The organism is Winogradskyella haliclonae (genome assembly GCF_014635865.1).
In the GTDB taxonomy this organism is placed as follows: domain Bacteria; phylum Bacteroidota; class Bacteroidia; order Flavobacteriales; family Flavobacteriaceae; genus Winogradskyella; species Winogradskyella haliclonae.
In genome coordinates this window covers 1,152,699-1,383,384 of record NZ_BMDQ01000001.1, presented here as the reverse complement: position 1 = coordinate 1,383,384, position 230,686 = coordinate 1,152,699, and the positions used below count along the sequence as shown (strand labels likewise).

Sequence of the window (230,686 nt, the reverse complement as noted above, 5' to 3'; positions counted from 1 at the left end):
GGCCACTAAGGTTACACAATCCGTTGATGACGAAAACTTATTTGATGAGTTAGACCAAACTTTTGAAGTAGGGCGTTACCATTCTTGGGTTGTCAATGCCAACTTACCAGATAGTTTAGAAGCGACATCATTCGATGAGAACGGACAAGTGATGTCTCTTAGGCACAAAGTATATGATGTAAAAGGTGTACAATACCATCCAGAATCGGTTTTAACACCAAATGGAAAACAAATTTTAAAGAATTGGGTGAATAGTTAAAAGAATATGAAAGACGTTTTAAACAGACTTATAGCTCACGAAACAATTTCTACTGAAGAAGCCAAGCAAATTATTGTTAACATATCTAACGACATGTACAATCCAAGTCAGATTGCTTGTTTTTTATCAGTATACATGATGCGCAGTATTACTATCGAAGAACTTCAAGGGTTTAGAGATGCACTTTTAGAACTTTGTATTCCAATAGACTTAAGTGCTTATAATGCTATAGATATTGTTGGTACAGGTGGTGATGGTAAAAACACCTTTAATATCTCAACATTATCGTCATTTATTACAGCTGGTGCGGGTGTTCATGTTTCTAAACATGGTAATTACGGTGTGTCTTCTACTTCAGGCTCGTCTAATGTAATGGAACATTTAGGTGTGAAATTTTCTAATAATGAAGATTTTTTGAAGCGCTGTTTGGACCATGCTGGCATATGCATTTTACATGCGCCTTTGTTTCATCCCGCCATGAAAAATGTAGCTCCAATCCGAAAAGAATTAGGTGTTAAAACATTTTTTAACATGCTAGGACCAATGGTAAATCCATCTTTTCCTAAACATCAATTATTGGGTGTTTATAATTTAGAAATACTACGGTTATACAGTTTCCTATACCAAAAAACAGATAAGAATTACAACATTGTTTTTGCCCTAGATGGTTACGACGAAATCTCCTTAACAGGAAAAGCAAAAATAATTTCAAATCATTCTGAAACCTTGTTTTCTCCGAGTGATTTAGATTTAAAAACCGTCAAACAATCAGAAATTTTTGGAGGAGACACTATAAAAGATGCTGCAAATCTATTTGTTAACATTATTGATGGAAAAGGCACTGAGGCACAAAACAATGTTGTTTGTACCAATGCTGGCTTAGCTATCGCAACACGAGAACAAATAACTCACAAAGAAGGGTTTGAACTTGCAAAAGAATCTTTATTAAGCGGAAAAGCAAAGCAAAGCTTAGATAAACTTATAGAATTAAGTAAATGAACATTTTAGATAAAATAGTAAAAGACAAACGTATAGAAGTTGACTTACGTAAATCTTTAATTCCTAAAAACCAGTTAGAACAATCTGTTCTTTTTGAAAGGGAAACTATTTCCTTATCAAAAAAATTAAAGAATAGTAATAGTGGCATCATTGCAGAACACAAAAGACGCTCACCATCTAAATCTGTAATTAATCATAATCTAAATGTACAAGATGTCGCTTCTGGATATGAAAACGCAGGTGTTTGTGGTATGTCTGTTTTAACTGACGGAAAATATTTTGGCGGTAGTTTAGACGATTTACAAATTGCTAGAGCAAGCTGTAATTTACCGCTTTTAAGGAAGGAGTTTATCATTGATGAGTATCAAATTATAGAAGCAAAATCATACGGCGCAGATGTCATTCTTCTCATCGCTGCTATACTAACTAAAGATGAAATAAAGCAATTTTCCGAATTAGCAAAGACTATAGGCCTAGATGTTTTATTGGAAGTTCACAACGAAGCAGAATTGCATAAATCTATAATGCCCTCATTAGATATGTTGGGTGTAAATAATAGAAATCTAAAAACTTTTGAGGTCAGCTTAGAAACTTCAAAACAATTAAGTCAGCAAATCCCAGATGATTTTATAAAGGTATCTGAAAGTGGTATTAGTTCTGTTGATGCTATAAAAGAATTACAACCATATGGATACAAAGGCTTTTTAATTGGTGAAAACTTTATGAAAACAGATAATCCTGGAGCAAGTGCCACAGAATTTATTCAAAAATTAGAGTCATGAAACTGAAAGTCTGCGGCATGAAATATCAAGAAAACATAGAAGCAGTTGCAACATTGCAACCAGATTATTTAGGCTTTATATTTTACGACAAGTCTTCAAGATTTTTTGATAGTAAAATCCCTGAACTCCCTAAGACTGTTAAAAAGACTGGTGTTTTTGTAAATGCCAATTTAGATAGTGTTCTTCAAATAATTAAAATACACAACCTACAAGCTGTTCAATTACACGGAAATGAATCTCCAGAATATTGCAAAACTTTAAAATATTCTGATGTAGAAATCATAAAGGTTTTTAGTATTAATGACAGTTTTGATTTTAGTGTATTAAAACCTTACGAAGGCATTGTCAACTATTTCTTGTTTGATACCAAAGGAAAACTACCTGGTGGAAACGGTTATACCTTCAACTGGGATGTATTAAAAGATTATCCTTCTACAACACCATACTTTTTAAGTGGTGGTATTGGATTAAATGAAATTGAAAATATAAAAACATTCAAAAAGAGTCCAGCTTCAAAATACTGCTACGCTATTGACGTAAACAGTAAATTTGAAATTGAGCCTGGATTAAAACATATTGAAGAATTAGAAAAATTTAAACATGAGCTATAACATCAACGAAAAAGGCTACTACGGTGAGTTTGGAGGCGCTTTCATACCCGAAATGCTGTATCCAAACGTAGAAGAATTACGTCAAAACTATCTAAAAGTTATGGCTGAACCTTTGTTTCAAGAAGAGTTTAATCAACTTTTAAAAGACTATGTTGGTCGCCCTTCTCCACTCTACTTTGCAAAACGCCTTTCCGAAAAGTACAACACCAAAGTCTATCTTAAACGTGAGGACCTTAACCATACTGGCGCACACAAAGTTAATAATACCATTGGACAGATTTTAATGGCAAAACGTTTGGGTAAAACAAGAATTATTGCCGAAACAGGTGCTGGACAACACGGTGTGGCCACTGCAACAGTTTGCGCTTTAATGGGTATGGAATGTATAGTTTACATGGGCGAAATTGATATTGCACGTCAGGCACCAAATGTTGCACGTATGAAAATGCTTGGCGCTGAAGTACGTCCAGCCTTATCAGGCAGTCGCACATTAAAAGACGCTACTAACGAGGCTATTCGCGATTGGATAAATAATCCTGTAGATACGCACTACATCATCGGTTCAGCTATAGGACCTCATCCCTATCCAGATATGGTGACGCGCTTTCAGTCTATTATTTCAGAAGAAATAAAATGGCAACTCAAAGAACATGAGGGTAAAGAAAACCCTGATTATGTCGTTGCATGTATCGGTGGCGGCAGCAATGCTGCAGGCACTTATTATCATTTTTTAGACAATGAGGATGTTGGCATTATAGCTGTAGAAGCAGCGGGAAAAGGCATTCATTCTGGAGAGAGTGCAGCCACTTCGGCATTAGGAAAAGAAGGCATCATTCACGGTTGCAAAACATTATTAATGCAAACCAATGATGGACAAATTACCGAGCCTTATTCTATTTCTGCTGGATTGGATTATCCTGGCGTTGGACCAATGCATTCGCATTTGTATAAATCTGGTCGTGGTGAATTCTATTCAGCTACGGATGACGAGGCCATGACTGCTGGATTAGAATTAGCGCAATTAGAAGGCATCATTCCTGCTATAGAAACAAGTCATGCTTTGGCCATTTTTAGTCACAAAACCTTTGAGCCCAATGATATCGTAGTTATTAGTTTGTCTGGTCGAGGAGATAAAGATTTACAGAATTATATTGATTATTTTAAATTATAAGATGAACAGAATAAATCAAAAATTAAAAGAAGGCAAAAAATTACTTTCTATATATTTTACAGCAGGTTATCCAAATATTAATGACACTATAACAATCATTCAAAATTTGGAAAAAAGTGGTGTTGACATGATTGAAATTGGCTTGCCATTTAGTGACCCACTAGCCGATGGACCAACCATTCAAGATAGCTCAACAAAAGCACTTCAAAATGGCATGACAAGTGAATTATTGTTTCAACAATTGAAAGATATTCGTAAAACGGTTTCTATTCCCTTAATCATTATGGGGTATTTTAACCCTGTGATGCAATATGGTGTAGAAGCCTTCTGTAAAAAATGCCAAGAGATAGGTATTGATGGACTCATTCTTCCTGATTTACCTGTAGATGTATATGCAGAACAGTATAAAGACACCTTTGAAAAATATGGACTTATTAGTGTATTTTTAATAACGCCTCAAACATCAGATGAGCGCATTAGATATATAGATTCAGTTTCTGATGGATTTATTTACATGGTAAGTTCCGCTAGTACAACTGGTGCTAAATCAGGATTTGGAAATGCTCAAGAAGATTATTTTAATCGCATAGCTAATATGAAACTTAGCAATCCACAGATTGTTGGCTTTGGCATTTCAAACAACGAGACATTTATGCAAGCCACAAAACAAGCTAAGGGTGCTATTATAGGAAGTGCTTTTATAAAACATGTTACTGCAAATGGTGTTGATACTATTGATACATTTGTAGACAACATAAAACCTTAGTTTATAATGAAGGTCATTCAATTTAGAACAGCAATTTTAGAAGATTTACCAATCTTATATCAGTTTGAGCAAGGCATTATAACTGCAGAACGTCCTTTTGATTCTACGCTTAAACCCGACCCTATAAATTATTATGACCTCAAAGAACTTATTCTCTCGGATAAAGCAGAAGTCGTTGTAGCACATATAGATGATAAAATCATTGCATCTGGTTATGCCAAAATATTAAATGGAAAACCGTATCATAAACATGATGAATATGCCTACTTAGGGTTTATGTTTGTTGAATCAGAATATAGAGGAAAAGGTATTATACAAAGCATAGTCGATAAATTAAAAGAATGGGCTCTAACTAAAGGTTTAAAAGAAATTCGATTAGAAGTTTATGACGATAATGATGCTGCGATTAGAGCTTATGAAAAATCAAACTTTAAAAAGCATATGGTAGAGATGCGTATGTTAATTAAATAAGCTCTTATGCCTCTAAATATTGTACTCATAGAACCTGAGATTCCAAACAACACTGGAAATATAGGTCGTTTAGCACTAGCAACTGGCTCACGTTTACATTTAGTAAAACCCTTTGGTTTTGACATAGACGATAAGCGATTAAAACGTGCTGGACTTGACTATTGGCAACATCTTGATGTTATCTATTATGACAGTGTTGATGAGTTCTTCAAAATGAATGAAACTCAAAAAATGGTTTTTCTGAGTAGTCATGGTACCAAACATCATTGGGATATTGATTTTGAAAATGAACTATTTTTAGTCTTCGGAAAAGAGTCTGTTGGGCTATCAAAAAACGTTACAGAAAAGTATTCTCAACAACTTTTTAAAATACCAATGTATAGTGAAAGTATTAGAAGTCTTAACTTAGCAAATGCAGTAAGTATTGTAACTTACGAAGGCTTGCGACAAATGCACCTTTAAATTATCAAATATTGAATACTTCTAAAATATCAAAACTCATTTCAGAATACGGACAAATAGCCCTAGGCATTGTTCTCGCTAGTATAGGCTTAAAAGCTTTTTTGTTACCAAATGGTTTTTTAGATGGAGGTGTTACTGGTATTGCACTCTTAGTAAGCTCTCAATTAAATATCAACATATCTGTTTTACTGATTGTGTTTAGTATTCCGTTTTTAATTTTAGGATACTACACCGTTTCAAAACGTATAGTCATAAAATCGATTATTAGTATTATTAGCTTAGCACTCTTTATTCATTTTGAAAATTTCGACACAATAACTGAAGACAAACTACTCATCTCAATTTTTGGAGGTTTATTTTTGGGCGCTGGTATTGGTATTGCCATTAGAAATGGCTCCGTTTTAGATGGTTCTGAAATCTTAGGCATTTACCTTAATGACAAATTTGGCTTTAGTATCGGTCAAGTTATTCTGCTGTTTAACATTATCTTGTTTAGTATTACGGCATATGTAATTTCGGTTGAAGTTGCGCTTTACTCTATATTAACTTATATCGTTACTGCTAAAGTTACAGACCTTATCATTGAAGGCTTTGAGGACTTTATTGGGGTCACTATAGTTTCAAAAGAGTATCTAAAAATTAAAGTGGCAATAATAAAAGAATTAGGTAGCGGACTCACAACATATAAAGGCGCTAAGGGTTTTGGAAATCAAGGTGAACAAGAAGGCTTTGACATTATACATACCGTTATAAACCGTATAGATATTAAAAAAATGCACCGCATTATTAATAGGATAGATAAAAACGCCTTCATTATCGAGTTTGATGTAAATAATGTGAAAGGTGGTGTCTTAAGACATTATCTTGACAAAAAGAAGAACAAATTATTACCTAAAGTCTAACGGCGCTTCTCTAGCATATTTAAATACATCTTTTCCACCTTAGTTCTTGCCCAAGGTGTACGTCGCAAAAACTTTAGACTACTTTTTACTGACGGCTCGTGCATAAAACAACGAATATTAATTTGATGCCCCATATATTCCCAACCATAATGCGCTACTAAATCTTCAACGATTTGTTGCAGTTTTATGCCGTGAAGAGGGTTGTTGGGTTGGGAATTCATATTATAAATCTAAAACCATTTGTTTAATTTTCACAGCCTTTTCAAAATGATCTAATTGATGTGTTTGGATCCACCATGTTGCAGCTTCCATTAATAGCTTTGGGTTGTCATTTTTGTTTTTGAAAAACGCATAAAAAGAAATACCGACATTAATACCTTTAACTGCAATTTTCTTATCGCAAACCTCTATAATTTTTGCTTTTAAAATTGGCGTCATAATTAATCTCTATTGTTGTTATTACGTCTTCTATTTCGATTACGATTCCTATTGCGCTTAGAGTTTTTTGTGTTAGAATCTCCTCCTTCTCTTTTAGGTTTGTTCTTTCTTCTGCCTTGACTACGTTGTCTATTCTGACCAGATTTTATAGGCTCGGTTGAAGCATTTGGGTCTGGCTCAAAACCTTCAATAATATCAACAGGTATTTTTTGAGCAATTAGCTTTTCAATATTTTTCAAATATAATGTTTCGTCTGCGCTAACTAGCGATAGTGCTTCACCACTAGCTCCTGCTCTACCGGTACGACCAATTCTATGCACATAATCTTCAGAAATATTAGGTAATTCAAAATTAACAACATGCGGCAATAATGGAATATCCAATCCACGAGCTGCGATATCCGTAGCGACTAAGACTCTAACTTTTCCACTTTTAAAACCTGCTAAAGCTTTTGTTCGTGCACCTTGACTCTTATTACCATGAATGGCCGCCGTAGATATACCAGCGCTAACCATCTTTTTTGTTAATCTATTAGCTCCATGCTTAGTTCTTGTAAATACTAAAACCTGTTGCCAATTACCATCAGAAATCAATTTAATAATTAATCCTGTTTTTTTGGCCTTAGCAACTCTGTACGCTTTTTGTTCAATGACTTCTACTGTAGTATTTTCTGGTGTAGCTTCTATCTGTACGGGATTGTTTAAAATAGAATAGGCTAACTTTTTAATAGCCTTAGAAAAGGTAGCCGAAAACATCAAATTTTGACGTTTTGCTGGCATTAATTTCATAACACGTTCGATATCTCGTAAAAAGCCCATATCCAACATGCGATCAGCTTCATCTAATACAAAAACCTCAACGCGTTTTATAGATAGCAAACCTTGGCTCTCTAAATCTATTAATCGACCAGGAGTTGCTACCAAAACATCAATACCTTGACGAATAGCTGCAACTTGTGGTTTTTGATTAACGCCTCCAAAAATCACAGCACTTTTAATATTTAAAAATTCAGAATATTCTCTAACATTGGCAAAAATTTGTGCCGCTAGCTCACGAGTTGGCGTGAGTATTAATGCACGTATTGGTCTATATTTTTGCTTTGGGTTTTCTGATAAAAAATGTAAAAGGGGTAACGTAAAACCTGCCGTTTTTCCTGTACCAGTTTGTGCAGATGCTAAAACATCTTTACCTTCTAAAACTGGCGGAATGGCTTTGGCTTGAATAGGTGATGGTGTTTCGTAACCTTTTTTGGCAATAGCTTTGAGTAAAGGCTCAGATAATCCTAAAGATTTAAATGACATATATACAATTTATGAAGGCCAATAATTGGCATTTTAGATGAATATCTATCAATTAAATCTCACCTCTTTTAATTTTAGCGAAAATACTTCTAATTTTTGCTTTAACTTGTATTTGTTTGACTTTATATATTTTAAATCCTAACTTCGTTTATAAACCGATAAAATCAATTAAACTTAATTCATCTAAATAATTGGAGGTAATTTAAACAGCCCGATAAAAATGAAGCTAGATCTATATCAAATAGATGCATTTACTGACAAAACTTTTGGTGGAAACCCAGCCTGTGTGGTCCCACTAAACGATTGGTTACCTAATGATATACTTTTTAATATCACAAAGGAAAATGCCGTTGCTGAAACCGCTTTTTTTGTTGACAAAGGCGACAAAATACACTTACGCTGGTTTACACCTGAAATAGAAATGGATTTATGCGGACATGCAACACTTGCAACAGCGCATTGCCTAAAATCAATTCTAAATTATCCTAAAGAAGAAATTGTATTTGAAACAATAAGCGGAAATTTGACTGTTTTTTTAAAAAATGATTCTTACTTTTTAGATTTTCCTTCGCGCATACCAAAAATTAAAGAACTACCAGAAATAATAAAAGAATCTTTAAATATACAGCCCAAAGAAGTCTATAAATCTAGAGATTATCTATTGGTATACGATACTGAACAAGACATAAAGAACATCAAAATCAAAAGACAAATATTTGACCAAATAAATCTTGACCCAGGAGGAGTAATTGTTACAGCAAGGGGTGACAATAGCGATTTTGTTTCAAGATTCTTTACTCCACAAGCATCAATTTTAGAAGACCCAGTAACTGGTTCTGCTCATTGCTCGTTAATTCCATTCTGGTCACGAAGGCTTGGAAAAAAAGAACTAGATGCAATACAAATATCTGATAGAGTTGGACTTTTAAAATGTGAGAATAAGGACGATAGAGTAATTATAGGCGGAAAAGCAAAAACGTATTCAATTGGAAACTTATGGATAGAATAAAACTACCGCCAACTATGGCTATTAGTAATTGCTTCGCAACAAAATCATATACTAGACTGTTAAACTAAACTATCTAAAAAAACTCTCGATACTGCATGACTCTAAAATCAAATGTATTGAATTTGGGGTTTTTGGCTTTTAGCTGTTTATATAAGGGGATACGGCTAATAGAAATATTAGCTGCCCCAGAACCAGAAGTGAGTGATACGGTTTTTATAGTACGCTTTTCTAATTGAAATTGATGTATTCTTGGCACTTGGTTAGAGACTATTTCTAGTTTTATATTATAATCTTTTGTGTGTTTTCTAAAAAAGTATTCTGGTCCGTTTTTACTATTCCCGCCAGTGAATAAGAGCATCTTAATTTTCGGGTGTTTTTTGAGATAGCCTATGACATCTCGTAACTTAATGTTTTGCATGCCCAAATCAGAAGCATCAATTTTTTCGCGCTCTGCACTAGCTACAATATCACAAACGCCAATTTTATGTTTTATCAAATAGGCTTTACGTTCTTCAATAGCGTCTTGAGAATTATCGAAACGTAAGCCCAAATCATGAATCACATCTATCTTTTTCCAAAGTGAATTGTAATAACTTCCGTAACAGAAATCTACATCTTTTTCGTGCAATTCTCTTGTAGAAAATCGTGGTGGTGGTAAAGTACCAACAATGAGCTTTATCGCATCCTCTGGAATAAATGGTGGGTATGGATGCTTATGCAGAAACACTATCTTACAAAAACCAATTCTTTTTCTGAAGACAAGTCTTCACTAAAACCATAGTTTTCATAATTAAATCCTTTAACGTCTTCTAAAGTTTTAGCATTGGTATCAATAATGTAACGTGTCATTAATCCGCGCGCTAATTTTGAAAAAATAGCAATGGTCTTGTAAGTATCACCTTTAAGTTCTTTGAAATTAATAGTAATCACAGGCACTTTTAAAGCCTTTATATCTATAGCTTTAAAATACTCGTTACTCGCTAAGTTTAAAAACAACTCATCATCCTCTAACTCATCATTTAGAGCTTGAGTCACTTTCTTTCTCCAAAACTCATACAGGTTTTTGTTTTTACCGACTGGGAATTTAGTTCCCATTTCTAATCGGTAAGGTTGTATTAAATCCAAAGGTTTTAAAACACCATAGAGTCCCGAAATGATTCTCACAGTGTCTTCAACCTTATCGAGTTTTTTAGTATCAATTGAATAGGCGTCTAATCCGCGATACACATCGCCATTAAAAGCATACATGGCTGGACGTGCATTATCAGAAGTAAACGGCAAAGACCATTCTTGGTTTCTTTCGTAATTTAATTGTCCTAAATTATCAGAAATGTGCATCAGCTTAGACAAGCTTTTTGCTGATTTCTTTTTTAATAGTTTGTTAATCCGTTCTGCTTCTGTCAAAAAATAACTCTCCGTAGTTTTTGGCGTTGGCAATTTGCTTTCAAAATCTAGAGATTTAGCAGGAGATAATACAAGTTTCATAGTGTACTCAATTTTTCAAAACCAAATTTACGACTATGCTTTTAAAATTTAAATAGAGTTTAACAATAAATACTTATATCGCTATTAGTTTTCTAGATGCTTCGCATAATGCTTCCACTTTTCAATACACTGTTGCATATCCTCAGGAATATCAGTACTAAAACTCATGAACTTTCTAGAAGTTGGATGTTCAAATCCTAAAGTTTTAGCATGTAAGGCTTGTCTTGGCAATACTTTAAAACAATTATCTACAAACTGTTTGTATTTGGTAAATGTTGTGCCTTTGAGTATCAAATGTCCGCCATAACGCTCGTCATTAAAAAGCGTATGCCCAATATGCTTCATATGCACACGGATTTGATGCGTGCGACCAGTTTCGAGCTTACAACTTAATAAGGTAACATAACCTAGACGTTCAATAACTTTATAATGGGTGACAGCAGGTTTTCCTTTGTAGGTATCATCACCTTCAAAAACGGTGTTTTGCAATCTGTTTTTAGGATGTCGACCAATATTACCTTCAACAGTACCTTCATCTTCTTTGACATTTCCCCATACTATAGCTACATACTCGCGCTCTGAGGTCTTTTCGGCAAACTGATTGGACAAATGATTCATAGCATGCTCAGTCTTTGCTACAACTAATAAACCACTTGTGTCTTTATCTATACGATGCACTAAACCTGGTCTGTCACTTGAGTTTTTTGGCAAGTTTTCAAAATGAAAAATTAAGGCATTAATCAAAGTCCCAGAATAGTTTCCATGGCCCGGATGCACTACCATTCCTGCTGGCTTATTAACCACCAATACATCTTCATCTTCATAAATAACATCAATGGGTATATCTTCTCCTACCAATAAATTCTCGTGCGGTGGATGCTCAAATTTTACTTGAATAACATCGTTTGGCTTGACCTTATAATTAGATTTTACTGGCGAGTCATTAACAAAAATGCTGCCGTCTTTTGCTGCAGCTTGAATTTTATTTCGAGTCGCATTCTCCACAAAATTCATTAGATATTTATCTATACGAAGTGGTTGTTGCCCTTTTTCTACAACAAATTTATAATGCTCGTAAAGGTCATCCTTACGTGGAAGTTCTGGAGTTGTGTCCATATACTAATTTGAAGAAGCACGCTTACCATTTCCCAAAACCAAATCAATTTTAGACCTTAATGGTAGTTTATCGCCAACTTTAATATTTTTCCCTTTGTGCTTTATGCCTAAAACGACATCTTTTCCGATATTATCGATATAGGTTTTCTCACCTAAGGTAAAACCTAAAGCTTCTAGCGTTGGTTTTGCTTGTCTATAGGTACGCCTCATAATCTCTGGCATAGCTACTTTTCTGTAACCTGATGGATTAAGCGTTAAGTATATTTTTCTGTTCTCTTTTACTTGTGCGCCAGCAATTGGGTCTTGCTCAATAACAGAAAACTTAGGATAATTAGGATTAAAATTGGCAGAATCTTGAATCTGCATCACCAAATCATTATCTTCAAGTTCTATCTCTACAGTCTCTAAAGATTTTCCTTTTAAATCTGGCACCGTTACAAACTCTCCGTTATTTGTTGTAATGTCTAGCCATTTTAATAACAAAAAACAAAAAATTACAACTGCAACAACAGCTAAAGCTAATTGCTTAAAAAATACTTTACTCGTTAAAAACTTAATGATGCTCATGTGTTAAATATTGTTCACAAAACTAATGAAATTCTAGTTTTCTAGATTATTGAGATTTACTTTTTTATATACGCGTATAATTTACAAATCGATTTTTGGTGTTGAAATAAAATAAATGATACTTTTACATAACAACTATTTTACAAGCGTATTATTTTGAAGAACATTGCAATTATTATGGGTGGTTACTCAAGCGAATATGGAATTTCGCTTAAAAGCGGTCATGTAGTCTACGAAACCTTAGACCGAAACAAGTATGTACCCTATGCCATACATATTTTCAAAGATAAATGGGTTTATGTTGCAGAAAGCGGTGAAGAAACACTTATTAATAAGGGTGATTTTTCAATATTAATTAAAGGTAAAAAAGTTACGTTTGATTGTGTTTTTAACGCTATTCATGGTTCTCCTGGTGAAGATGGTTTTATGCAAGCCTATTTTGAATTGCTAGGCATTCCGCAGACTAGCTGTAGCATGTACCAAGCAGCATTAACCTTTAATAAACGTGATTTATTAGCAACCTTAAAGCCATTTGGTATTAAAACCGCTGAAAGCTATTACCTAAACCTTGGAGACACTATTAATGAAGATGCTATTATAGAAAAAGTAGGCTTACCTTGTTTTGTAAAAGCCAATAAAGCTGGAAGTAGTTTTGGCATTTCTAAAGTATATAAAACTGAAGATTTAAAAGCGGCTATCGAAACCTCTTTTGAGGAAGATGACGAGATTATTATTGAGGAATTTTTAGATGGCGTTGAAGTGTCTGTAGGTGTCATTTCATATAAAGGCAAAACCAAAGTATTACCAATTACTGAAATTGTCTCAGAAAATGATTTCTTTGATTACCAAGCCAAATATGAAGGCAAATCCCAAGAAATCACACCTGCAAGGATCTCTGAAGAGTACGAAAATAAAGTTAGAAGAGAAGCCAAAAAGATATACGAAACCCTTAAAATGAGCGGTTTTACGCGTAGTGAATTTATCTTTAAAAATGACGAACCCTATTTACTCGAAGTAAATACAGTTCCAGGACTGACTAAAGAAAGCATATTACCTCAACAAGCTGCAAAAGCAGGAATTTCTCTCAATGAACTCTTTAACAATGCCATTGAAGAAGTGATGAAGAAATAATAATTATCTTTGAATTAATGAAACGAGCAATATTTCCTGGTTCTTTTGACCCCATTACCTTAGGACATTACGATATTATTCAGCGAAGTGTCACACTTTTTGATGAAGTTATTGTGGCTATTGGCATCAATGCAGATAAGAAATATATGTTTTCTTTAGACGAACGTAAAGCTTTTATCGAAGATGCTTTTAAAGAAGAACCCAAGGTTAAAGTTGTAACTTACAAAGGCCTAACGGTTGATTTCTGTAAAGAAAATAATGTTGAGTTTATACTACGAGGTCTTAGAAACCCTGCCGATTTTGAATTTGAAAAAGCTATTGCGCATACCAACAGAGATTTAGCACCTATAGAAACCGTCTTTTTATTAACTGCAGCTAGTACATCATACATCTCGTCTTCAATTGTAAGAGATGTGATTAGAAATAATGGCGATTATACTAAACTTGTACCAAAAAGTGTACGGGTTAAATAAGATGACTTTTTTTAAATGTAATATGAGCAAATTTGTGCTCTAAGGCTTCCCGTTTTTCTTGAAGTCTAAGTAAAAATTTTTGATGCTCTTCAGAATTTGGATTAAAAGGTTTATGTGCTAATCCTTTTTGTATGGTATCAACTTCGTCCATAATAGCTTCAGAATTCTGATATATCCATACCGATACAAATTTTTCCCAGATATAATCAATAGACAATTGATTAGGATGTAACATGTCTTCTTTGTAGAATCTATAGTCGCGTAGTTCGTCCATTACAATTTCGTAAGACGGAAAATAAGTGAGATTTCTCGGCTGTGCTCGAAATGACAGTAGTTGGTGTATTGCCGTAATTAAGTGAGATTTACTCTGGGTGTTTTCTACAAAGCCATCTTTAACATGTCGTACTGGAGAAACTGTAAAGATAAATTGAGCATTAGGATTTACAGATGTCACCAAACTCACAATGGCATCCAGCGATTCTGATATCTGATTTACAGAAAGTAGCTCTTTTAAGAATTTCTTTTGAGGTACTTTATGGCAATTAGCAACAAATTGGTCAGTTTCAATATGTCTATATACCCATGATGTGCCCAGAGTAATAACTACATGAGTTGCTTCTTGAAGAAAAGAATATGTTTCCTGAATTGATTGATTTAATTGACTTAATATCTCTTCTTTATTTGAAGCACTTAATCGCGAATGTGCATCATAGCAATACCATTGCTCGTTATGAGAAAAGATATCCTTTTCCGTATATTCTTTTTGATTAATAGCATTAGTGATTAGCTTTTCAATCGCTAACGGATGAAATAATATTCCGAAAGGGTTTACCAAATTTTGAAACTTAAAATAATTAAATTTCTCCCCAATGTTTTCAGAAAAACAAGACCCTAGCAACAGTACTTTTGAGTTATAATCTATCTGATTAAAACGCTCGGGTTGTAGTAGAATTTTTGTTTGAAGATTCATTATAAATCTATTCGATATACGATTTTGCAGCTTCAAGCGCAATAGCAATTCCAGCTGGATTTTTTCCTCCTGCTGTGGCAAAGAAAGGCTGTCCACCGCCGCCGCCTTGAATATGCTTACCTAATTCTCTGACAATGGTCCCTGCATTTAAGTCTTTAGCAGCTACCAATTCTTTTGAGATATAACAAGACAAGATGGCTTTTCCATTATTCTCAGCACCAAATAGCAAAAACAAATTGTCATATTGACTACCTATTTCAAAGCATAAATCTTTAATACCGCCAGCATCTAAGTCTACTTTTTTAGCTAAAAACTGTACGGCGTTAATTTCAGTAATTTCATTTTTTAAATCACCTTTTAAGTTTTTCGCTTTATCTTTTAATAACTGCTCTATTTGCTTTTTTAAATCGCTATTTTCAGCTTGTAAGTTTTGCAATGCCTTTACAGGTTCCTGAGCATTGTTAAGCAAATCTCTCATTTCAAAATATGCGCGATTATTTTCAAAATAAAAGTCTTTAACAGCATCATTAGTAATCGCTTCTATTCTTCTAATACCAGCAGCAACTGCACCTTCAGAACGGATTTTAAAATGCCAGATATCACTTGTGTTATTAACATGTGTTCCGCCACACAGCTCAATAGATTGACCAAATCTAATAGTTCTTACCGCATCACCATATTTTTCGCCAAATAAAGCCATAGCGCCTTCTTGGAGAGCTTGCTCCATTGGTACGCTTCTATTTTCTTGTAACGGTAGTTTACCTTCAATACGTGCATTCACAAAATTCTCTACATCCCTCAACTCCTCTAGAGTAAGCTTAGAGAAATGGGAGAAATCAAAACGTAAATATTTTGAGTGTACAGCAGACCCTTTTTGCTCTACGTGGTCGCCTAAAACTTCACGAAGTGCTTGGTGTAACAAATGTGTAGCTGTATGATTGCACTCAGTTCTGTAACGTTGTTTTTCATCAACTACGGCTTTAAAGGTTTCATTTAAATGTTTAGGTAAGTTCTTTGCAAAGTGAATAATAACATTATTCTCCTTCTTAGTATCTACTATATAGATGACATCACCATGAGTGTCCTGCAAATACCCTTTATCGCCAACTTGACCACCACCTTCTGCATAAAAAGGGGTAAGATTAAAAACCAATTGAAACATTTCACCATCTTTTTTTGAAGTGACCTTTCTATATCTGGTAATCTTTACGTTAACCTCAAGTGTGTCATAACCCACAAACTCCTGCTCAGAATCATCAACCAATACTGTCCAATCGTCTGTTGACATTTCACTTGCCTTTCGTGAACGATTTTTTTGTATTTGTAAATGCTCTTCAAAACCTTTATAATCTAATTTTAAATCTTTTTCTGAAAGAATCAACGCTGTTAAATCAATAGGAAAACCATAGGTATCATATAACTCAAAAGCTTTTTCTCCAGAAATGGTATCATCTTTGGCTTGCTTTATAATACCATCAAGCAAAATTAAACCTTGTTCTAAAGTTCTTAAAAAAGACGTCTCTTCTTCTTTAATAACATTTTCAATGAGTTGTTTTTGAGCTTTTAATTCCGGAAAAGCTTTACCCATTTTTTTACTTAAAATATCAACTAAACGATATATAAAAGGCTCCTTCTGATTTAAAAACGTAAAACCATAGCGAATAGCGCGTCTTAAGATTCTACGTATCACATAACCTGCACCTGTATTGCTTGGCAATTGTCCATCTGCAATAGAAAATGCTACTGCTCTCACATGATCAGAAATCACACGAATTGCAATGTCTATTTTTTCATCAGAAGTTTCAGGGTCTTCATAAGTAGAATTTGTAATGGTTTCTATCTCCCTAATAATTGGTGTAAACACATCGGTGTCATAGTTAGATTGTACGCCTTGTAAAACCGTACATAAGCGTTCAAATCCCATACCTGTATCGATATGCTTATTAGGTAAAACTTCTAAATCTCCACTAGCTTTTCGGTTGTATTGCATGAAAACTAAGTTCCATATTTCAACAACTTGTGGATGATCCATATTAACTAAAGTCTTACCATCGACTTTTGCTTTTTCTTCATCAGAACGAATATCTACATGAATCTCACTACAAGGACCGCAAGGACCTTGGTCACCCATTTCCCAAAAATTATCGGCTTTATTGCCTTTTAAAATTCGGTCTTCAGCAATATATTGTTTCCAGATATCATAAGCTTCTGTATCCATTTCAAGATTGTCTTTATCATCACTACCTTCAAAAACAGTGACGTAAAGCATATCTTTTTTAATATCATAAACATCAGTCAATAATTCCCAAGCCCAAGCAATAGCTTCCTTTTTAAAATAATCTCCAAAGCTCCAATTGCCCAACATCTCAAATAAAGTGTGATGATAGGTATCATAGCCAACCTCTTCCAAATCATTGTGCTTACCAGAAACCCTCAAACATTTTTGGGAGTCAGCAATCCTATTTTTCTTAGGTTCCGAATTTCCCAAAAAATACTCTTTAAAAGGGGCCATTCCAGAATTAACAAACATCAAAGTTGGATCGTTCTTAACAACCATTGGTGCAGAAGGCACAATAAGATGCTCTTTATTTTTAAAAAAGTCAAGGAATGTATTTCGGATGTCTTGAGACTTCATTTTTATCTAATTTTATCGTCTAAAATTTAATTTTACTTCCAGCGTTATCTTTTAAGATGAACAGTGTTGTAAATATCTTAAGTACGAAAGTATTTTTATATTTGTATATTGTTCTAGTTGGGCACAAAAATAGAACATTTTAAGATATGGCTAAAGTAAAATACTATTACGATTCTGAAACATTATCGTATCGTAAAATAAGACGTAAAAAGCGCACTACTGTTAAGTATGCTCTAGCGTTTTTATTGGCCTCTGCCCTATTTGCTTTCTTTATAGTTATAGTTGGTGGTTATTTCTTTGAGTCTCCAAAAGAGAGAGAACTCGCAAGAGAGCTAGAAAACATGCAATTACAATACCAATTGCTTAACATACGCATGGATGATGCGATTACTGTTCTTGAAAATATTGAAGAACGCGATAATGCTATTTATCGTCTTTATTTTGAAGCCAATCCAATTCCTGAAGAACAGCGTCGTGCTGGTTTTGGTGGTATTAATCGTTACAAAAAATTTGAGGGCTTTGATAATACAGCCCTGATAAGTGAAAGCAATAAGCGCCTTGATATACTTGAAAAAGCAATGGTCGTTCAATCAAAATCGCTCGATGAGATTGCTATTTTAGCTAAGGACAAGGAAAAATTTTTGGAAGCAATCCCCGCTATACAACCTGTTAAGAACGCAGATTTAACACGTATGGCTTCTGGCTATGGCTACAGAACAGATCCTTTTACCAAGGTGCGCAAGTTTCATTATGGCATGGATTTTACAGCGCCAAGAGGCACACCTATTTTTGCCTCAGGTGATGGTATAGTTAAACGTGCAGATAACAGCTCTTCTGGTTACGGAAAGCATATACGTATAGACCATGGTTATGGTTATGTTTCGCTATATGCGCATTTATACAAGTATAATGTTCGTATTAACCAACGTGTAAAGCGTGGTGACCTTATTGGTTTTGTTGGTAGTACTGGACGCTCTGAAGCGCCACATTTGCATTACGAAATTTTTAAAGATGGTGAACGGATAAATCCTATAAATTTCTACTACGGAAACTTATCTGCTCAAGAGTTTAATGAACTTTTAGAGAAAGCCTCTCTAGAAAATCAATCTTTAGATTAATACATGCATATAGATTTACCAGAAAAGCGTTATTATGGTATTGGCGAAGTCGCCAAAGCCTTTAATGTCAACACCTCTCTTATACGTTTTTGGGAAAAAGAGTTTGATGTTATTAAACCTAAGAAAAACGCAAAAGGTAACCGGAAATTTACACCAGAAGATATTAAGAATCTTAAGTTCATTTATCATTTGGTAAAAGAACGTGGTTTTACATTAGAAGGCGCAAAAACACACATTAAAGAAGAAAAACAAGAGGCTTTAAGCAACTTTGAAATTATAGCAAAGCTTGAAGGCATTAAAGCAAAACTTATTAAAATAAAAACACAACTTTAAAATCAACCAATTATGAAAAAGTGGATTGTACCAATTGTAATTATAGTTTTAATTGCAATATGGGGAATGAATGTAAATAACAAAGCTGTTGGCTTAGAAGAAACAATAACAAAATCATGGGCAAATGTTGAGAGTAGTTATCAAAGACGCAATGATCTTATTGGTAACCTAGTAAAAACAGTTCAAGGCGCAGCAGATTTTGAAAAAGGAACTTTAGAAGCGGTTATTAATGCTAGAGCAAAAGCAACTTCAGTCACTATTGACCCAAGTAATATTACACCGGAGCAACTCGCTAAATTTAATGAAGTACAAGGTGGACTATCTGGTGCTTTAAAAAGCCTTTTAGTTACAGTTGAGCGCTATCCTGAATTAAAAGCAAATCAAAACTTCTTAGAGTTACAAAGTCAGCTTGAAGGTACAGAAAACAGGATAAATGTTGCTAGAGATCGTTTCAATGAATCTGTAGAGCCATACAACAAGTATGTTCGTACAATGCCTACAAAATTTATAGCTGGTCTTTTAGGTTTTGATGAAAAAGGGTATTACAAAGCTGATGCAGGAAGTGAAAATGCACCAGATGTAGAATTTGATTTTGACTAAATCGATTAAAAACAATCATGTCAAACATTGAAAACTTTCTAACGGCATCTGAAGAAGATGCTATTGTTGCTGCTATCCGTGATGCCGAAAAAGACACCTCTGGAGAGATACGCGTGCACATAGAGCAAAACTGTACTGGTGATATTTTTAAACACGCTATGGAAGTTTTTCATTATCTAAAAATGGATAATACCAAAGAACAAAACGGCGTTTTAATTTATGTAGCTGTAGATAAAAAAAGTTTTGTCATATTTGGTGACAAAGGCATTAATGAAGCTGTTGGAAAAGACTTCTGGAATGCTACAAAAGATACTATTGCTGCACATTTTAAAAACGGCGAATTTGCGCAAGGTTTAATAGAAGGTATTAAAAAATCTGGACAACAATTATCTAAATATTTCCCTTGGTTTCACGGCAATACTAACGAACTAGACAATTCAATTTCTAAAGGATGAAAAAAGGTTGGAAATTTATCGTTAGTATATCGATATTATTCTTCAGTTTTATCACTGCTGAAGCACAATATCAAATACCTGAAACGCCAGAATTTCAAACTAGCGTTTACGACTACATTAATTTATTCTCGACTTCAGAAAAAAATGCATTAGAACAAAAACTCGTAAGATATTCAGATACGACTTCAACACAAATAGTTATTATCACTATACCTTCTACAGAAGGTGAAAACATAAATTATCTAGGTGCACAATGGGGACAAAAATGGGGAATTGGTCAAGAAAAAGAAGATAATGGTGTTCTTATTTTACTCGCAAAAAATGACCGCAAAATAGCTATTAATACTGGTTATGGTGTAGAACATTTACTGACTGATGCCATGAGCAAGCGTATTATTGACAGAGATATCATTCCTTATTTTAAACGCAATGATTATTATGGTGGACTCAATCGTGGCGCTGATGCTATTTTTGAAGTTTTAACAGGCGAATATCAAGGCTCAAGACAATCATCATCTAACAATGAATTTCCGTTTGGATTATTGTTCTTTTTATTCATCATTTTTATCATATTTATTATTGCCATATCAAAGCATAAAGGTGGACGCGGTGGCGGAAATCGTGGTAATCGTAGAAATGACACAAGTATTTTAGAAGCCATTATATTAAGTAATATGGGACGCGGCAGCTACAGAAGTGGTTCTTCTTCTGGAGGCTTTGGTGGTTTTGGTGGTGGAAGCTCAGGTGGTGGCTTCGGTGGTGGCTTTGGCGGAGGCGGTTTTGGCGGTGGCGGTGCTTCCGGCGGATGGTGATTTCTACTATTTTCTCTAATCTAGAATTATAAAGCTATTAGAATCTGTTTTTCCTTTGCTTCCTAGACTATTAAATTTCCAACTAAAGCTTAGCATAAAATATTGTTGTAATACAGTACTCTGAGCATCTTGTATATAATCTGCTGTAGCTACTCTTCGAGCATTAGTATTCTGGTTTAATATATCGTATGCTTTTAAGGTTAATGTGGCTTTATCCTTAAGGAAAGTATATGCTAAAGTAGAATTCCAAAACCATGAAAACTTCTGAAAACCAGCTGCCACGTTGGGATTGTAATTATAGTTAATATCATTTCGCCATTCGAACTTTTTAGGCAAAAACATTGCTGTTCTAATCCTTAAATTATGAGTTAAAAACTCTTGATTATCAAAGTCAGCCAAATCGAAACGCGTCGTATTATATGAAAGGTTATAAGTTGGTGTAATTTCCATAACATCTTTCCAATTAAATGTCACGCCAAACCTTGGTCCCAAATTGGTATTATTAGATGCATACTTTACATCATTATTAAAATTAATACGTCTATTAATCCCGCCATTAAATCCAAAATTGAGTTTTATAGTACGCAAAGAATCTACTTTATAGGATTTTCTATAACTTCCGCCACCACGTATTCTATAATTACCATCAACATTGTCATAAGTCGTTGTTCTTACAAAGTTTTCATCTACTGTAGATCGTGTTACAATTTCATCTTGGGTTGTAGAGACATTCAGGTTAAGAAAAATGCCTGTACGTTTTTGAAAATCGAAATTATTGAAACCCATATATATTCTGTAATCATTTGATGGATTTAATTCAGGGTTACCAACTATGATATTTAATGGGTTTGACACATCCTGGAAGGCTTGTAATTGTCTTAATTGTGGCGGTCTATTAGATAAGCTATATCCCGAATATAAAGAGGCTTTATCACTAAATCTATAATTAAAATTACCATCTAACTCTATAGCATTAAAACGCTCTTTAGCACTAAGTGTTGGTCTTAAAGCGTCTTCATTTTCTAATGTTCTATTCACATAACCTACTTCTAGACTCACTCTTAGTTTGTCTTTTCGGTAACTTAAATCTAAACTCGGTGTTGTTCTGCGATTCGTAAACTTAAAATCTGAACTTAAATCTGTATTAAACAAGTCGTACTCTAAAGTAGCATCGTTAAAATCGAAAGTAGAATTTTGGCTATTTCTAACTTCTGAAAGATGACTCAATTTTGCATCTAAAAAGAGTTTTTTTGCAATTAAAGGTATCCGATAAGTACTACTGAAACGGTATTTATTAAAATCTGAATTATTTGTTATTTGCTGATTTCTTAATATATCATTGACATTGGGATCCGTTATCAATGTTTCAGAAATTTGAAACTCATCACCATCCGTTTCGCTAAATTCTGTCTCGAACGCAAACTTTAAAAAACTACCGTTATTACCAAAGCGCTTTGTTATGTCTACATCTGTATTAAATCTTCTCACTTCAGAATCGGAAAAAGACTCAAATGTAGATTGATTTGTTAAATCCTGATTTTCATCAAAAGTTTCATCAAAACGATTATTAAAACCTTGATTCTTTACATAGTTAAAAGATGGTGTTATGTTGATTAAAAATGTTGAATCGACCTCAATATCAAAAGCGGCATTAAAACGATGATTATCATTATCTGAAGTTTCGCGAGATGTTGAGTTGGTAAAGAAACGAGCATCAGGCAAAATATTTTCGCGCTCTACTCTACTATCATTCTCAGAACTACTACGAGAATAAAAATAATCTGAAGACACATCAAAACCTTTGGCCAAAACATCTGCATAATTAGCACCTGCGTTTCTAGAGGTAATAATACCTTGACCACCGCCACCAAAGGAACGTCCATTAATTGAAAAATTACCATTACTACTCACAGATATTGAGGAAGCGCCTCCTAACATTTTTTCTATTTCACCAAAACTAAAATTGGGAGAATTAATATTATTTCCTCCAGCCAATACACTTATACGCCTATCATTATCAAAAAGGTTTAAAAGACCTGCAAACTCATTTCGTTCATCGGTTCCAGCTCCAGCAGACAAACGTCCAAAAACACCCTTATTATTCTCTTCTTTAATTGTTAGATTAATCGTTTTGTTTTCGTCATCTCCTTTTTCGCCAGCAAAAGCTTGCGCCTTGGTTTTTGTATCTGTTATCTGAACTTTATCTATAATCTCTTTGGTTAGATTACGTGTTGTAATTGTCGGGTCATCTCCAAAAAAAGGTTTGCCATTTACTAGAATCTTATTTACAGGTTTTCCGTTAACAGTAATAGCACCAGTAGCATCAACTTCGACACCAGGTAATTTTTTTAATAAATCTTCAACATTAGCATCTTTTTTTGTTTTAAAGGATGCCACATTAAACTCTAATGTATCTTTTTTAACTGTAATTGGAGGTGTGGCTTTTATTACTACCTCGTCTAACGCATTGTTATCTATTTTAAGTGAAATAGGGTCCAAATTAATAGTCTCTTTATCTATTGCTATTGTCTTAGAATAGGTCGAATAACCTACATAAGATATAAACAAGTTTAAAAAGTTATCATAGGTTTTATCCTGCAAGGAAAACTTACCTTCTTTATCGGTAATTGTATACGTTACCAAACTACTATCTTTTACACGTTGCAAATAAACTGTAGCAGACTCTAAAGGTGTCTTAGTATCTTCTGCGATAAGTGAACCTTCAATTTTAAAAGATTTTTGTTGAGAAAATACATGTACAGCAAAAATTAAAGCTAAGAGAACAAATATTCGTTTCATTTGATTGATTGATAGATTTAAATTCAATACTATAACTATTTTTATAGTTATACAACTATTGTTTTAGTTTTAACTAAATTGTAACAGTAAATAATTTAAAAACAAATCTATACAGATATCGTAAGATATATCTTAAACAAACATTAAATAGTATTAACTAGTGTTAACGTTTTAGCGCAAAATGTCTAGTAAAAGTACGACCATCTTGTAAACTAACTAAAAACCAATAATCGTCAGATGGCATAAGATTGCCATTATAACGACCATCCCAAATTGGGTTTTGCGTAGACAATTCGGTCATTAATTTACCATGGCGATTAAAAATTTGTACTCTTGAATTTGCTAAGAATTCTTCATTAAAACCATCTATAGTCCAAAAGTCATTATTAGAGTCTCCGTTAGGCGTAAAGAATTTTGGAAACCCTATCACTGGGAATGATTCTGAAACAACACCGCAACCATTCTTATCTCTAACATATACTGTTTGGATACCAGAACGCACATCTTCAAAAATATTTAAATCTTGAAAAGGACCATTTTCGGAAGTAAGCGAAAATTCATAATCGCCATTACCTAAAACATTTACAGTTACTATATTATTTTCTATACCATCAATAACATCAATATTGTCAAATTCAGCAATACTAGATGGTAAAACCTCAATATTTCTTCTATTGGTACAACCACCGACTTCTGTAACATCGACCCAGTAAATTCCTGGTTCATTTACCTCAATTTGTATCGTAGTTTCTTGAGTCGACCAATTGTAATAAAAATTATTAGGTACAGCGTTAACAATACCGCTATCTAGTATAATCTTAGAAGGAAATGTATCTAAACAATAGATGACCGTTTCGTCTGGTAATAATTCAGGAAGCGGTTTTACTTCGAGATTAACTTCAAAAACTCCTAAACAAGCTAGCCCATCTGTAACCTTAACAAAAATTATTTCATTATTAGGCATTGTATTAGTGTATGTATTTGAAAGCTGATTAATGTTCAATAAAGCATCATTAAACGTCGGAAAAAATGATGTCTGAGCTGTAACAGGCAGCCCTATTAAAATCTCATCATCTAAATCTGAAAGATTGAATTCAGTAAACCCATCTTCTTCCTCATCATCACATATTGAGAGCTCAAAATTTTCAATTGCTGGAAGCGACACACTTAAAGTAATTTCAGCAATGGCAAAACAACCAGAAGTTGGATTTAAAACTCTTGCATATACAATTTGATTATTAGATGTATTGGTATAACTCGATGCATTAATAGGAATTGTGAATTGACTATCTTCAAAAAAGTTTACAATATTAGTCGTATTTGCATTTGCAATTAAACCGCTATAAATCTCTAAATTAAAAACTGAAATCCCATCAGCAGAAGCATCATCGCATTGCTGAATAGTAATATCATTCGATTCAGGAGTTGGATTGATAGTAACGGTTAATGGCATCCTACCTCCAGCTGTACATCCCATAAATCTAGCAGATATCCAAAATATAGTAGTTTCATTTAACGTAGCTGTATATGAATTTCCAATGTTAACGACATTTGGTGATGATGGTCCATCATACCAAATCACTTCATCTGTATTAGTTGTCAATGTCAAAGTAAATTCATCGCCTTCACAACCTTCAGCGTCAGTAATAGATGTCTGGGGCATTCTTATAATCGTAGCAGCAGATAAGTTGATATCAGGGTCTCCTGGTAAACCTCCAAATTCTACAATATAGCCTTGAGGATGAAAAGGATTATTAGGGTCTGGATTACCCGATGCTGCTAAATCATTCCAAGAACCCGGAATTGCATTAGTTAATGTAGGTGATACTATATGTGCATAATCTTCATTACCTGATTGATTAGGTTCATTATTATTCCAAAGAGAAAATTCATTATTAACAGATGTTCCATTTACAGCACCTTGCCAAAATTGTATACCGGCCTCTGGGCCTGTAACCCAACGCCAAACACCTTCAGCACCCTCGTCAGAAGCTCCAATCCAACCTGTACCTGAAGCTTGCTCTCCAGCTAATTGTGATTCTTCAGGAGTAGTAATTGTTACTAAATAACCTTGTAAACCAAAATACAATTGAGCTGCTGCTGCATCTCTAGCACTCTGCCACGATATACCAGGATTAGACACATAAAAATAGTAATGGTCTGTAGATGGTAAGTAATTTGCATTTCCTAAATTGATAGAAAAACTTCTATTTGATGTAAAAACAGTTTGAGTTGTTGAAAATTCTATATCTAAAATTGCAGCTTCAAATTCAGCAAAAGTAGCTGGCCCGTTTAATACTAATTGCCCTTGCGCAGGTTGCCAATCTGCAATAATATTTGGATGGACGCCTGCTAAAGTTAGATTATCAAAGCCAGCTACATAGCCTTCTGATATTTGAATAAAAATTTCATTTAAAGTAGTATCTGCAATGTCTGGATCTGTAATACTAACACTAGTCACAATGTTAATTGGCGTACCAGGACAATAACCCTGATTACCAGTAGCTGTTATCTCAGGTGGCAAATCTTGAGCAAACAAAGAAAGTGTACTTGCAGAAACAAAAAGTAGAGCAAGAATTAATCTCAATTTTATCATAGCCTAGTAAAAATACTATTTTTTACGCATGTATACGCTTACTGGCACACCATGAAAATCAAATTTTTCTCTCAGCTTATTCTCTAGGTATCTTTTGTATGGCTCTTTAACGTATTGAGGTAAATTACAGAAGAATGCAAATTGAGGTTGTGGAGTTGGCAATTGCATGATATATTTAATCTTTACAAACTTACCTTTGTATGCTGGTGGTGGATAATTCTCAATTATTGGCAATAACACATCGTTTAAAACACTTGTTTTAATGCGTTTAGATCTGTTATTATAGACCTCAACAGCAGTTTCAATAGCTTTAAAAATTCTTTGCTTATTTAATACCGATATAAAAACAATTGGTACATCAGTAAAAGGTGCAATTTGTTTTCTGATATAAGTTTCAAATTCTTTTGCCGTTTTAGTGTCTTTTTCGACTAAATCCCACTTATTCACTAAGATGACAATACCCTTTCTGTTACGTTCTGCAAGCCAAAAGATATTCTGAACTTGTCCATCAAAACCACGAGTCGCATCTAAAACCAACAAGCAAACGTCTGAATGCTCTATTGCTCTTACACTTCGCATTACAGAATAGAATTCTAAATCTTCTTTTACTTTAGATTTACGGCGAATCCCTGCAGTATCGACTAAGTTAAATTCAAAACCAAAACGGTTGTACTTGGTATCTATAGCATCACGAGTAGTACCAGCAATATCAGTTACAATGTATCTGTCTTCTCCAATTAATGCATTTATGAAAGAAGATTTTCCGGCATTAGGCCTACCAACTACTGCAAAACGCGGTAATTCATCTACAACTTCTTCTTCTTCATTATCAGGTAAGGCTTCAACCAAAGCATCTAATAAGTCTCCTGTACCACTACCGTTAATACTTGCAATGGTGTAATAATCCCCAAGGCCTAATGAATAAAACTCTACGGCATCTTCTGCTCTTTTGTTATTGTCAACTTTATTTACAGTAAGAAATACAGGCTTTTTAGATTTTCTTAATAAATCAGCAACATCTTCGTCCATTCCTGTTACACCACTCTCGACATCCACCATAAAGATTATCGCGTCAGCTTCTTCTATAGCTAATTCTACTTGCTTATCAATTTCGGCTTCAAAAATATCATCGCTTCCAACGACATATCCGCCGGTATCAATAAGAGAAAATTCTTTACCATTCCAATCACTTTTCCCGTAATGTCTGTCTCTTGTTACACCACTTACAGCATCTACAATGGCTTCTCGGCGTTGTATTAATCTGTTGAAGAATGTTGATTTACCTACATTAGGACGCCCAACAATGGCTACAATACTACTCATATCTATTTGATTTACTCTGCATTACGTATCCCGTAAGCGGGTGCAAAGATAACATTATCTTTTTAAGAAAATGTTTAATTTAGACCTACTATGTATTATTATGTCATTATCTAACGAAATAGTATTACGTCCACGCTTTAAATTTGATGTTGAAGCAACTAACGAGAAATTGTTAGCTGGGTTTGATGAGCAAAAAGTAAAGCAGTCTGACTTTGTCGTTACTCGATTAGATGATCACGTATTTATTCGCTTTCCAAAGCAAGAACAGCATTATTGGTCACCTCAATTACATTTAGAAATAAATGAGAAAGACAAAACACATGCTACTATTTACGGTCTTTTTGGCCCTAATCCAACAATTTGGACGATGTTTATGTTTCTTCATTTTTTAGTTGCTGGATTATTTATTGCTTCTGGTATTTGGGCTTACACCAATATGACTTTAGGAGAATCTTATGCCATCCCTCTTTTTTTGACTCTATTTATGGTAGTTGTTTGGTTTACACTTTACTTCATTGGACGAATGGGAAAAGCCAAAGGAAAACCTGACATGTATAAGCTACATGCTTTTATGAGAGAGATATTACATTCTGAGGGTATCCATTCTATCTAAGAATGTCACAGAATTTATTTCTGGTTATAACCAAAACGCCTTAACTGTTGTTGATTGCTACGCCAGTTTTTATTTACCTTAACGTAGAGTTCAAGGTGCACTTGTTTTCCAAAAAAGGCTTCTAAGTCTTTTCGGGCTTCCATGCCAACCCTTTTTAATGCAGAACCTTTGTGCCCAATGATAATACCTTTTTGAGTTTCGCGCTCTACCATAACTACAGATCGAATTCTGATAATGCTATCTTCTTCAAAAAATTCTTCGGTATCTACTTCTACCGCATATGGAATTTCTTTTTTGTAGTGCAAAAGAATTTTTTCTCTTATTGCTTCGTTAACAAAAAAACGTTCTGGCTTATCTGTTAACTGGTCTTTTGGATAAAATGCTGGAGATTCTGGCAAAAGTTCAACTATTCTATCAAACACATTCTGAACATTAAACCCATTCAAGGCAGAAATAGGATAAAACTCAGCATTAGGCACCTTCTCTTGCCAAAGTTGTGCTTGTTCTTCTAATTGTTGTTGATTTGAGTTATCTATTTTATTTAAAAGTAAAAGTACAGGGATTTTAGAGTTGGTGATTTTCTTAAAAAACGCTTCATCTTTCAATTCTTTTTCACCAATCTCAACCATGTAAATCAACACATCTGCATCTTCAAAAGCAGATTTTACAAAATCCATCATCGAAGACTGCAACTCATAAGCGGGTTTTATAATCCCTGGTGTATCACTTAATATAACCTGAAAATCTTCTCCATTTACAATCCCCAAAATTCGGTGGCGTGTTGTTTGCGCCTTTGACGTAATGATAGACAATTTTTCACCAATAAAAGCATTCATCAATGTAGATTTACCCACATTAGGATTACCAATAATATTTACAAAACCTGCTTTATGCATATTTATATTTTTTGCAAAGTTACGACCTTGGTTTGTTTATTCCTCTATCGTACATCACAATACTTCCGGCTACAGATACATTAAGACTCAATTGCGATTTAAATTTTACTAAAAAATGACTCTTCTCAATGGCTTGCTTAGATAAGCCGTGGTCTTCTGCTCCTAATAAATAAACACATCGACGTGGATGATGAAATGTTTCTAAATCTTCTGCTTCTTCAGTTAACTCTACACCAACAATACGAGCACCTTTTGGTAAGTTATTAAAGAATTCTTCAAACGACTCATAATGAAAATAAGGCATAGATTTTACAGCATTATGCGTGTCACTTGCTTGTTTGGCGTAACGATTTCCGATAGTGAAAATAAAACTAGCTCCTAAATTTTGAGCCGAACGCCTAAGCACACCTAGGTTTTCAGGTGTTTTTCCATTTTGAATACCTATTCCAAAGAACTCGTTTGTAAAGTTATCATTCATGTGGCAAAAATATGATTAAATTTAAGTATTAATAATGATGGTAAATGTCTCATTTCAAAAGAGATCTAAATAAAGAACAATTACTTGGCGAATATCTCGACACAATTTATGATAACTTAAATTTACATTTTGAACGAAATGAAGATTTAAATCTTCAACATCGGGGTGTGGATCTAATTTATCCTAAAAATGATGCTGTTTTTATTGATGAAAAAGCACAACTAGACTATCTAAACAAAAGTCTTCCGACCTTTACTTTTGAACTGTCTTATCTAAAAAATGGAGGGCAAAAATTAGGTTGGCTTTTAGACGAAAACAAACTCACTACGCATTATTTTTTGATTACTGGAATTTATGTTGAAGATAAAGAAGATCTAACTCAAGGTTTTAAAAAGTGTATCATCACCAGTGTGAATCGTAAGAAGTTATTGAGTCACCTAGAATTAAGAAACTTATCTAAAAAACGATTACTTGAGTATGATGCGGACTTAAGAAATTTTGAAGATAAAAAGCTTAAAAACGAAATTGAAGAGCTATGCCCTAAAACCGAAGGTCTGCTCTATTTCTCACCTCAGCTTTCTGAACAACCCATTAATCTCCAACTTCGATTAAAGCATTTGATAGAAATGGGTGTAGCTAAACAGATTTTTCCTCTGAAATAGCATTAAAAAGTGTCTCTCCTATTTTTTCTACAACGCCAACAACTAAAGCATTACCCATAAAGAATGCACGTTTGGTATTGGTTACACCATCAAGCTGTGTATGATTATCAGGGAACATATTTAAGCGTTCTAATTCAACAGGTGTTAAGCGTCTGTAGCCTTTTTTTGTCTTAATCACATGTTTAAAACGCGATGCTGATTTTCCGCCTTCACCAGTAATTATAGTACGTGACGCATTATCTAAAGCATCAGGAAATACCATGGCACCTTCAGCATAGTTATATTTAAAACCATCTTTAGTTTCACGGACTTCTTTTTTGGCACCTTTAAGATAGTTCCATTTATCGAGGTCATCTTCAGAAATATAAAACTCATCAGACACTTCTTTATCAGTAACTAAAACATCTTTGAGTTTGGTTCGTTTACCTTCAAAATCGGTTTTTGTTTTAACAGTGTAAACCTCATTATTAATATAAAGCCCACTAATATTAAAGGGTGATAATTTTCCTCCTAAATTAAACGTGTCCGAAATGATTTTTACATCATCTTTTAACTGAAATTTATAGTCATCTTTTTCAAATACAACAGGGAAACTTTTTGCTAAAATACCATCTTTCAAAATCCAATCTTCTGTATCAGATTTATTTAAATTATCGTAAAGTTGCGTGCCTTTTAAATAGGCTAAAATAAATACGCGCCGTCGTCTTTGTGGCATTCCATAATCAGCAGCATTAATCACACGCCACTCCACAGCATAACCTAAATCTGATAGACTTTTTAGCATAATAGCAAAGTCACGTCCTCGTTGCTTCGATGGTGATTTTAATAGTCTATCTACGTTTTCTAAAAAGAGATATTTTGGTTTTACTTGGCTTTCATTTAGGATGCGATAAATTTCCCACCACAATACACCTTTTTTACCTTGAAGACCTTTAGAGTTTTTAAGTGTTGTTGCTACAGAATAATCCTGGCAAGGAAAACCACCAACTAGTAAATCGTGCTCTGGAATATCTTCTATTTTTACAGAAGCAATATCTTGATTGGAGTGATTGAGTTTTCCAAATCTAGCCACGTAAACTTCAGAAGCATGTTGTCGTTTTGTAGAAGGTTCCCATTGGTTGCTCCAAACGACTTCGACTTGCAAATCAGATTTTTTTTTGTTGAATTTCTCTAAACCCAATCGAAATCCACCGACACCGGCAAATAATTCTACAACTCTGATTTTATTTTTTTGCAACATTTCTAAAATTGAAACACAAAAATATAAGATTGTAAGTTTTTAATTAAGATTTACCACGATAATAATCTAAAACTTTTACTCTTAATAGATACTCATATTTTGCATTTGCTAGATTCACTTTTGCATTATCTAGATTATTTTTACTTGTAATATAATTCAGAAAATTAGAAACCCCATTATTAAAACGTATCTCATTAATCCTATAGGATTCTTGATAAGCATCAACCTGACGTTGTAAACTTTGGTAACGATTATAAGTCGCTTCCATATCAAAATGGACTTGAGTAATCGTGTTTTTAATATCAAGATGTGTACGCTCTAATTGTAAGAGACTTTCCTCAGCATTAATTTTTTCTATTGCTACATTGTTTTTTGCTCTAAAGCCGTTAAGTAACGGTACACTAACAGATATACCAACAACAGTATTTAAGTTATTATCAAGTTGGTCACTAAACTCTATTTGTTGCGCTTCAAAATTTGTTTGCTCTGATTGTACAGGTAGATTTTGCCCACCTACAGTTACAAAATCACCAGTATCAACAATACTTGTCCCGGTAGCATTAAATATTTGCGCTGCACTGGAATAATTACTATTAATTCCTGCGAAAACTGAAACCTCAGGCGTAAATTGAGCTTTAGCTACACTAATACCTTTCTTAGAAGCTTTAAGTCTTAATTCTTGCGCTTTAACTGCCGCTAAATTCTCTAATGCAGCATTAAAAACATCGTCAGATGACAAACCATATTTTTCAATATCTAACATAAGGTCCAAAGCCTGTATGTCTATATCATTTTTAAGATTTAACAATTGAACCAAACTTAATTTTGTACTATTATAATTACTTTCTGAATTTAGAACATTTGTTTCATCACTTGCCAATTGACCCAAAATATCATTATAATCTGCGGGATTACCAGATTCGTTCTTATAAAAATCTTCTTGAATTTTTAGTTGTTGCTTTGTTGTTTCTAATCTCGCCTTGTTTAAATCCAAAACAGCTTTCGCGTTTAGCACTTGAAGATATGTCAATGTAACATTGAGTACTAAATCTTGCCTTGCCGCTTCAGCTTCCATTTCTGAAGCCTTCTTATTTAGTAGATTCTGTTTTGCTAAATTTAATAGTCTAAACCCGTTAAAAATGGTCATATTCAAACTTAAACCCAAATTTGAAAATGTGAGTTCTTGATTGATAAAATCATTAGTAAATGGATCTATACTTCGACCATCATTAACACCCAAATTAAAATTTCCATTAACAGATGGCGTCATGTTAAGAAGAGATTGCCTGTAATTTATTTTTGCAGAATTGGCACGCAAGTAGGTAGACTTTAAATCAAGATTATTTTCTAAAGCGATAGAAATACATTCATCTAAAGTATAAGATTTTAGTGTTGAATTTTGACTATATCCTCCCAGACTCATCACAAAAGTGAGAGCTATTATTGCATATTTAAGCTTCATAATACGTTCTTATTCTTCGACTATTTTTCCGTCGAGTAGATTAATAATTCGAGAACCATAAGCTGCATTTTGTTCTGAATGCGTTGCTTGAATTATGGTCACACCATCTTTATTTAATTGAGAAAAAAGCTCCATAATTTCAGTGCTCTGTTTTGAGTTTAAATTCCCAGTGGGTTCATCTGCCAAAATTAATTTTGGTTTTCCTATCAATGCTCTAGCTATCCCTACTAATTGTTGCTGTCCTCCACTAAGTTGTTGAGGAAATAAATCTTTTTTACCTACAATATTAAAGCGATCTAACATATCAGCCACAAGTGCTTTTCTTTCAGAAGACTTTATGCTTTTGTATAACAAAGGTGTCTCAATATTTTCCCAAACAGTTAACTCATCTATAAGGTGATAAGCCTGAAACACAAAACCTATATATTCTTTGTATAGCTTAGACCTATTTTTCTCTTTCATGCTATGCACTGGTTCTCCAAGAAATGTATAACCGCCACCCGTAAAACTATCGAGCATTCCTATACAATTAAGTAATGTAGATTTCCCTGAACCTGATGGTCCCATGAGTGAGATAAATTCGCCTTCATTAACTTGGAGATTGATATCATCTAGAAGCGTCACTTTATTACTACCCGAATTTACCGTTCTAGTGGCTTCGTTTAAACTTAAAAGCTTTGTATTCATTTTTTTTAATTGGTTTCAGTTAATCTATTTGACTAATAGTTGAAGCACCTATACTTAGTCCTCTGTAAACTTCTGGATCGCCCTTATAAAACAATTCGGCCTCACCATAGGCAGTAAACTTAATACGCTCTGATGATTGTACGGTAAATTTTGCTTCTCCATAAGCCTTTAGCTTAGATGTTTTATTATCTACTTCAACCAAATTAATTTCACCTTCACCAAAAGCAGTGATCCACTGATGATTTATTTTTCCTTTATTTATTGTTAATTGACTTTCTCCATAAATATCCGCATTCAGCACTTGGAAATCAACCTCATTAAAAGTTACCTGAGATTCGCCATAAATTTTGAGTTTAAACTCTTCAGCATCTATTAAACTCTCACAAACAGTTCTTTGCTCTCCGCGAAGTGATAGATTATCTATATTCTTGTAAGTCACTTTTATTGTTAATACTCTACCCTTATAAATTGGCACTTTCATTTTCATGCCATTCTTGACCACTTTCTTATGCTTAGTCGTCGTCTTTGCATCATCTAAATATACACGTAAAGTACCTCCGTTAACTTCTATATTTACCTTATCATCTGATAGTGTATTTTCAAGAATAGTTACTGAATTCTCGTCTCCTTTCACAAAAGTCGTCTCTATGTGAGGACTAATAATTACTTTATTAAAATCTGCTACAGATTTCTTTGTTTGCGCTGTAATTAATTGCATTAGTAACAAGCAAACAATGCTGATTATTTGTTTTAAATGTTTCATAATGATTTCTATTTTTCGATTAATGATGATTTATAATTTATTCTGTTCTTAAGCTTTTGATTGGGTTTGCAATTGCAGCTTTTATGGCTTGAAAACTCACTGTTGCTAAAGCTATAATCACTGCTAAAACTCCAGCTACTAGAAACACTATCCAGTTAATTTCTATACGATAGGCATAATCTTGAAGCCAACTATATGTTGCATACCAAGCGATTGGAACAGAAATTAAAATTGAAATTCCTACAAGTTTCAAAAAATCTTTTGATAGTAACTTAACAATGCCAGACACACTAGCTCCTAATACTTTGCGTACGCCAATTTCTTTACTTCTTTGCTCTGCAGTATACGCCGCCAAGCCAAACAATCCTAAGCATGAAATGAGAATGGCAAGGATTGCAAAAATCTGAGATAACTCACCTACTAATTGTTCATTTTTAAACTTAGCATCAAAAGCTTCGTCAACAAAAGTATATTCAAATGGGTAAGCTGGATTATGTGTTTTTAATACTGCTTCTATATCTGACAGAGCTCTATCTACAGGTACACCATCTTTTGTTTTAATAAACATGTACCTAGCGTAAGGAGGATAATTCATAAATAGTACTGGGTCGCTAGAATCGAACATGTCGCCATAAACATAATCTTTAACTACGCCAACAACTTCTAATGGTCCATCTCCACGATTAATGATATTCCCTATAGGGTTTTCTTCACCCATCATTTTAGCCAAAGATTGAGAAATCAATACGCTTGTACTATCAATCTCATAATTTTTATTAAAACCTCTACCTTCTATAATTTCCATTCCTGTAGTTTCAAAAAAGCTTTCTGTTACGTTTCTGAAAGAAATTAAAACATCTTCTGTATTTGTACCACCCTTCCATGTAAATCCTGATCCATTATTACCACCCGAGAGTAGCTGAGAATTACAAAGCGTAGCATTTTGCACAGAACCTGTTCTTATCAATTCTTGTTGAATGACATCGAATTTTGGAATAAAATCCTCATCTATTCGCATCGACAATAATTGATCCTTATCATAACCTAAATCTCTATTTTTTGCATGTTGAATTTGCTGATAGACTAGTATCGTAAAAATGATAAATACAATTGAAACTGTAAACTGCCCAACAACTAACCCTTTTCTAATAAAAGACGCTGACCCTTCAGTAACTTTTAGACCCTTAAGTACCTGCACTGGCTTAAAAGATGATAAATAAAATGCTGGGTAAAGACCTGCAAAAACACCACAGATAATTGTTATAGTCAAGAGTACTAAAACATGTATAGGATTCCCTAAACCTAGAGTTAAATCTTTTTCTATAATGAGGTTAAATTGTGGTAACAAAACAGCTAAGAAGAGTGCACTTACTAAAGCGGCTATGAATGCTAAAATCAAAGATTCAGAAATAAACTGTGTTATTAATCTGCCTCGACTAGACCCCATAGCTTTACGAACACCAACTTCATTGGCGCGTTTTTCACTTCTTGCTGTTGACAAATTCATAAAGTTGATGCACGCAATTAACAAAATAATGAAAGCTATAATTGTAAATAAACGCACATAAGTGATACGACCTCCTACAATCTCTCCGCCTTCGAATTTTGAACGTAAATGCCAATCTTTTATAGAATGTAAAAACGCATAGTCAGTTGTGTTTTCTTCTTTCTTTCTTATTAAAGCTCTTACTTGAGCATCAACAGTTTCAAAATTAGCCTCTGATGCTAATTTGACAAAGGTGTCCGAAAAGTTGTTTCCATAAAAAGTCATCCATTCTTCACCTTCTGCATAGCGCTCAAAAGGCGCTATCCAATCAAAAGGAAATGTAACATTCTTAGGCAAATCTTCTACTACGCCTGTAACCAAATAATTGTCTTTATTACTTACTTTAACAACTTTACCAATAGCATTTTCTCCTTTTCCAAACAATTGTTCTGAAGTTTCTTGTGTTAATACAATGGCTTCTGGGTTTGCAAAAGCATTCTCTCGATTGCCTTCAATAAATTTTAAACTAAAAATATCTAAAAAGTCCTCATCAACATAGCGTCCTCGTCTAGTAATAGAATTATCACCAAATGCAAACAAAATTTCCTGTAGGTTAGAGCGTGTAGCTTTTTCTATTCCTGGAATATCATCCAACATATCTTGAGCTAAGGGCCCAGGAGTAGAGTAAAACGTACGCCACTCGCCTTCGTAATTCTGATTGGTTGGCACATAAAAAACTTGATCTTGATTTGGGAAATTTGTATTAAAACTTACCTCGTCTTCTACCCAAAGAAAGATTAAACTAGCACAGGTAATGCCTATAGCTAAACCAAAGATGTTTAAGAAACTGTATCCTTTATTCTTAAGTAAACTCCTTAATGCTATTTTTATATAATTGATAATCATGAGCGTTGATTTTTTTAATTGATGTTTTTGTTTCTAATTACATAGACAAGATGATGCCAAAAAAATAACAATCTGATTTTTAATACTTTACAATTATATTTAAAAACAAATGTGTTCGGTTTTGATACACTTCTTGTTCAAAACCGAACACTTAAAATTTAGTTCTATTCAGACCTTAAAGAGTTTACCGGATTTGCATTAGCTGCACTTAATGTTTTGAAGCTTATAACCAGTAATGCAAAGAAAATCATCGCAGCACCACCAACTATAAAGGCAATAAAACTTATGGATGTTTTATAGGTAAAATCTTGAAGCCAACTGTATATGCCATACCAAGCTAAAGGTGTAGCTATAACAAAAGCTATGGCAACGAGTAATAAGAACTCTTTACAAAGCAGAGTGTTGATTTGAAACAATGATGCACCTAAAACTTTACGTACTCCTATTTCCTTTACACGACGGTTTGTTGTATAAATAACTAGACCCAATAAGCCTAGACAACTGATTAATATAGAAAGACCGGTTGCCCAATTTAATAATTTTGAAATCTTCTTTTCTCGATTATAAAATGTTTCTATAGTCTGATCCATAAACTGAAGACGATAGTCTTCTGTTTCTGTATATACAGACTTATATGCATCTTCAATTTTTGTTAATGTAGATTTTAAATTCTCTGAAGATTCATTATGGAAAGAAACATGTATTGCTTGAAACTGACTAAATTGTGAACGATACCAATCACCTCTGAGTGCCATTGGTTTTATTTCAGATTTTAAAGAACGTTGATTAAAATCAGCCATAACACCTACAATAGGTGTTTGCTCGTCATTAACTGTTAAAGCTTTACCTATGGCATCATCTGGTGAATTGAAACCTAGTTTCTTTAGCAGTGTTTCATTTATTACCAACTCTCTTACAGTGTCGTTTCTATGTATACGGCCAGCAAGTATATCTAACTCAAATAAATTCGCATAATTGGTATCACCAAATATATATTGCATTTCAGACTTAATTATTTCCTCTTCATTTGTATAGGTTACATTAGTGGTGTTTGTAGAGTATGATGCTGGAGCATGACTCCCAATACTTACAGATTTTATCTCTGGAATACTTCTTAATTTCTCAGCATAGAGTTCTTTTTTAGAAAGTTCTCTCTCACTACGCGGTGAATAAACTGAAACTATAGCATCAGTCTTAAAACCCATATCCTTATTCAGTAAATAATTGATTTGTTTACCTACCAGCAAAGTCCCAATAATAAAAATCTGAGCAATGGTGAATTGAAATACAGTCAGAAATTTTCTCAATCTTACTTTCTTCTCACCTGCTGCCATGTGATTTTTTAGAACAGAAACCGTATTAAATTTTGAAAGCACCAATGCTGGGTAAAACCCTGACAAAATCGTTACTACAAAAAGAAGAAGAAGAATACTCAATACGATTAACGGTGCTTTAAACAATTCGAAACTCAAATCTTCAGGAACAAAATCCGAAAACACATTAATCAACCATTTAGAAAGTACAATAGATAGTAATGCAGAAAAGAAAACTAACAAAAATGTTTCTCCCATAAACTGACTAATCAATTGCTTTCTTGAACTTCCTAATGTTTTTCTTATTCCTATTTCCTTGGCACGTTGTGATGCTTGTGCTGTATTTAGATTAATGAAGTTGATACAACCCAACAATAATAAAAACACTGCTACTAAAGCCAAATTACTGAGTAAAGATTTGCTTGCTTGACCTTTAGACCAATCGTAAATACCATAGTCCTCATTAAAATGAATATCACTCAATGGTTGTAATTGAAACTCCCTAGACATTTCATATTTTTTATCATCTTCATCGGTATGTTCCAGGGCCAAATCGTCAAGTCGCTTTTGAATTGAAACCACATTTGCAGATTCGGTAAGCTTTACAAATAACTGTGAATCAGAGTTAGTATTTCCCCATTGTCGCTCTAAAAGTTCCTCTCTCCTATCTGTCTGTAAAAGGGTTTGATGAGATATAAATTCTTCAAAAACAAAATCGGTTCGTTTTTTAAAATTCTCAACGACTCCAGAAACAGTGATATTTATAGAATCGTTATAAACCAAAGTCTTACCTATTAAATCTGCTGGAGCTGTATTGGGGAAATATTCTTTAGCTCGAGTCTCTGTGAGGATTACATTATTTGGCTTATCTAAGGCCGTAGATTTATCCCCGGCAATAAACTTATAATCAAAAATATTAAAATAGGCTTCATCCGTATACATTACAAAATTAGGCCATTTAAACTCTGTGTTGTTTGCCTTATTCTCGACTTTTGATGGTCTATTGATATAGAACTCAGTAATGCTTTCAAAATTTGAATTATCAGCTATGGCATCCTTTAATGCTAGTGTTACTCCAGAATTATGAAATGTTCCTTGAGGGCTTTTAAAATCTGATACGACCCTGTAAATACGGTCCCCGTCTTTATGAAAATCATCAAATGTATAATCGTAATAAATCATAAGACCAATTACAAAAGAAGCACTTAGACCTATAGTAAGACCAATAACATTAATTAGCGAAAACACTTTGTGTTTCATGATATTTCGCCATGCTATTTTGAAATAATTTTTAATCATGATTTCTGTTTTTTTGATTGATGATGTTTAATTATTCTGACCTTAATGCATTCACCGGGTTTGCATTAGCAGCTTTCAAAGAATGATAACTTATAGTAATCATGGTGACTATTACTGTAACTAATCCTGCAATAACAAATATTTGTAGTTGTGGTTCAATTCTATAGGTAAAATCCTGAAGCCAGTTTTTTGAAGCCCAATACGCAAATGGAGAAGCAATTGCTACCGCTATTACCACTAGAATTAAAAAATTCTTACTTACCAACAGCATAATATTACCCAAATTTGCACCTAAGACTTTTCGAATGCCTATTTCTTTAGTTCGTTGTACAATACTAAATGCTACTAAACCAAAAAGCCCCAAACAAGCTAGTAAAACCGATAATCCTGCTGCTACACTAAAAAGTAGGGAACTCCGTTTTTCCGATTCATATAATGCATCATAATCTTGATCTAGAAAATGATAATCAAAAGGTTTATCGGAAATACGCGACATCCATGTGCTCTCAAGACTCGTCAAAGTATTTTTTACATCCGCTCCTGAGATTCTGACTATATAGTTTCTAGAGAAGTTTCGATTTAAAAAGAAAAGCAAAGGCCCTATGGGATCGTGTAAACTACTGAAATGAAAATCTTTGACAACACCTAAAATAGGTCCATCTGCACGATTTGAAATTGTTCTTCCTATAGCTTCATCCGGCGACCATCCAATACGTTTGGCCAAAGTTTCATTGATTAGATAAGGCTGTCTGTATTCTTTATTGTCAGTATTGATAGTATCCATTAAAGCAAAATCTGTGGTTATAAAGTCGCGACCTGCTACCAATTCCATTCCCATAGTCTTAATAAAATCTAAATCTATCGGCATAGCGTTTACAGAAATATCGTGTTCTCCGTTTTCATCAGCTGCATGAATGCCATCTGACCAATTCACAAACTCTGGCGTTTCGTATGATGCTGTTACAGATTTTACACCTTCCACTTGTTCAAAAGCTTCTTTAATTGAACTAAAATTATTAAGCATATTTCCACGAATCGGCAATACTACCACATGGTCTTTATCATAACCTAAATCTTTGCTCTGCACATAATTCATCTGTTGGATAATAATTAAGGTAAAAATGATAAGGAATACTGATATGGCGAATTGACCTACTATTAATGACTTTCTTAGCAAATTATTTCCTCCCGTAGACCTAAACCCTTCTTTTAAAATTGAAATTACTTTCGAATTAGAAAGTATTAGCGCTGGATATAAACCTGCTAAGACACTAACTATCGTACTAAATAATAGCAGTAGAAATACAGGAATGGGCTGTAGCAATTCCATTCTTGTAAAGGATTGCCCTGTAATGTTATTGAAATAGGGAATAAATAAAACACTTATACCCAAGGCTATAATTGTTGAAATTATCGTAATTGTAGTGGCTTCACTTATGAATTGAAAGAAGACCTGCTTTTTACTTGCTCCCATCACCTTTCTCACTCCAATTTCAGCACTACGAGTCGTCGATTGTGCTGTGGCCAAATTGGTATAATTAGCAATAGCAATCATTAAGATGAGTACCGTAATAATGACAAATACATAAATATAAGTTAGGCTTCCGTTGGGCTCAAAACCTGCTAATTCAGATTTTAAGTGTACATCCAAAAGGGGTTCTAGATTATATTTTAAATATTCTCCTTCATTCAATCTTGCTTCTTTTCTAACCAAGTCCGTAGACATATATTCATTAACCTGCTGCTCTACTTTGGCTATTTCAGCTGTATCATTTAGCAATAAATAAGTAATCCAATTAGCAGACCACCATTGTTCGCGCTTAACATTATTATTTAGATTTAAAAATTGAGTGACGAAATCAAATTTTATTTGCGAGTTTTTAGGCACGTCTTTACAGACACCTGAAACAATAAAATCTCTACCAAAAGCATTAATAACCTGATTTACAGGATTTACCATACCAAAGTATTTTTTTGCCATTGATTCTGTGAGAACAATTTTGTTTGAAGCATCTAAGACATTAGCCGCATTTCCTTGAACTAATTGAAAAGAAAATATGTTGAAAAATGATGGATCAGCAAACAGGATACGATTCTCAGCAAAAGATTTATCCTTATATATTATATTTCCACTACTTATGTAAGTTCTAACATAGTCTTCTACGCTGGGAATTCTTCTAGAAAACTCTGGCCCTACTTTTGTCCCTGTTACCGCTGCATAATTTACTTCGTTAGAAGCTTTATACTCCATAGTAGCTCTTACAATATTGGTTGATTTTTCATGAAATGAATCATAAGTCAATTCACTAGACACATATAACAAAATCAGTAGACAAGCCGCCAAACCTATGGATAAGCCAAAAATGTTAATCGTAGTGTAGAGCTTATTCTTTTTTAAGTTTCTAAGGGCAATTTTGAAATAATTTTTAATCATGATTTCTGTTTTTTGATTGATGATAATTACTCTGTACGCAAAGATTTTACGGGATTAGATGTTGCTGCTTTTATAGCTTGAAAGCTTACGGTGATTAAAGTAATCAACAATGCTCCAAAACAAGCAATTACAAATATGTCCCAGGTAACTGAAGTTCTATAACTGAACTTTTGAAGCCATTGCCCCATAATGTAATAGGCTAAAGGTGATGCTACTATTAACGATATTACGACTAAAGTGATGAAATCTTTGGACAGTAATAACCACAATTGACTAATAGATGCACCTAATACTTTGCGGACTCCGATTTCTTTTGTACGTTGCTCAGCGACAAAAGAAGCCAAACCAAATAGACCCAAACAACTTATAAAAATCGCTAGTGCAGTAAATACTCTGGCTAAACTTGCAATACGCTCCTCTGCTCTAAATTTTGCACCGTATTCTTCATCTACAAACTGATAATCAAAAGGTGTATTTGGAAAGTTTTTCTTAAACGTACTTTCTATTAGTGCTAAATTCTCGCTAGTACTTTTTGTAGGATTCAATCTCAAGTTATAAAATGCTATATTACCATACTTCTCAAAAACATACATTGCTTGTTTTACTGGACTATACGGTGATTGCACAATCATATCATCTATAACACCTACAATTTTTAATGGCGTAAATGGGTCTTCAGTATCTGAATCTCTAATAAATTTCCCAATTGGATTAGTAATATTCATATACTTAACTGCTGTTTTATTTAAAATAACAGCATTAGAATCTGTAGCAAACTCTCTAGAAAAACCCCGACCTTCAATAAGTTTTAACCCTAGAGTTTCTACAAAATCATAATTTACTGATGTATGCGCCAAATCTTCTTGAAAACCAACCGGCTTACCATCCCAAGTATAACCACTTCGATTAGACCATACATCTGTGGTTGGACTACTCATTGTGGTCATACTAGTAGCACCTCCTGAAGCGATAAACTGAGTTCGCATCACTTCATGCTTACCTACGAATTCTGAACTCATTACTGGGATTTGAATTAGACCTTCTCTATCATAACCTACGGGTCTATCTTTACTAAATTGTATTTGATTCATAACTACCAAAGTCCCAATAATTAAAGCAATAGAGACTGTAAACTGGGTTACTACAAGAATTTTTCTTGGTAAGGATGAATAGCGTCCGGCTCTGAAGGTTCCTTTTAAAACTGCAACTGGATTAAACGATGATAAATACAGTGCAGGATAACTCCCTGCTAAAAACGCAGTGACTATTACAAATAGTAATGAAACAAACCAAAATTGAATATTTGTCCAAGGAAAAACAATAGCCTTACTTGCCAAGGTATTAAAACCATTTAGAAACAAAAGGACAATGCCAATAGCAAAAACAAATGATAAAACAACAATTAAAAAGGATTCACTTAAAAACTGAAAAATAAGCTGACCTCGGTGAGAACCTATAGATTTTCTTATACCCACTTCTGTAGCGCGTTTTTCTGAACGAGCTGTACTAAGGTTAACAAAATTAATGCACGCAAGTAATAAAATAAAAACACCAATAACCCCAAATAGCCAAACATTTTCAATTCGTCCTCCAGACTGTATACCATTTTCAAAATCGCTTCTTAAATACCAATCTTCCATAGGAAACAAAAACATTTCTGGATTAAACTCAGCTTCATCTGGATCACCAATTTTCTTAACGTCTTTTATTTTCGCTGACACAGACGCCATTGATGTATTTTCATTAACCTGAACAAACATTTGGAAAGAATTGTTACCCCAAGAATCTCTTGCATTTTCTATCCATCGCTGGGCACTTGCATAGTGTTTCCATGGTATTAAGTAGTCCATATCACTAAATGAGTTATTCTCAGGTATGTCCTTATAAACACCAGTCACAATTAGATCATGCTGATTATTCACCTTGATAATTTTCCCAATAGCAGAGTTGGAACCAAATAAAGCATCTGATGTAGACTTAGAAATCATAATTGAATTCTTTTCTTTCAATCCATTTCTAATACCTTCAACTATATCCAAGTTCAACATCTCTGGAGCACCTTCCTGCATAGAATTCCCTTGTCGATTAATATTTATATCACCATACTTGAGATACCTTGGCTGTTCCCAAGAAGACATAATAATATGCTTGAAATTATCTGAATAATCTTGTCTTAATGCAAATTCTAAAGGTCTAGGTATAGCTGGTCCTGTGTCTACAATATTATTTGCAGATTCGTGCTGAAAAACTTGAGCAATCGTAGCTTTATCTTTAAAATAATTATTGTAATTAAGTTCATCATATATCCAAAGTCCAATTAATATTGTAGCTGCCATTCCTATAGCCAAGCCTGAAATATTTATAAAAGAATACACTTTGTTTTTAAGAAGGTTTCTAAACGCGATTTTGAAATAATTTTTAAGCATGCTTTCTAAGAATTACTGTTCGTTTTTTGATGAATTTGGCATCAGCACTTCAGTATAATTTGATTGGTTATTGATTGATGAATTGTTATACTGAAGTACCATTACCTTGGTTGATTGATATAGCTGAGTTAGGCTAAAATGTTTTCTGTCACTTTCTGACCATCTAGCATTCTAATGATTCTATGACTATACTTTGCATCGTGCTCACTATGTGTAACCATAATTATTGTTGTTCCTGCTTCATTTAAATCTATAAGCAAGTCCATAACCTCATTACCATTGGTACTATCTAAGTTACCTGTAGGTTCATCTGCTAAGATTAATTTTGGGTTATTCACTACGGCTCTGGCTACTGCCACACGCTGTTGTTGACCACCTGATAATTGCTGTGGAAAATGATTACGACGGTGCATAATTTGCATTTTTTCTAGAACCTCTTCTACACGTTTTTTGCGTTCAGCAGGTTTTACTCCTGTATAGATGAGTGGTAATTCAACATTTTCGAAAACAGTTAGCTCATCAATAAGGTTAAAACTCTGAAAAACAAAACCTACATTATGCTTTCTTAAATCCGAACGTTTACGTTCATTATAGCCTGCAACTTCTTCTCCATTAAACTTAAAACTACCACCATCAGGGTCATCCAGCAATCCTAAGATGTTAAGCAATGTAGATTTCCCACATCCTGAAGGCCCCATGATGGCAACAAATTCACCTTGTTTAACTTCAAAAGACAATTTGTTTAATGCAATAGTTTGGACTTCTTCCGTTCTATAAAATTTCTCTAAATCCGTAATCTGTATCATTGTTTTTGTATTTAGTATTCGTTAATTGATTTTTTATTTTAAAATAAGTTCTTCAGTATCTCCAAAAGAGTCATAGCTTGATGTCACAACTTTATCTCCTGGATTAAGACCTTCTAAAACTTCGTAATATTCTGTATTCTGACTTCCTAAACGGATGTTTACTTTATATGCTGTATCACCATTTTCACTAACCTTAAAAATCCAGTTTCCTCCTGTTTTTTGGAAAAAGCCTCCTTTTGAGACTAGCAAAGCTTCTTTTTCAGCACTTAGTGCCACTCTAATCTGTAAATTTTGCCCACGTCGAATACCTTCTGGTGCTTCACCTTCAAAAGTCATATCCACTTGAAAACGCCCATTATTAACTTGAGTAAACACTTTCTTAATTGTTAAAGTATATAACTTACCATTGAGCGTAAATGTTCCTGTTTGTCCAGTATAAATTCTAGATATATAATGCTCATCAATATCTACTCTTACTTTATAATCTGTAGTAACATCTACTTGACCTAAACGCATTCCTTTATTAATAGACTGGCCTATCTCAGCATCTAAAGAAGTTAATTGTCCATCAATTGGAGCACGCACTACTAAATCTCCAACTTTCTTACGCATTAGTTCTAGAGCACTTTGTGTTCTTGAGTAAGAACTTTTGGCTTGATTAATTTCTAATTTTGATGAGATAGAATCTTCAGAAAGCACCTGCTTAGCTAATTTCATACGTTCTTTCTGGTAATCGAAATTATTTTTAGAAGACTCATAATCTTGACGACCTATAGCACCTTTATCATACAAACGTTGATTAAGGTTATAAACACGCTCAGCTTCGATAAGACTATTCTCTACATCTGTAAATTGGTTTTGTCTATTAATAGTGTTTTGTCTGGCAGCGTTCTGTGAAATCTGCATTTGTGTTAAAAGGTTATATACTGATGTCTCTTGATTAACTAAACTCAATTCTAAATCTGTATTAGACAACCTTAAGATTGGTTCACCTTTTTTAAGGATGGCTCCATCTTCTACAAACTTTTCTTCTACACGGCCACCTTCAAGTGCGTCTAAATAAATTGTTGTGATTGGTAATACAATGCCGTTTACAGGAATATTCTCTTGAAAAATAGCCTTAGAGACTGTATGGATAGAAATACGTTCTTTCTCTACATTGAGCTTTGAACCACCTGAAGTCTTAATGATTACATAAGCTATTAAAGCAATTATTGCTATAATTCCACCAATAGTGAGGAGCTTTTGAGTTGAGAATTTTTTCTTTTCGATTGGTACGTCCATTTTTTGATTTTTAATTACGCTATAGATATAGTGAAGATGATGCCAAAAACATAACTATTTAAAAATCAATGTATTATGATTTTATTTAAAATTAAAAGTGTTCGTTTTTGATACACTTTATGTCCGATAGTGTACACTCTTACAGCATTATAAATTTTATTTTTTTAAGCAGTACATAAGTTGTAATATTGTGAGAGAACCCTTCGGATTGGTTTAAAGGGTCTTTTAAACTTTAAACCAGTATCTGTAATAATTAAACCTGGATTATCGTGTAATGGTATTAAAAAACGCTTCGATATTAGTTATAGACGATGATGCTGATGTACTCACAGCATTGCGTCTTCTATTAAAGCCATTGGTAAAACATGTAGTTACCGAGAAAAACCCCAATAATATAATTACCCAAATTGAGAAGGCTCATTACGATATTATTATTCTAGATATGAATTTTACGGCTATCGTAAACACAGGTAATGAAGGTATTTTCTGGCTAAACAAAATTCAAAAATTAAAATCAGACACGTCAGTTATATTAATGACGGCTTATGCAGATATTGACTTAGCCATCCGAGGATTAAAAGAAGGCGCTTCAGATTTTTTAATGAAGCCCTGGAAGAATGAAAAAATTATCGAGACGATAAAAACAATCTTAAGCCAAAAGACATCAAACAACAAAAAACAAAAGACTCTAAATTCTGATACTCTTGAAATCATCGGTGAAAGCGATGCCATGCAAGATGTCTTTGTGAAACTTAAAAAGGTCGCACCTACAGATGCTAATGTCTTAATCCTTGGCGAAAATGGTACAGGTAAAGATTTAATAGCAAGAGCACTCCATGAAAATTCTAATAGAAAAGGTAAGCCGTTTATAAAAGTTGACGTTGGTGCTTTGACATCATCACTTTTTGAAAGTGAATTGTTTGGCTACAAAAAAGGGGCTTTTACAGATGCCCGCGAAGATCGTGAAGGGCGTTTTGAAGCCGCAAATGGTGGTACTCTATTCTTAGATGAAATTGGAAATATTACTCTTGGTCAGCAAGTACGATTATTAACTGTTTTACAAAACAGACAAGTCACACCATTAGGCTCAAACGAGTCTATAGATATAGATATCCGACTAATTTGTGCAACTAATGTAGATCCAAAAACATTGGCTGATGAGAGTAAATTTAGAAAGGATTTAATATACAGAATTAATACTGTAGATATTATCATACCACCACTTAGGCAACGTGGAACCGATATTACTGAACTATCGAGGCACTTTGTGTCTATGTATGCAGAAAAGTACAATAAGAACCCATTTACCTTTGACACTGGATTTATTTCAAAGTTAAAAAAGCATGATTTTCCAGGTAATGTTAGAGAGCTTCAGTATGTTTTGGAGCGTGCGGTTATTATGACAGATGGTAATGTTTTAAAAACTGACGATTTGGTATTCTCTTCTATAGAACGCTCATCGACTACAAAAAGTTTTGAAACAACTAGTCTTAACCTCGATGATATTGAGAAAAACGCCATTCTTACTGTTTTAGAAAAACACAAAGGCAATGTTTCTAAATCTGCAAAAGAGTTAGGGATTACCAGAGCTGCACTTTATAGACGACTAGAAAAATATGAACTATAGCGCATACATCCTTAGACTCTTTTTTAGGATTGTACTTATTGTAGGTTTAATTCTGGGATTAATCTACACTATAGAGATTGATAAAAACACTTATGCCGTTATACTAGGCATTTGTTTAATCTATCTTCTAATAAACACTTTCACGTTTACAAAACGCCGTTTTGTAGCTATGGACGATTTTTTTGAAGCGGTGAAATACCGAGATTTTTCTAGATGGTTTCCAGAAGATAGAGGCCCAAAAGACATTCGATTTTTATATACTGGCTTTAATGAGATTAACCGAACCATAAAAGAAATAAATTCTCAGAATCAAGCACAATATGTGTATTTGCAGAAAATTCTAGAAATGGTAGATATTGGTATTATTGCCTATAATCTTGAAACTGGTGACGTCCTATGGAGTAATGACTCTTTTGGTGATATTTTAGATGTACCGTCTTTTAAAAACATTCGTTTTGTTGAAAATAGAAAATCAGATTTGTACAATACCATTTTCGAAACCTATCATCGCGAACCCAATTCAATTTCAATAGCGCTTCAGAATGAAAGTATTAAAATATTGATTTCAGACACTGTATTTCAAGTTGATGATGATGCCTTTAAACTAATCGTCATTCAGAATATTGATGATACCTTAAATAAAAACGAATCTGAGTCTTGGAAAAAATTATTGAGTGTCATGACACATGAAATCATGAATTCTATTGCTCCTATTTCATCCTTAGCAGATACGCTTCAACAAAATTTACAGTTAGCTCTAGAGCAACCTGAAGAATCTCAACTCGAATTAGAAGACATCAATTCTGGTATAAAAACTATAAAAAACCGTAGCGAAGGGCTACTAAAATTTGCAAAAACCTATCGCAGTTTAAGTAAGGTCACTCAACTTAATTTACAACGGGTTAGAGTCAGTGAGTTATTTAATAATATTCAACTCTTAATGGAACCTTCTATAAAGGCAAAAAATATTGATGTCAACTTTAAAATTTCTGGTCCAAAATTAGAATTAGATATAGATACGCATCTCATAGAGCAAGTATTAATCAATCTTCTTTTAAATGCCGTCGATGCTTGTAAACATGTAGACAATGCAAAAATTAGGGTTGAAGCTTCACAAAATTCTAACAGAGATATTGTGATAAAAGTTTATGACAATGGTTCTGGAATCCCACAAGACATCTTAGAAAATATTTTTGTACCATTCTTTACGAGTAAAGCTACCGGTAGTGGTATTGGATTAAGTCTATGCAAACAAATTATGCTTCTGCACAAGGGACGTATTATGGTAAAAAGTATTGAAGGCGAAGGCACCGTCTTTAGTTTGGTTTTTTAATTATTTGTCGCCCTTTCTCTAAGTCAAATATTTTGATTACATTTAGCTATCGTTCTGATAACTAACAGCTTAAACCAAATTTATGAACCATCTTTCTAATCTCAAAAGAGAAACAAGGTATGGTCTACCAACAGCAGACCAGATATTATTTAATCGTTTTTATGTTATAGGTTACTCCTATTATTTTAGACAAGCCAAATGGGCTTTAGAAATTATAGACCCTGACAAAACCGACGTCAGTCGTTTGGATAATTTTAGGCCTGATTATAGAATTCCGGAGCGCTTTAGAGCAGATTTAGATGTCTATGAAAATTCTGGGTTTAATAGAGGCCATTTAGTAGCTAGCGCTAATCAAATTGAAGAGAATATTCAGAATAGTGAAACCTTCTTATTATCTAACATGGCGCCCCAGAGGCCAATGTTTAATCGTGGAATTTGGAAACGCTTAGAAACTGCAGTTAGAAAATTAGATTCACTCAAAAAGGTATTTGAAACTTATGTGATATCTGGACCTATATTCTTTTTTGACGAAGAAATTGAGATGATAGGTGATGACGACGAAAACATAAAAGTATCATTACCCATTCCACACGCATTTTTTAAGTCCATCCTTGTTGAAAATAATACTGGAACAATAAACATGTGGTCCTTTATTATCCCAAATAAAATCACAAGCGAACCTCTTGAAAGTTTTCTTGTTGAAACCTCTAAAGTCGAAAAAATATCGGGACTACTGCTTTGGGATACTCTAGTTGGTACAAAGATGAGTCGTGAAAAAAATAAAATCCGGAAAATGTGGAAACATTAAATTTATTCCAAAATAAAAGCTCCTTGATGTCTCAAGGAGTTTCTTTGTAGCGGGAAGGTTCGAATTATCGAACCTCAATACACTAATTGACGACTTCATAAAAATAATAGATTTTGAAAAGTCAATCTAGTTTGAAGCATATTCCTTTATATATTCTTTAGGACTGATTCCTACCTTCTTTTTAAATACCCTTGAAAAATATTGAGGATATTCAAAGCCAAGTTTATAGGCTGTTTCAGATATTGAAAGATTAGGATTCAGCAACAAGCTTTTCGCTTCTTCAACTAAAAACAGGTTAATTTGGTCTACGGCTGTTCGTCCTGTTTCTGCTTTAATAGTATCACTCATATAACGATGACTTACATTTAATTGCGCAGCCATCCAATCCAAAGTTGGAATGCCTTCTTCTGCAAATAAATTCTGCTCGAAATAGGTATTGAGTATGTTTTTGAATTTAGTGATTAGAATTTTGTTATCGTCTGTTCTATTTAAAAACTGTCTTTTATAAAATCTATCGGCATATTTTAATAAAGTTTCTAGTTGAGAAATGATGATTTCTTTGCTAAACTCATCCTGGTTATTGTGATATTCAGCTTTAATACTCTTGAAAATATCTTTTACTATCTCTTCTTCTTTAGGTGACAAATGAAGGGCTTCATTCACATTATAATTAAAGAAATTATAGGTTTTTATTTTTTCATAAATATCAAGACTTCGTATATAATCTTTATGAAAGGCTATATGATAACTCTCTGAACTAAATACCAAATCTTTAAATATTAAAGTTTGGTTTGGCGCTGTAAAGAGCATAGTTCCTTTAGTACAATCATATTTAGTACGTCCATAAGAGAGTTCACCCGAAATAATATTCTTTAGGCTAATGCCATAAAACTGACAGTTCATTTCTACTGGTTCGTCAAAAGCATAAGCTTCACAACTCTCTTGTTCACCTTCTTCCAATTCGGTATGCACAATACTGAATAAAGGGCTTTCTGGCTCTTTTAAATTAAAATGCTCGTGGAATTCTGTTATGGAATTGAAGTTAAGATTAGACATTTTCATAATTTCTGTACTATGTAAATCTACGATTTATTATTAATAATTTTTCCACCAGTTGGAAGGGCTGTTTTCGATATTATTTATGGTAAATGCTTGGCCAATTCTAGGTGCTACCAAAGGTATGTTGAGTTCATTTGCTTTTTTAGTTACACGCTCAATTGGGTCTGTCCATGAGTGTAATGCCAATTTAAAACCTGCCCAATGAATTGGCATTATTTTTTTTGCTCGTAAATCTACACCTGCTTGTGCGGTCTGCTCTGGTAGCATATGTATGTCTTGCCATTGTTCATTGTATTGCCCGCATTCGAGCATTGCAAAATCAAATGGGCCATATTTGTTGCCGATTTCAGCAAAGTGTTCACCATAACCACTATCTCCACTAAAAAAGATGTTATCGGTTGGTGTTTTTATAACCCAAGAACTCCATAAGGTACTTTGACGATTATTCATTTTTCTTCCAGAGAAATGTTGTGATGGTGTACAGGCAAACTGCAAACCTTTATAAGTAGTTTCTTCCCACCAATCAAGCTCAGTGATTTTTTCTTCGGAAATTCCCCAAGCTTTTAAATGCACTCCAACAGCTAATGGCACAAAATAGTGTTCAACCTTGGATTTTAACTTTTTAATACTGTCGTAGTCTAAATGGTCGTAATGGTCATGCGAAATGATTACAGCATCAATTTTTGGTAATTTCTCAATTTCTAAAGGCATCTCTTTATTAAAACGATTTTCACCTAAAAATTCCATTGGTGCGGCCACTTTGCCAAACATAGGGTCAATTAGTATATTTTTGCCTTGTGTTTGCATTAAAAAAGCGGAATGACCATACCAAATAAAGCGTGTATCACCTTTATAATCAGCAACATTTGCCGAATCTATTTTTTGAACTTTTAAATCGTCTTTTGGTCTGCCGTTTTCAACTTTGGCAGTAAAGAATTTCCACGATAATTTAACCATATCATTAAACCCTAAATCTTGAGGAACGTTAGCATCTAGATTTCGAAATTTACCATTTTCGTATTGTTTAGAATTGGTATAGGATTCGTAATCTTTTTTTGTGACGTCGCCACCAAAAGAAGGATAAAATTTTACAATCAGAAAGTAAGCAACTATCAAGATGCCAATAAGTGATAACAGGGTAATCAACATTTTTTTTAAAATTTTTTGTATTCTCTTTTTCATAGACTTTTAGGAATAAGCTCTAAAGTAGACGCTTCATGTTTTTTTGTGTCATATGTCAATCGCATTGCAGGATAAATCAATCCTAACAATTTTCGATACGCTTTATTCACTCTAGGGTTTATTTCATCTAAATCAGTGGGAACAACACCATCAATTGCAACTTCAACATCGCCAACTTTCATAGCACCTCCTGGATGCTCTAAAAACGCGTGATACCAACTTCTTTTTCCGAACTTATACTGACGCACAAAAAAGCGTCCTTCAGTAGCTACAATGGTGATGTCGATAAAACGATGGTTGCCACATCTAATTTGATGCACTTTCTGTCCTTGTACTTGTTTTTCTAATTCTTGAACTGTCATATTCAAATATTTAAGAATAGAACCCCTTGCTATTAAATATTAGGCAAGAGGTTCTTGTATTAGGGCGCTATTAATCAAAAAAACCTAATACGCGCTATAGCTTATTATTTATTAAAGAATTCTGCAACAGCATCTGTAGATACTTTTACAGCTTCTGGTTTCCAGTAAAAATCTACGTGACTAAATTCATCAAATGCTAATACTTCAGGGTCATTTGTAAGTTTATCAATAAACGCTGTTGAACAAATAGCTGTTGCTGCACTCGTACCATATACGACAAGGGTTGGTTGAGCAATTTTATCAGCATAGTGCTCTGCAATAGAAATAAGTGATTGCATAGGCTGGTCACCGATATGTTCGCAAGTAAAATGTTCAACTTTCCCTGGTCCTGCAAAACCATCTTTGCCATAGAAATTATAAGTATCATCTGCCATTGGTGTTCCTGTGGCAACAAATTCTTCTCTGCTCATACTGTCGTTGAGAACAATTGGCCAAGTGTAATCTGCTTCTCTTGTTTCATACATTTTTTGTTTTGAAGCGTTTGCTCCCGCAATCACCATATTAGCAATATCTCTGTTACCCCATTGAAAAGCATCTGCTGCCATCATACCAGAAACGGTAGCAATTTTCTTGATTCTGTGGTCAGTTACAGCGGCTGATGCAACGATAGAACCTCCTTGACATACACCCAATCCATAAATTTCATCAACAAATGGAAGTGTTCCCAAGTAAGAAACTGCATCCCATGTGTTTTCAATTAAACGGAACATATATCTTGATTTTTTATATTCTCCTGGTAATGCTGGCGAATCTCCCATTCCAAGATAATCGAATCCAAGATAGATAAAACCTCTTTTAGCCATTTCTGGACCATATATGGCTGGAATTTGTCCCTTAACTTGTGGAAACGGACTCGCTCCAACAATGGCTTTGTACCTTTTGTTTTCATCAAATCCTTCAGGAAGGTATAAATCTCCTGCTAATTGTACTCCAAATGATGTAAACGTTACATTGTTTTTTCCTGATTGTAATACCATGATTTTATGTTTTAAAATTTTACACTTATTATTTGATGACAAAGTTAAGCTGTCATTGAAGTTCAAAACTTATACATTTTGGTATCTGACTTATACATTTTGGAATAAACTAAAAAAATAAAAGCTCCTTGAGAAATTAAGGAGCTTCTTTGTAGCTGGAAAGGTTAAATTATCGAACAAGTTTATAAAAGACTTTTTCAAGATTATAGAATTTTAGAAAATGAGAACCTAATCATTATTAAATTCAATTATGTTTATCAGTACATTTTTTATTCAAACAGTATCCAGTGTTACACGATACATTAGATGTACATTTGGAACCTAACGGTAAAGTATTAGTACATTTTCTATTTAAACAATAGCCAGAGTTGCATGAAAAATTAGATATGCATTTCGAACCAATAGGCAAAGTAGTTGTACATTTTCCATTTAAACAATAACCTGAATTACATGAAACATTAGATGTACATTTAGAACCTAAAACTAGAGTAGCCGAACATTTACTATTTAAACAATAGCCAGAACTGCATAGAAAATTGGAGATACATTTTGAACCAATAGTTAAAGTGGTCGAACATTTACCATTCAAACAATAGCCACTCTTACATTCAATATTTGTAGTGCATTTTCCTCCAATAAATGAACTTTGGTTGTTTGGTAAATTAGTAGTAGTAGTAAAATATTCATCAATATTATTAGCATCGTTAAATGCTGAAATATCTATTCTATTCATCAATTGGTCGTCTTTGTACAAATCTCTTAATACCAAACTCTTATACTTCAAAATTGCGACCCCATCAAGCTTGTCATATTTATAATTCATTTCTTGCCCTTTGACAAAAAAAGTCCCGTGTTTTTTTAAGTTTTTATAAGTGCCATAATTTAGTACTATGAACTCACCATTAATATAACCATATGTCTTATAATTTCCATCCCAATTTGGATTTTTAAAGTCATTAGTATGAATAACATCACCTTCCTTGTTGTAAAATGACTCCTTAACTATAACTTTTCCATTATCTTTTTTAATTTCATGAAAAAGAAAAGAATTATTGTTATCATTAACCAAGACATAATTAAAAAGTTCATATTGAATATTATTCTTGTAAAATACTTTTTTTACTAAAACACCTTTTTCATTGAAATTTTCTTGAATACACTCTCCAACAGTTTTATAAGTTTCTAATATTGAAATTTCGCCATTTTTATGATAACCTTTTCGACTAACCTTATATCCGCTTTTATATTGAATCTCATTACTTAAAACACCGCTTTCTCTATAACTCTTTTCAATTCCTTCTTTGGGCTTTGAATTTTCAAAATATCTATTTTCGTATATTCCATTATTATTTGTTATTATCTCAATTATTTCACCTTTACTATTATAAATAACTCTTTCACTATTATACTTATCAAATGTACTTTTGTTAATCCAATTAATATTAATTAGGAAAAATTTCATTAGGGATTTCGTCACCCTTTCTTTATACATAAAGTTGAATGGTTGATAGAGAGTCTTATTCAATGAAATTCTCTCAATTTTAACTCCATTCTCATCATAAAATGTTAATTCTTGAGCATACTTATTAGATTTAGTGTAGTGAATTTTCACTACGCCATGTCTATCGTATGTGGTAATAGTTATAGGATTATTTTTTTTAAAATTAATTTTGGAAATAACATTATCACCTAAATATTGAATAAATTCTCCTTCTAAAATACCATTAGAAAAATTTGCCTCTCCTCTAATAGAACCATCAGACATATATAGCTTAAATAGACCATTTGGAAATCCATTTTGAAAATTGACTTCGAAAATTTTATAATTTTCAATTTCATGATAACCTAATAATTGTCCATCTATAAGTCCATCCTTAATATTTGCCTTAACCTTACCTAAGACACCGTATAGCCTTTTTGGTAATTCAATTTGACCATTAAACAAACTCCCATCTATATCATAGACTAAAATTTTAACTAAAAACCCATTGAAATTATCTGCTTCAATAAAAACATTTCCATTATCATGATAATAATAACTCTTACCATGCAATCCATTAACTGACCATATTGGTATACTTGTAAAGTTCGGAATACTTGAAATTTCAGATTTTTTGTTACCCTTATTATCTGAAGTTATAGTTTTAACTAATCTCAAATTTGAATTTAAATTATCTGGATAATAAGTCTCAATTGTTTTATCTTTATAATAGGAAATATTTGAGCTTAATTTTCCATCTTGGTAATTTGCCTTTTTCAAAATATTTCGATTGTCGGAATCAAAATAGTTAATTTGGTTTCCTCTTTTTCCAAGCACATAGTTTATCTCTTCATAACCGTTAGGATATAAATCTTTCCAACTTGCCATAACATTACTTTCTTTTCCTCGAAAATAAACTTTTACAATACCATCCATTCTCCCATTTCTCAATCTAAACTCTCTCTCAGGTAATACTTTTCCTGTAGGGAAAAACTTAGATTCTTCAATAAAACGACCATTTAGATATGGCTTCAAAGTATTTCGATTATAGTAAATTGGCATCCCTTGTATATCATTAAAGTATGTGTAATCTTCAAATTTCTCTTGACTTTGAATACTTAAAAATTGTAGCAAAAAAAAGAGTGCGTAAATTTTTTTAATTATCATATTAAATTGATTATCATATATTTAAATATAAAAATAATGATTTTAATTAATTTTATATAAAGCTTACAGATTACATCTATTCAAATATTTATAGCATAATATTTACTATTAAAATATGTTTTGGGCGATTGTAAATAATGAAAAAGTTAGACCTCAACCGAACACATTTGGAACTTGTCCAACCTGTGGTGGTAAAGTACATTCTAAATGTGGTGAAATAAATGATTGGCATTGGGCACATTATAAAGGACAAAACTGTGACCCGTGGTATGAACCAGAATCTGACTGGCATCTTGATTGGAAAATGACATTCGGCAAAGAATGTGCTGAACAGGTAATTAGGAAGAATAATGAAATACATAGAGCGGATGTACTTACAAAGGAAAATGTGGTGATAGAACTTCAAAATTCACCTATTCGAAAAGGTATAATATCAGAGCGAGAAGAGTTCTACGGACAAAGAATGTTATGGTTAATCAATGGTGGCCATTTTAAAAATAACTTTCAAATTTTCGAATTAGATGGTCCCCACCATAGATGGAGTTCAGAACATAATCAAATCAAAAATAAAATAGGCAGAAAAGCCTTTCAATGGAACCATGCACGCAGAAGTTGGGCAGAAGTTAATAGACATGTTTTTATTGATTTTGGTACAGACACTCTTTTTTGGGTGCGCTCTGGTATGGGAACTAAAACAGGTATTGGTCTTTTCATATCCAAGAAGGATTTTATTCTTAAATATGATGGTGATTACGAATACTACCAAGAACAGTTTGAATTAAGACAAAAAAAGGAAGAGCAAAGGCTATTAGAAAATAAAAAGAAAGAAGACGCAGAAAAAAGTAAGCGTATTCAGCAAGGACATATGCGTCTTGTGAGGCGTTACAGAAAAAGAAAAAGATGGTAATCCTTAATAGCTTTAGCTGGATAAATTCTCTATTCTAACAGACTATATCCTTTCTCCATCAATTCGTTTTGTATAGTCCTAAGATTCATCCTATCTACCTTATTGTCCAAATAGAATGAAAATGGCACGTACGAATCTTTACTAGCTTTATTCGCAGCCGCCTCATTTACATAAGCTCTACCTTCAACCGAAAAATTAATAAACTCGTTACTGTATTCAGTATGAATATCTTCAAATTTCAATTTGCGGTCAACAAAAACGTTCTTGTTAAAGATTAATGTATCAATATCAACAGTAACAAGTGGCATAACATTTTGTGTATCGAATCCTTCATCTCTTAAACCCTGAAGTTCATCTTGAAACCAAAAATTCAAAAGTTTATTAAATCCACCTACATTAAACATTCTATTATGTAGCACCAACACAGGAAATATAATTACTCTTTTTGGATTGTATCCTGTATCATATTCCAAAGTCTTGTCAAGAGCCTTTCTGATGGTTTTGATTAATTGAACAACAGCTTTGGGAGTTCCATCATCCTTTATATAAAGCTTTTTCTTTAATTCTCTTTCTATCTGATTGAAATCTGAAGATTGCTTAACGTTCGCATTCAGCATTATGTCCTTTGATTCGAAAAGAAACATCCTTTTACCATTTCTCACATAATAGTCTGGCGCACCATCGCAAAGGGCATCTAATTCGGTTCCATTTCTTTGAAAAAATCGTCTTCCAAAAATCTCCCGTAACAACTTGTGAAGGACATACTTCTCTGAGAATTCAAAAGTTTTAAAATCTAAGAAATTATTTATTCTATCTCCTACTGGTAGACCATCATTAATTGGCTTAAACTTCCAATATAGTCCATTAAAAATCGTCTCTAATACAAATTGAGGACTAATAATTCTGTATTTATTTTCAGAAAGCTTGTAAATTGGGTTAGCTCTTAATTTTTTAAAGTCTACGTCCTCTAATATGTCCGATTCATCTACGGAAATTTTATCTAGAAAGGTCACATTAGATTCCAAATGCTCATCATTGTCCAGTTCAATATCTGTATGACCTTCTTTATTTCTTTTAACTATAGAAATAGATAAAGGCAGTAATCTCTTTAAGTATTCTTTGTAGTCACCAACATCATAGTAAGCATAAAAAGAGTTTAGTAGTGGAGTGCACGAATCTTTTGATTCTAAAAATTCAAAGAACGAAATGGACCTTATGAGTTGTGTGGAAATTAACTTATCAATTTGATAATTTGTAAAGTCAAAATTGTTAAGCTGAAGTGATAGTAAAATGGCCGCTGGTTTTCTTTCCATCACACAATCTGCTGTTGATTCTGATGCAATTACACCACTGTCTGTATTTTTTATTTGGTTTAACAGTAAGAATGCCTTAAACACACTTATCTCTATTTCGGTATTCGTCAAAGTAGTTTCAATATCTTCAGCCAAATCAAAAGCTTTTTCAAAGAACGCCAAACTACTTACAACATAAGAAAATGAATAGTCTTCTACACTATATCTTTCTTCAGAGACATATTCTATTAAGTTTTCTCTTACTAATCTAGCAAACTCTCTGTTTTCCTCTGAGAAGAACATGCGAATAAAATCAAATGGATGAGAATAATCTGAACCATTGGCTCTAAATCCCAGGAAGAAAGACCCAATTTTCAAAAGGGTGTCACGGGTGATTCCCTCAAAATAGCCTTCAATTTCAAGAGGTTCTTCGTCAGGAAAAATAGCATTAAAAGGAATCGTCAATTTAGAAGTCAAGCTCATAGGGCAGTAATCTTTCAGTAAAAATATATTATATAGCTCAATGTTAGAGCTTTCTTTATATTTATTAAGACTACGGTTACATTCTAGTCATTTCAGCTAATGAAACGATATTGATGTCTTAATTTGGAGAATACGTAATTAACTCTTTCAGCTTTAGGATGACACTTCTTGACATGATAATATTATGTCGCTAATTTTTGGTTCAGAACGTCCAGCTTCTTTTTTTATAGTTCTGTTCACTATAATCTCGTACAATGTCGTAAAATTTAATAATGGCATACTGTCTTTTATCAAAGTATCGAAATACCCTTTGTAGCTTTCGTCATCATGAGATTTAAATGTAAAATACCTCGTATCACAATTTAAGGCAGTAAATTTTCCTTTTAGATTGAATTTCTCTTCGAAATCTGTATTAATGGAATTTATATTGTCGTTAATTTGATTGGCGATTGTCAATGAAAAATCCTTTGAATAAGTTTCATTGTTCTGAGGATTAAACCAATTCAAACTTAGATTAATATCCTTGCTTATTATCTCCTTCAAGAACTCTTGATAAGATTTTACAGCAAAATCACTTATTTGAGGGTAATAATCTCCGATTAAATCTTTATCAGATGTATTATTGATTAACTCTAATATTCTTTTTGCAATCTTTGATGACTCAGTTACATTTTCAAACATGTCAAGCTGTGTGATACTTGGCTTAATAAATATACTATATGATGCCGCCTTGTTCATGAAAATCTCTGTTGAAGACCTGACGAAATAATCTTTATTGTCTTTCTTGTCTGTTACTTCGCCACGATTGCTACCTTTCATCTCATCAAAAGCTACTTCTCTATATAAATTGTCGAAGGCTATTAGGGTTTCACCTAAGAGTTTAGTGTTAATTTTACCATAACCGATTCCTTCTCCTTTTGTTAAATGTAAATTTATTATCTCAATGTTCTTATCTTTAGAGATTTCACTTAACAATCCTACCGTATCAATTTTTTCTTCTATTGAGTCTAAATCGAAAGCTTTAAAAATCTGTTCAGTATCAACGCCATTATTAAGCTCAAAAATCGAATCGTACCTTGGCTTGTAAGTGTCTGGCAAGTTTATTGGTGATACTATCGTTACATTATGAATCACATTTGTATTGTCTATGTCAATAAGATATCCGAAACCATCATTAAGACAATTTAATAGTCCCAACAAACCAATCCCTCCATTAAGATATCTCTTTAGAGAGACTGGACGAACGGTGTAAACAAAATACCTATTGACTGAATCATCATCATTGCAGTCTACCCAATAGCGTATTAATGGCAATCCATTATGACGATAAATTGTCATCACAGGATATTCATGATGTAACAGAATTCCAATGAAATCATCTAATTTCATTGGTAAGTAGTCAATATTTAATCCGTTAACATTAATCATTGTAGATTCTTATTGATTGACTAAATTTTCCAGATATTTCTACATCTTCATATTCTAATAACGTAAAATGACTGAATTCATTCGCATCATCAGAAATACCATCTTCAGATTCTATAAAGCCCTTCGCTAAATGAGTACCAATTTTCTTATGAATATTCGGCATATCATTATTTAATAGAGTATATCTATTAATTGCTTTAGTTTCATCCTCAAAGAACGATAACCCAAAACCTCTAAAGTTATTTTGAGTTCTGTTTTCATCAATTACAAATGCTGGCAGAAAGTTTCTTTCATCATCATTGTCTTTGTGAACAAATCGAAAACTATCCCTATCACGTTCATAAAATCCAGTCAAATCTGGGTCAAAAGTATCTATTTGTTCTTGATATTTTAGTTTCTTATCAGGCATTCATTTATTAGGTTGAATACAAAGGTGCGCATTTTTTTACAATTCGCTATCGTAATTAAATATTCATGTCTTTTTTAAGAACTTTTCTTACTTTCATAACCGTTGTTGTAGACTTTCCTGTAATTTCAGCTACTTCACGCACAGTTAGGCCCTTATTAAGCTTCTTAACGATAACAGGGTGGCGTTCTAAAAGCCTAGAAGTAGATTGAACAGAGCCGAACTTACGTCCTTTAAACTTTCCAGCGGCACGGGCAATCTGAATACCTTCAGCAGTTCTTTCTTTTATGATATTACGCTGCATCTCTGCGATAGACCCCATCAATGATACCACAATCTTAGCAGTTGGGTTTTCCTTGCCATCATCGGTCAAGGTCTCAAACCCTTCTTTAATTGATTTAAGATTGATTCCATTAGCAGTGAGCCTCTCGATAGTTCTTAAAATATCAATGAGATTCCGTCCTAGTCTATCAATACTATCGACCACTATAGTTGGTCGACCATCATAGTTTTCAGTTACATGGTCAAAAAGTTTTGACGCTTCTGGTCGTTCCAAGAATGGAACGTTACCCTGAACCTTATCAATATATAAATTCGCTGGATTGAATCCTATATGCTGTTTGAAATTTGAAACCTGCCTGCTGGTGTTCTGTGATACTGTTGATACTCTTGAATAAAAATAATACATGGACTTTAACTTGATATCTCAAAGATATTGTATTATTTTTAGACTATATATTTTTTTAATACATTTTCTAGTATTTTACTAGTATTCAAATATACTTAGCGTGTCAAGTTTGAACTATAGTCTTAATTTGACACACAATTGCATTATGGATAATAAATAGCTATTTCATTTACTACACTTCACCAACCATAACCTGTATCATTGATTTGGATTTGTATTGGGAATCCTATAGGTTCTTTATAAGGTGAACCATCTTTTGAACTAAAATTCCAATCAGCATCGCTATTTTTAAACTGTACTTTCATAGCTTGTCCTTCAACTTTAACTTCAGGCCAAGTAGCATAAATAACATATTCACCCCTGTATAAATAAGGTTTTCCCAATTCTGGCTCACCCCAAACCTTTACTAAGTTCTTATATTTTACGTAACGTATATAATCCTTAGCATCATATACTGAAGCAAATGAAGTTTTTATTTCTTTGCTACCACTAGAATTTTTATCAGTTGATGAATCATCTTCGCTACCAAAAGCTAGGAATAAAAAAGCTAATGTTACCACAATGCTTATCAATGTCTTAAAGTTATCTTTCATAATATTTGAATTTTGGATTTAAAAAAAATATACTAAGTGAACTAGCCATAATAGAGAATATAAAATCATATATATCAAACGTGCCTGGAAGTAGATTTAAAAATTGTAATAGTTCAGCTCCAACACCGCAAAAAACAGGAATTAAAAGCCAAAATTTTAATTTGCTGAAAGAATTACCCCATATAAGAATATGAGCAGATGAAAAAGAATATACCCACAGGCCATCTGGTAAAGAATAATATATCCAAGAAGGTAAATTCTCATAAAGCGGGAAAATAGACTCCCGTAGTTTTAAAACAATTGAGGAAAAGCCAAATAATTCAAACCAATTAAACATCCTCAAATTAGTTGTCCTAAGTGAAATATAGATTAGCCCGCCTATTATTATCGGGCAAAAGACGTGTGCAAATACTAAAAAAGTTTTTTTTCTTGACATTTAAATGATACAAAACTTTTTCTCTTAAAAAAAGATGATAGTATAACAGATGGTATTAAAGAAGTAATTCCGTGGGTGGATTTGTTTTATAAGCAGGTTCCTTTTTCGGATAGTATTTTTTCAAAAAATGTAATTGCTGATATTAATGAGTTTGAAGAAACTGGGAATTTAAAGACTAACATATCAAATAAGGAATCAATTTACAATATCGCTTGCCAAATGACAGGCGAATACTATTTTAAAATAGAAGTTAGCCCTAATGACCTTGCTACTAACTTTCTAAGAGTAAATGATTTTTTAACCAAAAAATAAAAATTTAAAAAACTATGCCTAACAACGTGTATAGTTCATTGCGGCTGAATTCCTAATCGGAATTCATTGCAATTCACTATCTTTCGATTACGGCGGAAAATCCTTGCAGATTTCCGCAACGAGCCATACACAAGACCGTTGTACCACATTAAAGAACCGAGATAATTAATGGGAATATTTAACAGAAAAAAGAAATGGGGAAATTTCAACGGAAATATAAACATCTATTCTGACCTCGAGAAATCTGATATTCCTAAAATCATAAAAGAGGATGATATCCACTCATTACAATTGTTTGAATTTCAAACCCCAAATAGACAAACTTGGGAAACATTGAATGAATTTTACAAAGACTATCCAGATATTGGATTAAGAGTTGTTTGGTATGATTGCGAAGATTTATCTTTTTATGAACTAATTCCAAATATTAGAAGTTTCACAATCGCCACTTATAAAGTAAAAGACTATTCCATACTTAAGTCTAACTGCAAGCTGAAACATTTTGGAATTGAAGAAACTAAATCCAAAGCTGTTGATTTATCATTCATTAAGGAATTTCAGGATTTAGAGTCCTTGTATGTTGACGGAATGAAAAAAGGCTTGGAAAATGCAAAGTATTTGCCAAATTTAAAAACTCTAACATTTCGTGGAGTCAAATTAGACAATTTGGACTTTTTGACCGAACTAATAAAGCTTCAAGAATTGAATTTACTTTTTGGCAGTTATAAAAACCTTGATTCATTATCAAAACTAAAGCAATTAAAATCAATAGAATTTAGTCGAGTAAGGCAAATATCAAACTTTGATTTCTTGAATTCCTTGGAAAATCTGGAAAAGATAGAATTTGAAGGAATGTCAAAAATGGAATCAATACCTAACTTATCGAAATTAAAAAACTTAAAAAGAGTTCACATTCATAATAATTTGCGACTTAACGACATTAAATCTGTTGGAGAAATCCCTAATTTAAAACTATTACAGCTCTCGTTTGCCGAAAATCAAAAATCAAGTGAAAGAAAAAATCTGATTTCACAATCTGTGGAGATATTAATGAAATCAAATACACTTGAATATACTAACGTGTTACATTGGACTGACGAGAAAACAACTAAAGAACTGACTGAAAAAGGAATTAAAATGTGGAGTTGGAATATAAAAATATAACGTGGTACAACAACGTGTATAGCTCATTGCGGCTGAATTGCTAATCGGAATTCATTGCAATTTGCTATCTTTCGGTTACGGCGGAAAATTCTCGCGAATTTCCCGCAACGAGCCATACACAAGAACGTTGTGTAGAATTTGAAAAACCAACCAAAATCAATAATAATTATGGGGAAATTTAGATTATTACTATTATCATTTGTCCTAATTCTCATTAGTACTTTTATTTCAGCGCAAGAAATAACTGCTGATTTAAGTTATTTTCCAAAAATAGAATTCAATGATAAAATTGTTGAAAATAATACCGCTGACAATGGTAATACTTTTGAAAAAATAGTAATAGATGGATTCGATTCCAAAATTCCATTTTACAGGATAAAACCAAAAGAAGGAATGGTGGATAAATATGTTATACTTCTTCACGGTATAACTGGAAACAAAGACAATTGGATTAATCCTACAACCAGTCTATCAGAAAAATATGTAAAACTCAAAGACTCATTGTTAACATTAGGATATTCTGTAATAATCCCAGATGCAAAATATCACGGAGAAAGAAGTTATGAAGCAAACTTTGCTTCACCCTTGACATTTTTTTCATCACAAGATTCTCAAAAAACACATAATTTATTTGCTACTACAGTTAAGGATATCAGAATTATAATGGATTACATACAGTCTAATTCAGATAATACATCAACTACTTTTGATGTTATTGGATATAGTATGGGCGGAATGGTAACTATACTTTTAAATTCAGTTGATGACAGATTAAATCGAGTAGTTGTTTGTGTAGCACCCTTGGATGGACAAAAAGCTTCTAAAAGGATAGGGATGAATGATGATAACGCAAAAAATATGGAAGTAATATCACCGAAAAACTATGCAATAATGCAAAAAGCACCTATTAGTTTACTTATGGGAACAAAAGATGGTTGGTACACTAAAGAAGAAGCTCAAGATTTTTTTGACAAAATAATCATAGAGGATAAATCATTGAAATTCTATGAATCTGGACATTATTTACCAAATGAATTTATTTCAGATGCAATTAAAAATATAGGTAAGGAATAAAAACTCTACACAACAACGTGTATAATTAATGGCTATTTCGAGCTTGCTTACGAAAATCCTCGCGGATTTTCTATTCGGTTTGTATTTGCTAAATTAGTTGCTTAAACACGCAACTAATCATACACAAAACCGTTAGCACCAATATGATAAAAATCCTGCGAAAATTTATATCCTATTTTATAATAAGTGGTTTAGTTTACTACTCGTTTTTAGTTGTTGAGACAATCAGCTTATATTTTAGCGAATTTGGATTTGACCTAACGAATGGAATGCTTTTTAGTTTTAGTCAAATACCCGCAGTAATTAATTTTGGTGTTTTCATTGCCTTAATCTTAGTTACAGCGGAATTAATAAAAGAGAAAATTCCTTTCTCAAAATTTTTCCAATTCGGACTTATCATATCACTAATCTTTGGCGGACTTATATTCTTACTATCTAATAGTGTAGTGCCAAAAATTCGAATGAAATCATTCTTGGATAGATATGAAAACGCAAGAAAAGAACCATTTACGTCACAAGAAAGAATTGAAAAAGCTACCGAATACAAAAAAACAAATGTTGATATGATGAGTATTGGACATATAAACCAATATTCTGACTCTTTAGAAACTAAAAATAAGTCTCAAAAGAAAATTATCTCTGACTTGTTTAAAAAAATTCCTGATAGCATAATTCAAAGTGATTTTTCTAAAACGGAACTTAACGAATATGGAATCTCAAAAAACGAGTTGACAACAGAATTTAATCGCAGAGATTTATTTCAATTAAAAAACGAAATAAGAAAGAATACGCTCTTGAAAAAGCAATTTAAAAAATCTAATTGGACAAAAAACACTAGATATTTAAATAGTTTTCTGACTTTATTTCTGGTTTGCTTTGCAATAGTTATTGGAGTGAATTTTAAAAATCAATTAATATTTTCATTGGTCTGTATCGGAATTGTGATTTATTCTCAGACCTTAACTTTATTAACAACATCATCGGACTACTTTATAAACGAAGATAACTTGTTGGGACTGATTTTTAAGTTTACGATAATTTTGGTTGTATTTTTATATTTAGTCTATCGAATGAAAACGAAAAAAAATACTGGTGCTAACAATGTATATAGCTCATAGCTGGAAAGTGCTTAATCAAAGGTTCGAGTTTATTTGCTATGACCGCCAAATTTTTAATTTGGCTATATTTATAAGAGAAAGATAAACATAGAAATCAAAAATTTGGCTCACGGCTAAACCGAAAAGACCATACCTTTTTACACGCTACGAGCCATATACGTGACCGTTGTGCAACATTTGACCAAAAATGAAACTATTCGGATTTTTTAAGAAAACAACAGAAGGATTGAATAGTAATCAAAAGGAAAGTGTAATTGAAAAATCTGACTCAAAATCTGAAACGGAATTTATCATTGAAATAAAACCTGATTCGGATTTTGAATTTGTTCACGTTGAAGAAGATGGTAGCGTAAGAGAATTAACTAGAGAAGAAAGAGGATATTTAAAAGAGGAATTTGCACCAACAGATGGAGCAAGACCTTACATAAAATTCAGATATAAAAGTAAAACACCTGACAACAAACTTTGGGGATTTCTTCCAAGAAAAAAAGTCCCTAAAAATATTGAGATTGAGAATATAAAAATGGACAAAGAAACGTGGAGAAGGAATTGGATTCTAATGATTAAAGATTTAACCAATTTAGAATATCAGAAAAGAACTTGGCTCGACTCAAAAAACACGAATCCATATTATTCATTCATAGAATTTATCTGTTCTTACTTTGACGATTTGGATTTATCAGATGGATATGAAAAGCATATCGAGTCTGAATTGGTAACAAAACCCGAATACGAGATTATTTCGGATTGGCACAAATTACTTTCCGAATACGAATCACCAAATAATGATGACTATGACAATCGAGCAGTTTTAAATGATAAAAACTGGTTGAAAATTATTGATTTAGGAAAGAAATCGTTGAAATCTCTAAAGCCGAATTTAGATAAATTTGAACGAAGTTTATTAATATAAAAAACGTTGCACAACAATGGCTATAAATAATTGCTTGTTCTCACCTACTTCTGAAAATCCTTGCGGATTTTCAGCTTGGTGTGTACTTGCAAAGTTTAGTACTAAACCACGCAACTACTCATAGCCGAGACCGTTGTGCATAATGTCCCAAAACCGTAATCTGAATTAAAAATTTGAAGAAAAAAGAAACATTTTGGCTAATTGGAACAACAAGTTTCGTACTGATTTTAATACTCTGGATTTTCGGAATAAGTGGACTTAAATCTGATTCAGTAACTGACATCAATGTTCACGATACTTATTATGTCATTGCGAATATTCATCTGATTGTTCTGATTGTAACGCTTATTTTCTTTGGTGTTTACCTAATCCGAATGTTGAGGCGGAATTTTAAAAACCTGACAGCAAATCTGATTTTTATGATTTCGGACATAACTCTGATTTTGATTTTCACATTTCTGATTTCGTTGGTAAATTCTATACGAGAAATTCCTGACTCTACTGAATATCCACCTTTGAGTGGCGGAATTGTGGAAAATGCTGGAAATGGATGGAATAATGCTTATTACATCTTATTAATCATCCAACTAATTTTAATAATTCTGCTAACAATAAGCGGAATAAAAACTGGAATGAATTACAAACGAACTGAATAAAAAAACACTATGCACAACACCGTGTATAGCTCATTGCGACTGAATTCCTAATCGGAATTCATTGCAATTTGCTATCTTTCGGTTACGGCGGAAAATCATAACTGATTTCCCGCAACGAGCCATACACAAAACCGTTGCCAGCAATTTAAACCCAACACTATGACAGAGTTTTTAGAAAATAATTGGAAATGGATAATTGGGAGCATTCTTACTATAATTGGGTTAATAATAGCGTATTTCCAATTACGACAAAACGAACCAACAAAAAACTCGCAAAAAAGTGGAAATAATTCAATTAATATTCAATCAAGTAAAAACATAACGGTTGAAAAAAATGATAAAAAAATCAAGCCAAAAAAGCGGAAATGACTCAATTAATATTCAGGAATCAAAGAATGTTACTATTGGACTTTCTTATACTGAATCAAAAGAATTATTTTCTGACCTTTTCGAAAAAAACTTTCCACGCTTTCAAGAAATTGCACAAGAAGAGGCAAGAAAGAATGTCGAGAAATTAAGTAAACGATTTGTAGAAAAAGTAAACGAATTGGAATCGTTTAATGATTCTGTATTGCAAGACCCTGACTTTCATTATAATCTATACAAGTCCATTGAAATTGGCGCAAGAAATAGTAGTGATGAATTACATCAATTTCTTGCAAATTTATTAGCAAAAAGAATTGGATGCAATGAAAATGACACAAAGAGAATTATTGTTAACGAGAGTATTTCTACAATAGAGAAAATATCAACTAATCAATTAAAAATACTAACGTTTAGTTATTTATTCTTCACATATTTCAGAATATTTGAATTCAAAAACTGGAAAGATTTTAATAAATATATTGAAGAATATATTGAGCCTTTTATGAGTTATGAGTATAGCTTAATTGATTTACAACATTTAAATTATTCTAATTGCACGACAATGGAAAGCGGATTTGGCTCACCAAGTCTTTCACAAATAATAAAAAATCGAAATCCTAAATTATATCCGGATTTAAAGTCAAGAAAGGATGAACAAGCATATATTGACGAGATAACTAAAAAGAACTTAAAACATCAAGACAAATTTTTCAAAATGCTGAATTCAACACAGCTTTATGCAATTAACCCAACTTCAGTTGGATTTATGCTAATTTCTCTGTATTTCGAAATCATTACTGGCGAGAAACTGACCTACATCGAAAAATTATTTGAATAAAAACTGCTGACAACAACGTGTATAGCTCATTACGGCTGAATTCCTAATCGGAATTCATTGCAATTTGCTATCTTTCGGTCACGGCGGAAAATCATAGCTGATTTTCCGCAACGAGCCATACACAAGACCGTTACCTACAATATTGAAAAAACTACTTCAAATAATAATTCTGACTTTAATCACAGCTTGTGGTTCTACTAAAAATGCGACTGACTTAATTGCGGATGAAAAATTTGAATTATGTTCTGAAATCAAATATAATCGACTCGTAACAGAAGTTGGACCGATTGACGGTAAACTGATTTACAAACAGAATATTCATAGTTTATTAGAAAATTCGCTAATTCAAGAAAAATATCTGACTGAAATAAGTAAAAATGGATATTCGGAATTATTAAAAAAAGTAAATCGGAAAGAAATAAAACCGGACTTTTTTGAGAAATTTAAATCGGATTTAGAGTTTGACCCATATTTGTTATTTCCGATTAATTCCCATTTATCTTGCTATGGATATTTATTTGAACAAATAAAAATTTTAGACAAGTCAAGTTGGCAATTTGAATTTGGATTAGCTTATAACAAATTTGAGGCTTACGGAAATTTAAATACTGATAGCGAATATTTAATTGAAGCTCTGAATAAAATTCCAGAAGATAAATTTCAAAAAGTAATGTATCGGAAATTATTCTTGGATTTAATATACACGAATCTGAATTAAAAATACTGTAGGTAACAATGGCTATAATTCATTGCGGCTGAATTCCTATTCGGAATTCAACGCAATTTATCTATCTTTCGGCTACGGCGGAAAGAATCCTGCGGATTTTTCCGCAACGAAATCATAGCCGAGACCGTTGGCAAACATATCACTGAACAATGAAATTCATCAATCTATTCATAATTTTACTTTTGACTTTTAGTTGTTCAAACGAAAAAGAGATAGCGGAATTTGAAAAAGTTTTGGGAAAAGAAAACAGTGAAACTCTGACTTATCTTGTAAACGACTTCGAATCAGACTTTCTAAAAAGACAATATCCGAATTTAGAAACAAAAAAAGCCTACAAACAATTTTTGACTGAATTATCAAATGGACAAACCGAATACTGGAAAAAAATATCGGAAAGTAGTCGTGAGTATCTTGAACAAAGTAGTTTGAGATTAGAGATTTACAGCGTACCTGATTCAATTTGGATTGAACGTGACCCTGAAAAACTGACTTTGAGTTTTAGCGATGTTCCAATGTTAAAGATTAAACGAAAATATTTAATGCCAGATGGAGCATTTGGATACAGTACGTCTGAATCTTCATTTAACTATAGAGAACCAATCGATGAAGATTCAATAATAGAATCTCGAAAAAATTGGATTGATATAAATTATGTTGGTAGCTATTCGAGAGCATTAAATTCAATATCAAACAAATCGAATTTTCTAATTAATTATCTCGATATACGAGAAGCAGCTGGAACGATTGACCCAAGACTTATTGCTGACCGAATGCTCGAAACAAAAGTGGATTTGAATGACTATTTTATAAAACGATTAATAATAACAGAAATAGTCTATTAAGAATAAAATACGTTTGCCAACACCGTGTATAGCTCATTGCTGTTCAGTTGCTTAAATCGAAGTTATGGCGTGTTTGGAAAGTCGCTAAATTTTTAAATTTGACGATTTCCAAGAAAAAAGATAGATAGTAAAATTTAAAAATCTGGCTTGTGTCTCAACCGAAAATAATCGCTAATTTGCACGCAACGAGCCATACACAAAACCGTTGTACACAAGCTATCAAATGAAACGTAAATTGACTTTAATACTTTTGACTTTGACTTTTACAAGTTGCTTTTTCAGCAATTATGAAAGTGAATTGATAAAGTCGCCAACTGGAAATTTTGAAATTAAAGCGACTGTAAATCGGACAGACAAAAATGCGGATAATTATGCTTATGTTTTTATTCACTTATTCGATAAAAAAAATAATAAGCTGACTGAATTGAATACTGGAACTGGAGATGCAAATAAATGGACAATTGGCTGGACTGAAATCGGAGATACAATCGTACTTCAAAGTAGCGATATCGGAAACAAAGCATGGATTTTGAATGACAATAAAACGAATCAAATAAAAATGACGGACGAATTAAATGCACGTGCCAAATTTTTATACTCAGAAAAATATAAATAAACGCAAGTGTACAACAACGGCTATAGTTCATTACGGCTGAAATTCCTAATCGGAATTTCAAGCCTTTTTGCTAAATTTATGGTTACGGCGGAATGATACTCGCGTACCATTCCGTAACGAAACCATAGCCAAAACCGTTGTAAAACATTTCAGTGATTTAAATACAAATGAAAAATAAGACTTACACTTATTTAATATTGATTTTCGGTTTTTTATTTAGCTGCGATAAAAATCAGAAATCATTAGATAACACAAATACTAAAAAAAATGAATGTGGTTTAGAAAATGGAAATTATAAAGTTATTTACACTCAACTCTATTCTGAATTACCAGAATCTGGATTTAAAATAATAAACGACACACTCATATGGAATTTCCCTGAAATAGATACTTTTCTGATTAAGAAAGGAATTAAAAACCGTTTCAGTTTTGAAAACACTAAAAAAGTTGACACTATTGGATTATCTGATTTTCAAAAGGCTATTGTTATAAGTGAAATGCGTTCGTTTTATGAAATTGTTGGCTGCAAAAAGGATACCCTTGATTTCATTAAAAAAATTGATTTATATATAACTTCTTCTATTGGGAAGTTTATAAAAATTGATTAAACGTTTTACAACAACGTGTATAGTTCATTGCTTGGAAATTCCTATCGGAATTTCTGTCGCTTCTGAACAATGGGTTCGCTCCTATTTGCTATCTTAGTACAAACGCAACAAACCATACACGAACACGTTGTACAACATTTAAAAAAACCTAATGGCAAGTATTGACAGAGCAGATTGGCATTATGGAAATGATTTCCCTGAAAATCTTCCTGAAGAAAATGGTGGAACTCATATTGGAATGTATCTGAATTGGATAATTGACAATAATCTAATCAGTGAATTTCATTTAACCGAATCTAAAAACGCAATTGAAAAAGTAAAATCTGGAGAAATGACAGGTAGAGACTTTTTGTTTGACTTTTGTGACGGAAAATTTTGGAATCAAGAATTAAATGAAATCGGAATTGAATTTACCGAAAGTTATTACTCGACTGACAAATATTTTGGTGATTACTCAAAGGTTTTAGCAAGTAGTTTAGATAGTATTTATGAAGTTAAGAACAGTCGACAAAATTACGATATGATAAAAGAAATATTGGACAAAAGATTTGCAAAATGGAATTCTCGAAAAAAGAAAAAGTTTTGGGAGTTTTGGAAATAAACAAACGTTATACAACATTTGAAAAACCAGAATGAAATTATCTGAAAACAATAAAAAGACACTTTTAGTTTCAATCCATCAATCGATTGAAGAAAACGCAAGTCATACCGTTAATGACCTTGAACGTAAAAGAATAAATAGATTGATAAATTATCCATCCAATGGTGGATTAACGGAATCCGAAAAAACAGAATTGGAAAAATTGGAAATCAATCCGACTTTAAAAAGTGCATTAAGAAAAGTATTTGCGAGTAATACGGCTGATGTGTTTTTCTCATTTCTAAATATAGTAGATGGTACTACTGACCCAAATATAGAATTTGGAGAATGGGAAGAAGTTATGTTGGTTGACTTTGATGAGGAAAATGAAATGGATTCAATGCTTCACGATGACTTTTACGGAACTTATTGGGATTGGAAAGAGAAAAGACCAAATCCTGGTTGGAAATTGGACTTATTAGATGAATAAAAAACGTTGTACAACACCGTGTATAATTAATTGCTTGGTTCAAGTCTACTCTGAAAATTCCTTCGGAATTTTCTCTGGCTTGTGAATGTTTGCTAAATTAGTTGCTGAAACACGCAACTAACCATACACAAAACCGTTGTGCATAATATCCGAACCGAAATCAAGTGAAAGAAAATAAAGATAGAATTGTAATTGCAAGTGATGTTAATGAGCGTGACGGAATTGGAGTTGAAATCTATCGGAATGACGAATTGATTGCGGAAATTTTCAGAGACGATACAGATAAAACGAGAACAATACGAGTTTTTAAAGAAAACATTTCGCTTGAATTAATGGAGGAATGTATTGAAATATTCAAAAAAGAAATTCCTTGGGATTATATAAAATATGACTAACCACGAATTAACATTCAACAAAATAAAGGAACTTCTGAAAACTCACTTTTCGGAAAGAGTTTCTGAATTTGAAAGTGGAACTCATTTGACTTTGGATTCTGAAAACGAAAACGAATCATCAATTTGGATTGAACTCGATGAAGGCGGACAATTAACTGTTGGTTATGGAATTAGTCACTTACATTATGACCCAAAATTTGATGACTTGAATAAAGGATTTAACGAATTTTTAAGATTTTTGACCTGTAAGAAACGGAGAATTGATTTTTATAAAGGTAAATTAGCTTATCGAAATGAATATGAGTTTGAGGATGAAAGTGGGAATTGGAAAAATTATGGAACAACCTTAACTTGGGTATATCCATTTTGGAAAAAGACAGTAAAAAAAACGACTACTCAAGACGAATTTATAAGCTATGCGGAAATTGAATCTGAAATTGAGGAAATAAAAAATACTATGCACAACAATGGCTATAAGTAATTGCTTGTTCTCGCCTACTTTGGAAATTCCTGCGGAATTTCCAACTTGGTGTGTACTTGTAAGGTTAAGTGCTAACCCACGCAACTACTCATAGCCGAACCGTTGGGCATAATTTAAACGGAACGCATAAAAATGAAAAAACCTCTCGTAAAATTGAGAGGTTTTGTATATCTTTCACTTAATTACGTTTCTATAAAGAAAGAGGCTTGATTAAGCATTACAATACAAAATAAGTGAATTATTTTGTAATAGACAAATAAAAGTAAAAGAATATTGGAATATCAAAAATTAGAATACTACTTATCACAACCAAGATTGGACCGATTTTTAATCGCTACTGGAAACTCAAAATCAAAAGCACAAAAGTTATACAGAATAAATTTGAGAGTTGCTCAATCGTTTTATCCTGTTTTAAATCTTTTCGAAATATTTTTTAGAAACATTGTCAACTACCAAGTTTCATCTCATTTTGCAAATCCAAATTGGATAATAGCGGAAAAGAATAGATTTATGAACCATCCTTCACTAACTGGCTCAAGGTTCTTTTTAAAAAATTCAGTAAATAAAGCCGAAAGAACTATTAGACGGAAAGGCGGAATTGTAACCTCTGGAAAAGTTATTGCGGAACAATCTTTTGGTTTTTGGACAAGTTTGTTTGACACTCATCACTACAGGCTAATCGGAGGTGTTGTAATTCATTGCTTTCCTAACAAGCCAACTCACGTGAACAGAAATATTTTAAACCAAAAACTAAATAACATTAGAGAATTTAGAAATCGAGTTTATCATAACGAACCTATTTGCTTTAATGGAAACGCAATTAATTTTACAGAAGCAATTAATATTAAAAATGAAATTTATGAATTATTGGAATGGATAGACGCTGACTTGACCGATTATGTGGACTATTTCAATGGAATTGACACTAAAATAAATATGATTAATAACCTATAAAAAACTATGCCCAACAATGGCTATAAGTAATTGCTTGTTCTCGCCTACTTCTGAAAATCCTCGCGGATTTTCAGCTTGGTATGTACTTGCAAAGTTAAGTACTTACCCACGCAACTACTCATAGCCAGGACCGTTGTAAAACATTTAAACCAAACCGACAATGGGATTAGATTCAGTAGAATTAGTGATATCAATTGAGGACAAATTTGGAATACGAATTGATGATTCTGAAGCGGAAAAAATTTATACAGTTCAGGATTTCGCAGATATTGTTTTCAGCAGAATTGCAAAAAATCCGACAGATAAATGTTTGAGTCAAATAGTATTTTATAAAATCAGAAAAGCGTTAAAAAATTTGACTTTAACCGAAAGGGTAATAAGACCTGATATGAAAATATCGGAGTTATTTTCACAATCGGAATTGAAAGAAAAGTGGAGTCAATTAAGAACGGAAGTTGGACTTGAATTACCTGATTTAGTAGCGTTGGATTTTAATCCAGAATTAGGTTCTCACGTCAAGATTTTGGGAATAAAAACTATCAAACGTACAACACCTGTTTCAAAAGGAACATTAAGACAATTGGTCGATTGGACAATATCTTTAAACAGAGACAAACTAATAAACATTGAAAAAATATCAAGCAAATATGAAGTTGAGCGAATTATTTGCGGAATAACAGAAGATAGAATTGGTGTGCCAATTAGCGAAATCGAATTACATCATTCTTTCACAAACGATTTAGGAATTGACTAAAAAACGTTTTACAACAATGTATAACCGCAATTACGGCGGATTCGACCGCTGGCGAATCCACTCGGAATTGCTAAAGTCTGTGCTTAACCGAAAAATAGTAATCTAAAAACCGTAACTGACGGTTATACGAGACCGTTGTAAGTAATTTTAAAACACTTCACATTTGAAAAATATTTATTGGATTTTAATACTGATTTCTTTTCAATCATTCGCTCAAAACGGACAATGGTTTGATTTTGAATTAGACAAAAACGTTCGATTTAAATTGCCAGCTGAAAATGCTAATCTTTTCGATTCTGAACAGGACGGAATTAAAATGTACGAACTATCAGCTGAAAAAAATGACATAGTTTACAGCGGAAATAAAATGATGATTGATGAACAAAGTCTACCGAATTCTAAAAAGGAATTAATTAGTCTTTACGAAGAAGCTGTTCCCAACATTTCAAAAAGCTATCCGAATACAACTGTTTCGAAAAAAGAAATTAATAAGAATGGGCTTATCGGACAAAAATTGACCTTGGCTGACAGCAGTGGAAATCGACTTTATGAATCGGAAGTTTATTTAATGAACAATCAATTGTTCTTGTTTAATTGTATTTCAAAAAATGATACGGGAATTACAGACTCTGACTATTTTTTTAATCATATTTCATTACCAAAAATCTCTGAAATAAAACAAATAACTGGAAAATCTGAATTTTGGAAATTGATTTCCGTTTTTAAAACTGAATTGCTGATTTTATTGGGAATTGTCGGATTGATAGTTGGAATAACTCTAATAAGAAAAAAAAACAACTTACAACAACGGCTATAGTTCATTACGGCTGAAATTCCTAATCGGAATTTCAAGCCTTTTTGCTAAATTTATGGTTACGGCGGAATGATACTCGCGTACCATTCCGTAACGAAACCATAGCCAAAACCGTTGTAGCACATTAAAGAATGACTGAAGAGCATAGAATAATCTTAAATGCAATTGAAGAAGCACTGAATCGAGACCCTGAACTGCGATTTGGTCAAGCTCTATTCAATCTGAGCATTAACCAATTTGTAAATCCTGACAACCCAGCTGAAGCCGATTACAGAATGAGAGACATTCATGGCGATAAGGATTCAGATATAATTGCCCGAATTGGAATACAGCAAGAATGGCGAGAACTTCAGCAAAAAATTATGAGTGCTCTTGAAAAACCAGAATTAAATGAGTTAGGTGGAATGACAGTGAACGAGCGGCTATACGCTACTGGACTAATGGATGATTTTGATAAGTACAACAAATCAAATAAGCGTTTTGCTCAATTTATTCTTGAAAGGCTGAAAGTAGATAGAGACTCAATTGACAAAATATTAAAATAATAACTCGTTAATAGAATGAAAATTGAACAGATAAAAGAAGATTTTGACATTGACGTTGGCGCTCCTATGCCGACCATTTTATCAAATGAACATCATATTTATCTGATTTTCTATGTGAGCAATGTTGACCCTAATTGGGATGGTTCTACAGTTCATATGCGGACAGAAAATGATGAAGGAATTGTAACCGTCAAGTTTGACCGATTTGCTCAATTCAAATTTGGAAATCCAAATGACGAATCAATTAACGGACATCCATTGTATGAACTCGGACTTCAACCTTACTCAATTCAAAAAGTATCTGAATCTAAATGGATAAAAGACTTGATAAAGATGAATTCTGTCCATCCATATCATAAAGACGAACAATTTTCAAAATATGAACATTTCATCTTCTTCTTTCACGATACCTGCTTTGAAATTGTGGCTGAAGGCTATTCAATTGCAAAAAGTTCGGAGACGACTATGAAGGGTGAAATTGAGCGAATTGGAAAACTATTATAAATAAAAAACGTGCTACAACAATGGCTATAAAGCATAGGCCTAACCAACCAAACCGTTCCTACGCTTCATAGCCGGAACGTTGGCAAACATTTGAGAATGACGAAAAACACAGAAAATAATAGCGGACTTTTGTCTATCGGAATGTTTGAAAATATAGCAAACCGAAGCCCTCGATTTCATAGAATTTCTGCTATGTTATTAGACCATTTTTTAATGTGCGTTTTGATAATTCCGATTGCAATTCTGTTCGGAATAATTCTAGAAAAATCTGGATTTCGATTAAATGATGGAATGATATCCTATGTTTGGGTTTTGATAATCTTTATCTATTACAACAAAGATTTTTTTAATGCCAAAAGTCCTGCTAAACGAATAATGGGTTATCAAGTCGTTGACCGAAAAACGGAAAAACCTGCAACTGAATTACAATGTTTCGTGCGAAATTTTACAATTTGCATTGCTTGGCCAATAGAAGTAATAGTTGGATTTTTCAATCCAGAAAGAAGAATCGGAGATTATTTAGCAAATACCAAAGTTGTTTCATCCGAAAAAGAGAAATTAAAAACAATTTGGTCTGACTTAAAAGGAACAAAACTGAAAATGAATTATATTGGAATTATAATATTCGGAATTGTCTATTTTTACGGATTGAGTTATATAATTCCTTGAATAAAATAAAAAAACGATTTACCAACACCGTATATAAAAAATTGCTGGTGTTGTGCTAAAACTAAGGTCGTTGCTCATTTGCTACGTCTGATTTTCCTTTGGAAAATCCTCGCACGCAAATACGCAACTTTCCATATACAAACACGTTACCCAACATTTGAAAAAAACTTTCGAACATAACAATAAACTATTGAAAATTCTTTTAAGAGAGAATGTCTATTTTGTTGTTGGAACTATAATAATAACACCAATTTATTATTATCTAAGAAAAGGAGAGCCATTTGTTTTGAACTTTTTGTTTGTTAAAATAATGTCCGTAATTTTCTTAATATACAATCTACCGAATTTCATTATTTACCTTGATTATTATAAACAAAATAGAGATACTAAAATTGAAATTGATAGTGAATTAGGTAGCATTGGAATTGTAAAAAACGGAATATCAAAACAATATAAAATATCAGAAATAAAATCTTCGATTTATCATTTAGGAATTTATTATAAAAATCGGATTGACAATGCAAGACGTTGGAAAATGATAAACTCTGACCTTGCATATTGGGATTTGGAATTTAAAAATGGAGATAGATATTATATATCAAATCTGCTTGTGGACTTTTTACACGAGAAACCATTTGTGGACAACACAAAGTATAGGTTTAGAATGTTTCAGTACATTAACAAATCTGATTCTAAAGAAGTTGTAGAATTAAAACAAGTTCAAGAAAAAAATCGGACTGAAAAATTCGTTGAGAAATTTCAATCCAAATCCGAAAGTGAACTGAATGAAATTTTGAATAACAAATCGAAGTATCAGAAAGAAGCTGTAAAAGCAGTTGAAATAATAATGGAAAATAAAAACGTTGGGTAACAATGTGTATAATTCATTGCTAGTTATAGCCTACTTACGAAAGTCCTCGCGGACTTTCTATCAGTGATTTATTTGCTAGCTTTAGTGCTTAAACACGCAACGAAATCATACATTAGACCGTTGTAACCAATTAGAACAGAATGCTTGGAATTCCATCATATAAACCAAAATTTCACAATAGCGGAAAAAGTTTCAAAAATGAGTTTGAAAAAACTCTGACTGAACTAATCGGAAAAAAAATTGAGCGTTATTGGTTAATGTGGGACTTAAATGAAGATGAATGGTTAGCTGATGGACCTGTAGTCCTTGAAATTGACGGACAAAGATTTGAATTTACCGCTTATCAATTGGACGATTTTAGTATGACTGTAAACTCGTTTGAGCTATCCGAGAAACTGGATTGGTATGGAAGCGGAGATGAAATGCCATTGACCTGGAAAGAAAATCCGAAAATTGAATTAAGTAAAAATCTAAATAAGGTAATTACTGATATCAATATTTTGACATATGATTTTTATCAAAAGAACAAAGAATCGGAATTTATTCTTGTCGGAATAGAATTCGTTTTGAAAAAGGAATCTGAATCTGATGAGGAAAATTTCTTTTCAATTTACAATGGACTTGACCAAAATGAACTTAAGAACACGGAATTACGAATAGAAAATCAAATAAAACGAATAAAAATAACTGGTTACAACAATGGCTATAAGTAATTGCTTGTTCTAGCCTACTTCTGAAAATCCTTGCGGATTTTTAGATTGGTGTGTACTTGCAAAGTTAACTGCTAAACCACGTAACTACTCATAGCCGAGACCGTTGTATGCAATTTGAGAAAAACCGAACGAATGAGTGACGAAAAAAGGGAAAAGTATTTTAAGATGGTTTATGACAACATTGAAAAATATGGATTTCATAATACCTACGTAATGGAAGAAATAGGATTTACGCCTTTTGGATACTCTACTGGAATTTATAAAAACTTTGGAATTCCTGAACTTTTCATTTCTGGACTTCCGAACGGACTAACAAACACATTGATTACTAATTACGTGGAAAGGTTTAAATTCAAAGAAATACCACTGAATAAAAAAATTGATGATTTAATTGACCGTTTTTCCATTTATTTCATAGAAATAGAAAATCATAAGCTGACTGAATACACATTGAGTTCGTTTAAATTTTATCAGAATTCGGAATTCAAATATTTACAGTTAATTTTTCCTGACTTGAATGGTTTTTTTTCCAAACGAAGAGGAATATGACTATGGCCAAAAAATATTAGGAGAGTAAAAAATGAAATGGAAATGGTATAAACCAAAAAGTCTAAAACCCAAACATCAGTGTCCTTGTTGTGATTATATAAGTCTACCTGAAAGAGGGAATTATCTAATTTGTCCAATATGTTTTTGGGAAGACGATGGAATTGATATAGATGAACCTAATATTCATTCCGGACCAAATCGTATGACACTAAGAGAAGGAAGACAAAACTTTATAAAATTTGGAGCTTGTGATGAAAAAATGCTTAAGAATGTAATTCTTGAAAAGAATAGAAAAAATTTTGAATTAATAAAGAGAGAGCTAAAATAAAACTGCATACAACACGGTGTATAAAACATAGCTAATAAGTGCTTAACCAAAAGGTTTGTGTATATTTAGAAAGTCCGCCAAATTTTTAATTTGGCTTTTAAAATTGATAAATTAAAAACAAAATATAAAAATTCGGCTCTGTGTTAATCCGAAAAGTTAGTGTCTTTTTTCACGCTACGTTTCATACACAAGTCCGTTAGGCACAATTAGAAAACAGCATTGATAACGACAAGTCACAAATCGAAACCAATTAGCGGATTGACTCATTCAGTCGGAGCAAAACAAATCTCGGAATCGTTGAGCGGAATCGGAATTTATAATGACTTATCCATAGCTTTTGATAAGGAAAAAGGACACCGAATGGGACTTTTTGTTCCAGGCTGGAATGGACGATATATGAAAGGAGAATCGAGAGACCTTTTAGGCTTTTGGAGAGTAATTTCTGCAACCTACTCAAAACCGTTAGAAAAATGGACTGTAAACTTAAAAGCTGTGGAAATTAAAAATAATAAGCAGATAAAGAAATTTCTAATCGAAATAGGGCTTCCACTCTTGCGGAATTGGCTCGAATCTGAAAGACCAGAAACTTGGTACAGCGGACATCGCCATTTACAGATTGGACTGAATGAAAATCTGACTGAATATTGCACTTGGGAAACACACAACGACAGAACTATTAATAAGAAGACGGAATTGATTTGAACCTTGAAAATTAAATGAAACTTCTTGACCAACATAATATTAATGCTTTAAGCAAAATCATATATCAGACCAATATTATGCCTTCTGGCAAAAGTGATTCTTTTAAAAAATTAAGTGAAAAGCTAATTCTTGACTTACAAAATGGTTACGAATTGGAAAAAATAAAAAGAGTAATCTCGAGTGAATTAATAGCGACTTATGGTCTTTCTGTGAATGAAAATGACGTGGAAGAAATATCAGAATTAGTTTGCTCGTGGTATGACAAATAAATAACTGTGCCTAACAATGGCTATAATTCATTGCGGTTGAATTCCTAATCGGAATTCAACGCTTTTTTGCTATCTTTCGGCTACTGCGGAAAGAATCCTGCGGATTTTTCCGCAACGAAATCATAGCCGAGACCGTTAGGCACAACCTTAAAACGAACTTTGTAACACCTATATCGCAAATCTTTTTAACATGTTGAAAATCATATAAATAAAATTTATGCGAAAACTTAAAAATATGAACTAAGAAGTAACGATGTAAACTAGCATCCCCTCTTGTAAATCAAAGAATGGATATCTCCCCTTATCATCTTGAGGTAAATTTTTAATGTAATGATAACGTATATCTAGTCTTTCTAATAAATCATTTATATCTGCTTTTGTTGCTGGCTTTTTATTATCAGGAGTAAGTATAGATTTTATAGCATCAGCAGCTACGTTTCCTAATGCAGCATTTGCAATACCAGGAAAAGACATCTTATTTACTTTACCTTCTTGTTTTGGAATATTTGATATGGTATTATCATAAACTGGCATAGTCAATGAATTTTTATTGCTGCTTTTATTGCTGTTGTTTTCTTGCCATGCTTTAGAGCGACAAGTATTACTGCAATATTTTTGCACTTTTCGTCTTTTTGGCACAAACTCTTCATAGCAATAATTGCATATATAATGATACTTATCTTTCATTTTACGTAAATTAAACGTTTAATTTACGTAAAAATATTAATTACAATTCAACATTGAATACTGTTTGCAATAAATAGCCATCAGCAACAACATCTGTCAACAACACTTTCTTCTCAGTAGTTTTATTGTTGTTGATTTTAAGATTAGATATTTTGTCTTGATATACATTTATCTTAGAAGCTAGTTCAATCTCTCTTTCATTTCTGTTTTTTAGAATAGCCATTAACATGATGTTTTACATTGCTTGATAACCATTCACTAGACCAAAGCCAAGCTTTGACTTCTTTGAAATAGTTATTTATCAAAAAATCAAAAGGCTTTTCATCAAGCTTTGATTGAAATTCTAGTAACTGAAAAATGTTTGACTTTAGTAGTTTATGCTTTTCCATGATTGCACAATCATCAATTCCCTCTTTATACTTTGAAGTCTTATTATCTTTATTTAAAAAGAAGAGTTGTTTTATAAGTCCAATGTCTTCGAGTTGTTGTTTAATATCCTCAGACTTATCTTCTACTAAATCATCTGGCAAGAAGAAAAGGATAGGCAACCTAATACTGTCAATCAATGCTTGCATGTCTTTATTTAAACTCATAGTAACTCTGAATAATCTTGTGGTAATTCCGCATCAATATCTCTTAGATATTTTTCTAAAGCAGACATGGTAGCATGACCTGTAATTTGCATAAGCTTACTTTTAGTTGCGTAAGGCGAACTCTCTTTAGCTAAAGCTCTATATAGCTTAGTTATAAAGGTATGTCTAAAGCTATATAGCCCATAGTTATCATTAAATCCAAATTCGTCCTTAATGACCTTTTAAAAACGGCTGGTGAAATACCCTCTTCTATTAACCTCCGTAGCGTCCCATTGTTTTCCAAATCCGTTTGGTGTAAATAGTAGTGCATTTGCGTCTAGCTTTGATAAGTCTGGAAGTTCTGATAGTAATATCTCAGGAATAATCTTGGTCTTAAATGCTTTGTTCTTTGCTTGAAACTGAACTATATTTTGTTCTAGGTTTAGGTCTTTGACTTTAAGCCTACACACTTCTATTGGGCGTAAAAGATTATAAGAAATAAACTTAATGAACAACAACAATACTTTATCATTGCTTTCAAGATATTTAAATATCATTTCTTGCTCTTTGACTGTGTAGGTTTTGTTCTTTTGAGGTTTAGCTTGTAATAGCTTTATGCGTTTAATGAAGTTAGCAGAAATAAGTTCATTATCTTCTAAACTCTGAAATATGCTTCTTAGACAGGTGCGGTAATTATTTCTATTTCTTGCTGATGTGCTTTGCAAAACTGAATTTAAAAAAGCAATAACATGTTTTTTTTCTAACTGATTAATGGTTTTAACATCGGGGTAATTTGTATTTAAGTATTCAATCAGTTTATTACATCTGCTCTTATAGTCTGAAAGTGTAGACGCCCCGACCAAATTCTTTTTAATACTCAATGCAAAATCAAAAGCTTCTGGAATCGTTTTTTCTTTTTCAAGTTGTTCTTTTGCCTTATCAATAGATACTGAATTAGATGTTATCCCTTCAACAACAACATTACTTTTCGTTGTTTTTGCTTGCTGATTAGCCTTTCTTTTTTCGTAAAGTTCTTGATTATTAGCATAAGGGTTAAAACCTTCATGAAGTAATTTAGAAAGACGTTTTTTATAGATATTTAATATATGATAACGCTCTGCTTTTGTTTTATAGCGATTTGTCTTTCCATAGATATTTTTACACCGTTCTTTTTTTCCTGTCTTTGGATTTACGTAAGAGAAATACAAGTACCACCGCTTAGTCAAATCACCATTACCGTCATAAATTTTTGGTTCAGAATAAAGCTTTTTGTGTTCCAAATCGTGTTCATTTTGTAAATCTAAAGTAAGAAAATCATAAATAGAATGCATAAAAAAACGGTTTAGCATGAACTAAACCGTTGTCGTTTCTACAAAAATTACTTAGTAGCGGGAACAGGACTCGAACCTGTGACCTTCGGGTTATGAGCCCGACGAGCTACCTACTGCTCTATCCCGCGATATTGGATGTCAAAGATAATACTTTTTTTAGATTATAAAAGAACTATCAAAAAATAACCTTCAATTTTTATTGAAGGTTATTTCTATTTTTATAAAGCTAAATTTTAGTTGTCGTCAACTTCTTCATCAAGAGTTACTAACTCTCCTTTTGTATTATCTACATCAATTTCAAATGTTATAATATTTGGCATTCTTAATTGTAGGTTAGCATAATTACCAGTAAAATTGTTATTACCAAGTAATAAGGTATTTAGATTTCCTAATCTAGCTATACTAGATGGTAATTGACCATAAAAACTATTATTGGATAGAATTAGCTCTTCTAAATTAGATAAAGCTCCTATGTTGCTAGGAACAGTTCCAAATAATTTATTATCAAAAACACTAAGGATTTTAAGATTGTTTAAATTTGAAATCTCAGAAGGCAGTTTACCCGTAAACAAGTTACTGCTTAAACCTAAGTTTTCAATTTTATTTAATTTCCCAATAGCACTTGGTATCTCACCCGTAAAACTATTGTTATATAGTTCTAAAACTTTTAAGTTTTCCATTTTACCTATGTCTTCAGATAATTCTCCTTCAAAATTATTAGAGAATAATTTTAAAGTCTCTAATTGATGTAGTGCAAAAATCTCGGAAGGTAATTCCCCTACCAAACTATTAAATGATAAATCTAAAATTCTTAGAGTACCTAGCGCATTTATACTAGCTGGTAAGGTACCGTTAAGGTTATTGAATGCTAATTTTAATTCTGTAATTTGTTCATTTTCTATTGTGATACCATACCAGGTAGAAACTGGTTTTGATAAATCCCAAGAGTTTTTCCAATTATCACCATTAGTAAAATTATACAAATCTACAAGGGCATCTTTCTGGTTTTCAGAGATATCTGCATGAGAGAATGCAGTTATTAGTAAGCATACTATTAGTGAGTAAAACGTTTTCATATTTGAGCGATTTGGGCGAGGGAACCGTTTTAACTACATCAAATATAAATTTTTATTCGATATTACCGATAAAACAAAGTGTTTTTTCGATGAAATGCATCATTTAAGAAAATAGCTTGTATAAAAAAGATTATTGTTCTATGCTAGATGGGCTAATTTCTTGTACCGAAGTGCCATCAGATATGACGTGCATTTGAATAGGATTACAACACACTTCGCAATCTTCAATATAAGTCTGCTGGGTTTGGGACATATCTATAAGCATAGAAATTTGCTCCCAGCAATACGGACATTGAAAAAAATGTTCTTCCATATTATCTAACTCAAATTATCTATTGCTTCTTGTACCTCTTCCCAATCTTCCATAAGCTGTTCTAGCCTTTGCTTTTTGTTTTGGTAAGCATCAAAAAAATCAGGGTTAGCAGCAGTCTCATCATAATTAGTGGCTAAAGCCATATCATCTTCTTTAACAGATTTCTCTAAGTCATTAATTTTAGATTCAATATTGCTGAGCTTATTATTTAAAGATTTTAGTTTTTTCTGCTCCTCATAGCTCTGCTTGTTGTCAGTTGATTTTACCGCTTTAGCTACTACTGTTCGTTTTTCTGCTTCCCTTAAATTTTCGAGATTACGCTGATCTAAATAATAATCTATGTCTCCGAGGTATTCTTTTACCTTTTGGTCTTTAAACTCATAAATCGTTTCTGCTAATCCTTGCAAAAAGTCTCTATCGTGTGACACCAAAATTAGTGTACCTTCAAACTTTTTTAATGCATCTTTAAGTACATTTTTTGATTTAATGTCTAAGTGATTGGTTGGCTCATCCATGATAAGCACATTTAAAGGTTGCAACAAAAGCTTTGCAAGTGCCAATCTATTTCGTTCTCCTCCAGATAAAACTCTAACATATTTGTCTACCTCTTCGCCTCTAAATAAAAAAGAACCCAAAATATCTCTAACCTTACTCCGATTGGTTTCATTAGCAGCATCAATCATGGTATCTAAAACTGTCTTGCTACCATTAAGATATTCAGCTTGATTTTGAGCAAAATATCCAATCTGCACATTGTGTCCTATGGTTAAATCGCCTTGATGTTCAATCTCGCCTACTATAATTTTCGCTAGTGTAGATTTTCCTTGGCCATTCTGTCCTACAAATGCTGTTTTTGTATCTCTAGGAATAGCCATACTCACATTATGTAATACTTGCAAATCGCCGTAATGTTTTGAAACATCTTCAATCTCAACAACAACCTTTCCTGGTGTTACAGAAATAGGAAAGTTCAGAGTCATAACTGCGTTATCCTCTTCATCAACCTCAATACGATCCATACGCTCTAGCTTTTTAATGAGCGATTGTGCCATCGTTGCTTTTGATGCTTTAGCTCGAAACTTCTCTATCAGTTTTTCGGTTTGCTGAATTTGCTTTTCTTGGTTTTTTTGTGTGGCTAATTGCTGCGCTTTTATCTCTTTTCGCAATGCCAAAAACTTAGTATATGGTTTGTTATAATCGTAAATACGTCCCAAGGAAATTTCGATAGTACGATTGGTTACGTTATCTAAAAACATTTTATCATGCGATACAATAACAACAGCACCTGGATAATTTTTCAAAAAACTTTCTAACCAAATAATAGATTCTATATCCAAATGGTTAGTTGGCTCATCGAGTAATAACAAGTCATTATTTTGAAGTAGTAGCTTTGCCAACTCAATACGCATACGCCAACCTCCAGAAAATGTGTCTGTAAGTTTATTGAAATCCTCTCGCTTAAAACCAAGACCTTGTAGTATTTTTTCGGTTTCGCCTTGATAATTATAACCGCCTAAAATTTCGTACTGATGCTGAATTTCATTTAAATCTATCATTAACTGATTATAAGACTCACTTTCGTAATCCGTACGTTCAGCCAATTGGGTATTTATATCTTCGAGCTGTTTCTCTAGAGTTTTAATTTCTTTAAACGCTTCGTAAGATTCCTCAAGTACTGTTTTTCCAAAATCAAAATCTATGTCTTGTTTTAAGAAACCAATCTTTAAATCTTTATCAGCCGCAATCTGCCCTTTATCTGCTTCTTGCTCTTTAGATAAGATTCTAAGCATGGTAGATTTACCAGCACCGTTTTTTCCGATAAGACCTATTCTGTCGCCATTGCCCAATTTAAAGGTAATATCCTCAAAAAGATATTCGCCTTGAAATGCTATGGAGAGGTTATGTATATTAAGCATAGATTTTTAGTATAATACAATTACAACAAACATTACAATTGCTACAATGCTACATCCATAAAAAACTATCTTTGCATTGTATTAAAAACGCAAAAGTAAAGGTTTTTAGCTATGATTAGAAAAGGAATGAAACTTTATAGTATTTTGTTTGGTGCATGTCCAAAATGCCACCAAGAATCTATGTATGTAGAAAAGAATCCCTACATAATTTCTGAAACCCTTAAAATACATGACAACTGTTCTCATTGTAATACAAGATACCGTATGGAGCCTTCGTTTTTTTATGGTTCTATGTATGTGAGTTATGGTGTTGGGATCGCTTTTGCAGTAGCTGCCTTTTTAATTAGTTATGTATTGTTAGAAACATCTCTGCTCACAGCCTTTATTGTTATAGTGCTAACTCTAATTGGTTTTATGCCCATAATCATGCGCGTATCTCGAAATATTTGGATTAATCTGTTTATGAGTTATGACAAATCTTTTGTAAAAAAGTAGCTAGACTAACTAGTTCTCAAAACGATTAATATCTATCTCGGCATCCAATTCTATATTTTTTTCAATAAAATTGAAAAGCTTTTGAGCTACATATGGACCAATCATAACACCTCGAGTACCTAAACCGTTTAATACATAAAGATTTTCATTGTTTGGATGTCTACCAACAAGTGGTCGCCTGTCTATAACTGTTGGTCTTATACCAGCACGATGGTCTATAACTTCAAAATCGCAGGTTATAAAGGTCTTTAATTTTGAAATTAATTCTTCTTTTGCGTTTTCTGTAGGTGTATTGGTTTTGTCCGTCCACTCGTAAGTGGCACCTACTTTATACAAATCCTCTCCTATAGAAATTATAAATACTGATGACTTTAATGCGTCATCTAGCTTTAAATCTGGTGCTTTAATGGTTAGGACTTCTCCTTTTGTTCCATTTAATGGTATATGGTTAAAATATGGATTTTGCTTCACACCAAAACCTTCGGCAAAAACGATATGCTTGGCGATAATACTTTTATACGATACATCACTATCACTAATATTCAATTTGCTGTAATGAAATCCTTCTTCTTGTATACTACCTTTTGACCTTAAATCTTTTTTATATACAGAAATAAGAAACTCTGTATCTACACGTCCAGCACGTAGCACTTCTCCTAGTCCAAAAGGCGCATCTATATATTTATTAGTATTCCGTTTTATATCTGTAGATAAAAACGGTTCTAATGAAGGTTTATCGGATGCAGTAAACCAAAGATTTTGTTCTTCTACAGAACTGAAACGTCTATAGATTGAATGCTTATAATCAACTTTTACATCCAGCTTTTTTTCAATTTTAGCATAAGAAGGCATGGCAATATCTAATTGCGTTTGTGCTTTCCAGACCTCAGAAAAACGTTTTAGAATGACTGGATTATACAAGCCCGCAGCTACTATTGAAGATTGCTGAGATGCATCGTCAAATACCATAAAGGTTTTGTTATTTGTCTTAAGAACTTCACAAAACGAAATACCTGCCAAACCGCAACCAACAACTATATAGTCTACCTTTTTCATTTGGGCAAAACTACAAAAAAGGTCTCGACTCATATCAACATGAAAGATTTATATGCAATAAAAAACGCCCACTTTTCAGTGAGCGTTTGTTTTATTAGAATAGCAGAATTAATAATTCCACATGTCTTGTTCAAAGTTTCTAATCTTATCCTTTATACGTTGCGACTCTAAGAGTTGCATTAAGGCATTATCCTTAACGTAATCTTTGACTTCGCGATCACCATAAACGTTTTCTTCTTTATACATATAGCCGTTATAACGCCTAGAATTTAAAATATGATCAAAGGATATAGGCATGGCACTATTTTTATTATTGAATGCTTTTGCCTCATGTAAAATACCTCTTGCCTCAGGATAAAATACCCAAAATAACGGAATAGGTTCTTTATTAGCTTCGTCATCAGAATCAATAAAGTTTACATCTGGTGCAGCAGGGCCAATACCTAAGAGACGGAATTTCATTTCGCCTTGACGCTTATCAAAATACCAAAGTCCTTTTACCAAGTACGCTTTAATATCATAAGCTTCGATATCACGTTGAATGATATATTCAGGGTCAACATAACCATCTGCATTGAATTGATCAAAACCGATATCTAAAGTATCAATCTTTTGCATAGATTGTTGTAATTCCTCAAATGTACGTTCTTGAGAAAAATAAGAATCTGCATATACCTTAGGAATGTCTCCAGATTTAACTGCTTTCCACAATACATGGAATAACGAGCGACGGTCTGGACCAATATTATTGGTATCTACTGGATAGTATAACGGAAAGTTAACACGCTCATCTAAAACCACTTTTTCCCAAGTCATTTTAGAGTACAAACGGTCTCTATCGTCTACATAACCATATTCTAAAGGCTCGTCGTTATCTAAAAGCAACTGCTCTTCAGTTTTTACACCAATTTCTTCAGGAATCTTTGCATTAAGAATATTTGCTTGTGCAAACATACCATTGATGGTAATGATTCCAAGACCGGTTAATAATAATTGCTTTAATTTCATTTTAAATCTGTTTTAAACGTTTGAGGCTATTTTTAAAACGTGTCTAGCTTCAATATATTTTAGTTAGCTAACTCAATAACAACTGGTGTTACAGTTTTAATACGTATTGGGTTGTTAGGTGCTTTAGCTTTAATATTTATAAACTGAACGATGTCACCTCTACGTGCTGAACGTAAGGCCGTTTTAGCAGCAGCGTTTAATCTGTTACCTGAACAGTTTACTGATGGTTTACCTGGTACTTTCATTGTAAATGAAACTACATTTAATGGTAAACTAAAATCAAAGTCATCTCCAAAATCTGCAGATAATTTACCAATCTCTACATTGTTTCTTGGCAATTTAGCATTACCAACTTGTCCGTTAAATGCACCTATTGGTTTTGGTAAATCTTTAATTCTAAATACCTTACTATCGCTAGCTGTAGAACCATCGTCAAGAGTACCAGTTACAGAAATTTTAACTTCTCTACCTGATTGTGGCTTCATGATGTACTTTCCTCCAGAACCTGATAATCCTGGTGCTGAAGCTCTCACCTTATTATCTGGTACACCTGCAAATGAAATAGTCATTGGGTTAGATACACCACGATAAACTACATTCATCTTATCAGCAGAAATTGTTGCTGAGTTTGGTCTAGGTACAACTACATAATTTGCATCAATAATAGGAATTTCCAATTCTTCACCATTTTCTAAGAATGTAAATTTACCTTCAATCTTATGCTCTCCCACATTACCTACGTTAAAATCTAAACGTGCAGCTCCTGTAGAATCTATTACTTTACTAACATCATATTTAGTACCGTTTACTTCAAGAGCAGTTGGAGGTACATTAGCATATTTACCTATAACAACTCTACCTTGAAATTTTTCACCAGCAAAGAAAGCTGATTTATCAGCTAAAACGATAGCTTTATACTTATCTAAAGAAGTAGCTTCAACAGCTGCATTTCCTAAAAACAAATTATTTAAATCTGCTTGAGTAACTTTTACATCGTTCTGCATAGCCGTAAGCTTAGTATATGATGCAATAGATGGGAAACCTTTAAAGTGGTAATCTAACCATTTCTTCTTTACACCTTCACTATCTCTTACTTCAGAAATATCGAACTTCTTATCAAAATTCTCAATAAATTTAGTATAGTATTGGTCAATACCTAAAATATCTTTAATTTCCTTTTTGTACTGCTCAATAGCTGCAATTACTTTATCACCTTCCTTAGTTAAACGATCGCCAGTAAACCACTTTTCATCAAGCTTATCACCTTTTTTCATTTTCTCAAAAGGCAATCTGCCTGTAGTAGCATCTGCTTCGTAACCACCCATTCTAAGAATATCAGCTTTCTGACTTTCTAAAAATCTGTAGAATTTATCTGAAGCCAAGCTTACTTGTTTTGCTCTATTAGAAGCAGCAGCAAATTCTTTTGGATTCTCTTTTCCTTTAGTCTCTAAATTAGCTAGTAATTTAGTATTCATGTCTGTAGTTACCTCATTGGCCTTCTCAAATTTTTCTTCCATCAACCCGAAAGCAGATAGAACCTCTGGAGCCACTGTCATTGCCATAATAGCAATAAACACGAGGTACATTAAGTTAATCATTTTCTGCCTTGCAGATACTTTTCCTGATCCTGCCATAATTAGTTTTTTTGGTTAATTAAATAGGTTATACTTAAAAACTAATTAGTTCTTGTTCATTGCAGACAGCATACCACCGTAAACTCCATTTAATGAAGATAAGTTAGATGCCAATGATTGCATTTGTTCTTTTAGCTTAGTCGCATTCTCAACAGCTTCTTCATTGATAGCTGCTTGACGATTTGCGCTTTCCATTTGTACTTTATATAAGCTGTTTAATGATTCCATTTGTGCAGCTGCTAAAGACATTTCTTCACTGTATTTCTTTTGAGCTTGTAAAGAATCTACCGTTGGGTTAAGATTTTTAGCTGCTCCTTCGAAGTTTTTAATGCTGTCACCAAGACTAGACATTAACTCTCCATCAATTTTTGCTTCTTTAAGAAGGTTATCTAATTTTTTAGATAAAATACCTTCAGCATCTTTAGGCTCTTCTTTAGCCTTTTTCTTAGATGCGCCACCTTCTAACTCAGGGTAAACTAATGACCAATCTAAATCGTCTTCTTGTTTCTCAAAGGCTGACCAAGCAAATACACCTGCTTCTACAATCATACCAATTGTTAGTAAAAGACCACCATAAGGCCAGTTTTGAATTTTGAATAGTGCACCAACAATTACTACTGCTGCTCCCATTCCGTATATGAAATTTGTTACCGTAAGTTTTCCTTTTTGTGCCATAATTTTAGTTTTTAGTAGTTGGGGGCTTAGGACACCCAACATGTAGGTTATTGTTTAAGTTTATAGTTTAGTTTTAATTGTTTTTTGCATTTAAAGTTTTATCAGTACCCATATAATCTTGTACTGTTCTAAAACCTATATAGCTTCTTGCAGAATCTGCATATTCGTAATCTCTTGAACTTACTTGCAAGTAATATGCAACATCTTTCCAAGAACCACCTCTTACAACTTTACGTTGATTATTTTTATCATTAACACTTGGGCTAATACTTGACATAAACTCATACGAAGATGTCGAGTAAGAACTGTTAACCCATTCTGACACATTACCTGCCATGTTATAAAGGTTAAAGTCATTTGGCTCATATGCATCAGCTTCAACTGTATATAATGCTTGATCAGCAGCATAATCACCTCTTAATGGTTTAAAATTTGCCATAAAACAACCTCTATCATTAAGTGTATAATTATTACCCCAAGGGAATGTAGCTCCTTGCAATCCTCCACGAGCAGCATATTCCCATTCTGCTTCATTTGGAAGTCTATAAATATTTACTGGTTGCTTTTTCTTGCTAGCTTGATACTTGTTATGGTAAATAGTTCTCCATCTACAAAATGCTTTTGCTTGATCCCAAGACACACCAACTACTGGATAGTCTCCATAAGCATCATGCCAAAAATAATCGTTATGCATTGGCTCATTGTAAGAATAAGCAAAATCACGAATCCAAACTGTTGTATCAGGATATATCATAATTTCTTTTTGCTCAACAACATCAGAACGCTTGAGAGTTCTGTCTTTTGCTGCAGCTTGGATATCCATTTCTGAATATTTAAAAATGAATTGAGATACATCCCATGAGCGTTGTCCATTATAAGACTCTTCTAATGGTAAATACATACCATCCATAACTTCTGCATATAATTCGTCTGGGTAATCTTCTGTATCTAAATATAAATCAACATCGTAATTTAATTCTCTTTGCTCATTACCATAAGTATTGATCATATACTTTTGATACGCATTAAGATTACTCGTATCTGCATCTTTATATGCAAATTCTCCAATATCATTATTGCCAGGTGTTTTACCTTCTAAGTCTGCCATTTCAGCAAGCTTTTCTCTAATGATTTGATCTCTAACATCTTCTACAAATTGTCTGTACTCACTATTTGTGATTTCAGTTTCATCCATATAAAATGCTGGAACAGTAGCTGTTTTTGTAGGAGTATCCTGCATACCTGCTAAATCATCATCTGATTTACCCATAATAAATGCGCCACCAGGAATTAACGTCATTCCATAAGGCTTTTCGGGGTGCCATTTTTTACCTTTTGCGCCGACAACTTGTCCGCGGTCTCCAGAGTTACAACTTACCATAAAAGCCAACACTGTGATTAGTAAAACAAGCTTATTAATTTTCATAAAAACTATAGGTTAAATTAGTATCCTTAAATTTTGAGATGGTAAACATATTTCAATTAATCGGAAAAAACAACTTTTTTTCGATTTTTTTTGCATTTCATCCTTATAAAAGTGTATTTCGTCGATAAAAACCTCTTTAAACATCGACGAACTGCGTTTTTTAGAAGTTATTCTTCCTGTACGCTTTATACCACCTTTCTGGTATCTTACCTTCTGTTGCAGCAATGTAATCTTCATGCGTGCATGGTAATAACGTATGCTTTTTTAATTTATTATTAAGATTTGCTAAAAAAGGAATCTCTATCCACCAACGTCCAGTCTTTATACTTTTAAAGAATATAAGCTCTTCATTTTCTATAAGAACATTGTACTTTAGATAGTTATTGGCATTAGTAAAGTCATCATCTTTAACCCTACAATTTACACCTTCAATAAAATACCATATCATCTGTGCTAATAGCATTGCAGTTATAGTATCCTTTGGTTCATAATGGTACTCGTAAATGCCAAATGAAGATACCTTATTACTAATACCTGCATAACGTGTAATGGCACAAATTTCTTTTCCATCTAAACCGTTAGGTGTAAACTTAAGTCGCTCTCCTACTTCTGCTGCACGTACAGATTTTAAATCTACTGTAACAATATGTGCATCGCGCATTACAGGCTCTACACTATTTATGTTATTAGAAACTTCTCCTAATCGATAGGCTTCGAAATACAAGCGTTCCATTAAGTCTATTTCTTCTTGAGAATTAAAATAGGTCTGATAACCTATTGTGGAATAATTAAATAAGTTATAAGGTTCTTCTAATATAATTTTACCAAAGTAGCTATTGTTTTTTATTGGTAATGATGTGTCACCTAAATCAAAATTGGTATCTACATTAACAATATTAACCATAGGCTGAAGGTTGTCATAAGCTCTATAATTGGCATAGGTTAAATCTTGACTACCTCCTATTATAATAGGTATAATTTTCTTTTCTACTAACAACTCTACTGTAGTACGCAAAGCAAAGTAACTATCTTCTGCAGACTCCCCAGGTTCTATATCACCTAAATCTGCAATAATTGTGTGCCAGTTTCCTGGAAATAAACTATAAAGGGTTTTACGAATATCATCGAAGTTAAGTTCTGCTCCGATGTAATTGACATCGTTTCTATTTTCCTTGACACCAATTATAGCCAGTTGCACTTCGTCTATATCTGGCATACCATGTTGCTCAGAATGTATTTTAAATTTCCTACCTAAAGTTTGCTGTGATAATAATTCGCTATGAGCTAAAACTGAATCTGAAACTGGAGATAGAAAATTAAAATTCATGAAGTTTTACTTTTTTGCAGTCGTTTTCTTTTTGGTTGTTTTCTTTTTAGCAGCTTTTTTCTTTGGTGCGTTTTTCTCTAAGATGGCTTGAGCTTCTTCTAGTGTCATCTCAGAAACATCTTTTGTCTTTGGTAATTCGACCTTCTGCTTTCCTTTGATAACATTATGTCTTCCCCAACGAGCTTTTTCGACTCTTATACCTTCTGCTTCCCAATTATGAATAAGCTTATCTTTTTCTTTCTGGATTTTATCCTCAATCAAAGTAACAATATCCTCGTCAGATAAATTATCCCAATCGTATTTTTTATTCACATTAATAAACATGCTGTTCCATTTAATAAATGGTCCAAAACGTCCTTTACCTTTTTGCACATCTAATCCTTGATAGGTATATATAGGTGCATCTGCTTTTTCTTTTTCTATAATAAGTTCAATGGCTTGATCATAATCAACGCTTAACGGATCTACACCTTTTGGTAATGAGACGAATTTTTTACCAAACTTAACGTAAGGCCCAAAACGTCCATTATTAACTTCAATTTCTTCATCTTTATAATGCCCTAATGATTTTGGAAGTTGAAATAAATCCATAGCTTCTTCATAGGTAATAGAACTCAATTGCTGATCTGGAGACAAACTGGCAAACTTTGGTTTTTCTTCATCATCTACAGTTCCTATTTGAACCATTGGTCCAAACTTACCTAGACGAACACTTACGCGACGTCCTGTTTCAGGGTCTGTTCCTAAAATACGCTCACCAGATTCGCGCTCTGCATTTTCTTGCACATCTTCTACTTGAGGATGAAAGCCTTTATAAAAATCTTTCATCATTGCTCGCCAATCTTCTTTCCCTTCAGCTATATCATCAAAACTAGCTTCGACTTTAGCCGTAAAATTGTAATCGAGAATACTTTCAAAATGATTTACTAGAAAATCGGTAACAATCATTCCTATATCTGTAGGTACTAGCTTTCCTTTATCAGAACCTACTTTTTCTGTAAGTCCCTTTTCGTTTATAGAATTATGTTCTAAAACAAGCTGAGTATAATTTCGTTCAGTACCATCAACAGTTCCTTTTTCTATATAATTTCTATTCTGAATTGTAGAAATTGTTGGTGCATATGTCGACGGACGACCAATACCTAATTCTTCTAACTTCTTTACCAAAGCTGCTTCAGTATATCGTGCTGGAGGCCTCGTAAAACGTTCGGTTGCTGTGATATAATTATTACCTAAAGCATCAGAGACTTTTAAATCTGGTAATAACCCTGATTGCTCAGTATCCTCATCATCGGTACCTTCTAGATATACTTTAAGGAAACCATCAAAAGTTATGATTTCTCCATTAGCAGAAAATAATTCTGATACTGGTTGACTACCATTAACTCTAATCTTAACATTGGTACGTTCTAAATTTGCTTCACTCATCTGTGATGCAATAGCACGTTTCCATATTAACTCATACAATCTTGCTTGGTCACGTTCTGCATTTACAGAATGGTTTGCAAAATTTGTAGGCCTTATGGCTTCGTGAGCTTCTTGAGCGCCTTTAGATTTTCCTTTATAATTACGTGGCTTGCTGTAAGAATCACCATAAGCAGCTACAATTTCGTTTTGCGCACCTTGCTTTGCTTCGTCAGATAAATTAACGCTATCTGTTCTCATATAAGTTATAAGACCTGCTTCGTATAAACGTTGTGCATTACTCATTGTACGACTAACAGAAAAACCTAACTTTCTTGAAGCTTCTTGTTGTAATGTAGAAGTTGTAAATGGTGGTGCTGGCGATTTTTTAACTGGTTTTTTCTCTAGGCTAGCAACCTCATATGATGCTGCAATATTTTTATTTAAAAAAGCCTGAGCCTCTTCTTTTGTTTTAAAATTCTTTGGCAATTTTGCCTTAAAAGTAGCACCTGACGATGTCTTAAATTCAGCATCTACTCTATAGGAAGCTTCAGCATTAAATTTTTGAATTTCGCGTTCGCGCTCAACAATTAATCTTACAGATACAGATTGTACTCGACCTGCAGACAAACCTCCTTTTACTTTTCGCCATAAAACAGGAGATAATTCGTAACCAACAATTCTATCTAAAACACGACGTGCTTGTTGTGCATCTACTAAATTGTAATCTATACTACGAGGGTTTTCTATAGCTTTTTGGATAGCACTTTTTGTAATCTCATGAAAAACTATTCGTTTTGTCTTTTCAATATCTAAGCCTAAAGTCTCGGCAAGGTGCCAAGCGATGGCTTCTCCTTCTCGATCCTCATCACTAGCTAACCAAACCATTTCTGCTTTTTTGGCTAAGTCCTTCAATTTCTTTACAACATCTTTCTTGTCCTTAGATACTTGATATTTTGGCTTAAAATCTCCATCTACATCCACTCCTAATTCCTTAGAAGGTAAATCTGCAATGTGCCCAAAACTGGACTCTACTTTATAATCCTTTCCTAAAAATTTTTCTATGGTTTTTGCCTTTGCAGGTGACTCAACTATGACTAGATTCTTCGGCATGCTTCGTTTTTTTTGAGGTCACAAAGGTATATGAAAAAAAATTTAACTACCTAATTAAAATTTAACCGTGCTTCAGTTTTAGGATATTTTTAAGTAAGAATTACTAGAGCTAATACGACTAAAAATTCCTACTAAAACTTAAAGTCCCAAAAGAATGAGATGAAGACAAAGGTGTTTCTTTTGTATTAAAGTTATAAATAAGTTTTAGTGTGTTTCTTTTAAATTTTAAGCTACCTCCAATTTTAAATTCAAAAATATGAGGCACATTATTAGTTGTAAATGTCTCATCATTATAATCCAAACTTCCTTGAATTAAAGTATTATGCAAAACATATTTATGACCTATACTTATCAATCCAAAAAGCTCATTGGTATTAGTTCTATCAATAAAATTATTTCTAGAAGAGGTATTAAATGTGTTGAGTTTTCCAAAAGCATATTCAATACTATTAGAGATATAGATATCCTTAGTTCCTAAAGAAGGCTCTATAACATATTTAAACGCCTGATTTTTATTAAAAAATGCATTCCATATATATTTAGCCTTCAAATTGACTAAGAATTTAGACTCAATCTCTTCTGTCCAGGTTGGCACATCTATATTAAAGAATTCATGCGCCCAAGTTTGAATTTTCCCTGACAAAGCTTCTTCACCTGTTATACCTGTTTCAACTGCAATGAAGAAGGCCGAATTTGTTTTTATTTTTCCTATTTCAGTTTTTATAAAAAACCAACCTGCGTATGGTCTATCAAAGTCTCTTGAATCTGTTGACCTTAAATTCGTTGGCGTGTATGTTTCATTTCCAAGGGTAATGTTTAACTGCAGCTTATTATCATTTTCCTTTTTAAAAACAAAACTGTCTTCTAAATCTTTACGGTAAGTTAGAAACAAACCACTGGTATAATACTTATCAACTAAAACCAACTTATCGTTGTCTATTTTAAGCTCTAAATGTTCGTTATTGCTTTGAGCATTTATGCTCATGACAACTAACAAATTAATAATAAAAAGGAATTTTATTTTCAATAGTATTGAATTGAATTAATTATTTAGGTCGGTAAATATCTATAAAATTAACAACACTACCCTGCCACTTTGTCATAAGACTAAAAATAATCTTATCTTTGCATGCTTATTGAGAATTGTTGATATCAAAGAGATATTTCGTTTTAACGAGATAATGTATATGGAAAAAATTATAGACGAAAATAAACAAGGTGAAAACCTTATTCTAGAACATAAAGAGAGTAACTCAAGAAAGCTTTTTATAGAAAGTTATGGTTGCCAAATGAATTTTAGTGATAGTGAGATTGTAGCTTCTATACTTTCTGAAGAAGGTTTTAACACTACTAAATCTTTGGAAGACGCTGACTTAGTTTTGGTAAATACATGTTCTATTAGAGACAAAGCTGAACAAACAGTTCGTAAGCGTCTTGAAAAATACAATGCTGTAAAAAGAAGCAAAAACCCAAAGATGAAAATTGGTGTTTTAGGCTGTATGGCTGAGCGTTTAAAAAGTAAATTTCTTGAAGAAGAAAAAATGGTTGACCTTGTGGTTGGACCAGATGCATATAAAGATTTACCAAACCTTATTAGTGAAGTTGATGATGGCAGAAACGCCATTAATGTTATACTTTCTAAAGAAGAAACTTATGGAGATATTGCTCCTGTAAGACTCAATAGTAATGGTGTTACTGCTTTTGTTTCAATTACTCGTGGTTGTGATAATATGTGCACATTTTGTGTTGTCCCTTTTACAAGAGGACGTGAACGTAGTCGCGAACCACAATCTATTATTGAAGAGATTAACGATTTGGCAAGTAAGGGATTTAAAGAGGTGACACTTCTTGGTCAAAATGTAGATAGTTACTTATGGTATGGCGGTGGTTTAAAAAAAGACTTTAAAAAAGCTACAGATATGCAAAAAGCTACTGCTGTAAATTTTGCCATGCTTTTAGATATGTGTGCCAAGGCACAACCAAAAATGCGTTTCCGTTTTTCAACATCTAATCCTCAAGATATGACACTAGATGTTATTGAAACTATGGCTAAGCACAGAAACATATGTAACTACGTACACTTACCTGTTCAAAGTGGTAATAACCGTATTCTAAAAGCTATGAATCGTTTACATACGCGTGAGGAATATTTTGAGCTTATTGATAACATACGGCGTATTATTCCAGATATTGCAATAAGTCAAGATATGATTGCTGGTTTCCCAACAGAAACTGAGGAAGAACACCAAGACACATTAAGTTTAATGGACTATGTAAAGTATGACTTTGGGTTTATGTTTGCTTATTCTGAACGTCCAGGAACATTAGCCGGTCGCCGAATGGAAGATGATATTCCTGTAGATGTAAAGCAACGTCGTTTGAATGAGATTCAAGCCCTACAACGTGAGCACAGCCATTACAGAACAAAACAGAATGTTGGTAAAGTTCAAGAAATCCTAATCGAAAAATCATCTAAAAAATCAGATGCACATTGGTCTGGAAGAAACTCGCAGAACACTGTTGCTGTTTTCCCAAAAGAGCATTACAAAGTCGGTGATTTTGTAAACGTAAAAATTACAGATTGTACGTCGGCTACCTTAATAGGTGAGGCCGTTGGATATTCTGACAATAATTAAAATATTATGGAATCAATACAAGCCATAAAACAACGTTTTGGAATTATTGGTAACGATGCTAAACTCAATCGCTCTATCGAAAAAGCGATACAAGTGGCACCTACCGATATTTCAATATTAGTTACAGGAGAAAGTGGGGTTGGTAAAGAAAGTATTCCAAAAATCATACACCAATTATCACATCGCAAACACGGCAAATATATTGCAGTAAACTGTGGTGCTATTCCAGAAGGCACTATAGACAGTGAGTTATTTGGTCACGAAAAAGGTGCTTTTACAGGTGCCACACAAACACGTTCTGGTTATTTTGAAGTCGCTGATGGCGGTACTATTTTCTTAGATGAAGTTGGCGAACTACCATTAACTACACAAGTCCGCTTATTACGTGTTTTAGAAAATGGCGAATTTATAAAAGTAGGTTCAAGTAAAGTTCAAAAAACAGATGTGCGTATTGTGGCCGCTACAAACGTAAATATGTTTGAAGCTATTAAGAAAGAGAAATTTAGAGAAGACTTATACTACCGTTTAAGCACCATTGAAATTAATCTTCCGGCACTTCGTGAGCGTAAAGACGATATTCATTTATTATTTAGGAAATTTGCAAGTGACTTTGCCTTAAAGTACAAGATGCCAACAGTTAAACTAGCGGATGACGCTATACAATTGCTAATGAGCTACCGTTGGAATGGAAACATTCGTCAGCTACGTAATGTTGCCGAACAAGTTTCTGTTTTAGAACATAATCGCTCTATCTCTGGGCAGACACTAAAAAATTACTTACCTACTGGTGCAGGACAAAATTTACCAGCTGTTATTAATGACACTAAATCCGAAAGTGATTTTAGTAATGAGCGTGAGATTCTTTACAAGGTCTTATTTGATATGAAAAGTGACCTTAATGACTTGAAAAAGTTAACGATGGAACTCATGAAAAGCGGTAACATTTCTGAAGTCGAAAAAGACAACGAAGGATTGATTCAAAAAATATATGGTAATAATGAAGAAAAAACTGTGCAAGATGTTCCTGTTTTAGCAATACCTGAACACAGAGAAGACATAGTAGAACCTGTAATTGAAGCTGAAGACAAGTATCACTTTGCTGAAGAAATTGAAGAAGAGGAAACATTATCGCTTCATGACAAAGAATTAGAATTAATTAAAAAATCGCTTGAGCGTCACAGCGGAAAACGTAAATTAGCCGCAGCCGAGCTAGGTATTAGCGAACGAACCTTATACCGTAAGATAAAACAATACGATTTATAACATGAAAGCTGTAGAAATATTTAGAATAAGAAAACGCTTTGGTCCTAACAGTTCTGAAACCATAAGACAAGAAGCAGAAGACTTAGTCAATGAAAAACACTATAAAGGCTACAGATTAATTAATGTAGATTTTGATGTAGCAGACAATGCAGGCTACATCTATGCGTTTATAACAATGAAACGCCCAAACACCTATTAAATGAGATTATTAAAATATCTTTTTCTTTTTGTTTTTTTGAGCACTTTTACAGCATGTGGTTTATATTCATTTACAGGTGTAACTGATACTCCAGAGACATTTCAGGTTAATTTTTTTCAGAATAATGCGCCTTTAATTGAGCCTGGTTTAGATATTCAATTTACTAATGCGCTTCAAGACCTTATACAAAATCAAACCAGCTCTAGTCTTGTGACCTCAGGTGGAGACGTTATTTTTGAAGGTGAAATTACGGAATATAGAATTAGCCCTACTACAGCTACTGCAAACAACACAGCTGCGCAAAATAGACTAACCATTGGTGTAAATGTTAGATATACAGATACCAAGGATGATGAAAAAAGCTTTGAGCAACGCTTTTCTTTCTTTTTTGATTATGAAGGCAGTCAACTATTAACCGGCGGACAACGAGATACTGCTTGGGAAGCAATTTTTGAGCGTATAACACAAGATATTTTTCAAAAAGCCTTTGCCGATTGGTAATATAATATGCAATTACAAGAACTTACATCTATATTACAGCATCCAGGGACGCTTAAGGCGGAGCAAACAGATGTGCTTAAAACTTTAGTAGACAAATATCCCTATTTTCAACCTGCACGTGCCTTGTACCTTAAAGCCTTAAAAAACAAGGACAGTTACAAATACAACAATGCTCTAAAAGTTACTGCAGCTCATACTACAGACAGAAGTATTTTATTTGATTTTATTACATCTGACGTATTTAATCAGAATGAAATATCTCAGCAAATAAAACAAAACTCTGAATACATTAAAGCAATAGAAGTTAACAATATCGATGACATTTCTATTAACAGGAGTATTACAATCGACGATACTTTAAAACAGCAAGTTGAAGCCACACAAGGTGTGTTAGACCCATATCTTTTCAAGCAAAAAGACCACGACACATCACATTTTCAAAATACCGAAACTTCAAAACCTGAAGAATTACTTCAGATTGGGAAGCCTTTAGAATTCTCATCTTCTGAAACTCATTCGTTTTCAGAATGGTTAAAAATTACAAGTTTTAAACCCATTGATAGAAGTAATGATATAACACAGCATAAAGCACCGATAGCAAATAAACTTAAAGCTATAGATAAGTTTATCACTGAGAATCCAAAAATAAAACCTACTGCAAATATACCAAAACCTAAGCTAGTTAATAATGATGAAACTGCTGATGATAGTCTTATGACAGAGACTTTGGCACGTATTTATGTAGAGCAAAAGAACTATGATAAGGCCATACAATCTTACCGAATTTTAAGTTTGAAATATCCAGAAAAAAGTAGTTTCTTTGCAGACCAAATTAAAGCGATAAAAGAATTAAGCGAACGAAATAATACAGACAATGACTAAGTTTACAATATTTTTAATATTAATCGTAGTAGTAGCCTTTTTACTAGTTGTAGTAATTATGGTGCAGAACCCAAAAGGTGGTGGATTATCATCTTCTTTCGGTGGTGGCGGAACACAACAATTAGGTGGTGTAAAAAAGACAGGAGACTTTTTAGACAAGAGTACATGGTTTTTAGCAACACTTTTAATTGCTTTAATCTTACTATCTAATATTACTATTGATGGTGCTGGAGGCGTAAGCGACTCTAAAGCATTAGACACAGACGAAACAACAACTCAACCTGTTACACCGCCTGCAACAACAAATGAGTCAACAGACGGCGCAGAGTAATTTGCACTTCTTAAATATATAAAGCCAACTCTTGTAGTTGGCTTTTTTGTTTTAAACTCACATATTCTGAAACTTTGTCAGTCATTTAGGCTTGGCATAATTTTCGAATAACGCATAAGCGTTAAATTAATTTCAAACAACCAAAAACATATAAAATATGGCTTTAAACATTAAACCTTTAGCAGACAGAGTTCTTGTAGAACCAATGGCTGCTGAAACTACTACAGCCTCAGGAATTATCATTCCGGATAATGCTAAAGAAAAACCACAAAAAGGAACTGTTGTTGCTGTAGGTAATGGCAAAAAAGACGAACCTTTAACTGTAAAAGTAGGTGATGTTGTACTTTATGGAAAATATGGCGGAACTGAGCTTAAGCTAGAAGGTAAAGATTATTTAATGATGCGCGAAAGTGACATTTTAGCAATTATTTAATTAAGAAAAACTAAGAAACATGGCAAAAGACATAAAATTTGATATTGAAGCACGCGACGGACTTAAACGTGGTGTGGATGCATTAGCTAATGCAGTAAAAGTAACATTAGGCCCAAAAGGTCGTAACGTTATTATAGGAAAATCATTCGGTGCACCTCAAGTGACTAAAGATGGGGTATCTGTAGCAAAAGAAATTGAGCTAGAAGACGAGCTTGAAAATATGGGCGCACAAATGGTTAAAGAAGTCGCTTCAAAAACCAATGATTTGGCTGGTGATGGTACAACTACCGCTACTGTTTTAGCACAAGCTATTGTAAAAGAAGGCCTTAAAAATGTTGCCGCTGGTGCTAACCCAATGGATTTAAAACGTGGTATAGATAAAGCCGTAACTTCAATTACTTCTGACTTAGAGAAGCAAGCAAAAAAAGTAGGTAACTCATCTGAAAAAATTCAGCAAGTGGCATCTATTTCTGCTAATAACGATAATACTATTGGTGAATTAATAGCCCAAGCTTTTGGTAAAGTTGGTAAAGAAGGCGTAATCACTGTAGAAGAAGCCAAAGGAACAGATACTTATGTAGATGTTGTAGAAGGTATGCAATTTGATAGAGGTTATTTATCGCCTTATTTTGTTACGGATTCTGACAAGATGATTGCAGATTTAGAAAACCCTTACATCTTATTATTTGATAAGAAGATTTCTAACTTACAGGAAATCCTTCCAATATTAGAGCCCGTTGCACAGTCTGGTCGTCCATTATTAATTGTTGCTGAAGATGTAGAAGGACAAGCTCTAGCTACTTTAGTCGTTAATAAATTACGTGGTGGATTAAAAATCGCTGCTGTAAAAGCACCAGGTTTTGGTGACCGTCGCAAAGCAATGTTAGAGGACATTGCCATATTAACTGGTGGTGTTGTTATTTCTGAAGAAAGAGGTTTTTCATTAGAGAACGCTGACTTGACCATGCTAGGTACTGCAGAATCTGTAATGATTGACAAAGACAACACAACGATTGTTAACGGAAGCGGTAAGTCTTCAGATATTAAAGCACGTGTTAACCAAATTAAAGCACAGATAGAAACAACAACATCTGATTATGATCGTGAGAAATTACAAGAACGCTTAGCGAAGTTAGCTGGTGGTGTTGCTGTACTCTATGTTGGTGCTGCTTCTGAGGTAGAGATGAAAGAAAAGAAAGACCGTGTTGATGATGCGTTACATGCTACTCGTGCTGCTGTAGAAGAAGGTATTGTTGCTGGTGGTGGTGTTGCTTTAGTACGCGCCAAAAAGACTTTAGAAAAAATCACAACAGACAACTTAGACGAAACTACTGGCGTACAAATCGTAAATAAAGCTATTGAAGCACCTTTACGTACTATTGTAGAAAATGCTGGTGGTGAAGGTTCTGTAGTTATCAATAAAGTTTTAGAAGGTAAAAAAGATTTTGGTTACGATGCCAAGTCTGAAGATTATGTAGACATGCTTAAAGCGGGTATTATTGACCCTAAGAAAGTAACACGTATTGCTTTAGAAAATGCAGCTTCTGTTGCTGGTATGATTCTAACAACTGAATGTGCTTTAGTAGACATTAAAGAAGAAGCTCCTGCTATGCCTCCTATGGGTGGCGGCGGAATGCCTGGCATGATGTAGCTTCGACAAGCTCAGCTACCAAGTCCGTAGCACGGACAGGCAATGAACTCACTGTTGTGTGAATTTCCAGGTCTGATTATAAAATTGAAAAGCCTTTGATGAGAATCAAGGGCTTTTTTTTATGAGGTCTCGTTAACTATCATGATATGAATCCGTTTCAATGATTTATATCAAACGTTAACGAAGTTCGTATAAAATCATCAAAATGTCAAGCATTAGAAAAGTAAAAAGCCCGATTTAAAATCGGGCTTTTTTTAGTCCTTTTCATTCTCATGGTCTTTCTTTACATCATCATCGCGATAACGACAACATGGATGTACAGAATTGTATTGTTCTTCAGTAGCCTTTATAGTTTTGGTATCATGCCCTACTGATGCTATTTTTTTTGAGATAGTCTCTATATTAGTTTTGCGCTCATCAAAAATAAGCTTCAACTCATGAGTCTTTACATTCCAAATGGCTGATTTTACACCTTTAGTGCGTATCGCTGCTTTTTCGATGCGTTCTTTACACATCATACATACGCCATCAACCTCAATGGTTTGTTTTGCATTTTTATTTTGCGAGAATGCTACCATTCCAATGAGCATTACTGTAAGTGTTATTAGTTGTTTCATCTCTTTAAATTTTTGCTATGAACACTAGTTCATTTATTTAATTATTCCACAGGCATTAATCATGGCCCGCATAATGCCCATTATGGGCTTTAATGTTATTTTATTTTATAGCGTAGGCCCGCATAATACATGCTTCCAAAAATAGGACCATACACAAAGTTACTATCAAAATTTGAACCAAATGGATTATTTGCACTAATAATTGGGTCTGGTTGCCTTACATTAGTTACATTTTCGCCGCCAACATAAACTTCGAACTTAGGGGAAAACACCTTAGTAACTTGCAAGTTTAACGTGCCAATCGTTGGTGTTTCTTCTGGTAGTTGAAACTGTAGCGCACTTAAACTTGTATTTGGATAACGCTGTTCACTCAACCAATTATAAGTCGCATCAAACTTCCATTGACTCCCGTTTTCTGTTGCATTGGTTTCGTAACCCGCATTAGCAAAAAAGCGATGTCTTGGGGTTAATGGTTTTTGCAAACGCCCAGAATTATAATCCGTCTGCACATCATAATACTTGTATGCAGTTCTTAAATCAAAATTCTCAGAAAGGTTGTAGTTTACTTCAACCTGAAAACTATTGGCAAAACTTTTACCATCTAGATTATAAAAGCTAATTTCAAAAGGATTCTCCCAATCGGTTACCACTTGATTTTGAAAATCCGTACGGTAATAATCGAACGTGATATCACCCTTTTTTCCAAAAAGATTAAATCCTTGTAAATAACTCACACCATAATTCCAAGCAATTTCTGGATCTAAACCGTATATCTTGCCTCCAGCATTTATAATATTTATTTGCCTTGAACTTGAAAACATGTTTTGAGTTTCAGCAAATATATTTGCACTTTTGATTCCGCGACCCGCTGACAAACGTATGGCCGATTTTTCCCAAGGCGTATATCGCAGATGTAATCTTGGCGTTACAAAAAAGCCAAACCTATTATGCTGATCTGCCCTTACGCCTGCTGTAAGTGTTAGCTTATCTAAATCGTCATAAGCATATTCAAAAAAGCCCCCAATAGAATTCTCTTTTCGTTCAAAAATATCCGTGTTCACAAGCTCATCGTAATCATCGAGTGTAAAACTCACTCCTGTTTTTATTTTATGACGAGAATCCGAAATAATACTATTATATACCAGATTAGAATAGAAACTACTATGTTTTATATCATAAGTGTTTAATCCAAAATATGAATCCTGCTTATGATGACTAAACGCCGTTTGGAAACCTATACTTTGCCAAGGTAACTCAGGGTTGACATACCCTAGTTTAGTCGTCACTTCAAATCGCTCAGTATTAATCTCACTTCCCCATGCGTTAGTTGTCCCTCTATCTGTATCTGGATTAAAATCGACTTGCCCAGCTTGAGTTTCGTCGTTAAGGTATCTCAGATTTATAAAACTCACAATCCCTTTTTCTCCGTTGATGTATTGCCATCGATTCATGACATTAATCTGTTTCTTCAGAGGTACATCTAAAAAGGAATCTTCATTTTTGTCGAACTCCTGATTTCTAATATTACCGTGTAGATATATACCTGTACTCCATTTATCAGACAATTTTTTATTAAGATGTGTATTGAGCTCAAGCCTACCACTTACATTTCCATAGGCATTTACAAAAAATTGATTGTCAGACGATGGTTTTACAAGCTCTGCATTAATTTGTCCAGCAATACTCTCATAGCCATTAACCACACTCCCAGCACCTTTTGTAACCTGAATACTTTCCACCCAAGTGCCAGGAATAAAGCTTAAACCATAAGCTTGTGCAGCCCCGCGCACAGATGGTATATTTTCTGTAGCAATTAAGATATATGGAGAGTCTAGACCTAACATTTTTATTTGCCTTGAACCAGTTACGGCGTCAGCAAAATTAACATCGATCGATGGGTTAGTTTCAAAACTCTCAGATAGGTTACAACACGCAGCTTTAAGCAACTCGTCACTACTTACTGTAAAGGTATTAGTGGCTTTTAAATAGGATTTTGCCGTTGGCAGTTTTCGAGATGTAATAGTTACCTCATCTAAGCTTGAGGTAGATTGCAATACGTGTCTGATAGATTTGTTAGATGTAATTGTCAATGTATCAGTCTTAAAGCCTACATAACTAATTATAAGTTTTGTATATGACGATTGATAAGCAATAGAAAAAGTACCATTCTCATCAGTCATTGCTCCTACGCTAGTATTTAGCCAAAAGACATTGGCTCCAACAAGTGGTAGCTCTTTATTATCAACAGTCTCAAAGACTACACCTTCTAGCTTGTCTTGAGCATGAACTATACCAGCTAAAACTATAGCACAGTATAAAATATATGTTTTCATTTAAATTGTTTTGATGTTATAAATTGAAACAAGATTGTTTCTTATTCTTTTGATTGAAAAAGAACAAACATCAAATTAAAAAGACCTCATCTAAGAGCTGAATATCGTATACAATATTTGGCGGTGAATAATCTTTATTAGGAATGATTCGTTTAGGAAGGCTTTTAAAAAGAGACGCTAACGAATAAACATATGTAGAAATAAATAGCTGATTAGAAAATTCGATATCATCAAAAGTCACTGTCTTTAGCTCATCTTGACCTTCAATAACATCAACAGTGTCTTTACAACATGGATTTTTTTGTTTAGACGTAACTTTCATTTCCATTCCGCAGCCTTTAGCTTCAGAAAATACAGCAACATCAACTAAAGTAGTTCCACAATAATGCTTTTCAACGGTATACGAAAACGTTGAGAGCAATACTAAAACAGATAATACTACTGCAAAGATTTTATGTGATACTAAATATTTCACACTGCAAAATTACTAAAAAACAATAAATAGCTTATGTATTTATAAATCCCTTAACGCTTTAGTTTGTAATAATATAATGCTGGTAAGAGCAAAAGCAATAAGATTGGCTGAATCAAAAAACGACGTACATTAAAGAACAAATAGTAATCTTCTTGTCGTGGATTAATTACAAAGTATAAAAACGGAATCAAAAAACATAAATAGGCTACTGCATAAACTAAAGCCGAAAATTTTATCATCTGTATGTCTTTAAAAGCACAATAGATAACACCTAAAGACAACAGTGTATTTATAAGATAACGTAATGAGGTAAAGAATACTAATTTTGCAACTTCTCGCCTTGGGCTATCGATGTACAAATAATCATTCTCAAAAAACAATAAGTATGGGTCGTAAAACAAGGTATCTTCAAAAGCCCTTACTAAAATTAGTAAAACCAAAAGCACAAAAGCTACAATATAGGATAACGTCTTAGACATTTACTGATTTAGTTTGTATTGAAAAGTGTCTTACCCAAAACATCCAGAGTAAAAAGACCATTCCATAAATCGCCAATGGAAAAATAACCTCATGCATGACTTCGCTACGCCATGGATAATTGTATAACCCAACAGTCAATAGTACAATTCTTATAAGATTAACAGCATAAATCAAAACACTACCAGCCAATATAAATAGAAACGTACGCTTAAAGGTATCTCTAAACGATACAACAAATGCTATAAATAAAATAATAACGCTCATACCATTACACCCTTCAATAATTCTAGCCAAATATTTCTGATTTACAAACACCATTAAAGAGGATTCTTCTGTATGAGGTACAATATTCGTCCTGTAACCAAACCCCGTTAAGATAGATTCTGTTTGCTTGCCTACCAAATGTGTCATATAATCCGGATAGTATTTAGAATTTTCAGAAAAATCTAAATAAAATTTATAGCCCATAGACAAAACACCGTATACCAAAACAAATGTTAAGATAAAGCGAATGACTAGTTTATATTTTGTAAGTAATGACCTCAAAAGAAGACTTATGTTAGCGTGCTGTTAAATTTATAGAATTGGAATTTGAAAGTAGCACTTTTTAGATATTTTTACCAAAATTTTTATTGAAAATGACATTTAAAGAATTAAAACCTGAAATAACTACCATTACTTCTAACACATTAATAACTGTTGATGAGAGACTTTTAAAAATCTGCGAATTACTAGAAGAGAACATAGTATATTATAATTGGGTAGGGTTTTATTTTAAAAACGGTGACAAGCACGAATTAAAGCTAGGGCCTTATGTGGGTGAGCCAACGGACCATACAATTATTCCATTTGGAAAAGGCATTTGTGGACAAGTTGCTGTTAGTAATAAGAATTTTGTAGTACCAGATGTAAAAGCCCAAGACAACTATATCGCATGTAGCATTACTGTAAAAGCTGAAATTGTTGTACCAATTTTTGTCAATGGTGAAAACATAGGTCAAATTGATATAGATTCTAATACTGCTGACCCATTTACAGAAGCTGATGAACGTTTTCTAGAGTTTGTTTGTAAAGAAGTGTCGAAGCTATTAGATTAAACGCATTACTACATACCTGTTCTAATGGCTTCAACAGGATCTAAGCGAGATGCTCTCAATGCTGGGATTACACCAGATATTAACCCTATGAGCGAAGAGATAGAGCAGCCAAGGAAAATATTTTGAGGCGAAAGCACAAAATTAAAATCTTCGGTAATACTATTGGCAAATAATGTTCCTAACCAAACCATTAAAAGTCCAACAATACCACCAACAATAGCCAAGATTACCGCTTCAAATAAAAATTGAAATAGTATAAATTTGTTCTTGGCTCCTAATGATTTCTGAATCCCTATAAGATTGGTACGTTCTTTTACGCTCACAAACATAATATTAGCGATACCAAAACCGCCTACAAGTAATGAGAAAATACTAATCATCCAGCCAATAAAATTCATACTACCAATAATACCATCAATGGCAGCTTTAAGACCTGAAATAACACTTATAAAAAAGGTGTTAATTTCATTTGGTTTGAGTCCGCGGCGGTTACGCATTATTTGTGTGACTTCTGCTTTTAGCTCATCAATATCAGAATCTGGTTTAGGTTTTATAATAACAATATTATTAATGTTACGGTTATTATCACCATATCGGTTTCTTACAAAATTTGCCGGAAGAAAAATAGACACATCATTACTATCGCCAAATAACCCGGAGCCTTCTTTTTTAACCACACCAATTACCGTAAACTTTTGACCATAAAGCCGAATACGTTTCCCTATAGGTTCTAAATCTCCAAAAAGTGAATTGGCGATTTCATCACCAATAACAATGACTGGCTTTCCTGAATTAGATTCGGACTCATTGTAAAACCGACCTTTTGAGAATTCTAATGTTTGTATATCTGCAAATTGGTGAGATACCACAACCGTATTGACATTACTCACAACTTCTGATTCGTATCTAACACTTTCTGGTCGCACAAATAGTTGATAAGCCACGTGCTCCGCTCCTGTAAGATTATCTTTTAAATAATTGTATTCCGTGAAATTTACCTTATCAAACTGTTGACGCTTCCACCTCGGTACATCTGTAGGACCAAATGAAAAACGTGCCAAGTACATAGTATTACTATCTAATGAACTTAATTGTGATTTAATATTTCTATCTAAAGAATCTACTGCTGCAAGTACAGCTATAATAGAAAAAATACCGATAGTAACACCTAGCAACGATAAGAATGTACGTAGCTTATTATTACGAAGTGCATTAAAAGCAAAAGAAAAACTCTCTCTTAATAGTCTTAAATAGACAAACATTTAGGGTTGATTTTATACAAATGTAAATATAAGACGTTGTCAACAATTATATGTTACAAAAAACTTAAACAAAGTGTTTTTTTAGGTCTTCTTTTTTTAGAGTTATGAGTATTTTTATGCCTTTCAAATTTCACAACACAACACCATGAGCAACAAAACCATTTCATCAGCGCTAATTTCTGTATTTAGTAAGGATGGCTTAGAACCAATCGTAAAAAGACTTAACGACCTTGGCGTCACTATATACTCTACTGGAGGTACTGAAAAATTCATTAAAGATTTAGGTATTAATGTCGTACCAGTAGAAGATGTAACTTCTTATCCATCAATACTTGGCGGTCGAGTAAAAACCCTACATCCAAAAGTTTTTGGCGGCATCTTAAATCGTCAAAATCATGAAGGTGATGTTGCAGAACTAAAAGAATTTGAAATACCACAAATAGATGTGGTTATAGTAGACCTATATCCATTTGAAAAAACTGTTTCTTCTGGAGCAAGCAACCAAGATATTATAGAAAAAATTGATATTGGAGGTATTTCATTAATTAGAGCAGCTGCAAAAAATTATGCTGATGTTACTTGTGTGTCTTCTGTTGATGATTATGCCGAATTTTTAGAGCTTCTAAACTCTAAAAATGGTGAAACTTCAGAAGAAGATAGAAAAGGCTTTGCCGCAAAAGCATTTAATATTTCCTCAAATTACGATACTACTATTTTCAACTATTTTAACAAAAATCATGAGTTAGCGACTTTAAAAATTAGTGAAACCAATGGGAAAATTTTGCGTTATGGCGAAAACCCACACCAGAAAGGGTTTTTCTTTGGTGATTTTGACGCTATGTTTACGAAGCTTCACGGTAAAGAATTAAGCTATAATAACCTTTTAGATGTTGACGCTGCGGTAAACTTAATTTTAGAGTTTAAAAATGAGGCACCAACTTTCGCTATTTTAAAACACAATAATGCTTGTGGTTTTGCGCAGCGCAATTCTATCTATCAAGCCTATGTTGATGCATTGGCTGGCGACCCAGTTTCTGCGTTTGGAGGTATTTTAATTTCTAATACTGAAATTGATAAAGCAACAGCAGAAGAAATTCATAAACTCTTTTGTGAAGTTGTTATCGCACCTTCTTTTAGTGATGATGCTCTGGAAATTTTGAAAGGAAAGAAAAATAGAATTCTTTTAATTCTTAACGATATTGAACTTCCTGAGACTACCGTTAGAACATGCTTAAATGGCGCTTTAGTTCAGGAAAGAGATGCAAAAACAGATACTAAAGAAGATTTAAAAACTGTTACTAAATCTGCGCCTTCAGATTCAGATATTGAAGACTTAATTTTTGCTTCTAAAATTTGCAAGCACACAAAATCTAATACCATTGTTTTGGTTAAGAATAAACAATTATGTGCCAGCGGAACAGGACAAACCAGTCGTGTTGATGCACTTAACCAAGCCATACACAAAGCACTATCGTTTAATTTTGATTTAAAAGGTGCAGTCATGGCTAGTGATGCATTCTTCCCTTTTCCTGATTGTGTAGAGATTGCAGATAATGCAGGTATTAAAGCTGTAATTCAGCCTGGTGGTTCTATAAAAGATGAATTAAGCATCAATTATTGCAATGCTAATAATATGGCTATGGTATTCACAGGAACACGTCATTTTAAGCATTAGAATTTATTTTAAAACAGAACTATTTTGAACAAATTTTTAAGGTTTTAAAATGCTTCAAAAAAAAAGTGTGCAATAAACGTCCATAACGCTAGAAATACCGTATAATTTATTACATTTACGTACAGCCAATAATTTAAGAGAATACACACCCCAAAATATTATAATAACGCATGGGATTTTTTGACTTCCTAACTGAAGAAATAGCCATTGATTTAGGTACCGCAAACACATTAATTATTCACAATGACAAAGTTGTTGTCGACAGTCCATCGATTGTTGCTAGAGATAGACTTACTGGAAAAATAATTGCAGTTGGTAAAGAAGCCAACATGATGCAAGGTAAAACGCATGAGAATATCAAAACGATTCGTCCTCTAAAAGATGGTGTAATTGCAGATTTTGATGCTTCAGAGCAAATGATAAACTTGTTTATTAAAAATATTCCTGCCTTAAAGAAAAAACTTTTTAACCCTTCACTACGAATGGTAGTTTGTATTCCTTCTGGTATTACTGAAGTTGAAATGCGAGCAGTAAAAGAATCTTGTGAACGTGTTAATGGTAAAGAAGTATATCTCATTCACGAGCCAATGGCTGCAGCGATTGGTATTGGAGTAGATATTATGCAACCTAAAGGTAACATGATTGTTGATATTGGTGGTGGTACAACAGAGATTGCTGTAATTGCGCTTGGAGGTATTGTTTGTGACAAGTCTGTTAAAGTTGCTGGTGATGTATTTACAAATGATATTATATATTACATGCGTACACAGCACAACTTATATGTTGGTGATCGCACTGCTGAAAAAATTAAAATACAGATTGGTGCTGCTACGGAAGACTTAGATTTACCGCCAGAAGACATGAGTGTTCAAGGACGAGATTTGTTAACTGGTAAACCTAAGCAGGTACAAATCTCTTATCGTGAAATTGCAAAAGCATTAGACAAATCTATTTTAAGAATTGAAGATTCTGTAATGGAGACTTTATCCCAAACACCTCCAGAATTAGCTGCTGACATATACAATACAGGTATTTATTTGGCTGGTGGTGGATCTATGCTTAGAGGTTTAGATAAGCGTTTATCTCAAAAAACAGACTTACCAGTTTATATTGCAGAAGACCCTTTAAGAGCTGTAGTTCGTGGCACAGGAATTACTCTAAAAAACCTAGCAAAATATAAAAGCGTATTGATTAAATAGAGTTAAATAATGCAGCAAATTTTCAATTTTGTAATTAGAAACAAAACATTTCTATTGTTTTTATTACTATTTGGTATTGCATTATCCCTCACAATACAATCCCATTCTTATCACAAAAGCCAATTTATAAACTCTGCTAATAGTTTAACTGGTGGTGTTTACGGTACTGTTAATAGTATTGGGCAATATTTCGATTTAAAAGAACAGAATACCATTCTTGTTAAAGAAAATAAGACGCTTCGGGAAGCACTTCTCAATACAGTTAAAACGTCGCATGATACCGCAATAGATTCTAGTCTCATTGATAAAAGATTTGAAATTGTTTCTGCAGAAGTTTATAAGAACAGCTATAATTCTCCAAATAATTATTTAACAATTAATCGAGGCAAACGAGATAGTATACAACAAGATTTTGGCGTAATTACTTCAAAAGGAATAGTTGGCATTATAGATAATACTTCAAATAAATTTTCGACTGTTCTTTCAATATTAAGTAAAAAAAGTAGAATCAATGCTAAGTTAAAAACATCAAACCAGAGTGGCTCGTTAAAATGGGATGAAGCTTCTCCTTATAAAGTACAACTAGAAGATGTTTCAAAATTCGCAAATGTAACTATAGGAGATACTATAGTTACTGGTGGGCAGTCTGCCATATTTCCTAAAGGCCTTGGTATTGGTGTCGTTGAAAAATATACCATAGACGCTAGCGGGGATACTTACGTTATACAGGTACGATTGTTTAATGATATGACCACTTTACAACATGTATATATTATTAAAAATAATGATATCGAAGAATTAAAAACCTTAGAAGCCTTAAATAATGAATAGCAGCTTGGCTTCAAATATGATAAGGTTTATTATTTTGCTATTAGCACAAGTAACTATTTGCAACAATATTAACTTACTAGGCTATATTAATCCTTATATCTACGTTATATTTATTCTATTATTTCCAGTAAAGAGTAATAGACTATTATTCTTAATTTTAGCTTTTAATTTGGGGCTTCTTGTAGATATGTTTCTAGATTCTGGTGGCGTACATGCAGGAGCCTCTGTCTTTTTAGCATTTGTAAGACCTGTATTTTTAAAATATGCCTTTGGGACTTTGTACGACCATCAAACATTAAAGTTTGGTAATTCAGAATTTGGGGCTTTAATAATGTATGTTAGTGGTTGTGTTATTTTCCATCATCTCATTCTATTTTATCTTGAAATTTTTAACATTTCTCAGATAATTCTTTTATTAAAAAAAGCGTTATTTTCTAGTATTTTCACAGTATCTCTAAGTCTGTTACTTATTTTACTATTTAGGCCTCGCAAATGAGAAAACTATTACTCTTATCGCTTGTTATTATTGTTGGTATAGCTTTTATTTCAAGACTATACTATCTTCAGGTTTATGAATCAAAAACATACAATCCATTAGAAGATACAGCTATACGAAAAGAGTTTACTTATCCAAAGCGTGGTTATGTTTATGATAGAAACGGTGAGCTTTTAGTTGCCAATCAGCCATCTTATGATGTTATGGTAATTCCACGTGAAGTTGAACCTCTTGATACTCTAGAATTTTGTTCATTATTAAAGATTACAAAACAGGATTTCATAAAAACCTATAATAAGGCAAAAAACTATTCTCCAAGATTACCTTATGTTTTCTTATCTAATCTATCAAAAGATGATTACGCTGTATTGCAAGAAAAAATGCGAAAATACGATGGGTTTTATATTCAAAAACGCTCCATAAGAACCTATCGCAAAACTATTGGTGCTAATGTTTTAGGAGACATAGGAGAAGTAAACCAAGTTATTATAAATAGGGATGCTTATTACGCAAAAGGCGATTTAATAGGCAAACAAGGTGTAGAGAAAACTTATGAAAAAACACTTCGAGGTATTAAGGGCATAAAATTTATTCAAAAAGATATATTTAATAGAGAAATTGGCCCCTATCAAGGTGGTGCAAATGACACAATTGCCAAACCCGGAAAAGACATTACCATAACTATCGATTCCAAATTGCAAGAATACGGTGAGCTTTTAATGACTAATAAACGTGGTGGTATTATAGCTATTGAACCAAGTAGCGGTGAGATATTAGCTATGGTTTCTGGCCCAACTTATAACCCAAATTTATTAGTTGGTAGGGATCGTTCAAAAAATTTCACTAAGCTATATAATGACAGTCTTTCACAGCCTTTATTTGACCGAGGTCTGCAAGCCATGTATCCTCCAGGTTCACCTTTTAAGACCATAAATGCATTGATAGCATTACAAGAAGGCGTTGTATCTCCAAATGAAAAATTCTCTTGCGCATTGGGATATAAGTATGGAAATCGTAAAATGGGATGTCATGTGCATCGCAGTCCAGCTAATATGAATTTAGGCATTTACGAGTCTTGCAATGCTTATTTTGCTAATGTCTATAGAAGAATTATGGATAAATACGATTCTTCTGAAAAAGCAATGAATAATTGGAGTAATCACGTAAAAAGTTTTGGTCTTGGCAATTATTTAAATAATGATTTGTCGGTTGGTCAGCCTGGAAAAGTACCAACTTCTAAAACTTACGACAGAGCCTATGGTAAAGGCAAATGGTATACAACTTTTTCGATGTCAAATGCTATTGGTCAAGGTGAAGTTTTAGCAACACCTATCCAACTAGCCAATTTAGCTGCTACAATTGGCAACAGAGGGTTTTATTATACACCACATATTATTAAACAAATTGAAGATGATACCATTCCATCAAAATTTACAACACCAAAATACACCACAATAGATAAGCAGCATTTTGAACCTGTAGTGCAAGGTATGTTTGATGTATATAATAAAGGAACAGCTAAATATGTTAAAGTTCCAGGAATTGAAATCTGTGGTAAGACAGGAACCGCTGAAAATTTTGCCATTATCGATAGTGTAAAAACACAATTGACAGATCACTCAATTTTTGTGGCCTTTGCACCAAAAGACAATCCTAAAATAGCCATTGCTGTTTTTATTGAAAACGGCTATTTTGGGAGTCGTTTTGCAGGTAAAATGGCAAGCTTAATGATTGAAAAATATCTTAAAAATGAAATTTCTAGAACAGATTTAGAAAATTTTGTACTTAAACATTCTCTTGAGCACGAATACCAAAAACCTTATTCTGGAGAACCTTTTAAAATAAATAGAGAGACGACTTTAGAGATTATTCCTGAAGAAGAATTTGAAGCACTTAAATATCTAAAAGCGAAAATTGACAGCAAATGATAAGGGAAAATCAAAAACGCTATAGATTCGATTGGATAATAATCATTGTTTATCTGCTGTTAGTTGGCTTTGGTTACATAAATATTATGTCTGCTTCTCACACAGGTGAAATCACTAATTATTTTGACATGAGTCAGTCATACGGAAAGCAACTTGTTTTTATTGGACTTTCAATTATTATAATCATTTTGATTCTCTCTTTTGAAGCTAAATTCTACGAACGTTTTTCTAGTATTATATACATTGTAGCTATTCTATCTTTATTAGGGCTCTTTATTTTTGGAAAAGATATAAATGGTGCGCGCTCATGGTATGGTATTGGGAGTATGACCATTCAACCTAGTGAGTTTGCGAAGTTTGCTACTGCTTTGGCTGTAGCCAAACATATAAGTGATATACAAACCAATCTTAAAACTATAAAGGATCAACTAAAAGCTGTAGCCCTAATTTTTTTACCCGCTTTATTAATACTGCTTCAAAATGATGCAGGAAGCACATTAGTTTATGGAGCTTTCTTCTTTGTGTTTTATCGTGAAGGTTTACAGCAAATCTATGTTTTAATTGGCTTTTCTTTAATTTTCTTGACTGTACTTGCTTTAAAGCTTGGTATTACTATAACTGTATTATCTACAGCAATTATTGTTTTTGGGCTATATTTTTTAAAACGAAAAAAGAGAGCCACCTTGCTCCAACCAATTGCTATTCTTCTAATTGCTACTGTATTTGCTTACGGTGTAAAACTATTTTATAATCATGGCTTAAAACCACATCAGCAAAATAGAATTAGTCTTTGGTTACGATTAGAAAAGGACCCTGCCAAGTTAGAGTTAATGAAAAAACGTGAAGCCTATAACCTAATTCAGTCAGAAGAAGCCATTAGCTCAGGAGGTTTTTTTGGCAAGGGTTTTATGCAAGGCATACGCACTACAGGCAAGTTTGTACCAGAACAAGACACCGATTATATTTTTAGTACTGTAGGTGAAGAATGGGGATTCCTTGGTTCTAGCTTTGTTGTGATTCTCTTTATGATACTCATTGTTAGAATTCTTTACCTATCTGAGCAACAAAAATCTCAATTTAGCCGTGTTTATGGTTATGGTGTTGCCTCAATACTCTTTGTGCATTTTACCATAAATATTGGTATGGTCATGGGCTTAATACCAACGGTTGGGATTCCTCTACCATTTTTTAGCTATGGTGGTTCTGGGCTTTGGAGTTTTACTATTTTGCTTTTTATTTTTGTAAAGCTCGATAGTAATAAGATTAATGAATGGTAAAAAAGCCTAACATTAAAAATAAAAGACTTTTATATTCTAAAGTGTACTGATATCTAATTTAAACTCTCTAAACTTTTCTCTATAGTTTCTATCTTAGCTAAGGCATCAGCTTCTTTCTTTTTTTCTGAAGCTACAACTTGCTCTGGTGCATTGTTTACAAAACGCTCGTTGGACAGTTTTTTCTGCACAGATTTTAAAAAGCCTTGCGTATAGTTTAACTCTTCAGTAAGTTTCTTAATTTCGTCTTCTACATTAATGGCACCAGCCATTGGTATAAAATACTCGTTAGACTTTACTCTAAATGTCAACGCGCCTTCAATAGGTTTATCTACAATTTGTAAGTCTGATATGTTGCCCATTTTAGCAATTACAGAGTTGTAAGATCCATCTAAATTTTCATTATTAATTACAGACAATTCTATAGCATCTTTAAAAGCGATATTCTTTTCTTTTCTAATAGTTCTTATCCCTGAAACCGCTTCTTTTACTAGTTCAAAATCTTCAATTATTTCAGAATCAAAAGCTTTTATTTTAGGATATCTTGAGATAATTAAAGCTTTCTCAGGCGTTCTCTCTGCCATAAACTGCCAAATTTCTTCTGTTAAGAATGGCATAAACGGATGTAATACTTTAAGGTTATCCTCAAAAACTTCTATTATTGCATTGAATGTTTTTGCGTCTATTGGTTGGCCATAGGCAGGCTTAACCATCTCTAAAAGCCATCCGCAGAAATCGTCATATATCAACTTATAACTCGTCATTAATACATCAGACAAGCGATACTTACTATAGTTATCTTCCATATCGGCTAATGCCTTTTGAAATCTCGCTTTGTACCAATCTAATGCTAATCTTGATGATTCTGGCTGATCAATATCTGCAACTTCCCAACCTTTTACTAGTCGGAAGGCATTCCAAATTTTGTTAGCAAAGGATTTCCCTTGATTACATAATTCTTCATCAAACATTAAATCATTACCAGCAGCAGAACTTAATAGTAAACCAACTCTTACACCATCAGCACCATAGTTTTCTATTAACTTTAAAGCATCTGGAGAGTTCCCTAACTGCTTAGACATTTTTCGTCTTTGCTTGTCTCGGACTAAACCAGTAAGGTATACATTTTCGAAAGGTCTTTTTCCTTTATACTCATAACCAGCAATAATCATACGTGCTACCCAAAAGAATAAGATATCTGGTCCAGTAACCAAATCATTTGTTGGATAGTAATAATTAATTTCTTCATTTTCAGGATTACGAATTCCATCAAAAACACTAATAGGCCATAGCCATGAGCTAAACCAAGTATCTAATGCATCTGGATCTTGACGAAGGTTATCAGCAGTTAAATCTTTGTTACTCGTTTTTACTTTAGCAAGTTCAACAGCATCTTGGATATTTTCAGCGACTACAAAATCTTCTTTACCATCTCCATAATAATATGCAGGTATTTGCTGTCCCCAACGTAACTGACGTGAGATATTCCAATCACGTATATTTTCCATCCAGTGACGGTAGGTGTTATTAAAACGTTTTGGATGCAGCTTTACATCTTCAGTTTCTAAAACAGCTTCAAGAGCAGGTTGTGCTAAATCTTTCATCTTCAAAAACCATTGGTCAGAAAGTCTTGGCTCTATAATAGCCTTAGTTCGCTCAGAAATACCAACACGATTGGTATAATCTTCAATCTTCACAATAGCACCAAGGGCTTCAAGCTCTTTTACAATTTCTTTACGTACAACAAAACGGTCTTTGCCTTCGTAATGTAAACCGTAAGAGTTTAAAGTAGCGTCTTCATTAAAAATATCAATGACATCCAAATTATGAGTTTCGCCCAGCACTTTATCATTTTCATCGTGAGCTGGAGTTACCTTAAGACAACCTGTACCAAACTCTACATCTACATATTCATCTTCTATAATTGGAATAACTCTATTATTTACTGGTACAATGGCTTTCTTACCTTTAAGATTAGTATGCCTTTCGTCATTAGGATTAATACAAACAGCCGTGTCTCCTAATAAAGTTTCTGGTCTTGTTGTAGCAATAGTTAAAACCTCATCAGAGCCTTCAACTTTATAATTAATATAGTATAGTTTTCCTTGTTTTTCGATATACTCTACCTCTTCATCTGATAATGTAGTTTTAGCTTCAGGGTCCCAATTTACCATACGATACCCTCTGTAAATCATGCCTTTATTGTATAAATCAACAAAAACCTTGATTACAGCTTCGGACATATCATCATCCATAGTGAACTTGGTTCTATCCCAATCACAAGAACACCCCAACTTCTTTAATTGCTCTAATATAACACCGCCATACTCATGCGTCCAATCCCATGCGTGTTTTAAGAACTCTTCACGAGTTAAATCATTTTTGTTAATACCTTGCGCCTTCAATTTAGCAACAACCTTTGCCTCAGTAGCAATAGATGCGTGGTCCGTTCCTGGAACCCAACACGCATTTTTACCCAATAAACGTGCACGACGTATTAAAACATCTTGAATAGTGTTATTCAACATATGTCCCATATGTAATACTCCTGTAACATTTGGTGGAGGAATTACAATAGTATAAGGCTCTCTTTCATCAGGTTTTGACTGAAAAAATTTGTTTTTCATCCAATAGTCGTACCATTTACTTTCTACACTTGAAGCACTATATTTTGAAGGAATTTCCATTTTCTGGTATCGTTTTTGCTAATAACCTACAAAAGTACTTATATTTCTTTTTTTGAAGAATAAATGCGGAGATAATGTGCTTAAAAAGTGTATATATTGTTAAATAGTTATGTATTACAACGTATTAATTTTGATGAGAAACAAAAAGTACATAGTTTTGAATAGATTAATTTAATTATAATAGTGATGAAAAAAATAATTACAATTTTATTTATTGGCGTGATGAGCTTGGGTTTAAACGCTCAAGATAAGAAGGTTGCGAAAATTGAATTTAAAACTACGACAATAGATTACGGAACAATTGAAAAAGGCGCAGATGGTGTTCGTACATTCGAATTTACAAATACTGGTAATGCACCACTAATTATATCTAGTGTAAAATCTACTTGCGGATGTACAGTTCCTAAGAAACCTAAAGGTCCTATTATGCCTGGTGAAAAAGGAGAGATTGAAATAAAGTATGATACAAAGAGAGTAAACCCAATAAGAAAAACAATTACTGTTATCTCTAATGCTGATACACCAACGGTGGCTCTAAAAATCAAAGGTCTCGTGATTGACCCTAGTAAGACTAGTGTTTTAGAGAAGAAAAACAAAAGCTCTGTTGAGCAATAAAGAAATGACTCTATTTTTTAATTAGAGCCTTCAATTGGAGGGCTCTTTTTTTTGGAATACATCATCCAATTTAAACTTGAATGACATTATTTTTCCATTCCTATCCACTCTAATTCTTAAAACTGTTCCTTTTTTATCGTAAAGAAATTCATTTATATCATGCAATGTCATACTATTTGTTTGTCGACCATTTAATCCTATTACTGCATCACCTATTCTTATACCAACCTTACTAGCATTAGAATTTTCTCTTAATTCAACAACTTGAAAAGATGGTTTTAATACAAAAGAATATCTGTCTACTAAATCAACTCCAACATCTACCTCCCGCCCATAACCATCCTGTCTTACTTTATTTTTGAGCTCTTTTACAACTCTAAAGCCATTTTGTTCTATAGTTATACCACTATTATTATAGTAGAATGGTAATTTAAAATTACCATTCTTCTTTAGCCATAGCCGTCCTCTACTATAATCAAAAAATAAATTAAACCTTTTAAGAATATTGCCTGACACACTTCCATTTCGTTCTTTAAACTTTCGTGCAATAGTAAGAGATGTAGAATCTGGAAAAGCTACATTAACATTATATAGATTGAATGAATCAATATTAAAAGTCTCAACTTTAGATCTGACTCCATAAACTGCACCACTTAATCCTTTTCCTAAGAAATCTCTAAATCTTTTTTCTGAGGGTATATCAATATCCTTACGACTCTTCTCAAATAACCAAAGCGCATCACTACTACCTGTATCAATGAGAAGTTTTACAGGTATTTTATTAGAATTTAAACTTACAGAACCATTTAAATAAGGCTTTCTGTCAATTATTTCGATTGGCAAATTTTTCCATTTAGACAATTTTCTTGCTTTGAAAAACTTAGATTTGTGTAATCGAATATATTTAGAACTATAATTAATCTCAACAACAAAATCTTTAAATATATCATATCCAATTATACCATGAACAGGAATCCCTAATCTTGATGTAAAATTAATAGTTGGATCAAATACCAAGGAAACATCTCTATTAATGGCTATAGCTTCTCCTATCTTAATTATATTCCCTTTGGATTTTACAGCTGGTATAGTACCGTTACTTCCTAAACCTCTTAAATAAGCACGTTCTCTATTTTTAATCAGTAAAGAATCCATATTTACCAGATTGAAAAGTATAGGGCGACTAACTCCCGTATCTAAAACAAAAGACAATTTAATACCATTAAGCTCAACAGGCATAACAATTATATTATTTATAAGCTGAAATCTTATTTTAGAACTCTTTTCTCTTGAAAAATTATAACCCGTTTGACTATGTAAATGTGAACAAGAAAGAAATATAATTGCTACAATAAAGTACTTTAAAATGTTAGTTGTTAAAATCATTAATTTAAAAATACAATTCTAGAAGCAATAGCTTAATTTTGTATCAAATTTTTAAACAAACTTTAAGATTTTGTGTTATGCCAAAGATTTCAGAAAAAGGTCATAAAATGCCATCATCTCCAATAAGAAAACTTGTACCTTATGCAGAACAAGCTGTTAAAGATGGAAAAAAAGTCTATTATCTTAATATAGGTCAACCAGATATAAAAACGCCTCAAGTCGCATTAGATGCTATAAAAAATACGACACTAGATATCTTAGCCTATTCGCGCTCTGAAGGTTCGGAAAATTATAGAAAGAAAATTGCCAAGTATTACTCAAAAAATGACATCTCAGTAAAACACGATGATATTATTGTGACTACTGGTGGTAGCGAAGCACTTTTATTTGCTTTTGGTAGCATTATGGATAAAGGTGACGAAATTATTATTCCAGAACCATTTTATGCCAACTACAATGGCTTTTCGACAGCATCTGGTGTTAATGTAGTTCCTGTAATTTCTAAGATTGAAGATAATTTTGCATTACCTTCAATTGAAGATTTTGAAAAACTTATAACATCGAAAACAAAAGCCATTCTTATTTGCAACCCAGGAAACCCCACTGGTTATTTGTATTCAAAAGAAGAAATAAAGAAGTTAGCGACCATAGTTAAAAAGCATGATCTTTTCTTAATTGCTGATGAGGTTTATCGCGAGTTTGTTTACGATGGTATTAATCACTACTCTATTTTACAAGAAAATGGCTTAGAAAATCACGCCATTGTTATAGATTCAGTATCAAAACGCTACAGTATGTGTGGTGCGCGTATAGGTTACTTAGTTTCAAAGAATAAGGAACTCATACAAACTGCGCTAAAATATGCACAAGCAAGATTAAGCCCACCCACTTTAGCGCAAATTGCAAGTGAAGCTGCACTTGATACTCCAAACTCTTACTTTACAGAAGTTATTAACGAGTATGTTGGTAGAAGAGACACTTTAATCTCTGAATTAAAGAAAATAAATGGTGTTAAAGTAGCAAAACCAAATGGCGCATTTTATTGTATTGCAGAACTTCCTGTTAAAAATTCGGACAAATTTGCACAATGGCTTCTAGAGCAATTTTCTTTTGAAAATGAGACAGTTATGGTGGCTCCAGCTGCTGGTTTTTATTCTTCTCCAAATGTTGGTCTAAACCAAATACGAATTGCGTACGTACTTAAAGAAGAAAGTCTAATAAAAGCCGTTAAAATTATAGGAGAAGCTTTAAAAGTCTACAAAGATTAAATGAACATACAGGAAAATGTATCCTTAAAAACTTTCAACTCCTTTGGTATTGATGCCAAAGCTAACCAGTATGTCAATATCCAAAGTGTAGAAAACTTACAAGACGTTTTAAAAACTGAAGTTACAAAATCAATTTTTGTTCTTGGAGGTGGCAGTAATATGTTACTTACTAAAGATATTGAAGCATTAGTACTTCATCTTAACCTTAGAGGCATAGCAATAATTGAAGAAACTGAAGACTACACTATTGTAGAAGCCCAAGCTGGCGAAAACTGGCATGAGTTCGTCTTGTGGTGCTTAGACAATAATCTTGGTGGCATAGAAAATCTTTCGCTTATACCTGGAAACATTGGCGCAGCACCAATTCAAAACATAGGTGCTTATGGTGTAGAGCTAAAAGACGTTTTTCACTCATGCGAAGCTATTCACATTTCGACGCAACAGACAAAAACTTTCACTAATCAAGATTGTAATTTTGGCTATAGAGAGTCTGTTTTTAAACAAGAGTTAAAAGGACAATACATTATAACAAGTGTAAAACTTAAACTTTCAAGACGTAATCATAAATTAAATATTGGCTATGGTGCCATTACATCTGAACTAGATAATTTAGGGATAACGAATCCTAATATAAAGGACATATCGAAAGCAGTTATAAATATTAGACAGAGTAAACTGCCAGATCCAAAAGAGATAGGAAATAGTGGAAGCTTCTTTAAAAACCCTGTGATTTCTAAAAATGAATTTAAAAAACTTCAAAAAGGTTTTCCAAATGCACCGCATTATGTCATATCAGAATCAGAAATTAAAGTCCCAGCTGGCTGGTTAATCGAAACAGCAGGTTTTAAAGGAAAACGTTTTGGGGATTATGGTGTGCATAATAAGCAGGCCTTAGTTCTCGTTAATTACGAAAACGCGTTAGGTAAAGATATTTATGCTCTAGCAAAGCTTATACAGCAAACTGTATTTCGATTATTTAATATAAAAATAGAAACTGAAGTAAATATTATTTAATTTTAAAAGTGTAGCAGCCCTATCGCACTAAACTAAATTAATAACATTGAGTAATAACATAGAACAACGTATCATACAACTCTTAAAGCGTAATGACCAATATGCGCTTAACTTGTTATACGAAAACTATTCGGATAGTTTGTATGGTGCAATACTCAAGGTGACAAAAAATGAAGAGATTGCAGAAGATGCGCTTCAAGAAACTTTTATTAAAGTTTGGAAAAACGCTCAAAAATACGACTCAACTAAAGCAAAACTATTCACTTGGCTCTTTAGGATTGCTCGAAATACAGCTATAGATAAACTAAGAAGTTTTAACAACAGATTTCATAAAGAAGTCCAAATAGATAAATCAAACGTATATATACTCCCAGGCTCAAAGCTTAATCAAGATGTTATAGATATTAGAGAGCATGTAGCTGGGTTAGAAAAAAAATATCAAATTGTATTAAAAGCCTTATTTTTCGAAGGCATGACACAACAAGAAGCAAGTGATGAGCTGGATATTCCACTTGGCACTATAAAATCTAGACTAAAAATAGGATTAAGAGAACTAAAAAAGGTTTACGATTTTTAAAATAAAAATTTATGGAAGAAAAACTACATTCTTTTCTACAATCAGGCTTACTAGAGCGTTACTTAGTAGGTGATACTTCCATTGCAGAAAATCTGGAAGTCGAACACTTAATAGACAATCACTCTGAAATAGCTGAAGCTTTTGAAAAACTTCAAGAAAATTTAGAGATAGTAGCTAAAGCTAATGCTGTTGAAGCACCTCTTGGTGTTTTAAATAAAATTTTAGAATCCACTAAAGAGGCTCCAAAAGTAGTAGAAATGCCAAGACAAAAAACACCTTGGTATAGTATTGCAGCCAGTATAGCTGCCTTTGCATTTGCGACATGGAGTTTCGTCTTATACCAAAAAAATCAAGCTTTAAATAACGAAAATAATATCGTTGTTGACGAAATTTTTGATTTAAGAGGTGATATTGACAAAAACAATTCCAAGTTAGATGCATTAGCACTTCAGCTTGAAAAGTTGAATAATCCTGATTCTAAAAAATATGTGCTAAGAGGTAATGAACGAGCTAAAGATTTAGAAACTGTAGCTTACATCAACCCTGTAGATAGAACATCTATGATTGACGTGGTATCACTCCCAAAGTTATCAGAAGACCAGTATTATCAATTAAGAGTTGAGTTAGAAGACAAAATGGTAAGTCTTGGTGCATTAGAAGATTATCAACGCACACTCAAACCCATACCATATATGGAAAATGCTTTAGCATTAAGTATAACTATAGAAAACAGAAACGGAGACATCTCTTCTGAAGAGCAAGAAGTTGCCGAAATTTCTCTAAAAGATAAATAAATAGATTAATAACTGAAAAAAGCCCACTTTACAACTAAGTATTGTGGGCTTTTTGTTTTTTATAATATAAAGATTCATTCTTTATCAAAGAATGCTTTGTGGATAACACCAGCAACAATAGCTCCAGCTATAGGCGCCAACCAGAACAACCATAATTGACCAGTGTAATCTCCTCCAGCAAATAAAGCCTGACTTGTAGAACGTGCAGGATTAACAGAAGTATTTGTAATAGGTATACTAACTAAATGAATTAACGTTAAACCCAATCCAATGGCAATTGGTGCAAAACCCTTAGGAGCTCTTGGATTTGTACTCCCAAGAATTATTAATAAAAAAAACAAGGTTAAAACAAACTCGGCAATTAGAGCAGATTGCATACTATATCCATCTGGAGACAAATCTCCATAGCCATTAGATGCAAAGCCACCAACATCGGTAAATCCAGCTTTACCACTAATAATTAGATAAAGTACACCAGCAGCCGCAATGGCACCAATGAGCTGAGCTACAATATAACCTGGTAGTGATTTGCCTTCAAATTTTCCTCCAGCCCATAAACCTAATGACACTGCTGGATTAAAATGCCCTCCAGAAATATGACCTACAGCATAAGCCATGGTTAAAACCGTGAGACCAAAAGCTAATGATACACCTACAAATCCAATACCCAACTCCGGAAATGCTGCAGCAAAAATCGCGCTACCACAACCTCCAAATACAAGCCAAAATGTTCCAAAAAACTCTGCAAATAATTTTTTCATAATTAAAATGTGTTAGTTAGTAATAATTATTAAGAGACCTAAGTCAACTAAAAGTCACTTAAATTTAGATATAACTTATAGTTTAAAAAGGTTTATCTTTGCTTAAATTTAATAAATATTCATTCATCAATGAAGCTACTAATCATAACATTAGGTCTTTTACTATTAGCTGTAGCTGGTATAGCTATAAAAATATGGGCAAAAAAAGATGGCGAATTTGCTGGCACTTGCGCTAGTCAAAATCCGATGCTAAACCGAGAAGGCGAAGCTTGTGGTTTCTGTGGCAAAACCCCTGATCAGTTCGACTCTTGTTCTGAACCTCAACACTCATAGACATCTAAATGAGCGTACTCCAAGTACTATTTTATTTTTTTATAGTTATAACTATAATCCAATACATTTATTACATCTGCTTTCTAAATTTTTTCTCATTACTTAAGTCTACAAAAGAGCAACAAAAAAACATCCCTATATCTGTAATAATTTGCTCAAAAAACGAAGCTGAAAATCTAAAACAGAATTTACCGAAGATAATTAATCAAAATTATGACAACTTTGAAATTGTTCTGATTAATGACAATTCTTGGGACAACACCTTAGATGTCATTGAAGAATTTGCAGCAAAGTATCAAAATATTACAGTGGTAGATGTTAAACCAATTGAACAGTTTTGGGGAAATAAAAAGTATGCCCTGACACTTGGTATAAAGGCATCTAAATATGAGTTTTTATTATTTACAGATGCGGACTGCGCTCCTGCTTCTGACCAATGGCTTAAAGAAATGAGTAGTCATTTCAGTAATGAGAAATCGATTATTTTAGGATATGGTGCCTATACCAAAATCAAGCATTCTTTATTAAATGCATTGATACGATTTGAAACTTTAATGACGGCCATGCAATATTTCTCATATGCAAAAATGGGTATTCCTTATATGGGTGTGGGTCGTAATTTAGCCTACAGAAAGGAGCTCTTTTTTAACAATTCTGGATTTATGAAACATATGGAAGTTAAGTCTGGTGATGATGATTTATTTGTAAATGCTATCGCAAACAACCACAATACTGCTATTTGTATTTCTGAAGAAAGCTTTACTATTTCTGAGCCCAAAAAGACATTTAAAGATTGGGTTATACAAAAACGTCGACATATAAGCACTGCTAAACATTATAAGCCATTGCACAAATTTCTACTTGGCCTGTACTTCTTCAGCCAATTTACATTTTGGATTTTAGTTACAATTCTGTTATTATTTTTATATCAATGGAAAATTGTTTTAGTCCTATTAGGTTTAAGAATTTTAATTCAATTTCTATCTATCGGTCTTGCTGCAAAAAAGCTAAAATCTTCAGACTTAATTATATTTATTCCTTTTTTAGAAGTTTTTTTAATTGTTTTTCAATTAGCTATCTTTAGTGCTAATCTTATCTCAAAACCAAAACATTGGAAGTAAAAAAAGCTATAGAACTCGCTAAGCAAAATGACCAAGCTGCTTTCAATTATTTATTAGATAGGTATTGGAACGATATATATGGCTTTCAGATTAAACGAACAGAGAACGAAAATGATGCTGAAGATATTACGATACAAACATTCTCAAAAGCTTTCGATAAAATAGACAACTATAATGATAAATATGTTTTTAAGACTTGGCTAATTACCATTTCAAAAAACATACATATAGATTTAGTAAGAAAACACAAGTCCTCAATAAACAGTAGGATAAATGAAAGTAATGATGATATTGTTTATGGCATTCCTGATGAGTCACCTACTCCTGAAGACAAGATTATTAGAGAACAAAATTTAGCCAAACTTTTAAAAGATATAAAAAAACTAAAACCTCATTACCAAGAGGTCATTAATCTTAGATATTTTCAAGAGTTGAGCTATAAAGATATTTCCAAAGAACTAGAAGAGCCCATTAATAATGTAAAAGTAAAGCTCTTAAGGGCTAAAAAACTTCTAGCTCAAATTATTACCAAACCAAATGCTTAACACATTAAAGAAATTAGGTCCAGGATTATTATTTGCTGGAGCTGCTATTGGAGTCTCTCATTTGGTGCAATCTACAAGGGCTGGCGCAAATTTTGGTTTCGGACTACTTTGGGCTTTATTACTAGTTAATATATTCAAATATCCTTTTTTTCAATACGGCCCTAGATATGCAATGGCTACAGGCGAAAGCTTAATAGATGGTTACAAAAGATTAGGAAAAGGAGTATTAGCCGCCTATTTTTTACTCACTTTTGCTACAATGTTTACCATACAAACCGCAGTTACAATTGTTACCGCTAGTTTAGCATCATATGTTATATTTGAATTTAATCCTCTTGTCATCGGTAATTTATCTATTAATAGTGTGCAAATATGGACTGTAATTTTATTAGGGATTTGTGCTGCAATTCTTGTTCTAGGACGTTACAAACTATTAGATATACTAATGAAAGTAATTGTTTTAACTCTAACAGTTACTACAATCATTGCTGTTATGGCTTCAGGATTAAACTCAGAGAGTACTATAAATTTAAGTCAAATATTTCCAGAAAAATCAAGCTGGGTATTTTTGATTGCTTTTATGGGTTGGATGCCAGCTCCTCTAGATATTTCTATTTGGCATTCATTATGGTCCATTGAAAAACATAAAGACAATAAAGCATTTAATACTAATACTGCTCTTTTCGACTTTAATATTGGTTATATAACCACTATAATATTAGGGCTTGGATTTTTAACACTTGGCGCGTTGGTATTTTATAATACTGGCGAAACTTTAAGCACATCTGCTTCAGGGTTCTCATCTCAACTTATACAAATGTATACTGACAGCCTAGGTAATTGGACATATGCAATAATTGGTTTAGCAGCTTTTACTACAATGTTCAGCACAACTCTAACAACATTTGATGCATCTCCTAGAGTCATGGAGCGCACAACTTCAATTTTATCAAATTCAAGATTACCAAAGAGTTACAATATTTGGCTATCTATTCTCTTTATAGGGACATTAATCATATTCTTTTTTTTAAGTGCAGAGCTAGGCACACTAGTGAAAACGGCAACTGTTCTTTCTTTTTTAACTGCTCCTTTTTATGCTATAGTTAACTATAAGCTTATGAGTTCTAAACATGTCCCAAAACACTGGCATCCAAAGACAAGTATGCATATTCTAAGTTGGCTGGGCATTATATTTCTTATCGGATTTGGTGTATGGTATCTAACTATACTCTAAAGTTTTTAATTTTTTACTTTGTATCTTTGCTGGGTCGAAAAAGAAATTTGAATGGAGACCAAAACAGCATCAAATATACTTCCTGAACGTAAACCGAAATGGTTACGTGTTAAACTACCTACAGGAAAAAAATATACCGAATTACGTAGCCTTGTCGACAAATACAAGTTGAATACAATTTGTACTTCTGGCAGTTGCCCTAATATGGGTGAATGTTGGGGAGAAGGCACAGCTACATTTATGATTTTAGGTAATGTTTGTACGCGCTCTTGCGGGTTTTGCGGTGTTAAAACTGGTAGACCAGAAGATGTCGATTGGGATGAACCAGAAAAAGTAGCGCGTTCCATAAAGTTAATGGGAATTAAACATGCTGTTTTAACTAGCGTAGACCGTGACGATTTAAAAGATATGGGAAGCATTATGTGGGCAGAGACAGTAAAAGCCGTCAGGAGAATGAACCCTGAAACCACTTTAGAAACTCTAATTCCCGATTTTCAAGGTGTAGAAAGACACATAGATCGCATTATTGATGTAGCTCCAGAAGTCGTCTCTCATAATATTGAAACTGTAAGACGCTTAACTAGAGAGGTTAGAATCCAAGCCAAATATGATCGTAGTATGGGTGTTCTCAAATATTTAAAACAACAAGGGCAACGTAGAACAAAATCAGGGATAATGTTAGGACTTGGTGAAGCTCGTGAAGAAGTTATACAAACACTTCATGACTTACGAGAGAACGATGTAGATGTTGTCACCATAGGACAATATTTACAACCCAGTAAAAAACATCTTCCTGTTCAGCGATTTGTAAACCCAGATGAGTTTGAAGACTATAAAACTATTGGCTTAGAACTAGGTTTTAGACATGTAGAAAGTAGTGCTTTGGTGCGCTCCTCTTACAAAGCTCAAAAGCATATTAATTAATGATTAGAGTTGCAATAAATGGTTTTGGTAGAATTGGAAGACGATTCTTTAGGCTTTCGCTAAATAATCCAAATATAAAAATAGTAGCTATTAATGATTTAGCAGATAGTAAAACCCTAAGCCATTTGCTTAAGTATGATAGTATACATGGTGTTTTAAATAAAAACATTGACCATTCTAAAAATGAAATTAGTGTAGATGGTGAAAAAATTCCTTTACTAAATCAAAATGATATCTCTAAAATCAATTGGCATGATTACCAACCAGATTTTGTTATCGAGGCTACTGGAAAATTTAAAACTGAAGCCCAATTAAAAAATCATATTAGCAATGGTGCAAAGCGCGTTATATTATCTGTACCACCATCAGATGATTCTATAAAAACAGTTGTTTTAGGTGTAAACGATAACATCTTAGATGGTAGTGAAACAATAATCTCTAATGCATCTTGTACAACAAATAACGCCGCGCCAATGATGGCCTTAATGCATGGAAACTTTGGTGTAAAACAGGCTTACATTACTACAATACACTCTTATACAACCGATCAAAGTTTACACGATCAGCCGCATAGAGATTTGCGTAGAGCAAGAGCTGCAGGACAATCTATAGTCCCTACAACTACTGGAGCAGCAAAAGCACTAACTAAAATATTTCCTGATTTAGAGGATGTAATCGGAGGTTGTGGCATTAGAGTCCCTGTACCAAATGGCTCTTTGACCGATATTACTTTTAATGTTGAAGGTGAAGTGACTATTGCTCATGTTAACGACCTATTTAAAAAAGCTTCGCAAACACATTTAAAAGGCATACTTCAATATACGGAAGACCCTATTGTCTCTATTGATATTAATGGAAACACCCACTCATGCATATTTGATTCGCAAATGACTTCAGTTATTGGAAACATGGTTAAAATTATTGGCTGGTACGATAATGAAACTGGCTACAGTTCACGTTTAATTGAACTTATATGTAATTTATCGGAAAAAAATACACTTTTATCGAATAAATAATTATATTTGTTTGTTAAATATGTTGTAATGTCCCAAACTAAACTTTACATATTCTTATTTTTTATAGTATTTGGCGTAACCAACCAAGCGCAAACTACTGACGAACTAGACATTGGAGAACTTGAAATCTCTCTTCAACAACAGCTTGATCAGGCAAAATTACTTACTACTCGCGGAGACTACTATAATGCTAAAGATAATCTAGAAAAAGCACTGGATATTTCCATAAAAATTAATGATCGAAAAAGTGAGGGTGTTATCCATACAAAAATTGCTAAACTTCAATACTTAATTGAAGAACCTGAACAGGCTATTTCATCATTAACAAAAGCCATAAATATTCAGAGAACTATTAATGATAAAACAAATCTTGGTCTTACGTATAATATTCGAGGCGTAATACATAGCAATCTTAAACAATATAAAACTGCACTTGAATATTATTCTAATGCATTAAATAGTTTTGAAGACGAAAGCTCCGAAAAATATGAAGCTGAAGTCAACTTAAATGAAGCTAGAGTATACAATAAACTCGGGCAACCTGAAAAAGCTCACGAAAAGCTTGAGCGTGCAATAATTATTGCAAATAAGTATGAACTAAATCGAGTACTTAGTAGTAGTTATATATTAAATGCTAATGTATACCAAAGTAAAGAAGAGTATAATTTGGCCCTTGATCAAGCACAAACAGGTTTAGATATAGCTCAAGAAAATAACTCTACAGAAAACTTGAACAATGCTTATCTAACCCTAAGTAAAATATACCAGAGCAAAAAGCAATATAAATCAGCCAATCTATATCTAAATAAGCATATACAATTATCAGATTCTCTGTTAAACATTCAAAGAGAAAACTTGTCTACTGAAAAAAGCACTCAACATATAGTTGATTACCAAAATGCCGAAAACCAACAATTAAAAGACCAAATTACCGAAGCCGATGTTGGGAGTAATCTTGCAAGAATAACGACCATATTAAGTATCTCTTTAATAACAATTCTGTCTTTATTAACGCTTTCTCTATACAAGAACAACAATATTAGACTGCGTACAAACAACATGCTTCAAATAAAAAATGATGAGCTTATTGTCGCAAAAGAAAAAGCAGAATTAGCATCGAAAACTAAAGCAAATTTCTTGTCTACTGTAACTCATGAATTAAGAACACCTTTATACGCGGTAACTGGATTAACTAATTTATTACTAGATGAGGAACCAAAGGAAAAACAAATTCCGCACTTAAAATCTCTTAAATTCTCAGGTGATTACCTACTTACTTTTATAAATGATATCCTTCAGATTAATAAGATTGAAGCCAATAAAGTAGAACTAGATCCAGAAGACTTTAATCTAAAAACAAAGATAGAAAACGTTATAGCTGCCCTTAATAATTCAGCAAAAGACAACAATACTAAAATACATTTTGATTACGAAGAAAACCTTCCTGAAACGTATATTGGTGATCAACTTAAAATCTCTCAAATCTTAATCAACTTGCTAGGAAACGCCATAAAGTTCACTAAGGATGGTGATATTTGGGTTAGAGTTAAAAAAGCAGAAGTTAAGAAAAATCTATATCAGATTAATTTTGAAATCCAGGATAATGGTATTGGTATCTCAAAAGAAAAGCAAGAGCAAATGTTCGAGAGTTTCTCTCAAGGATCAATTCAGATTAACAGAAAATATGGTGGCACAGGTTTAGGACTCTCTATTGTAAAAGGTCTTATAAAAATCTTAGAAGGTAAAATATACCTTAAGAGTCAATTAGGCAAAGGCACAAGTTTCTTTTTTGAGCTGCCTCTAAAACATGTTGAGCCAAAGAAAAAAGCAATTGTTAAAGAAAGTAAGCATATAGAAAATATTAAAGCATTGGATTTAGAGAACATTAAAATTCTAGTGGTTGAAGACAATAAAATCAACCAAATGATTACCAAAAAAATCTTAACCAAAATGGGACTTGGTTGTGATATCGTAGATAATGGAGAAGAGGCCGTAAATATGGTTAAAAACACCGAATACAATGTTGTGCTAATGGATATTCATATGCCGGGTATTAGTGGGCTAGAAGCTACAAGACGCATACGCGTTTTTAATAAAGAACTTACCATTTTTGCATTAACTGCAGTAACTCTAGAAGATAAAATGCATGAGTTTGATGAAGCCGGTTTTGATGATATTATTTCTAAACCGTTTAAACAGGAAACGTTTGAAAAGAAACTATATACAGCGCTTTCTGGAAAATCTGAAGCAACAGCCTAAACAACAAATTCCTGAATTAACGTATTAAATTCTATTGGCTTATCCAAGACTATTTCTATTGGCAAATAGAATAATTTAGAACCTAAGCTTTCTACATCTAACAATCGCATATAATCTTTTTCGGTTGTTAAAATCAAATCTTTTTGTTCTAACAACTCAATATCCTTTATTGTAAAATTATAATGATCACCATATTCTAGATGTTCAAAATCTAAAGCTTTCGATTTTAAAAATTCAACCAATGGTTGCGCATTAGCAATACCTGTTACTAGGGTAAAAGAAGATAAATCCTGTAATACTTTCTCTGAGGATTCTGACATCACTTTTTCGCTGTACTTTATACAACTAAAAAATACATTCTGATAATGCTTTGGAGCTATCTGTTTTACAATTGCTGCCTTTTTTTCTTCAGGCAAATTATCAGGACACTTTGTAACTACAATAATATCTGCACGCTTTGCTCCTAACTTTGGCTCTCTTAAATTTCCAGTAGGCAAAACAATGTCCTTAGTATATAACTTATTGTAAGAGGTCAATAAAATATTGAATCCAGCATTTACTTTTCTATGTTGATATGCATCATCTAAAAGTATAATTTCTGGCTTTGGATTTAAATTTCGTAATTCACCTATACCATGCTGTCTGTCTTCATCGACAGCTACATAGATGCTGTTGTATTTTTTGTAAAACTGAAACGGCTCATCTCCAATAGTATCCACATTTGCATCTTGATCTGCTAATAAAAATCCATTAGTCACACGCTTATAGCCACGACTAAGCGTAGCGACTTTATTTTTTTTTGACAACAATCTTATCAGATATTCAATCATTGGTGTTTTTCCGGTACCACCAGTACTTAGGTTACCCACACAAATCACAGGAAAATCGTAAGACTTTGAAGATTTAAACCCAGAATCATAGAGATTATTTCTTAGCCAAGTCACTAAAAAGTAAATGGGTACAATCGGAAATAATAGGATTCTTAGGATTTTCATTAACACGAAAGTAATATATATCTTTAATATTTATATTTACAAAAAACACAAATTCAATGCTTGTACAAGATGTCATTAGCCATTTACACGATTTAGCACCTTTGGCTTATGCTGAAGATTTTGATAATGTTGGACTTTTAGTAGGTGATAAAAATCAATCTGTCACTGGTATTTTGGTCACTTTAGATACGCTCGAAGCGGTTGTGGATGAAGCTATTGAAAAAGAGTGTAACCTTATAGTTAGTTTTCATCCTATTATTTTTAAGGGCTTAAAAAAGCTCACTGGAAAAAGCTATGTAGAACGTGTAGTCATAAAAGCCATACAACATAACATAGCTATTTTTGCTATTCATTCAGCACTAGACAATGCTTTTCAAGGTGTAAATGCTATTATTTGCGACCAACTAAGCCTAAAAAACAAGAAAATTTTAATACCTCGAAAAGGAACAATTAAAAAGCTAACCACTTACGTTCCTAAAGCTAATGCCAATACACTACGACAATCTCTTTTTAATGCTGGCGCAGGAAATATTGGTAATTATGATAATTGCAGTTTTAATACTGAAGGTATTGGCACATTTAAAGGTAATGAAGATTCAAACCCAGTAATTGGTCAGAGTGGACAATTACAAGAAGAGGAAGAAATTCAAGTTAATATTACGTTTCAAAAACATTTAGAATCAAAAATTCTAAAAACACTATTCGAAGCGCACCCTTACGAAGAAGTTGCTTTCGAAATTACCACACTAGATAACACCAACCAACATATTGGTATGGGAATGGTTGGTGAGCTTGATAATGCACAATCCGAAAGTGATTTTCTCAAATTTGTTAAAGGCAAAATGAAGGCTTCGTCTGTAAGACATTCAAAATTCCTAAACAAACCTGTAAAAAAAGTTGCCGTTTTAGGTGGCTCAGGTAGTTTTGCAATAGGTGCTGCAAAAGCGGCTGGTGCTGACGTTTTAATAACGGCAGACCTTAAATATCATGACTTTTTCTCTGCCGAAAATGACATAATCGTTGCAGACATTGGACATTATGAGAGTGAGCAGTTCACAAAAACGTTTTTAGTAGACTATCTCTCAAAAAAAATTACTAATTTTGCAATCATTTTATCAAACACAAATACAAATCCGGTAAAGTATTCATAATTATGGCAAAAAAAGCTGAAGCTACTGTAGAAGAGCGATTAAGAGCATTATATGATTTACAGTTAATTGACTCAAGAGTAGACGAAATTAGAAACATCAGAGGTGAGCTTCCTTTAGAAGTAAGAGATTTAGAAGACGATGTTGCAGGCCTTAATACAAGATTAGAAAAGCTTAACGATAGCCTTAACACTATAGACGAAGAAATAAAGTCTAAGAAAAACCAAATCGAAGAGTCTAAAACACTTATCAAAAAGTACTCTGAGCAACAAAACAATGTTAGAAATAACAGAGAATACAATTCTTTAAGCAAAGAGATTGAATTTCAAGAATTAGAGATTCAATTAGCTGAAAAACATATCAAAGAGTATAAAGTACAGATTGAGCAGAAAAAAGAAGTCATTTCTGATGCTAAAGAAAAATTAAAAGAGCGTTCTGAGCATTTAAAGCACAAAAAAGGAGAGCTTGACGAGATTCTTAAAGAAACAGAAAAAGAAGAGAAAGCACTTATTAGCGAATCTGAAAAATTTCAAAAGAAAATCGAAGAACGCTTAGTTATTGCTTACAAACGTATAAGAAATAATGTAAAGAATGGTTTAGCTGTAGTAGCAATAGAAAGAGGTGCTTCTGGCGGGTCTTTCTTCACAATACCACCACAAGTACAAGTTGAGATTGCTGCACGCAAAAAGGTAATCACTGACGAGCATAGTGGTCGTATATTGGTTGATGCAGCATTAGCCGAAGAAGAAAAAGTAAAAATGGAAAAGTTATTTGCTAAGCTGAGTAAGTAATTTTATACCCAATAGTAATTAAGGCCTCTGAATTTCAGAGGCTTTTTTATTTAATAAAATTTTAAAACAAATAGATATAAGGATATATAACTTTGTACGACTATTGAAAAAGCAAAAAAAATCAAAATGAAAAAATATCTCTCTCTATTAGTAATTGCTGTATTATTTAGTTGTAATAATTCTGCACAAAACATCAATAAAAAACAACAAGCTGTTATTGATGCAGACCCAGTTGTTGTTCCAATAAAGAATGGAAAAGCGCGTGCTTATTTTGCAAGTGGTTGTTTTTGGTGTGTAGAAGCTGTTTATGAAAGTGTAGAAGGTGTTGAAGAATCCATTAGTGGTTACTCTGGCGGTTACACCAAAAATCCAACTTACGAAGCAAGTAACACAGGGAGAACTGGTCATGCTGAGGCTGTAGAAATTATTTACGACCCAAATGTGGTAAGCTTTGCCACTTTAGTTGATGTGTATTTTGCATCACAAAACCCAACACAGGTTAATGGGCAAGGTCCAGATAGAGGTTCTCAATATCGTTCTATAATCTTTTACCAGAATGATGAGCAGAAGAAAATTATAGAAGAAAAAAAAGCGGCTTTGGCCAAAAAACTAGATGCTAAAATCGCCGCAGAAGTCTATCCTTTTCAGAAATTTTGGGTAGCTGAAGATTATCACCAAGATTATGAGAAACTACATCCTAATCAACGTTATATACAAGGGGTATCTATACCAAGACTAAGACGTTTTCAAGCAAAAATGCCCGAAGTCCTGAAAAAAAACGCAAAACATTAAAACATAAACCCGTTAGAGTTTCTAACGGGTTTTTTATTTTTTAGTATTTTGATGTAGATTTAAGAAATATACGTCTATGATTAATTATATATCTATGACACCAATTATATCTGAAAACTAAATCAAATGAAAACAACCAGCTATAAAACAACATTATTGATTTCAGTTTCAACTTTTTCTTATTTTAAAATGGTCCCAAGGAAATGAGAAAATATACATAAATAGAATCTTACGACTGATAATACATAACTACAATTACAAAAATTAAACTAACGAAACTCTAAATGAATGCTATTCAATTAACTAAATATGTTGCAATAATGGTTTTAGCAACTTTCCTTACCTTTTTTTTTCATGAGATGAGTCATTGGATAGCCTATGAACTATTAGGATATGATGCTGGGTTTACACTCAATGGCGCTTCATTAAAAGACGCAACAATTAAACTCCCTAAAGCACACCGAATAATCACAAGTATATCTGCGCCAATATTTACTATAATTCAAGCAATTGTGTTTTATTTCATTTTAAAAAAACGCAAAAATATAATGTTATACCCTTTCTTATTCTTGCCTTTTATTATGAGATTGGGAGCTTCATGGGCAAATCAATTTAAACCAAATGACGAAGGGAGAGTAAGCTTAGATTTGGGGCTAAATCTTTATACTATTTCTATAATTGTAGTTGCTTTTCTATTCTATTTGATATTTAAAATATCTAAAAAGAATAAATATTCATTAGGATTTAATATAATGACATTTATAATTTCTGGACTACTCCTTTTTGGTCTTGTGTATCTAGATTCAAAATATAAAATTAGGTTTGTATAAAGATATATTGAGAATAACCATCAAAATCATGCAAAAATGAAAGTCACAGCCAAAAAAAATGAACAAGTCGCTAATATGGTATTTGCATCCATTTATCCGCTTTACTTAAATAGGTTGATAAAGAATGGCAGAACAAAAGAAGAACTGAATCAAGTCATAGAATGGTTTACGGGTTATGACGACAAAAAACTACAACAACTCATTGACGATAAAGTCACTTTCGGAACATTTTTTAAAGATGCCAAAATACATCCTAACGAGCACCTTATTAAAGGCGTGGTCTGTGGTTACAGAATTGAAGAAATAGAAGACGAGTTCAAATTATATAAACAATGCAGGCAAATGGAAAAGCTGATTGATGAATTGGCTAAAGGTCGCAAAATGGAAAAGATATTACGACAAGGGTAAATAAATCTAAATCTTTCTCGCCTTAATCTCAAAAAGCATAGGAAACAACTGATTTTTCATTTTATAAAGTCCATCTTCGGTTTTAATTAAATCTGGAAATACATCATAAGGACTTTCGTCATGTTCATTGAGATAGTCTATTTGCAAACCGGCTTCTGTAAGCGCATTAACCACTTTGCCTAAACCGTGATTCCAACCATATTCTTTACTTACCATTTTTGAAGATTGGTCTGCGTAAGTGCCTTCATATTCTTCATAAATCACTTCGTCTTGACTGTAATGGTATTTCATTTCGGGCTTGCCTTCGTTGTAATCAAACATCCATAAAATAGGGTGAAACTCAACAATATAAAAAACACCTCCAGGCTTTAAACGCTCTGCTATCATCTTGGCCCAAGGTTTCAAATCTGGTAACCAACCAATAGTACCATAACTCGTAAAAACAATATCAAAAGTTTCTGAAATATATTTTGAAGTATCTAAAACATTACAACACACAAACTCTGCATCAAGACCCAATTCTGTATTTAGCTTCTTAGCCAAATTAATAGCTTCATCACTTAAGTCTACAGCTGTGCATTTGGCTCCCATCCTACTCCAACTTAAAGTATCTTGTCCAAAATGACATTGCAAATGCAACAAAGATTTACCTTCAACATTACCCAATGCCTCTAATTCGTATGGCATTAACGAGGTCTTCCCAAGTTTAAAACCTTCCATATCATACATCTCACTCTGCGCATGTATCGCTACTTTTTTATTCCAAGTGGCTTTATTGGTTTCAAAATAATTAGTATTCTCGTCCATGGTTGTGTAATTTTACATCTAAATTAATTTATCATTTTTTAATATGAAACCTTTATATACCATTCTATTCGTTTTCATTTTTATGTTAAGTTGTAAATCCGATAAATCGGAAACTCCAACCAAAGATAAAAAGGAATTGACCATTGCAGAAAAAATTGCCAATGCTCACGGTTTTGAAAACTGGAAAAACGTTACCGAAGTACAATTTACATTTGCGGTTGACAGAGATACCATAAAAGGAAGTGGCCGCTCATGGTCATGGCTACCAAAAAAAGATAGTGTCTATGCTTTTGATGGAAACGATACTCTAAAATACAGCAGAAAGAATATTAACTCTACAAGTATTACTCCAGATCGCGCATTTATTAATGACAAATATTGGCTATTAGTACCATTTCAATTGATTTGGGATACTACAGCTACAATTTCTGAACCTGTAAAAGCTACAGCTCCTATTAGTAAAACCGACATGGATATGATTACTATTTTATATCCTAGCGAAGGTGGTTATACACCTGGTGATGCCTATGACATTTATTATGATAAACATTATATGATTAAGGAATGGTCATTTAGAAAAGGTAACTCCGAAGAGCCTCAATTATCTAACACTTTTGAAAATTATAGAGATTATAACGGTATCAAAATTGCAATTGACCACAAGAAAGACAATGGTAAATGGAACCTTAATTTTACAGACGTAAAAGTAAAAACCGAGATTAAGGTTTTCTAAAGTATAATGTAAGGTTCGCGCTTAGGTTTCGACTTAAATCGTATATCTTATGTTTTCCGCCTTTGGGCGTCTATATATATTCTCCAGCGCTTTGTGTTCAAGGCGCTTTTTTTATGCCTATCAAATCCTTATTTTTGTTAGACACCAAAACGCAATCACAATTTGTCTAACTATAAACTAGGTCTCGATTTTGCCAAACAGCTAGACCAAAACGACCAATTAGCAGCATACCGAAATCAATTTCACATCCCTAAAGACAAAAACGGAAATGAATTGATTTATATGACTGGAAATTCTTTAGGTCTACAACCAAAAATTACAAAAAGCTATATTACCCAAGAACTTGAAGATTGGGCAAATCTTGGTGTCGAAGGTCATACCGAAGGTCAAAACCCATGGTTACACTATCATGAGTTTCTTTCAGAAACTATGGCAGAGATTGTTGGTGCAAAACCGATAGAGGTGATAGTAATGAACTCACTTACCGCCAATTTGCATTTAATGATGGTAAGCTTTTATAAGCCTTCACCTAAGCGGTATAAAATTTTAATAGAGGCAGACGCTTTTCCTAGTGATAAATATGCTGTTGAATCACAATTAAGACATCATGGTTATGATGATAAAGACGGATTAATATTATGGAAATCTCGTGACGATGAAGAACTTGCTAATTACGAAGACTTAGAAACTATCCTAAAAAATCGTGGTGATGAAATAGCACTCATTATGATTGGCGGTGTTAATTATTATACAGGGCAATTTTTTGATTTAAAACGCATCACTGAGCTAGGCCACAGTTACGGGTGTACGGTTGGTTTTGATTGTGCGCATGGTGCAGGAAACGTACAACTTAATTTACATAATTCTGGTGCAGACTTTGCAGTTTGGTGCACTTACAAATATTTAAATTCTGGCCCAGGAAGTTTATCTGGCGCTTTTGTGCATGAGCGTCACGCCAACAGAAAAGACCTGAATAGATTTACAGGTTGGTGGAGTCATAATAAAGAAACACGTTTTAGAATGCGTGATGAGTTTGACCAATTACCAGGTGCTGAAGGTTGGCAGTTGAGTAATCCACCTATATTATCAATGGCAGCAATTAGGGCGTCTTTAGATGTTTTTAAAGATGCAGGTTTTGATAAATTATGTTTAAAATCAAAAACATTGACCGGCTATTTTGAATTTTTAATCAATAGATTAAATAAATCTGATATTAAAATTATCACACCTTCTAATCCTGAAGAACGTGGTTGCCAATTATCTATTCAGGTAAAAAATGCAGATAAAACATTACATAAAAAATTAACAGAAACGGGAGTCATAACAGATTGGCGTGAGCCAGACGTCATTCGCTGTGCACCAGTACCGTTATACAATTCGTTTATGGATGTGTACCAATTTGTTGAAAGACTGAAAACAATTTTATGAAAGACAAACAACAAAACACACTCATTATAGGAGCCGGTTTGTGCGGAAGTCTTTTAGCACTTCGTATGGGGCAACGTGGTTATAATGTTAATGTGTACGAAATGCGTCCTGATTTGCGTAAAACAGATATTTCTGCTGGTCGCTCTATTAATTTAGCATTTTCTGACCGCGGTAATAAAGGCATGAAGCTCGTCGGAATTGAAGAAAAAGTAAAAGCGCTTTGTATTCCTATGAATGGGCGTATGCTCCATGACAGACAAGGAAATACGTTTTTGTCTAACTATAGTGGACGCGACCATGAGTACATCAATTCTATTTCTAGAGGTGGACTTAATGCTTTGTTATTAGACGAAGCTGAAAAACATAAAAATGTTTCCATACACTTCAACAAAAAATGTCTGTCCGTTGATTTTGAAAACACGACTGCGCGTTTTCAAGATTATGAAACTAAAGATGAATTTATTGAAGATGCCGATTGTATTATAGCAACTGATGGTGCTGGCTCTGCATTACGTAGAAGTTATTATTTAGAACGTAAATTTCTATTTAGCTTCTCTCAAGACTATCTAACACATGGCTATAAAGAATTAACTATTCTACCAACAGAGAATGGCGATTATAAAACTTATAAAAATGCTTTACATATTTGGCCGCGTGGTGATTTCATGGTCATTGCATTACCAAATTTAGACGGCAGTTTTACAGTAACGCTTTTCTTGAGTTATGACGAAGGTGAATATAATTTTAATAATCTATCAACTCCAGAAATAGTCACAGAGTTCTTTCAAAAAGAATTTCCAGACGCCTTAGAACTCATGCCTAATTTGGTTGAAGATTTCTTTGAAAACCCAACTGCGCCACTAGGGACAGTAAAATGTTCGCCTTGGCATTATAAAGGTAATACTCTACTGATGGGTGATTCTGCACATGCGATTGTTCCTTTTTATGGACAAGGTATGAATGCTTCTTTTGAAGATGTTGTAGAATTTGATTCAATTTTAAATAAATATGAAGGCGACTTGTCTAGCGGCAAGGCTGGATGGGAAACTATATTCTCTGAGTACGAAAAAACAAGAAAGAAGGACACTGATGCTATAGCAGATTTAGCAATTGATAATTTTCATGAAATGAAAGACCACGTAGGCCAAGTTATATTTCAAGAAAAGCGAAAAATTGAGATGGCACTTGAAAAAGAATATCCTGAAGATTATTCTTCAAAATATAGTTTAGTTACCTTTAATGAACATATTGGCTACAGAGAAGCCATGCTAAGAGGTCGAGCTCAAGACAAAGCAATTTTAAACATGTTGTCTGATGGCATTATTTCTACAGAAGATGACATTAAAGATATTTTAGATAAAGTTAAAACAGAAACAGAAGCAATCCTAGAAGATGATAGAATTGCGGGATTAGATTAAGCTTATGAGTGAAAAAACAGTAACACCAAGAGGCGCATATCCGCACACAAAACGTGTAGGCGATTTTATATTTGTATCTGGTACTAGCTCTCGTCGCCCAGATAATACCATTGCTGGTGTTGACATTATTGACGAGATGGGAACAAAAAAGTTAAACGCTTATACCCAAACTCAGGAAGTTTTAAAAAATATTGAGCGTAACTTGGCTAAAGAAGGCGCAAGTTTAATAGACGTCGTTGATGTGACGTCTTTCTTAGTAAATATGAATGACTTTGCAGATTATAACAAAGCCTATGCTGAATTCTTTGACAAAGACACTGGACCAACACGTACAACTGTCGCTGTACATCAACTACCTCACCCAGATTTGGTGGTTGAAATTAAGGTGATGGCTTATAAAAAACTATAATGAACATCCAAAACTACATCAACGGAAAGTTTCATAATCCACTTCAAAATGAGTGGATAGACAATTACAATCCATCAAACGGAGACGTCTATGGGCAAATCCCAAACTCTTCAAAAGACGATGTAGAAAACGCCTATATCGCAGCAAAATCTGCATTTCCAATTTGGTCTCAAACCACTCTGGAAGAGCGAAGTAGAATATTAATTAAAATTTCAGAATTATTAGAAATTAATCTAGACCGTTTTGCTGAAGCAGAAAGTAAAGATAATGGTAAGCCAATTAGCTTAGCCAAAGCCGTAGACATTCCAAGAGCTGCAAGTAACTTTCGTTTTTTTGGGAATGCTATCACTCAATTTGCAAGCGAAAGCCATGAATCTGTTGGACAGCAAGCAATCAATTACACCTTGCGTCAACCTATTGGCGTTGTGGGTTGTATTAGTCCTTGGAATTTGCCACTCTATCTCTTTACATGGAAAATTGCGCCTGCTCTAGCCGCAGGAAATTGCGTGGTTGCCAAACCGAGCGAAGTCACACCAATGACAGCATATTTGTTAGGTGAAATTTGCAATGAAGCTGGCCTACCAAAAGGCGTATTAAATATTGTCCACGGTTTAGGTACTACAACTGGTCAAACCATTGTAGAACATCCAGACATAAAAGCTATAAGTTTTACAGGTGGCACAGCAACAGGTGCACATATTGCCAAGGTCGCTGCACCGATGTTTAAAAAGCTATCTTTAGAATTAGGCGGAAAAAATCCGAACATCATATTTGCAGATTGCGATTATGAAGATATGCTAAATACTACCGTAAGGTCATCATTTGCTAATCAAGGGCAAATATGCTTATGCGGAAGTCGCATTTTTGTAGAAGCGTCTATATATGAAAAATTCAAAATTGATTTTGTAGCAAAAGTAAAAGCACTTAAAGTTGGTCATCCGTCTAAAACTTCTACTAATATTGGTGCTTTAGTATCAAAATCTCATCTCGAAAAAGTAAAAGCGTATATTAATATCGCGAAAGAAGAGCACGGAACAATTCTTTGTGGTGGTAATGATTTGATTATCAAAGGTTATGAAGATGGCTATTATTTAGAACCAACAGTAATTGAAGTCCCAGATGACGAATGCCGTGTTAACCAAGAAGAAATTTTTGGACCAATTGTAACAATCATGCCTTTTAATACTGAAGATGACGTCCTGCAAATGGCAAACAAAGTAAAATATGGATTATCGGCAACACTGTGGACAAATGACATAAAACGTACCATGCGTATTAGTAATCAATTGCAGGCCGGAATCGTTTGGATAAATACCTGGATGATGCGAGACTTACGCACTCCTTTTGGAGGTGTAAAAGCCAGTGGCATTGGCCGCGAAGGTGGCTTTGAAGCACTTCGTTTTTTTACTGAACCAAAAAATATATGTATTAAATATTAAAAACAATAAATTATGAAAACGAGAATACTTACTCTAGGATTATCTTTTGCAATGACTTTTACATTCGCGCAGGAGATGAAAACATTCACAAAAGACAATTATACCATAGAGTATAATACTGCATGGGAAATAAGTGAACAAAAAATACAACCTTCCATACAATTTATGATTCTTTCAGATGAATCAACCCAAGCTAATGACAAATTCAGGGAAAATATAAATCTATCGACAGAGTCTCTTCAAGGGCAAGAACTTACAGCTGCAGATTATGCAAAAATATCTTTAGATCAAGTTGCTATTCAAATCCCTACAGCTAAGATTATTTCTAACGAATCTAAAACACTAAATGGTATAGATTGTCAAGAAATCATATGGTCTGCAGACTTTGGCAATAACATGATTTTAAAATTTAAACAAGTTATTTTTGTGAGAGGCGGAACAGGGTATGCACTTACATTCTCTAGTTCTACGGCTGAATTTGATACTTACAAAGAATCGGCAAATAAAATGTTGGGCAGTTTTAAATTTGTTAATTAAAAGAATGAACTTAGAACTCAATAATAAAAACGCACTCGTTTGTGGTAGTACACAAGGTATAGGTAAAGCAACAGCTTTAGCTTTAGCTGAAGAAGGTGTAAATGTAACATTAATTGCAAGAAATGAAGACAAACTAAAAACTGTTTTAACCGAACTACCTTCGCACAGAAATCACAGTTACATCGTTGCAGATTTTTCAAATCCTGAAGACCTAAAGACTAAAGTTTCAAATTATGTTGAAACACATCATGGGTTTCATATACTCATAAATAATACTGGTGGCCCTGCAGGCGGGCCAGTTTTTTCTGCTGACTTAGGTGAATTTCAGAATGCATTTACCCAACATTTAAAGTGCAATCATATATTGGCCCAAACCCTTGTTCCTTTTATGAAAAGTGAAAAATATGGCCGCATTATTAATGTGATTTCTACTTCTGTAAAACAACCTTTAGACGGACTAGGTGTTAGTAATACAATTAGAGGCGCAGTCGCTAATTGGAGTAAAACTCTGGCCAATGAACTTGGACAGTTTGGCATTACTGTGAATAATGTTTTACCTGGAGCTACATCTACTGAGCGTTTATCTCAAATTATAAAAAATAAAGCGTCAAAAACTGGTCAAACAGAAGATGCTGCTGCGTTAGCAATGCAAAATGCTGTACCAGCAAAACGCTTCGCAAAGCCCGAAGAGACTGCTCATGCTATTACATTTTTAGCAAGTGAACGTGCTTCATATATTAACGGAATTAATCTTCCGGTTGATGGTGGTAGAACTAAAAGTTTGTAACTTTATAACTAAACAATAAACCTAAACAAGATGAGTAAGCTATATCCTCCAGTAAATTTCAAAGCATGGATTGAAGAACATCGTCATTTGCTTAAGCCTCCTGTTGGCAATAAGGTCGTTTGGAAAGATGGTGACTATATTGTTATGGTTGTCGGTGGACCAAATAGTAGAAAAGATTATCACTACAACGAAACACCCGAATTTTTCTATCAGGTTGAAGGTGATATAGTTCTCAAAGTTATAGATAAAGGCACACCAAAAGATATTCATATTAAGGAAGGTGATATTTTTCTGTTACCTCCAAAAGTGCCACACTCGCCTCAGCGTGGTGCCAATACTGTTGGTTTAGTTATAGAATACCCTCGAGAAAAAGGTGTACAAGATGCACTATTGTGGTTTTGTGAAAACTGTACCACAAAGTTATATGAGGAAGATTTTACAGTAGATAATATTGAAACTGACATGCCAAAAATCTTTGATAAATATTATGGTGATGCTGAGAAACGCACATGTCCAAATTGTAGCGCTGTAATGCAAGCTCCAAAGAAAGTAAAGTTAGATGACTAAACGTAAACTAAGAATTAACGGCCATTCTCACCTACTTCCCTATCCTGAGGAGATTCCTCAGTTTATGAAAGATAAAGAGATTTTTTGGGTAGATGATGAGCGCAAATACATGCTGCAAAAAGGCTGGAAACGTCCAGTTACAGATTCTAGTTTTTTCTTAAATGAAAAACTAGATTGGATGGAGAAAAATCGATTAGACCACGCTGTTGTACTAAACCTTTCTCAATTATACGGAAATGGTCTTCGTTTAGAGGAAATGAAAAAAGCATTACGTTTCCAAAATGATTTCAATGCAAGAGTGCAGCATGATAATCCTAAAAAATTCACATGTGGCTTTGTTGTACATCCTGGTTTTATCCATGGTGCTTTATGGGAGGTTGAACGTTGTGTTGAAGAGCTAGGGCTTAATGTGTTGTGTTTACCAACACATTTTATGGATTCTATAGGTCAATGGCGTTCTGTTTTTGACAAAGAGAATGATCCTATTTTTGAACTTGCAGATAAGTATAAACTAGCGATAGAGATTCATCCTTATGATGGAGACAAAATGATAAATCTAGAAAATACTGCTTGGCGTTTTCATCTTATATGGATGCTCGCACAATGTGGCGACGCATATCATTTCTATACTTTAAACGGTATGCAGGAACGCTTCCCTAATATTAGAACATGCTTTGCTCACGGTGGTCAGCTAGCACAGATGAATTTAGGACGACGCATTCAAGGCTTTGATGGCAGACCAGATTTATTTGAAGGCAAACATCATCCTAGAAAAGCTGTTGGGCATCCAAATATCTATTTTGATACTTTGGTGCATGACACTGACTCTCTTAAACTCATGATAGAAAGACAAGGCGCTAAACAGGTTATTATGGGCTTAGATGACCCATATCCTCTTGGCGAAATGGAAAGTGACGCCCAATCTTCGTATCCTGGAAAAATTTTAGATTTAGCCATCGATAGAGATATTATTAACCAAACAGAATATGATGAAATCTGGGAATGCAATGTGTTACGTTGGTTATTTGGAGATGATATTGAAGCAAAAGACAAACTCGTTAAACGTATTTTAAGTTAATGCACTTTCTTCCTGAAAAGTTAGATGATTATGTTGTTTCACATTCTGAAACTGAACCAGAATTACTTCAACAACTCACAAGAGAAACATATCAAAAAATCTTGCAGCCAATTATGCTTAGCGGTCCGTATCAAGGTCGCGTTTTGAGTATGATTTCAAAATTAATTAACCCAAAAAACATTCTTGAACTAGGTACTTTTACTGGTTATGCCACACTTTGTTTAGCTGAAGGCCTTCAAGGAGAAGGCAAAATACACACTATTGATATTAACGAAGAACTAGAAGATTTTCAGAGAAGGTATTTTGATAAGTCTGGTTATGGAGAACAAATCATTCAGCATGTCGGTAATGCATTAGACATTATACCACAAATTAATGTAAGTTTTGATTTGGTATTTATTGATGCAGATAAACCTAATTATAGCAATTACTTTCATTTAATTATAGACAAGTTAAATCCCGGAGGCGTTATCTTATCAGATAATGTGTTATGGCATGGAAAAGTTGTTGAAAAACTAAATCCAAAAGACATCTCTACAAAAGCAGTTTTGGATTATAATAGACTTCTTAAAAACGATTCAAGAATTGAAACGGTTGTTCTACCCATTAGAGATGGGTTAACCATTAGCAGGAAAAAATAATCGATTTAAGGCTTGCGTTTTACTGACCCCGCAAAGTCTTCAACCTCATCTCGTACCTTATTAAGTTCTTCATTGATACTCTGAGTAACTTCAGTATCAATTATACCGTTCTCTTTTGCACTTTTTGTCACTTCGTGCTTTATATCATTGGTTGCATCTTTAAGTGTGCGCATACCTTTTCCTAATCCACGAGCTATTTCAGGAATTTTATCAGCTCCAAAAACCATAACTACTATAAATAGTATAAAGATGATTTCTGTACCTCCAATAAATAATAATGTAGGTTGACTAAACATAATGCAAATATAGAGCGACTTTATCTAATAAAAAAAGCCGACTCGTTAAAGTCGGCTTTATTATTCATATAACTATAATTAGTCTTTGATTTTCTTCTTAAACTTATTAAACTCACTTTCTTTCACCTCTCTTGGCCATGAGTTATTAGATGTATCTACATCAGCAGTTTCTAAATCTGGATCAACTTGAATAGATACAATTTCTTTATCTGAAGCAATAGCCTTTGATGCAGATTTATCATTTAGCCTCCATATTTGTGCAGGATACGTTTCTCTCTTTTTACTTCCATCTGCATAGGTATACTCCACTATTAAAGGCATTACTAATCCGCCTGGCTTTTCGTATGTCACTTGATAAAAGTACTTAGGGGATTTCATTTCTTTGCGTTGCTCTGGAGTGAAATTATCCATAACAAATTCTTTTACAGTTGGTAAATCTGATAAATCTCCTGCTTTTAAGGCTTCATCATAACCATCTTTTCCTTCTTCAACAAAGTATAATAAATCTGCAGTATCCATATTAAAACGTTCTGCTATTTTTTTACCTTCTTCAGTAGGTTTTGCTGTTATTGCAAACTTCTTTACCTCTTTTACAGAGATGTCTGTATAATCAGTTGTATAGAACCAACCTCTCCAAAACCAATCTAAATCTACAGCCGATGCATCTTCCATTGTTCTGAAAAAGTCTTCTGGAGTTGGGTGCTTAAACTTCCAACGATTAGCATATTCTTTAAACGAATAGTCAAACAAATCGCGCCCCATTATTGTCTCTCTTAATATATTAAGTCCAGTAGCAGGCTTTGAGTATGCATTGCTTCCAAATTGATAGGTATTTAACCCTTTTGTCATAATAGGCGCTATAAAATCTTGATTTCCGCCCATATACCTTACAATATTTTTTGCTGGTCCACGTCGCGAAGGATACTTTGTTTGCCCTGGCGATAATGCAGCTGGATACCACTCACCAAAATCTTGTTCAGCGACATACTGCACAAAAGTGTTTAAGCCTTCATCCATCCATGTCCATTGACGCTCATCACTATTGATAATCATTGGAAACCAATTATGACCAACTTCATGAATAATAACACCCATCATACCAAACTTAACACGGTCAGAGTACGTACCGTCTTTATTTGGGCGACCAAAATTGTAACATATCATTGGATACTCCATACCCATTGGTGCATGTGCAGAAATAGCCTTGTGGTAAGGATAATCAAATGTCATACGAGAGTAACTCTTTAGTGTACTAGCCACTACTTTTGTAGACCAATCTCCCCAAAGTGGATTACCTTCTTTAGAGTACATTGATACAGCCATGACTTCTTTAGTATCAAGCTTTACCGCCATCATGTCCCAAATAAATTTACGCGATGTTGCAAAACCAAAATCACGAACCATTTGTGCAGATAACTTCCAAGTCTTCTTGTCTTTACTTTTAGATTTTTCAGCTTTTTCAGCTTCCTCTTGCGTTACAATTAAAACTGGCTCATCATAAGATTTCTTAGCCTTGTTGTAACGCTTCATCATTTCCTTTGAGAAAACTTCTTCTCTATTAGTTAAATAACCTGTACCATCTAAAACATGATCTGCAGGCACTGTAATATTTACATCAAAATTTCCAAAAGGTAATGCAAACTCATCACGTCCCCAGAATTGAGAATTTTGCCATCCTTCTACATCATTATATACAGCCATACGTGGGTAGAATTGTGCCATAACGTATATCCGGTTATCGTTTTCTTCAAAATACTCATAACCAGAACGCCCACCATCTTTAACGTGGTCATTAATGTTATACCACCACTTAATATTGAATGAAAACTTATCCCCTTTATTTAGTGTTACTGGCAACTCTACACGCATCATCGTTCTATTGATAGTATGTGGTAAAGGTTTACCATTTGTATCTGAAACTTCTAGAATATTGAAGCCTCCATCAAAGCGTTCTTTAAGGTATGACCCTGCTGCTCTACCAGGTGTTGTTGCTGGACCAAAACCACTACCATTAATTAATGGTGTTTTAGAGTCTCTTGCACGCATATTTTGGTCTAACTGAACCCAAAGATAAGTTAACGGATCGGGAGAATTGTTGGTGTAAGTAATGGTTTCGTAACCAGACAATCTTGCTTTTTCATCGTCAATTTCGATGTCCATTTTGTAATCTGCTTGCTGTTGATAGTAAGCAGGACCTGGTGCTCCAGAACCTGTACGGAACATATTAGGCGTTGCAAATTCATCGTATAACTGCTTGAATTTGTTTTCGTTAGTGTGTCCTTGAGGCTTTTCTTCTTTCTCTGTTTCTTGTGCAAATGCACCAGCTGAAACAAAAAGAAGTCCCAATAAAACGTGTTTAAAAATCTTCATAATTGAGTTTTGGTGTTTAAAAAATGATGCCTAAAGTAGAAAAAATGCTGCTGTTTTAGTAGTTTTTAGTCAAAGTTTAACACAGCTTTGTTATTCTCAGGAATAAGAATAAAACTTTTGTCTTTACCCTTTACTTTAGTACGCAATATATTTTGCTGTTTTGGGTAAATATCAAACAATACTTCGTTTTTAATTTCTAGGGTTTTTATGTCTTCAACATTCTCTATTTCTAAATAGCAATAAACGATATCGTCTTTGTATTCTTTGCCTATAAAATTAAAGTCCCTATCCTTTGTATTGACTTTAATGTCTAGTTTATACTTTAAATACTTTTCTATATAAACATCAACCATTTCGGATTCTTCTTCTATAGCCAAAGTAATGTTTTCGTCGTAACGTTCGCGAATGAGTTTCTCAAAATCATCAATAAATATTTGACTAATAATCTGCAGTGATTTTTGCGCCTTTACATACTCTAACTTTGTAACGCTAACATAATACTCATGCTTGTTAGAGTAAGAACTTAATAGAAAAAAAGAGGCAACTAATACAAGTATATATTTGAATTGTTTCATGAGTTTACTTTCTAAAATCTACATATTGACAAAACATATGCCAATTTAATCGTCTTTTGAATTTAAATTTTGTTTGTAAGCTTTCAATTTTTCATTTAAAAACGGAATCACTTCTGATGGATCATTACGATTGCAGATATCTTTAAATTTTAAGTCATCCATACAAAAGTAGAAATAATCTGCTTTTTGAGGTTCGGTAAATTCTTCTTTATCAAATATACTTTCAGAATAAAAATCTCGCATACGCTTCATACATTTATCTTTTTCGTCTAACTCAACAATTGCCTTAAGCTTTTTTGTGCGACCACTAACTTTATTTAACAGCTTATGAAAATTAACACCAAACCCTAGCCCAACATATCCCCAACTTCCTGCATCTGCATCTGCAAGCTTCCGCTCTGGTATGGTTTTGGGTTTTCCTGTATAACCTGGGATGCCTAAATCGTAAAAATTAAGCTCATCTTTTAATTCAACATTACCAATATCTGAACCAATATTTCCGGTAAGAATTTCACCAACCACAACCTCTTCTAATTCATTAACCTTTTCTTCCAGATAGACTCTTAGAGCTCGAGATTCGAAAAACTCTTGGCCTAAAACAATTTCTTTTGTTTGATATTTTAATGCAGATATTGTTAGTGTATCTTTTGGTTTTGCTAATATTTCAAAACTTCCATCCGTATTGGTAACTGTATATTTTACAGAAGATTTATTGAGTATGTGTACACCTTCAACATCTCCATTAGCTAAAACAACTCCTTTTAGAGTCTTTAATTGAGCATTAACTGTACCAGCAATTAGAACAATCAAGATGATAAATATGTTAGTCTTTTTTGTCATTTGAGGCCAACTGAATTTTGAATAACTTAAGTTCTTCTTTTAGGAATGTTATTGGTGTCAATACATTACCTGCATTGCAGGCATCTTGGAGTTTCTCACTATCCATGATAAAGTTAAAAAATCTATTTTGTAACTCTTCTGAAAAACCTTCTCCTTCAAAAATTATATTTTGATAAGCAGCTTTTAATTGCTCTACGCATTTTATTTTTCTATCTAATTTAATACGTTGTTTAAGCATTTTTGTTCGACCTGTAATTGCATTAATAATAGGGTTAAGAGGAACCAGACCACCTCCAGATGTCGCTTCAGCGAGTTTGCGTTCATTTAGTGTTTTTGGCTTACCTGTATATCCTGGAATACCCAAATCATAAAAATTTATTGGCGTTTCTACCTCTTGATTTTTAATGTCTGACCCTAAATTACCCGTAAGTATTTTACCAACTATGACTTGGTCTAATTGAGTGACGTTCTCAGTAAGAAAAATTTCTACGCCTTTTTTTGCTAGTATAGATTTATCAATAACGATCTCTTTGGTTTTATATCTTAATCCAGAAATGGTTAGTGTATCATTAAATTTAACCGGAATCACAAAACTGCCATCAGTATCTGTTACTATGTATTTTAAAGCCGTTTTGTTTAGTATATGAATGCCTTCAACCTCTCCACTACCAATAACTTTACCTTTTAAATCTATTAATTGAGCAGATGCGGTAACACTAAGACATAGCGTGGACACTAAAATCAAATAAAAACGTATTCTCACTCTCTAGACAATAAAAATAATTGGCTTTCTTTTTCGAGAAATTCAATAAGAAATATTTCGTTTTTACGCAATAAGAGTGACTTTTCATATCCCTTATTCTCTATGTATTCAATAAAAGCTTCTGTTAAATCTGTTGGTATTTTAAAGTTATCTTTTAAGAAATTTGCGCTGTAACGCTTTGCAATAAGACTTTGCTTTTCCTCAAAAATCTCAACTTCTGTTTTAGGCGCTCCCTTTTTCTTTAAAAAAAGCTTGAAGAGATTGGCAATATTTAAGCCATTTCTAAATCTATTCTCGTCTAAAAGTGGATCGTCTATTTTAGTTTTATTATCAGCTGAAAACTTATAGTCATCAAAATCTTCTTGACCTTTATAGATTTCTGCCATTTCAACATTATAAGTTCTGACAGCCTCAACATCTACATTAATATTACCTGATAAATCATATGGCAATACAATAACCTCATCGAGTTTATTAACTTCTTCTACCAAACGCACAGATACCTGCCTTGATTTAATAATACGCTTATCTATGGTTATTGTAAAGTCCTTGAACTGCAAAGCTCCAAAAGCTAGGATATCATTTTCTGCCACATCAATTTTAAATGCACCATTCTCGTCAGTAGTAACACCTTTATTAGAACTTTGGTTATAAACAGTAATACCTTCTTTATCTTCAGTCTCAACATTAATTCGGCCATTGATTTCTACCCGTTGAGTTTCTTGAGCATAACCAATGGTTGTTATAAAAATTAAAATAAAGGAAAAAACGGCGTTTCTCATGGTTGGTTAATCTTAGTTATATAAATGTCGGGGTTGTAATCTTAAAAAGATAATAAGTGCGTGGTAAAGTTTTGTTAAATGATAATGTAAGCTTTAGATTCAAACTCTTATTTTTACATTAGAACTAGACATTAATTCAAAAAAATCTAATACTTTGAAATCTGCAATTATTGCCAGCACATCAACAATACATGGTAGTGGTTACCTTGACTATCTTTTAGATACTCTCAAGCAACACTATAGCGGAATTGAGGACATCATATTTGTACCATACGCCAGACCTAGTGGAATATCTCATGATGATTATACAGCCATTGCTGCAAAAGCTTTTGCTAAAATAGATATCAAAGTTGTAGGATTACATGAGTTTAATAACCCTATTGAAGCCATTAAAAAAGCTAAAGGAATTTTTACTGGTGGAGGTAATACCTTTGTTCTTGTTAACCAGCTCTATAAAAACAAAATTCTGGAGCCATTAAAAGATGCTATAGACAATGGCACTCCTTATTTAGGTACAAGTGCAGGCAGTAATATTTGTGGACTCACCATGAATACAACTAATGATATGCCTATTGTATATCCACCAAGTTTTAAAACCCTAGGAATAGTGCCATTTAATATTAACCCACATTACCTAGACCCAATTAAAGGCAGCACACATATGGGAGAAACTCGTGAAACCCGAATAAAAGAGTTTCATAAATTTAACACACAACCTGTAATAGGGATTCGAGAAGGTAGTTGGATAGAAGTAAAAAATAAATCAATAACCTTGAGAGGTCTTTTAGATGCAAGAATATTTACTCATGATAAACCACCTTATGAAATTGAAACTAACACCTCTTTAGCGTTTTTGAAATAATTACAAATGTTTAAAAAAATGATATCCCCAAATTTCCATACCTTCATTACAGTAAAACTTATGTGAAGGATAATTATTTACATAGGTATTAAGCTCCATTGAGTTACACCCTTTTGATTGACAATATTTAGTAATCCATTGCATAAATTTTTTACCCAGTCCCATACTTCTATATTCTTCTGAGATGTATACATGATCTAGCTCAACAGATTTACCTACATAATGTCTTGTACAAAACCATAGTCCTGTCACACCTATAAGCTTTTCTTTATCTAAGATTACAGCACACTCATAGTTTTGCTCAACCATTTCGCGAAATCTTTCTTTCAAAAGAGTTTCTGATACACGACCTTCATTTAATTTATAAACAAGAGGTATGACATCATTTATATGGTGCTTATCTAAAATTTTAAAAGAAAAATCCATTGTAAAAATATTAACTCTAATATCTGAATAAATCATTAATTCACAAATTAATGAAGTATTTTCCTGTTAAATAAATATTAATTTCTTACGCATTATTACTTATTTTTTATTTATTTTTACTAAAATTTAGATATCCCTTTAGTAATTGCTAAATAATTTTAAAACATCGGTCGTTTTAATTTTGTTGGTTATTATGCCTTTATTGGCTTTTTCACAAGTCAAGATTGGTGATAACCCTGCACTAATCGACTCTAATTCAGTCTTAGAATTAGAGAGTAATAACAAAGTATTTGTACTTACTCGACTTTCTGACTCTCAAATAAATGCACTTACACCTCTTCCAGGAGCTTTAGTTTACAATATTGACTTAGAATGCATTTTTGCCTTTGATGGTATTAATTGGAGAAACTTATGTAACGAACCAACAATTAGTGTTTCTAATATTGCCCCTATTACCAATGAAATTGGGGATTACTGGTTTAATCCAACAAATAATATTGCCAGTATCTGGAATGGCACAGAATGGCTTCCCATAAATATTAATCCTCGAAGTGGGAATGGGCCTCCTGATAACACACTCCTAGATAATGTTGTAGCCGGAGATATTTATGTCAATGAAGACAATGGTGATTTATTTACATATGACGGCACTAATTGGATTACAGTTAACCAGGTTTTAAATGCAGACAATGGCGTTACTATAACTAGTAATACTATTCAATTAGGAGGTGCGCTAATTACACCAACTGTGATTACAACAGATAGCACTAACACTTTGGCTTTGCAAGGTTTACAAACTACAACTCTAGACGGTACAAATAGTGTAGTTGTTGTAGATAATACAACAGGTGAATTAGCTCAAGTTCCAGCTACAAACATAGTACAGCAACAGCAAGTCGTAATTATTGCTACAGAAGGGCAATCTCAATTTACCACGCCACTAAATGCAATAGATATTAATAAAATTGATGTTTATAGAAATGGTGCAAGAATAGCCTTTACAATAATAAATGCAACAACTATTGAAGTTGAACCAGAAGCCATTTGCTTTGCTGGTGATGAAATAAGAATAGTACAATTAAACTAAATATAACCATATCAAAAATTAATAATTAAAAACAAGTAAAACATGAAAACAAATTTTTTAAAATTAGGATTAGCATTAGTAGCTATATTAACCTTTAGTTTAGGTAATGCCCAACAAACAACTGGTGACGTTGGTAAAGGTGAAGATGTAAGCCAGGCTAGTGTACTTAACGGAACTATTAGAGTTATTGACAACAAAGGAACAAAGAAGTTTCTTCAAGTTCAGAATGGTTTAACTATTCTAACAGACGCTACACCAGATGGAGGATATGTATCTACATGGCAGTTAGGTGGTACATTAACAAATGACACTTACATTACAGCAGACGGCAATGCCTTTGCACTTGATGGGCTATCTCTTGAAACTGGAGCAGCTTCAACAAATGCAGTTGATGCAGAAAATGCTCAAGGTGGTGGAGCAACTGGTACTGGATGGACAATTCTTGTGCGTGATGAAGCTACTGGAGAGACTAGAAAAATTTTAGCAACTGACATCATACAAAGCGGTCAAGAAGCATTTACAGCAACTGCGGGACAAACTGCGTTTCCATTAACAGGTGCTCCTGTTTTACCAGCCTTTGCTCAAGTTTATGTTTATAGAAATGGAGCAAAACTAGTCGCAGGAACAGACTATACAGTTGCTGCATCTACAGTAACATTAACTCCTACAGCTCCAGCTCCTAATGATTGGGCAGTATTGGCAGGTGATGTAATAGAAGTTCACTTTGTAAAATAATTTAATCTATATACAAAGTGGAAAACTCCTTGTTTAAAAAATTTACTTATATATTTCTAACCTTGACGTTGGTAGTCTCTTTTGCTACCAACGCTCAAGAGGTTAGAGTTATAGATAACAAGGGTACTATTGAAACTATTAGAAACAATAGTGTTACTACATCAAACACAGCTCCAACTAATCCCGTTGAAGGTGATATATGGTATGATACTAGTGGGACTACAACTGTTACTAAAACTTATGACGGTACAGATTGGATAGCAAATTTTTCTAATGTATATGTTGGTTTTTTTATTATAGACAATACAACTTTAACGACAACTGGTACTTATTCTCAAGATATCCGAACGCTCCCTTTTGAGCCTTCGCAAATTACTTTTACTGCACAACCTAACCTAAGAGGTTTTGATATAAACAATAATAGCGGAACTGGCAACAATACCAATAGATTGGACAATACTTTTGGAAACATGCACGGGTTTGCAAGAGCTAATGGCGCCAATATTGATCAAGCTGTAATATTTAGTGGCGGAAGTGGATCATCTATTAATAATATTTCCAGATATTCAAACGATGCCCAATGCATTGGTATTAGATACACTAATAACAATGGAAACAACCTCGGTGTAATCTCAGCAGTTGTGGATACGTTTGAAACTGATGGATTTGATTTGAACATTACTTATACAATAGGCACAAATGGCGGAAATCTTGATGTAAGAAATGACGTCTTAGATGAAAGCCTTATAGTAATGTTTACGGCTTACAGGTAAAACCATGAGAAGACTAACTTTTATATTATTTTTCTCTTCTAGTTTTTGTCTTGCACAGCAAGCTCTACTAAACGCAGGCAATATTCAAATTCACCAAGATGGTGAAATCGGTTTTCACGTCAATTTAATTAACAACGGAACATTTAATCAAAACCTTGGTCTTGCTGGATTTTACAACACTACTAATTCATTGTCAATTGCTGGTTCACAAATACCACGCTTTTACGATATGGAAGTAGACGTTGTAAACCATCTTTTTTTAGATGTCAATACTGAGATTATTAATAGTGCTGCCTATACCACAGGAGATGTTATAACACCTAGGAGTAATCCTTCAATTTCTTTAGACTACTTAGATAATTCCTTTTATGTATTAGAAACTGATATTTCTAACACAGATGGTTATGCAAGTTTTAATGGCAATACTGAATTTCGCTTTCCTATAGGAGATGACGATAAGCTTCGCCCTCTAATAACAACAAACAGTACTCCAAATAGTATTATAAAGGCTGCATATTTTAATGAAGACCCTAATTTCCCTTCAGTTTTTACCAACCCTTTTGACACTAATAGCTTAGAGTCTATTGTAAGTCAAATTAGTATTTTAGAATTCTGGGATTTTGATGGCCCTGACAATTCTTTTGTAACACTTACTTGGGATAGCGAGAGTGAAATAGATCAACTCGTGCCAGATTTACTTAGCTTAAGAGTCGTAGGCTGGCATATTTCAGACCAAGAGTGGAAAGATTTAGGAAATTCTAACGTCACAGGAACTTTTGCCGAAGGCACAATTAATTCTTTTGTATTTAATCCGTTAGATTACGAAATCTTGACTTTTGGAGCCTTAGTAACTGAAGATGAACTTGAAATTTTCAACTTATTCTCTCCAAATGATGATGGAGCTAACGATACTTTTATCATAAAAGGTATAGAGTCTTTTGAGAATAATCTTAAAATTTACAACCGCTGGGGAAATATTGTTTTTGAAGTCAATAACTACCAAAATGACTGGGATGGCACCTCAAATGCTGGCCGTGTTATAAGAAGAAATCAAAAATTACCTGCAGGCACCTATTTTTACACTCTTGAACTCAAAGAATCAGGTCGAGCTTCCACTGGCTGGTTATACATAAACTATTAAGCTTAATTTTCTTCCAAATATCTTCATAAACTTTTGTATTTTAGAATACTAAATTTTTTAACATGAGAAGAGGCAATTTTAAAGTCCGCTTACTAATAGGAGTCGCTGTTGTAGCATTTGCATTTATAAGACGTTGTAGTCAACAGGAAACCAATCCATACACTGGTAGAACACAGGCCATATCATTATCTCCAGAGCAAGAAATTGCTATTGGCTTACAAAGTGCACCAGGTATGGCTCAGCAACACGGTGGTTTGCATCCTGACAATAGATATCAAGCTTTAGTTGATGAGGTGGGACAAAAACTAGTAAATAATAGTATTGCCAAAGACACACCCTATAAATATGACTTTCATTTACTTGCTGATGACAAAACTATCAATGCATTTGCGCTTCCTGGCGGTCAATGTTTCATAACCTTTGCTTTATTCTCAAAATTGCAAAATCAGGATCAATTGGCTGGCGTATTAGGTCATGAAATAGGTCATGTATTAGGAAAGCATTCTAATGAACGAATTACAGATTCAAAATTTTGGCAAACCTTAGTAATGGGGGCATCAGCTATAGATTTTGGAGCCGTTGCACAACAATATGGACAAGGAAAACTATTAGCTAATGGACGAGATGATGAATTAGAGAGTGACGAACTTGGTGTACTGTTTATGATAAAAGCTGGTTACAATCCAGAGGAAATGATTGGTGTAATGAAAATATTAAAAGATGCCGCAGGCCCAAATAGAAGACCAGAATTTCAGAGCACACATCCAGACCCTGAAAATAGAATAGAAAAAATAAAAGAAGCTATTAATAAATACAGAAAAGCATCCTAAAAAGGATGCTTTTCTCACTAACTAACTCAAATAAAATTGTCTTATTTAGACACTCTTCTTTTTAAAACGCTTAAGAAATTGTGCAGCTTCTTTAGCGTTAGTTTTTTCTGCATGTCTTAATGCTGTTAAACCTTTATCGCATGTCGTATGTATTTCTGAGCCCGAAGTAATTAAAACTTTAATCACTTCTACTCTATTAAACTTTGCCGCATAATGTATTGGTAACATACCATTAGATTTTTGGTTAACACTAACTCCATTATTAATTAATTGCTTTAATTTTTCAATATCGCCTTTTGCTGCTGCTACACAAATAGGACTTACTTTAGGACTTTCTTCAACTACTGTAAGAGGAGTTGATACATTTTCAAGATTTGATGCATTTACTGTTGGTAATGAAAGGCTTAATGCTAAAGCCAAGACTGCTACTGATTTTTTCATGATGAATGATTTTTGATTGAATAATTGTTTTTTGATTATACTAAAGAGACGACTAATATTTATATCTGTTACATAAAAAAAACAGGTATAACAATTATTTAACGGTTTGAAAACAAATATGTTAAGATCTTCACAATTAACTATTTCGAGACAATATTTAAGATTCGATCAAATAAAAAACAGATAATCTTATTTTTTTTGATATTGAAATATGATATAATCTGCTAAGTGTTATCTTTGATAATTCACTAACAGATTGCAATGAATAAAAAAGTAATTCTCATGATTTTGGATGGTTGGGGCATGTCTCCTGATCCAAAAATTTCCGCAATAGATAATGCGAAAACACCATTTATAGATTCACTTTACACTACATATCCAAATGCTACATTAAGAACTGATGGATTACACGTAGGATTACCTGAAGGGCAAATGGGTAATAGCGAAGTAGGACATATGAATTTGGGCGCTGGACGTATCGTCTATCAAGATTTAGTGAAAATTAATTTGGCTGTTGAAAACAAGACTCTTCAAGAAGAAAAAGTACTTAAAGATGCTTTTGCCTATGCAAAAAACAACACTAAAAATATTCACCTTTTAGGTCTAGTTAGTGATGGTGGTGTGCATTCACATATTAATCACTTATTTGGATTACTAGATGCCACAAAAGAGGATGACTTAAATAATGTTTTTGTACATGCATTTACTGATGGCCGAGATGTAGACCCAAAATCAGGCTATGGTTTCATCACAGAGCTTGAAGAAAAGTTAGAAGAAACCAATGCAAAGCTTGCTACTGTAACTGGTCGTTATTACGCCATGGACAGGGATAAGCGTTGGGAACGCGTAAAGATAGCTTACGATGCCATAGTTAATGGAGAAGGCAACAAAACAGCATCAGTACTTAAAGCCATTGAAGAGAGTTATGAGAACGATATCACTGATGAGTTCATAAAACCTATAGTAAATATAGATGCTCAAGGAAATCCAGTAGCTACTATAAAAGATGATGATGTTGTCATTTTCTTTAACTTTAGAACAGATCGCGGACGTCAATTAACCGAAGCACTTTCGCAAAACGACTTTCATGAATACAATATGCATAAATTAAACCTGCATTATGTAACTATGACAAATTATGATGAGAGTTTCAAGGGAATTAATGTAGTTTTCAATAAAGACAACCTCACAGAAACTCTTGGTGAAATCTTAGAAACGTATAATAAGACCCAAATACGCATTGCAGAAACAGAAAAATATCCACATGTCACATTTTTCTTTTCTGGAGGACAAGAAGAACCTTTTACAGGAGAAACTAGAATATTAAGAAATTCTCCAAAAGTAGCTACATATGATTTAAAACCAGAAATGAGCGCTTATGAATTGCGTGATGCATTAGTCCCAGAATTAGAAAAAGCAGAAGTTGATTTTGTATGTCTTAACTTTGCAAATGGAGATATGGTAGGCCATACTGGTGTAATGGAAGCTGCAATTAAAGCTTGTGAAGCGGTTGATAAATGTGTAGAAGATGTCGTATCAACGGCTTTAAAAAATGATTATACTACAATTTTAATAGCAGACCACGGTAATTGTGAAACTATGATAAATCCTGATGGGACGCCACATACAGCACATACCACAAATCCGGTTCCTGTCATTTTAATTGACAAAGAATTGCAACATATAAAAGATGGAATTTTAGGAGATATTGCACCTACAATTCTACATTTAATAGGAATAGAAAAACCTGAAGCTATGACACAACATACTTTAGTATAAACTATGCATTTTAAAGAAAAACTTATACTAGCTATAGATTTTGATGGCACTATTGTTGAGGATGCTTATCCAAGTATTGGTAAGCCTCAATTATTTGCTTTCGAAACACTTAAACGCCTTCAAAATGATGGACACCGTCTAATACTTTGGACCTATAGAGACGGAAAAAAATTGGAAGAAGCTGTAGCATTCTGTAAAGAAAATGGTATTGAGTTTTATGCTGTAAACAAGAGTTTTCCTGAAGAACAATTTTCAAAAGAAAAAAGTCCAAAAATCCATGCAGACTTCTTTATTGATGATCGAAATATAGGTGGTTTTATTGGCTGGGGAAAAGTCTACCAACTACTTACAAACCAAACACCAAATATCGAAAAGCCTAAATCTAAAAAAGGATTTTTTGGATTATTTAACAGATAATGTTGGCATACTTATTTTAGTATCTTTGCGCACCAATACCGAGTAAAATGATTGTTGTAAAAACAAAAGAAGAAATAGAGCTAATGCGCGAAGCTGCTCTTGTAGTTTCTAAAACTTTAGGAGAAGTCGCTAAGGCTGTAAAACCCGGAGTAACATCGCTTGAGCTGGATAAAATTGCAGAAGAATGCATTAGAGACCAAGGTGCTATCCCAGGATTTTTAGGATTATATGATTTTCCTAATACGTTGTGCATGAGCCCTAACTCACAAGTTGTACATGGCATTCCTAACGATATACCATTGGTTGAAGGTGATATTATTTCTATTGATTGTGGTGCCATAAAAAATGATTTTTATGGAGATCACGCATACACATTTGCTATTGGAGAAATTGCTCCAGAAACAAAAAAGCTTCTAGAAGTTACAAAAGAATCGTTATATGTTGGCATACGAGAATTTAAATTAGGTAATCGTGTAGGTGATGTTGGTTATGCTATACAAAAGCATTGCGAAGCGCATGGCTATGGAGTTGTAAGAGAATTAGTCGGTCATGGTTTAGGTCGTAAAATGCACGAAGATCCAGAAATGCCTAACTATGGTAAACGTGGTCGTGGCAAAAAATTTATTGAAGGCATGGTAGTAGCCATAGAGCCTATGATAAATATGGGTACACAACGCATAAAACAACATAGAGATGGCTGGACCATTACCACTTTGGATAACAAACCCAGTGCCCACTTTGAGCACGACGTGGCTATAGTTGATGGAAAACCAGAATTACTATCCACCTTTGCATATATCTATGATGCTTTAGGTATAGACAGCAATGAGGAAGAAGAGTTTAGACAAAAAGCTTTAGTGCTTTAATGAAGCGTATTTTTAAGTTTATATTAAACACAATTCCAAGACCTTTGCTGATTAGGTTAAGCTATATCGCTAGACCTGTTTTTGCTTTTTTTTTAAGAGGACATACATTTACCGATCCCATAGATGGCAAAAGCTTTAAAAGTTTTTTGTCTTACGGTTATGGAAAACAACGTGATAATGTCCTATCACCTTCTACACTGAGTTTAGAACGTCACAGATTATTGTGGTTATATCTACAAAACGAAACGGGTTTCTTTTCTTCCAAGAAAAAGGTTTTACATTTTGCTCCTGAACAATGCTTCTTAAAGCGTTTCAGAAAATTAGATAACCTCGATTATACAACCACAGATTTATTATCGCCTATCGCAGATATAAAAGCAGACATCTGTAATCTTCCTTTTGAAGATAATAGTTACGATATTATTCTTTGCAATCATGTGTTAGAACACATTCCTGACGACACTAAGGCTATGCAAGAGCTATATCGTGTGATGAAAATTGGAGGTTATGGTATATTTCAAATTCCTCAAGACTTAAATCGTGAACAAACATTTGAAGACAACTCCATAACTGACAAAACAGAACGTGCCAAAATATTTGGACAATACGACCATGTACGTGTTTATGGCCGTGATTATTTTGATAAGCTTCGTTCAATAGGTTTTAAAGTTGATGAAATAGATTATACTTCTAAACTTTCTGAAGAAGACATAGAAAAATACTGCTTAGCTAAAGGCGAAATTATTCCTGTGGTTTATAAAAACTAATCTCACTCAGGAAACCCATTTAGACTCAAAGTCTGTAATATATTACTCTCGTCCAAGTAAATAAAATAAACTTGCAACTCAGGATGAAACTTTAAAAACTTCTCAGTTCCTTCTACGCCCATAGCTTGAAAAGTAGTTGCATAACCATCAGCTAACATAGCATTTGGTGCTATTACCGAGACACTCAACACATTTGTTTTTGTAGGATAACCTGTTTTAGTATCGATAATATGCGCATATCTATTTCCAGCTTCGTCTACTTTAAATTTACGATAGGTCCCAGAAGTTGCCATACCTTTATTGGTTAATGTTATGGTTTTTGAATACGATTTGGTATCATCAAAATTTGGATCTTCAATACCAACTGTCCAGCCTTTACCGCTTTCTTTATTAATACCTGAAGCACGTAAATCGCCGCCAATATCAACTAAAAAATCACCAATTCCTTTTGATGCTATAAATTCTGAAATAACATCAATACCATAACCCTTGGCGATAGCATTAAAATCTAGATAAGTCTTATCTTGCCTAATAAATTTTGTTGGTGTTTTTATAACTCTGTCAAAACCAACATAGGTCATCAGGTTATTAATCGTTATACTATCTGTTAGAAACTTATTTTCGTCAGGACCAAAATTCCATGCATTAACCACATTACCAATTGTTGGGTCAAAAACACCTTTTGATTCTTTAAAAATCTTTTTAGAAGCATTAAATACTTTTATAAAATGACCATCAACTTCTACAGGTTCATTTCTGTTCCACTTAGAAATATCAGAATCTGAAATATATGTAGACAGTGAGTTATTAATTACAGTAAATAAACTATCAAACTCTTTTTGATAATTAGTTTCAGAATAATATTGAATGTTATAGGTTGTACCAAAGACTGGACCGCTCAACTTAACATTTGTTGGTTCTTTTTCTGCACACCCTAAAAAAAGGCTTATAAAACTTAAGACTAGAAAAATTCTTTTCATTAAAAATTAATTTAGATTGGCTTCAATAACTTGAATGCCATTATATTCAATTAAATAATCTTCGTTAAGATAGATTGGTAAATCTTCTCCATTAGGATTTCCTAGACCTACTCCCGCATACAGTACTTTCGCATTCTTTTCATAAGCGTGTTGCTTAAAGGTCTCCATCCAAACTATATCGTAATTATTAGGATTTTCGGGTAAAATAGTAGCTCTAACTATCACAAAGAAGTATTGACTATTCTTATCGATACAGACAAATTGTGGGTGTTTTTTAAGCTTACTATTAATAGCTACAAACTCAAAACCACGAGACTCTAAATCCTTACCTACATGATTCATGGCGAGGTTATGCAATTCTTGCTTTGATAATGGTTTACTCATCTTTAAATCTCACAAACTTAGAGTTTGTAAAGGTAAAGCCTGGCACAGATATTTCCGAATTTAATTGCAATTTATACCATGGAGAAATAGCAGAATTATCTAAGTTTTTTAACAAATGAATGCTTTGCGCTGGTGTATTGCCTTGAATAAGTAGAAACAAACGCTCACCATTTTCATTTTGGGATATATCAGCTATCATAACAACATGCCCAGGAAAACCACCTATAATAAGCATATCTCCAATCTTTAAATCTTTAATTGATTTGATTTCTTTCAACTCATTATTTAAAGACATGGTACCAGAGTAGGTATAGATAAGGTTAAGGTATTTGTAGAAATTAACTTTAGAGTTATCTGATTGCGCGGTCTTATGAAACGTTACTTTATTACCATTAATTTTTGGTCTGTAACCTTCAGCATATTTTTTCCATGAGCAATAATGTCCACTTGTAAACTTAAACCCAATTTTACTTTTCTGATTTGTTCTCCAAAGATATTCACTTCTTAATCTAATTAGAGCATCTGCACATTGCTGCAATCCGTTACTTGGTACATCAATATCTAAAACACCAACATGCCCTAACTGATAGAAATAATGTTCACCATCATAATTCATAACTTTAGTTCCAAATTTTTTGAGATTTTGATGTCGTATATAATTTTGAAATGATACAGAATCATATAAAACTCTGGTGAAACCTTCGGGAATTTTTACTCTTTCTTTGATGGTTTTCCCACTTTTGTTTAAGTACGTAGGTTTGGTAACAACAGCTGTTACGGTCTGCTTTACAGGTTGAAACTGAAAAGCAAAAACAACAATAGCAGCAATTACAAAAAGGAAGAAGAGTAGTTTTTTCATCAATAGTAGTAACGGCTAATATTAGAAGTTTCGTATTTAATTTCTATTTTTAAGTCATGAGCAACCACCCATTATCAAAACGTATTGGCCTTTTTCTTGGGCCAATCCTATTTTTAATCATTCAATTTTCATCATTACACCTCATATCTGAAGCTGCAGATACAGTTATTGGCGTAGCAATTTGGATGGTGATTTGGTGGATTACAGAAGCTGTTTCCATATCAGTTACAGCACTTTTACCACTTCTATTGTTTCCGTTGTTTAAAATAATGCCAATGGCTGATGTTGGTGCAAACTATGGCAGCCCAATAGTGTTCTTATTCTTTGGGGGATTTGTTTTGGCTTTAGCCTTAGAAAAGGTAAACCTTCATAAACGTATAGCCTTGACGATAATTAATCTTACTGGCACTTCTCCAAATCGAGTAATTCTAGGATTTATGATTGCTACAGCTTTTATGAGTATGTGGATTAGTAATACCGCTAGTACCGTAGTTATGCTTCCTATAGCCATGTCTGTAATTAACCTTTTAATAGACGATGAGGATGGCTTTACAAAAGCCGATAAAAATTTTGCACTAAGTGTTATGCTAGGTATTGCATTTGCTGCGAATGCTGGCGGAATAGCTACAGTTATTGGCACGCCACCAAACTCTGTATTGATAGGTTTATTAGAAAACGAATACAATATGGAAGTTTCATTTGCAAAATGGATATCATTTGGATTACCATTTTCAGTCGTATTAATAACTATAATATATTTGGTTCTAGTAAAGTTTTTATTTCCATGTAAAGGTTTAGTATTTGGTGCATCATCATCTGTAGTCTCAGATGAATTAAAAAAATTAGGAAAGCTAACACTAAAAGAGCGTCATGTATTAATCATTTTTACAGTTATCGTTTCGCTATGGATTTTTAGAGGTCTTATCAATTCACTATTACCTAATTTAAAACTTTCAGACACGATGATAAGTATCTTTGGTGCAATCTCCCTATTTGCCATACCGCATAACTTAAGCAAAGGCAATTTTGTGCTAAAATGGGAAGACACAAAAAAATTGGCTTGGGGCATTCTCATTTTATTTGGAGGTGGACTTGCATTAGCCAAAGGCATGTCTGAAAGTGGCATTGTAGATGTGGTTGCCAATGGCATCTCTAGTGCAAATATTGGCACACTAATTACCGCTTCTTTACTCATTTTACTCATGCTATTTATGACTGAATTAATGAGTAATGTTGCACTTACCGCAGTTCTAGTTCCTGTAGTGGCGGGTATAGCTATTGGATTAAATATTCCTATTTTACATTTATTGATTCCGGTAACAATCGCAAGTAGCTGTGCTTTTATGTTGCCTATGGCTACACCACCAAATGCTATAGTTTTTGCTAGTGGTTTTATTAAAGTACATCAAATGGCTCGTGCTGGTATTATCTTGAATTTGATTTCTGTAGCCTTATTGATCTTATTATTTCAGTTTATAATGCCACTTTTGTTTTAAATAATACAGATTTTAATACCGTTAATAAAAGATTGAAAGAAATCATCTACAAACCTTAACACCCAAACACTCAATTTTTTCGTATCTTAAATGTCCGAAAAAGAAAAATTGAGATTATGAAAACTTCAAAACGCTTCGAAGCTGCTATCGAAAAACTCTATATAGCGTTTCATAACAATACTCTAAATCCCGAATGTTGTAAGCAATGTGCAGTGGGAAATATTTTGAACAATACCGAAAGTTGGAAGTACTTATCAGACGACCATGGTTCTTTAAATTTGAACTATATAGGACAGTTTCATCAAAATCTTGGACGCCGTTTTAATGGATATACACCATTAGAGTTATTGACGATTGAATCTATTTTCTTAAAGGCTTGCGGTTATAAGTTACCTCTACATCATAAAAACGGAAGACCTGATAATATAACTGACAAGGATGTTTTGTTTAAAGGATTGTCTGCTGTAATATCGCATTTATGCAGACTTGAAGGCTTGGCAAATATTATGGATTATTCTAAGCTATTTGAATACGAAAATAATAAGCCTAAATATCAATTATCCTTTTAAAATTTATAAACGTATCTAAATAAAAAAGCCCAACAGTTGTTGGGCTTTTTATGTATTGAAAGTTTAGGGCTTATCCGCCAAAATCATCGAATCTAATATGCTCATCTGGGATTCCAAAATCCTCTCCCATTTTCTGTACCGCTTGGTTCATTAATGGTGGTCCACAGAAGTATAATTCAATATCTTCTGGGGCATCATGATGGTTTAAGTAATTATCTATTACACAATTGTGAATGAACCCTACAAAACCATCACCAGTTTCGTCATTAATATCTTTTTTAACTTTCCAATTATCAGACTCTAATGGCTCAGATAATGCCATATAAAACTTAAAATTTGGAAAATCTCTCTCTAAATCTCTAAAATAATGAATATAGAATAATTCGGCTTTAGAACGTCCTCCGTACCAATAGGTTACTTTACGACCAGTTTTAATGGTTTTAAATAACTCATATAAATGTGAACGCATTGGTGCCATACCTGCTCCACCACCAACATAAAGCATTTCACTATCTGACTCATTGATGAAGAATTCTCCATAAGGTCCTGAAATAACTACTTTATCACCTGGTTTTTGTGCAAATATATAAGACGATGCGATACCTGGATTTACATCCATCCATTGGTTTTTAGATCTATCCCACGGCGGCGTTGCAATACGCACGTTAAGCATAATTTCACGTCCTTCAGCAGGATAAGAAGCCATAGAATAAGCACGTTCGATTGTTTCGTCATTCTTCATAACTAATGGCCAAAGCCCAAATTTATCCCAATCTTTCTTAAACTTTTCTGGTTCACCTGGATGGTCAGTTGGGTGCGCTGAAATATCCATATCTGAATACTTGATTTCACATTGAGGAATTTCAATCTGAATATATCCACCAGCCTTATAATTCATATCTTCAGGAATTTCAACTACAAATTCCTTAATAAATGTTGCCACATTATAGTTACGAACAACAGTCGCTTCCCATTTTTTAATACCAAACACTTCTTCAGGAATTGTAATTTCCATATCCTGCTTTACTTTTACCTGGCAAGATAAACGAGCGCCGTGTTGTAATTCTTTACGAGAAAAGTGAGGTGTCTCAGTTGGTAATGCTTCGCCTCCACCAGACAATACATGACACTCACATTGGATGCAAGTTCCACCACCACCGCAAGCTGATGGTAAGAAAATTTTATTTCCTCCAAGAGTAGATAATAAGGTTCCGCCTGAAGCTACTTCTATTTCACGTTCGCCATTAATCAAAATCTTTACTGGACCAGATGGCGATAGTTTTTGCTTTACAAATAGTAATAAACTTACCAACACCAACGTAATTAACAAAAACGCTGCTACAGTAGCTAATACTGTTCCTAATGTACTTGCTGCTAAAATCATATTAGTCTATAGTTTTTGTATTCTCAGCTAATTCCTTAACTGTTTCAGTTTGTTTTTCTTCTAGTCGAATGGCTTGCTCTGTCTTTGGAGTTTCTTCTTCATCACCTCCAGTTAACATACCACCAAAGCTTAAAAAGCCAATTCCCATTAAACCTGTAATGATAAATGTAATTCCTAAGCCTCTTAATGGTGCTGGCACAGCACTGTATCTAATTTTTTCACGAATAGCTGCAATTGCCAATATCGCTAAGAACCATCCAATCCCTGAAGATATGCCGTAATTAAGTGCTAAACCAAAAGTTTCTATCTCTCGAGATTGCATAAATAATGACCCCCCTAAAATAGCACAGTTTACCGCAATTAATGGTAAAAATATACCCAATGAATTATACAATGAAGGTGAAAATTTCTCTACTACAATTTCTACTAATTGTACCATTGTTGCTATCGTTGCAATGAACATGATGAAAGACAAAAAGCCTAAATCATAATCTGCATATTCAGGGCCTAACCATGTTAATGCTCCTGGTTGTAATAAATATTGATCTAATAACCAGTTTAATGGCACTGTAATAGCTAATACAAATATTACTGCGGCACCTAAACCTACTGCTGTTGCTACTTTTTTAGAAACGGCCAAATAAGAGCACATTCCTAAGAAAACAGCAAATACCATATTATCAATAAAAATGGATTTAAAAAATAATTCTAAATGTTCTATCATTTCCTTATGCTTTTAGAGTTGAAGCTATAACGCTTAATCTTCTATTAAATCTTTATTTCTGCTACGTTGCACCCAAATAATAAGTCCCACAATAATTAAAGCCATTGGAGGCATTAACATAAAACCATTATTCTCGTAACCTATTGAATATACACCTGTCTTCTCAATTGGATCTCCTAAAACAGGAATACCTAACAAAGTACCTGAACCTAATAACTCTCTGAAGAAACCTACGATAATAAGAATAACTGCATAACCAAATGCATTACCAATACCATCTAAAAAGGATTTCCAAGGGCCATTCCCTAAAGCAAAAGCCTCAAAACGTCCCATGATAATACAGTTGGTAATAATTAATCCAACAAATACTGATAACGTTTTACTTAACTCATAGGCAAAAGCCTTAAGTACCTGATCTACTATAATTACTAATGACGCTACAACGATAAGCTGAACAATAATTCTGATTTTTGATGGTATAATATTTCTTATTAAAGAGATAACTACGTTACCTATTCCTAATACAAACAATACAGCAATACTCATTACAATAGAGGCTTTAAGCTCGGCTGTAATGGCTAATGCAGAACAGATACCTAATACTTGAATTGTAATAGGATTATTATCTGCTAACGGGTCAGTAATTAACTTTGTATCTTTTTTTGACAGTAATCCCATATTATTTTAAAGTTTTAAAGTAAGGTAAATACAATTTTAAGTCTTTCTTAATCATTGCAGATACGCCATCTCCTGTAATTGTAGCTCCTGCTAAAGCATCAACTTCGTAATCGTCTTTAATTTTATTTGTTGGGTCATTGTTACCTTTTGCAACTGTAATCCCTTTGAACACACCTGCATCAGTTAATAAACGTTCACCATTAAAATCATCCATAAAATAACGTTGCTTAATATTTGCACCTAGACCAGGTGTTTCACCTTTATGATCAAAAAATGCACCTTGTACAACCATATCTGCATCTAGAGCTACATAGCCCCAAATAGCATCCCATAAACCTTTTCCTCTAATTGGTGCTACATAGAACGTCTTACCGTCTTTTTCCCCAACAAATAAAGGCAAACGTCTTGTTCCTCCATTTTTAGCTTTAGCTTGTTCTTTTTTAATATCAATTAAATAAGCTTTGTTATCTTCTTTAGCTTTTCCATTTTCGATAACTAATTGTTGCTTTATATACTTAGAAAATTCATCAGCAACTTTATCTGTAGAAACAAAAGTAATATCTCCTTTGTCTACATTACCATTAACACCCATTGCATAAAGGATGTTTTGTTGCTTTTCCATTCTTTCATTTTCATCAATGTTTGGAGCTAATGAAGAAGCTGTAAAGGCTAGTAATGAGCCAACAACTAAAACCATTATTACTGCAAATATGATGGTGTACGAATTTTTATCTGTATCAACTGCCATAATTATGCTGCTTTTACTTTTACACGTTTAAGTCTTCGCTTCACATTACCTTGTATCACATAGTGATCAATAGTCGGAGCGAAAACATTCATTAATAATATTGCTAAGAATACGCCTTCTGGGTATGCTGGATTAAATACACGAATCATGATAGAAATAAATCCGATTAAGAACCCGTAAATCCATTTTCCTTTATTTGTTTGTGCTGCAGTCACAGGGTCAGTTGCCATGTAAACTGCTCCAAATAAAATACTACCTATAATTAAGTGTTGCCAGAAAGGCACATTCATTAATCCGTAAAATTTACTTGATTCGCTAATCCATTCTGCAGAAACAACACCATTAAAGATTAAGCCCATTGTTAAGGCACCAATTAATGTAGAAACAATAATTCTCCAGCTTCCGATTTTAGTAAAAATCAAAAACAAGGCTCCAATGATGATTAAAAACTTTGACGTTTCTCCAACAGAACCAGGAATAATTCCCCAGAACATGTCCCAAATATCATGGCCTAAAGTGCCATTATTTTGAGCTAAACTTCCTAAAATTGTTTCCCCTGAATAGGCATCTGGTGTTCCGGTTGCCGCATTAGCACCATGAACCCAAACTTTATCACCTGACATCCAAGTAGGATATGCAAAGAACAAGAATGCACGAATAGTTAATGCTGGATTAAGAATATTCATTCCAGTACCACCAAAAACCTCTTTACCGATAACAACACCGAAAACAACTGCTACAGACAACATCCATAATGGAATATCAACAGGAACAATTAATGGTACTAACATACCAGTAACCAAATAGCCTTCTTCTACTTCGTGTCCTTTAATAATTGCAAAAATAAATTCTACTGCTAGACCTACACCATAAGAAACAATCACTAATGGAAGTACTTTCCAAAGACCAATAACTAAGTTATCCCAAGTCCAGAATGAAGCACCTAAAAAACCATCAGCAGACTCAATTAAACCTTGAGCTAAATAATGTTGATAACCCGCATTAAACATACCGAATATTAAACATGGCACTAAAGCCATGATTACTGTATTCATTGTACGTTTTAAATCATCAGCTGCCTTAATATGAGTTCCATTATGAGTGGTCTCATTTGGCATGTATAAAAACGTAAATAAAGCATTAAATCCAGGAAGCCATTTTTTATCCTGATTCTTAACTTTAAAATTGTGTAATTTTTGTTTTAAACCCATTATCCTATCTCTTTAAGCATTAAGTCTAATCCTTCTCTTATAATTTTTTGATGTGGTTGTTTAGACACACAAATAAACTCTGTTAACGCAAAATCTTCAGGAGCAACTTCGTACATGCCTAAAGCTTCCATTTCATCTAAATCCTTATACATACATGCTTTTAAGATTTGTAAAGGATAAATATCTAAAGGAAACACTTGCTCATAGTTCCCTGTAACAACAAATGCGCGATGCTCACCATTGGTATTTGTATTTAAATCATACTTCTTGTTTGGGGTTAACCAAGAAAAAGTAAGCGCTCTTGAAGGAGAAATTTTATTAAATACTGGTTTATTCCAACCAAAGAATTCGTAATCATCACCTTCTGGTATAACTGTTATTACATTGCTGTAATAATCTAAAATTCCATCGGGTTTTACTTCTTTTCCAGATAATACATTACCAGAAATAATTCTATCATTTCCATCCTTATCAACACCATTATCATATATCATTGTAGACACCTCAGCACCTATTTTGGTTTTAAAATAACGTGGCTTTTTAACAGAAGAACCTGCTAATGCAATTGTACGCTCTGCATTAAACTTACCTGTTAATAATAACTCGCCAATAATAACTAAGTCTTGGGCATTTACTGTCCAAACAACCTCACCTTTATTAACTGGACTCACCTTATTGATTAAAGTTCCTACATTTCCAGAAGGATGAGGACCAGAAACCATATAGATAGATGCATTATCTAAATTGGCTAAAGGCGAATTTGTACCTTTTCCAACCGAAATATGAACACCACCTTCTGTCAATTTTGAAAGTGCGGTAACCGCTGTTTGTAATTCTGCTTCTTTACCTGCTAAGGTAAAATCTAAATCAGCTGCTAATGGCGCAGAAGCATATCCTGAAATAAAAATAGCCTTAGGTGTATTGCTTGGATTAGCAACAACATCGTAAGGACGTTGTTTGATAAAAGCCCAACAACCAGAAGCTAACAAATGTGCTTTTAAAGCATCTGCATCTGAGTTTAAATCAAAACGACCATGGTCTACATAAGATTGCGCTTTATCAGCTGTTACTTTAATTGCCATGATACGTCGCCTTTCGCCTCTTAGCACTTCAGTAACTTCACCTGAAGCAGGTGAAACAAACTTCATAGCTTCGTTATCTTTATTAAAAAATAATGGTTCACCAGCTTTTACTTTTGTGCCTTCTTTTGCAACAAGTTTTGGTGTAATGCTGTGAAAATCTTCTGGCCTAACTGTGAAAGAATTGCTAATTATAGCATTTTCTGTGGTTTTTTCGGCTTCGCCAACCAATTTTATATCTAAGCCTTTTTTTATTCTAATGTCTTTTGACATATTTCTTAAGATTAGTTATCTAAAAAATCGGTGCAAAAATACGAATTAAAAGGGCAATTTTATACAATATATATTTGACATAATTTTATTTATAATTATTCTAAATAATATTTTTTTGAAGAAACTTTATAACTAAAATTAAAGGCATGGATTTTGATTATCTTTGTATGTCAATACATCTACGCATGATTAAAAAAACACTTTTTATATTATTTTTTCTGACTTGTCACATCATAAGTTTTTCTCAAACTGAAGAAGTATCACCTCCAGATTTTATAAAAACCATAACTTTTAAAGGCAGTACTAGTCAAGCTCAGTTACCTATACTCAGATTAGGAGAGCCCTTCAGCCTTGAATTTGATGCCCTTACAGGTAATGAAGAAGATTTCTACTATAAAATAGAGTATTTTGATTTTGACTGGAAACCTTCACAACTCGTCAAAGGAGAATATCTTAAAGGTATAGACAATGTAAGAATTATTAACTACCTCAATTCTTTAAATACGTATCAGATGTATTCGCATTACGATTTAAGAATCCCAAACCAACAAACTAGAGGATTATTAAAATCTGGCAATTACATGATTACCATCTATGACGATTATGACGAGGTCATGTTCTCTAGAAAGTTTATGATTGTAGAAGATGTTATTACCGTTGGTGTACAAGCAAAACGCACTCGTAATTTTGAAACTATTAATGAAAAACAAATTGTAAACATTAAAATTAATTCTGGCAGTACAAATCTTAACAATCCACTAGAAACTATTAAGACATTAATTATTCAGAATAATAATTTAAATACTGCCATATCAGACTTAAAACCTCAATATACAATTGGCAGAGAACTGATATATAGATATGATGACGAGGCCTCTTTTTGGGCAGGAAATGAGTACTTGAATTTTGAAACAAAAAATGTCCGTACTGCAAGTTTAGGTATTCAATTTATAGACCTAAAAGATTTATATCACAGTTATTTATTCAAACAAATAAGTAGAAAAAATAGACCTTACACCTGGAATCCTGATATAAATGGAAATTTTTTAGTTAATGTAATAGATGTTGATAATATTGATATCCAAGCAGATTATACACTAGTACATTTTACACTAAAGGAGAATGAGTTTGTAGACAAAGACGTATATGTATACGGCAACTTCAATAACTTTACTATAGAAGATATGACGCGTATGTTTTATAATAGAGAAAGCGGCAATTATGAATGCATCTTAAAGCTAAAACAAGGGTTTTACAATTATAAATTCGTTACAGTAGATTTAGATGGTAATTTAGATGAAGGCGCCATTAGTGGTAATTTTTGGCAAACAGAAAACAATTACAAAGTCTTAGTGTATTATAGAGACCTAGGCGCTCGCTTTGATAGGCTCATTGGATTTGGTGAAACCAACTCTGAACGCATAAGAAATTAAAATCTATTTTCTAAAAAAGAATATTGTAAGTATCTTGAACATTTTTAGACAAATACGCCATTAATACTACACTATTTTTAACATGCGACAAGACCTCAAACTATTTTCAGAATTATGTGATTTTTTATTTGAAGAGGAACAAAAAAACCCTGTTGCAGAACCAATTCCTACATCAGAGTTACATCAGAAATTAGATTTAAAACTCAATAATGAAGGTATTGTTGATCAGGCGTTAACAAGTACTTTAAAGTCGATTATAAAAAGCACACCAAAAACTGCTTCAAAATCTTTTTTTAACCAACTATTTGGAGGCCGTATTGGCAAAGCTGCTCTTGGAGATTTATTAGCAGTAATGCTCAATAACAGTATGTACACTTATAAAGTTGCTGGTCCACAAGTTGGTATTGAAAAAGAAATTATAGACAATATTTGCAGACTATCTGGTTATCCAGAAAATAGTGGCGGCACCTTAGCAGCAGGTGGATCTATGACTAACCTCATGGCCTTATTGATGGCTCGCGACTATAAATTTCCTGAAATTAGAACTCACGGAATTTCGCAAAAAATAACATTATATACTTCCGAAGCATCTCACTACTCTGCGTCAAAAAATGCTATATTAACAGGTATTGGAAGGCAACAAGTTCGTTATATTAAAACCAATAATCGAGGTGAGATGAGCGCTTCTCATCTAGAAAGCGTTATCAAAAACGATATTAAAGAAGGTTATAAGCCGTTTTTTGTAAATGCTACTGCAGGAACAACCGTATTAGGTGCTTTTGATGACATTAAATCTATAAGTGACGTATGCAAAACATACAGTTTATGGCTCCATGTTGATGGTGCTTATTGTGGCAGTGTCATTTTTAGCAAAACATATAAGCATTTGGCTAATGGATTAGAATTCTCTGATTCTTTTAGTCTAAACGGACATAAAATGCTAGGAACACCTCTAGGTTGCTCAATAATTGTTACTAAGCATAAGACACAACTTCATCGTTCATTTTCTAATGAAGCAGACTATCTATACCAAACAGATGGCGACGATTTTAACCTTGGTAAAACATCGTTGCAATGCGGAAGACGAAACGATGCGTTAAAATTATGGACCCTATGGAAATCTATTGGTACAAATGGCCTTGAACACATTGTTGACCACCAATTTGAATTGGCTCAAACTGCAAGAGATTATATTAATAATCATCCAGATTATACACTTTGTAGTTATGATAATTCTATTTCGGTTTGCTTCAACTACAAGGATATTCCAGCAAATATGCTCTGCACCGCACTCTATGAAGATTCTCAATTAATGGTAGGGTTTGGGAAATTTAATGACACAGAGTTTGTACGTATGGTTACCATAAACACTGTCTTAGAAAAAGAAGATATTATTAATTTCTTTACAACTATTGAAGCCTATGCATCTAAACATTTGTTAAAAAACGTTTCTTACAGTGCAACTTTAATTGACAAATAAAAAAATACCTTATCTTCGTATGGAACAAAAAAAGCAATGGTACAACAAGTTACGAGCGGAATTAAAATTTCGGTAGAAACTGATTTTGAAGGTACATTTTATAAAAACTATAAAATGAACTTCGCCTTCGCATACAAAATTACCATTGAAAACCAGAGTAAAGATGTTGTACAACTCAACTCACGTTACTGGAAAATTAAAGATGCCTTAAATAATATTGAAGTTGTCCGTGGTGAAGGCGTCATTGGACAAAAACCTATTATCCAGCCTGGAGAATCGCACACATACAATTCGGGATGTTTATTAACTTCTCCTTTTGGCAGTATGCATGGTTACTACAACATGGTTAATTTCTCGAACTCTAAAAAATTCAAAGTTTACATTCCTTCTTTTAAACTAAGTGCGCCTTTTTCACTTAACTAAGATTCAAAATGTTTCACAAATTCGAAACGAAATGTTTTTGAATTTTGTTGAATATGAAAGAATTTACAATTTGAATAGTGTATAAATTGATATTCCAAATCAATTTCAAACCCTTCAGAATCTATTTTATAAACACCATCGCAATCAATGTTTCCATAGGGTGAAACTCTTCTGAATCTATATTCGTCTTTGCCTCCTATATCATATATTTCAAACCAAGCACCAGCAGCAATACCACTTAACCACTGCGCATGATTTTCTTTTACATCATTATGCTTGGGTTGAATTGTACCTACTAAGCTTGGACTATACCCTTTTAGCACATCCAAAAACAAACGTCTATTCTCCTTACTAACAGTAGATGTAAACTCGTTTATTTCACCTTTATCCGAAACTCTATATACAAAATCTTCAGTATCTGCAATAACCACATTGCCAATTGTACTTGGCGTAAACCATTTAGATTTTATAAGCTTAGTTTTTAAGACATTATCAGTCACTGATGCGATTAAAGCATCAGTAACAAAACGTGCGCAATTACAGGCTTTACCAACAAAAGCTGCATAACGAATAAAACCTTCATTTTGCCGTTTTGTAATATGATGTCTTGCCAAACCATAATTTACCGAGTCACATATAGAAGCATACAAGTCACCATCGCCATGTGTTAATTTTGGATGTGTCGCCAAGAATTTTAAGACCTCATCAATATTCTGAATTTTATCATTTTTTATTTCTGCTTTTATAGGAAAATTGAGTTCAAAATCAGTTTCTCTACCTCTTACTCTTCCATTAGGAGACGCTGTTATATAACGACCAAAATCATGATACTCTAAAACACCTGTCTTTTTAGCAATCAAAACCAATGCTGCATGTCCTGCTCTTACATGTTTTTTATTCCCAATAAATACGAATCGTAGAAATTTTGAATACCATTCTTCAGCATGAGAAACAATGGTTTCGGGATAAGCCATTGTAATTATAAAGGCATCATTTTTTTGCATAAGAAAAATAAAAATATATCAAAGATAAGGAGTCTGTTTTGTGGGCATGAACTTACAAAATTTTATTTTGATATTCGCATTTCAAGTTACTTCAAAAAAACACTTTTGTTTTATAAATATTGTACCTTTGCACTTTCAAAAAAAATTCAAATTTTTAAAACATCATAACTATGGCAAACGGATTCTTTAATGTACCAGTAGCGGTAAATGAACCTGTAAAATCTTATGCTCCAGGATCACCAGAACGTGAAGCTGTTGCTGCGGCTTACAAATCAATGTTTAACAGTAAAGTTGAAGTTCCATTATACATAAACGGACAAGATGTAAAGACTGGAAACACCAGAACCATGTCTCCGCCACATGACCACCAACATATAGTTGGCGAATATCACTTAGCTGAAAAATCTCATGTTGATCAAGCTATAGCTACTGCATTAGAAGCGCGTAAATCTTGGTCTCAAATGCCTTGGGAACAACGTGCAGGTATCTTTTTAAAAGCTGCTGAATTAATTGCTGGTCCTTACCGTGCTAAGATTAACGCAGCTACTATGATAGCACAATCAAAAACGATACATCAAGCAGAAATTGATGCCGCTTGTGAGTTTATTGATTTCTTGCGTTTTAATGTTCAGTTTATGACTGACATTTACATGGAGCAACCAGAAAGTACTAGTGATGCATGGAACCGAGTTGAGTATCGCCCACTTGAAGGTTTTACATATGCTGTAACACCTTTTAATTTTACAGCAATTGCAGGTAACTTACCAGCTTGTATGGCCTTAATGGGTAATGTTGTTGTTTGGAAACCTAGTGACAGTCAAGTTTATTCTGCAAAAGTCATCATGGATGTTTTTAAAGAAGCTGGTGTACCAGACGGTGTTATCAATGTTGTTTTTGGCGACCCTGTAATGATTACAAATACTGTTTTAGCAAGTCCAGATTTTTCAGGATTACACTTTACAGGATCTACTTTTATATTTAAAGAATTATGGAAGCAAATTGGAGAGAATATCCATAATTATAAAACGTATCCAAGGATTGTTGGAGAAACAGGCGGAAAAGATTTTATCGTTGCGCACAAATCAGCAAACGCTAAGCAAGTAGCTACTGCCATTACTCGTGGTGCTTTCGAATTCCAAGGACAGAAATGTAGTGCAGCATCTCGTGCTTATGTGCCAAAAGGTATTTGGAATGATGTAAAAAACCATCTACTAGATGACATTGCTTCTTTTAAAATGGGCTCTCCTGAAGACATGAGTAATTTTATTACTGCTGTCATCCACGAAGGCTCTTTTGATAAATTGGCAACATATATTGATGGCGCTAAAGCTGATACTAATGCCGAAATTATTGCAGGCGGTAATTACGACAAATCTAAAGGTTACTTTATTGAACCAACAGTTATCGTAACTACTGACCCAAAATATACAACCATGTGTACGGAGCTTTTTGGTCCAGTAATTACTATTTATGTGTATGAAGATGATGCGTATTCTGAAACTTTAAGGTTAGTTGACGAAACAAGTGAATATGCATTAACAGGAGCAATATTATCTACGGACAGATATGCTGTTGAAGAGGCTACAAAAGCTTTACAAAACTCTGCAGGAAACTTCTACATCAATGATAAACCTACGGGTGCTGTTGTTGGACAACAACCTTTTGGTGGTGCCAGAGCATCTGGAACAAACGACAAAGCAGGAAGTGCACAAAACTTATTACGTTGGGTATCACCGAGACTAATTAAAGAAACATTTGTTACGCCAACAGATTATAGATATCCATTTTTAGGATAATCTAATCCTTATAATTTCCTAAAAAACCCTTTAGTATTTTACCTAAAGGGTTTTTTGTTTTTAACTATCTTTATAAACCATTAATCAAGAACTAGTTATTATATGAAAAAAATCTACACGTTATCCTTTTTATTATTTTCATTTTTAGGATTCTCACAAGTGACTCCTGTTACTATTACCTCTGATTTAACAGCAGACTTATCTGGCTACGCTGGAGCGACTGAATTTGCTGGACAAGCTGAATATTTTGTTTATCTGAGTACAGATGACATTTTAGATAGACCTATTTTTTTAATAGACGGATTTGACCCTGGCGATACAAGAAACATTGATGCATTGTATGCCTCTTTGGATTATACAGGCAATCCAAACTTTACCAATCTTGGTGATGAGTTACGAGCAGAAGGTTTTGACATTGTTGTGGTTAATTTCCCAACTTATATGAATTCTGGAGCAGATGTAGATGGCGGTGCGGATTTTATAGAAAGAAATGCACTAACATTAGTAGCTCTTATTGAAGATATAAATACTGAAAAAGCTATGGTAAGTTCGCCTGAACAAAATATAATTATTGGTCCAAGTATGGGTGGCTTAATTTCGAGATATGCTTTAAATTATATGGAAGGCAATATGCTAGATGCAGATACAAGTCTATGGGTTTCTCTAGATGCGCCGCACCTGGGAGCAAACATTCCTATTGGACTTCAGCATCAGTTAAACTTTTTGGCTTTTGGTCTAGATGTAGGTGGTATTGTTGGTAATCAAAACGTTACCGAATTACAGCCACTAATTAATGATTATTTATACTCGCCAGCTGCACGTCAACTATTAGTCGACCATATAGAACCACATTTGGCTATTAATGGATACGATTTTACCGGATCAACTTTACCAATACCTGACGATTATCGCGTTCAGTTTGAAACTAATATTAATAGTTTCAATTCACCTTACCCGCAAAACACAAGAAATATAGCTGTAACAAATGGCAATATTTTTAACAGCACTACAAATAACTATTATTTTGCAAACGGAGATTCCGGTACTCAAGTAGAGCCGGGCTTTGAAATAATAGATGCTACATTTCAAGTATCTATTATTATGGTAGATATTGTTATAAACATGACTCCAACTTCAGGAACTCCCGCTACAGTAAGCTCTTTTTCATCCTTAGTAAGAAATTCATCTGCATCATCTGGAACGGATAATTATAACGGAATTGATGCTGCGCCTGGCGGCTTATTTGACCTTACGAATCTTACGGGAGATGTGCCTATGACGGGACTTGCCGCAGAATTTCTAGCCGCATTACAAATAGATAAGTTTAGTTTTATACCAACTGTAAGCGCTTTAGGCCTAGAAATAACAGATGAACCCACTGGTGGTGATGACATTAATTGGTTTCATGATATAAACATTACGAATACAAGAGCTACAACAGACAACACACCTTTCGACAACACATATATACCCTTAACAAACGAAACTCATGTAGCCATAACTCCTGGTAATGCTGCATTTATACTAGATGAAATTAGGCAAACGGTTTTAAGTACTAATTCTGAAACTCTAATACGTTTTCAATTAGAAAGCAATCCAATTAAAGATCATTTGGTTTTATTATCAAATAGTAATCAAAATGCTTCAATATCTGTTACAGACTTAACAGGAAAATTAATTTTTAGAACTCAAGTGGAATTAAATGATAGAACTGAAGTTCCTGTTAATCTAAATTCAGGATTTTATATTTTAAATATAGAAGGAGAAAACAACTCAAGATACACGACTAAGTTTATCGTCAATTAATCTAAAATTCAAAATAAAAAAGCGCCTATTTATGGCGCTTTTTTTATTTGTACTTAACCGGCAGGTATACTACCTTTTTGGTTTCAAAAAAATGCTCATCAAAATAATCTGTTAACGGAAATAGTTTTACAGTTGTGTACTGTTTTAATTCTTCAGACAAGTCGCCTCCTTTTAGATAAAGAATACCATTTTTAAATGTGTTTTTTTGCGCTTTCTTTATTTTCCCTTTTACCCATTTTGTAAATTCTGGCATTGCTGTTACTGCACGACTTACTATAAAATCATATTGTTCGTCTATGGTCTCTACTCTACTATGCGTAGTTCTTATATTTTCAAGATTTAGTGCTTCTGCAACACCATTAATCACTTTTAATTTTTTATTGATACTATCTACTAGATGAAATTGGCATTTTGGAAAAAGTATAGCCAAAGGCACTCCCGGAAATCCACCACCAGTACCAACGTCTAACACTGAAGAACCATCTGCAAAAGGCATCACTTTTGCAATAGCCAAAGAATGAAGAACATGTCTTAAATACAATTCATCTATATCCTTACGAGAGATAACATTTATTTTAGAATTCCAATCTTTGTACAAGGGCAATAAAGCTTCAAACTGCTCTATTTGAAGGGCTGTTAGATTAGGAAAGTATTTTAAGATGAGTTCCATTATATCGTTTTGGCAAAAATAGTTAATTTTAAAATTGATAATTTAACATCAAGTTGTTAATCCGGCATATTAATTAATTATCTTTGCCCTTTCTATACTTAACCCGTTTTTGATGCGTTAAGTTTTAAATTTAGAATACATATGAATACCCAAAAAGCGCTTACTTTCTCCCGAAAAGATTCTGCAAAATTTTTCAGAACTCTTAACAAACGTGTAAACGACTACTTTAAAGAAAACAACATTAAACGTACAGGAAACTATAAACTATGGATTAAGACCATAGTCATGTTTGCGTTGTTTATAACACCATACTTTTTATTGCTAACATTAAATATTCCTACTTGGGCACAGCTCTTACTTACAGTCGTTATGGGTGTTGGTATGGCTGGTGTTGGCATGAATGTTATGCACGATGGTAATCATGGTTCTTATTCTAATAGAGAATGGATTAACCGTTTAATGGGAAGTAGTATCTATATTCTAGCAGGAAACGTATATAACTGGAAAGTACAACATAATGTATTACACCACACGTATACTAATATCCATGGACATGATGAAGATTTAGAAGCTGGACGTATTTTACGTTTTTCTGAACATGCAAAATGGCATAAACATCACAAGTTTCAGCATTACTATTCTATTTTGCTATATGGGTTATTGACAATTAATTGGGCCATAACCACTGATTTTCAGCAAATGTATCGTTATATGAAACGCAAACTTTCCTATGGAAAGCTGCCAAATCCAGTTGTAAACTGGAGTAAGCTCGTTATCTCAAAGCTAATTTATGTAAGCATGTGGATTGTTATTCCTATTGTTTTAACAGACTTAGCATGGTATGAGGTTTTAATTGGGTTTTTGTTAATGCATTATGTAGCTGGGTTAATTTTAAGTATTGTTTTTCAATTGGCACACGTTATGGATGAAGCAGAAATGCCAATGCCAGAGAAAGATGGCACTATGAAAAATACTTGGGCTATACATCAATTAAAAACTACAGTCAACTTTGGTGCTAAAAGCTGGTTTATAAACTGGTATACTGGTGGCCTAAATCACCAGGTCGAGCATCATATCTTCCCTAACATCAGCCACATACATTATGGGAAAATCGCTAAAATTGTTAAGGACACAGCTAAAGAGTTTAACTTACCATATAAAGAGTATAAAACCACTAGAAAAGCTATTGCAGCACATTTTAGGTTTTTGAAAGAAATGGGAATGAAACCAGCAATACAAGCATAAACCATACACAACCAACACGCATGAACCAACTTTCGGATAGAATTAACAGTCTATCGACCTCAGCTACTTTAGCAATGGCTGCTAAAGCAAGGGAATTAAGAGAAGAAGGAAAAGATATTATAGGCCTTAGTTTAGGTGAACCAGATTTTGACACTCCTGATTTTATAAAAGAGTCTGCTAAACAAGCAATTGATGACAACTATAATAGCTACACTCCAGTTGATGGTTATGCAGAACTCAAGGACGCCATTATTACAAAGTTTAAGCGTGATAATCAATTAGATTACAATCGCCAACAAATTGTTGTTTCTACTGGTGCAAAACAGTCTTTGTTTAATATTGCTTCAGTAATGCTTAATGATGCAGACGAAGTTATTTTGCCATGTCCATACTGGGTAAGTTATAGCGATATTGTAAAACTTAATGGTGGTGTACCTATTGAAGTCAAAACATCCATCGATAACGATTTTAAAATGACACCTGCGCAGTTAGAAGCTGCTATTACACCAAAAACCAAAATGATTTGGTACAGTTCTCCTTGTAACCCAAGTGGTTCTGTATACAGTAAAAAAGAGCTTAGAGCGTTAGCAGATGTACTTCAAAAATATCCGAATATTTATGTGGTTTCTGATGAAATCTATGAACACATAAACTTTGTTGGTGGACATTGTAGCATGGCTCAATTTGAAGATATGTTTGAAAGAACCATAACTGTAAACGGTGTATCTAAAGCGTTTGCAATGACTGGATGGCGAATAGGTTACATTGGTGCACCAACAACAATAGCAAGAGCTTGTAATAAGATTCAAGGTCAAGTGACTAGTGGCGCTAATTGTATAGCCCAGCGTGCAGTAATTTCTGCATTAGAAGCTTCTCCAGACCGCGTACAATATATGATTGATGAGTTTAAAGAACGTCGTCAATTGATATTAGGTTTACTTAGAGAGATTGATGGATTTTCATGCAATGAACCAGAAGGTGCTTTCTATGTCTTCCCAGATATTTCCGCTTATTTTGGAAAAACTCTTAAAGGGCAAACTATAGATAATGCTTCAGAATTTGCTATGTATCTTTTAGAAAACGCAAATGTCGCAACTGTTACAGGTGATGCTTTTGGCAACCCTAATTGCATTCGTATTTCTTATGCGGCATCTCAAGAGCAAATTATTGAAGCTGTAAAGCGAATTAAAAATGCTTTAAGCTAGTATGTAAGTAATTCAATAATACCATCAGAAGAGTAAAGAAACGTAAGTAAAAGTCCTAAAAATAAAATTACAGTTACTACTATAATCTTTAGCATTCTACTTTTATGCTCTTCTTTTAATCGTCTACTAATATCTTTAAGTTGTTTTGCATTTGCTTTAGGCAAATTATATTCTGTCTTTTTATCTGAATTATATCCACCTAGTCTATTCTTAAACCTGTCACGCAGTGGTAAAAGTTTTCTATTATTATTCATAATAGTATTCATCGATGCTGATCCCATAATCTTTAGATTTAAATAAGGTTAGAAAATGACATAAAAAAAGATGCTTCTTACATTACAATAAAAAGCATCTTTGGATAATAAAATATGTAGCCTTGATTTAAAACATAAAAGAAAGTACTGTTACAAATACTGATAGTTTTAATACCACTCCAATAGTGTGTACGTTATTGAATTGCTTGAATTTTAGACGCTGTCTCATCCCGAAAACTGATGGCTTAGAAGAATTGATGAAGTTCTGTTGTACAGCAGCTTTGTAATTTGAGTTTAACAAATGTTCGTTTGTGTAAACAAACGTTTCTCTGGGCTCGGGTAATGGTTCTGTTTCAATTGTGTTTAATACTAATTCCATGATTGATAAAATTTAATTGGTTATGCTTATAAGACGTTGACCAATTAAAAATGTTACAGCACATTCCGCTATAAACACTTAAAAACCAATGCTCAATATTCGGAAATATGAGTATTTATATAGGCTAGAATAAAATTGATTTTCTTTGAAAAAAGTTGAAAATTCTTTCTTTTTCAGAATAAAATTTAGCGATTTCGCCAGAAAAAAGGCGTCAATAAAATGAGTACAGTAAATAATTCCAAACGTCCTAAAAGCATCAAAAAAGATGCCCACCATTTTCCTAAAGGAGGTAAAGCCGCATAATTATTTACTGGTCCAAATTCTCCTAAAGCTGGACCAACATTACCTAAACTTGAAGCAGACAGACCAATGGCAGAAGTAAAATCTATTTGAAACATTGAAAAGACTAAAGCTCCAAATATAAAAAGCAACATATAGGAGATAAAGAAACCGAGAATATTAAACACAATATCGCCAGATACCGATTTTTGATTATAACGTACAGGTAAAATGGCATTAGGGTGTAACGCTCTTCTAAACTCTAAAAAGCCATTTTTAATTAATAACAAATGTCTTACTACTTTAATACCACCTGATGTACTCCCAGCCGAACCTCCTAAAAACATTAGTCCAAAAAAGAATACGGTTAAAAATGGTGTCCACATCGTATAATCTGCAGTAACAAAACCTGTAGTTGTTACAATAGCCAACACTTGGAAAAATCCATGTCGTATTGCACTTTCAAACTCTCCTAATACCATAGGATGCGCAATTGAAGACTGTGAAACATCAGCTTTAAAATAAACAACCATTGCTACAATTATGGCGAATATAAATGTCAATCTGAAGTATAATTTAAACTCATCATCCCTAATGATTTTCTGAACTTTCCCTTTAAACGCAAAATAACTTAACACAAAGTTTGTACCTGCCAAAAACATAAAACTTATTATGATGTATTGTATTGCTGGATTATCATTCCAATAGGCTATACTATCATTTTTTGTAGAAAATCCACCGGTAGACAGTGTGCTCAATGCATGATTAATAGCATCAAAAAAAGACATACCCGCTATTTGAAGCAATATGGTTTCTGCCGCAGTATATCCAAAGTATATGAGCCATAAACGCTTAGCCGTATCTGTAATTCTTGGATGCAGCTTATCGCCTCCTGGACCAGGCGCTTCAGCTGCAAATAACTGCATACCACCTATACCTAAAAGCGGTAATATGGCAATTGCTAATACAATAATCCCCATACCACCAATCCAATGGGTCATGCTTCGCCAAAAAAGAACACCTTTAGGGATTATTTCAATATCATTTAATATACTAGCTCCTGTAGTCGTATAACCAGACATTGTTTCGAAAAAAGCATTTGTAAACGATGGAATAGTTTCTGTAACCATATAGGGCAAAGAACCAGACAAAGACATGACAATCCATCCGAAAGTCACCACAATATAACCTTCGCGTTTATTCATTTCTTTTCGATGATTGCGAGTATTATACATTACAAAAATACCCACTAAAAGCACTGTAAACCCTGACAATAAGAGCTCTAGTGTAACACCATCTTTATAGATTAAACTTATTAATGTTGCTATAAGTATAAAGCCGCCATTAAATAGCAGTAATAATCCCAAAAAATGGAAAATGATTTTGTAATTAAGCTTCATTTTTGCCATAGGTTATGCAAAAAACTTTTCTACTTCGGCGATTGAGCGCGGTAAACAACAAACAACAACTCTGTCACCTGCTTGAATAGTAAAACTTCCTAAAGGAATAAGACCTTCACCATTTCTAATAACACCACCAAAAATTGCCGACCTCGGAAAATCTAAGTCTTTAATTTTATTATTTGTAATCTTAGAGTTTGGTTTAACTACAAACTCTAAAAGCTCGGCATTCATGTTAGTTAATTTGGTCATAGCTACAACTTCACCTTTTCGAATATATCTAAATATGGTATTAGCCGCTAAAAGCTTTTTATTAATTAATGTGTCAATACCGATAGATTGAGACAATTGATAATAATCCATGTTTTCAACTAAAGCAATCGTTTTCTTAACGCCTTTAGATTTAGCTAAAAGACATGACATTATATTAGTTTCAGAATTCCCTGTAACAGAAATAAAAGCATCCATCTGCGATATATTTTCCTCTTCTAAAATGTCGACATTTCTACCATCGCCACATATAACGAGTGCATTAGGCAACTCATCTGCTAAATCTTCAGCAATATCCTTTTTGCCCTCAATAAGTTTAACATTAAACTTACTCTTACATAAATCTTGAGCGGTTTTGTAACCAATTTTACTACCGCCTAAAATCATAACATCTTTAATACCAACCTTTACTTTTCCTGAGAGTTCAAACAGTTCTTCATCACCACCTTTAGAGGTTACAAAAACGACCTTATCACCTTCTTTAAAAATAGTATCGCCTCTAGGAATTATAGTATACTGTGTTCCGTAACGCTGAATAGCAATAGGAATAAAGTGCAATTCTGAATATAACTCTGCAGCTTCCTTAACCGTTTTACCAACAAAAGTAGCGGTACGAGATAATCGAAGTCCTAACATTGTTAGTTTACCGTCTTCAAACTCATAAGTATCGTTAAATCCATATTGATTGAGCAGTAATTCTATTTCTGAAGCCGCTAATGACTCCGGCGAAATTAATTCGTCAATACCAAACTTTGAAAACCCTAGTTCTTCTTTATTATCAATAAATTCAGTATTAGATATACGCGCAATCGTACGCTTTGCGCCTAACTGCTTTGCTAACACACAAGCAGTAATATTAGTTGTCTCTGAAGAAGTAACCGCTATAAAAAGTTCAGAATTTTCAATACGCCCTTCTTTTAAAGTTGTAATAGAAGTAGCATCACCTTTTATGGTTTTTATATCAAGATTTTCGCCCGCATAAGTGAGGCTATCTTTTTTATTATCAATAAGCGTAATTTCTTGAGACTCGTAAGACAACAGTTTAGCCAAATGGAATCCGACTTCTCCAGCACCAGCAATAATAATTTTCATTAATGTTTATTTGAAAATAACGTACAAATATAGTTATATCTTATAAGTACTTAAAGTTTGAATGTTAAGAATTTGCTCTAACAACTAGCGATTAAGACTTCCGTAAAATTAAAGTCTTCTTATAATCTGCAACTTTAGTTACACTTATATCTTCTTAGTATATTTGCAAAAATTTTTTTGATGTCAAAAAGTGTAAAGCCATATAAAGACAGTGAGCTCGATAAGAAAGAGCAAGTTACTAAAATGTTTGACACCATTTCTGAGGAATATGATGGATTAAACAGAGTCATTTCATTTGGAATTGATGTAAAATGGCGTAACAAAGTTGTACAAATTATTTCTGACACATCACCAGAAAATATACTAGATATTGCCACAGGTACAGGTGACTTAGCTATAAGTCTTACTAAAACCTCAGCCAAAGAAATTATTGGTTTAGATATCAGTGATGGTATGCTCGAAGTTGGGCGACAAAAAATTAAAGCAAAAGAATTAGATGGCATTATACAAATGGTCATAGGTGATTCTGAAGACTTACCCTTTGAAGACAACACCTTTGACGCCATTACTGTTGCGTTTGGCGTAAGAAATTTTATGAATTTAGAAAAAGGGCTTTCAGAGATACTTCGAGTGCTCAAACCCAACGGTATTTTTGTGATTCTTGAAACATCAATACCAACAAAAACGCCATACAAACAAGGTTATAAATTGTATTCTAAATTTATTTTACCTACTATTGGCAAAGTTTTTTCTAAAGACAGAAGTGCTTATAAATATTTAAGTGAATCTGCCTCTGTTTTCCCTTTTGGAGAAGAACTAAACAATATTTTAAGACAAATTGGGTTTATTAATGTCAAAGACAAACCACAAACGTTTGGTGTAGCTACAATCTATACCGCATCTAAAGCATAATATGAAGAAATTAATCATTGTTTTTGCTGTTTTACTAAGCTGTAACAGTAGTTTTGCTCAATTATTCTCTAAAGAAAAAGTGGCAAATCTTCAGACTATGGATAAAAAAGTATTGTCTTGGGGCTACTTTTTAGGATTTAACAGTTATGATTTTAAGTTTGAGTATGAAGAAAATCTTGATGACATTCTTGTGGATGCCACTACTGGATTTCAAGTAGGCCTAACAGGTGATTTAAGAATTAACAATCATCTAAATTTACGTTTTGAACCGGGTGTGTATTTTAGTACCCGTACCTTAAGATATAATGAAAGTTATTTTGATGGGCAAAATTTTAATCCCTCAGATTTGCTACGAGAGGTAAAATCTACATATATACACTTACCATTACTATTAAAGTTTTCTACAAATCGTATCAACAACTTTAGACCATTTATAGTTGGTGGCGTTTCTACAGCTTTAAACTTAGCTAGTAATGAAGACAACCCAAGTGACAATAGTGGTGGTCAGTTTAGAATGACTAGTAACAACTACTTTTATGAAATAGGGTTTGGTGTTGACTTATACCTATTGTATTTCAAATTTACGCCATCGATTAGAGGTGTTTTTGCAATTAATGACGAAGTTGTAAGAGATATCGACCCAAATAGCCCTTGGACAGGAAACATTACCTCTATGAAAACACGAGGTATTTTTATCAATTTTACTTTTAGGTAATTTTTCGTTTAAATTCACTTAAGCAAATTGCAGTAGCAGTTGCAACATTAAGACTTTCAGTCGCTTTAAGATTTCCAAATCTTGGTATTCCTAACTGTTTAGTTACTTTATCTTTAATTGTATTAGAGATGCCGTTAGCTTCATTACCTAAAACCAAAATTCCTTTCTCAGGCAAATCTACTTTATAGATATTTTCGCCGTCCATAAAAGTACCTAAAACTTCATTTTCCGAATCAGAAAGAAAACTATCTAAGTCCACATAACTTACATTAACACGGGTTAATGAGCCCATAGTAGCTTGGACAACTTTAGAGTTAAAACAATCTACAGTGGCTTTGCTACAAACCAAATCCTTAATACCAAACCAATCGCAGAGTCTTATAATAGTGCCTAAATTTCCAGGATCACGGACATCGTCTAAAGCAATAATGAGTTTAGAATTATCAATAGCCTTACTTTTAGGAATCTCAAAAACTCCAACAGCTGTATTTGGGTTTTTTAACTGAGAAATTTTTTTTAAATCAGAATCTGATATTAATGTCATTTTAGCGTCATCAACATCAAAACTATGTTCTAAGCTGTATATTTGATTTAAGCTAAAAGAAGAATTTACAAACTCGGTAATCCCTTTTATACCCTCCACCGTAAATAAACCGTGTTGATTCCTGAATTTTTTTTGGGCTAAACTTTTAATTAATTTTATCTGATTCTTTGATAACATTAAAATGTCTTTACATTTGTTAGTAACATAAGAGATGACAAATTAATACTTTTTTGGACTAATATTTGCACAGTCTTATGAATATCAAAAAAATGCTTTCAATTTGAACCTTAAACGCCACAAACTGGTACTAGAAAAATTAAACCTCAGCTTAGCAAATTTGGCTATCTGTATGTTTACTTTGGTGTTATTAGTTTCGTGCAGTACTGTAAAACGTGTAAAGGATGGTAAATATTTACTAACTGAAAATAGAATTGAGGTTGATGGTAAAGTCACTAATAAAGAACGAATAAATAATATTCCTTTACAGAAACCTAATTCTGGAATTGAATCTTTTCCACTTAAATTACATGTATATAATTTAGCGCGACCAAATAGAGATTCTATTTTTGAAGCTTGGTTAGATAAAGGTAATAGACGAAAAAGGTTAACCAATACATTATCTGAAAAACAGCTTAATAAGCTAAAAAAATCTGTCTTAGGCTTTAACTCTTGGTTAAAACGAATAGGAGAAGCACCTACCATATTAGATGAAGATAAAACCGAAAAGACAAAAAACAGATTACGAAAATATTATTACAAACGCGGATGGCTATATAATGAAGTAGACTATACTATTGAACGCGACTCAAATAAACGTGCAAAAGTAAAATACACAGTTACCAAAAACCCCCCTAGTATTTTGGACACCTTAAAAACTACTATCAAAACACCTGTAGTTGACTCTATATACAAAGCAAATGTTAGTGCTTCATTACTAAAAGAAGGTGAGCAATATGACGAAGACAATTTTACTGGTGAACGCTCTAGAATAAATAAATTGATGCGTAACTCTGGTCTTTACTTTTTTGGTCAAGATTATGTGCGTTTTGAAATAGACACTTTTAAATCTAGAAATACTTTTAATGCTGAATTATTTATAGACAATCGCGTTATCAGAAATGAAGATTCAACTAGAACAGAGCCCTTTAAAGTTTATAAAATAAAAGAAGTAAACATTATCACTGATGCTACAAACGAAAATAGAATTGAAGGCAAAAAAATAACAGACAGCACCACTTATAACGGATACAATCTTTACAGTTTTGATAAACTTAAATTCAAACCTAAGGCTTTGACTGATGCTGTTTTTATAAAAAAGGGAGATATATACAGAGATATTGATCGCACTAGGACATCACGATATCTTAATCAGTTACAGATGTTTAGATATCCAGGTGTAGATTATATTGCCAATGAAGCTGATTCTACGCTTACAGCCAATATATTTTTATCGCCTAGAAAAAAATATGAGTTAGGTTTCTCTTTTGATGTCTCTCAAAGCAATATACAAACAGTAGGTTTTGCGTTTAGTACTGGTCTAAAGATTAGGAATGTTTTTAGAGGTGCTGAAACCTTAGATATTTCTGCATTAGGATCTATTGGTGCCTCAGATGATGTTAGTGATAGTGATAATACTTTTTTTAACATTAATGAGTTTGGCGGCTCAGTTAGCTTAACTATTCCAAGGATATTTTTGCCTTTCAATACTGAAAAAATTATTCCTAAAACAATGTCTCCTAGTACTAAAATAAATATTGCTGCAACAAGCCAACAAAACATTGGACTAGACAGACAAACACTCTCAAGCATTTTTGCTTATAATTGGTTTCCTAGCGATAAGGTCACAAATAACTTAGAATTGTTTAATGTTCAATATGTACGAAATCTAAATCCCGAAAACTATTTTGGAGTATACTCAAACTCCTTTAATAGATTAAATGAGATAGCAAGAGATATAGGATATATAGGTAATAATGATGTGCTTCAAAATCCTCCATCAGACTTTACACCCGCAGATACATTTATCAATGATGTCCTTAATGGTAACACATCATTATCCCAAGGAGATGTAGCCTTTACTGATGTAAATAATATAAACCAGCGCCAAGACCGACTTACTGAAGACAATCTTATTATATCCTCTAATTTTGACTACACAAGAGACACTAGAACTGATTTGTCTGACAATAATTTTTCAAGATTTAAATATCATTTTGAAATAGCCGGCAATTTAGCATCTGGTATTTCTAGTCTGGCTGGTTTAGATAAAAATAATGATGGTCGTTATGAGATTTTTAATGTTCCTTTTTCTCAATATTTCAAAACTGAAATTGATTATGTAAAATATTTTGGTTTAAGAGGTAAGAAAAATGTATTAGCCTTTAGAAGTTATTTTGGTGTTGCCATACCATTTGGCAATTCTAACAACATTCCTTTTGTAGAAAGTTTCTTTGCCGGTGGACCAAATGACAATCGTGCATGGACAGCTTATAACCTTGGTCCTGGAAGTTCTCAGAACACCAATGAGTTTAATGAAGCAAACCTAAAATTACATTTCAGTCTTGAGCAACGCTTTAATTTATTTGGAAATTTCGACGGCGCTCTTTTTGTTGATGCTGGCAATATTTGGAATGCTTTCGACAATGTGGAAGATGACCCAGAGTCTACATTTACAAATCTCAAATCTTTAAGAGATATTGCTGTAGGTAGTGGCTTTGGTCTTAGATACGATTTTACCTTTTTTGTACTACGTGGAGATATTGGTTTTAAAACATATGACCCATCACTGCAAATGGGAAACCGTTGGTTTACAAATTATAATTTTGGCAATGCCACTTATAATATTGGTATAAATTATCCTTTCTAGAAAATAACATTATTCACGACATCGTTTTCGTTAATTTATGAGCAAATATGCCTATTTAAGAATCGCTTAATGCTGTAAATTATGTATTTTTGAATACTATAATTTTTCAACTTAAATACTATGAGTCATAATATAAAACCAGGTGTCGCTACTGGTTACGAAGTTCAAGAGATTTTTAAACTTGCCAAAGAAAAAGGTTTTGCCTTACCCGCAGTAAATGTTATTGGCTCTAATACCATAAATGGTGTTTTAGAAACTGCTAAAGCATTAAATTCACCTGTAATAATTCAATTCTCAAATGGAGGTGCACAATTTAATGCAGGAAAAGGTTTAAGTAATGATGGTCAAAAAGCAGCTATCGCTGGAAGTATTGCTGGTGCAAAGCATGTTCACCTTATGGCAGAAGCTTATGGCGTTCCAGTAATTTTACATACCGACCATTGCGCAAAAAAATTATTGCCTTGGATAGATGGTTTACTAGATGCTAGTGAGGCACACTTTAAAGAAACTGGAAAACCACTTTACAGTTCGCACATGATTGATTTAAGTGAAGAGCCTCTTGAAGAAAATATTGAAATATGTAAAAACTATCTTATGCGTATGAGTAAGATGGGCATGACTCTAGAAATAGAATTAGGAATTACAGGTGGTGAAGAAGATGGCGTAGATAATAGTGATGTAGATGAATCAAAACTATATACGCAACCAGAAGAAGTGGCTTATGCTTTCGAAGAGTTAAGTAAAATAAGTGATCAATTTACAATTGCAGCAGCTTTTGGTAATGTTCATGGGGTATACAAACCTGGCAATGTAAAATTAACGCCTAAAATTCTTAAAAATTCTCAAGAGCATATTACACAAAAATATAATGTAGAGCACAATCATATAGATTTTGTATTCCATGGTGGTTCTGGATCAACTTTAGAAGAAATTAGAGAAGCCATAGGTTATGGTGTAATAAAAATGAATATTGATACTGACATGCAATATGCGTTTATGTCTGGTGTTAGAGATTATATGGGAGAAAAAGAAGCTTATTTGGCATCACAAATAGGAAGTCCAGACGGTCCTGATTCTCCAAATAAAAAGCATTATGACCCACGTGTATGGTTACGTAAAGGCGAAAATGCTTTTGTTGAACGTCTTAAAAAAGCGTTTGAAGATTTAAATAACGTAGATACACTATAGTATTATATTTTACAAAAAATCATTGTCCTGCTTTAATTATTTTGAAGCAGGATTTTTTTATAGAAATCTATACATAGCAAAAGCAAATGTTGAGTAGTATGGATAAAATGAGTAATTTTGTACGTTTGAAAAACTCAAACATAAACTAACTAAATTAATTTTAGGGTAACTCTAAAATTGAAAATCTAAAAAAACCTAAAATCAGCATGGCTTGGTTTAAAAGAAAAGATAAAGGTATACAGACGTCTACTGAAGAAAAGAAAGACACACCAAAAGGTCTTTGGTACAAATCTCCAACAGGAAAAATTATAGACACCAAAGAGCTTGAGCAAAATTTTTATGTAAGTCCAGAAGATGGTTACCATGTAAGAATAGGAAGTAAAGAATACTTTGAAATATTATTTGACGACAATAAATTCAAAGAACTTGACGCAGGTTTAACTTCAAAAGATCCTTTAAAATTTGAAGACACTAAAAAATACCCAGATCGCTTAAAAGCGGCACAGACCAAAACAAATCTAAAAGATGCTGTACGAACTGCAGTAGGCAAGTCTAAAGGAAATGACTTGGTAATTGCATGTATGGATTTCTCTTTTATTGGTGGTTCAATGGGTAGTGTTGTAGGCGAAAAGATTGCACGAGCGGCAGATTATGCTTTAAAGAAAAAGCTACCATTTATGATTATAAGTAAATCTGGTGGTGCACGTATGATGGAAGCTGCATTATCTTTAATGCAATTGGCAAAAACATCTGCAAAATTAGCACAATTAGCTGATGCTGGTATTCCTTACATTTCATTATGTACTGATCCAACGACAGGAGGAACAACAGCTTCTTTTGCCATGTTAGGAGATATTAATATTTCTGAGCCAGGGGCTTTAATAGGATTTGCAGGACCTCGAGTTGTAAGAGATACTACTGGAAAAGAATTACCAGAAGGTTTTCAAACTTCAGAATTTTTATTAGAACATGGATTTTTAGATTTTATAACGCATCGAAAGGAATTAAAAAACAAGGTTAATCTTTATATAGATTTAATAAAGAATCAACCTTTAAGAGCATAAAAAAAGCGAGCCAAATGGCTCGCTTTTTCATTTAAACTCAACTATAAACTAATTCAAAGTAATTGTAATTTCTGTTCCATTATTAAAGGTAAACAAGGCCTCGTTATCACAATCACCATTACCGTAATCAAAAATCCCTCCAAAATTTGTGCGTTGAATATCTACTGTTCCACTAACAAAGTAAGTACAAATCACCTCACGACGAAGTGGCGTTAGTACCTCGTAAGTGTGAGTGTTTCCGTTTACAAAAGTCGTTGTCCAATTTCCTGTAACTTCAAATACATTATCGCTAAAAATGCCGCTACCAAAACCTTCTACCCATTCTTTTATTTTGGTTCCTGATCTCGATGCTTGAACACCACTTGGCCAAATCACAGTTAAATCTAAAGTGTGTGTAAACTGTGGATTGCCATTATCATTTTCTTTCTCTTTTAAAATTGTTCGGCTTCCTAAAATATTCTTATTGTCAAAGAAAAAATCAATCAAATCATAGGTAATTAAAATTTCTTGAGCTTCCATATCTCTTGTGTAAGAGAATACAATCTGTCCTTTAAAAATATGCCCTCTAACTAAACAACCTTCTGTACCAAAGTCTATGGTAACTTCTCTAAAACCTTGTTGAACTGCAACAGTAATTGTAACGCAATCAGGTAATGTAGATGGTTGAACTCTTCCGTTGGGATTTGCTTCATCAAATTCATAAACTTCTATAACGATATCTTCTAAAGATGAGCTGGCTGCATCAACTTCAGAAGCTCTTGCTAATTCTATAGTATCCTGAGAAGTATCATTAATTTGTAATGGTTCATCATTATCAGTACAAGAATTGAATGCTAATCCGATAATTAATAATGTCAAAATGCTTTTAAAAATCTTATTAAAATTTTTCATAATCAATTTATTTAAGTTAATAATGGTCATTTCAAATACTTCATAATCTTCTGCGCACTAAGACTTTAAGCAAAGTATTCAATAGTTTTGTTTGTTAACATGATTTTAGGACATAGCAATTTTAAAAAGGTTTAATGTCGTTCATCGAAAACTCTAAATAATTGTATTAAAGACTTGTAAATCTTTAATTTTTCCTATATTTGCCGCCTGAAAGAACGACTTTCAGAATACATAACAATCATTTACATAAATATTAGCATGTACATTACAAAAGAAAAGAAGGCTGAAATCTTCGCAAAACACGGTAAAAGCGCAAATGACACAGGTTCTGCTGAAGGACAAATTGCATTGTTTACTGCAAGAATTAACCACTTAACTGAACACTTAAAACAAAATCGTAAAGATTATAACACTGAGCGTTCGTTAGTAAAATTAGTAGGTAAGCGTCGCGCATTACTTGACTACTTAACTAAGAAAGATATCTTGAGATATCGTGCGATAGTTAAAGAATTAGGATTAAGAAAATAATCTAAATATGAAGACCACGCCTAACAGCGTGGTTTTTTGTTATACTATTACGCAATCGAAAGCGTCTAAAACTCGAATTGAAGAAGCTAAATACAGTTTTTCATTGGTCAGACAGTAATTTGTCATTTACAACAACTACACACAACAACACAACGACCATTGTTTAACAAGACTTTGATAGCTAAATATCAAAGCGTGAATTAAAAAATTTATGATTCCAAAGACTTACAAAGAGGTCATAGACCTTGGTGACGGTAGAGAAATCTCTATCGAAACTGGAAAATTAGCAAAACAAGCGCATGGTAGCGTTGTTGTGCAATCAGGAAAATGTATGCTACTATGTACTGTAGTTTCTAATTACCATCAAAATGATGTTGACTTTTTACCATTAACGGTAGATTACAGAGAAAAGTTTGCTGCAGCTGGTCGTTATCCTGGTGGTTTCTTCAAAAGAGAAGCAAGACCTAGTGATGGTGAAGTATTAACTATGCGTTTGGTAGACCGTGTTTTACGTCCATTATTCCCAAAAGATTACCACTCTGAAACTCAAGTGATGATTCAGTTAATGTCTCATGACCCAGATGTTATGCCAGATGCTATGGCTGGATTAGCGGCTTCTGCTGCTATTCAATTATCGGATTTCCCATTTGAGTGTGCCATTTCTGAAGTTAGAGTTGGACGCATCAATGGTGAATTCATAATTAACCCAACCAGAGCACAATTAGAAGAGTCTGACATCGACATGATGATTGGAGCTTCAGCCGACTCTGTAATGATGGTTGAAGGAGAAATGGATGAGATTTCTGAAGAAGAAATGACTGAAGCTATTAAGGCTGCACACGAAGCAATTAAAGTACAATGTGCTGCTCAAATACGTTTAGCAGAAGCTGTTGGTAAAAAAGAAGTACGTGAGTACGAGCCAGAACGCGAAGATGCAGACTTAGCCAAGAAGATTCATGATATGGTTTATGATAAAACATATGCCATTGCAAAAGCAGGTTCTTCTAAACATGAAAGAGGTGCAGCATTTTCTGAAATTAAAGAGGAGGTTTTTAATTCTTTTTCTGAAGAAGAGCAAGATGATTTAGGAAAACTGATTCATAAATATGTAGCAAAAGCGCAAAAAACTGCGATTAGAGATTTAACCTTAAATGAAGGTTTACGTTTAGATGGTCGTAAAACAACAGACATTAGACCAATATGGTGTGAAGTTGATTATTTACCATCTACTCATGGTTCTGCAATCTTTACGCGTGGTGAAACTCAAGCGCTAGCTACAGTAACACTAGGAACATCTAGAGAAGCTAACCAAATAGATATGCCATCTTTTGAAGGTGAAGAGCGTTTTTATTTACATTATAATTTTCCTCCTTTTTCAACTGGTGAAGCACGACCAATTCGTGGAACATCTCGTCGTGAAGTAGGTCACGGTAACCTAGCACAACGTGCGCTTAAAGGTATGGTGCCAGAAGATTGCCCATACACAGTTCGTGTCGTATCAGAAGTATTAGAATCTAACGGTTCGTCATCTATGGCAACTGTCTGTTCTGGTACAATGGCATTAATGGACGCAGGTGTACAATTAAAGAAGCCTGTTTCTGGTATTGCTATGGGGTTAATCTCTGAAGGTGATAAATACGCTGTATTATCTGATATCTTAGGAGATGAAGATCACTTAGGTGATATGGACTTTAAAGTAACGGGTACTGCAGATGGTATTACAGCTTGCCAAATGGATATTAAAGTAAAAGGATTGTCATACGAGATTTTAGTTAATGCACTAAAACAAGCTCGTGATGGTCGTTTACATATCTTAGAGAAGCTTACTGATACTATTGAAACTCCTAATGCTGAAGTTAAAGAACATGCACCTACAATGGTGACACGTCGTATCCCTAATGAGTTTATTGGCGCTTTAATTGGTCCTGGCGGAAAAGTTATTCAAGAATTACAAAAAGAAACTGAAACGACTATTGTTATTAATGAAGATCCAGTAACAGAAGAAGGTGTTGTAGAAGTTCTTGGTGTTGGCAGTAAAGGTATTGATATGGTTCTGGCCAAAATTGATGCTTTATTATTTAAACCAGAAGTGGGCAGCGTCTATGAAGTAAAAGTCATTAAGATGTTAGATTTTGGTGCAGTAGTAGAATATACTGAAGCTCCAGGGAACGAAGTTTTATTACATGTAAGTGAATTAGCTTGGGAACGTACGGAAAATGTATCTGATGTGGTAAACATGGGTGATGTTTTTGATGTAAAATACTTTGGTATAGATTCTAGAACTCGTAAAGAGAAAGTATCTCGTAAAGCTATTTTACCAAAGCCTGAAGGTTATATCGCTAGACCTCCAAGGGACAACAACCGCAATGGCCGCGATAACAACAAAGGTAGAGACAATCGCGGACGTGATAATCGTAACAGAGACAATCGCAGAGACGATAGAAAACCAAGAGAAGATAAAAAAGAAGATTAGTTTCTTTTAAAATCTTAATCTATAAAAAAGCCCATCATATGATGGGCTTTTTAATTTAAAAACTATACAATAACCTTGGCGTTAATGCTATACTACCTATATCTTCTTGTAATGCGCCTTCAATTTTATATGGCGTATAGTTAAGACCTAAACTAAGCGTAAACTCATTGTTTTTTTTAAATGTTTTTGCATATTCCAAGCTTGGGGAAACCAAAAATGCTGTGATAACTTCATATTTATTTCTATCATCTGAAGTATCAAAAAAATCAGTATTTCTGGCATCTGTTGTAATTACTGATGCACCTAAACCTACTCCTAATATTAGTTTTTTTGAATTTGATTGACTAAAATTCTTTTTGAATCGCAACATAGGATTAAAGAGAAAAGTAGCTTTAGTTTCTACTCTATCAGCTAATCTTTGATATTCAAATCCATTCTTCTGATCTGGTATTACAAACTGTAATGCCAACTCTAAAGATTTACTTTCTGTAACTGGGAAATCCAAGCTTAACTCTACTAAAGGAGAAATTCCAAAATAGTCATTTAGTTTTCCTTGGGGCAACAAAACACCTCCACCAATTTTAAATGTAACTGTTTTCCAATAGTCAGCAAAAGAACTGTCATATCTATAAGGCTTGTCATTAGGAATAGAGTCATTTTGTGCTACAATACTAATACTAAACATAAACAGTAAAGTTGTAATAATCATTTTTTTCATAATTCTGAGTTTTATATTCAATTCAAAATTATTGCACTAATCACATTTAAAACTTGAATAAACACGATTACAAAAATTAATTTTTGTGATAATCACAAATATTTATATTTTTAAAACATGTATCAAACCCAATTACTTAAGCAGTTAAAAAACGATTTACCTTCAAATGCATCTCTAATAGAAGCTGTAGCAACAGCACTAGACATTAGTTATGACGCCGCTCATAGACGTGTTAGCTTAAAGAGTAAACTCTCTATAGATGAAAGCGTATTGTTAGCAAATTATTACAACCTATCGTTAGATAAACTATTTGAAACCTCTGACCTCAATGTAGTCGCTGTAGAAAAAACAAAGCATATCGAAAGCGAACAAGAGTTGCAGCAGTACTTTATAGAGTCTTATGAGTCTTTACTTCCGCTGCTCACACAAAAAGACAGTAGTATTTTGTATTCAGCAAAGGACATTCCACTGTTTTATAATTTATCGGGAGATACACTTAGCCATTTTAAATATTACGTTTGGCTCAAGTTATTAGACCCCTCTTTTGCAAACAAAAGCTTTGAAAATTTTGCTCCTAAACCTACATTAATTGAAGCTGGAAAACAATTGGGAGGCTTGTATAGTGACTTAAATACTTCAGAAATTTGGGACATTACAACTGTAAATAGCACGCTAAAACAAATTCATTTTTATACACAAGCAGCTCATGTAAGCTCTAAGACAGCATTAAAAATGTGTTTAGAATTAAAGCAACTCATAAACCATATAGAATTAAAACTAACTAATACTAATTTTAAGCTATACTACAACGAATTACATTTAATGAACAATAATGTACTGGTTAGTGCACCAAATTTGCAATCGTTGTATGTGCCTTTCACATTACTCTCCTATTACAAAACAAGTAACAAGTATACTTGCGCTGAAGCTGAGGTGTTCTTAAATAAGCAACTACAAAATTCTAAATTATTAAATGCTGCTGGCGAGAAAGAACGGAATACTTTTTTCAATAAAATTTATTCAAAAATAGATGCTCTATTTCAACTTATAGAAGCAACTGAAGTATTAGATTTTGAATAATTTTTCAATTCTTTAAAAAAATTGTAACATTTTTTGTGTTTGTTACGTATAACTATAGCACAACATAACGTTGTTATAAAAATTGCACACATAAAATTACATGAGACAACTTAAAATTACCAAGCAGGTTACTAATAGAGAAACCGCTTCATTAGACAAATATTTACAAGAAATTGGTAAGGTAGACCTTATTACAGCAGATGAAGAAGTAGAATTGGCTCAGCGCATTAAAGCTGGTGATCAAATTGCTTTAGAGAAGTTGACAAAGGCAAACTTACGTTTTGTTGTATCTGTGGCTAAGCAATACCAAAATCAAGGTTTAACTTTACCTGATTTAATTAACGAAGGTAACTTAGGTTTGATTAAAGCTGCACAACGTTTTGATGAAACTCGTGGTTTTAAATTTATATCATACGCTGTTTGGTGGATTAGACAATCAATCCTACAAGCATTAGCGGAACAATCTCGTATTGTACGTTTACCGCTTAATAAGATTGGTTCTATTAACAAAATCAATAAGACATTTGCCTTTTTAGAGCAAAGTCATGAGCGCCCTCCATCAGCTGAAGAGATTGCTAAAGAATTAGACATGACTATTAACGATGTTAAGGAGTCTATGAAAAATTCTGGTCGCCATGTATCAATGGATGCTCCACTTGTTGAAGGAGAAGATTCTAATCTTTATGATGTATTGCGTAGTGGTGAGTCTCCTAATCCTGACAGAGATTTATTACATGAATCTCTTAGAACAGAGATTGAGCGAGCACTAGAAACATTAACACCTCGTGAAGCGGATGTTATTCGTTTGTACTTTGGTTTAGGGAATCAACACCCAATGACTCTAGAAGAAATAGGCGAAACATTTGATCTTACTCGTGAACGTGTAAGACAGATAAAAGAGAAAGCTATTCGTAGGTTAAAACACACCTCACGAAGTAAAATATTAAAGACTTATTTAGGATAGTAATATCGTTATTTTAATATTCAATTAATTTTTGTTAGATTACAACACGATTTACGACTAAATTACGGTAACAACAGTTACAAAACATAACTGTTCGTTTTTTGATTGATGAAAGAACCCACGGCTGATTACCGTGGGTTCACTTTTTTATGTAACTTCGGGTTTAATAAACCCCCACCCCAACCAATAATGAAAGCTATTTGCTACATTAGTAACTTTTCTAAAGATTTAGATAAGAAAAGTATTGACAACCTAGTGTATGACGTCAATAAAAAAAATAAGATTCACGATGTTACTGGTCTTTTAATCATTAAAAACAAACACTTTTTTCAAATTTTAGAAGGAGAAGAAGAAAAGACTAATCATTTATATAAAAAAATTAAAACTGATTCAAGGCATACTGGAGTTATCAAATTGTTAGATACAAAAATTGAGGGAAGACTTTTTAAAGACTATAATAGCGGAGAATTTGAAGTTTTTCAAAAATTCTCAGACATGAAAAAGTTATATTTGTACTTCAATTGGATAAAAAATGCAGACTATTTGCCTGCTGATGAAATAATTAAATTAACTACCAATTTTTTAAACAATAACAAATGAGTAAATGTTTAATAGCTCCTTCGATGCTTGCCTCTGATTTCGGTAATCTTCAACGTGACACAGAAATGGTTAATAATAGTGATGCCGATTGGTTTCATATTGATGTTATGGACGGACATTTTGTACCTAATATTTCTTACGGAATGCCAGTAATAGCGGCTATTAAAAAGCATGCTACAAAGCCATTAGATGTCCACTTAATGATAGAAAAACCTGAGCGTTATATTGAAGAGTTTGCTAAAGTTGGTGCAGATATTATTACTGTGCATCATGAAAGTACTGTACACCTTCACCGTACTCTTAGACAAATAAAAGCTGTAGGCTGCAAAGCCGGAATTGTTTTGAATCTAACCACACCTGTTTCTGTTTTAGAAGACATTTTACCAGAATGTTATATGGTATTATTAATGTCTATAAACCCTGGTTTTGGTGGTCAAAAATTTGAAGACATCACTTATAACCGTGTAAAGAAGCTTCGTAAAATGATTGACGAGCAAGGTTTGGATACATTAATAGAGATTGATGGCGGTGTAACAGACCAAAATATAAAAAAACTAGCTGATGCTGGGGCCAATGTTTTTGTTGCTGGAAGTCATGTTTTTAAAAGTGACAATCAGCCAAAAACTATCTCTAATTTAAAGCGTTTGGCTAATTCTTAATTAGTTTTTCAGTAATCACATTAACAATACGCTCAGCCGTTTTACCATCCCAAAACGGAATGGATTGCCCTTGTTTCCATTTACCCCTAAAAAGCATATCTAAATAAGGCTTTAAATTTTCAGGATTTGTGCCTACCAACTCGTTAGTGCCTAATTCAATTGTTTCTGGTCGTTCTGTGTTGTCCCTAAGTGTTAAACACGGTATATTCAGAATAGAAGTTTCTTCTGTTATACCTCCAGAATCCGTAATCACTGCTTTAGAATGCTGAACTAAATAATTAAACTCTAAATAGCTTAAAGGCTCAACAATGAAGAGACGCTTAGTATTCACATCTAACTGCGATAATATTTTTTGTGTTCTTGGGTGAGCTGGAAATATAATTGGCAAGTCTCTTGTCTGGCTTAAAATTTCATTCAACATCACTTCGAGATTGCGTTCTTGATCAACATTTGCTGGACGGTGCATGGTTAAAACAATATACTTATGAGCTTCAAGATTTAAGGCATTCCAAATTGAAGGTTTGTAAAACCTATTTTTATTATTCAAGAGTGTATCTATCATGGTGTTTCCAACCAAAAACAATTGACTCTTGGTTTTACCTTCTTGTAATAAATTCTTATTTGCCAACTCTGAAGTTGTAAAAAAGTAATCAGCAATGCTATCAGTCACAATTCTATTTACTTCCTCAGGCATAGTCATATCACCAGAACGAATTCCTCCTTCGACATGAGCTACTTCCATATTAAGCTTTTTAGCCACAAGAGTACATGCCATGGTAGAGGTCACATCACCAACAACTATGACCAAATCTGCAGGAAAGCTATTCAACTCTTTTTCAAAAGCTAATACTATACTAGCAGTTTGCTCAGCTTGAGTTCCGCCTGCACATTCCAGATTAATGTCAGGTTCTGGAATAGCTAGTTGCTCAAAAAAACTATGGGACATGTTTTTATCGTAATGCTGCCCTGTATGTATCAATCGACAACTTAAATCGACGCCATCGTCTTTTGCTTTAGTTAAAGCACTTATAATTGGTGCAATCTTTATAAAATTTGGACGTGCCCCTGCTACTATTGTAATTCTATACATATGCCTATTTGAATCTATTCAAATTTACACTTTTAGAAATAGTATTAATAAAAAAAACCAGAGGACTTCTCCTCTGGTCAGTTTTGGTGAATAATTGAAGTTTAATTAAATCCCCCAATAGTAATTACTACAATTTTGGCTTCACCTACTTATGAAAGGTAATTTTATTTTATTATTTAAAAGGAGCATACCACTCCCGACATTTTTAAATCTATAGTGCTTCCTTCTGAGCATGAGCTAAATCTTGTTAAGATTTTTCCATCTGGGTATACTACGGTAACCAAAATGGCAAAACACTTTTTGCTATAAGTATTTGAGTTCTCAATTATTTTGCTATCTATCTTTAAAACACCTTCTTTATTGTTATCTCTTAACAACCCTTGTACTCTTTGTGTGACATCGTATCCTGCTATCGTTGTAGAACTTGAAGCATCGCAAGAATATATTGCAGAATGGACTTTGAATTTACACTTAGACATAATGGGGGTTTATTTTCTAACTCAGTGTAAATGTAGACCACATATACATACTATGCTTACAAAATGTAATGGAAGCGGAATTCTAAACCGTGAAGCAGAAAAAAAAGGTAACGAAAAACTAGAGGGTTTTGACTCGTTTTATGATTTCACGATAATTGTCACTCAAATCGGCTTTGTGTCCACTTGATAAAAGAATTAAATTGTCTGAAAGAATAATCTCTTCAACTTTTTCAACATTGACAATAAATCTTCTGTGTGTTCTAAAAAATTGATTTGGATTTAATAGCTTGGAAACTTTTATTAATGATATATTAATAACAAATTTCTCTTTCTCAGTAATAATATTACAGTACTTATCTTCAACCTCAATATAAATAATATCCTCTACAAGAACCTTTTTTAAAGCCTTTCCTTTTTTAATAAAAAGATAGTTATCCGTTATTACGGTATCTTCATTATCACTTAAAAATACATCTTTTTGCTTGTAGAATTTTTCAAGTGCCATTTCTATAGCATAAAATAATTCTAGCTCATTAAAGGGCTTTAGCAAATAGCTAAAGGGGCGCGTAAGTTTAGCACGTTCAAATATCTGTCGGTCACTAGAACTAGTTAAAAACACAAAAGGTTTAGCTTTATCTGGATTTACAGAAATTGCCTCCGCAACATTAATTCCTTCTGGAAAACCGTTAAGAAAAATATCGACAATAAGTACATCTGGATTTGTACTATGATAAAGTGAAATTGCATCCTTAAAATTAGTAGCCAAACCTACTACATTAAAATTATTCGCCTCTAAAGAAGCAATTAAAACATCACTCTCTGACACAGTATCCTCAACAACTAGAACATTTATATTATCCATTCTCACCCACTTTTGGTAAAGATACAATCATTTTTGTGCCTTTGCCTAATTGACTCTCAATAGAAAATTTTCCATTATTCTTTTTAATCATAGACTTACAAAGTTGTATTCCCAAACCTGTACCTATAATCTGTTCGTTTTCTTTTTTCGACAGTAAACTTGTTTCTTTAAGCAACTCTAATCGTGTGGTATCACTCATGCCCAGCCCGCTATCTTCAATAATTAATTGAATATAATTTTCGTCTTCAACTTTACTGTAAACCGAAATAGCATCGTTAGTTTCGGTGAACTTTATAGCATTATCAATAAGATTACGAATAATAATTTTCAAAGATTCTTGATCAGCTAAAATTTTGTCTTTTTTTGAAACGTTATTCTCAAACTTTATCTCCTTTTCTGCAAATAAACCTTGATAATTAAAAACCACATGCTCAACCAACATATATATACGATGCTCCTCGATATTAAAATAAGTTTGCTTGGTCTGAAGCATGGCCCAATTAAGTAAGTTATCTAGCAAATTATAGGCGCCATTAACTATACTACTATTCGTATTCAGAAGCTGATCTAGTTTTTCGATATTCTTAGTCTCTAGATTACTAACTAAAGCTCGATTACTACTTTTTAAAGTATTTACAGACGATCTTAAGTCATGACTAACAATAGAGAACAACTTATCTTTAGTAGCATTGAGAGTATCTAAAGTTTCGTTTTGAGAAGTAATAATTTTGTTAGTCTTTACCTTTTCTTTGTAGTAATAAATACTAACGCCTAGTAATGCTAAAAGTACTAATGCTGAAACTAAAATACCATTTCTCTGAGCAGATTTCAATTTATTTTCTGCTTCTAGAACTTGAAGTTCTTGGTTCTTTTTTTCAACGGCAAGCTTTTTACCTAAATCTGCAATTTCCCAGACCTTATCTCTATTCCAAATAGAATCTTTTAAGGTATTAGATGTTTCTAAATACTTAATTGCTGTTTTATAATCTCCTTTAGCCTCATTAACTGCAAATAGATTATAATTTATTTGTTGTCTAACATTAATATTTGTGCTATCCTTTTTTTGAAATGTATTAATTGCCTTTAAGAAATATTCTTCTGCTTTTGCATCCTTATACTGTTCAAAATACAAGTTCCCAAGATTACTGTAATTTATTGCAGCTTGTGTAGTTTTATTATTATTTAAGTATAATTCTAATCCTTTTATATAATATTTCTCAGCTTCATCATAGTTTTTGCTTAACAGGTTAATATTACCTAGCGCATTATATAAAAGTGTTTGTTTTTCAGGGCAAGATTCTTTATCTAATAATAATTCTGCTTTTTTATAGTATGGTATAACTTTGTCAAAGTCTCTTATTCCAGAAATATAGATATCACCTAGTGCTATGTAAGCATAAAACGCTAAATCATTATTTGTGGTGTTTTTTGAGAGAGATAATTCATATGTTTCAACACTTTTTTTAAAAGAATTATTTCTTCTGTGTAGTTCGCCTTCCAAGAAAAGAATTAAAGCTTCAAAATCTTTATCTAGTTTTGCTTCTGAACCTAATTTTAAATTTTCGATAAGCTCATAAGATTCTTCAAGAGAATTATTTGATAGTAATAAATGTGCTTTGTGTAATTTATCAGAATTACATAAAGATTCAATAAACTCTTTTTTTTTGCAAGGTTTATGTTGAGAAAAACCGCTAAAAAAAAAGCATACTAAAAAAGATAGAGGGAGTAAAAATTTAGCAGACATAACACTAAAATAGGCTATATCTGCTAAAAAAAAGAATTGTTTCTATTGAATTTATCCTTCTCCGTTAGTAATCACTTTTGTCTTACGTATTGGATCACCCAACTCTCCTGGATTAGTCACTGTCAAACCTTCTTCATCAACAGAAATATTAATAACTACATTACCATTACCATCTAAAACTGGGCTTGTCAAAGTAAATGAAATTTTGATTACTTGTGTGTATACAGCACTTAGTGGAGTACTATGATTATATATTGGAGTAATGGATACATCATTGCCATCTTCTCCTCCTGACACCTCAATTGATGGCATCTGATTTGCATATACATTATTATGAAACGGTGCAATGACTGTTACATTAACTTTATCCTCTGCTAGAGAACTACAGTAAGCTAAAGGGGTTTCTGGACTTTGAAAATTTTCTCCGTCATCAATTTGTGAAATAGTAACATTAATTATTCCTGGCATAATTTCTTAAGATTTAAGGGTTAATAATCATCTAATATATAGAAAAATCTGACAAATAATCGATTAAATGTCATAAAAGTCCGATTTTGTGTCTTAAAACAGCTTTTATTGGGAATGAAACATAAAATACTTGGAACTAATCAATCTCTAATAATCTGCAAAATTAAAGTTGAGCATTTCTTTGACATACTTATACATTTTCGGGAATTTTGATTTAAACTCTTGAGGTGTTTCAATAAAACATTCAATTAACACGGCCATGAACTCATATTCATTTGTATAGGCATAAGCCCTAAAGTATTTGGTAGAAATTAATTGTTGTCTTTTGGTCTCATTATCTTTTAAATATCTTTTTAAAGCCTTAAAACCATCTCTAAAAATTAATGAACTGATATCATTATTTTTAAAACTATTTAAGTGTATAGCATGACTAAACTCATGAATACCAAGATTTAAATTGTCGTTGTCTATATCATATCCTTGTTTAAAATCTTTCCATGACAATGCTAAAATACCTAGCATAGGATTAACCTCGCCTTTATGTAATTGTTCGTTAATTTTAGAGTAGAAAGCCTCTGGATAGACTAATAAAGTTTTTATGATAGATAGGGAATAATCTCTAAATCCAAAAGTTAGTTTTACGGCAGTAGCCGATATTAATACAATTATCTCGTCTGTTAATTCTAAACCATCTCTCCCATAAAAGCTCTTATTATCAATAAATGTTGCTAAACGGTGTCTAAAGATTAATTGCTCTTTACGAGACAACCTACTATAAAATGTAAACTGCTTTTCTAAAATTCGTATTTGCTTTTCAGTCAAACTTTTTTTTAAAAGAACAAAATTTAACATTAAAGGTTTCTTTTTAGATTCGGCATATGATTGTTCAATAAAACGGAATGTATACTTCAATACTAATAATCCAATTATTGATAAAAAAATTATATTGAAGATTAGACTAGAGTTAGTCATAAGATTTTGGGACATTGTTAGTTGTAAATATAGAGCCTTTTAAAATAAGTGAGAAATATACTCTTATAAAACAAAAAAACGCTCAAGCAAGCTTGGCGTTCTTTCTAATTAAACTATTTATTTGTGACCTCGAAGGATTGTTTTTGATGTGTCAAAAATTGTTGGTTTTTCAATTTTTCATAAGAAAAATATGCGAAATAAGCTCCTCCACGCGATACACCTATACCTAGTCCCCCTTCGTTAGGAAGATTTTTCAAATCATAAACTTCCAAAATAGGTTTCAGTAGGCATGTAGTGATTATTGCTTAATAGTTAAATTAAAAGAGCCTTTTAATAATTTTGTTTCTCATTTTATTATATTCCTTTTTGAATACTGGTGACGCTGAACGCAAACCTGTATTACAGAATATTGCTATAGTCATCTCCTTATCTGGGAAATAATACAAATCGGTCGTTATTCCAATCCCTCGTCCAGAATGACCGATTGATAGTTTATATGGAAATCCTTTATCTGCCATTAACCCTAAACCGTAATCAGGATTCTTATCATCATTCCACATCATCATTTCTTTTAGTACTTTCTTACCTAGAATTTTGCCTTTCATAAGTTTTTTCAAAAAGCTCGTTGCATCATCAATAGTTGCATACATACCATCATCACCGCAATACCAGTTAGTGGTTTCTATTGTTTGCTTAGTTAAATTTTCTAATTTTTCATCTAAGTCAATATCTCCATAGTATTGTAAATCACTAAATTTAGGTAATTGCTTATAATAGGTGTTTTTAAAATTATGCTGCTTTAATAAGTCTCTAACAAATTTTATATGTCCTTCTGGCAATATGTTATCCATAATCATGGCCAATAATAAATAGTTGGTACTACAATAATTATACATACCATAAATAGCTCTTGGATATGTTTTACCATATGCATATCTCCTTAATGCATTAATATGTGATAATGTATCAAGCTTTAAACTTCCAGAAAGATATAATTCGTTAAGCTCAGGGTTAGCATTATAATTATAAAAGCCCGAAGTATGTCCTAATAATTGCTTTACTGTAACTTTTTCAGCGTTTGGCAAGCCATTTATAATCTCCTTTGGTAAGTATTTTTGAATTTTATCATCCAGTTGCAATTTACCTTCCTCCACTAACTTTAAAACAGTTACAGCTGTATAAGTTTTACCTATACTTGCCAAGCTGAATATCGCTTTTTTATCAATTAAAGTTTTAGTTTCTGCATTTGCAAAACCAGATTTAACAATCCACTTACCATGTTCTGGACTTTCTATAGATACTAAAACACCTTGTAGTTTACCTTGAGTTGCTTTATCTATTATAGATTGAATTTTATTTAGTTTTGAACTTGGTGTTTGGAGAGCCAATGCCGTGTAAGAAATGCTTACTATTAGACTAAAAACTATGGCCAGTTTCTTTGTTGTAAAATGCTTCATGATTTTTTCTTCAAAAAAAAAGCATACAAGAGAAAATTTTTGCTTTTAGTTAGATAACATTAACGAACTGCTATCAATCTATACTTGAATTGCTATAATACCACTGCCTAAATTTAGAGGCTTTTAATCTACTAATCATCACAAATGGATTTTTTGCTGATTTATTATGAAGCTCAAGTTCTATTTTACCATAATTAGATGGTGACATTTTTTTAACTTCTTCTCTATGTATAATAACTTGTCTAGATACTTTGAAAAAAAATGCTTTTGGTAATTGTGATTCTAAGTTGGCTAAGGAGCCTTCAAAAACTCCTAATATGTCTTTATTATCGTAGATTTTTATATTGCCATATTCCAAAATAGCCAATTTAATATTAGCTGCTTCAACCATAAATATTGAATTCCTTTTTGAGAGTTTTATTTTTTTAGAAGATTTATGAATGAGTTGTTTTAGGTTTAAATTTTCCTTTTTATTATTCGTTAAATCTTTTTGAGTTAATACCCATTTATTATGAAGAAACATACACCACCTAGTAAGTGATAGTATTAATACTATGCTCAAGACTATTAAATTTATCAATAACAATTCTTCTAAGGAATGAAAACTATCTCCAGAAAGCCATATATATAAATTACCTATGGTATTAAGTATAATTATCAAAAGAGTACTGACAGTGAAAAAATTTAATACTAATTTTGATTTGAAGCTTGATTTCCAGTCAATTGTATTTTCTATTTTCAAATAAATAAATCTATTGAGCTCTGTTATTATAAAAGCAAAAATTATAGCAACAATAAACTCTTTTAAAAGGAAATCAGGACTAGTGGGATTGAATAAAAAATTTATTAAAATGTTCGCTGAAACACCTAATATTACTGGCTCTAAAATCCTTGCTTTTTTTTGATTAAAGGCTTTTTTTACAGAAATCATCTACTTTGAATATTACTAACTATCTTCTCTTTCAAGTACTATTTATATAGCCAGGATAAGCAATCATATAATATGGAAATTTCTATTATTTATCAAAGCTATATAAATATATAAATGTCGTTCAATATTACTCAAATAATGATTCAAAATTTTATATTAATCACATTTTTAACTGTTCATCTATAATTTCCCGCCAACGTTCAAAACTATCAGGCGTAAAGCCCTTTTCTGCGCTAACAATTTTTCCTTGCCTGTCTAAAATGTATAATGATGGGTAGTCTTTCACTTTATAAATAGATTTTGCAATGCTATCGCCATTAGGTATAAGTACGTAATTGTAGCGTTTTTTATTAAATAGTTTAAGAGATGCTTCTTTATCTCTTTCGCCTGCCGAAATACCAATAATGGCTACATTCGGGTTGTTTTTATAATGATCTTGCAGTTTTTGAATATCTGGCATTGCAAGAATGCATGGTGTACACCAACTTCCCCAAAAATCTATAAGTATTACTTTTCCTTTTAATTTATCTGAATCATATTCCTTACCAAACTGGTCATTTGAATACCATCTAGAAGGTATTGTTCCTTCGGGAAGTAAATAGGCTTTTGCAAGTTCACTTTCTACTTGATTACTGGTTAAGTAGTCTATAGATGTGTTTTTATTTTCCAATGAAAAAAAAGATTTTGGTATTGCTTCATTCATCTTTTTATAGACAATGTCTTTATATACAAAACCATCAGAATAAGCTCTTGGTAGATAATCTAACTCACTAATCCACCATATATTCTTAGTAATTAAGTCTTTTCCGTTAGGTGCTTTAAATGTGACTGAAGTTTCTATTTTATAGCAAGACAAACCTTGTTTTTCTTCTTTATCTAAGAGTTTTATATCATATTCATTGCTTTTGGCTGGCATTTTATAAGGTTCATCTTCTACAAAAGGGAAAATTCGAATCATAAATAAATATTGTTGTAATTTCCCCATCGTTACTTTTCTTGTTGGGTCAGAAACGCTTTTTTGCCTGGTATTACCTTTATTATACATAAAATTGTCCCCATCATAACTAAATGAAAAAGGAGTTTTCTTTTGGTTATCGGTAATAACACCTGATGCTTTTATAAATGCTTTATCAAAACCAATATCTATAGCACTAGCTTCTTTTTTCTGAATTATTGTAGCTTTTATTTTAGGTTGTCCATAACCATATTTGCCAGACACTCCTTTTTGGTTAATGGTGTATTCAATCGAAGAAATTGATTTACATTTTTCGATAGACTTTGTCAATACATCCTCAGCAGTTAATTCGCTTATCTCTTTAGTAACTTCAGCTTTTTCAGTTGTTTCTTGAGTTGCTTTCAGATTTGTTTCTTGCTTTGTGGTTTGCATTTTTTCTTGACGACAACTTGCCAGTGAAATTATTGATACAATTATAAAAGCCAGGTTTTTTATTCCTTTCATTAATTAAGTTTTCTTAAAAAGACTAAGAATATAATTAATAATTGTGGTAATTATTGCTCGATTAAAGGGACGCCAAATAACTTAGTAATACACACAGAAATTATAATTTTAAAGTAGTTAAAACAGGAAATTTTGTTGTAAATCGTTAATTAGATATTTTCATTCGTTTAACTATTTCATCATTCTGGTTTTTAAATAGAATTTTGAGTAGCCCTCTGGGTGCAGAAATATCAATGCTTTTTGTCTTAGGTTCTATGATAATTCGATCATAGGGAACTGCTCCGTCTGATTGTTTATTTTGATAAACTTCTAAAATTAATTCTTCAGAAACGTCAAAGTTTAACTCTAATTGAACTTTTTGTCGTTCGTTAACGAATAGATACTCAGGTCTAATGGCATAATCGTAATTAGGATGAATGACTTGAAAATCCGATTTAGTTTCAAATAGTTTTGGGTTTAATGTTCCTAAAATTAGTTTAGGTTCTTCAATAAATTTCTCTACTATAACTGGTTGTAGACTAGTTTGAGAAATCGTTAATGGATCTATACCCAATTTAGATTTAATGAAAGATGCTAATACTTTTTTTGATTCATCAATATGTCCAAACCCACAATGAATTATCATTTTCGCATTTAGGTCTTTTTCAAAAACCTTTTTCAATTCTTGAGTTGCCAATGAATCCCTTTCTCTAATATCCCAAGCGTCATTATTGTCATATGCAACCATGGTAAAACCAATATCCAGAGCCTTTCTAACCATTTCGGAGTACATAACTTCGTTAATATATAGCCCATCTGATAAATATGGAGTTGAGCGTTGGTTAATTATTTTTGCGCTTAATAAATCTTCTAATGCTAAATATCTAAAACCTTGCTTAAATAAGCTATCCAAAAGGCTTGTCGTAAATACTCTGTGCTCAGGAAACGCATGATTTTCATTGATCATTACCACTTTCTTATTCTCAGTATACCGGAAAATATTTCTATAGTTTTCAAGAGAACCAAAAACCACTTTTAAGCTGTCCATTTTTTTACCTTTTGATAACCAATAATGTTTTTTCGCCTTAAACTGATTACCTGAAGCAGCATAGAAAGTTGCAGAAGCTTGATGAAAGAAAGATTCAAGGCTTGTATGAACAAAGTAATCTTTATACTCATATAACAATTGGTTACCTTTAATGTAATTTACAGGTCTACTATATAATTTATTGTTTAGCTCATTGAACTTTAACATTAATGAATCTTCATTTTGAGCTGGGGCAACAAAAGAGAGCATCAAACAAATTAAGATTAGTTTTATCTTCTTGACTAACATTATTGAAGTTTTGTTAGCCATCTTAATATATTTAAAAATAGGCCAGCATTATCTGCTTCAGGATCATGAATAGTTACTGGTATTTTTTTGTCTTTAATAATTAAATTCATACTTCTAAAAATGCCTTGATCAGTGCAGACTACAATTCTTCCTTCTCCATATTCAAAACCAATCATGCCTGCATAATTGTTTGAACTTTCTTCTATGTATTTTATCTCACCTGAATTGGGTTGATAATTGGTTTTAGGTGTATAATTAATAGTATTTTTAGGAAAAGGTAGAATAACATCCTCAGGATTTCTAAATACAGCTGCACCACAGTAAAAACGAATATTTTCAGGAATAGTATTTTTATCTATGGTATTACTAAAAATTTGATGTTCAGTATTTAACATTTCATTTTGCTGGTTCATCATAAAGTGCCCACAAAGTCCATCTTCACTTGTGTGATACTGCGAATGAAAAGCGTACCCATCTCTAAATTTTATTTCAAAGGCTTCTAAAAGAGGAAGTGCACCACTGCCTTCTGGGAAATGAGATAGGAATAAAAATAGTCCACCACCATTATATACAAACTTACCTATGTTGACTATCTCGTCTGTGGTTAAAGGCGAAGTATATAAAGTTTCATTACTGTTTTCGTTATTTAAAATCAGCTTATTATTTGGTATTCCGTGAATTACCAATAAGTCGGTACTTTCTGTATTTAGCTGCTTTTCTAACAATTTATCACCAGAAAACTTAATGTTAAAACCATCTGCCTTAATAATTCGCAACATCTCTCGTGCAGTTTCTTTACCATAAGGCTTTGAATAGATGGTGTTATGAATACTATCTATTAAAACCGTTTTGTCATGCTCTTTTTTTAAAGATTTAAACTCGTACTTAAAATCTTCTTCTAACTCGGCTTCGACAGTGCCCGTTTGTCCATAAAGATTAATACTTAATAATAACATTAAATAATATGGTTTGGAGAATATGCTTTTAACAATCATTTAAATTAGTTTTATATTTTATACGTTGTTCTAATAATTGTATTTGTAACAGATTTACTTGTTTTAAGTTTCTCATTAGCTCTTGAAATTTCCCTTCTTGTAGTAATTCCACCGCTTTATCAAGAAGTCTGGAGATACGATATTTTTGGCTATATAAGTCTTCTAATTCATAAAGACAATTATATTTAATCTTACTTAAAATGTTAGTGGACTTTGCTGTTTCGAATGCTATAAATTTAAGATTCGTTATTTCAAAACGTAACGTTATTGAACCATTGAATTCATATAGTTTGCCTTCATTGAGCTTTTTAGATTTTTTTATTGTAAAAAAATTGGGATTTATTTTCTGAAATATGTTTAATTCTTCTAATGAAGCTTTAAAAGTATTATTTAAACCACTTAATCTTTTAAAATCCTCAATTGTTTTAATTACGGTATCTAAATCTTGAATGTTATCTTCAATTTCATGATAATTATTATTTATTTCATTTCGAATTTTTGACAGGACAATATCTTTGGAGATGTTTGTCTTTCTGTTCTCATTCCAATTATTAAACCATATAGCAAGAGTTAATCCTATAAATATTAGAGCTACTTCTAATATAAAATACTTAACATTCTTTGCAGAAATTATTTTTTTAAAGCGAGCCATTTAATTTTATATTTTACATAAGAGGGTAACAAAAAAATGTTAGTCATCTTGACTATGGACTACTTAAAAGGAACTTATCATTACTCCCAAAACGCTCTAAAAGATATCTGGTTTAGAATCATCATTAAAATCAGCTACTTCGATATCCACAACTAAGCTATTAATAGGATACTTAATAAACTTTTCTGTTTGTTCAATGAATTTACTTTTACCTTCATTTAGACCTATTGAAAAGCCATTCATTTTACTATTATTTATTGGCCTTTTGGGCATTAGTCTGCGCTTGTTTTGCCCATTCTGTCCAATCAGCGTGCTCAAAATGTTCTAAAACCTTTCCATCTTTAATTACCAAATTAGTTACCATAGGTATATTAAACTCAAAAATAGCATCTGAATGTTTCATTCCTTGAAAATATTTAGCTGGTATTCGATAAAAGTAATTCCCCCAAATGGCTGCATGTGAACCAGAATAAAACTCTTTTTCAAAAGTATATTTGGCATCTTGGACCCCATTAAACCCACTTTTCAAACTAGCAATGATTTTATTCTTACCTATACTCTTTTGAGGGTTTGGTATTATCACGGAAGTTGACGGATCGAACCAAAAAGACTCATCGGTATAGTAAGTTTCTAGTTTCTTATAATCGAGATTATAAAAAGTCTTTAGGTATGCTTTTGCAATATCTTTAACCGACTTTATATCTCCTTTAGTAAATAGCGAGGCGTCTATTTTAGGGTTAAGTTCAATCTTAATAAACTCTAATTGATATGCTCCTGCGTTTACTTTTTTAGGGAATAACATGCCATCTATAACCTGATATTCTTCATAAAATAACTTTTGTTTTGTAACAATATCTTCAGTTTGATTAATTAAATAGGTTTTAGTATCAATCCAAATGTACGATACACCTCCAAATTCATTTGTAACTTTAAGTTTTATAGATTTTTTATTGTTAACAGTATCATTACCAAGATTTTTAAATTTAGCATTATTTTGTTTTAAGTACCATAGTTGATTATCTATTGAAGCACTTCTGCTGTAGGTGTTTATTTTGGCTTGATTAAAATCTACTGGGTTAATAATCCCTGAAAATTGATTGATTTCCCAACCAGAATTTTCATTCATGACTACTACCATTTTAGTATCGTTTAGCTCTATTTTTTGATACCACTTATCAGGACGTTGCTTAAATATTTTCAGGCTTAATTCTATGCCGTTTTGTGTAAATAATCCATCTATGCTTAAGCTATTTATATTATTTAATTTGGATTGATTTACAGCTTTAAAATGTTTATTTAATATATCGCTTACTTTTGAGTCTTGTGCTTGTAAGTTGAAGCTTATTAACACTAATAATAAAAAAATAGCTTTTTTCATATTTTACTATATTATATTTAATTCTTAATAGTATTAATACACAATAAAAAAGAAATACTTTAATAGTGATGTGGTAATTGTTGCTTAAAAGTCAAAAAGGAAATCCTGTTTTAACATTAGTCCTATACATTCATTACATTTATTCTAAATCATTAAAATAATATAGCTATGATTTATTTTTAATTTCACTAATAATACCTAACAGGTAACTAATAAGCTTTTTTTTAAGCAAACAGAAGATTGAATTTCGTCATTTTCCTTTTTTATGATTACTGAAAACTCTATGGCGTCTCCAGATAATTCTATAAACTCTTTTTCTGTGATTTTTTTGATGATACTCAAAATTGAAGTGTATCATCAAAAAATGCGTGGAAATTATTGCTTAATGATTTGTTTGTATTTAGAAGGTGTTGTATTATAAACCTTTTTAAACAATTTAGAAAAAGCTCTATAATCTGCAAATCCGCAGGAATCTGAAACCTCGTTAATACTGTAACCCTTTAACAAAAGCTCCTCAGCTTTGCTAAGTCTAAGGTTCATGATTTTTTTATAAGGAGAAATGCCTTCAATTTTTTGGTAACACCTAACAGCATGATACTTAGATAAACAAGCGATTTTAGCTAATTTTTCTAAAGAAATATTATTGTAATAATTATCATGAATATATTGATTCATCAAATCAATTCTTCTATATATTTCCTCTTGAGTAGAAAATTTAGTTTGATTTAAATTGTTAATTTTTAATCTAAGTTCTAGTTGATCATTAATAAGTGTTTCCCCAAGATCTAAGAAAAAAAGTTCTTCATTATAATCCTGAGTTAAATGATTAGCCATAAAATTTGATTTTAACGTTCCAAGAAAACAAGAAAGATGGCTGTTTTTAATAGCATAATTGTGACTGACCAACATAAAATCTGATGAATCTTCTTTTAATTCTAAAGCGCTTTTAAAATCAGAATTCATATTTGCATATAGGCTTTTTAAGAAATCTTCAGTAAACCCGATACATATGCCTTTTACAAGTTTATTTGAGTTTACTGACACCTCAGTTTTAAGACCAGGATTTGTTAATAGGTAATGACCTTCTTTTACATTAAACTTTTTACCATTTACGACATAGCTTTCATTACCTTCTAAAGGTAGTTTTATTCCATAATGACCAGAATACAACTGTGCTTCAAAAGTCTTTAATTCAGAGTATACAACACTATTAGAAGACTTAATTTCTTTGTCATTTCTAACCTTTTCTCCTCTATATGTATATATTCTAAGTGTTTTCATAAATAAAAAGCAATAATGACCACATAATTTATATGCAATACAATAATCTTGGTTATTTAATCTTATCTAACGCTAAAAAGTACAATTCGTAACATATATTATAAAAACTTTAACAATAATTATGAAAAGACTACCCTTAGCGCTATTGCTAATTCTAATAAGCCTAACCGACTCACATTCTCAAATAATATATAATAACCAATCTATAGATGATGTCATAAATGCCACATATGATATTCTCTCTGGAGAAGCGGGAGAACGTGATTGGGAAAGCTTCAAATCACTTTTTCATGAATCAGCTAAAATGGGAGCTACTATTTTGGGGCAAGATGGTAAAAGAACTTTTTATGGTTTTACGGTAGACCAATATATTTTAAACAATGATGCTTTTTTAAAGAAAAGCGATTTTTATGAAGAAGAAATTGGAAGAAGAGTAATGAGGTTTGGAGGTGTGGCAATGGTATATAGTGCTTTTCAATATAAGTTTTCAAAAGATGGTAAAATTGAAGCTAGAGGAATCAATTGCATTCAACTTGTAAAAGAAAAAGGGTGCTGGTGGATTACCAGTTTACTTTGGGAAGATGAGTCTATAAATAATAAAATACCTGAGAGTTTAATGCATAAATAGTGATTTGATACAATGTGCGTAGAACTAATTCCTAATCCTGGAATAGTTTTAGAATTTTTTATAAAAATAATCCAACAAATATGAAAAAATGCATAGTTTTAATTTTCGGGATACTTCTATTGGGATGCAACCATGAAAATAGTTATTTACTATTAGACGATGCTATTTATTTCAAAAATGCAACCATCATAACAGCCAATCAGCACGGAGAAATTATAAATAACCAGAGCCATCTTATAGTTCAAAGTGATTCTATAGTTTATGTTGGAGAAAAAGCTCCCCAAATAAAAGGTAAATACAATACAATAGATGTTAAAGGTAAATACAATACAATAGATGTTAAAGGTAAATATATCATACCTGGATTAATTGATAGTCATGTTCATTTAGCTAACATACCTGGACTTAATTTTAAGCAGCGTAAAAACAATCCTGAATTAGTTAGTGTTTATTTTGAACAGCTTCCCAAAAGCTTTTTATATTATGGTTTTACTGCTCTAATAGACCTAAATAATTTTGCTCCTAACATTATAGATAGAATTAACACTGCTTCATTTAAACCTGATATCTATACCTGCGGAGAACAAGTTCAGGTTATGAATGATTTTATGATGGAAATGGAAGAATTGCCATTAAGACATAGATATCAAAGTTCTTTTTTGTATGACAGTTACAATGAGAATGTTGAGTTTCCCGATTCTATAGATTTAAAGCAGCATACACCAAGAAAAGTAATTGAGAACCTAGGTAAAGAAAATGCTATATGTGTAAAAACATTATATGAAGATGAAACCACTGGATTTAAAAAATTCTGGGAGTCACCAACAAAACATATAATGAAAGAACTCATTGATGAGGCTCATAATGAAAATTTACCTGTCATATTACATGCCACATCCTTTGAAGGCCAATCATTCGCTGAAAGTGTAGATGTAGATATTATTGCTCATGGCATGTGGAACTGGACATCAAATCCAAAAGAGCTGGAACACACAAAATTACCAAAAGCTCATCAGGATTTATTGAAAAGTATTTCAAATAAAAAAATAGGTTATCAGCCTACTTTTAGAACCCTGTTTGCAGAAGATGATGTTTTAACAGAAAGCCTTCTTAGAGATGAAGAAATGAAAAATGTGCTTCCGAAAATATTCATAGACTGGTTACACACCGAAGAGACCCAATGGATAAAAAAACGGCTCTTAAATAGAATCAATTTTATTAAAAAAGTTAATCCTGAATTATACAAGCAAGCAAGGGCAAATTTTGAAAGCGATGAAGAAATGAGGCAAAAACTAACAGAAGCAGTAAAAAAAAGATTAGAGATTATAGCTAAGTTTTTATCTGATAATAATGCCAATTTGTTATTTGGTTCAGACGGTGTGGCAATGAACATGTATACTAATCCACCTGGCTATAATGGTTTTCTTGAATTGACTCATTGGGATAACGCGGGCATTTCTTTAGAAACAATTTTTAAAGCGGTGACTATAAATAATGCTAAAGCTTTTAATTTAATTGATGAAATCGGTAGTATCAAAACAGGTAAAAAAGCAAACCTGCTTATTTTGAATAAAAACCCTTTAGAAGATATTAATGCTTATAATTCAATTGAAACAGTGATTGTAAAAGGGAGACTAATAGATAGAGTTTTATTATCTGCTCAGAATTTAGAATAAAAAGCAACTTTAACCACATTAGTAGAAATGAATAATCTCAATTTTGATTGGAATTATAAATAAGATATTCATGAAAAAAAAAATAAAAATTCGTCCAATTTCGATTATTTTATCTGCACTTTTTCTAAGCATATTTGGAGGGGTTTGGTATGGTTGGTGGTTTAGTGATGTTCAAGTAGAAGCACATAGATATACACCAGAAGATTACGCTAATAATAGTCCGCTTTGGTATTTAGGCGGAATTTTGATTTCATTATTTATTTCTTGGGGACTTGGTTTAATGGTTAGATTACAAGGTCTATCTGGATTTAAAGGCGGAATTAAAGCCAGCATCAAAGCGGCTATAGGTTTTGGGATTCCTCTAGTATCTTATCCTTATGTATTTTCACCTCTACACGATTTCACTTTATACATGGTTGGATTATTTCAAATCGTAATAGCTTGGATTATTGCTGGAGCAATAATTGGAAGTATGGCTATTGATGAAAGTACACCTCATGAGTCATAATCTATACTCCACTAACTCTACACCTACTAAATAACTTTTCAAGGCAAAAAATAATGAATTACAACTCTAAGATTTTTATAGTATTAATATTTTCGATATTACTGATAAACTGTAATTCTAATACTAAAAACAATCAAAATATATACAAAGGAGAGAGGCTTCAAATGTATGATTATCTAAATCTTAGATCACAAACAGCATCATATAGTGGAACTGTATTAGTAGCAAGAAATGATTCTGTTATTTTTTCTAAAGGTTTTGGCTTTGCTAATCGAGAACAACAAATAGTAAATAATAAAGACACAAAATTCAAAATAGGATCAATCACAAAAACATTTACTGCAGTAGCTATTTTGCAATTACATGAAAAAGGTCAACTGTCTATTGAAGATAAACTTTCCAAGTTTTTAACTGATTTTCCTAATTCTCAAAATATACAAATTAAACATCTACTCAACCACAGTTCAGGACTTCCTCAAGGTTGGAGAGAGAATTGGCATGAAAGAAGAGTGTTTGATTTTGATAGTATAATTCAAATTATTAGTAATCAAAAACTGATTTTTGAGCCGGGAACCTCTGAAGAATATTCTAATGGAGGGTATGCCTTGTTGACCAAAATTATAGAACAAGTGTCTGGGTTAACATATCAAGAGTATTGCAAAAAATACATTTTCTCTCCTGCAAAGATGAAAAACACTGGAGCTGTTTTTAATCCTCAAGAAACATACGAAAACTTTGCTTCTGGTTATCAATACGGAGAAGGAAAGGATGGTTACAATACAAATATAGAAGCTCAATATGTTTTTACTCCCAATCTTAAAGGACAGGCCTCAGCTTATTCAACAGTTGAAGACTTATATAGCTATCATTTGGCCTTAAAAAATAAAACATTACTTAATGAGTCTTCTACCCAATTAATGCTTAGTAAGTTACCTAATTCGGAATATACACTGGGAAGTTGGTTAAATGTTGAAACGAAAACTAACGGTGTTTTGTCTTATTGCTCTGGAGTTTCTAATGGTTTTGAGTCTGTTATGTATAGATATTTGGATAAAAATAGAAGTATCATTGCTTTAAATAATCATCAAAATACAGATGTCTTTAATGTTAGTAGAACCATGAGCGCTATTGTGGACGAGAAAAAGATTTATAATCCTAAAATTAGAAGTGAAATTCCTATAGAAGATATCTCAAGCTATAATTTCATTAAAGGCAAATATATGTATCCTGACGATGTTGAAGATTTTTTTGAAATAATCATTAAAGATGCAAGAGTATTTGTGTTTTCCAATAACGAGCCATTAGAAGAACTTTTTCTCTATAAACCCAATTATTTCTTCTCCAAAAACTATGATTTACAATTAGATTTTTCTGAAAAAGGTAAATGTCTATGGATATACAATGGCGTTACAGATGCCTACATGTTGGAAAAAGATAGTGATGAAATTTCCAAATAAATGACTGCGATTGTTAAAACTTTCTGGCATTAAATAACAAGCAATAATCACTACTCTTTACATACCAATTTTTGATTATTTAGAGGTAATCATTAATCAAATCATATTAATATGAAAAATTCCTTTTTACTTTTTTTAATATTCCTTGTGTCTATCTGTATGTCTTCATGTAACAATGATGATGATACTGTAACACTAAATGAGCAACAAACTAATTTAATTGGTATATGGAACGGTAATCTTAAAGATAGCTTTTACAATGAAAATACTGGCTATCCAAATGGTATAAATTTCACAATTGATGTCAAGCAACAATTAATTATTGATGACGGTAATGTTCCTGGTGATTATATCATTGGAAAAATTTATTTCTCTGACACTATAACATCCTGCTGTGGACAAGAAAATGATGGGCAGATTACGGCACAATATTTTGATGATGGAAAGTTAAGTAATGCAGTTATTCAACAAACGTCGAGTATTAACAATGTTATCTGTCAAGGCACCTTGACTGGGACAGGTTTATTTACATTTAATACGATGACTATAAATTTCATTGGAACTGATTGTGAAGGATTTCATACCGGAGGTGAAATACAATTAACTAAATCAAATTAATGTAAGAAAATTCAGTTTGTTTATAATATTCTTAATATCATTCAATACCTTTTCTCAAAACATAAGTACTTTAGTGAATAACTCTACATTTACTATGGATAAGTGATTTATGAATGGTAATCAATTAAAATTTATATCTTGTATAGAGATAAATTTTGATCACAAATTGGTCACGCGACAAAAACAAAAATTCTAACTTATTAAATATTAATGAGTTATAATTTTCCTAGTGACCTCGAAGGGATTCGAACCCCCAACCCTCAGAGCCGAAATCTGATATTCTATCCAGTTGAACTACGAGGCCTAATATATTATGACATTAGTTTTGCCTTAACTATTGTAGAAATGGTTTTTCCATCTGCTTGGCCTGCTAGTTGCTTATTGACAATACCCATGACTTTACCCATGTCTTTCATACCTTCAGCTCCAGTATTAGCAATTGCTTTTTCAACAGCTACAGTAATAGCAGCTTCATCTAATTGCTCTGGCAAAAACTGACTTATAACTTCTGCTTGGGCTAATTCTGGCTCAGCCAAATCATTTCTATTCTGTTCTGTGAAAATCGCAGCACTATCTTTACGCTGTTTAACTAATTTAGATAAGATTTTTATTTCATCGTCATTAGTTAATTTACCATCACCACCTGATGTCTGAGCTAATAAAATTTCAGATTTTACTGCCCTTAACGCCGCTAAAGCAGTTTGATCTTTATCTTTCATTGCCGCTTTCATCGCGGTCATTATATCTGCTTGTAAACTCATAATCGTATTATTTATATGGAGTGCGAAGATACTAAACTATTAAAACAAAACCCGAAAAGCTGAGGGGCTTTTCGGGTTTAAAAAATGTACTTAATTAGTACTTCAATAGATTAACCATTAATCGACATTATCATGTAAAAAAGAATTGTTACTTCTTAATTGTATATCATCGTTATCATCAGTTCCTACAGACATACGTGACGCATTGGTCTCTGAAGAATGCTGAGTGTCTTCAAGATTTACGCCTTGTCTTTTGTATGCAGGTTCTTTTTCTATTTCGTCAATTTTTGCATTATTAAACTTATAGTTAAAATCTTTCATCTTCTTACGACGTTCATCTGCTCTAGCTTTTAAGATTTCAGAAATTGGGCTATTCATTGGGTCTATTTCTCCCGAAACTTCCTCATCTATTTCTTCAACTGGAAGTGTTTTCTTTTCAAAAACAATCTCTTCGTTTACCTCTTTTTCCGTTTTTGCTTGTGTTGATGTCCCTGTCTGGGAAGTTGAAAAATCGTCTAATGCATAACGTTTTTCTCCTTCTTCATTAACTTCTGTCACAGAGATTAGTTCTATTGGATCTGTAACATCAATCTCTTTAACTTCTTCTTCGAGCTGAAATAACATTTTCTCATCTCCTGTTTCAGGCTCTTCAATTTTTTCGCCATCAAATTGAGATAGTGGTAAATCAAAAGTTAGCGTAATTTGTTCTTCTTCTTTTTCGTCATTAACCTCTGTTTCTAACTCCTGAACTGGTGTAATTATAAAATCATCTTCAGTTACTGGTTTGGCATCTAAAACTTCATCATAAATAACATTGATATTTCTAATAGCTTCTGTTGTTTTTATGAGTTCATTCTCTATAACTTGGGTTTCTTCTTCAAAATCATCATCAGTCAAAGTATGAATAATTGGTGCTTCAACTTCATTCTCTAAAACAATATCTGGTGTAATAATTGCTGGTTCAACACCTTGAACTTCTACATCTTCCTTATAATCATCATCTTCTAAGGCATGTATAACTTTCTTAGCTTCTGTATTAGAAATTTCGTTTTGCTGATCAATATCAAAACCTGTAGCAATAATGGTTACAGAAATAGATTCTTGTAAAGATTCATCCTCTCCAACACCCATGATAATGTTAGCGCCATGTCCAGCTTCAGTTTGTATATGGTCATTGATTTCTCCTATCTCATCAATAGTAATTTCCTGTGAGCCAGAAACGATAAGCAACAATACGTTTTTAGCTCCAGTAATCTTATTATCGTTTAATAATGGAGAATCTAATGCTTTCATGATAGCTTCTTGAGCTCTTGTTTGTCCTGAAGCTGTTGCTGACCCCATAATTGCAGTTCCACTTTTACTCAATACTGTTTTTGCATCACGTAAATCAATATTTTGTGTGTAATGATGTGTTATGACTTCAGCAATTCCTCTAGAAGCTGTTGATAATACTTCATCTGCTTTTGAGAATCCTGCTTTAAAACCAAGATTACCATAAACCTCGCGAAGTTTATTATTATTTATTACAATAAGAGAATCTACATGCTCTCTAAGTTTTTCAACACCTCGTTGCGCCTGCTCATTACGCATTTTGCCTTCAAACTGAAACGGCATTGTTACGATTCCAACGGTTAAGATATCTAACTCGCGTGCCATTTTTGCTATGATTGGCGCGGCTCCGGTTCCAGTACCACCACCCATTCCAGCTGTAATGAAAACCATTTTTGTGTTAGTATCTAGCATGCGTCTGATGTCTTCTAAACTCTCAACCGCGGATTGCTCACCAACATCTGGATTTGCACCTGCACCAAGACCTTCGGTAAGATTGACTCCTAACTGAATTTTGTTTGGAACACCGCTATTTTGTAGGGCTTGAGCATCAGTGTTACAGATGACAAAATCTACACCTTTGATGCCTTGTTGAAACATATGATTTATGGCATTGCTTCCGCCGCCGCCAACACCAATGACTTTAATAACATTAGATTGATTTTTTGGTAAGTCGAAAGCTATATTCCCAAATTCGTTGTTGTTGCTCATATTAACTTTGTTATGGGGTTTTATATTTTTTGGATTGATTAATTAAATTTTCTATTCTGCGTTGTCTAAAAAGTCCTTAACACGCTCTGTTAGTTTATCTAAAAACGAGCGGCGTTCTTTTTGTACTTCATTAACAACTTCTTTTATGTCTTCTTCACTAGCTTCATTTTCATTTATAGTCTCTTCAACTGTTTCTTCTGCCATTTTTCTGTCTTGACGTTTTAGGCCATCCATGACCAAACCTACAGCAGTTGCAAATAGAGGACTTGCAATTTCTTCATCGCTTCCTCCTGCTAAATGTTCGTTAGGATAACCAATTCTGGTATCCATCCCTGTAATATATTCTACTAGTTGCTTTAAATGTTTCAACTGACTTCCTCCACCAGTTAAAACAATACCAGCAATTAATTTTTTCTTTTGTTCTTCGTGCCCGTAGTTTTTTATTTCCACATAAACCTGCTCTATTATTTCTACAACTCTTGCATGAATAATCTTGGACAAGTTTTTCAATGTAATTTCTTTCGGGTCCCGACCTCTTAAACCAGGAATAGAAACAATCTCATTGTCTTTATTTTCTCCAGGCCAAGCTGAACCAAATTTCATTTTTAATAATTCTGCTTGTTTTTCTATTATTGAGCATCCTTCCTTGATGTCTTCAGTAATGACATTACCTCCAAAAGGTATTACTGCTGTATGGCGTATAATACCATCTTTAAAAACCGCTAAATCTGTTGTTCCGCCACCTATATCAATCAATGCGACACCCGCTTCTTTTTCCTCTTGGCTTAATACTGCATTTGCAGAAGCTAAAGGTTCTAGTGTTATCCCTTCTAACTCTAGATCAGAGCTTTTTACACAACGGCCAATATTTCTTATCGAAGATACTTGACCAACTACAACATGAAAGTTAGCCTCTAATCTACCACCATACATCCCAATTGGTTCTTTGATTTCAGCTTGACCATCAACTTTAAATTCTTGCGGTAGAACATGGATAATTTCTTCACCAGGAAGCATTACTAATTTGTGCACTTGGTTAATTAAGCGATCAATATCTGCTTCATCAATTACTAATTCAGAATTTGCTCTAGTGATGTAATCACTGTGTTGCAAACTTCTAATATGCTGTCCTGCAATACCAACAGTAACTTCTGATATTTTCTCAGAAGCAGTGGCTTCTGCTTCTTGAACAGCTTGCTGAATAGATTGAATAGTTTGCGTAATATTATTTACAACACCACGATGTACTCCTAGGCTTTTAGATTTGCCAACACCTAAAATTTCTACTTTACCATACTCATTTTTGCGGCCTATCATAGCTACAATCTTTGTGGTTCCAATATCTAATCCTACCGAAATATTATGCTTTTCCATAATCTATTTTTTGGTGCATATCACTTGGTTATCAAACCTTAAGTTTACACT

The 230,686-nt window shown here is 33.1% G+C and carries 233 protein-coding genes and 2 tRNA genes (2 of these 235 only partly in view); 127 read left to right on the top strand and 108 right to left on the bottom strand.

Going from position 1 to position 230,686, the window contains the following annotated elements; genetic code table 11:
• The 9 genes in view from IEV10_RS06285 to IEV10_RS06245 are tightly spaced (at most 11 nt apart) and all read left to right on the top strand, a layout consistent with a single transcriptional unit that may run on beyond the window.
• On the top strand, positions 1-259 hold the 3' end of the coding sequence (locus IEV10_RS06285; RefSeq protein WP_188373829.1) for an anthranilate synthase component II. 308 nt of this gene lie to the left of the window's left edge; 259 of the gene's 567 nt are visible here — the last part of the coding sequence; its start codon lies off the left edge, out of view; it ends in the stop codon at positions 257-259.
• Between the two features lie 6 nt (positions 260-265).
• Complete coding sequence (trpD, locus tag IEV10_RS06280; RefSeq protein ID WP_188373828.1) at positions 266-1,258, top strand: anthranilate phosphoribosyltransferase; 993 nt, start codon at positions 266-268, stop codon at positions 1,256-1,258.
• Positions 1,255-2,040, top strand: coding sequence for an indole-3-glycerol phosphate synthase TrpC (gene trpC, locus IEV10_RS06275; protein ID WP_188373827.1), 786 nt, complete (start codon positions 1,255-1,257; stop codon positions 2,038-2,040). Before trpD ends, trpC begins: the two co-directional genes overlap by 4 nt.
• On the top strand, positions 2,037-2,651 hold the full coding sequence (locus IEV10_RS06270) for a phosphoribosylanthranilate isomerase (protein ID WP_188373826.1): 615 nt from the start codon (positions 2,037-2,039) through the stop codon (positions 2,649-2,651). Before trpC ends, IEV10_RS06270 begins: the two co-directional genes overlap by 4 nt.
• Positions 2,641-3,822 carry a tryptophan synthase subunit beta gene (gene trpB / locus IEV10_RS06265; protein WP_188373825.1) on the top strand — a complete coding sequence of 394 codons (1,182 nt, stop codon included), beginning with the start codon at positions 2,641-2,643 and terminating at the stop codon, positions 3,820-3,822. Before IEV10_RS06270 ends, trpB begins: the two co-directional genes overlap by 11 nt.
• A gap of 1 nt (position 3,823) precedes the next feature.
• Complete coding sequence (gene trpA, locus IEV10_RS06260) at positions 3,824-4,588, top strand: tryptophan synthase subunit alpha (protein WP_188373824.1); 765 nt, start codon at positions 3,824-3,826, stop codon at positions 4,586-4,588.
• 6 nt (positions 4,589-4,594) lie between these two features.
• Positions 4,595-5,059, top strand: a complete 465-nt coding sequence (locus IEV10_RS06255; protein WP_188373823.1) for a GNAT family N-acetyltransferase — start codon at positions 4,595-4,597, stop codon at positions 5,057-5,059.
• Positions 5,060-5,065: 6 nt separating this feature from the next.
• The gene (locus IEV10_RS06250) at positions 5,066-5,521 is read left to right on the top strand and encodes a tRNA (cytidine(34)-2'-O)-methyltransferase (protein WP_188373822.1); all 456 of its coding nucleotides are present in this window, start codon (positions 5,066-5,068) and stop codon (positions 5,519-5,521) included.
• An 11-nt stretch (positions 5,522-5,532) separates the two neighbouring features.
• Positions 5,533-6,423 carry a YitT family protein gene (locus IEV10_RS06245; RefSeq protein ID WP_229719613.1) on the top strand — a complete coding sequence of 297 codons (891 nt, stop codon included), beginning with the start codon at positions 5,533-5,535 and terminating at the stop codon, positions 6,421-6,423.
• Here IEV10_RS06245 and IEV10_RS06240 read toward each other — a convergent pair.
• The 3 genes from IEV10_RS06240 to IEV10_RS06230 are packed head-to-tail and all read right to left on the bottom strand — an operon-like array spanning position 6,420 to position 8,162.
• Entirely contained in the window at positions 6,420-6,644 is a 225-nt protein-coding gene (locus IEV10_RS06240) for a VF530 family protein (protein WP_188373821.1), read from the bottom strand. The two genes, IEV10_RS06245 and IEV10_RS06240, sit on opposite strands and share 4 nt — an antisense overlap.
• Before the next feature lies 1 nt (position 6,645).
• A complete protein-coding gene (locus tag IEV10_RS06235) occupies positions 6,646-6,861 on the bottom strand; it encodes a DUF6500 family protein (RefSeq protein ID WP_188373820.1) in 216 nt (71 codons plus the stop codon).
• A gap of 2 nt (positions 6,862-6,863) precedes the next feature.
• A complete protein-coding gene (locus IEV10_RS06230) occupies positions 6,864-8,162 on the bottom strand; it encodes a DEAD/DEAH box helicase (protein ID WP_188373819.1) in 1,299 nt (432 codons plus the stop codon).
• A 220-nt stretch (positions 8,163-8,382) separates the two neighbouring features.
• Between IEV10_RS06230 and IEV10_RS06225 the strand changes: the two genes are divergently transcribed.
• Positions 8,383-9,171: a PhzF family phenazine biosynthesis protein gene (locus IEV10_RS06225; RefSeq protein ID WP_188373818.1), complete on the top strand. Its 789-nt coding sequence runs from the start codon at positions 8,383-8,385 to the stop codon at positions 9,169-9,171.
• 73 nt (positions 9,172-9,244) lie between these two features.
• On the opposite strand, the gene IEV10_RS06220 is transcribed toward IEV10_RS06225, so the two are convergent.
• The 4 genes from IEV10_RS06220 to IEV10_RS06205 all read right to left on the bottom strand — a co-directional run bounded on the left by IEV10_RS06220 (position 9,245) and on the right by IEV10_RS06205 (position 12,339).
• The gene (locus tag IEV10_RS06220) at positions 9,245-9,898 is read right to left on the bottom strand and encodes a uracil-DNA glycosylase family protein (protein WP_188373817.1); all 654 of its coding nucleotides are present in this window, start codon (positions 9,896-9,898) and stop codon (positions 9,245-9,247) included.
• Positions 9,898-10,656, bottom strand: coding sequence for a peroxide stress protein YaaA (gene yaaA, locus IEV10_RS06215; protein WP_188373816.1), 759 nt, complete (start codon positions 10,654-10,656; stop codon positions 9,898-9,900). The genes IEV10_RS06220 and yaaA overlap by 1 nt, the downstream gene beginning before the upstream one ends.
• 84 nt (positions 10,657-10,740) lie before the next feature.
• On the bottom strand, positions 10,741-11,772 hold the full coding sequence (locus IEV10_RS06210) for an RluA family pseudouridine synthase (RefSeq protein ID WP_188373815.1): 1,032 nt from the start codon (positions 11,770-11,772) through the stop codon (positions 10,741-10,743).
• A gap of 3 nt (positions 11,773-11,775) precedes the next feature.
• The gene (locus IEV10_RS06205; protein WP_188373814.1) at positions 11,776-12,339 is read right to left on the bottom strand and encodes a PASTA domain-containing protein; all 564 of its coding nucleotides are present in this window, start codon (positions 12,337-12,339) and stop codon (positions 11,776-11,778) included.
• A 153-nt stretch (positions 12,340-12,492) separates the two neighbouring features.
• On the opposite strand from IEV10_RS06205, the gene IEV10_RS06200 reads away from it, so the two are divergent.
• A complete protein-coding gene (locus tag IEV10_RS06200) occupies positions 12,493-13,470 on the top strand; it encodes a D-alanine--D-alanine ligase (RefSeq protein WP_188374200.1) in 978 nt (325 codons plus the stop codon).
• A gap of 17 nt (positions 13,471-13,487) precedes the next feature.
• Positions 13,488-13,943, top strand: coding sequence for a pantetheine-phosphate adenylyltransferase (coaD, locus tag IEV10_RS06195; protein ID WP_188373813.1), 456 nt, complete (start codon positions 13,488-13,490; stop codon positions 13,941-13,943).
• Here the strand turns inward: coaD and IEV10_RS06190 are convergent.
• Together IEV10_RS06190 and alaS are read right to left on the bottom strand one after the other, a co-directional pair.
• Complete coding sequence (locus IEV10_RS06190; protein ID WP_188373812.1) at positions 13,936-14,913, bottom strand: GSCFA domain-containing protein; 978 nt, start codon at positions 14,911-14,913, stop codon at positions 13,936-13,938. The genes coaD and IEV10_RS06190 overlap by 8 nt on opposite strands.
• Positions 14,914-14,920: 7 nt before the next feature.
• Positions 14,921-17,548 carry an alanine--tRNA ligase gene (alaS, locus tag IEV10_RS06185; protein ID WP_188373811.1) on the bottom strand — a complete coding sequence of 876 codons (2,628 nt, stop codon included), beginning with the start codon at positions 17,546-17,548 and terminating at the stop codon, positions 14,921-14,923.
• Between the two features lie 146 nt (positions 17,549-17,694).
• Here alaS and IEV10_RS06180 point away from each other — a divergent pair, with 146 nt between their 5' ends.
• Genes IEV10_RS06180 through IEV10_RS06160 form a run of 5 tightly spaced genes read left to right on the top strand, consistent with a single transcriptional unit; the run spans position 17,695 to position 20,866 of the window.
• Entirely contained in the window at positions 17,695-18,666 is a 972-nt protein-coding gene (locus IEV10_RS06180) for a M23 family metallopeptidase (RefSeq protein WP_188373810.1), read from the top strand.
• Positions 18,667-18,669: 3 nt separating this feature from the next.
• Positions 18,670-18,999 (top strand): MerR family transcriptional regulator, encoded by a 330-nt coding sequence (locus tag IEV10_RS06175; protein ID WP_188373809.1) that lies wholly within the window; start codon positions 18,670-18,672, stop codon positions 18,997-18,999.
• A 12-nt stretch (positions 19,000-19,011) separates the two neighbouring features.
• The gene (locus IEV10_RS06170) at positions 19,012-19,599 is read left to right on the top strand and encodes a LemA family protein (protein ID WP_188373808.1); all 588 of its coding nucleotides are present in this window, start codon (positions 19,012-19,014) and stop codon (positions 19,597-19,599) included.
• Between the two features lie 17 nt (positions 19,600-19,616).
• Positions 19,617-20,054: a TPM domain-containing protein gene (locus IEV10_RS06165; RefSeq protein WP_188373807.1), complete on the top strand. Its 438-nt coding sequence runs from the start codon at positions 19,617-19,619 to the stop codon at positions 20,052-20,054.
• A complete protein-coding gene (locus tag IEV10_RS06160; protein WP_188373806.1) occupies positions 20,051-20,866 on the top strand; it encodes a TPM domain-containing protein in 816 nt (271 codons plus the stop codon). Before IEV10_RS06165 ends, IEV10_RS06160 begins: the two co-directional genes overlap by 4 nt.
• 15 nt (positions 20,867-20,881) lie before the next feature.
• Here IEV10_RS06160 and IEV10_RS06155 read toward each other — a convergent pair whose 3' ends face one another.
• From IEV10_RS06155 to der, 3 genes are all read right to left on the bottom strand, one after another.
• Positions 20,882-23,665: an outer membrane beta-barrel protein gene (locus tag IEV10_RS06155; protein WP_188373805.1), complete on the bottom strand. Its 2,784-nt coding sequence runs from the start codon at positions 23,663-23,665 to the stop codon at positions 20,882-20,884.
• A 163-nt stretch (positions 23,666-23,828) separates the two neighbouring features.
• Complete coding sequence (locus IEV10_RS06150) at positions 23,829-26,252, bottom strand: FIDD domain-containing protein (RefSeq protein ID WP_229719610.1); 2,424 nt, start codon at positions 26,250-26,252, stop codon at positions 23,829-23,831.
• A gap of 24 nt (positions 26,253-26,276) precedes the next feature.
• Positions 26,277-27,584 (bottom strand): ribosome biogenesis GTPase Der, encoded by a 1,308-nt coding sequence (gene der, locus IEV10_RS06145; RefSeq protein ID WP_188373803.1) that lies wholly within the window; start codon positions 27,582-27,584, stop codon positions 26,277-26,279.
• A gap of 100 nt (positions 27,585-27,684) precedes the next feature.
• Here der and IEV10_RS06140 point away from each other — a divergent pair, with 100 nt between their 5' ends.
• Positions 27,685-28,197, top strand: coding sequence for a GTP-binding protein (locus IEV10_RS06140; RefSeq protein ID WP_188374199.1), 513 nt, complete (start codon positions 27,685-27,687; stop codon positions 28,195-28,197).
• A 14-nt stretch (positions 28,198-28,211) separates the two neighbouring features.
• Here IEV10_RS06140 and era read toward each other — a convergent pair whose 3' ends face one another.
• Both era and IEV10_RS06130 read right to left on the bottom strand, forming a co-directional pair.
• The gene (era, locus tag IEV10_RS06135) at positions 28,212-29,093 is read right to left on the bottom strand and encodes a GTPase Era (RefSeq protein WP_188373802.1); all 882 of its coding nucleotides are present in this window, start codon (positions 29,091-29,093) and stop codon (positions 28,212-28,214) included.
• 19 nt (positions 29,094-29,112) lie between these two features.
• Entirely contained in the window at positions 29,113-29,571 is a 459-nt protein-coding gene (locus tag IEV10_RS06130) for an RNA methyltransferase (RefSeq protein WP_188373801.1), read from the bottom strand.
• Between the two features lie 44 nt (positions 29,572-29,615).
• On the opposite strand from IEV10_RS06130, the gene IEV10_RS06125 reads away from it, so the two are divergent.
• The gene (locus IEV10_RS06125; protein ID WP_188373800.1) at positions 29,616-30,233 is read left to right on the top strand and encodes a hypothetical protein; all 618 of its coding nucleotides are present in this window, start codon (positions 29,616-29,618) and stop codon (positions 30,231-30,233) included.
• On the opposite strand, the gene dcm is transcribed toward IEV10_RS06125, so the two are convergent.
• The 10 genes from dcm to IEV10_RS06075 form a co-directional block, all read right to left on the bottom strand.
• The gene (gene dcm / locus IEV10_RS06120; RefSeq protein ID WP_229719609.1) at positions 30,208-31,470 is read right to left on the bottom strand and encodes a DNA (cytosine-5-)-methyltransferase; all 1,263 of its coding nucleotides are present in this window, start codon (positions 31,468-31,470) and stop codon (positions 30,208-30,210) included. The two genes, IEV10_RS06125 and dcm, sit on opposite strands and share 26 nt — an antisense overlap.
• A 46-nt stretch (positions 31,471-31,516) precedes the next feature.
• Complete coding sequence (locus tag IEV10_RS06115) at positions 31,517-32,935, bottom strand: TolC family protein (protein ID WP_229719607.1); 1,419 nt, start codon at positions 32,933-32,935, stop codon at positions 31,517-31,519.
• Positions 32,936-32,944: 9 nt separating this feature from the next.
• Entirely contained in the window at positions 32,945-33,622 is a 678-nt protein-coding gene (locus tag IEV10_RS06110; RefSeq protein ID WP_188373798.1) for an ABC transporter ATP-binding protein, read from the bottom strand.
• A 19-nt stretch (positions 33,623-33,641) separates the two neighbouring features.
• Positions 33,642-34,385, bottom strand: a complete 744-nt coding sequence (locus IEV10_RS06105; RefSeq protein WP_188373797.1) for a head GIN domain-containing protein — start codon at positions 34,383-34,385, stop codon at positions 33,642-33,644.
• 37 nt (positions 34,386-34,422) lie between these two features.
• Positions 34,423-36,777 carry an ABC transporter permease gene (locus IEV10_RS06100; RefSeq protein ID WP_188373796.1) on the bottom strand — a complete coding sequence of 785 codons (2,355 nt, stop codon included), beginning with the start codon at positions 36,775-36,777 and terminating at the stop codon, positions 34,423-34,425.
• Between the two features lie 164 nt (positions 36,778-36,941).
• The gene (locus IEV10_RS06095) at positions 36,942-39,389 is read right to left on the bottom strand and encodes an ABC transporter permease (RefSeq protein ID WP_188373795.1); all 2,448 of its coding nucleotides are present in this window, start codon (positions 39,387-39,389) and stop codon (positions 36,942-36,944) included.
• A gap of 31 nt (positions 39,390-39,420) precedes the next feature.
• Positions 39,421-41,823 carry an ABC transporter permease gene (locus IEV10_RS06090; RefSeq protein ID WP_188373794.1) on the bottom strand — a complete coding sequence of 801 codons (2,403 nt, stop codon included), beginning with the start codon at positions 41,821-41,823 and terminating at the stop codon, positions 39,421-39,423.
• Positions 41,824-41,849: 26 nt separating this feature from the next.
• Complete coding sequence (locus tag IEV10_RS06085; RefSeq protein ID WP_188373793.1) at positions 41,850-44,249, bottom strand: ABC transporter permease; 2,400 nt, start codon at positions 44,247-44,249, stop codon at positions 41,850-41,852.
• A 128-nt stretch (positions 44,250-44,377) separates the two neighbouring features.
• Positions 44,378-45,055, bottom strand: a complete 678-nt coding sequence (locus IEV10_RS06080; protein WP_073082207.1) for an ABC transporter ATP-binding protein — start codon at positions 45,053-45,055, stop codon at positions 44,378-44,380.
• A gap of 33 nt (positions 45,056-45,088) precedes the next feature.
• Positions 45,089-46,339: an efflux RND transporter periplasmic adaptor subunit gene (locus tag IEV10_RS06075; RefSeq protein ID WP_188373792.1), complete on the bottom strand. Its 1,251-nt coding sequence runs from the start codon at positions 46,337-46,339 to the stop codon at positions 45,089-45,091.
• Positions 46,340-46,613: 274 nt separating this feature from the next.
• On the opposite strand from IEV10_RS06075, the gene IEV10_RS06070 reads away from it, so the two are divergent.
• The 3 genes from IEV10_RS06070 (at position 46,614) to IEV10_RS06060 (ending at position 50,107) form a co-directional block, all read left to right on the top strand.
• Positions 46,614-47,966: a sigma-54-dependent transcriptional regulator gene (locus tag IEV10_RS06070; protein ID WP_188373791.1), complete on the top strand. Its 1,353-nt coding sequence runs from the start codon at positions 46,614-46,616 to the stop codon at positions 47,964-47,966.
• On the top strand, positions 47,956-49,299 hold the full coding sequence (locus tag IEV10_RS06065; RefSeq protein WP_188373790.1) for a sensor histidine kinase: 1,344 nt from the start codon (positions 47,956-47,958) through the stop codon (positions 49,297-49,299). Before IEV10_RS06070 ends, IEV10_RS06065 begins: the two co-directional genes overlap by 11 nt.
• An 82-nt stretch (positions 49,300-49,381) precedes the next feature.
• Positions 49,382-50,107, top strand: coding sequence for a DNA/RNA non-specific endonuclease (locus IEV10_RS06060; RefSeq protein ID WP_188373789.1), 726 nt, complete (start codon positions 49,382-49,384; stop codon positions 50,105-50,107).
• 126 nt (positions 50,108-50,233) lie between these two features.
• On the opposite strand, the gene IEV10_RS06055 is transcribed toward IEV10_RS06060, so the two are convergent.
• The 5 genes from IEV10_RS06055 to IEV10_RS06035 form a co-directional block, all read right to left on the bottom strand.
• Positions 50,234-51,163, bottom strand: coding sequence for a helix-turn-helix domain-containing protein (locus IEV10_RS06055; RefSeq protein WP_188373788.1), 930 nt, complete (start codon positions 51,161-51,163; stop codon positions 50,234-50,236).
• Between the two features lie 39 nt (positions 51,164-51,202).
• Positions 51,203-52,348, bottom strand: a complete 1,146-nt coding sequence (locus tag IEV10_RS06050; protein ID WP_229719606.1) for an MBL fold metallo-hydrolase — start codon at positions 52,346-52,348, stop codon at positions 51,203-51,205.
• A complete protein-coding gene (locus IEV10_RS06045) occupies positions 52,345-52,710 on the bottom strand; it encodes a hypothetical protein (protein WP_188373787.1) in 366 nt (121 codons plus the stop codon). The genes IEV10_RS06050 and IEV10_RS06045 overlap by 4 nt, the downstream gene beginning before the upstream one ends.
• 104 nt (positions 52,711-52,814) lie before the next feature.
• Positions 52,815-53,747, bottom strand: a complete 933-nt coding sequence (locus tag IEV10_RS06040) for an alpha/beta hydrolase (RefSeq protein ID WP_188373786.1) — start codon at positions 53,745-53,747, stop codon at positions 52,815-52,817.
• Positions 53,748-53,991: 244 nt separating this feature from the next.
• Positions 53,992-56,394: a toxin-antitoxin system YwqK family antitoxin gene (locus IEV10_RS06035; RefSeq protein WP_188373785.1), complete on the bottom strand. Its 2,403-nt coding sequence runs from the start codon at positions 56,392-56,394 to the stop codon at positions 53,992-53,994.
• Positions 56,395-56,509: 115 nt separating this feature from the next.
• Here IEV10_RS06035 and IEV10_RS06030 point away from each other — a divergent pair, with 115 nt between their 5' ends.
• Positions 56,510-57,301, top strand: a complete 792-nt coding sequence (locus IEV10_RS06030; protein WP_188373784.1) for a competence protein CoiA family protein — start codon at positions 56,510-56,512, stop codon at positions 57,299-57,301.
• Between the two features lie 29 nt (positions 57,302-57,330).
• Here IEV10_RS06030 and IEV10_RS06025 read toward each other — a convergent pair whose 3' ends face one another.
• The 5 genes from IEV10_RS06025 to IEV10_RS06005 all read right to left on the bottom strand — a co-directional run bounded on the left by IEV10_RS06025 (position 57,331) and on the right by IEV10_RS06005 (position 62,191).
• Positions 57,331-59,076, bottom strand: a complete 1,746-nt coding sequence (locus IEV10_RS06025) for a hypothetical protein (RefSeq protein ID WP_188373783.1) — start codon at positions 59,074-59,076, stop codon at positions 57,331-57,333.
• A gap of 153 nt (positions 59,077-59,229) precedes the next feature.
• Positions 59,230-60,504: a hypothetical protein gene (locus tag IEV10_RS06020; protein WP_188373782.1), complete on the bottom strand. Its 1,275-nt coding sequence runs from the start codon at positions 60,502-60,504 to the stop codon at positions 59,230-59,232.
• Positions 60,497-60,913, bottom strand: coding sequence for a hypothetical protein (locus tag IEV10_RS06015; protein WP_188373781.1), 417 nt, complete (start codon positions 60,911-60,913; stop codon positions 60,497-60,499). Before IEV10_RS06015 ends, IEV10_RS06020 begins: the two co-directional genes overlap by 8 nt.
• A gap of 55 nt (positions 60,914-60,968) precedes the next feature.
• The gene (locus tag IEV10_RS06010; protein ID WP_188373780.1) at positions 60,969-61,598 is read right to left on the bottom strand and encodes a recombinase family protein; all 630 of its coding nucleotides are present in this window, start codon (positions 61,596-61,598) and stop codon (positions 60,969-60,971) included.
• A gap of 179 nt (positions 61,599-61,777) precedes the next feature.
• On the bottom strand, positions 61,778-62,191 hold the full coding sequence (locus tag IEV10_RS06005; protein ID WP_188373779.1) for a hypothetical protein: 414 nt from the start codon (positions 62,189-62,191) through the stop codon (positions 61,778-61,780).
• 916 nt (positions 62,192-63,107) lie between these two features.
• On the opposite strand from IEV10_RS06005, the gene IEV10_RS06000 reads away from it, so the two are divergent.
• From IEV10_RS06000 to IEV10_RS05875, 26 genes are all read left to right on the top strand, one after another.
• Positions 63,108-64,103 carry a leucine-rich repeat domain-containing protein gene (locus tag IEV10_RS06000; RefSeq protein WP_188373778.1) on the top strand — a complete coding sequence of 332 codons (996 nt, stop codon included), beginning with the start codon at positions 63,108-63,110 and terminating at the stop codon, positions 64,101-64,103.
• A gap of 138 nt (positions 64,104-64,241) precedes the next feature.
• Positions 64,242-65,177 (top strand): alpha/beta hydrolase family protein, encoded by a 936-nt coding sequence (locus IEV10_RS05995; RefSeq protein ID WP_188373777.1) that lies wholly within the window; start codon positions 64,242-64,244, stop codon positions 65,175-65,177.
• Between the two features lie 143 nt (positions 65,178-65,320).
• Positions 65,321-66,295, top strand: coding sequence for a hypothetical protein (locus IEV10_RS05990; protein ID WP_188373776.1), 975 nt, complete (start codon positions 65,321-65,323; stop codon positions 66,293-66,295).
• A 187-nt stretch (positions 66,296-66,482) separates the two neighbouring features.
• Positions 66,483-67,208, top strand: a complete 726-nt coding sequence (locus tag IEV10_RS05985; protein WP_188373775.1) for a hypothetical protein — start codon at positions 66,483-66,485, stop codon at positions 67,206-67,208.
• Between the two features lie 419 nt (positions 67,209-67,627).
• Positions 67,628-67,864 carry a hypothetical protein gene (locus IEV10_RS05980; protein ID WP_188373774.1) on the top strand — a complete coding sequence of 79 codons (237 nt, stop codon included), beginning with the start codon at positions 67,628-67,630 and terminating at the stop codon, positions 67,862-67,864.
• A gap of 334 nt (positions 67,865-68,198) precedes the next feature.
• Positions 68,199-69,068 carry an LPO_1073/Vpar_1526 family protein gene (locus IEV10_RS05975; RefSeq protein ID WP_188373773.1) on the top strand — a complete coding sequence of 290 codons (870 nt, stop codon included), beginning with the start codon at positions 68,199-68,201 and terminating at the stop codon, positions 69,066-69,068.
• Positions 69,069-69,210: 142 nt separating this feature from the next.
• Complete coding sequence (locus IEV10_RS05970) at positions 69,211-69,786, top strand: hypothetical protein (RefSeq protein ID WP_188373772.1); 576 nt, start codon at positions 69,211-69,213, stop codon at positions 69,784-69,786.
• Positions 69,787-69,944: 158 nt separating this feature from the next.
• Complete coding sequence (locus IEV10_RS05965; protein WP_188373771.1) at positions 69,945-70,637, top strand: hypothetical protein; 693 nt, start codon at positions 69,945-69,947, stop codon at positions 70,635-70,637.
• A 223-nt stretch (positions 70,638-70,860) separates the two neighbouring features.
• Positions 70,861-71,253 (top strand): hypothetical protein, encoded by a 393-nt coding sequence (locus tag IEV10_RS05960; protein WP_188373770.1) that lies wholly within the window; start codon positions 70,861-70,863, stop codon positions 71,251-71,253.
• Positions 71,254-71,420: 167 nt separating this feature from the next.
• Positions 71,421-71,861, top strand: coding sequence for a hypothetical protein (locus IEV10_RS05955; protein WP_188373769.1), 441 nt, complete (start codon positions 71,421-71,423; stop codon positions 71,859-71,861).
• A 151-nt stretch (positions 71,862-72,012) separates the two neighbouring features.
• On the top strand, positions 72,013-72,462 hold the full coding sequence (locus IEV10_RS05950) for a DUF7832 domain-containing protein (RefSeq protein ID WP_188373768.1): 450 nt from the start codon (positions 72,013-72,015) through the stop codon (positions 72,460-72,462).
• A gap of 31 nt (positions 72,463-72,493) precedes the next feature.
• Entirely contained in the window at positions 72,494-72,931 is a 438-nt protein-coding gene (locus IEV10_RS05945) for a hypothetical protein (protein ID WP_188373767.1), read from the top strand.
• Positions 72,932-73,095: 164 nt separating this feature from the next.
• A complete protein-coding gene (locus IEV10_RS05940; RefSeq protein ID WP_188373766.1) occupies positions 73,096-73,326 on the top strand; it encodes a hypothetical protein in 231 nt (76 codons plus the stop codon).
• Positions 73,319-73,807, top strand: a complete 489-nt coding sequence (locus IEV10_RS05935; protein WP_188373765.1) for a hypothetical protein — start codon at positions 73,319-73,321, stop codon at positions 73,805-73,807. The genes IEV10_RS05940 and IEV10_RS05935 overlap by 8 nt, the downstream gene beginning before the upstream one ends.
• Positions 73,808-74,080: 273 nt before the next feature.
• Positions 74,081-74,761, top strand: coding sequence for an Abi family protein (locus IEV10_RS05930; protein WP_188373764.1), 681 nt, complete (start codon positions 74,081-74,083; stop codon positions 74,759-74,761).
• Between the two features lie 160 nt (positions 74,762-74,921).
• On the top strand, positions 74,922-75,515 hold the full coding sequence (locus IEV10_RS14450) for an acyl carrier protein (protein ID WP_188373763.1): 594 nt from the start codon (positions 74,922-74,924) through the stop codon (positions 75,513-75,515).
• Positions 75,516-75,678: 163 nt separating this feature from the next.
• Positions 75,679-76,332 carry a hypothetical protein gene (locus IEV10_RS05920; protein ID WP_188373762.1) on the top strand — a complete coding sequence of 218 codons (654 nt, stop codon included), beginning with the start codon at positions 75,679-75,681 and terminating at the stop codon, positions 76,330-76,332.
• A 128-nt stretch (positions 76,333-76,460) separates the two neighbouring features.
• A complete protein-coding gene (locus IEV10_RS14340; RefSeq protein WP_229719603.1) occupies positions 76,461-76,874 on the top strand; it encodes a hypothetical protein in 414 nt (137 codons plus the stop codon).
• Between the two features lie 15 nt (positions 76,875-76,889).
• On the top strand, positions 76,890-77,378 hold the full coding sequence (locus tag IEV10_RS05910) for a hypothetical protein (RefSeq protein WP_188373761.1): 489 nt from the start codon (positions 76,890-76,892) through the stop codon (positions 77,376-77,378).
• A 96-nt stretch (positions 77,379-77,474) separates the two neighbouring features.
• Positions 77,475-78,047, top strand: a complete 573-nt coding sequence (locus IEV10_RS05905) for an RDD family protein (RefSeq protein ID WP_188373760.1) — start codon at positions 77,475-77,477, stop codon at positions 78,045-78,047.
• A 190-nt stretch (positions 78,048-78,237) separates the two neighbouring features.
• The gene (locus IEV10_RS05900; RefSeq protein WP_188373759.1) at positions 78,238-78,918 is read left to right on the top strand and encodes a PH domain-containing protein; all 681 of its coding nucleotides are present in this window, start codon (positions 78,238-78,240) and stop codon (positions 78,916-78,918) included.
• A gap of 140 nt (positions 78,919-79,058) precedes the next feature.
• Positions 79,059-79,631, top strand: a complete 573-nt coding sequence (locus IEV10_RS05895) for a hypothetical protein (protein WP_188373758.1) — start codon at positions 79,059-79,061, stop codon at positions 79,629-79,631.
• Between the two features lie 132 nt (positions 79,632-79,763).
• Positions 79,764-80,180 (top strand): DUF4262 domain-containing protein, encoded by a 417-nt coding sequence (locus tag IEV10_RS05890; RefSeq protein WP_229719600.1) that lies wholly within the window; start codon positions 79,764-79,766, stop codon positions 80,178-80,180.
• A 31-nt stretch (positions 80,181-80,211) separates the two neighbouring features.
• Positions 80,212-80,508 (top strand): CPCC family cysteine-rich protein, encoded by a 297-nt coding sequence (locus IEV10_RS05885; protein WP_188373757.1) that lies wholly within the window; start codon positions 80,212-80,214, stop codon positions 80,506-80,508.
• Between the two features lie 258 nt (positions 80,509-80,766).
• The gene (locus tag IEV10_RS05880) at positions 80,767-81,210 is read left to right on the top strand and encodes a hypothetical protein (protein ID WP_188373756.1); all 444 of its coding nucleotides are present in this window, start codon (positions 80,767-80,769) and stop codon (positions 81,208-81,210) included.
• A 14-nt stretch (positions 81,211-81,224) separates the two neighbouring features.
• Positions 81,225-81,479, top strand: a complete 255-nt coding sequence (locus tag IEV10_RS05875; RefSeq protein WP_188373755.1) for a hypothetical protein — start codon at positions 81,225-81,227, stop codon at positions 81,477-81,479.
• 240 nt (positions 81,480-81,719) lie between these two features.
• Here IEV10_RS05875 and IEV10_RS05870 read toward each other — a convergent pair whose 3' ends face one another.
• The 8 genes from IEV10_RS05870 to IEV10_RS05835 all read right to left on the bottom strand — a co-directional run bounded on the left by IEV10_RS05870 (position 81,720) and on the right by IEV10_RS05835 (position 87,374).
• Complete coding sequence (locus IEV10_RS05870) at positions 81,720-82,166, bottom strand: hypothetical protein (protein WP_188373754.1); 447 nt, start codon at positions 82,164-82,166, stop codon at positions 81,720-81,722.
• A gap of 40 nt (positions 82,167-82,206) precedes the next feature.
• Complete coding sequence (locus IEV10_RS05865) at positions 82,207-82,389, bottom strand: hypothetical protein (protein ID WP_188373753.1); 183 nt, start codon at positions 82,387-82,389, stop codon at positions 82,207-82,209.
• Positions 82,364-82,759: a hypothetical protein gene (locus IEV10_RS05860; protein WP_188373752.1), complete on the bottom strand. Its 396-nt coding sequence runs from the start codon at positions 82,757-82,759 to the stop codon at positions 82,364-82,366. Before IEV10_RS05860 ends, IEV10_RS05865 begins: the two co-directional genes overlap by 26 nt.
• 221 nt (positions 82,760-82,980) lie before the next feature.
• Complete coding sequence (locus IEV10_RS05855; RefSeq protein ID WP_188373751.1) at positions 82,981-84,069, bottom strand: tyrosine-type recombinase/integrase; 1,089 nt, start codon at positions 84,067-84,069, stop codon at positions 82,981-82,983.
• 55 nt (positions 84,070-84,124) lie between these two features.
• A tRNA-Met gene (locus IEV10_RS05850) sits at positions 84,125-84,197 on the bottom strand.
• 105 nt (positions 84,198-84,302) lie between these two features.
• Positions 84,303-85,145, bottom strand: coding sequence for a leucine-rich repeat domain-containing protein (locus IEV10_RS05845; protein WP_188373750.1), 843 nt, complete (start codon positions 85,143-85,145; stop codon positions 84,303-84,305).
• Between the two features lie 130 nt (positions 85,146-85,275).
• The gene (locus IEV10_RS05840) at positions 85,276-85,458 is read right to left on the bottom strand and encodes a CPXCG motif-containing cysteine-rich protein (protein ID WP_188373749.1); all 183 of its coding nucleotides are present in this window, start codon (positions 85,456-85,458) and stop codon (positions 85,276-85,278) included.
• 5 nt (positions 85,459-85,463) lie between these two features.
• Positions 85,464-87,374, bottom strand: coding sequence for an ABC-F family ATP-binding cassette domain-containing protein (locus tag IEV10_RS05835; RefSeq protein WP_188373748.1), 1,911 nt, complete (start codon positions 87,372-87,374; stop codon positions 85,464-85,466).
• Between the two features lie 111 nt (positions 87,375-87,485).
• On the opposite strand from IEV10_RS05835, the gene IEV10_RS05830 reads away from it, so the two are divergent.
• Positions 87,486-87,869, top strand: a complete 384-nt coding sequence (locus tag IEV10_RS05830) for a DUF983 domain-containing protein (RefSeq protein ID WP_188373747.1) — start codon at positions 87,486-87,488, stop codon at positions 87,867-87,869.
• Between the two features lie 9 nt (positions 87,870-87,878).
• Here IEV10_RS05830 and IEV10_RS05825 read toward each other — a convergent pair whose 3' ends face one another.
• The 8 genes from IEV10_RS05825 to IEV10_RS05790 all read right to left on the bottom strand — a co-directional run bounded on the left by IEV10_RS05825 (position 87,879) and on the right by IEV10_RS05790 (position 98,509).
• Positions 87,879-88,925 (bottom strand): NAD(P)/FAD-dependent oxidoreductase, encoded by a 1,047-nt coding sequence (locus tag IEV10_RS05825; protein WP_188373746.1) that lies wholly within the window; start codon positions 88,923-88,925, stop codon positions 87,879-87,881.
• A 108-nt stretch (positions 88,926-89,033) separates the two neighbouring features.
• Positions 89,034-89,933, bottom strand: a complete 900-nt coding sequence (gene porN, locus IEV10_RS05820; protein ID WP_188373745.1) for a type IX secretion system ring subunit PorN/GldN — start codon at positions 89,931-89,933, stop codon at positions 89,034-89,036.
• A gap of 59 nt (positions 89,934-89,992) precedes the next feature.
• Complete coding sequence (porM, locus tag IEV10_RS05815) at positions 89,993-91,567, bottom strand: type IX secretion system motor protein PorM/GldM (RefSeq protein ID WP_188373744.1); 1,575 nt, start codon at positions 91,565-91,567, stop codon at positions 89,993-89,995.
• 45 nt (positions 91,568-91,612) lie between these two features.
• The gene (porL, locus tag IEV10_RS05810; RefSeq protein WP_188373743.1) at positions 91,613-92,242 is read right to left on the bottom strand and encodes a type IX secretion system motor protein PorL/GldL; all 630 of its coding nucleotides are present in this window, start codon (positions 92,240-92,242) and stop codon (positions 91,613-91,615) included.
• Positions 92,243-92,315: 73 nt separating this feature from the next.
• Positions 92,316-93,662 carry a T9SS ring complex lipoprotein PorK/GldK gene (gene porK, locus IEV10_RS05805; protein ID WP_443098486.1) on the bottom strand — a complete coding sequence of 449 codons (1,347 nt, stop codon included), beginning with the start codon at positions 93,660-93,662 and terminating at the stop codon, positions 92,316-92,318.
• Positions 93,663-93,828: 166 nt separating this feature from the next.
• Complete coding sequence (locus IEV10_RS05800; RefSeq protein ID WP_188373741.1) at positions 93,829-94,995, bottom strand: formimidoylglutamase; 1,167 nt, start codon at positions 94,993-94,995, stop codon at positions 93,829-93,831.
• Positions 94,996-95,001: 6 nt separating this feature from the next.
• The gene (topA, locus tag IEV10_RS05795; protein WP_188373740.1) at positions 95,002-97,512 is read right to left on the bottom strand and encodes a type I DNA topoisomerase; all 2,511 of its coding nucleotides are present in this window, start codon (positions 97,510-97,512) and stop codon (positions 95,002-95,004) included.
• A gap of 118 nt (positions 97,513-97,630) precedes the next feature.
• Positions 97,631-98,509, bottom strand: coding sequence for a lipid A-modifier LpxR family protein (locus tag IEV10_RS05790; protein ID WP_371862932.1), 879 nt, complete (start codon positions 98,507-98,509; stop codon positions 97,631-97,633).
• Positions 98,510-98,699: 190 nt separating this feature from the next.
• On the opposite strand from IEV10_RS05790, the gene miaB reads away from it, so the two are divergent.
• From miaB to groL, 8 genes are all read left to right on the top strand, one after another.
• Positions 98,700-100,148 (top strand): tRNA (N6-isopentenyl adenosine(37)-C2)-methylthiotransferase MiaB, encoded by a 1,449-nt coding sequence (gene miaB / locus IEV10_RS05785; protein WP_188373738.1) that lies wholly within the window; start codon positions 98,700-98,702, stop codon positions 100,146-100,148.
• Positions 100,149-100,154: 6 nt separating this feature from the next.
• Positions 100,155-101,411 carry a sigma-54 interaction domain-containing protein gene (locus IEV10_RS05780; RefSeq protein ID WP_188373737.1) on the top strand — a complete coding sequence of 419 codons (1,257 nt, stop codon included), beginning with the start codon at positions 100,155-100,157 and terminating at the stop codon, positions 101,409-101,411.
• Position 101,412: 1 nt separating this feature from the next.
• Positions 101,413-101,610, top strand: a complete 198-nt coding sequence (locus tag IEV10_RS05775; protein ID WP_188373736.1) for a hypothetical protein — start codon at positions 101,413-101,415, stop codon at positions 101,608-101,610.
• A complete protein-coding gene (locus IEV10_RS05770; protein WP_188373735.1) occupies positions 101,611-102,111 on the top strand; it encodes an LptE family protein in 501 nt (166 codons plus the stop codon).
• Positions 102,112-102,117: 6 nt separating this feature from the next.
• On the top strand, positions 102,118-102,993 hold the full coding sequence (locus IEV10_RS05765; RefSeq protein WP_188373734.1) for a DUF8458 domain-containing protein: 876 nt from the start codon (positions 102,118-102,120) through the stop codon (positions 102,991-102,993).
• Positions 102,986-103,324, top strand: coding sequence for a preprotein translocase subunit SecG (gene secG, locus IEV10_RS05760; protein WP_188373733.1), 339 nt, complete (start codon positions 102,986-102,988; stop codon positions 103,322-103,324). The genes IEV10_RS05765 and secG overlap by 8 nt, the downstream gene beginning before the upstream one ends.
• 157 nt (positions 103,325-103,481) lie before the next feature.
• Positions 103,482-103,757: a co-chaperone GroES gene (locus IEV10_RS05755; protein ID WP_188373732.1), complete on the top strand. Its 276-nt coding sequence runs from the start codon at positions 103,482-103,484 to the stop codon at positions 103,755-103,757.
• Between the two features lie 19 nt (positions 103,758-103,776).
• Complete coding sequence (groL, locus tag IEV10_RS05750; protein ID WP_188373731.1) at positions 103,777-105,408, top strand: chaperonin GroEL; 1,632 nt, start codon at positions 103,777-103,779, stop codon at positions 105,406-105,408.
• Between the two features lie 254 nt (positions 105,409-105,662).
• On the opposite strand, the gene IEV10_RS05745 is transcribed toward groL, so the two are convergent.
• The 5 genes from IEV10_RS05745 to xrtF all read right to left on the bottom strand — a co-directional run bounded on the left by IEV10_RS05745 (position 105,663) and on the right by xrtF (position 109,859).
• Positions 105,663-106,025, bottom strand: coding sequence for a heavy-metal-associated domain-containing protein (locus IEV10_RS05745; RefSeq protein ID WP_188373730.1), 363 nt, complete (start codon positions 106,023-106,025; stop codon positions 105,663-105,665).
• A gap of 95 nt (positions 106,026-106,120) precedes the next feature.
• On the bottom strand, positions 106,121-108,358 hold the full coding sequence (locus IEV10_RS05740) for a TonB-dependent receptor (protein ID WP_188373729.1): 2,238 nt from the start codon (positions 108,356-108,358) through the stop codon (positions 106,121-106,123).
• Positions 108,359-108,428: 70 nt separating this feature from the next.
• Complete coding sequence (locus tag IEV10_RS05735; protein WP_188373728.1) at positions 108,429-108,833, bottom strand: HYC_CC_PP family protein; 405 nt, start codon at positions 108,831-108,833, stop codon at positions 108,429-108,431.
• Between the two features lie 50 nt (positions 108,834-108,883).
• Positions 108,884-109,312, bottom strand: coding sequence for an exosortase F system-associated membrane protein (locus IEV10_RS05730; RefSeq protein WP_188373727.1), 429 nt, complete (start codon positions 109,310-109,312; stop codon positions 108,884-108,886).
• Positions 109,305-109,859, bottom strand: a complete 555-nt coding sequence (xrtF, locus tag IEV10_RS05725; protein WP_188373726.1) for an exosortase family protein XrtF — start codon at positions 109,857-109,859, stop codon at positions 109,305-109,307. The genes IEV10_RS05730 and xrtF overlap by 8 nt, the downstream gene beginning before the upstream one ends.
• A 92-nt stretch (positions 109,860-109,951) precedes the next feature.
• On the opposite strand from xrtF, the gene IEV10_RS05720 reads away from it, so the two are divergent.
• The gene (locus IEV10_RS05720; RefSeq protein WP_188373725.1) at positions 109,952-110,410 is read left to right on the top strand and encodes an XrtF-associated fRMsr-like GAF protein; all 459 of its coding nucleotides are present in this window, start codon (positions 109,952-109,954) and stop codon (positions 110,408-110,410) included.
• 8 nt (positions 110,411-110,418) lie between these two features.
• On the opposite strand, the gene IEV10_RS05715 is transcribed toward IEV10_RS05720, so the two are convergent.
• The gene (locus IEV10_RS05715) at positions 110,419-111,672 is read right to left on the bottom strand and encodes an ABC transporter permease (RefSeq protein WP_188373724.1); all 1,254 of its coding nucleotides are present in this window, start codon (positions 111,670-111,672) and stop codon (positions 110,419-110,421) included.
• Positions 111,673-111,817: 145 nt separating this feature from the next.
• Between IEV10_RS05715 and purH the strand changes: the two genes are divergently transcribed.
• The 6 genes from purH to rodA all read left to right on the top strand — a co-directional run bounded on the left by purH (position 111,818) and on the right by rodA (position 119,078).
• Positions 111,818-113,347 (top strand): bifunctional phosphoribosylaminoimidazolecarboxamide formyltransferase/IMP cyclohydrolase, encoded by a 1,530-nt coding sequence (gene purH, locus IEV10_RS05710; protein ID WP_188373723.1) that lies wholly within the window; start codon positions 111,818-111,820, stop codon positions 113,345-113,347.
• Between the two features lie 170 nt (positions 113,348-113,517).
• Positions 113,518-114,546 (top strand): rod shape-determining protein, encoded by a 1,029-nt coding sequence (locus IEV10_RS05705; protein WP_188373722.1) that lies wholly within the window; start codon positions 113,518-113,520, stop codon positions 114,544-114,546.
• A gap of 9 nt (positions 114,547-114,555) precedes the next feature.
• Positions 114,556-115,377 (top strand): rod shape-determining protein MreC, encoded by an 822-nt coding sequence (gene mreC, locus IEV10_RS05700; RefSeq protein ID WP_188373721.1) that lies wholly within the window; start codon positions 114,556-114,558, stop codon positions 115,375-115,377.
• A 16-nt stretch (positions 115,378-115,393) separates the two neighbouring features.
• Positions 115,394-115,873 (top strand): rod shape-determining protein MreD, encoded by a 480-nt coding sequence (locus IEV10_RS05695; protein ID WP_308694145.1) that lies wholly within the window; start codon positions 115,394-115,396, stop codon positions 115,871-115,873.
• The gene (mrdA, locus tag IEV10_RS05690) at positions 115,870-117,801 is read left to right on the top strand and encodes a penicillin-binding protein 2 (RefSeq protein WP_188373719.1); all 1,932 of its coding nucleotides are present in this window, start codon (positions 115,870-115,872) and stop codon (positions 117,799-117,801) included. Before IEV10_RS05695 ends, mrdA begins: the two co-directional genes overlap by 4 nt.
• A complete protein-coding gene (gene rodA, locus IEV10_RS05685) occupies positions 117,798-119,078 on the top strand; it encodes a rod shape-determining protein RodA (protein WP_188373718.1) in 1,281 nt (426 codons plus the stop codon). The genes mrdA and rodA overlap by 4 nt, the downstream gene beginning before the upstream one ends.
• A gap of 53 nt (positions 119,079-119,131) precedes the next feature.
• On the opposite strand, the gene IEV10_RS05680 is transcribed toward rodA, so the two are convergent.
• Positions 119,132-121,762, bottom strand: coding sequence for a valine--tRNA ligase (locus IEV10_RS05680; RefSeq protein ID WP_188373717.1), 2,631 nt, complete (start codon positions 121,760-121,762; stop codon positions 119,132-119,134).
• A gap of 186 nt (positions 121,763-121,948) precedes the next feature.
• On the opposite strand from IEV10_RS05680, the gene IEV10_RS05675 reads away from it, so the two are divergent.
• A complete protein-coding gene (locus IEV10_RS05675) occupies positions 121,949-122,377 on the top strand; it encodes a DUF1573 domain-containing protein (RefSeq protein WP_188373716.1) in 429 nt (142 codons plus the stop codon).
• A gap of 30 nt (positions 122,378-122,407) precedes the next feature.
• On the opposite strand, the gene IEV10_RS05670 is transcribed toward IEV10_RS05675, so the two are convergent.
• Positions 122,408-123,616: a retropepsin-like aspartic protease gene (locus IEV10_RS05670; RefSeq protein WP_188373715.1), complete on the bottom strand. Its 1,209-nt coding sequence runs from the start codon at positions 123,614-123,616 to the stop codon at positions 122,408-122,410.
• A 224-nt stretch (positions 123,617-123,840) separates the two neighbouring features.
• Here IEV10_RS05670 and IEV10_RS05665 point away from each other — a divergent pair, with 224 nt between their 5' ends.
• From IEV10_RS05665 to IEV10_RS05650, 4 genes are read left to right on the top strand one after another with little or no spacing between them, the layout of a single operon-like run.
• The gene (locus tag IEV10_RS05665; RefSeq protein ID WP_188373714.1) at positions 123,841-125,031 is read left to right on the top strand and encodes a pyridoxal phosphate-dependent aminotransferase; all 1,191 of its coding nucleotides are present in this window, start codon (positions 123,841-123,843) and stop codon (positions 125,029-125,031) included.
• Positions 125,032-126,045: a UDP-N-acetylmuramate dehydrogenase gene (gene murB / locus IEV10_RS05660; protein ID WP_188373713.1), complete on the top strand. Its 1,014-nt coding sequence runs from the start codon at positions 125,032-125,034 to the stop codon at positions 126,043-126,045.
• A 46-nt stretch (positions 126,046-126,091) separates the two neighbouring features.
• Positions 126,092-126,622 (top strand): RNA polymerase sigma factor, encoded by a 531-nt coding sequence (locus IEV10_RS05655; protein WP_188373712.1) that lies wholly within the window; start codon positions 126,092-126,094, stop codon positions 126,620-126,622.
• Positions 126,623-126,633: 11 nt separating this feature from the next.
• Positions 126,634-127,416: an anti-sigma factor domain-containing protein gene (locus IEV10_RS05650; protein ID WP_188373711.1), complete on the top strand. Its 783-nt coding sequence runs from the start codon at positions 126,634-126,636 to the stop codon at positions 127,414-127,416.
• Positions 127,417-127,490: 74 nt separating this feature from the next.
• Here IEV10_RS05650 and aqpZ read toward each other — a convergent pair whose 3' ends face one another.
• A complete protein-coding gene (gene aqpZ, locus IEV10_RS05645; protein WP_188373710.1) occupies positions 127,491-128,177 on the bottom strand; it encodes an aquaporin Z in 687 nt (228 codons plus the stop codon).
• Between the two features lie 129 nt (positions 128,178-128,306).
• Here aqpZ and IEV10_RS05640 point away from each other — a divergent pair, with 129 nt between their 5' ends.
• Genes IEV10_RS05640 through IEV10_RS05610 form a run of 7 tightly spaced genes read left to right on the top strand, consistent with a single transcriptional unit; the run spans position 128,307 to position 135,609 of the window.
• A complete protein-coding gene (locus IEV10_RS05640; protein ID WP_188373709.1) occupies positions 128,307-128,510 on the top strand; it encodes a membrane or secreted protein in 204 nt (67 codons plus the stop codon).
• Between the two features lie 8 nt (positions 128,511-128,518).
• A complete protein-coding gene (locus IEV10_RS05635; RefSeq protein ID WP_188373708.1) occupies positions 128,519-129,631 on the top strand; it encodes a glycosyltransferase in 1,113 nt (370 codons plus the stop codon).
• Complete coding sequence (locus IEV10_RS05630; protein ID WP_188373707.1) at positions 129,622-130,176, top strand: RNA polymerase sigma factor; 555 nt, start codon at positions 129,622-129,624, stop codon at positions 130,174-130,176. The genes IEV10_RS05635 and IEV10_RS05630 overlap by 10 nt, the downstream gene beginning before the upstream one ends.
• A complete protein-coding gene (locus IEV10_RS05625) occupies positions 130,169-131,410 on the top strand; it encodes an NRAMP family divalent metal transporter (RefSeq protein WP_188373706.1) in 1,242 nt (413 codons plus the stop codon). Before IEV10_RS05630 ends, IEV10_RS05625 begins: the two co-directional genes overlap by 8 nt.
• Before the next feature lie 51 nt (positions 131,411-131,461).
• Positions 131,462-132,334: a lipoyl synthase gene (gene lipA / locus IEV10_RS05620; RefSeq protein ID WP_188373705.1), complete on the top strand. Its 873-nt coding sequence runs from the start codon at positions 131,462-131,464 to the stop codon at positions 132,332-132,334.
• A complete protein-coding gene (gap, locus tag IEV10_RS05615) occupies positions 132,334-133,350 on the top strand; it encodes a type I glyceraldehyde-3-phosphate dehydrogenase (protein WP_188373704.1) in 1,017 nt (338 codons plus the stop codon). Before lipA ends, gap begins: the two co-directional genes overlap by 1 nt.
• Before the next feature lie 27 nt (positions 133,351-133,377).
• Entirely contained in the window at positions 133,378-135,609 is a 2,232-nt protein-coding gene (locus IEV10_RS05610) for a tetratricopeptide repeat-containing hybrid sensor histidine kinase/response regulator (RefSeq protein WP_188373703.1), read from the top strand.
• Here IEV10_RS05610 and lpxK read toward each other — a convergent pair.
• Positions 135,606-136,604, bottom strand: a complete 999-nt coding sequence (gene lpxK / locus IEV10_RS05605; protein WP_188373702.1) for a tetraacyldisaccharide 4'-kinase — start codon at positions 136,602-136,604, stop codon at positions 135,606-135,608. The genes IEV10_RS05610 and lpxK overlap by 4 nt on opposite strands.
• Positions 136,605-136,660: 56 nt before the next feature.
• On the opposite strand from lpxK, the gene IEV10_RS05600 reads away from it, so the two are divergent.
• The 5 genes from IEV10_RS05600 to IEV10_RS05580 all read left to right on the top strand — a co-directional run bounded on the left by IEV10_RS05600 (position 136,661) and on the right by IEV10_RS05580 (position 140,573).
• Positions 136,661-137,755 carry a Nif3-like dinuclear metal center hexameric protein gene (locus IEV10_RS05600; RefSeq protein WP_188373701.1) on the top strand — a complete coding sequence of 365 codons (1,095 nt, stop codon included), beginning with the start codon at positions 136,661-136,663 and terminating at the stop codon, positions 137,753-137,755.
• A gap of 2 nt (positions 137,756-137,757) precedes the next feature.
• The gene (locus tag IEV10_RS05595) at positions 137,758-138,543 is read left to right on the top strand and encodes a zinc ribbon domain-containing protein (RefSeq protein ID WP_188373700.1); all 786 of its coding nucleotides are present in this window, start codon (positions 137,758-137,760) and stop codon (positions 138,541-138,543) included.
• A 126-nt stretch (positions 138,544-138,669) separates the two neighbouring features.
• Complete coding sequence (gene msrA, locus IEV10_RS05590) at positions 138,670-139,335, top strand: peptide-methionine (S)-S-oxide reductase MsrA (protein WP_188373699.1); 666 nt, start codon at positions 138,670-138,672, stop codon at positions 139,333-139,335.
• Between the two features lie 284 nt (positions 139,336-139,619).
• Positions 139,620-140,165: a hypothetical protein gene (locus IEV10_RS05585; protein WP_188373698.1), complete on the top strand. Its 546-nt coding sequence runs from the start codon at positions 139,620-139,622 to the stop codon at positions 140,163-140,165.
• Positions 140,166-140,201: 36 nt separating this feature from the next.
• Positions 140,202-140,573, top strand: coding sequence for a DUF2200 domain-containing protein (locus tag IEV10_RS05580; protein WP_188373697.1), 372 nt, complete (start codon positions 140,202-140,204; stop codon positions 140,571-140,573).
• 6 nt (positions 140,574-140,579) lie between these two features.
• Here the strand turns inward: IEV10_RS05580 and IEV10_RS05575 are convergent, their stop codons facing one another.
• Positions 140,580-141,380, bottom strand: a complete 801-nt coding sequence (locus tag IEV10_RS05575; protein ID WP_188373696.1) for a class I SAM-dependent methyltransferase — start codon at positions 141,378-141,380, stop codon at positions 140,580-140,582.
• A gap of 43 nt (positions 141,381-141,423) precedes the next feature.
• On the opposite strand from IEV10_RS05575, the gene IEV10_RS05570 reads away from it, so the two are divergent.
• The 10 genes from IEV10_RS05570 (at position 141,424) to IEV10_RS05525 (ending at position 150,417) form a co-directional block, all read left to right on the top strand.
• The gene (locus IEV10_RS05570) at positions 141,424-142,113 is read left to right on the top strand and encodes a hypothetical protein (protein ID WP_188373695.1); all 690 of its coding nucleotides are present in this window, start codon (positions 141,424-141,426) and stop codon (positions 142,111-142,113) included.
• Positions 142,114-142,275: 162 nt separating this feature from the next.
• Positions 142,276-143,541, top strand: a complete 1,266-nt coding sequence (gene kynU / locus IEV10_RS05565; protein WP_188373694.1) for a kynureninase — start codon at positions 142,276-142,278, stop codon at positions 143,539-143,541.
• The gene (locus IEV10_RS05560) at positions 143,538-144,959 is read left to right on the top strand and encodes an FAD-dependent oxidoreductase (protein WP_188373693.1); all 1,422 of its coding nucleotides are present in this window, start codon (positions 143,538-143,540) and stop codon (positions 144,957-144,959) included. Before kynU ends, IEV10_RS05560 begins: the two co-directional genes overlap by 4 nt.
• Positions 144,960-144,963: 4 nt before the next feature.
• Entirely contained in the window at positions 144,964-145,368 is a 405-nt protein-coding gene (locus tag IEV10_RS05555; RefSeq protein WP_188373692.1) for a RidA family protein, read from the top strand.
• Entirely contained in the window at positions 145,368-146,807 is a 1,440-nt protein-coding gene (locus IEV10_RS05550) for an aldehyde dehydrogenase (protein ID WP_188373691.1), read from the top strand. The genes IEV10_RS05555 and IEV10_RS05550 overlap by 1 nt, the downstream gene beginning before the upstream one ends.
• 12 nt (positions 146,808-146,819) lie before the next feature.
• Positions 146,820-147,344 carry a hypothetical protein gene (locus IEV10_RS05545; RefSeq protein ID WP_188373690.1) on the top strand — a complete coding sequence of 175 codons (525 nt, stop codon included), beginning with the start codon at positions 146,820-146,822 and terminating at the stop codon, positions 147,342-147,344.
• A gap of 4 nt (positions 147,345-147,348) precedes the next feature.
• Positions 147,349-148,131, top strand: coding sequence for an SDR family oxidoreductase (locus IEV10_RS05540; protein ID WP_188373689.1), 783 nt, complete (start codon positions 147,349-147,351; stop codon positions 148,129-148,131).
• 30 nt (positions 148,132-148,161) lie between these two features.
• Positions 148,162-148,698 (top strand): 3-hydroxyanthranilate 3,4-dioxygenase, encoded by a 537-nt coding sequence (locus IEV10_RS05535; RefSeq protein ID WP_188373688.1) that lies wholly within the window; start codon positions 148,162-148,164, stop codon positions 148,696-148,698.
• The gene (locus tag IEV10_RS05530) at positions 148,691-149,776 is read left to right on the top strand and encodes an amidohydrolase family protein (protein ID WP_188373687.1); all 1,086 of its coding nucleotides are present in this window, start codon (positions 148,691-148,693) and stop codon (positions 149,774-149,776) included. Before IEV10_RS05535 ends, IEV10_RS05530 begins: the two co-directional genes overlap by 8 nt.
• Complete coding sequence (locus tag IEV10_RS05525) at positions 149,776-150,417, top strand: O-methyltransferase (RefSeq protein ID WP_188373686.1); 642 nt, start codon at positions 149,776-149,778, stop codon at positions 150,415-150,417. Before IEV10_RS05530 ends, IEV10_RS05525 begins: the two co-directional genes overlap by 1 nt.
• Before the next feature lie 5 nt (positions 150,418-150,422).
• Here the strand turns inward: IEV10_RS05525 and IEV10_RS05520 are convergent, their stop codons facing one another.
• The 6 genes from IEV10_RS05520 to IEV10_RS05495 all read right to left on the bottom strand — a co-directional run bounded on the left by IEV10_RS05520 (position 150,423) and on the right by IEV10_RS05495 (position 156,043).
• Positions 150,423-150,713 carry a Sec-independent protein translocase subunit TatA/TatB gene (locus tag IEV10_RS05520; protein ID WP_188373685.1) on the bottom strand — a complete coding sequence of 97 codons (291 nt, stop codon included), beginning with the start codon at positions 150,711-150,713 and terminating at the stop codon, positions 150,423-150,425.
• 78 nt (positions 150,714-150,791) lie between these two features.
• Positions 150,792-153,083 carry a M1 family metallopeptidase gene (locus IEV10_RS05515; RefSeq protein WP_188373684.1) on the bottom strand — a complete coding sequence of 764 codons (2,292 nt, stop codon included), beginning with the start codon at positions 153,081-153,083 and terminating at the stop codon, positions 150,792-150,794.
• Between the two features lie 65 nt (positions 153,084-153,148).
• Positions 153,149-153,658 (bottom strand): DUF6702 family protein, encoded by a 510-nt coding sequence (locus IEV10_RS05510; RefSeq protein WP_188373683.1) that lies wholly within the window; start codon positions 153,656-153,658, stop codon positions 153,149-153,151.
• A 45-nt stretch (positions 153,659-153,703) separates the two neighbouring features.
• Positions 153,704-154,498, bottom strand: a complete 795-nt coding sequence (locus tag IEV10_RS05505) for a carboxypeptidase-like regulatory domain-containing protein (protein ID WP_188373682.1) — start codon at positions 154,496-154,498, stop codon at positions 153,704-153,706.
• Positions 154,482-155,261 (bottom strand): carboxypeptidase-like regulatory domain-containing protein, encoded by a 780-nt coding sequence (locus tag IEV10_RS05500; RefSeq protein ID WP_188373681.1) that lies wholly within the window; start codon positions 155,259-155,261, stop codon positions 154,482-154,484. The genes IEV10_RS05505 and IEV10_RS05500 overlap by 17 nt, the downstream gene beginning before the upstream one ends.
• A complete protein-coding gene (locus IEV10_RS05495; RefSeq protein WP_188373680.1) occupies positions 155,258-156,043 on the bottom strand; it encodes a carboxypeptidase-like regulatory domain-containing protein in 786 nt (261 codons plus the stop codon). Before IEV10_RS05495 ends, IEV10_RS05500 begins: the two co-directional genes overlap by 4 nt.
• A gap of 154 nt (positions 156,044-156,197) precedes the next feature.
• On the opposite strand from IEV10_RS05495, the gene pepE reads away from it, so the two are divergent.
• On the top strand, positions 156,198-156,905 hold the full coding sequence (pepE, locus tag IEV10_RS05490) for a dipeptidase PepE (RefSeq protein WP_188373679.1): 708 nt from the start codon (positions 156,198-156,200) through the stop codon (positions 156,903-156,905).
• Here the strand turns inward: pepE and IEV10_RS05485 are convergent, their stop codons facing one another.
• Positions 156,906-157,367 (bottom strand): GNAT family N-acetyltransferase, encoded by a 462-nt coding sequence (locus IEV10_RS05485; protein ID WP_308694136.1) that lies wholly within the window; start codon positions 157,365-157,367, stop codon positions 156,906-156,908. It abuts the gene before it with no gap.
• Between the two features lie 157 nt (positions 157,368-157,524).
• Here IEV10_RS05485 and IEV10_RS05480 point away from each other — a divergent pair, with 157 nt between their 5' ends.
• From IEV10_RS05480 to IEV10_RS05460, 5 genes are all read left to right on the top strand, one after another.
• Positions 157,525-158,418, top strand: a complete 894-nt coding sequence (locus IEV10_RS05480) for a phage tail-like protein (RefSeq protein WP_188373678.1) — start codon at positions 157,525-157,527, stop codon at positions 158,416-158,418.
• A 42-nt stretch (positions 158,419-158,460) separates the two neighbouring features.
• Positions 158,461-159,153, top strand: a complete 693-nt coding sequence (locus tag IEV10_RS05475; RefSeq protein WP_188373677.1) for a hypothetical protein — start codon at positions 158,461-158,463, stop codon at positions 159,151-159,153.
• A 62-nt stretch (positions 159,154-159,215) separates the two neighbouring features.
• Entirely contained in the window at positions 159,216-159,926 is a 711-nt protein-coding gene (locus IEV10_RS05470; protein WP_188373676.1) for a hypothetical protein, read from the top strand.
• A 4-nt stretch (positions 159,927-159,930) separates the two neighbouring features.
• A complete protein-coding gene (locus tag IEV10_RS05465; protein ID WP_188373675.1) occupies positions 159,931-161,067 on the top strand; it encodes a T9SS type B sorting domain-containing protein in 1,137 nt (378 codons plus the stop codon).
• Positions 161,068-161,129: 62 nt separating this feature from the next.
• The gene (locus tag IEV10_RS05460) at positions 161,130-161,897 is read left to right on the top strand and encodes a M48 family metalloprotease (protein ID WP_188373674.1); all 768 of its coding nucleotides are present in this window, start codon (positions 161,130-161,132) and stop codon (positions 161,895-161,897) included.
• 45 nt (positions 161,898-161,942) lie between these two features.
• Here IEV10_RS05460 and IEV10_RS05455 read toward each other — a convergent pair whose 3' ends face one another.
• Complete coding sequence (locus IEV10_RS05455; protein ID WP_188373673.1) at positions 161,943-162,338, bottom strand: ankyrin repeat domain-containing protein; 396 nt, start codon at positions 162,336-162,338, stop codon at positions 161,943-161,945.
• Between the two features lie 261 nt (positions 162,339-162,599).
• Here IEV10_RS05455 and gpmI point away from each other — a divergent pair, with 261 nt between their 5' ends.
• From gpmI to IEV10_RS05435, 4 genes are read left to right on the top strand one after another with little or no spacing between them, the layout of a single operon-like run.
• Positions 162,600-164,117 carry a 2,3-bisphosphoglycerate-independent phosphoglycerate mutase gene (gene gpmI / locus IEV10_RS05450; protein ID WP_188373672.1) on the top strand — a complete coding sequence of 506 codons (1,518 nt, stop codon included), beginning with the start codon at positions 162,600-162,602 and terminating at the stop codon, positions 164,115-164,117.
• 3 nt (positions 164,118-164,120) lie between these two features.
• On the top strand, positions 164,121-164,534 hold the full coding sequence (locus IEV10_RS05445; RefSeq protein ID WP_188373671.1) for a BT0820 family HAD-type phosphatase: 414 nt from the start codon (positions 164,121-164,123) through the stop codon (positions 164,532-164,534).
• Between the two features lie 47 nt (positions 164,535-164,581).
• The gene (gene map, locus IEV10_RS05440) at positions 164,582-165,400 is read left to right on the top strand and encodes a type I methionyl aminopeptidase (protein ID WP_188373670.1); all 819 of its coding nucleotides are present in this window, start codon (positions 164,582-164,584) and stop codon (positions 165,398-165,400) included.
• Positions 165,400-166,167, top strand: a complete 768-nt coding sequence (locus IEV10_RS05435; RefSeq protein ID WP_188373669.1) for a class I SAM-dependent methyltransferase — start codon at positions 165,400-165,402, stop codon at positions 166,165-166,167. The genes map and IEV10_RS05435 overlap by 1 nt, the downstream gene beginning before the upstream one ends.
• A 2-nt stretch (positions 166,168-166,169) precedes the next feature.
• On the opposite strand, the gene IEV10_RS05430 is transcribed toward IEV10_RS05435, so the two are convergent.
• The 3 genes from IEV10_RS05430 to IEV10_RS05420 are packed head-to-tail and all read right to left on the bottom strand — an operon-like array spanning position 166,170 to position 168,390.
• Positions 166,170-167,147, bottom strand: a complete 978-nt coding sequence (locus IEV10_RS05430) for an FAD:protein FMN transferase (protein ID WP_188373668.1) — start codon at positions 167,145-167,147, stop codon at positions 166,170-166,172.
• Between the two features lie 6 nt (positions 167,148-167,153).
• Positions 167,154-167,531 carry a DUF8840 domain-containing protein gene (locus IEV10_RS05425; RefSeq protein WP_188373667.1) on the bottom strand — a complete coding sequence of 126 codons (378 nt, stop codon included), beginning with the start codon at positions 167,529-167,531 and terminating at the stop codon, positions 167,154-167,156.
• The gene (locus IEV10_RS05420) at positions 167,524-168,390 is read right to left on the bottom strand and encodes a DUF4846 domain-containing protein (RefSeq protein ID WP_188373666.1); all 867 of its coding nucleotides are present in this window, start codon (positions 168,388-168,390) and stop codon (positions 167,524-167,526) included. The genes IEV10_RS05425 and IEV10_RS05420 overlap by 8 nt, the downstream gene beginning before the upstream one ends.
• A gap of 56 nt (positions 168,391-168,446) precedes the next feature.
• On the opposite strand from IEV10_RS05420, the gene IEV10_RS05415 reads away from it, so the two are divergent.
• Positions 168,447-169,886 (top strand): SLC13 family permease, encoded by a 1,440-nt coding sequence (locus IEV10_RS05415; RefSeq protein ID WP_188373665.1) that lies wholly within the window; start codon positions 168,447-168,449, stop codon positions 169,884-169,886.
• A gap of 116 nt (positions 169,887-170,002) precedes the next feature.
• Complete coding sequence (locus IEV10_RS05410) at positions 170,003-170,455, top strand: Na(+)-translocating NADH-quinone reductase subunit F (RefSeq protein WP_188373664.1); 453 nt, start codon at positions 170,003-170,005, stop codon at positions 170,453-170,455.
• 70 nt (positions 170,456-170,525) lie between these two features.
• Here the strand turns inward: IEV10_RS05410 and nqrF are convergent, their stop codons facing one another.
• Genes nqrF through IEV10_RS05380 form a run of 6 tightly spaced genes read right to left on the bottom strand, consistent with a single transcriptional unit; the run spans position 170,526 to position 176,552 of the window.
• Positions 170,526-171,839, bottom strand: a complete 1,314-nt coding sequence (gene nqrF, locus IEV10_RS05405) for an NADH:ubiquinone reductase (Na(+)-transporting) subunit F (RefSeq protein WP_188373663.1) — start codon at positions 171,837-171,839, stop codon at positions 170,526-170,528.
• 1 nt (position 171,840) lies between these two features.
• Complete coding sequence (gene nqrE, locus IEV10_RS05400) at positions 171,841-172,563, bottom strand: NADH:ubiquinone reductase (Na(+)-transporting) subunit E (RefSeq protein ID WP_188373662.1); 723 nt, start codon at positions 172,561-172,563, stop codon at positions 171,841-171,843.
• A 33-nt stretch (positions 172,564-172,596) separates the two neighbouring features.
• Complete coding sequence (locus IEV10_RS05395; protein ID WP_188373661.1) at positions 172,597-173,241, bottom strand: NADH:ubiquinone reductase (Na(+)-transporting) subunit D; 645 nt, start codon at positions 173,239-173,241, stop codon at positions 172,597-172,599.
• A gap of 1 nt (position 173,242) precedes the next feature.
• A complete protein-coding gene (locus tag IEV10_RS05390) occupies positions 173,243-173,989 on the bottom strand; it encodes a Na(+)-translocating NADH-quinone reductase subunit C (RefSeq protein WP_188373660.1) in 747 nt (248 codons plus the stop codon).
• Between the two features lie 2 nt (positions 173,990-173,991).
• Positions 173,992-175,200 (bottom strand): NADH:ubiquinone reductase (Na(+)-transporting) subunit B, encoded by a 1,209-nt coding sequence (locus tag IEV10_RS05385; protein WP_188373659.1) that lies wholly within the window; start codon positions 175,198-175,200, stop codon positions 173,992-173,994.
• The gene (locus IEV10_RS05380) at positions 175,200-176,552 is read right to left on the bottom strand and encodes a Na(+)-translocating NADH-quinone reductase subunit A (protein WP_188373658.1); all 1,353 of its coding nucleotides are present in this window, start codon (positions 176,550-176,552) and stop codon (positions 175,200-175,202) included. Before IEV10_RS05380 ends, IEV10_RS05385 begins: the two co-directional genes overlap by 1 nt.
• Before the next feature lie 185 nt (positions 176,553-176,737).
• Between IEV10_RS05380 and IEV10_RS05375 the strand changes: the two genes are divergently transcribed.
• The 3 genes from IEV10_RS05375 to apaG all read left to right on the top strand — a co-directional run bounded on the left by IEV10_RS05375 (position 176,738) and on the right by apaG (position 179,888).
• Complete coding sequence (locus IEV10_RS05375) at positions 176,738-177,985, top strand: type IX secretion system plug protein (protein WP_188373657.1); 1,248 nt, start codon at positions 176,738-176,740, stop codon at positions 177,983-177,985.
• A gap of 82 nt (positions 177,986-178,067) precedes the next feature.
• Positions 178,068-179,465, top strand: coding sequence for a pyridoxal phosphate-dependent decarboxylase family protein (locus IEV10_RS05370; RefSeq protein WP_188373656.1), 1,398 nt, complete (start codon positions 178,068-178,070; stop codon positions 179,463-179,465).
• 36 nt (positions 179,466-179,501) lie between these two features.
• Positions 179,502-179,888, top strand: a complete 387-nt coding sequence (apaG, locus tag IEV10_RS05365) for a Co2+/Mg2+ efflux facilitator ApaG/CorD (protein WP_188373655.1) — start codon at positions 179,502-179,504, stop codon at positions 179,886-179,888.
• Here apaG and IEV10_RS05360 read toward each other — a convergent pair.
• Entirely contained in the window at positions 179,885-180,892 is a 1,008-nt protein-coding gene (locus tag IEV10_RS05360) for a DUF6695 family protein (protein WP_188373654.1), read from the bottom strand. The genes apaG and IEV10_RS05360 overlap by 4 nt on opposite strands.
• A gap of 170 nt (positions 180,893-181,062) precedes the next feature.
• Here IEV10_RS05360 and pruA point away from each other — a divergent pair, with 170 nt between their 5' ends.
• Positions 181,063-182,688: an L-glutamate gamma-semialdehyde dehydrogenase gene (gene pruA, locus IEV10_RS05355; protein ID WP_188373653.1), complete on the top strand. Its 1,626-nt coding sequence runs from the start codon at positions 181,063-181,065 to the stop codon at positions 182,686-182,688.
• A gap of 102 nt (positions 182,689-182,790) precedes the next feature.
• Positions 182,791-184,494, top strand: a complete 1,704-nt coding sequence (locus IEV10_RS05350) for a T9SS type A sorting domain-containing protein (protein ID WP_188373652.1) — start codon at positions 182,791-182,793, stop codon at positions 184,492-184,494.
• 43 nt (positions 184,495-184,537) lie between these two features.
• Here the strand turns inward: IEV10_RS05350 and rsmG are convergent, their stop codons facing one another.
• On the bottom strand, positions 184,538-185,164 hold the full coding sequence (gene rsmG, locus IEV10_RS05345) for a 16S rRNA (guanine(527)-N(7))-methyltransferase RsmG (protein WP_188373651.1): 627 nt from the start codon (positions 185,162-185,164) through the stop codon (positions 184,538-184,540).
• Between the two features lie 141 nt (positions 185,165-185,305).
• On the opposite strand from rsmG, the gene IEV10_RS05340 reads away from it, so the two are divergent.
• Complete coding sequence (locus tag IEV10_RS05340; protein WP_188373650.1) at positions 185,306-186,409, top strand: fatty acid desaturase family protein; 1,104 nt, start codon at positions 185,306-185,308, stop codon at positions 186,407-186,409.
• A gap of 20 nt (positions 186,410-186,429) precedes the next feature.
• The gene (locus IEV10_RS05335; RefSeq protein WP_188373649.1) at positions 186,430-187,614 is read left to right on the top strand and encodes a pyridoxal phosphate-dependent aminotransferase; all 1,185 of its coding nucleotides are present in this window, start codon (positions 186,430-186,432) and stop codon (positions 187,612-187,614) included.
• Here the strand turns inward: IEV10_RS05335 and IEV10_RS05330 are convergent.
• From IEV10_RS05330 to trkA, 4 genes are all read right to left on the bottom strand, one after another.
• Entirely contained in the window at positions 187,611-187,895 is a 285-nt protein-coding gene (locus IEV10_RS05330; RefSeq protein ID WP_188373648.1) for a hypothetical protein, read from the bottom strand. The genes IEV10_RS05335 and IEV10_RS05330 overlap by 4 nt on opposite strands.
• A gap of 100 nt (positions 187,896-187,995) precedes the next feature.
• Complete coding sequence (locus IEV10_RS05325) at positions 187,996-188,247, bottom strand: hypothetical protein (protein ID WP_188373647.1); 252 nt, start codon at positions 188,245-188,247, stop codon at positions 187,996-187,998.
• A 185-nt stretch (positions 188,248-188,432) separates the two neighbouring features.
• Positions 188,433-189,926 carry a TrkH family potassium uptake protein gene (locus IEV10_RS05320; RefSeq protein ID WP_188373646.1) on the bottom strand — a complete coding sequence of 498 codons (1,494 nt, stop codon included), beginning with the start codon at positions 189,924-189,926 and terminating at the stop codon, positions 188,433-188,435.
• A 12-nt stretch (positions 189,927-189,938) separates the two neighbouring features.
• Positions 189,939-191,288 carry a Trk system potassium transporter TrkA gene (gene trkA / locus IEV10_RS05315; RefSeq protein ID WP_188373645.1) on the bottom strand — a complete coding sequence of 450 codons (1,350 nt, stop codon included), beginning with the start codon at positions 191,286-191,288 and terminating at the stop codon, positions 189,939-189,941.
• 180 nt (positions 191,289-191,468) lie between these two features.
• Here trkA and ubiE point away from each other — a divergent pair, with 180 nt between their 5' ends.
• Entirely contained in the window at positions 191,469-192,200 is a 732-nt protein-coding gene (gene ubiE, locus IEV10_RS05310; protein WP_188373644.1) for a bifunctional demethylmenaquinone methyltransferase/2-methoxy-6-polyprenyl-1,4-benzoquinol methylase UbiE, read from the top strand.
• Position 192,201: 1 nt separating this feature from the next.
• Positions 192,202-192,915, top strand: coding sequence for a type IX secretion/gliding motility protein PorT/SprT (gene porT / locus IEV10_RS05305; RefSeq protein WP_188373643.1), 714 nt, complete (start codon positions 192,202-192,204; stop codon positions 192,913-192,915).
• Here the strand turns inward: porT and IEV10_RS05300 are convergent.
• On the bottom strand, positions 192,908-193,636 hold the full coding sequence (locus IEV10_RS05300; RefSeq protein ID WP_188373642.1) for a TrmH family RNA methyltransferase: 729 nt from the start codon (positions 193,634-193,636) through the stop codon (positions 192,908-192,910). The genes porT and IEV10_RS05300 overlap by 8 nt on opposite strands.
• A 103-nt stretch (positions 193,637-193,739) precedes the next feature.
• Between IEV10_RS05300 and tamL the strand changes: the two genes are divergently transcribed.
• The 3 genes from tamL to accD all read left to right on the top strand — a co-directional run bounded on the left by tamL (position 193,740) and on the right by accD (position 198,577).
• Entirely contained in the window at positions 193,740-196,325 is a 2,586-nt protein-coding gene (tamL, locus tag IEV10_RS05295) for a translocation and assembly module lipoprotein TamL (RefSeq protein ID WP_308694118.1), read from the top strand.
• A gap of 120 nt (positions 196,326-196,445) precedes the next feature.
• The gene (gene fbaA, locus IEV10_RS05290; protein ID WP_188373641.1) at positions 196,446-197,513 is read left to right on the top strand and encodes a class II fructose-bisphosphate aldolase; all 1,068 of its coding nucleotides are present in this window, start codon (positions 196,446-196,448) and stop codon (positions 197,511-197,513) included.
• A gap of 206 nt (positions 197,514-197,719) precedes the next feature.
• Positions 197,720-198,577 carry an acetyl-CoA carboxylase, carboxyltransferase subunit beta gene (gene accD / locus IEV10_RS05285; RefSeq protein ID WP_188373640.1) on the top strand — a complete coding sequence of 286 codons (858 nt, stop codon included), beginning with the start codon at positions 197,720-197,722 and terminating at the stop codon, positions 198,575-198,577.
• A 48-nt stretch (positions 198,578-198,625) separates the two neighbouring features.
• Here the strand turns inward: accD and IEV10_RS05280 are convergent, their stop codons facing one another.
• On the bottom strand, positions 198,626-199,468 hold the full coding sequence (locus tag IEV10_RS05280; protein WP_229719597.1) for a hypothetical protein: 843 nt from the start codon (positions 199,466-199,468) through the stop codon (positions 198,626-198,628).
• Positions 199,469-199,726: 258 nt separating this feature from the next.
• Here IEV10_RS05280 and rpsO point away from each other — a divergent pair, with 258 nt between their 5' ends.
• Entirely contained in the window at positions 199,727-199,996 is a 270-nt protein-coding gene (rpsO, locus tag IEV10_RS05275; RefSeq protein WP_188373638.1) for a 30S ribosomal protein S15, read from the top strand.
• A gap of 211 nt (positions 199,997-200,207) precedes the next feature.
• The gene (locus tag IEV10_RS05270) at positions 200,208-202,469 is read left to right on the top strand and encodes a polyribonucleotide nucleotidyltransferase (RefSeq protein WP_188373637.1); all 2,262 of its coding nucleotides are present in this window, start codon (positions 200,208-200,210) and stop codon (positions 202,467-202,469) included.
• A 55-nt stretch (positions 202,470-202,524) separates the two neighbouring features.
• Here IEV10_RS05270 and IEV10_RS05265 read toward each other — a convergent pair whose 3' ends face one another.
• Complete coding sequence (locus IEV10_RS05265; RefSeq protein ID WP_188373636.1) at positions 202,525-203,187, bottom strand: hypothetical protein; 663 nt, start codon at positions 203,185-203,187, stop codon at positions 202,525-202,527.
• Between the two features lie 117 nt (positions 203,188-203,304).
• Between IEV10_RS05265 and IEV10_RS05260 the strand changes: the two genes are divergently transcribed.
• The 4 genes from IEV10_RS05260 (at position 203,305) to rpe (ending at position 206,490) form a co-directional block, all read left to right on the top strand.
• Positions 203,305-204,267 carry a hypothetical protein gene (locus tag IEV10_RS05260; RefSeq protein ID WP_188373635.1) on the top strand — a complete coding sequence of 321 codons (963 nt, stop codon included), beginning with the start codon at positions 203,305-203,307 and terminating at the stop codon, positions 204,265-204,267.
• A gap of 100 nt (positions 204,268-204,367) precedes the next feature.
• Positions 204,368-205,231, top strand: a complete 864-nt coding sequence (locus IEV10_RS05255; protein ID WP_008270568.1) for a sigma-70 family RNA polymerase sigma factor — start codon at positions 204,368-204,370, stop codon at positions 205,229-205,231.
• A 189-nt stretch (positions 205,232-205,420) separates the two neighbouring features.
• Positions 205,421-205,831: a BLUF domain-containing protein gene (locus IEV10_RS05250; RefSeq protein ID WP_188373634.1), complete on the top strand. Its 411-nt coding sequence runs from the start codon at positions 205,421-205,423 to the stop codon at positions 205,829-205,831.
• Positions 205,828-206,490 carry a ribulose-phosphate 3-epimerase gene (rpe, locus tag IEV10_RS05245; protein WP_188373633.1) on the top strand — a complete coding sequence of 221 codons (663 nt, stop codon included), beginning with the start codon at positions 205,828-205,830 and terminating at the stop codon, positions 206,488-206,490. The genes IEV10_RS05250 and rpe overlap by 4 nt, the downstream gene beginning before the upstream one ends.
• Here the strand turns inward: rpe and wecB are convergent.
• The 16 genes from wecB to IEV10_RS05165 all read right to left on the bottom strand — a co-directional run bounded on the left by wecB (position 206,480) and on the right by IEV10_RS05165 (position 221,573).
• On the bottom strand, positions 206,480-207,580 hold the full coding sequence (gene wecB / locus IEV10_RS05240) for a non-hydrolyzing UDP-N-acetylglucosamine 2-epimerase (protein ID WP_188373632.1): 1,101 nt from the start codon (positions 207,578-207,580) through the stop codon (positions 206,480-206,482). The two genes, rpe and wecB, sit on opposite strands and share 11 nt — an antisense overlap.
• A gap of 176 nt (positions 207,581-207,756) precedes the next feature.
• On the bottom strand, positions 207,757-208,059 hold the full coding sequence (locus IEV10_RS05235) for a hypothetical protein (RefSeq protein ID WP_188373631.1): 303 nt from the start codon (positions 208,057-208,059) through the stop codon (positions 207,757-207,759).
• A 118-nt stretch (positions 208,060-208,177) separates the two neighbouring features.
• Positions 208,178-208,921: a LytR/AlgR family response regulator transcription factor gene (locus IEV10_RS05230; protein ID WP_188373630.1), complete on the bottom strand. Its 744-nt coding sequence runs from the start codon at positions 208,919-208,921 to the stop codon at positions 208,178-208,180.
• Positions 208,914-210,665 (bottom strand): tetratricopeptide repeat-containing sensor histidine kinase, encoded by a 1,752-nt coding sequence (locus tag IEV10_RS05225; RefSeq protein WP_188373629.1) that lies wholly within the window; start codon positions 210,663-210,665, stop codon positions 208,914-208,916. The genes IEV10_RS05230 and IEV10_RS05225 overlap by 8 nt, the downstream gene beginning before the upstream one ends.
• A 51-nt stretch (positions 210,666-210,716) precedes the next feature.
• Entirely contained in the window at positions 210,717-211,133 is a 417-nt protein-coding gene (locus IEV10_RS05220) for a hypothetical protein (RefSeq protein WP_188373628.1), read from the bottom strand.
• A 147-nt stretch (positions 211,134-211,280) separates the two neighbouring features.
• Positions 211,281-211,985 (bottom strand): zinc-dependent peptidase, encoded by a 705-nt coding sequence (locus IEV10_RS05215; protein ID WP_262890101.1) that lies wholly within the window; start codon positions 211,983-211,985, stop codon positions 211,281-211,283.
• Positions 211,986-212,422: 437 nt separating this feature from the next.
• Positions 212,423-213,562, bottom strand: a complete 1,140-nt coding sequence (locus IEV10_RS05210; RefSeq protein ID WP_188373626.1) for a serine hydrolase domain-containing protein — start codon at positions 213,560-213,562, stop codon at positions 212,423-212,425.
• Between the two features lie 73 nt (positions 213,563-213,635).
• A complete protein-coding gene (locus IEV10_RS05205) occupies positions 213,636-214,493 on the bottom strand; it encodes a LytTR family DNA-binding domain-containing protein (RefSeq protein WP_188373625.1) in 858 nt (285 codons plus the stop codon).
• A 160-nt stretch (positions 214,494-214,653) separates the two neighbouring features.
• Positions 214,654-215,952 (bottom strand): TlpA family protein disulfide reductase, encoded by a 1,299-nt coding sequence (locus IEV10_RS05200; protein WP_188373624.1) that lies wholly within the window; start codon positions 215,950-215,952, stop codon positions 214,654-214,656.
• Between the two features lie 145 nt (positions 215,953-216,097).
• Positions 216,098-217,288, bottom strand: a complete 1,191-nt coding sequence (locus tag IEV10_RS05195) for a hypothetical protein (protein ID WP_188373623.1) — start codon at positions 217,286-217,288, stop codon at positions 216,098-216,100.
• Entirely contained in the window at positions 217,267-218,262 is a 996-nt protein-coding gene (locus IEV10_RS05190; RefSeq protein ID WP_188373622.1) for a hypothetical protein, read from the bottom strand. Before IEV10_RS05190 ends, IEV10_RS05195 begins: the two co-directional genes overlap by 22 nt.
• Entirely contained in the window at positions 218,252-218,914 is a 663-nt protein-coding gene (locus IEV10_RS05185; protein ID WP_188373621.1) for a hypothetical protein, read from the bottom strand. The genes IEV10_RS05190 and IEV10_RS05185 overlap by 11 nt, the downstream gene beginning before the upstream one ends.
• Positions 218,915-219,010: 96 nt before the next feature.
• On the bottom strand, positions 219,011-219,157 hold the full coding sequence (locus IEV10_RS05180) for a hypothetical protein (protein WP_188373620.1): 147 nt from the start codon (positions 219,155-219,157) through the stop codon (positions 219,011-219,013).
• Positions 219,158-219,164: 7 nt separating this feature from the next.
• Positions 219,165-220,292 (bottom strand): hypothetical protein, encoded by a 1,128-nt coding sequence (locus IEV10_RS05175; RefSeq protein WP_188373619.1) that lies wholly within the window; start codon positions 220,290-220,292, stop codon positions 219,165-219,167.
• 198 nt (positions 220,293-220,490) lie between these two features.
• Positions 220,491-220,634 (bottom strand): hypothetical protein, encoded by a 144-nt coding sequence (locus IEV10_RS05170; protein ID WP_188373618.1) that lies wholly within the window; start codon positions 220,632-220,634, stop codon positions 220,491-220,493.
• A 33-nt stretch (positions 220,635-220,667) separates the two neighbouring features.
• The gene (locus tag IEV10_RS05165; protein ID WP_188373617.1) at positions 220,668-221,573 is read right to left on the bottom strand and encodes a helix-turn-helix transcriptional regulator; all 906 of its coding nucleotides are present in this window, start codon (positions 221,571-221,573) and stop codon (positions 220,668-220,670) included.
• A 121-nt stretch (positions 221,574-221,694) separates the two neighbouring features.
• On the opposite strand from IEV10_RS05165, the gene IEV10_RS05160 reads away from it, so the two are divergent.
• The 5 genes from IEV10_RS05160 (at position 221,695) to IEV10_RS05140 (ending at position 226,460) form a co-directional block, all read left to right on the top strand.
• Complete coding sequence (locus IEV10_RS05160; protein WP_188373616.1) at positions 221,695-222,201, top strand: hypothetical protein; 507 nt, start codon at positions 221,695-221,697, stop codon at positions 222,199-222,201.
• 80 nt (positions 222,202-222,281) lie between these two features.
• Complete coding sequence (locus IEV10_RS05155; protein ID WP_188373615.1) at positions 222,282-223,877, top strand: amidohydrolase family protein; 1,596 nt, start codon at positions 222,282-222,284, stop codon at positions 223,875-223,877.
• A gap of 70 nt (positions 223,878-223,947) precedes the next feature.
• Positions 223,948-224,385, top strand: coding sequence for a DUF1761 domain-containing protein (locus IEV10_RS05150; protein WP_188373614.1), 438 nt, complete (start codon positions 223,948-223,950; stop codon positions 224,383-224,385).
• 53 nt (positions 224,386-224,438) lie between these two features.
• Positions 224,439-225,842 (top strand): serine hydrolase domain-containing protein, encoded by a 1,404-nt coding sequence (locus IEV10_RS05145; RefSeq protein WP_188373613.1) that lies wholly within the window; start codon positions 224,439-224,441, stop codon positions 225,840-225,842.
• 111 nt (positions 225,843-225,953) lie between these two features.
• Positions 225,954-226,460 carry a hypothetical protein gene (locus IEV10_RS05140; protein ID WP_188373612.1) on the top strand — a complete coding sequence of 169 codons (507 nt, stop codon included), beginning with the start codon at positions 225,954-225,956 and terminating at the stop codon, positions 226,458-226,460.
• Positions 226,461-226,690: 230 nt separating this feature from the next.
• On the opposite strand, the gene IEV10_RS05135 is transcribed toward IEV10_RS05140, so the two are convergent.
• The 5 genes from IEV10_RS05135 to IEV10_RS05115 form a co-directional block, all read right to left on the bottom strand.
• Positions 226,691-226,764, bottom strand: a tRNA-Arg gene (locus IEV10_RS05135).
• A 7-nt stretch (positions 226,765-226,771) separates the two neighbouring features.
• Entirely contained in the window at positions 226,772-227,221 is a 450-nt protein-coding gene (locus IEV10_RS05130; RefSeq protein ID WP_188373611.1) for a GatB/YqeY domain-containing protein, read from the bottom strand.
• A 117-nt stretch (positions 227,222-227,338) separates the two neighbouring features.
• The gene (gene ftsZ / locus IEV10_RS05125) at positions 227,339-229,261 is read right to left on the bottom strand and encodes a cell division protein FtsZ (RefSeq protein ID WP_188373610.1); all 1,923 of its coding nucleotides are present in this window, start codon (positions 229,259-229,261) and stop codon (positions 227,339-227,341) included.
• Between the two features lie 51 nt (positions 229,262-229,312).
• Positions 229,313-230,635, bottom strand: coding sequence for a cell division protein FtsA (gene ftsA / locus IEV10_RS05120; protein WP_188373609.1), 1,323 nt, complete (start codon positions 230,633-230,635; stop codon positions 229,313-229,315).
• A gap of 3 nt (positions 230,636-230,638) precedes the next feature.
• Positions 230,639-230,686, bottom strand: the 3' end of a protein-coding gene (locus IEV10_RS05115) for a cell division protein FtsQ/DivIB (protein ID WP_188373608.1). Its footprint extends 672 nt past the window's final position; the window shows 48 of its 720 coding nt (coding positions 673-720); its start codon lies off the right edge, out of view — the gene reads right to left on this strand; its stop codon occupies positions 230,639-230,641.

Coding starts and splice junctions, on each gene's coding strand:
- IEV10_RS05390 (WP_188373660.1), bottom strand. CDS start 173,989: ATGGCAGTTGATACAGATAAAAATTCGTACACCATCATATTTGCAGTA.
- IEV10_RS05780 (WP_188373737.1), top strand. CDS start 100,155: ATGGAATCAATACAAGCCATAAAACAACGTTTTGGAATTATTGGTAAC.
- topA (WP_188373740.1), bottom strand. CDS start 97,512: ATGCCGAAGAATCTAGTCATAGTTGAGTCACCTGCAAAGGCAAAAACC.
- accD (WP_188373640.1), top strand. CDS start 197,720: ATGGCTTGGTTTAAAAGAAAAGATAAAGGTATACAGACGTCTACTGAA.
- IEV10_RS06125 (WP_188373800.1), top strand. CDS start 29,616: ATGTCTCATTTCAAAAGAGATCTAAATAAAGAACAATTACTTGGCGAA.
- IEV10_RS06225 (WP_188373818.1), top strand. CDS start 8,383: ATGAAGCTAGATCTATATCAAATAGATGCATTTACTGACAAAACTTTT.
- IEV10_RS05535 (WP_188373688.1), top strand. CDS start 148,162: ATGAGTAAGCTATATCCTCCAGTAAATTTCAAAGCATGGATTGAAGAA.
- IEV10_RS06230 (WP_188373819.1), bottom strand. CDS start 8,162: ATGTCATTTAAATCTTTAGGATTATCTGAGCCTTTACTCAAAGCTATT.
- IEV10_RS06240 (WP_188373821.1), bottom strand. CDS start 6,644: ATGAATTCCCAACCCAACAACCCTCTTCACGGCATAAAACTGCAACAA.
- IEV10_RS05895 (WP_188373758.1), top strand. CDS start 79,059: ATGCTTGGAATTCCATCATATAAACCAAAATTTCACAATAGCGGAAAA.
- IEV10_RS06100 (WP_188373796.1), bottom strand. CDS start 36,777: ATGATTATCAATTATATAAAAATAGCATTAAGGAGTTTACTTAAGAAT.
- IEV10_RS06080 (WP_073082207.1), bottom strand. CDS start 45,055: ATGATACAGATTACGGATTTAGAGAAATTTTATAGAACGGAAGAAGTC.
- IEV10_RS05465 (WP_188373675.1), top strand. CDS start 159,931: ATGAGAAGACTAACTTTTATATTATTTTTCTCTTCTAGTTTTTGTCTT.
- IEV10_RS05720 (WP_188373725.1), top strand. CDS start 109,952: ATGACATTTAAAGAATTAAAACCTGAAATAACTACCATTACTTCTAAC.
- pruA (WP_188373653.1), top strand. CDS start 181,063: ATGGCAAACGGATTCTTTAATGTACCAGTAGCGGTAAATGAACCTGTA.
- alaS (WP_188373811.1), bottom strand. CDS start 17,548: ATGAAGTCTCAAGACATCCGAAATACATTCCTTGACTTTTTTAAAAAT.
- mreC (WP_188373721.1), top strand. CDS start 114,556: ATGCAGCAAATTTTCAATTTTGTAATTAGAAACAAAACATTTCTATTG.
- porT (WP_188373643.1), top strand. CDS start 192,202: ATGAAGAAATTAATCATTGTTTTTGCTGTTTTACTAAGCTGTAACAGT.
- IEV10_RS06070 (WP_188373791.1), top strand. CDS start 46,614: ATGGTATTAAAAAACGCTTCGATATTAGTTATAGACGATGATGCTGAT.
- lipA (WP_188373705.1), top strand. CDS start 131,462: ATGGAGACCAAAACAGCATCAAATATACTTCCTGAACGTAAACCGAAA.
- IEV10_RS05825 (WP_188373746.1), bottom strand. CDS start 88,925: ATGAAAAAGGTAGACTATATAGTTGTTGGTTGCGGTTTGGCAGGTATT.
- mrdA (WP_188373719.1), top strand. CDS start 115,870: ATGAGAAAACTATTACTCTTATCGCTTGTTATTATTGTTGGTATAGCT.
- IEV10_RS05455 (WP_188373673.1), bottom strand. CDS start 162,338: ATGAAAAAATCAGTAGCAGTCTTGGCTTTAGCATTAAGCCTTTCATTA.
- IEV10_RS05225 (WP_188373629.1), bottom strand. CDS start 210,665: ATGTCTGCTAAATTTTTACTCCCTCTATCTTTTTTAGTATGCTTTTTT.
- IEV10_RS05520 (WP_188373685.1), bottom strand. CDS start 150,713: ATGTTTAGTCAACCTACATTATTATTTATTGGAGGTACAGAAATCATC.
- IEV10_RS06095 (WP_188373795.1), bottom strand. CDS start 39,389: ATGATTAAAAATTATTTCAAAATAGCATGGCGAAATATCATGAAACAC.
- porM (WP_188373744.1), bottom strand. CDS start 91,567: ATGGCAGGATCAGGAAAAGTATCTGCAAGGCAGAAAATGATTAACTTA.
- IEV10_RS14340 (WP_229719603.1), top strand. CDS start 76,461: ATGACTGAAGAGCATAGAATAATCTTAAATGCAATTGAAGAAGCACTG.
- IEV10_RS05600 (WP_188373701.1), top strand. CDS start 136,661: ATGCTTGTACAAGATGTCATTAGCCATTTACACGATTTAGCACCTTTG.
- IEV10_RS05185 (WP_188373621.1), bottom strand. CDS start 218,914: ATGGCTCGCTTTAAAAAAATAATTTCTGCAAAGAATGTTAAGTATTTT.
- ubiE (WP_188373644.1), top strand. CDS start 191,469: ATGTCAAAAAGTGTAAAGCCATATAAAGACAGTGAGCTCGATAAGAAA.
- msrA (WP_188373699.1), top strand. CDS start 138,670: ATGAAAAAATATCTCTCTCTATTAGTAATTGCTGTATTATTTAGTTGT.
- secG (WP_188373733.1), top strand. CDS start 102,986: ATGACTAAGTTTACAATATTTTTAATATTAATCGTAGTAGTAGCCTTT.
- porL (WP_188373743.1), bottom strand. CDS start 92,242: ATGGCACAAAAAGGAAAACTTACGGTAACAAATTTCATATACGGAATG.
- IEV10_RS05840 (WP_188373749.1), bottom strand. CDS start 85,458: ATGGAAGAACATTTTTTTCAATGTCCGTATTGCTGGGAGCAAATTTCT.
- IEV10_RS05375 (WP_188373657.1), top strand. CDS start 176,738: ATGATTAAAAAAACACTTTTTATATTATTTTTTCTGACTTGTCACATC.
- IEV10_RS06160 (WP_188373806.1), top strand. CDS start 20,051: ATGAAAAAAGGTTGGAAATTTATCGTTAGTATATCGATATTATTCTTC.
- IEV10_RS05140 (WP_188373612.1), top strand. CDS start 225,954: ATGAAAAATTCCTTTTTACTTTTTTTAATATTCCTTGTGTCTATCTGT.
- IEV10_RS05145 (WP_188373613.1), top strand. CDS start 224,439: ATGAATTACAACTCTAAGATTTTTATAGTATTAATATTTTCGATATTA.
- IEV10_RS06180 (WP_188373810.1), top strand. CDS start 17,695: ATGGCTAAAGTAAAATACTATTACGATTCTGAAACATTATCGTATCGT.
- IEV10_RS05775 (WP_188373736.1), top strand. CDS start 101,413: ATGAAAGCTGTAGAAATATTTAGAATAAGAAAACGCTTTGGTCCTAAC.
- IEV10_RS06250 (WP_188373822.1), top strand. CDS start 5,066: ATGCCTCTAAATATTGTACTCATAGAACCTGAGATTCCAAACAACACT.
- IEV10_RS05515 (WP_188373684.1), bottom strand. CDS start 153,083: ATGAAGATTTTTAAACACGTTTTATTGGGACTTCTTTTTGTTTCAGCT.
- IEV10_RS05845 (WP_188373750.1), bottom strand. CDS start 85,145: ATGAAAACGTTTTACTCACTAATAGTATGCTTACTAATAACTGCATTC.
- IEV10_RS06140 (WP_188374199.1), top strand. CDS start 27,685: ATGTCATTATCTAACGAAATAGTATTACGTCCACGCTTTAAATTTGAT.
- IEV10_RS05340 (WP_188373650.1), top strand. CDS start 185,306: ATGAATACCCAAAAAGCGCTTACTTTCTCCCGAAAAGATTCTGCAAAA.
- IEV10_RS05150 (WP_188373614.1), top strand. CDS start 223,948: ATGAAAAAAAAAATAAAAATTCGTCCAATTTCGATTATTTTATCTGCA.
- IEV10_RS14450 (WP_188373763.1), top strand. CDS start 74,922: ATGGGATTAGATTCAGTAGAATTAGTGATATCAATTGAGGACAAATTT.
- IEV10_RS05330 (WP_188373648.1), bottom strand. CDS start 187,895: ATGGGATCAGCATCGATGAATACTATTATGAATAATAATAGAAAACTT.
- IEV10_RS05555 (WP_188373692.1), top strand. CDS start 144,964: ATGAGTGAAAAAACAGTAACACCAAGAGGCGCATATCCGCACACAAAA.
- IEV10_RS06175 (WP_188373809.1), top strand. CDS start 18,670: ATGCATATAGATTTACCAGAAAAGCGTTATTATGGTATTGGCGAAGTC.
- IEV10_RS05380 (WP_188373658.1), bottom strand. CDS start 176,552: ATGTCAAAAGACATTAGAATAAAAAAAGGCTTAGATATAAAATTGGTT.
- IEV10_RS05165 (WP_188373617.1), bottom strand. CDS start 221,573: ATGAAAACACTTAGAATATATACATATAGAGGAGAAAAGGTTAGAAAT.
- IEV10_RS05370 (WP_188373656.1), top strand. CDS start 178,068: ATGCGACAAGACCTCAAACTATTTTCAGAATTATGTGATTTTTTATTT.
- yaaA (WP_188373816.1), bottom strand. CDS start 10,656: ATGAAACTTGTATTATCTCCTGCTAAATCTCTAGATTTTGAAAGCAAA.
- trpD (WP_188373828.1), top strand. CDS start 266: ATGAAAGACGTTTTAAACAGACTTATAGCTCACGAAACAATTTCTACT.
- IEV10_RS05875 (WP_188373755.1), top strand. CDS start 81,225: ATGAAACTTCTTGACCAACATAATATTAATGCTTTAAGCAAAATCATA.
- IEV10_RS05595 (WP_188373700.1), top strand. CDS start 137,758: ATGGCAAAAAAAGCTGAAGCTACTGTAGAAGAGCGATTAAGAGCATTA.
- IEV10_RS05680 (WP_188373717.1), bottom strand. CDS start 121,762: ATGGAAATTCCTTCAAAATATAGTGCTTCAAGTGTAGAAAGTAAATGG.
- IEV10_RS05195 (WP_188373623.1), bottom strand. CDS start 217,288: ATGGCTAACAAAACTTCAATAATGTTAGTCAAGAAGATAAAACTAATC.
- IEV10_RS05765 (WP_188373734.1), top strand. CDS start 102,118: ATGCAATTACAAGAACTTACATCTATATTACAGCATCCAGGGACGCTT.
- IEV10_RS05855 (WP_188373751.1), bottom strand. CDS start 84,069: ATGCATTCTATTTATGATTTTCTTACTTTAGATTTACAAAATGAACAC.
- IEV10_RS06255 (WP_188373823.1), top strand. CDS start 4,595: ATGAAGGTCATTCAATTTAGAACAGCAATTTTAGAAGATTTACCAATC.
- trpC (WP_188373827.1), top strand. CDS start 1,255: ATGAACATTTTAGATAAAATAGTAAAAGACAAACGTATAGAAGTTGAC.
- IEV10_RS05385 (WP_188373659.1), bottom strand. CDS start 175,200: ATGGGTTTAAAACAAAAATTACACAATTTTAAAGTTAAGAATCAGGAT.
- IEV10_RS05890 (WP_229719600.1), top strand. CDS start 79,764: ATGAGTGACGAAAAAAGGGAAAAGTATTTTAAGATGGTTTATGACAAC.
- IEV10_RS05770 (WP_188373735.1), top strand. CDS start 101,611: ATGAGATTATTAAAATATCTTTTTCTTTTTGTTTTTTTGAGCACTTTT.
- aqpZ (WP_188373710.1), bottom strand. CDS start 128,177: ATGAAAAAATTATTTGCAGAGTTTTTTGGAACATTTTGGCTTGTATTT.
- IEV10_RS06075 (WP_188373792.1), bottom strand. CDS start 46,339: ATGGACGTACCAATCGAAAAGAAAAAATTCTCAACTCAAAAGCTCCTC.
- IEV10_RS05800 (WP_188373741.1), bottom strand. CDS start 94,995: ATGAATTTTAATTTTCTATCTCCAGTTTCAGATTCAGTTTTAGCTCAT.
- IEV10_RS05260 (WP_188373635.1), top strand. CDS start 203,305: ATGTATCAAACCCAATTACTTAAGCAGTTAAAAAACGATTTACCTTCA.
- IEV10_RS06040 (WP_188373786.1), bottom strand. CDS start 53,747: ATGGTATTACAATCAGGAAAAAACAATGTAACGTTTACATCATTTGGA.
- IEV10_RS06190 (WP_188373812.1), bottom strand. CDS start 14,913: ATGAATCTTCAAACAAAAATTCTACTACAACCCGAGCGTTTTAATCAG.
- IEV10_RS05990 (WP_188373776.1), top strand. CDS start 65,321: ATGATAAAAATCCTGCGAAAATTTATATCCTATTTTATAATAAGTGGT.
- IEV10_RS05265 (WP_188373636.1), bottom strand. CDS start 203,187: ATGAAAAAAATGATTATTACAACTTTACTGTTTATGTTTAGTATTAGT.
- IEV10_RS05585 (WP_188373698.1), top strand. CDS start 139,620: ATGAATGCTATTCAATTAACTAAATATGTTGCAATAATGGTTTTAGCA.
- IEV10_RS05665 (WP_188373714.1), top strand. CDS start 123,841: ATGCCAAAGATTTCAGAAAAAGGTCATAAAATGCCATCATCTCCAATA.
- rpe (WP_188373633.1), top strand. CDS start 205,828: ATGAGTAAATGTTTAATAGCTCCTTCGATGCTTGCCTCTGATTTCGGT.
- IEV10_RS05860 (WP_188373752.1), bottom strand. CDS start 82,759: ATGAGTTTAAATAAAGACATGCAAGCATTGATTGACAGTATTAGGTTG.
- IEV10_RS05505 (WP_188373682.1), bottom strand. CDS start 154,498: ATGACAAAAAAGACTAACATATTTATCATCTTGATTGTTCTAATTGCT.
- IEV10_RS05580 (WP_188373697.1), top strand. CDS start 140,202: ATGAAAGTCACAGCCAAAAAAAATGAACAAGTCGCTAATATGGTATTT.
- IEV10_RS05575 (WP_188373696.1), bottom strand. CDS start 141,380: ATGGACGAGAATACTAATTATTTTGAAACCAATAAAGCCACTTGGAAT.
- IEV10_RS06270 (WP_188373826.1), top strand. CDS start 2,037: ATGAAACTGAAAGTCTGCGGCATGAAATATCAAGAAAACATAGAAGCA.
- IEV10_RS06105 (WP_188373797.1), bottom strand. CDS start 34,385: ATGAAACATTTAAAACAAATAATCAGCATTGTTTGCTTGTTACTAATG.
- ftsA (WP_188373609.1), bottom strand. CDS start 230,635: ATGGAAAAGCATAATATTTCGGTAGGATTAGATATTGGAACCACAAAG.
- IEV10_RS05640 (WP_188373709.1), top strand. CDS start 128,307: ATGAAGCTACTAATCATAACATTAGGTCTTTTACTATTAGCTGTAGCT.
- fbaA (WP_188373641.1), top strand. CDS start 196,446: ATGAGTCATAATATAAAACCAGGTGTCGCTACTGGTTACGAAGTTCAA.
- IEV10_RS05510 (WP_188373683.1), bottom strand. CDS start 153,658: ATGAAACAATTCAAATATATACTTGTATTAGTTGCCTCTTTTTTTCTA.
- IEV10_RS05870 (WP_188373754.1), bottom strand. CDS start 82,166: ATGAAAGATAAGTATCATTATATATGCAATTATTGCTATGAAGAGTTT.
- IEV10_RS05545 (WP_188373690.1), top strand. CDS start 146,820: ATGAAAACGAGAATACTTACTCTAGGATTATCTTTTGCAATGACTTTT.
- IEV10_RS05950 (WP_188373768.1), top strand. CDS start 72,013: ATGGCAAGTATTGACAGAGCAGATTGGCATTATGGAAATGATTTCCCT.
- IEV10_RS05335 (WP_188373649.1), top strand. CDS start 186,430: ATGAACCAACTTTCGGATAGAATTAACAGTCTATCGACCTCAGCTACT.
- IEV10_RS06170 (WP_188373808.1), top strand. CDS start 19,012: ATGAAAAAGTGGATTGTACCAATTGTAATTATAGTTTTAATTGCAATA.
- IEV10_RS05485 (WP_308694136.1), bottom strand. CDS start 157,367: ATGATTTATTCAGATATTAGAGTTAATATTTTTACAATGGATTTTTCT.
- IEV10_RS05160 (WP_188373616.1), top strand. CDS start 221,695: ATGAAAAGACTACCCTTAGCGCTATTGCTAATTCTAATAAGCCTAACC.
- IEV10_RS05675 (WP_188373716.1), top strand. CDS start 121,949: ATGAAAAAAATAATTACAATTTTATTTATTGGCGTGATGAGCTTGGGT.
- IEV10_RS05955 (WP_188373769.1), top strand. CDS start 71,421: ATGAAAAATAAGACTTACACTTATTTAATATTGATTTTCGGTTTTTTA.
- IEV10_RS05155 (WP_188373615.1), top strand. CDS start 222,282: ATGAAAAAATGCATAGTTTTAATTTTCGGGATACTTCTATTGGGATGC.
- coaD (WP_188373813.1), top strand. CDS start 13,488: ATGAAACGAGCAATATTTCCTGGTTCTTTTGACCCCATTACCTTAGGA.
- IEV10_RS06165 (WP_188373807.1), top strand. CDS start 19,617: ATGTCAAACATTGAAAACTTTCTAACGGCATCTGAAGAAGATGCTATT.
- IEV10_RS05230 (WP_188373630.1), bottom strand. CDS start 208,921: ATGGATAATATAAATGTTCTAGTTGTTGAGGATACTGTGTCAGAGAGT.
- nqrE (WP_188373662.1), bottom strand. CDS start 172,563: ATGATAGAACATTTAGAATTATTTTTTAAATCCATTTTTATTGATAAT.
- IEV10_RS05210 (WP_188373626.1), bottom strand. CDS start 213,562: ATGAAGCATTTTACAACAAAGAAACTGGCCATAGTTTTTAGTCTAATA.
- IEV10_RS05745 (WP_188373730.1), bottom strand. CDS start 106,025: ATGAAACAACTAATAACACTTACAGTAATGCTCATTGGAATGGTAGCA.
- IEV10_RS05350 (WP_188373652.1), top strand. CDS start 182,791: ATGAAAAAAATCTACACGTTATCCTTTTTATTATTTTCATTTTTAGGA.
- IEV10_RS06090 (WP_188373794.1), bottom strand. CDS start 41,823: ATGATTAAAAATTATTTCAAAATTGCCCTTAGAAACTTAAAAAAGAAT.
- IEV10_RS05715 (WP_188373724.1), bottom strand. CDS start 111,672: ATGTTTGTCTATTTAAGACTATTAAGAGAGAGTTTTTCTTTTGCTTTT.
- IEV10_RS05985 (WP_188373775.1), top strand. CDS start 66,483: ATGAAACTATTCGGATTTTTTAAGAAAACAACAGAAGGATTGAATAGT.
- IEV10_RS06045 (WP_188373787.1), bottom strand. CDS start 52,710: ATGACAGTTCAAGAATTAGAAAAACAAGTACAAGGACAGAAAGTGCAT.
- rodA (WP_188373718.1), top strand. CDS start 117,798: ATGATAAGGGAAAATCAAAAACGCTATAGATTCGATTGGATAATAATC.
- era (WP_188373802.1), bottom strand. CDS start 29,093: ATGCATAAAGCAGGTTTTGTAAATATTATTGGTAATCCTAATGTGGGT.
- IEV10_RS06155 (WP_188373805.1), bottom strand. CDS start 23,665: ATGAAACGAATATTTGTTCTCTTAGCTTTAATTTTTGCTGTACATGTA.
- der (WP_188373803.1), bottom strand. CDS start 27,584: ATGAGTAGTATTGTAGCCATTGTTGGGCGTCCTAATGTAGGTAAATCA.
- IEV10_RS05425 (WP_188373667.1), bottom strand. CDS start 167,531: ATGAGTAAACCATTATCAAAGCAAGAATTGCATAACCTCGCCATGAAT.
- IEV10_RS05180 (WP_188373620.1), bottom strand. CDS start 219,157: ATGAATGGCTTTTCAATAGGTCTAAATGAAGGTAAAAGTAAATTCATT.
- IEV10_RS05205 (WP_188373625.1), bottom strand. CDS start 214,493: ATGATTTCTGTAAAAAAAGCCTTTAATCAAAAAAAAGCAAGGATTTTA.
- IEV10_RS05835 (WP_188373748.1), bottom strand. CDS start 87,374: ATGCTTAATATACATAACCTCTCCATAGCATTTCAAGGCGAATATCTT.
- IEV10_RS05415 (WP_188373665.1), top strand. CDS start 168,447: ATGAGCAACCACCCATTATCAAAACGTATTGGCCTTTTTCTTGGGCCA.
- IEV10_RS06020 (WP_188373782.1), bottom strand. CDS start 60,504: ATGATTAATGTTAACGGATTAAATATTGACTACTTACCAATGAAATTA.
- IEV10_RS05960 (WP_188373770.1), top strand. CDS start 70,861: ATGAAACGTAAATTGACTTTAATACTTTTGACTTTGACTTTTACAAGT.
- IEV10_RS05525 (WP_188373686.1), top strand. CDS start 149,776: ATGCACTTTCTTCCTGAAAAGTTAGATGATTATGTTGTTTCACATTCT.
- IEV10_RS05360 (WP_188373654.1), bottom strand. CDS start 180,892: ATGCAAAAAAATGATGCCTTTATAATTACAATGGCTTATCCCGAAACC.
- IEV10_RS05395 (WP_188373661.1), bottom strand. CDS start 173,241: ATGGGATTACTGTCAAAAAAAGATACAAAGTTAATTACTGACCCGTTA.
- IEV10_RS05270 (WP_188373637.1), top strand. CDS start 200,208: ATGATTCCAAAGACTTACAAAGAGGTCATAGACCTTGGTGACGGTAGA.
- IEV10_RS05550 (WP_188373691.1), top strand. CDS start 145,368: ATGAACATCCAAAACTACATCAACGGAAAGTTTCATAATCCACTTCAA.
- IEV10_RS05650 (WP_188373711.1), top strand. CDS start 126,634: ATGGAAGAAAAACTACATTCTTTTCTACAATCAGGCTTACTAGAGCGT.
- IEV10_RS05885 (WP_188373757.1), top strand. CDS start 80,212: ATGAAATGGAAATGGTATAAACCAAAAAGTCTAAAACCCAAACATCAG.
- IEV10_RS05830 (WP_188373747.1), top strand. CDS start 87,486: ATGATTAGAAAAGGAATGAAACTTTATAGTATTTTGTTTGGTGCATGT.
- IEV10_RS05695 (WP_308694145.1), top strand. CDS start 115,394: ATGATAAGGTTTATTATTTTGCTATTAGCACAAGTAACTATTTGCAAC.
- IEV10_RS05755 (WP_188373732.1), top strand. CDS start 103,482: ATGGCTTTAAACATTAAACCTTTAGCAGACAGAGTTCTTGTAGAACCA.
- IEV10_RS06065 (WP_188373790.1), top strand. CDS start 47,956: ATGAACTATAGCGCATACATCCTTAGACTCTTTTTTAGGATTGTACTT.
- IEV10_RS06110 (WP_188373798.1), bottom strand. CDS start 33,622: ATGAATACAAAGCTTTTAAGTTTAAACGAAGCCACTAGAACGGTAAAT.
- IEV10_RS05300 (WP_188373642.1), bottom strand. CDS start 193,636: ATGTTATCAAAGAATCAGATAAAATTAATTAAAAGTTTAGCCCAAAAA.
- IEV10_RS06115 (WP_229719607.1), bottom strand. CDS start 32,935: ATGAAGCTTAAATATGCAATAATAGCTCTCACTTTTGTGATGAGTCTG.
- IEV10_RS05460 (WP_188373674.1), top strand. CDS start 161,130: ATGAGAAGAGGCAATTTTAAAGTCCGCTTACTAATAGGAGTCGCTGTT.
- IEV10_RS05625 (WP_188373706.1), top strand. CDS start 130,169: ATGCTTAACACATTAAAGAAATTAGGTCCAGGATTATTATTTGCTGGA.
- IEV10_RS06000 (WP_188373778.1), top strand. CDS start 63,108: ATGGGAATATTTAACAGAAAAAAGAAATGGGGAAATTTCAACGGAAAT.
- groL (WP_188373731.1), top strand. CDS start 103,777: ATGGCAAAAGACATAAAATTTGATATTGAAGCACGCGACGGACTTAAA.
- IEV10_RS05280 (WP_229719597.1), bottom strand. CDS start 199,468: ATGAAAAATTTTAATAAGATTTTTAAAAGCATTTTGACATTATTAATT.
- IEV10_RS06035 (WP_188373785.1), bottom strand. CDS start 56,394: ATGATAATTAAAAAAATTTACGCACTCTTTTTTTTGCTACAATTTTTA.
- IEV10_RS05670 (WP_188373715.1), bottom strand. CDS start 123,616: ATGCCTGTTGAGCTTAATGGTATTAAATTGTCTTTTGTTTTAGATACG.
- IEV10_RS05865 (WP_188373753.1), bottom strand. CDS start 82,389: ATGGCTATTCTAAAAAACAGAAATGAAAGAGAGATTGAACTAGCTTCT.
- IEV10_RS05410 (WP_188373664.1), top strand. CDS start 170,003: ATGAAAACTTCAAAACGCTTCGAAGCTGCTATCGAAAAACTCTATATA.
- IEV10_RS05980 (WP_188373774.1), top strand. CDS start 67,628: ATGATTTCGGACATAACTCTGATTTTGATTTTCACATTTCTGATTTCG.
- IEV10_RS05215 (WP_262890101.1), bottom strand. CDS start 211,985: ATGTTAAATTTTGTTCTTTTAAAAAAAAGTTTGACTGAAAAGCAAATA.
- IEV10_RS06015 (WP_188373781.1), bottom strand. CDS start 60,913: ATGCCTGATAAGAAACTAAAATATCAAGAACAAATAGATACTTTTGAC.
- IEV10_RS06205 (WP_188373814.1), bottom strand. CDS start 12,339: ATGAGCATCATTAAGTTTTTAACGAGTAAAGTATTTTTTAAGCAATTA.
- IEV10_RS05905 (WP_188373760.1), top strand. CDS start 77,475: ATGACGAAAAACACAGAAAATAATAGCGGACTTTTGTCTATCGGAATG.
- IEV10_RS05220 (WP_188373628.1), bottom strand. CDS start 211,133: ATGCCAGGAATAATTAATGTTACTATTTCACAAATTGATGACGGAGAA.
- rpsO (WP_188373638.1), top strand. CDS start 199,727: ATGTACATTACAAAAGAAAAGAAGGCTGAAATCTTCGCAAAACACGGT.
- wecB (WP_188373632.1), bottom strand. CDS start 207,580: ATGTATAGAATTACAATAGTAGCAGGGGCACGTCCAAATTTTATAAAG.
- IEV10_RS06005 (WP_188373779.1), bottom strand. CDS start 62,191: ATGAAAGATAACTTTAAGACATTGATAAGCATTGTGGTAACATTAGCT.
- IEV10_RS05250 (WP_188373634.1), top strand. CDS start 205,421: ATGAAAGCTATTTGCTACATTAGTAACTTTTCTAAAGATTTAGATAAG.
- IEV10_RS05530 (WP_188373687.1), top strand. CDS start 148,691: ATGACTAAACGTAAACTAAGAATTAACGGCCATTCTCACCTACTTCCC.
- IEV10_RS05965 (WP_188373771.1), top strand. CDS start 69,945: ATGAAATTCATCAATCTATTCATAATTTTACTTTTGACTTTTAGTTGT.
- IEV10_RS06130 (WP_188373801.1), bottom strand. CDS start 29,571: ATGAATGATAACTTTACAAACGAGTTCTTTGGAATAGGTATTCAAAAT.
- IEV10_RS05420 (WP_188373666.1), bottom strand. CDS start 168,390: ATGAAAAAACTACTCTTCTTCCTTTTTGTAATTGCTGCTATTGTTGTT.
- trpB (WP_188373825.1), top strand. CDS start 2,641: ATGAGCTATAACATCAACGAAAAAGGCTACTACGGTGAGTTTGGAGGC.
- IEV10_RS05480 (WP_188373678.1), top strand. CDS start 157,525: ATGCCTTTATTGGCTTTTTCACAAGTCAAGATTGGTGATAACCCTGCA.
- rsmG (WP_188373651.1), bottom strand. CDS start 185,164: ATGGAACTCATCTTAAAATACTTTCCTAATCTAACAGCCCTTCAAATA.
- IEV10_RS05430 (WP_188373668.1), bottom strand. CDS start 167,147: ATGAAAAGAATTTTTCTAGTCTTAAGTTTTATAAGCCTTTTTTTAGGG.
- IEV10_RS05540 (WP_188373689.1), top strand. CDS start 147,349: ATGAACTTAGAACTCAATAATAAAAACGCACTCGTTTGTGGTAGTACA.
- IEV10_RS06060 (WP_188373789.1), top strand. CDS start 49,382: ATGAACCATCTTTCTAATCTCAAAAGAGAAACAAGGTATGGTCTACCA.
- IEV10_RS05570 (WP_188373695.1), top strand. CDS start 141,424: ATGAAACCTTTATATACCATTCTATTCGTTTTCATTTTTATGTTAAGT.
- IEV10_RS06025 (WP_188373783.1), bottom strand. CDS start 59,076: ATGAGCTTGACTTCTAAATTGACGATTCCTTTTAATGCTATTTTTCCT.
- IEV10_RS05235 (WP_188373631.1), bottom strand. CDS start 208,059: ATGTCTAAGTGTAAATTCAAAGTCCATTCTGCAATATATTCTTGCGAT.
- purH (WP_188373723.1), top strand. CDS start 111,818: ATGAGCAACAAAACCATTTCATCAGCGCTAATTTCTGTATTTAGTAAG.
- IEV10_RS05175 (WP_188373619.1), bottom strand. CDS start 220,292: ATGAAAAAAGCTATTTTTTTATTATTAGTGTTAATAAGCTTCAACTTA.
- IEV10_RS06055 (WP_188373788.1), bottom strand. CDS start 51,163: ATGTCTAATCTTAACTTCAATTCCATAACAGAATTCCACGAGCATTTT.
- IEV10_RS05610 (WP_188373703.1), top strand. CDS start 133,378: ATGTCCCAAACTAAACTTTACATATTCTTATTTTTTATAGTATTTGGC.
- map (WP_188373670.1), top strand. CDS start 164,582: ATGATTGTTGTAAAAACAAAAGAAGAAATAGAGCTAATGCGCGAAGCT.
- IEV10_RS05910 (WP_188373761.1), top strand. CDS start 76,890: ATGAAAATTGAACAGATAAAAGAAGATTTTGACATTGACGTTGGCGCT.
- IEV10_RS05325 (WP_188373647.1), bottom strand. CDS start 188,247: ATGGAATTAGTATTAAACACAATTGAAACAGAACCATTACCCGAGCCC.
- murB (WP_188373713.1), top strand. CDS start 125,032: ATGAACATACAGGAAAATGTATCCTTAAAAACTTTCAACTCCTTTGGT.
- IEV10_RS05740 (WP_188373729.1), bottom strand. CDS start 108,358: ATGAAAACATATATTTTATACTGTGCTATAGTTTTAGCTGGTATAGTT.
- IEV10_RS05705 (WP_188373722.1), top strand. CDS start 113,518: ATGGGATTTTTTGACTTCCTAACTGAAGAAATAGCCATTGATTTAGGT.
- trpA (WP_188373824.1), top strand. CDS start 3,824: ATGAACAGAATAAATCAAAAATTAAAAGAAGGCAAAAAATTACTTTCT.
- IEV10_RS06235 (WP_188373820.1), bottom strand. CDS start 6,861: ATGACGCCAATTTTAAAAGCAAAAATTATAGAGGTTTGCGATAAGAAA.
- IEV10_RS05320 (WP_188373646.1), bottom strand. CDS start 189,926: ATGAAGCTTAATTACAAAATCATTTTCCATTTTTTGGGATTATTACTG.
- IEV10_RS05730 (WP_188373727.1), bottom strand. CDS start 109,312: ATGTCTAAGACGTTATCCTATATTGTAGCTTTTGTGCTTTTGGTTTTA.
- IEV10_RS05975 (WP_188373773.1), top strand. CDS start 68,199: ATGATAAAAAAATCAAGCCAAAAAAGCGGAAATGACTCAATTAATATT.
- miaB (WP_188373738.1), top strand. CDS start 98,700: ATGGAAAAAATTATAGACGAAAATAAACAAGGTGAAAACCTTATTCTA.
- IEV10_RS05200 (WP_188373624.1), bottom strand. CDS start 215,952: ATGAAAGGAATAAAAAACCTGGCTTTTATAATTGTATCAATAATTTCA.
- IEV10_RS06210 (WP_188373815.1), bottom strand. CDS start 11,772: ATGGACACAACTCCAGAACTTCCACGTAAGGATGACCTTTACGAGCAT.
- porN (WP_188373745.1), bottom strand. CDS start 89,933: ATGAAATTAAAGCAATTATTATTAACCGGTCTTGGAATCATTACCATC.
- IEV10_RS05560 (WP_188373693.1), top strand. CDS start 143,538: ATGAAAGACAAACAACAAAACACACTCATTATAGGAGCCGGTTTGTGC.
- IEV10_RS05945 (WP_188373767.1), top strand. CDS start 72,494: ATGAAATTATCTGAAAACAATAAAAAGACACTTTTAGTTTCAATCCAT.
- IEV10_RS06085 (WP_188373793.1), bottom strand. CDS start 44,249: ATGCTTAAAAATTATTTCAAAATCGCGTTTAGAAACCTTCTTAAAAAC.
- IEV10_RS05190 (WP_188373622.1), bottom strand. CDS start 218,262: ATGATTGTTAAAAGCATATTCTCCAAACCATATTATTTAATGTTATTA.
- IEV10_RS05495 (WP_188373680.1), bottom strand. CDS start 156,043: ATGAGAAACGCCGTTTTTTCCTTTATTTTAATTTTTATAACAACCATT.
- nqrF (WP_188373663.1), bottom strand. CDS start 171,839: ATGATTTTAGCAGCAAGTACATTAGGAACAGTATTAGCTACTGTAGCA.
- IEV10_RS05435 (WP_188373669.1), top strand. CDS start 165,400: ATGAAGCGTATTTTTAAGTTTATATTAAACACAATTCCAAGACCTTTG.
- lpxK (WP_188373702.1), bottom strand. CDS start 136,604: ATGAAAATCCTAAGAATCCTATTATTTCCGATTGTACCCATTTACTTT.
- IEV10_RS06030 (WP_188373784.1), top strand. CDS start 56,510: ATGTTTTGGGCGATTGTAAATAATGAAAAAGTTAGACCTCAACCGAAC.
- IEV10_RS06010 (WP_188373780.1), bottom strand. CDS start 61,598: ATGTATTATTTTTATTCAAGAGTATCAACAGTATCACAGAACACCAGC.
- IEV10_RS05130 (WP_188373611.1), bottom strand. CDS start 227,221: ATGAGTTTACAAGCAGATATAATGACCGCGATGAAAGCGGCAATGAAA.
- IEV10_RS06050 (WP_229719606.1), bottom strand. CDS start 52,348: ATGAAAAAGAGAATACAAAAAATTTTAAAAAAAATGTTGATTACCCTG.
- IEV10_RS05635 (WP_188373708.1), top strand. CDS start 128,519: ATGAGCGTACTCCAAGTACTATTTTATTTTTTTATAGTTATAACTATA.
- ftsZ (WP_188373610.1), bottom strand. CDS start 229,261: ATGAGCAACAACAACGAATTTGGGAATATAGCTTTCGACTTACCAAAA.
- IEV10_RS05445 (WP_188373671.1), top strand. CDS start 164,121: ATGCATTTTAAAGAAAAACTTATACTAGCTATAGATTTTGATGGCACT.
- trkA (WP_188373645.1), bottom strand. CDS start 191,288: ATGAAAATTATTATTGCTGGTGCTGGAGAAGTCGGATTCCATTTGGCT.
- gap (WP_188373704.1), top strand. CDS start 132,334: ATGATTAGAGTTGCAATAAATGGTTTTGGTAGAATTGGAAGACGATTC.
- IEV10_RS05935 (WP_188373765.1), top strand. CDS start 73,319: ATGACTAACCACGAATTAACATTCAACAAAATAAAGGAACTTCTGAAA.
- IEV10_RS05255 (WP_008270568.1), top strand. CDS start 204,368: ATGAGACAACTTAAAATTACCAAGCAGGTTACTAATAGAGAAACCGCT.
- gpmI (WP_188373672.1), top strand. CDS start 162,600: ATGAATAAAAAAGTAATTCTCATGATTTTGGATGGTTGGGGCATGTCT.
- apaG (WP_188373655.1), top strand. CDS start 179,502: ATGGTACAACAAGTTACGAGCGGAATTAAAATTTCGGTAGAAACTGAT.
- IEV10_RS05475 (WP_188373677.1), top strand. CDS start 158,461: ATGAAAACAAATTTTTTAAAATTAGGATTAGCATTAGTAGCTATATTA.